Annotated in this window: 216 protein-coding genes, 4 tRNA genes and 1 riboswitch (2 of these 221 only partly in view); of the genes, 143 read left to right on the top strand and 77 right to left on the bottom strand. The window is 72.2% G+C overall.

The annotated features are described in order from the left end of the window. The 3 genes in view from AC3A3L_RS05750 to AC3A3L_RS05740 are tightly spaced (each overlapping or abutting the next) and all read right to left on the bottom strand, a layout consistent with a single transcriptional unit that may run on beyond the window. On the bottom strand, positions 1-250 hold the beginning of the coding sequence (locus AC3A3L_RS05750; RefSeq protein WP_487639053.1) for a glycosyltransferase. The gene continues 797 nt to the left of window position 1, outside the view; 250 of the gene's 1,047 nt are visible here — the first part of the coding sequence; the start codon lies at positions 248-250; its stop codon lies beyond the left edge, outside the window. Continuing rightward, positions 247-1,314, bottom strand: a complete 1,068-nt coding sequence (locus AC3A3L_RS05745) for a glycosyltransferase (RefSeq protein ID WP_487639052.1) — start codon at positions 1,312-1,314, stop codon at positions 247-249. The genes AC3A3L_RS05750 and AC3A3L_RS05745 overlap by 4 nt, the downstream gene beginning before the upstream one ends. Then, a complete protein-coding gene (locus tag AC3A3L_RS05740; protein WP_487639051.1) occupies positions 1,311-2,456 on the bottom strand; it encodes a glycosyltransferase in 1,146 nt (381 codons plus the stop codon). The genes AC3A3L_RS05745 and AC3A3L_RS05740 overlap by 4 nt, the downstream gene beginning before the upstream one ends. A 164-nt stretch (positions 2,457-2,620) precedes the next feature. On the opposite strand from AC3A3L_RS05740, the gene AC3A3L_RS05735 reads away from it, so the two are divergent. Further along, a complete protein-coding gene (locus AC3A3L_RS05735; protein ID WP_487639050.1) occupies positions 2,621-3,331 on the top strand; it encodes a GAF and ANTAR domain-containing protein in 711 nt (236 codons plus the stop codon). A gap of 33 nt (positions 3,332-3,364) precedes the next feature. Here the strand turns inward: AC3A3L_RS05735 and AC3A3L_RS05730 are convergent, their stop codons facing one another. Together AC3A3L_RS05730 and AC3A3L_RS05725 are read right to left on the bottom strand one after the other, a co-directional pair. After that, complete coding sequence (locus tag AC3A3L_RS05730) at positions 3,365-4,075, bottom strand: GAF and ANTAR domain-containing protein (protein ID WP_487639049.1); 711 nt, start codon at positions 4,073-4,075, stop codon at positions 3,365-3,367. A gap of 8 nt (positions 4,076-4,083) precedes the next feature. Further along, positions 4,084-4,419 (bottom strand): ANTAR domain-containing protein, encoded by a 336-nt coding sequence (locus tag AC3A3L_RS05725; protein ID WP_487639048.1) that lies wholly within the window; start codon positions 4,417-4,419, stop codon positions 4,084-4,086. A 174-nt stretch (positions 4,420-4,593) separates the two neighbouring features. Between AC3A3L_RS05725 and AC3A3L_RS05720 the strand changes: the two genes are divergently transcribed. From AC3A3L_RS05720 to fgd, 3 genes are all read left to right on the top strand, one after another. After that, positions 4,594-5,577: an AraC family transcriptional regulator gene (locus AC3A3L_RS05720; RefSeq protein ID WP_487639047.1), complete on the top strand. Its 984-nt coding sequence runs from the start codon at positions 4,594-4,596 to the stop codon at positions 5,575-5,577. Between the two features lie 118 nt (positions 5,578-5,695). Then, positions 5,696-6,526 carry a sigma-70 family RNA polymerase sigma factor gene (locus AC3A3L_RS05715; RefSeq protein ID WP_487639046.1) on the top strand — a complete coding sequence of 277 codons (831 nt, stop codon included), beginning with the start codon at positions 5,696-5,698 and terminating at the stop codon, positions 6,524-6,526. 42 nt (positions 6,527-6,568) lie between these two features. Continuing rightward, positions 6,569-7,582, top strand: coding sequence for a glucose-6-phosphate dehydrogenase (coenzyme-F420) (gene fgd / locus AC3A3L_RS05710; protein WP_487639045.1), 1,014 nt, complete (start codon positions 6,569-6,571; stop codon positions 7,580-7,582). Positions 7,583-7,592: 10 nt separating this feature from the next. Here fgd and AC3A3L_RS05705 read toward each other — a convergent pair whose 3' ends face one another. Continuing rightward, the gene (locus AC3A3L_RS05705) at positions 7,593-8,009 is read right to left on the bottom strand and encodes a DUF7144 family membrane protein (protein WP_487639044.1); all 417 of its coding nucleotides are present in this window, start codon (positions 8,007-8,009) and stop codon (positions 7,593-7,595) included. 60 nt (positions 8,010-8,069) lie between these two features. Next, positions 8,070-8,498, bottom strand: coding sequence for an aromatic ring-opening dioxygenase LigA (locus AC3A3L_RS05700; RefSeq protein ID WP_487639043.1), 429 nt, complete (start codon positions 8,496-8,498; stop codon positions 8,070-8,072). Positions 8,499-8,712: 214 nt separating this feature from the next. On the opposite strand from AC3A3L_RS05700, the gene AC3A3L_RS05695 reads away from it, so the two are divergent. Continuing rightward, the gene (locus tag AC3A3L_RS05695; protein ID WP_487639042.1) at positions 8,713-9,225 is read left to right on the top strand and encodes a Gmad2 immunoglobulin-like domain-containing protein; all 513 of its coding nucleotides are present in this window, start codon (positions 8,713-8,715) and stop codon (positions 9,223-9,225) included. 58 nt (positions 9,226-9,283) lie between these two features. After that, positions 9,284-10,780: an amidase gene (locus tag AC3A3L_RS05690; RefSeq protein ID WP_487639041.1), complete on the top strand. Its 1,497-nt coding sequence runs from the start codon at positions 9,284-9,286 to the stop codon at positions 10,778-10,780. Positions 10,781-10,850: 70 nt separating this feature from the next. On the opposite strand, the gene AC3A3L_RS05685 is transcribed toward AC3A3L_RS05690, so the two are convergent. Genes AC3A3L_RS05685 through AC3A3L_RS05675 form a run of 3 tightly spaced genes read right to left on the bottom strand, consistent with a single transcriptional unit; the run spans position 10,851 to position 12,496 of the window. Beyond that, positions 10,851-11,738 (bottom strand): homocysteine S-methyltransferase family protein, encoded by an 888-nt coding sequence (locus AC3A3L_RS05685; protein ID WP_487639040.1) that lies wholly within the window; start codon positions 11,736-11,738, stop codon positions 10,851-10,853. After that, a complete protein-coding gene (locus AC3A3L_RS05680; RefSeq protein ID WP_487639039.1) occupies positions 11,735-12,028 on the bottom strand; it encodes a virulence factor in 294 nt (97 codons plus the stop codon). Before AC3A3L_RS05680 ends, AC3A3L_RS05685 begins: the two co-directional genes overlap by 4 nt. Positions 12,029-12,082: 54 nt before the next feature. Further along, positions 12,083-12,496, bottom strand: coding sequence for a YybH family protein (locus AC3A3L_RS05675; protein ID WP_487639038.1), 414 nt, complete (start codon positions 12,494-12,496; stop codon positions 12,083-12,085). Positions 12,497-12,679: 183 nt separating this feature from the next. Here AC3A3L_RS05675 and AC3A3L_RS05670 point away from each other — a divergent pair, with 183 nt between their 5' ends. Beyond that, positions 12,680-16,522 carry an Ig-like domain-containing protein gene (locus tag AC3A3L_RS05670; RefSeq protein ID WP_487639037.1) on the top strand — a complete coding sequence of 1,281 codons (3,843 nt, stop codon included), beginning with the start codon at positions 12,680-12,682 and terminating at the stop codon, positions 16,520-16,522. A gap of 67 nt (positions 16,523-16,589) precedes the next feature. On the opposite strand, the gene AC3A3L_RS05665 is transcribed toward AC3A3L_RS05670, so the two are convergent. From AC3A3L_RS05665 to AC3A3L_RS05655, 3 genes are read right to left on the bottom strand one after another with little or no spacing between them, the layout of a single operon-like run. Next, entirely contained in the window at positions 16,590-17,990 is a 1,401-nt protein-coding gene (locus tag AC3A3L_RS05665; RefSeq protein ID WP_487639036.1) for an NAD(P)/FAD-dependent oxidoreductase, read from the bottom strand. A 1-nt stretch (position 17,991) separates the two neighbouring features. Then, positions 17,992-19,344, bottom strand: a complete 1,353-nt coding sequence (locus tag AC3A3L_RS05660) for an aminotransferase class III-fold pyridoxal phosphate-dependent enzyme (RefSeq protein WP_487639035.1) — start codon at positions 19,342-19,344, stop codon at positions 17,992-17,994. Beyond that, on the bottom strand, positions 19,337-20,866 hold the full coding sequence (locus AC3A3L_RS05655; RefSeq protein WP_487639034.1) for a CoA-acylating methylmalonate-semialdehyde dehydrogenase: 1,530 nt from the start codon (positions 20,864-20,866) through the stop codon (positions 19,337-19,339). The genes AC3A3L_RS05660 and AC3A3L_RS05655 overlap by 8 nt, the downstream gene beginning before the upstream one ends. A 98-nt stretch (positions 20,867-20,964) precedes the next feature. Between AC3A3L_RS05655 and AC3A3L_RS05650 the strand changes: the two genes are divergently transcribed. The 5 genes from AC3A3L_RS05650 to AC3A3L_RS05630 all read left to right on the top strand — a co-directional run bounded on the left by AC3A3L_RS05650 (position 20,965) and on the right by AC3A3L_RS05630 (position 25,938). Then, positions 20,965-22,581, top strand: coding sequence for a PucR family transcriptional regulator (locus AC3A3L_RS05650; RefSeq protein ID WP_487639033.1), 1,617 nt, complete (start codon positions 20,965-20,967; stop codon positions 22,579-22,581). Between the two features lie 50 nt (positions 22,582-22,631). Next, on the top strand, positions 22,632-22,970 hold the full coding sequence (locus AC3A3L_RS05645) for a cupin domain-containing protein (protein WP_487639032.1): 339 nt from the start codon (positions 22,632-22,634) through the stop codon (positions 22,968-22,970). A gap of 19 nt (positions 22,971-22,989) precedes the next feature. Beyond that, positions 22,990-24,417 carry a gamma-aminobutyraldehyde dehydrogenase gene (locus AC3A3L_RS05640; RefSeq protein ID WP_487639031.1) on the top strand — a complete coding sequence of 476 codons (1,428 nt, stop codon included), beginning with the start codon at positions 22,990-22,992 and terminating at the stop codon, positions 24,415-24,417. A gap of 156 nt (positions 24,418-24,573) precedes the next feature. Further along, positions 24,574-25,062, top strand: a complete 489-nt coding sequence (locus tag AC3A3L_RS05635) for a hypothetical protein (protein WP_487639030.1) — start codon at positions 24,574-24,576, stop codon at positions 25,060-25,062. 63 nt (positions 25,063-25,125) lie between these two features. After that, a complete protein-coding gene (locus AC3A3L_RS05630; RefSeq protein ID WP_487639029.1) occupies positions 25,126-25,938 on the top strand; it encodes a SurA N-terminal domain-containing protein in 813 nt (270 codons plus the stop codon). 24 nt (positions 25,939-25,962) lie between these two features. On the opposite strand, the gene AC3A3L_RS05625 is transcribed toward AC3A3L_RS05630, so the two are convergent. Then, positions 25,963-26,316, bottom strand: coding sequence for a response regulator (locus AC3A3L_RS05625; RefSeq protein WP_487639028.1), 354 nt, complete (start codon positions 26,314-26,316; stop codon positions 25,963-25,965). A 135-nt stretch (positions 26,317-26,451) separates the two neighbouring features. On the opposite strand from AC3A3L_RS05625, the gene AC3A3L_RS05620 reads away from it, so the two are divergent. Beyond that, positions 26,452-28,431 (top strand): ATP-binding protein, encoded by a 1,980-nt coding sequence (locus AC3A3L_RS05620; protein ID WP_487639027.1) that lies wholly within the window; start codon positions 26,452-26,454, stop codon positions 28,429-28,431. Between the two features lie 164 nt (positions 28,432-28,595). On the opposite strand, the gene icmF is transcribed toward AC3A3L_RS05620, so the two are convergent. From icmF to AC3A3L_RS05605, 3 genes are all read right to left on the bottom strand, one after another. Then, positions 28,596-31,820, bottom strand: coding sequence for a fused isobutyryl-CoA mutase/GTPase IcmF (icmF, locus tag AC3A3L_RS05615; RefSeq protein WP_487639026.1), 3,225 nt, complete (start codon positions 31,818-31,820; stop codon positions 28,596-28,598). A gap of 132 nt (positions 31,821-31,952) precedes the next feature. Further along, entirely contained in the window at positions 31,953-32,444 is a 492-nt protein-coding gene (locus AC3A3L_RS05610; protein WP_487639025.1) for a MarR family winged helix-turn-helix transcriptional regulator, read from the bottom strand. 11 nt (positions 32,445-32,455) lie between these two features. Continuing rightward, positions 32,456-33,211: a helical backbone metal receptor gene (locus tag AC3A3L_RS05605; protein ID WP_487639024.1), complete on the bottom strand. Its 756-nt coding sequence runs from the start codon at positions 33,209-33,211 to the stop codon at positions 32,456-32,458. An 86-nt stretch (positions 33,212-33,297) separates the two neighbouring features. Here AC3A3L_RS05605 and AC3A3L_RS05600 point away from each other — a divergent pair, with 86 nt between their 5' ends. Then, the gene (locus tag AC3A3L_RS05600; RefSeq protein ID WP_487639023.1) at positions 33,298-34,422 is read left to right on the top strand and encodes an aldehyde dehydrogenase family protein; all 1,125 of its coding nucleotides are present in this window, start codon (positions 33,298-33,300) and stop codon (positions 34,420-34,422) included. A 15-nt stretch (positions 34,423-34,437) separates the two neighbouring features. Here AC3A3L_RS05600 and AC3A3L_RS05595 read toward each other — a convergent pair whose 3' ends face one another. From AC3A3L_RS05595 to AC3A3L_RS05585, 3 genes are read right to left on the bottom strand one after another with little or no spacing between them, the layout of a single operon-like run. After that, positions 34,438-35,109 (bottom strand): hypothetical protein, encoded by a 672-nt coding sequence (locus tag AC3A3L_RS05595; protein WP_487639022.1) that lies wholly within the window; start codon positions 35,107-35,109, stop codon positions 34,438-34,440. 47 nt (positions 35,110-35,156) lie between these two features. Next, the gene (locus AC3A3L_RS05590) at positions 35,157-35,612 is read right to left on the bottom strand and encodes a GNAT family N-acetyltransferase (RefSeq protein ID WP_487639021.1); all 456 of its coding nucleotides are present in this window, start codon (positions 35,610-35,612) and stop codon (positions 35,157-35,159) included. Continuing rightward, a complete protein-coding gene (locus tag AC3A3L_RS05585) occupies positions 35,609-36,508 on the bottom strand; it encodes an alpha/beta hydrolase (protein ID WP_487639020.1) in 900 nt (299 codons plus the stop codon). Before AC3A3L_RS05585 ends, AC3A3L_RS05590 begins: the two co-directional genes overlap by 4 nt. Before the next feature lie 32 nt (positions 36,509-36,540). Continuing rightward, positions 36,541-36,650: riboswitch (TPP riboswitch) on the top strand. Here AC3A3L_RS05585 and AC3A3L_RS05580 point away from each other — a divergent pair. From AC3A3L_RS05580 to AC3A3L_RS05565, 4 genes are all read left to right on the top strand, one after another. Next, a complete protein-coding gene (locus tag AC3A3L_RS05580) occupies positions 36,641-37,735 on the top strand; it encodes a thiamine ABC transporter substrate-binding protein (protein WP_487639019.1) in 1,095 nt (364 codons plus the stop codon). Its footprint overlaps the riboswitch before it by 10 nt. Next, positions 37,732-39,366, top strand: a complete 1,635-nt coding sequence (locus AC3A3L_RS05575; RefSeq protein ID WP_487639018.1) for an ABC transporter permease — start codon at positions 37,732-37,734, stop codon at positions 39,364-39,366. Before AC3A3L_RS05580 ends, AC3A3L_RS05575 begins: the two co-directional genes overlap by 4 nt. Before the next feature lies 1 nt (position 39,367). Further along, the gene (locus tag AC3A3L_RS05570) at positions 39,368-40,363 is read left to right on the top strand and encodes an ABC transporter ATP-binding protein (protein ID WP_487639017.1); all 996 of its coding nucleotides are present in this window, start codon (positions 39,368-39,370) and stop codon (positions 40,361-40,363) included. A gap of 27 nt (positions 40,364-40,390) precedes the next feature. Beyond that, positions 40,391-41,437 carry a phosphatase PAP2 family protein gene (locus AC3A3L_RS05565; RefSeq protein WP_487639016.1) on the top strand — a complete coding sequence of 349 codons (1,047 nt, stop codon included), beginning with the start codon at positions 40,391-40,393 and terminating at the stop codon, positions 41,435-41,437. A 121-nt stretch (positions 41,438-41,558) separates the two neighbouring features. Here AC3A3L_RS05565 and AC3A3L_RS05560 read toward each other — a convergent pair whose 3' ends face one another. Further along, the gene (locus tag AC3A3L_RS05560) at positions 41,559-42,509 is read right to left on the bottom strand and encodes a hypothetical protein (protein WP_487639015.1); all 951 of its coding nucleotides are present in this window, start codon (positions 42,507-42,509) and stop codon (positions 41,559-41,561) included. 319 nt (positions 42,510-42,828) lie between these two features. On the opposite strand from AC3A3L_RS05560, the gene AC3A3L_RS05555 reads away from it, so the two are divergent. Continuing rightward, a complete protein-coding gene (locus AC3A3L_RS05555) occupies positions 42,829-44,337 on the top strand; it encodes a C40 family peptidase (protein ID WP_487639014.1) in 1,509 nt (502 codons plus the stop codon). Between the two features lie 99 nt (positions 44,338-44,436). Here AC3A3L_RS05555 and AC3A3L_RS05550 read toward each other — a convergent pair whose 3' ends face one another. Beyond that, positions 44,437-45,315 carry a sulfotransferase domain-containing protein gene (locus tag AC3A3L_RS05550; RefSeq protein ID WP_487639013.1) on the bottom strand — a complete coding sequence of 293 codons (879 nt, stop codon included), beginning with the start codon at positions 45,313-45,315 and terminating at the stop codon, positions 44,437-44,439. Positions 45,316-45,351: 36 nt separating this feature from the next. Between AC3A3L_RS05550 and AC3A3L_RS05545 the strand changes: the two genes are divergently transcribed. From AC3A3L_RS05545 to lon, 6 genes are all read left to right on the top strand, one after another. Beyond that, on the top strand, positions 45,352-47,433 hold the full coding sequence (locus tag AC3A3L_RS05545; protein WP_487639012.1) for an acyl-CoA dehydrogenase family protein: 2,082 nt from the start codon (positions 45,352-45,354) through the stop codon (positions 47,431-47,433). 1 nt (position 47,434) lies between these two features. Further along, the gene (locus tag AC3A3L_RS05540) at positions 47,435-48,010 is read left to right on the top strand and encodes an alpha/beta fold hydrolase (RefSeq protein ID WP_487639011.1); all 576 of its coding nucleotides are present in this window, start codon (positions 47,435-47,437) and stop codon (positions 48,008-48,010) included. A 1-nt stretch (position 48,011) separates the two neighbouring features. After that, positions 48,012-48,692, top strand: a complete 681-nt coding sequence (locus AC3A3L_RS05535) for a class I SAM-dependent methyltransferase (RefSeq protein WP_487639010.1) — start codon at positions 48,012-48,014, stop codon at positions 48,690-48,692. A gap of 61 nt (positions 48,693-48,753) precedes the next feature. Then, complete coding sequence (locus tag AC3A3L_RS05530) at positions 48,754-49,335, top strand: carboxymuconolactone decarboxylase family protein (RefSeq protein WP_487639009.1); 582 nt, start codon at positions 48,754-48,756, stop codon at positions 49,333-49,335. 56 nt (positions 49,336-49,391) lie between these two features. Next, positions 49,392-50,201: an RNA polymerase sigma-70 factor gene (locus tag AC3A3L_RS05525; protein WP_487639830.1), complete on the top strand. Its 810-nt coding sequence runs from the start codon at positions 49,392-49,394 to the stop codon at positions 50,199-50,201. 64 nt (positions 50,202-50,265) lie between these two features. After that, positions 50,266-52,626, top strand: a complete 2,361-nt coding sequence (lon, locus tag AC3A3L_RS05520) for an endopeptidase La (protein ID WP_487639008.1) — start codon at positions 50,266-50,268, stop codon at positions 52,624-52,626. Between the two features lie 21 nt (positions 52,627-52,647). Here lon and AC3A3L_RS05515 read toward each other — a convergent pair whose 3' ends face one another. Next, a complete protein-coding gene (locus AC3A3L_RS05515; protein ID WP_487639829.1) occupies positions 52,648-53,184 on the bottom strand; it encodes an inorganic diphosphatase in 537 nt (178 codons plus the stop codon). Between the two features lie 103 nt (positions 53,185-53,287). Between AC3A3L_RS05515 and dacB the strand changes: the two genes are divergently transcribed. The 12 genes from dacB to AC3A3L_RS05455 all read left to right on the top strand — a co-directional run bounded on the left by dacB (position 53,288) and on the right by AC3A3L_RS05455 (position 64,539). Beyond that, positions 53,288-54,778, top strand: coding sequence for a D-alanyl-D-alanine carboxypeptidase/D-alanyl-D-alanine endopeptidase (gene dacB / locus AC3A3L_RS05510; RefSeq protein WP_487639007.1), 1,491 nt, complete (start codon positions 53,288-53,290; stop codon positions 54,776-54,778). A gap of 134 nt (positions 54,779-54,912) precedes the next feature. Beyond that, positions 54,913-55,929, top strand: coding sequence for a zinc-dependent metalloprotease (locus AC3A3L_RS05505; protein ID WP_487639006.1), 1,017 nt, complete (start codon positions 54,913-54,915; stop codon positions 55,927-55,929). Then, a complete protein-coding gene (gene tilS / locus AC3A3L_RS05500) occupies positions 55,926-56,912 on the top strand; it encodes a tRNA lysidine(34) synthetase TilS (RefSeq protein ID WP_487639005.1) in 987 nt (328 codons plus the stop codon). Before AC3A3L_RS05505 ends, tilS begins: the two co-directional genes overlap by 4 nt. 18 nt (positions 56,913-56,930) lie before the next feature. Further along, complete coding sequence (gene hpt / locus AC3A3L_RS05495) at positions 56,931-57,482, top strand: hypoxanthine phosphoribosyltransferase (protein WP_254181019.1); 552 nt, start codon at positions 56,931-56,933, stop codon at positions 57,480-57,482. 114 nt (positions 57,483-57,596) lie between these two features. Continuing rightward, on the top strand, positions 57,597-59,654 hold the full coding sequence (gene ftsH / locus AC3A3L_RS05490; RefSeq protein ID WP_487639004.1) for an ATP-dependent zinc metalloprotease FtsH: 2,058 nt from the start codon (positions 57,597-57,599) through the stop codon (positions 59,652-59,654). Between the two features lie 38 nt (positions 59,655-59,692). Further along, a complete protein-coding gene (gene folE / locus AC3A3L_RS05485; RefSeq protein ID WP_487639828.1) occupies positions 59,693-60,268 on the top strand; it encodes a GTP cyclohydrolase I FolE in 576 nt (191 codons plus the stop codon). Positions 60,269-60,306: 38 nt separating this feature from the next. Beyond that, a complete protein-coding gene (gene folP / locus AC3A3L_RS05480; RefSeq protein ID WP_487639827.1) occupies positions 60,307-61,119 on the top strand; it encodes a dihydropteroate synthase in 813 nt (270 codons plus the stop codon). Further along, the gene (gene folB, locus AC3A3L_RS05475; protein ID WP_487639003.1) at positions 61,116-61,490 is read left to right on the top strand and encodes a dihydroneopterin aldolase; all 375 of its coding nucleotides are present in this window, start codon (positions 61,116-61,118) and stop codon (positions 61,488-61,490) included. The genes folP and folB overlap by 4 nt, the downstream gene beginning before the upstream one ends. After that, on the top strand, positions 61,483-62,052 hold the full coding sequence (gene folK / locus AC3A3L_RS05470) for a 2-amino-4-hydroxy-6-hydroxymethyldihydropteridine diphosphokinase (protein ID WP_487639002.1): 570 nt from the start codon (positions 61,483-61,485) through the stop codon (positions 62,050-62,052). Before folB ends, folK begins: the two co-directional genes overlap by 8 nt. Before the next feature lie 75 nt (positions 62,053-62,127). After that, the gene (locus AC3A3L_RS05465) at positions 62,128-62,631 is read left to right on the top strand and encodes a DUF3180 domain-containing protein (protein ID WP_487639001.1); all 504 of its coding nucleotides are present in this window, start codon (positions 62,128-62,130) and stop codon (positions 62,629-62,631) included. A gap of 10 nt (positions 62,632-62,641) precedes the next feature. Next, positions 62,642-63,259: a hypothetical protein gene (locus AC3A3L_RS05460; RefSeq protein ID WP_487639000.1), complete on the top strand. Its 618-nt coding sequence runs from the start codon at positions 62,642-62,644 to the stop codon at positions 63,257-63,259. A gap of 179 nt (positions 63,260-63,438) precedes the next feature. After that, the gene (locus AC3A3L_RS05455) at positions 63,439-64,539 is read left to right on the top strand and encodes a GNAT family N-acetyltransferase (RefSeq protein ID WP_487638999.1); all 1,101 of its coding nucleotides are present in this window, start codon (positions 63,439-63,441) and stop codon (positions 64,537-64,539) included. Positions 64,540-64,658: 119 nt separating this feature from the next. Here AC3A3L_RS05455 and AC3A3L_RS05450 read toward each other — a convergent pair whose 3' ends face one another. Further along, on the bottom strand, positions 64,659-65,642 hold the full coding sequence (locus AC3A3L_RS05450) for an ABC transporter ATP-binding protein (protein WP_487638998.1): 984 nt from the start codon (positions 65,640-65,642) through the stop codon (positions 64,659-64,661). A 3-nt stretch (positions 65,643-65,645) separates the two neighbouring features. Here AC3A3L_RS05450 and AC3A3L_RS05445 point away from each other — a divergent pair, with 3 nt between their 5' ends. The 3 genes from AC3A3L_RS05445 to AC3A3L_RS05435 are packed head-to-tail and all read left to right on the top strand — an operon-like array spanning position 65,646 to position 68,112. Beyond that, complete coding sequence (locus tag AC3A3L_RS05445) at positions 65,646-66,344, top strand: ABC transporter permease (protein WP_487638997.1); 699 nt, start codon at positions 65,646-65,648, stop codon at positions 66,342-66,344. Next, entirely contained in the window at positions 66,341-67,105 is a 765-nt protein-coding gene (locus AC3A3L_RS05440) for an ABC transporter permease (RefSeq protein ID WP_487638996.1), read from the top strand. Before AC3A3L_RS05445 ends, AC3A3L_RS05440 begins: the two co-directional genes overlap by 4 nt. Before the next feature lie 53 nt (positions 67,106-67,158). Continuing rightward, complete coding sequence (locus AC3A3L_RS05435; RefSeq protein WP_487638995.1) at positions 67,159-68,112, top strand: ABC transporter substrate-binding protein; 954 nt, start codon at positions 67,159-67,161, stop codon at positions 68,110-68,112. A 7-nt stretch (positions 68,113-68,119) separates the two neighbouring features. Here the strand turns inward: AC3A3L_RS05435 and AC3A3L_RS05430 are convergent, their stop codons facing one another. Next, on the bottom strand, positions 68,120-69,232 hold the full coding sequence (locus AC3A3L_RS05430) for a glycosyltransferase family 2 protein (protein WP_487638994.1): 1,113 nt from the start codon (positions 69,230-69,232) through the stop codon (positions 68,120-68,122). Between the two features lie 55 nt (positions 69,233-69,287). Between AC3A3L_RS05430 and AC3A3L_RS05425 the strand changes: the two genes are divergently transcribed. The 13 genes from AC3A3L_RS05425 to AC3A3L_RS05365 all read left to right on the top strand — a co-directional run bounded on the left by AC3A3L_RS05425 (position 69,288) and on the right by AC3A3L_RS05365 (position 83,208). After that, a complete protein-coding gene (locus tag AC3A3L_RS05425; RefSeq protein WP_487638993.1) occupies positions 69,288-70,406 on the top strand; it encodes a sulfotransferase family protein in 1,119 nt (372 codons plus the stop codon). Next, positions 70,403-71,353 carry a hypothetical protein gene (locus AC3A3L_RS05420; protein ID WP_487638992.1) on the top strand — a complete coding sequence of 317 codons (951 nt, stop codon included), beginning with the start codon at positions 70,403-70,405 and terminating at the stop codon, positions 71,351-71,353. Before AC3A3L_RS05425 ends, AC3A3L_RS05420 begins: the two co-directional genes overlap by 4 nt. A 105-nt stretch (positions 71,354-71,458) precedes the next feature. Further along, positions 71,459-72,400 carry a MetQ/NlpA family ABC transporter substrate-binding protein gene (locus AC3A3L_RS05415; protein WP_487638991.1) on the top strand — a complete coding sequence of 314 codons (942 nt, stop codon included), beginning with the start codon at positions 71,459-71,461 and terminating at the stop codon, positions 72,398-72,400. Between the two features lie 28 nt (positions 72,401-72,428). Next, entirely contained in the window at positions 72,429-73,457 is a 1,029-nt protein-coding gene (locus AC3A3L_RS05410; protein ID WP_487638990.1) for a methionine ABC transporter ATP-binding protein, read from the top strand. Continuing rightward, a complete protein-coding gene (locus tag AC3A3L_RS05405; RefSeq protein ID WP_487638989.1) occupies positions 73,454-74,119 on the top strand; it encodes a methionine ABC transporter permease in 666 nt (221 codons plus the stop codon). Before AC3A3L_RS05410 ends, AC3A3L_RS05405 begins: the two co-directional genes overlap by 4 nt. 197 nt (positions 74,120-74,316) lie before the next feature. Next, positions 74,317-75,249, top strand: coding sequence for a Rossmann-like and DUF2520 domain-containing protein (locus AC3A3L_RS05400; protein WP_487638988.1), 933 nt, complete (start codon positions 74,317-74,319; stop codon positions 75,247-75,249). Then, positions 75,246-76,184, top strand: a complete 939-nt coding sequence (gene panC, locus AC3A3L_RS05395) for a pantoate--beta-alanine ligase (protein WP_487638987.1) — start codon at positions 75,246-75,248, stop codon at positions 76,182-76,184. Before AC3A3L_RS05400 ends, panC begins: the two co-directional genes overlap by 4 nt. Then, a complete protein-coding gene (gene panD, locus AC3A3L_RS05390) occupies positions 76,184-76,600 on the top strand; it encodes an aspartate 1-decarboxylase (protein ID WP_487638986.1) in 417 nt (138 codons plus the stop codon). Before panC ends, panD begins: the two co-directional genes overlap by 1 nt. Positions 76,601-76,609: 9 nt before the next feature. Beyond that, positions 76,610-78,283: an L-aspartate oxidase gene (locus AC3A3L_RS05385; RefSeq protein WP_487638985.1), complete on the top strand. Its 1,674-nt coding sequence runs from the start codon at positions 76,610-76,612 to the stop codon at positions 78,281-78,283. Further along, positions 78,280-79,245, top strand: a complete 966-nt coding sequence (gene nadC, locus AC3A3L_RS05380; RefSeq protein ID WP_487638984.1) for a carboxylating nicotinate-nucleotide diphosphorylase — start codon at positions 78,280-78,282, stop codon at positions 79,243-79,245. Before AC3A3L_RS05385 ends, nadC begins: the two co-directional genes overlap by 4 nt. A 13-nt stretch (positions 79,246-79,258) precedes the next feature. Then, complete coding sequence (locus tag AC3A3L_RS05375) at positions 79,259-80,029, top strand: type III pantothenate kinase (protein ID WP_487638983.1); 771 nt, start codon at positions 79,259-79,261, stop codon at positions 80,027-80,029. 107 nt (positions 80,030-80,136) lie between these two features. Further along, complete coding sequence (locus AC3A3L_RS05370; protein WP_487638982.1) at positions 80,137-80,475, top strand: histone-like nucleoid-structuring protein Lsr2; 339 nt, start codon at positions 80,137-80,139, stop codon at positions 80,473-80,475. Positions 80,476-80,634: 159 nt separating this feature from the next. Beyond that, positions 80,635-83,208: an ATP-dependent Clp protease ATP-binding subunit gene (locus tag AC3A3L_RS05365; protein ID WP_487638981.1), complete on the top strand. Its 2,574-nt coding sequence runs from the start codon at positions 80,635-80,637 to the stop codon at positions 83,206-83,208. 22 nt (positions 83,209-83,230) lie between these two features. Here the strand turns inward: AC3A3L_RS05365 and AC3A3L_RS05360 are convergent, their stop codons facing one another. Then, positions 83,231-84,112, bottom strand: a complete 882-nt coding sequence (locus AC3A3L_RS05360; RefSeq protein WP_487638980.1) for an HhH-GPD family protein — start codon at positions 84,110-84,112, stop codon at positions 83,231-83,233. A 67-nt stretch (positions 84,113-84,179) separates the two neighbouring features. Here AC3A3L_RS05360 and AC3A3L_RS05355 point away from each other — a divergent pair, with 67 nt between their 5' ends. Further along, positions 84,180-84,983, top strand: coding sequence for a hypothetical protein (locus AC3A3L_RS05355; protein ID WP_487638979.1), 804 nt, complete (start codon positions 84,180-84,182; stop codon positions 84,981-84,983). 279 nt (positions 84,984-85,262) lie between these two features. On the opposite strand, the gene disA is transcribed toward AC3A3L_RS05355, so the two are convergent. Both disA and radA read right to left on the bottom strand, forming a co-directional pair. Continuing rightward, positions 85,263-86,345, bottom strand: coding sequence for a DNA integrity scanning diadenylate cyclase DisA (gene disA / locus AC3A3L_RS05350; protein WP_487638978.1), 1,083 nt, complete (start codon positions 86,343-86,345; stop codon positions 85,263-85,265). A gap of 98 nt (positions 86,346-86,443) precedes the next feature. After that, on the bottom strand, positions 86,444-87,841 hold the full coding sequence (radA, locus tag AC3A3L_RS05345; protein WP_487638977.1) for a DNA repair protein RadA: 1,398 nt from the start codon (positions 87,839-87,841) through the stop codon (positions 86,444-86,446). A gap of 144 nt (positions 87,842-87,985) precedes the next feature. Between radA and AC3A3L_RS05340 the strand changes: the two genes are divergently transcribed. Beyond that, a complete protein-coding gene (locus AC3A3L_RS05340) occupies positions 87,986-89,029 on the top strand; it encodes a LacI family DNA-binding transcriptional regulator (protein WP_487638976.1) in 1,044 nt (347 codons plus the stop codon). Between the two features lie 7 nt (positions 89,030-89,036). On the opposite strand, the gene AC3A3L_RS05335 is transcribed toward AC3A3L_RS05340, so the two are convergent. The 11 genes from AC3A3L_RS05335 to AC3A3L_RS05285 form a co-directional block, all read right to left on the bottom strand. Beyond that, on the bottom strand, positions 89,037-89,174 hold the full coding sequence (locus AC3A3L_RS05335; protein WP_487638975.1) for a hypothetical protein: 138 nt from the start codon (positions 89,172-89,174) through the stop codon (positions 89,037-89,039). Between the two features lie 59 nt (positions 89,175-89,233). Continuing rightward, positions 89,234-89,917: a class I SAM-dependent methyltransferase gene (locus tag AC3A3L_RS05330; protein WP_487638974.1), complete on the bottom strand. Its 684-nt coding sequence runs from the start codon at positions 89,915-89,917 to the stop codon at positions 89,234-89,236. Next, positions 89,914-90,552, bottom strand: coding sequence for a VOC family protein (locus AC3A3L_RS05325; protein WP_487638973.1), 639 nt, complete (start codon positions 90,550-90,552; stop codon positions 89,914-89,916). Before AC3A3L_RS05325 ends, AC3A3L_RS05330 begins: the two co-directional genes overlap by 4 nt. Positions 90,553-90,610: 58 nt before the next feature. Continuing rightward, positions 90,611-91,981, bottom strand: coding sequence for an alkaline phosphatase family protein (locus AC3A3L_RS05320; RefSeq protein WP_487638972.1), 1,371 nt, complete (start codon positions 91,979-91,981; stop codon positions 90,611-90,613). A gap of 46 nt (positions 91,982-92,027) precedes the next feature. Beyond that, the gene (eboE, locus tag AC3A3L_RS05315) at positions 92,028-93,197 is read right to left on the bottom strand and encodes a metabolite traffic protein EboE (RefSeq protein WP_487638971.1); all 1,170 of its coding nucleotides are present in this window, start codon (positions 93,195-93,197) and stop codon (positions 92,028-92,030) included. Between the two features lie 16 nt (positions 93,198-93,213). Beyond that, positions 93,214-94,092, bottom strand: a complete 879-nt coding sequence (locus AC3A3L_RS05310; protein WP_487638970.1) for a TatD family hydrolase — start codon at positions 94,090-94,092, stop codon at positions 93,214-93,216. Next, the gene (locus tag AC3A3L_RS05305; RefSeq protein WP_487638969.1) at positions 94,092-94,739 is read right to left on the bottom strand and encodes an EboA domain-containing protein; all 648 of its coding nucleotides are present in this window, start codon (positions 94,737-94,739) and stop codon (positions 94,092-94,094) included. The genes AC3A3L_RS05310 and AC3A3L_RS05305 overlap by 1 nt, the downstream gene beginning before the upstream one ends. Next, positions 94,736-95,632, bottom strand: coding sequence for a sugar phosphate isomerase/epimerase family protein (locus AC3A3L_RS05300; RefSeq protein ID WP_487638968.1), 897 nt, complete (start codon positions 95,630-95,632; stop codon positions 94,736-94,738). The genes AC3A3L_RS05305 and AC3A3L_RS05300 overlap by 4 nt, the downstream gene beginning before the upstream one ends. Beyond that, positions 95,629-96,492, bottom strand: coding sequence for an SCO3242 family prenyltransferase (locus AC3A3L_RS05295; protein WP_487638967.1), 864 nt, complete (start codon positions 96,490-96,492; stop codon positions 95,629-95,631). The genes AC3A3L_RS05300 and AC3A3L_RS05295 overlap by 4 nt, the downstream gene beginning before the upstream one ends. After that, positions 96,489-97,685, bottom strand: a complete 1,197-nt coding sequence (locus AC3A3L_RS05290) for an inositol-3-phosphate synthase (protein ID WP_487638966.1) — start codon at positions 97,683-97,685, stop codon at positions 96,489-96,491. The genes AC3A3L_RS05295 and AC3A3L_RS05290 overlap by 4 nt, the downstream gene beginning before the upstream one ends. 67 nt (positions 97,686-97,752) lie before the next feature. Further along, complete coding sequence (locus tag AC3A3L_RS05285; RefSeq protein WP_487638965.1) at positions 97,753-98,535, bottom strand: DUF3109 family protein; 783 nt, start codon at positions 98,533-98,535, stop codon at positions 97,753-97,755. A 26-nt stretch (positions 98,536-98,561) separates the two neighbouring features. Here AC3A3L_RS05285 and AC3A3L_RS05280 point away from each other — a divergent pair, with 26 nt between their 5' ends. The 5 genes from AC3A3L_RS05280 (at position 98,562) to AC3A3L_RS05260 (ending at position 102,563) form a co-directional block, all read left to right on the top strand. After that, on the top strand, positions 98,562-99,506 hold the full coding sequence (locus AC3A3L_RS05280) for a Ppx/GppA family phosphatase (protein WP_487638964.1): 945 nt from the start codon (positions 98,562-98,564) through the stop codon (positions 99,504-99,506). A gap of 2 nt (positions 99,507-99,508) precedes the next feature. After that, on the top strand, positions 99,509-100,309 hold the full coding sequence (locus AC3A3L_RS05275) for a sugar phosphate isomerase/epimerase family protein (RefSeq protein ID WP_487638963.1): 801 nt from the start codon (positions 99,509-99,511) through the stop codon (positions 100,307-100,309). Further along, entirely contained in the window at positions 100,306-100,899 is a 594-nt protein-coding gene (locus AC3A3L_RS05270) for a TetR/AcrR family transcriptional regulator (RefSeq protein WP_487638962.1), read from the top strand. Before AC3A3L_RS05275 ends, AC3A3L_RS05270 begins: the two co-directional genes overlap by 4 nt. A gap of 195 nt (positions 100,900-101,094) precedes the next feature. Beyond that, positions 101,095-101,814 (top strand): ABC transporter ATP-binding protein, encoded by a 720-nt coding sequence (locus tag AC3A3L_RS05265; protein ID WP_487638961.1) that lies wholly within the window; start codon positions 101,095-101,097, stop codon positions 101,812-101,814. Further along, a complete protein-coding gene (locus AC3A3L_RS05260; RefSeq protein WP_487638960.1) occupies positions 101,811-102,563 on the top strand; it encodes an ABC transporter permease in 753 nt (250 codons plus the stop codon). Before AC3A3L_RS05265 ends, AC3A3L_RS05260 begins: the two co-directional genes overlap by 4 nt. On the opposite strand, the gene AC3A3L_RS05255 is transcribed toward AC3A3L_RS05260, so the two are convergent. Beyond that, entirely contained in the window at positions 102,544-102,930 is a 387-nt protein-coding gene (locus AC3A3L_RS05255) for a hypothetical protein (protein ID WP_487638959.1), read from the bottom strand. The two genes, AC3A3L_RS05260 and AC3A3L_RS05255, sit on opposite strands and share 20 nt — an antisense overlap. A gap of 96 nt (positions 102,931-103,026) precedes the next feature. Between AC3A3L_RS05255 and AC3A3L_RS05250 the strand changes: the two genes are divergently transcribed. From AC3A3L_RS05250 to AC3A3L_RS05220, 7 genes are all read left to right on the top strand, one after another. Then, complete coding sequence (locus tag AC3A3L_RS05250) at positions 103,027-103,962, top strand: proline dehydrogenase family protein (RefSeq protein ID WP_487638958.1); 936 nt, start codon at positions 103,027-103,029, stop codon at positions 103,960-103,962. Positions 103,963-103,993: 31 nt separating this feature from the next. Beyond that, positions 103,994-104,794, top strand: coding sequence for a pyrroline-5-carboxylate reductase (proC, locus tag AC3A3L_RS05245; protein WP_487638957.1), 801 nt, complete (start codon positions 103,994-103,996; stop codon positions 104,792-104,794). A gap of 29 nt (positions 104,795-104,823) precedes the next feature. Continuing rightward, complete coding sequence (locus AC3A3L_RS05240; protein ID WP_487638956.1) at positions 104,824-106,005, top strand: acetoin utilization protein AcuC; 1,182 nt, start codon at positions 104,824-104,826, stop codon at positions 106,003-106,005. Between the two features lie 159 nt (positions 106,006-106,164). Next, complete coding sequence (locus tag AC3A3L_RS05235; RefSeq protein ID WP_172257944.1) at positions 106,165-106,371, top strand: helix-turn-helix domain-containing protein; 207 nt, start codon at positions 106,165-106,167, stop codon at positions 106,369-106,371. Positions 106,372-106,489: 118 nt separating this feature from the next. Next, a complete protein-coding gene (locus AC3A3L_RS05230) occupies positions 106,490-106,591 on the top strand; it encodes a 30S ribosomal protein bS22 (protein ID WP_008356322.1) in 102 nt (33 codons plus the stop codon). Between the two features lie 12 nt (positions 106,592-106,603). Next, positions 106,604-107,581 (top strand): NAD-dependent epimerase/dehydratase family protein, encoded by a 978-nt coding sequence (locus AC3A3L_RS05225; RefSeq protein ID WP_487638955.1) that lies wholly within the window; start codon positions 106,604-106,606, stop codon positions 107,579-107,581. Further along, positions 107,574-108,749: a lysophospholipid acyltransferase family protein gene (locus AC3A3L_RS05220; protein ID WP_487638954.1), complete on the top strand. Its 1,176-nt coding sequence runs from the start codon at positions 107,574-107,576 to the stop codon at positions 108,747-108,749. Before AC3A3L_RS05225 ends, AC3A3L_RS05220 begins: the two co-directional genes overlap by 8 nt. A gap of 34 nt (positions 108,750-108,783) precedes the next feature. Here the strand turns inward: AC3A3L_RS05220 and AC3A3L_RS05215 are convergent, their stop codons facing one another. The 3 genes from AC3A3L_RS05215 to AC3A3L_RS05205 form a co-directional block, all read right to left on the bottom strand. Beyond that, positions 108,784-110,067: a DUF5667 domain-containing protein gene (locus tag AC3A3L_RS05215; protein ID WP_487638953.1), complete on the bottom strand. Its 1,284-nt coding sequence runs from the start codon at positions 110,065-110,067 to the stop codon at positions 108,784-108,786. A 79-nt stretch (positions 110,068-110,146) separates the two neighbouring features. Then, a complete protein-coding gene (locus AC3A3L_RS05210; protein WP_487638952.1) occupies positions 110,147-110,932 on the bottom strand; it encodes a sigma-70 family RNA polymerase sigma factor in 786 nt (261 codons plus the stop codon). A gap of 85 nt (positions 110,933-111,017) precedes the next feature. Beyond that, on the bottom strand, positions 111,018-111,905 hold the full coding sequence (locus tag AC3A3L_RS05205; RefSeq protein WP_487638951.1) for an HAD family hydrolase: 888 nt from the start codon (positions 111,903-111,905) through the stop codon (positions 111,018-111,020). A gap of 54 nt (positions 111,906-111,959) precedes the next feature. Between AC3A3L_RS05205 and AC3A3L_RS05200 the strand changes: the two genes are divergently transcribed. The 8 genes from AC3A3L_RS05200 to hemB all read left to right on the top strand — a co-directional run bounded on the left by AC3A3L_RS05200 (position 111,960) and on the right by hemB (position 120,794). Then, on the top strand, positions 111,960-113,528 hold the full coding sequence (locus AC3A3L_RS05200) for a class I adenylate-forming enzyme family protein (RefSeq protein WP_487638950.1): 1,569 nt from the start codon (positions 111,960-111,962) through the stop codon (positions 113,526-113,528). Next, positions 113,525-113,764, top strand: coding sequence for a glutaredoxin family protein (locus AC3A3L_RS05195; protein ID WP_487638949.1), 240 nt, complete (start codon positions 113,525-113,527; stop codon positions 113,762-113,764). Before AC3A3L_RS05200 ends, AC3A3L_RS05195 begins: the two co-directional genes overlap by 4 nt. A 51-nt stretch (positions 113,765-113,815) precedes the next feature. After that, the gene (locus tag AC3A3L_RS05190; RefSeq protein ID WP_487638948.1) at positions 113,816-114,784 is read left to right on the top strand and encodes an MsnO8 family LLM class oxidoreductase; all 969 of its coding nucleotides are present in this window, start codon (positions 113,816-113,818) and stop codon (positions 114,782-114,784) included. A gap of 386 nt (positions 114,785-115,170) precedes the next feature. Then, positions 115,171-115,845 carry a redox-sensing transcriptional repressor Rex gene (locus AC3A3L_RS05185; protein ID WP_487638947.1) on the top strand — a complete coding sequence of 225 codons (675 nt, stop codon included), beginning with the start codon at positions 115,171-115,173 and terminating at the stop codon, positions 115,843-115,845. Next, a complete protein-coding gene (locus AC3A3L_RS05180; protein WP_487638946.1) occupies positions 115,842-117,140 on the top strand; it encodes a glutamyl-tRNA reductase in 1,299 nt (432 codons plus the stop codon). The genes AC3A3L_RS05185 and AC3A3L_RS05180 overlap by 4 nt, the downstream gene beginning before the upstream one ends. Beyond that, complete coding sequence (hemC, locus tag AC3A3L_RS05175) at positions 117,137-118,096, top strand: hydroxymethylbilane synthase (protein ID WP_487638945.1); 960 nt, start codon at positions 117,137-117,139, stop codon at positions 118,094-118,096. Before AC3A3L_RS05180 ends, hemC begins: the two co-directional genes overlap by 4 nt. Further along, entirely contained in the window at positions 118,093-119,745 is a 1,653-nt protein-coding gene (locus AC3A3L_RS05170) for a bifunctional uroporphyrinogen-III C-methyltransferase/uroporphyrinogen-III synthase (RefSeq protein WP_487638944.1), read from the top strand. Before hemC ends, AC3A3L_RS05170 begins: the two co-directional genes overlap by 4 nt. Before the next feature lie 53 nt (positions 119,746-119,798). Then, a complete protein-coding gene (gene hemB, locus AC3A3L_RS05165; RefSeq protein WP_487638943.1) occupies positions 119,799-120,794 on the top strand; it encodes a porphobilinogen synthase in 996 nt (331 codons plus the stop codon). Between the two features lie 33 nt (positions 120,795-120,827). On the opposite strand, the gene AC3A3L_RS05160 is transcribed toward hemB, so the two are convergent. Beyond that, the gene (locus AC3A3L_RS05160; RefSeq protein ID WP_487638942.1) at positions 120,828-121,988 is read right to left on the bottom strand and encodes a lytic transglycosylase domain-containing protein; all 1,161 of its coding nucleotides are present in this window, start codon (positions 121,986-121,988) and stop codon (positions 120,828-120,830) included. Between the two features lie 245 nt (positions 121,989-122,233). On the opposite strand from AC3A3L_RS05160, the gene hemL reads away from it, so the two are divergent. The 8 genes from hemL (at position 122,234) to AC3A3L_RS05120 (ending at position 129,907) form a co-directional block, all read left to right on the top strand. Continuing rightward, positions 122,234-123,562 carry a glutamate-1-semialdehyde 2,1-aminomutase gene (gene hemL, locus AC3A3L_RS05155; RefSeq protein ID WP_487638941.1) on the top strand — a complete coding sequence of 443 codons (1,329 nt, stop codon included), beginning with the start codon at positions 122,234-122,236 and terminating at the stop codon, positions 123,560-123,562. Position 123,563: 1 nt separating this feature from the next. Next, positions 123,564-124,241: a histidine phosphatase family protein gene (locus AC3A3L_RS05150; protein ID WP_487638940.1), complete on the top strand. Its 678-nt coding sequence runs from the start codon at positions 123,564-123,566 to the stop codon at positions 124,239-124,241. Positions 124,242-124,354: 113 nt separating this feature from the next. Further along, the gene (locus AC3A3L_RS05145; RefSeq protein ID WP_487638939.1) at positions 124,355-124,810 is read left to right on the top strand and encodes a TlpA family protein disulfide reductase; all 456 of its coding nucleotides are present in this window, start codon (positions 124,355-124,357) and stop codon (positions 124,808-124,810) included. Then, positions 124,803-125,552: a cytochrome c biogenesis CcdA family protein gene (locus AC3A3L_RS05140; RefSeq protein ID WP_487638938.1), complete on the top strand. Its 750-nt coding sequence runs from the start codon at positions 124,803-124,805 to the stop codon at positions 125,550-125,552. The genes AC3A3L_RS05145 and AC3A3L_RS05140 overlap by 8 nt, the downstream gene beginning before the upstream one ends. Next, on the top strand, positions 125,549-127,198 hold the full coding sequence (resB, locus tag AC3A3L_RS05135) for a cytochrome c biogenesis protein ResB (RefSeq protein WP_487638937.1): 1,650 nt from the start codon (positions 125,549-125,551) through the stop codon (positions 127,196-127,198). The genes AC3A3L_RS05140 and resB overlap by 4 nt, the downstream gene beginning before the upstream one ends. Then, positions 127,195-128,244 (top strand): c-type cytochrome biogenesis protein CcsB, encoded by a 1,050-nt coding sequence (ccsB, locus tag AC3A3L_RS05130; protein WP_487638936.1) that lies wholly within the window; start codon positions 127,195-127,197, stop codon positions 128,242-128,244. Before resB ends, ccsB begins: the two co-directional genes overlap by 4 nt. A 290-nt stretch (positions 128,245-128,534) precedes the next feature. Further along, positions 128,535-128,798 (top strand): DUF4229 domain-containing protein, encoded by a 264-nt coding sequence (locus tag AC3A3L_RS05125; protein ID WP_487638935.1) that lies wholly within the window; start codon positions 128,535-128,537, stop codon positions 128,796-128,798. Positions 128,799-128,836: 38 nt separating this feature from the next. Next, positions 128,837-129,907 carry a DNA glycosylase AlkZ-like family protein gene (locus tag AC3A3L_RS05120; protein ID WP_487638934.1) on the top strand — a complete coding sequence of 357 codons (1,071 nt, stop codon included), beginning with the start codon at positions 128,837-128,839 and terminating at the stop codon, positions 129,905-129,907. On the opposite strand, the gene AC3A3L_RS05115 is transcribed toward AC3A3L_RS05120, so the two are convergent. The 7 genes from AC3A3L_RS05115 to AC3A3L_RS05085 form a co-directional block, all read right to left on the bottom strand. Beyond that, a complete protein-coding gene (locus AC3A3L_RS05115; RefSeq protein WP_487638933.1) occupies positions 129,894-131,150 on the bottom strand; it encodes a GNAT family N-acetyltransferase in 1,257 nt (418 codons plus the stop codon). The genes AC3A3L_RS05120 and AC3A3L_RS05115 overlap by 14 nt on opposite strands. Before the next feature lie 72 nt (positions 131,151-131,222). Continuing rightward, positions 131,223-132,098: a 1,4-dihydroxy-2-naphthoate polyprenyltransferase gene (locus AC3A3L_RS05110; protein ID WP_487638932.1), complete on the bottom strand. Its 876-nt coding sequence runs from the start codon at positions 132,096-132,098 to the stop codon at positions 131,223-131,225. A 12-nt stretch (positions 132,099-132,110) separates the two neighbouring features. Beyond that, complete coding sequence (locus AC3A3L_RS05105) at positions 132,111-133,463, bottom strand: MFS transporter (protein ID WP_487638931.1); 1,353 nt, start codon at positions 133,461-133,463, stop codon at positions 132,111-132,113. A 311-nt stretch (positions 133,464-133,774) separates the two neighbouring features. After that, positions 133,775-134,530, bottom strand: coding sequence for a hypothetical protein (locus AC3A3L_RS05100; RefSeq protein ID WP_487638930.1), 756 nt, complete (start codon positions 134,528-134,530; stop codon positions 133,775-133,777). 64 nt (positions 134,531-134,594) lie between these two features. Beyond that, positions 134,595-134,795, bottom strand: coding sequence for a hypothetical protein (locus tag AC3A3L_RS05095; RefSeq protein ID WP_487638929.1), 201 nt, complete (start codon positions 134,793-134,795; stop codon positions 134,595-134,597). Between the two features lie 47 nt (positions 134,796-134,842). Further along, positions 134,843-135,130, bottom strand: a complete 288-nt coding sequence (locus AC3A3L_RS05090) for a DUF1330 domain-containing protein (protein WP_487638928.1) — start codon at positions 135,128-135,130, stop codon at positions 134,843-134,845. Positions 135,131-135,169: 39 nt separating this feature from the next. Next, entirely contained in the window at positions 135,170-136,438 is a 1,269-nt protein-coding gene (locus AC3A3L_RS05085) for an MFS transporter (protein ID WP_487638927.1), read from the bottom strand. A gap of 36 nt (positions 136,439-136,474) precedes the next feature. Here AC3A3L_RS05085 and AC3A3L_RS05080 point away from each other — a divergent pair, with 36 nt between their 5' ends. Genes AC3A3L_RS05080 through menD form a run of 3 tightly spaced genes read left to right on the top strand, consistent with a single transcriptional unit; the run spans position 136,475 to position 140,057 of the window. Continuing rightward, on the top strand, positions 136,475-137,494 hold the full coding sequence (locus AC3A3L_RS05080) for an AMP-binding protein (RefSeq protein WP_487638926.1): 1,020 nt from the start codon (positions 136,475-136,477) through the stop codon (positions 137,492-137,494). Then, on the top strand, positions 137,491-138,456 hold the full coding sequence (locus AC3A3L_RS05075; protein WP_487638925.1) for an o-succinylbenzoate synthase: 966 nt from the start codon (positions 137,491-137,493) through the stop codon (positions 138,454-138,456). Before AC3A3L_RS05080 ends, AC3A3L_RS05075 begins: the two co-directional genes overlap by 4 nt. Next, a complete protein-coding gene (menD, locus tag AC3A3L_RS05070) occupies positions 138,453-140,057 on the top strand; it encodes a 2-succinyl-5-enolpyruvyl-6-hydroxy-3-cyclohexene-1-carboxylic-acid synthase (RefSeq protein ID WP_487638924.1) in 1,605 nt (534 codons plus the stop codon). Before AC3A3L_RS05075 ends, menD begins: the two co-directional genes overlap by 4 nt. Before the next feature lie 79 nt (positions 140,058-140,136). Here the strand turns inward: menD and AC3A3L_RS05065 are convergent, their stop codons facing one another. Further along, the gene (locus AC3A3L_RS05065) at positions 140,137-141,336 is read right to left on the bottom strand and encodes a glycoside hydrolase family 16 protein (RefSeq protein ID WP_487638923.1); all 1,200 of its coding nucleotides are present in this window, start codon (positions 141,334-141,336) and stop codon (positions 140,137-140,139) included. Positions 141,337-141,473: 137 nt separating this feature from the next. Between AC3A3L_RS05065 and AC3A3L_RS05060 the strand changes: the two genes are divergently transcribed. Next, the gene (locus AC3A3L_RS05060; RefSeq protein ID WP_487638922.1) at positions 141,474-142,109 is read left to right on the top strand and encodes an MBL fold metallo-hydrolase; all 636 of its coding nucleotides are present in this window, start codon (positions 141,474-141,476) and stop codon (positions 142,107-142,109) included. Between the two features lie 37 nt (positions 142,110-142,146). On the opposite strand, the gene AC3A3L_RS05055 is transcribed toward AC3A3L_RS05060, so the two are convergent. Further along, positions 142,147-143,388 (bottom strand): isochorismate synthase, encoded by a 1,242-nt coding sequence (locus AC3A3L_RS05055; protein ID WP_487638921.1) that lies wholly within the window; start codon positions 143,386-143,388, stop codon positions 142,147-142,149. Between the two features lie 121 nt (positions 143,389-143,509). Here AC3A3L_RS05055 and AC3A3L_RS05050 point away from each other — a divergent pair, with 121 nt between their 5' ends. From AC3A3L_RS05050 to AC3A3L_RS05040, 3 genes are all read left to right on the top strand, one after another. Next, positions 143,510-144,697 (top strand): AMP-binding protein, encoded by a 1,188-nt coding sequence (locus tag AC3A3L_RS05050; RefSeq protein ID WP_487638920.1) that lies wholly within the window; start codon positions 143,510-143,512, stop codon positions 144,695-144,697. 136 nt (positions 144,698-144,833) lie between these two features. After that, entirely contained in the window at positions 144,834-146,066 is a 1,233-nt protein-coding gene (locus AC3A3L_RS05045) for an AMP-binding protein (protein WP_487638919.1), read from the top strand. Positions 146,067-146,167: 101 nt separating this feature from the next. Next, a complete protein-coding gene (locus AC3A3L_RS05040) occupies positions 146,168-146,533 on the top strand; it encodes a hypothetical protein (RefSeq protein WP_487638918.1) in 366 nt (121 codons plus the stop codon). 27 nt (positions 146,534-146,560) lie between these two features. On the opposite strand, the gene AC3A3L_RS05035 is transcribed toward AC3A3L_RS05040, so the two are convergent. After that, positions 146,561-147,565 carry a L,D-transpeptidase family protein gene (locus AC3A3L_RS05035; RefSeq protein WP_487638917.1) on the bottom strand — a complete coding sequence of 335 codons (1,005 nt, stop codon included), beginning with the start codon at positions 147,563-147,565 and terminating at the stop codon, positions 146,561-146,563. Between the two features lie 102 nt (positions 147,566-147,667). On the opposite strand from AC3A3L_RS05035, the gene AC3A3L_RS05030 reads away from it, so the two are divergent. The 16 genes from AC3A3L_RS05030 (at position 147,668) to AC3A3L_RS04955 (ending at position 165,310) form a co-directional block, all read left to right on the top strand. Then, a complete protein-coding gene (locus AC3A3L_RS05030; protein ID WP_487638916.1) occupies positions 147,668-148,357 on the top strand; it encodes a demethylmenaquinone methyltransferase in 690 nt (229 codons plus the stop codon). Between the two features lie 201 nt (positions 148,358-148,558). After that, a complete protein-coding gene (locus AC3A3L_RS05025; protein ID WP_191194416.1) occupies positions 148,559-148,918 on the top strand; it encodes an NADH-quinone oxidoreductase subunit A in 360 nt (119 codons plus the stop codon). 2 nt (positions 148,919-148,920) lie between these two features. Then, positions 148,921-149,475, top strand: coding sequence for a NuoB/complex I 20 kDa subunit family protein (locus AC3A3L_RS05020; RefSeq protein ID WP_487638915.1), 555 nt, complete (start codon positions 148,921-148,923; stop codon positions 149,473-149,475). Next, positions 149,472-150,323, top strand: a complete 852-nt coding sequence (locus AC3A3L_RS05015) for an NADH-quinone oxidoreductase subunit C (RefSeq protein WP_487638914.1) — start codon at positions 149,472-149,474, stop codon at positions 150,321-150,323. Before AC3A3L_RS05020 ends, AC3A3L_RS05015 begins: the two co-directional genes overlap by 4 nt. Before the next feature lie 85 nt (positions 150,324-150,408). Then, complete coding sequence (locus AC3A3L_RS05010; RefSeq protein WP_487638913.1) at positions 150,409-151,749, top strand: NADH-quinone oxidoreductase subunit D; 1,341 nt, start codon at positions 150,409-150,411, stop codon at positions 151,747-151,749. 70 nt (positions 151,750-151,819) lie between these two features. After that, a complete protein-coding gene (nuoE, locus tag AC3A3L_RS05005) occupies positions 151,820-152,482 on the top strand; it encodes an NADH-quinone oxidoreductase subunit NuoE (RefSeq protein WP_487638912.1) in 663 nt (220 codons plus the stop codon). Continuing rightward, positions 152,479-153,789 carry an NADH-quinone oxidoreductase subunit NuoF gene (nuoF, locus tag AC3A3L_RS05000; RefSeq protein WP_487638911.1) on the top strand — a complete coding sequence of 437 codons (1,311 nt, stop codon included), beginning with the start codon at positions 152,479-152,481 and terminating at the stop codon, positions 153,787-153,789. Before nuoE ends, nuoF begins: the two co-directional genes overlap by 4 nt. Beyond that, positions 153,786-156,236 carry an NADH-quinone oxidoreductase subunit G gene (locus tag AC3A3L_RS04995; RefSeq protein WP_487638910.1) on the top strand — a complete coding sequence of 817 codons (2,451 nt, stop codon included), beginning with the start codon at positions 153,786-153,788 and terminating at the stop codon, positions 156,234-156,236. The genes nuoF and AC3A3L_RS04995 overlap by 4 nt, the downstream gene beginning before the upstream one ends. Further along, positions 156,236-157,588, top strand: a complete 1,353-nt coding sequence (nuoH, locus tag AC3A3L_RS04990; RefSeq protein WP_487638909.1) for an NADH-quinone oxidoreductase subunit NuoH — start codon at positions 156,236-156,238, stop codon at positions 157,586-157,588. Before AC3A3L_RS04995 ends, nuoH begins: the two co-directional genes overlap by 1 nt. Next, positions 157,581-158,138: an NADH-quinone oxidoreductase subunit NuoI gene (gene nuoI, locus AC3A3L_RS04985; protein ID WP_268109691.1), complete on the top strand. Its 558-nt coding sequence runs from the start codon at positions 157,581-157,583 to the stop codon at positions 158,136-158,138. Before nuoH ends, nuoI begins: the two co-directional genes overlap by 8 nt. Further along, positions 158,135-158,947 carry an NADH-quinone oxidoreductase subunit J gene (locus tag AC3A3L_RS04980; protein ID WP_487638908.1) on the top strand — a complete coding sequence of 271 codons (813 nt, stop codon included), beginning with the start codon at positions 158,135-158,137 and terminating at the stop codon, positions 158,945-158,947. The genes nuoI and AC3A3L_RS04980 overlap by 4 nt, the downstream gene beginning before the upstream one ends. Continuing rightward, the gene (gene nuoK / locus AC3A3L_RS04975; RefSeq protein ID WP_487638907.1) at positions 158,944-159,237 is read left to right on the top strand and encodes an NADH-quinone oxidoreductase subunit NuoK; all 294 of its coding nucleotides are present in this window, start codon (positions 158,944-158,946) and stop codon (positions 159,235-159,237) included. The genes AC3A3L_RS04980 and nuoK overlap by 4 nt, the downstream gene beginning before the upstream one ends. A gap of 94 nt (positions 159,238-159,331) precedes the next feature. Beyond that, positions 159,332-161,242, top strand: a complete 1,911-nt coding sequence (gene nuoL, locus AC3A3L_RS04970) for an NADH-quinone oxidoreductase subunit L (protein ID WP_487639826.1) — start codon at positions 159,332-159,334, stop codon at positions 161,240-161,242. Further along, positions 161,239-162,726: an NADH-quinone oxidoreductase subunit M gene (locus AC3A3L_RS04965; RefSeq protein ID WP_487638906.1), complete on the top strand. Its 1,488-nt coding sequence runs from the start codon at positions 161,239-161,241 to the stop codon at positions 162,724-162,726. The genes nuoL and AC3A3L_RS04965 overlap by 4 nt, the downstream gene beginning before the upstream one ends. Beyond that, entirely contained in the window at positions 162,723-164,315 is a 1,593-nt protein-coding gene (gene nuoN / locus AC3A3L_RS04960) for an NADH-quinone oxidoreductase subunit NuoN (protein WP_487638905.1), read from the top strand. Before AC3A3L_RS04965 ends, nuoN begins: the two co-directional genes overlap by 4 nt. Before the next feature lie 17 nt (positions 164,316-164,332). Further along, the gene (locus AC3A3L_RS04955; protein ID WP_487639825.1) at positions 164,333-165,310 is read left to right on the top strand and encodes a polyprenyl synthetase family protein; all 978 of its coding nucleotides are present in this window, start codon (positions 164,333-164,335) and stop codon (positions 165,308-165,310) included. Positions 165,311-165,560: 250 nt separating this feature from the next. On the opposite strand, the gene rarD is transcribed toward AC3A3L_RS04955, so the two are convergent. Beyond that, the gene (rarD, locus tag AC3A3L_RS04950) at positions 165,561-166,469 is read right to left on the bottom strand and encodes an EamA family transporter RarD (RefSeq protein ID WP_487638904.1); all 909 of its coding nucleotides are present in this window, start codon (positions 166,467-166,469) and stop codon (positions 165,561-165,563) included. A 99-nt stretch (positions 166,470-166,568) separates the two neighbouring features. On the opposite strand from rarD, the gene AC3A3L_RS04945 reads away from it, so the two are divergent. Further along, positions 166,569-166,979, top strand: a complete 411-nt coding sequence (locus AC3A3L_RS04945; protein WP_487638903.1) for a hypothetical protein — start codon at positions 166,569-166,571, stop codon at positions 166,977-166,979. A 46-nt stretch (positions 166,980-167,025) separates the two neighbouring features. Here the strand turns inward: AC3A3L_RS04945 and AC3A3L_RS04940 are convergent, their stop codons facing one another. Beyond that, positions 167,026-168,117 (bottom strand): 2-oxoacid:ferredoxin oxidoreductase subunit beta, encoded by a 1,092-nt coding sequence (locus tag AC3A3L_RS04940; RefSeq protein WP_487639824.1) that lies wholly within the window; start codon positions 168,115-168,117, stop codon positions 167,026-167,028. A 14-nt stretch (positions 168,118-168,131) separates the two neighbouring features. Then, entirely contained in the window at positions 168,132-170,282 is a 2,151-nt protein-coding gene (locus AC3A3L_RS04935) for a 2-oxoacid:acceptor oxidoreductase subunit alpha (RefSeq protein WP_487639823.1), read from the bottom strand. 5 nt (positions 170,283-170,287) lie between these two features. On the opposite strand from AC3A3L_RS04935, the gene AC3A3L_RS04930 reads away from it, so the two are divergent. From AC3A3L_RS04930 to AC3A3L_RS04910, 5 genes are read left to right on the top strand one after another with little or no spacing between them, the layout of a single operon-like run. After that, positions 170,288-171,325: a sulfate ABC transporter substrate-binding protein gene (locus AC3A3L_RS04930; RefSeq protein ID WP_487638902.1), complete on the top strand. Its 1,038-nt coding sequence runs from the start codon at positions 170,288-170,290 to the stop codon at positions 171,323-171,325. A gap of 31 nt (positions 171,326-171,356) precedes the next feature. Continuing rightward, entirely contained in the window at positions 171,357-172,205 is an 849-nt protein-coding gene (gene cysT / locus AC3A3L_RS04925; RefSeq protein ID WP_487638901.1) for a sulfate ABC transporter permease subunit CysT, read from the top strand. After that, positions 172,198-173,070, top strand: coding sequence for a sulfate ABC transporter permease (locus tag AC3A3L_RS04920; protein ID WP_487638900.1), 873 nt, complete (start codon positions 172,198-172,200; stop codon positions 173,068-173,070). The genes cysT and AC3A3L_RS04920 overlap by 8 nt, the downstream gene beginning before the upstream one ends. Before the next feature lie 44 nt (positions 173,071-173,114). Next, entirely contained in the window at positions 173,115-174,092 is a 978-nt protein-coding gene (locus AC3A3L_RS04915; RefSeq protein ID WP_487638899.1) for a sulfate/molybdate ABC transporter ATP-binding protein, read from the top strand. A 59-nt stretch (positions 174,093-174,151) separates the two neighbouring features. Further along, the gene (locus AC3A3L_RS04910) at positions 174,152-174,805 is read left to right on the top strand and encodes a cobalamin B12-binding domain-containing protein (protein ID WP_487638898.1); all 654 of its coding nucleotides are present in this window, start codon (positions 174,152-174,154) and stop codon (positions 174,803-174,805) included. Positions 174,806-174,920: 115 nt separating this feature from the next. Here AC3A3L_RS04910 and AC3A3L_RS04905 read toward each other — a convergent pair whose 3' ends face one another. Next, positions 174,921-175,412, bottom strand: a complete 492-nt coding sequence (locus AC3A3L_RS04905) for a YajQ family cyclic di-GMP-binding protein (RefSeq protein WP_487638897.1) — start codon at positions 175,410-175,412, stop codon at positions 174,921-174,923. Positions 175,413-175,507: 95 nt separating this feature from the next. Here AC3A3L_RS04905 and AC3A3L_RS04900 point away from each other — a divergent pair. The 4 genes from AC3A3L_RS04900 to AC3A3L_RS04885 all read left to right on the top strand — a co-directional run bounded on the left by AC3A3L_RS04900 (position 175,508) and on the right by AC3A3L_RS04885 (position 179,241). Further along, positions 175,508-175,589 (top strand) — tRNA-Tyr (locus AC3A3L_RS04900). Between the two features lie 82 nt (positions 175,590-175,671). Beyond that, positions 175,672-176,940 carry an AGE family epimerase/isomerase gene (locus AC3A3L_RS04895; RefSeq protein WP_487638896.1) on the top strand — a complete coding sequence of 423 codons (1,269 nt, stop codon included), beginning with the start codon at positions 175,672-175,674 and terminating at the stop codon, positions 176,938-176,940. 7 nt (positions 176,941-176,947) lie between these two features. Further along, positions 176,948-177,904, top strand: coding sequence for a carbohydrate kinase family protein (locus tag AC3A3L_RS04890; protein WP_487638895.1), 957 nt, complete (start codon positions 176,948-176,950; stop codon positions 177,902-177,904). Further along, a complete protein-coding gene (locus AC3A3L_RS04885) occupies positions 177,901-179,241 on the top strand; it encodes an MFS transporter (protein WP_487638894.1) in 1,341 nt (446 codons plus the stop codon). The genes AC3A3L_RS04890 and AC3A3L_RS04885 overlap by 4 nt, the downstream gene beginning before the upstream one ends. 40 nt (positions 179,242-179,281) lie before the next feature. Here the strand turns inward: AC3A3L_RS04885 and AC3A3L_RS04880 are convergent, their stop codons facing one another. Genes AC3A3L_RS04880 through AC3A3L_RS04865 form a run of 4 tightly spaced genes read right to left on the bottom strand, consistent with a single transcriptional unit; the run spans position 179,282 to position 182,972 of the window. Further along, positions 179,282-179,962 (bottom strand): histidine phosphatase family protein, encoded by a 681-nt coding sequence (locus tag AC3A3L_RS04880; protein ID WP_487638893.1) that lies wholly within the window; start codon positions 179,960-179,962, stop codon positions 179,282-179,284. A gap of 20 nt (positions 179,963-179,982) precedes the next feature. Next, the gene (locus AC3A3L_RS04875; RefSeq protein WP_487639822.1) at positions 179,983-180,888 is read right to left on the bottom strand and encodes a phosphodiesterase; all 906 of its coding nucleotides are present in this window, start codon (positions 180,886-180,888) and stop codon (positions 179,983-179,985) included. A 27-nt stretch (positions 180,889-180,915) separates the two neighbouring features. After that, on the bottom strand, positions 180,916-182,142 hold the full coding sequence (gene fahA, locus AC3A3L_RS04870; protein ID WP_487638892.1) for a fumarylacetoacetase: 1,227 nt from the start codon (positions 182,140-182,142) through the stop codon (positions 180,916-180,918). Then, positions 182,139-182,972, bottom strand: a complete 834-nt coding sequence (locus tag AC3A3L_RS04865) for a hypothetical protein (RefSeq protein ID WP_487638891.1) — start codon at positions 182,970-182,972, stop codon at positions 182,139-182,141. The genes fahA and AC3A3L_RS04865 overlap by 4 nt, the downstream gene beginning before the upstream one ends. Positions 182,973-183,037: 65 nt before the next feature. On the opposite strand from AC3A3L_RS04865, the gene AC3A3L_RS04860 reads away from it, so the two are divergent. From AC3A3L_RS04860 to AC3A3L_RS04850, 3 genes are read left to right on the top strand one after another with little or no spacing between them, the layout of a single operon-like run. Beyond that, the gene (locus tag AC3A3L_RS04860) at positions 183,038-184,258 is read left to right on the top strand and encodes a homogentisate 1,2-dioxygenase domain-containing protein (RefSeq protein ID WP_487638890.1); all 1,221 of its coding nucleotides are present in this window, start codon (positions 183,038-183,040) and stop codon (positions 184,256-184,258) included. 51 nt (positions 184,259-184,309) lie between these two features. Continuing rightward, positions 184,310-185,728: a glucose-6-phosphate dehydrogenase gene (gene zwf, locus AC3A3L_RS04855; protein WP_487638889.1), complete on the top strand. Its 1,419-nt coding sequence runs from the start codon at positions 184,310-184,312 to the stop codon at positions 185,726-185,728. Then, entirely contained in the window at positions 185,718-187,571 is a 1,854-nt protein-coding gene (locus AC3A3L_RS04850) for a glycoside hydrolase family 15 protein (protein WP_487638888.1), read from the top strand. Before zwf ends, AC3A3L_RS04850 begins: the two co-directional genes overlap by 11 nt. A 143-nt stretch (positions 187,572-187,714) precedes the next feature. Here the strand turns inward: AC3A3L_RS04850 and AC3A3L_RS04845 are convergent, their stop codons facing one another. Genes AC3A3L_RS04845 through nemA form a run of 3 tightly spaced genes read right to left on the bottom strand, consistent with a single transcriptional unit; the run spans position 187,715 to position 192,672 of the window. Further along, positions 187,715-189,640, bottom strand: a complete 1,926-nt coding sequence (locus AC3A3L_RS04845) for an ABC transporter ATP-binding protein (RefSeq protein ID WP_487638887.1) — start codon at positions 189,638-189,640, stop codon at positions 187,715-187,717. After that, positions 189,637-191,520 carry an ABC transporter ATP-binding protein gene (locus AC3A3L_RS04840; RefSeq protein WP_487638886.1) on the bottom strand — a complete coding sequence of 628 codons (1,884 nt, stop codon included), beginning with the start codon at positions 191,518-191,520 and terminating at the stop codon, positions 189,637-189,639. Before AC3A3L_RS04840 ends, AC3A3L_RS04845 begins: the two co-directional genes overlap by 4 nt. Before the next feature lie 57 nt (positions 191,521-191,577). Then, the gene (gene nemA / locus AC3A3L_RS04835; RefSeq protein WP_487638885.1) at positions 191,578-192,672 is read right to left on the bottom strand and encodes an N-ethylmaleimide reductase; all 1,095 of its coding nucleotides are present in this window, start codon (positions 192,670-192,672) and stop codon (positions 191,578-191,580) included. A gap of 135 nt (positions 192,673-192,807) precedes the next feature. Between nemA and AC3A3L_RS04830 the strand changes: the two genes are divergently transcribed. After that, entirely contained in the window at positions 192,808-193,752 is a 945-nt protein-coding gene (locus tag AC3A3L_RS04830) for a pirin family protein (protein ID WP_487638884.1), read from the top strand. Next, positions 193,749-194,336, top strand: a complete 588-nt coding sequence (locus AC3A3L_RS04825; RefSeq protein WP_487639821.1) for a DNA-3-methyladenine glycosylase I — start codon at positions 193,749-193,751, stop codon at positions 194,334-194,336. The genes AC3A3L_RS04830 and AC3A3L_RS04825 overlap by 4 nt, the downstream gene beginning before the upstream one ends. Before the next feature lie 12 nt (positions 194,337-194,348). On the opposite strand, the gene AC3A3L_RS04820 is transcribed toward AC3A3L_RS04825, so the two are convergent. Continuing rightward, positions 194,349-195,083: a class I SAM-dependent methyltransferase gene (locus tag AC3A3L_RS04820; RefSeq protein WP_487638883.1), complete on the bottom strand. Its 735-nt coding sequence runs from the start codon at positions 195,081-195,083 to the stop codon at positions 194,349-194,351. A gap of 86 nt (positions 195,084-195,169) precedes the next feature. Here AC3A3L_RS04820 and AC3A3L_RS04815 point away from each other — a divergent pair, with 86 nt between their 5' ends. From AC3A3L_RS04815 to AC3A3L_RS04785, 7 genes are all read left to right on the top strand, one after another. Further along, complete coding sequence (locus AC3A3L_RS04815; RefSeq protein ID WP_487638882.1) at positions 195,170-196,576, top strand: amidase; 1,407 nt, start codon at positions 195,170-195,172, stop codon at positions 196,574-196,576. Positions 196,577-196,646: 70 nt separating this feature from the next. Then, positions 196,647-196,719 (top strand) — tRNA-Thr (locus AC3A3L_RS04810). Between the two features lie 36 nt (positions 196,720-196,755). Beyond that, a tRNA-Met gene (locus AC3A3L_RS04805) sits at positions 196,756-196,832 on the top strand. Between the two features lie 39 nt (positions 196,833-196,871). After that, complete coding sequence (rpmG, locus tag AC3A3L_RS04800; protein WP_056907127.1) at positions 196,872-197,042, top strand: 50S ribosomal protein L33; 171 nt, start codon at positions 196,872-196,874, stop codon at positions 197,040-197,042. 69 nt (positions 197,043-197,111) lie between these two features. Next, positions 197,112-197,519 (top strand): FAS1-like dehydratase domain-containing protein, encoded by a 408-nt coding sequence (locus tag AC3A3L_RS04795; RefSeq protein ID WP_487638881.1) that lies wholly within the window; start codon positions 197,112-197,114, stop codon positions 197,517-197,519. Further along, on the top strand, positions 197,516-197,917 hold the full coding sequence (locus AC3A3L_RS04790) for a MaoC/PaaZ C-terminal domain-containing protein (RefSeq protein WP_487638880.1): 402 nt from the start codon (positions 197,516-197,518) through the stop codon (positions 197,915-197,917). The genes AC3A3L_RS04795 and AC3A3L_RS04790 overlap by 4 nt, the downstream gene beginning before the upstream one ends. Before the next feature lie 4 nt (positions 197,918-197,921). Next, positions 197,922-198,971, top strand: coding sequence for a UDP-N-acetylmuramate dehydrogenase (locus AC3A3L_RS04785; protein WP_487638879.1), 1,050 nt, complete (start codon positions 197,922-197,924; stop codon positions 198,969-198,971). A gap of 8 nt (positions 198,972-198,979) precedes the next feature. Here the strand turns inward: AC3A3L_RS04785 and AC3A3L_RS04780 are convergent, their stop codons facing one another. Further along, positions 198,980-200,026: an adenosine deaminase gene (locus AC3A3L_RS04780; protein ID WP_487638878.1), complete on the bottom strand. Its 1,047-nt coding sequence runs from the start codon at positions 200,024-200,026 to the stop codon at positions 198,980-198,982. Between the two features lie 150 nt (positions 200,027-200,176). Here AC3A3L_RS04780 and AC3A3L_RS04775 point away from each other — a divergent pair. The 6 genes from AC3A3L_RS04775 (at position 200,177) to AC3A3L_RS04750 (ending at position 203,816) form a co-directional block, all read left to right on the top strand. Then, positions 200,177-200,249: transfer RNA gene (locus AC3A3L_RS04775), tRNA-Trp, on the top strand. 39 nt (positions 200,250-200,288) lie between these two features. Further along, entirely contained in the window at positions 200,289-200,546 is a 258-nt protein-coding gene (secE, locus tag AC3A3L_RS04770; protein ID WP_487638877.1) for a preprotein translocase subunit SecE, read from the top strand. A gap of 50 nt (positions 200,547-200,596) precedes the next feature. Continuing rightward, positions 200,597-201,451, top strand: a complete 855-nt coding sequence (gene nusG / locus AC3A3L_RS04765; RefSeq protein WP_487638876.1) for a transcription termination/antitermination protein NusG — start codon at positions 200,597-200,599, stop codon at positions 201,449-201,451. 103 nt (positions 201,452-201,554) lie between these two features. Further along, positions 201,555-201,986: a 50S ribosomal protein L11 gene (rplK, locus tag AC3A3L_RS04760; protein ID WP_268109732.1), complete on the top strand. Its 432-nt coding sequence runs from the start codon at positions 201,555-201,557 to the stop codon at positions 201,984-201,986. Positions 201,987-202,081: 95 nt separating this feature from the next. Then, complete coding sequence (gene rplA, locus AC3A3L_RS04755) at positions 202,082-202,804, top strand: 50S ribosomal protein L1 (protein ID WP_268109733.1); 723 nt, start codon at positions 202,082-202,084, stop codon at positions 202,802-202,804. Positions 202,805-202,958: 154 nt separating this feature from the next. Continuing rightward, a complete protein-coding gene (locus tag AC3A3L_RS04750) occupies positions 202,959-203,816 on the top strand; it encodes an SCO4651 family lipoprotein (RefSeq protein ID WP_487638875.1) in 858 nt (285 codons plus the stop codon). 36 nt (positions 203,817-203,852) lie between these two features. Here AC3A3L_RS04750 and AC3A3L_RS04745 read toward each other — a convergent pair whose 3' ends face one another. Continuing rightward, positions 203,853-204,788, bottom strand: coding sequence for a DnaB-like helicase C-terminal domain-containing protein (locus AC3A3L_RS04745; protein ID WP_487638874.1), 936 nt, complete (start codon positions 204,786-204,788; stop codon positions 203,853-203,855). Between the two features lie 344 nt (positions 204,789-205,132). Here AC3A3L_RS04745 and rplJ point away from each other — a divergent pair, with 344 nt between their 5' ends. Together rplJ and rplL are read left to right on the top strand one after the other, a co-directional pair. After that, positions 205,133-205,795 (top strand): 50S ribosomal protein L10, encoded by a 663-nt coding sequence (gene rplJ, locus AC3A3L_RS04740; protein ID WP_487638873.1) that lies wholly within the window; start codon positions 205,133-205,135, stop codon positions 205,793-205,795. Between the two features lie 77 nt (positions 205,796-205,872). Continuing rightward, on the top strand, positions 205,873-206,268 hold the full coding sequence (rplL, locus tag AC3A3L_RS04735) for a 50S ribosomal protein L7/L12 (protein ID WP_268109737.1): 396 nt from the start codon (positions 205,873-205,875) through the stop codon (positions 206,266-206,268). Positions 206,269-206,353: 85 nt separating this feature from the next. Here rplL and AC3A3L_RS04730 read toward each other — a convergent pair whose 3' ends face one another. Both AC3A3L_RS04730 and AC3A3L_RS04725 read right to left on the bottom strand, forming a co-directional pair. Further along, positions 206,354-207,046, bottom strand: coding sequence for a response regulator (locus AC3A3L_RS04730; protein ID WP_487638872.1), 693 nt, complete (start codon positions 207,044-207,046; stop codon positions 206,354-206,356). After that, a complete protein-coding gene (locus tag AC3A3L_RS04725; protein WP_487638871.1) occupies positions 207,043-208,206 on the bottom strand; it encodes a sensor histidine kinase in 1,164 nt (387 codons plus the stop codon). The genes AC3A3L_RS04730 and AC3A3L_RS04725 overlap by 4 nt, the downstream gene beginning before the upstream one ends. Before the next feature lie 198 nt (positions 208,207-208,404). On the opposite strand from AC3A3L_RS04725, the gene AC3A3L_RS04720 reads away from it, so the two are divergent. Then, entirely contained in the window at positions 208,405-209,106 is a 702-nt protein-coding gene (locus tag AC3A3L_RS04720; protein ID WP_487638870.1) for a hypothetical protein, read from the top strand. A gap of 129 nt (positions 209,107-209,235) precedes the next feature. Further along, a complete protein-coding gene (locus tag AC3A3L_RS04715; RefSeq protein WP_487638869.1) occupies positions 209,236-210,081 on the top strand; it encodes a methylenetetrahydrofolate reductase in 846 nt (281 codons plus the stop codon). On the opposite strand, the gene AC3A3L_RS04710 is transcribed toward AC3A3L_RS04715, so the two are convergent. From AC3A3L_RS04710 to AC3A3L_RS04690, 5 genes are all read right to left on the bottom strand, one after another. Further along, entirely contained in the window at positions 210,078-210,578 is a 501-nt protein-coding gene (locus AC3A3L_RS04710; protein ID WP_487638868.1) for a DUF1638 domain-containing protein, read from the bottom strand. The two genes, AC3A3L_RS04715 and AC3A3L_RS04710, sit on opposite strands and share 4 nt — an antisense overlap. Positions 210,579-210,660: 82 nt before the next feature. Beyond that, positions 210,661-212,649 (bottom strand): ASKHA domain-containing protein, encoded by a 1,989-nt coding sequence (locus AC3A3L_RS04705; protein ID WP_487638867.1) that lies wholly within the window; start codon positions 212,647-212,649, stop codon positions 210,661-210,663. 22 nt (positions 212,650-212,671) lie between these two features. Continuing rightward, positions 212,672-213,553: a dihydropteroate synthase gene (locus tag AC3A3L_RS04700; protein ID WP_487638866.1), complete on the bottom strand. Its 882-nt coding sequence runs from the start codon at positions 213,551-213,553 to the stop codon at positions 212,672-212,674. Further along, positions 213,550-214,215, bottom strand: a complete 666-nt coding sequence (locus tag AC3A3L_RS04695) for a corrinoid protein (RefSeq protein ID WP_487638865.1) — start codon at positions 214,213-214,215, stop codon at positions 213,550-213,552. The genes AC3A3L_RS04700 and AC3A3L_RS04695 overlap by 4 nt, the downstream gene beginning before the upstream one ends. Further along, complete coding sequence (locus tag AC3A3L_RS04690) at positions 214,212-215,009, bottom strand: IclR family transcriptional regulator (protein ID WP_487638864.1); 798 nt, start codon at positions 215,007-215,009, stop codon at positions 214,212-214,214. The genes AC3A3L_RS04695 and AC3A3L_RS04690 overlap by 4 nt, the downstream gene beginning before the upstream one ends. A 175-nt stretch (positions 215,010-215,184) precedes the next feature. Here AC3A3L_RS04690 and AC3A3L_RS04685 point away from each other — a divergent pair, with 175 nt between their 5' ends. Further along, on the top strand, positions 215,185-216,624 hold the full coding sequence (locus AC3A3L_RS04685) for a trimethylamine methyltransferase family protein (protein ID WP_487638863.1): 1,440 nt from the start codon (positions 215,185-215,187) through the stop codon (positions 216,622-216,624). Between the two features lie 40 nt (positions 216,625-216,664). On the opposite strand, the gene AC3A3L_RS04680 is transcribed toward AC3A3L_RS04685, so the two are convergent. After that, complete coding sequence (locus tag AC3A3L_RS04680) at positions 216,665-218,344, bottom strand: formate--tetrahydrofolate ligase (protein ID WP_487638862.1); 1,680 nt, start codon at positions 218,342-218,344, stop codon at positions 216,665-216,667. Between the two features lie 27 nt (positions 218,345-218,371). After that, entirely contained in the window at positions 218,372-219,220 is an 849-nt protein-coding gene (purU, locus tag AC3A3L_RS04675; RefSeq protein WP_487638861.1) for a formyltetrahydrofolate deformylase, read from the bottom strand. An 85-nt stretch (positions 219,221-219,305) separates the two neighbouring features. Between purU and AC3A3L_RS04670 the strand changes: the two genes are divergently transcribed. The 4 genes from AC3A3L_RS04670 to AC3A3L_RS04655 form a co-directional block, all read left to right on the top strand. Continuing rightward, entirely contained in the window at positions 219,306-220,088 is a 783-nt protein-coding gene (locus tag AC3A3L_RS04670; protein ID WP_487638860.1) for an IclR family transcriptional regulator, read from the top strand. Positions 220,089-220,208: 120 nt separating this feature from the next. Continuing rightward, positions 220,209-221,678 carry an aldehyde dehydrogenase family protein gene (locus AC3A3L_RS04665; RefSeq protein ID WP_487638859.1) on the top strand — a complete coding sequence of 490 codons (1,470 nt, stop codon included), beginning with the start codon at positions 220,209-220,211 and terminating at the stop codon, positions 221,676-221,678. A 9-nt stretch (positions 221,679-221,687) separates the two neighbouring features. After that, entirely contained in the window at positions 221,688-223,412 is a 1,725-nt protein-coding gene (gene betA, locus AC3A3L_RS04660; protein WP_487638858.1) for a choline dehydrogenase, read from the top strand. Then, positions 223,409-223,959 carry the 5' portion of a quaternary amine ABC transporter ATP-binding protein gene (locus tag AC3A3L_RS04655; protein ID WP_487638857.1) on the top strand. Its footprint extends 520 nt past the window's final position, so 551 of the gene's 1,071 nt are visible here — the first part of the coding sequence; the start codon lies at positions 223,409-223,411; the stop codon falls past the right edge of the window. The genes betA and AC3A3L_RS04655 overlap by 4 nt, the downstream gene beginning before the upstream one ends.

Raw genomic sequence — 223,959 nt, 5'->3', positions numbered from 1 at the left:
CGTCGTGCAGCAGGGGCGCCCAGTGCAGGTGGCCGTGCGCCGAGACGTCGCGCGGTCGCCCGTCGTCGTCGCGGGGGAGCTGCACCCAGTCGCCGTCCCAGCCGTTCGGCCGGGGGAGGGACGACAGGCCGGTCACCGCGACGCCCTCCCGTCGCAGCCGCGCGGCGAGCACCGCGGCGCGGTGGCGGTGGCCGCTGCCCACGTGGTGCACGTAGTAGCCGACGACCCCCGTGGCGCCGTCGCGGGTCACGCCGCGTCGTCCTGGCGGGTGAGCTCGGCGTAGAGGTCGAGGTAGCCCTCCACCATCGCGTCGGCGCTGCAGGTCGACTCGGCATGGGCGCGCACGGCGAACCGGTCGAGCCGAGCCGCGGCCACGACGGCCTCGGCCAGGGCGGCGGCGTCGCCGGGCGCGGCGAGCACGCCGCCTCGGGGGGAGACGACCTGGCTGAGCCCGCCGCGGGCGAAGGTGGCGACGGGGGTCCCGCTCGCCATCGCCTCGGCAGCGACGAGGCCGTAGGGCTCGTCCCACATGGGTGTCACCACGGCCACGGACGCGTGCCGCAGCAGGGCCGACAGATCGCGCTGCGCGAGGTGCCCGGCGTAGTGGGTGTCGTCGCCCAGCAGCGGGGCCACCTCTCGGTCGAAGTAGGCCTGGTCCTGGACGGGGCCGGCCAGCACGAGGGGCACGCCCGCGAGCCGGCAGGCCTCGACGGCCAGGTGGGGCGCCTTCTCCGGCACGATCCGTCCCGACCAGACGGCGGGGCCCCCGCCGGGACCCGCGGGCCAGTCACGCAGCTCGAGGCCGTTGAGCACGACGTCGCTCTCGACGGCGTGGCGCCACGACCGCGCGGTCCACTCGCTCACCGACACGAAGCGCGGCGGCCGCGGGCACAGGGCGAGCGCCGACTCGATCATCGGGAGCGGCGGCGTGTGCAGGGTGGTGAGCATCGGCACGTCGACCGCGGATGACATCGCGATCGGCAGGTGGTGGAGGCTGTTGTTGTGCACCACGTCGTACTCCTCGGCGCCGGTCCGTGCGAGGGACAGCATCAGCGCGAGGTAGGCGTGGTGCTCGGCCAGCCAGCCCGGTCCGGGTGCGAACTTGTCCGCCATCGCCACGGAGCTGACCTCGACGGTCGACAGCGGCAGCAGGCGCACCGGCAGCGACGTGTCCGACCCGGGGCCGGCGAAGAGGGTGACGTCGTGGCCGCGCTCGGCGAGGCCGCGCGCAGTCGTCCAGGTCATCGACTCCAGGCCGCCTGCGAAGGGTTCTCGGATCGGGAAGCGGCTGGAGGCGATGAGGCAGATCCTCACCGCCGACCACCCACCACCGAGTCGTACACCCGGGCGTGGGCGGCGGCGACCTGGGCGCGTTGCCGTCGCCGTTCGTCCACGCTCACCGGGTAGGCGGCGCGGCCCGCGTGCGCCTCGCGCACCGCCGCCACCAGGCTGTCGGCGTCGAGGTGGTCCTCGTCGTGCTGGTAGGTCAGCACGGGTCCCTGGTCGGCGTAGTAGCCGCACGAGGGGGCGATGACGGCGGTCCCCAGGTCGCGGCAGGCCTCGAGCCAGCCGCTGTGGGTGCCGAAGCGGTAGGGGAGCACCGACACGTCGAGGGAGGCCAGGTAGGCCCACAGCCCGTCGTCGTCGAGGAAGTCGTGGATGCGCAGGTCGACCTCGCCGCGGGCGGCGTGGTCCTGCAGCGCCTCGGCCAGCGCCGCGTCGTACCTCGCGCCGTCGGGGAGCAGGACGTCACGGTGCCCGTTGACCTGCAGCACCGCGCCGGGGAGGTCACGGACCGCGTCCACGAGCACGGGGAGCAACGGGTGCGGGTGCATGCCGGCTCGCAGGCTCTTCACGTGCAGGCCGATGCGCAGCTCGCGCTCGCGCGGTCCGCGTCGCAGCACCTCGCGCATGGAGGCGGCACGGCGCATCACGTCGAGGGGTACGACGTGGGGGTGCGGCACCACGACCGCCTCGCGTCCCCAGCGGGCACGGATCTCGGCCGCGGCGCCGCGGGTCAGGGTGACGAGCGCGTCGGCGGCCGGCACCAGGACGTCGAGGGCTCCGTCGTGGGCCTCGCGGTCGAGGTGGTGCGGGTTGCGCAGGTCGTGGACGGTGAAGACCAGGGGCTTGCCGCGGCGGCGCAGCGCGGCGACGAGCTCCTCGAGGTCGGCGGGGCTCCGCGCGTCGAAGCCGAAGTGGAGGTGGAAGACGTCGAAGTCGTTGGCCTCGACCCACGCGGCGTCGAGCATCACCGGCGGCCACCACTGCTGGGTGGCTGCCGCGCCGGGCGGTGTGGGGTCGGGCAGGCGGACCGGGCCCGAGCCGTCCTCGGGGGCGAGGTGGCGGACGTAGACGTGGTTGGCAGGCACCGAGGCGATGACGAGGCGTCCGGCCCGCGGACGCGGCACGAGCGGCGCCGCCGGCGCGTCCGTGGTCATGTCGGAGGTGGTCACGCGCAGAAGTACCCGCGCGTCTGGGGCACATGCGCGGGCGCGCGCGAGAAGTGACGGATTCCATCCCATGGGAGGTGTCGCGTTGAGCGGTGGCTCACGGGGACGATAACTTTGCCCCGACTCCAGAACACGGGTCGAAGACGCAAGTCCCGCAAGGATCCTCAGTGTCATCCCACGACTCCTTGGCCGTGTTCGCGGCACTCGCAGCCGAGCTGCAGCAGGAGCCTGACGAAGCCATCACCTCGCTCGCGATCGTGACCCGGATGCGCGTGCTCGTGCCCGAGGCCGACCAGGTCAGCCTCACCATCCGCACCGCGCGGGGCCACAAGACGCTCGCCAGCAGCGACCCGGTCGCGCAGGAGGCCGACGCGCTGCAGTACGCGCTGGACGAGGGCCCGTGCGTCGAGATCGCCGACACCGGCGGCTGGCTGCGCAGCGGCGACGTCGGGGCGGACGCCCGCTACCCCGCCTGGGGTCCGCGGGCCGCCGAGCTGGGCGTGCGGTCGCTGCTCGCGGTCGCGGTGACCGATCGCGACGAGCCGATGGGCGCCCTCAACCTCTACAGCGGCAGGACCGGCGCCTTCGCGGACCGGGACGTCGTGGACCTCGCGCTGGTCTACGCCGTGCACGCGACGACGGCGCTGTCGTCGGCCCGCCGCGCCACCTCCCTGCAGACCGCGGTCAGCTCGCGACACGTCATCGGCATGGCGCAGGGCATCGCGATGGAGCGCTACGGCATCGACCAGCACCAGAGCTTCGAGCTGCTGCGCCGGCTGTCGTCGACGACCAACGTCAAGCTGCGCGACGTCGCGAGCCAGATCGTCGAGACGCGGGCGATCCCGCACGAGCGGGTCGAGGACACGGTGGACGACTGACGTCCCGGCTGGCGACAGGGGCCGGCCGGGACGTCAGGCCGGCAGCGCCCCGGTGTCCAGGACCTGCTCCGACACGACACCGATCTTCGTACGACGGCTCCGCGCGGCGTTGCGCAGCGCGTTGAACGCCGCGACGGCGTCCATCGAGTGCTTGGCCATCAGGTAGCCGACGGCTCGCTCGATGACCACCCGGTAGTCGAGGGCGTACTGCAGCTGCTTGGCCAGCTGGCCCGCGGTGTGGGCCTGCAGCGCGGCGCCCAGCGTGGTGGAGATGATCTCGGCGTAGCGCTGCAGGGCGGCCTGCTCGCTGTCGTCCCAGTCGTGCGGACTGCTCTTGTAGACGTCGAGGGTGCCGACCGGCACGCCGCCCAGCAGCACCGGCGTGCCGAGGACCGCCCGCACCGGCTGCTCGGCCATTGCGCTGGCCAGCGTGGGCCAGCGCTCGGACTCGGTGGTGACGTCGCGGCTGGTGACCACGCGACCCTGGACGAACGCCTCGGTGCAGGGCCCCTCTCCCGCCTCGGCCTCGGTCTGCTCGAGGAGCCGGCCGGGGCCGTCGCTCGCGGCGGCGTAGACGAGGATGTCCTGCTCGTCGGCGATGAGCACGCCGGCCCCGTCCACCCCGAAGAGGTCGACGCAGGCGCGGACCACGACGTGGAGCGCGGAGACGATGCTGCCGTCGTCGTCACGGGGCTGGGACAGCCGGCGCAGGCTCTCGGCGAGCGCGGCGTCATCGATGTTCATGGGGGAGATTATTCCCCGGGGACAGGTCCGGCCGACCACCCGGACGCGGGCAGGTGCTCGACGATCCTCGCCAGGACCTCCTGGTCGTCGACGTCGGCCGTGCCGTCGTGCGTCGCCACGAGCACACGGGCGATGGCGCGGATCTTGGTGTTGCTGTCCTGCGAGACGCGCAGCATCGTGCGCCACGCCTGCTCCGTGCTGCAGCCGAAACGTGCGGACACCAAGCCGATGGCCATGCCGATGTCGCGCTGCGACTTCACCGCCTCGGTCAGGTGCGCGACCTGGTCGCGCAGCTCGTCGGCCTGGTGGGCAGGTTCGCCCGGAGATAGGGGGGTCCCAGACATCGTCACCTCTTGCATGACGTCAGTCCGCGGACACAGGGCGGAGTTCAACAGGTTCCGTCCCACCCTACAGGCCGGGCCAGCCACATCCGAAGGGGCGGGACGACCAGTTCTGGGTTACAGTCGAACCGGCTCAAGCCGTGGGTCGTCCGCACACTCCAGCATTGGAGGTGCTACATGCCGGACCAAGGTATCCACCAAGGCATCCGGGGTGGACCACCCGACGGATTCGACTTCGAGGGCGATGGTGACGAGGCGCGTCACTGGCTCGACACGGCGTACGGCGCCGCCCTGGGCCTGCGTGGCCAGATGGGGACCGTGCACCACCAGCGCCGCACGCGCGGAGGGGTGTCCTTCGACCGGCTCCGCATCGACGCCGCGGTCGAGTTCGACGCGGAGCCCATGCCGTCCCTGGTCGTGGTCGACGTCCTCAGCGGGGAGATCGAGTACACCCACGGCGCCACCACCGACCGCGGCGTGGAGGGTGACACGGTGCTGGCCTCCGGGTGGGGCATGCCGTTCAGCGGCGGCGGCAACGGCTACGACGTCCGCAACACCAGCGTCTCGGTGGCCGTGCTGAGCGAGGCGGTCGCGGACATCGATCCCGACAAGACGGCCGCCGACCTGTCGTTCACCAGCTACGTGCCGCGCTCGCGTGCGGCTGCCGCCCAGTGGCGCGCCGTCGTCGACAGGCTGAGCATCCCGCTGGCCGAGTCGCCCGAGTCGCCGACACACGCGGAAGCGGCCCGCCTCCTGGCCAACAACCTGCTCCACACGTTCGAGAACAACATCGTCGGGGACGGCTCCGCGCAGGCTCGTGACCTCCGCGACGCCACCCAGGCCACGGTGCGGCGGGCCCAACGACTCATCGAGGAGCGCGCCGGCGAGGACCTCACGCTGTCCGAGATCGCGGAGGGCTGCGCCGTCACGCCGCGCGCGTTGCAGTACGCGTTCCGGCGCCAGCTCGAGTGCACCCCGCACGCCTACCTCCGACAGGTCCGGCTCGACCTGGTCCGTCAGGTGCTCCTCGACGGGTCGACGTCCAACGTCAGCGACGCCGCCGCCGGGCTCGGGTTCTTCAACCCCGGCCGGTTCGCAGCGCAGTACCGGCAGTTGTTCGGCGAGAACCCTGGACAGACGTTGGCCCGTGACTCCTCCTGAAGGGTGTTCGCATTGCGGCTGTCGTGGTGGTCCAGACCGTGCAACCGTGAGGATTGAACGTCTTGCTGGAGACCACGGCAGGCGCCCTCAACACCCAGGAAGCGAGCCGTGGATCCCCATGTCGATCGCCCCTGCACCTCCCACTGGGCCGACCCGCGTCCAGTCCCGTCCTGTCGAGCCCCTCGAGGGCAAGGCCCGCGCCCGTCGCACCGACGCCATCGTCAGCGACCTGCGTGACGTCAGCCGTGAGGCCGACGCCGAGGAGCTGACCCGTCAGCTCATCGAGACCAACGCGGCCGTGGCGCGCAGCATGGCCTCCCGCTACCGCAACCGCGGTATCGACCTCGACGACCTCGAGCAGGTGGCGCTGCTCGGGCTGACCAAGGCCGCGCAGCGCTTCGACCCTGCCGCCGGTCACGACTTCCTGTCCTTCGCCGTGCCCACCGTCCGCGGTGAGCTGCGCCGCCACTTCCGTGACTCCGGCTGGATGGTCCGCCCGCCCCGGCGGGTCCAGGACCTGCAGACCCGGATCGCCGGTGCGCAGGAGGAGCTCGAGCCCCGGCTCGGGCGCTCGCCCCGGCCCAGCGAGATCGCCGCCCACCTCGACGAGGACACGTCCGACGTCGTGGAGGCGCTCGCGGCGGACGGCTGCTTCACCCCTACCTCGCTGGACGCGCGGGTGGCCGACGGCTCGTCGTCGCTCGGCGACCTGCTCGGCGAGGAGGACCACGCCCTCGCCCAGGCCGAGGCCAAGGTCATGCTGGACCCGTTGATGCGGGCCCTGAGCGCGCGTGACCGGCGGATCGTCCGGCTGCGCTACTTCCAGGAGCAGACCCAGCAGGAGATCGCCGACACCGTCGGCCTGACCCAGGCCCAGGTGTCGCGCGTGCTGACCCGGATCCTGGGCGACCTCAAGGCCGGCCTGGTCGAGCGCCCGCCGGCCGCCTGAGGCCCTGCGAGACCTTCGGGGTCACCGTGCCACCATGGCGCGGTGACCCCTCCCCTCGCCGTCGGCTACAAGGCGTCCGCCGAGCAGTTCGGTCCGCGTGAGCTCGTCGAGCTCGGGGTCCGGGCCGAGGAGGTGGGCCTCGACAGCGTCTGGGTGAGCGACCACCTCCAGCCGTGGCGCCACGAGGGTGGTCACGCCCCCAACGCCCTGGCCGCGCTCGCGGCACTGGGCGAGCGCACCGACCGCGTCGTGCTCGGGACGAGCGTGCTGACGCCGACCTTCCGCTACAACCCGGCCGTGCTCGCCCAGCAGCTCGCCACCATCGCCCTGCTCAACCCGGGTCGGGTCGTGCTCGGCGTCGGCACCGGCGAGGCGCTCAACGAGATCTCCGTCGGGCTGCCGGAGTGGCCCGACTTCAAGGAGCGCTGGGCGCGCCTGCGTGAGGCCGTACGCCTCATGCGCGAGCTGTGGGCCGGCGAGCGGGTCACCTTCGAGGGTGACTACTACCGCACCGTCGACGCCACGATCTACGACCGCCCCGAGGGCGGCGTACCGGTCTGGGTGGCGGCCGGCGGGCCGCAGATGGCGAAGTACGCCGGCCGCGTGGGCGACGGCTTCATCTGCACCAGCGGCAAGGGCATGGACCTCTACACCGACAAGCTGCTGCCCGCCGTCGACGAGGGGCTCGCCGCGTCGGAGCGGTCCACGCGTGACTTCACGCGGATGATCGAGGTCAAGCTGTCGTACGCCGCCACCCGCGAGGAGGCGCTCGAGAACACCCGCTTCTGGGCGCCGCTGTCGCTCAGCGCCGAGGAGAAGCACCGGCTCGACGACCCGGTCGAGATGGCGGCGGCCGCCGACCGGCTGCCCATCGAGCAGGTCGCCTCGCGCTGGATCGTGGCCACGACGCCGGAGGAGGTGGTCGCCGCAGTCCGGCCCTACGTCGACGCGGGCTTCGACCACCTCGTCCTGCACGGCCCCGGCCACGACCAGGAACGGTTCCTCGCCGATCTCGGCGAGCACGTCGTGCCCGCCCTCCGCGCGCTCGGGGGCTGACGGTCCTCGCTCACGGCGCGGGCCGGGTGAAGTCGGGCTCGATCTCGACCACGGCGAGGGCCCAGATGACCGCGACGTTCAGGCCGATGAGGATGATCGCCCAGAGGGGGTAGTACGGCAGCCACATGAAGTTGGCCAGCATGGCGAGGACGGCGACCGCGATGCCGGCCCACCGCGCCCACGTGGCCCCGGTGAAGAGGAAGGCGCCGACCGCGACCAGGATCGCCCCGATGAGGAGGTGCACCCAGCCCCAGGTCGTGAGGTCGAAGTGGTAGGTGTACTCGGGTCCCCGGACCACGATGTCATCGTTGGCGAGGGCGGCGATCGCCTGCAGGACCTGGAACATGCCGACGGTCAGCAGCATGGCGGCCGCGAAGAGCATCAGCCCGGAGGCCCATGCGTTGCGGGTGGAGTAGGTCGACGACATGTTCACCTTCCAGTTTCGTGCCCCCGGCGGGGGCGTTCAGTGGGTCGGGACGGATCGGGGTCAGGCCGGGGCGGCGCTCGCGTGCCCGCCGCGCACGGGGACGGGCGCTCGCATGCCGAGGCCGATCAATATGAAGACGATGCCGACCCCGAAGGCCATGAACGCGACGCCGAAGGCCACCACCGAGGTGAACAGCGACGCCTGCAGGAAGGCCGAGTCCATGGCGGTGGCCCGGTTGGGGTCGTCCTGCTCGAGCTCGGAGTAGGTGAGACCGCCGGTGATCTTCATGGTGTGCTTGTCGATCACGTCCGCCTGGCAGTAGGCGGAGAACGGGCCATCGACCTCGTCGCCGGCCAGGCAGTTGGCGTCGTCGGAGACGACGATCTTCTGGTCGGCCAGGGTGCTGCTGACCACCACCCACGTGGCCGCGCCGGCGACCACCATGAGGATGCCCACCACGATGGCGACGATCGAGGCTGTCGAGCGCATGTGACGTCTCCTTCTCGTGCCGCACCTTCCCCGCGGCAGGAGGGTGTCGAGTCCCCTCACCGTGGCGTTCCTGCCGGTCGTGCGGCATCACCCGGACAGGGTGACCTTGACGGGGGAGGTGGGGGCGAGCCAGCCGCCCGACGTCAGCGAGCGTGGTGACAGGACCCGCGCTGATCCCTAGCGTGTGAGGTCAACAGACCTCGGGAGGGACATCATGGGAGTGATCACAGAGGTGCGGGTGCGCCAACCCGCCAAGGACGACCTCGTCGGACGGCGCTTCCTGGTGGCCGGGGTCGGCAACGGGTTCGAGGGCACGATCGGCGTCCGCGTGCTCGACGGGCGCGGCCGCGTCCTCGCGGAGGACTCCGCGCAGTCGACCGGCGGGATGGCGGCAGTAGGGGAGTTCTCCACCCGCGTCACGCTGAGCACCCCGCCGCGCGACGGAGCGCGGCTCACTGTGCAGGTGTTCGGCGACAACCCCGGACTGCCCGACGAGGGACCGAGTCCCGGCTTCGACCTGCGTGAGGTCGAGGTCATCATGTTCGCCGACCTGCGGGGGTGGCTGCTCTACCGGGTGGAACGTGGGGACACGCTCACCTCGATCGTGCGGAAGCTCCGCGACCACCCGCGGACGACGGTCGCGCAGGTGGTGGCCGCCAACCCCGGGATCAGCGACCCGGACGCGATCCGTGTCGGCCAGCGGCTGCGGATACCGGTGAAGGACTGACCGATCCGACCGACTCATTCGTCGCTCCGGAGGTGCGGCGCGCTCCTACACTCGCTCCGTGCACCTCGACGACTACCTCGCCGCTGACGCCACCGACCTCGCGGCGCTGGTGGCCGACGAGCAGGTCACTCCGACCGAGCTGCTTGCCCTGGCACGGCAGCGCGCCGAGCAGGTGAACCCGAAGATCAACGCGATCACCAGGATGCTGGACGACGTGGCCGATGCGCGTGCCGCCGAGCCGCTGGAGGGTCCCTTCGCGGGCGTTCCCTTCCTCGTCAAGGACCTCGCCCAGGAGTACGCCGGGTTCCCCACCACCAACGGCTGCCACGCGCTGGTGGACGACGTGGCCGACGAGCACGCCCTCGTCACGCAGCGCTTCCTCGACGCCGGGCTCGTCGTCCTCGGCAAGACCAACACCCCCGAGTTCGGGGCCAAGGGCATCACGGAGGACGACCTGCTGGGACGGGCCCGCAACCCGTGGAACCTGGCCCACACCCCGGGCGGCTCGTCCGGTGGCTCGGGCGCCGCCGTCGCCGCGGGCATCGTCCCGGCGGCCGGCGCGAACGACGGCGGTGGGTCGGTCCGCATCCCCGCGGCGTGCAACGGCCTGGTCGGGTTGAAGCTCAGCCGCGGCCTCACGCCCTACGGTCCGCAGGGCAGCGAGATGATGTTCGGGATGGTCACCCAGGGGGTGGTCTCCCGCAGCGTCCGGGACAGTGCCGCACTGCTCGACGCGATCGTGGGCGCGCCAGCCCGCTACGCGGCGTACGCCGCCGCGACCCCGGATCGCTTCCTCCCCGAGCTCGACCGCCCGCCCGCGCGCCTGCGGATCGGGTTCACGGTCTCCTCGGCGATCAACCCCAGTCCGGACCCCGAGGCGGTCGCCGCGGTCGAGGGTGCCGCTCGCCTGCTGGCCGATCTCGGCCACGACGTCGAGGAGGTCGAAGCTCCGCACGACGACGACGCCCTGGCCCGCGACTTCCTCACCATCTGGTTCGCCCAGCTCCACGGCCAGATCAGCCTGATCAAGCGCCGACTCGGCGCGCCCGACAGCGCCTTCGCTGCCGACTCGCTCGCGGTGGCCGAGATCGGCCGGGCCGCCGGCGTCGGGGCGCTCTTCGCCGCGTTGGAGAACGTCAACCAGCACATCCGTGCGCTCGACGACTTCCACCAGCGCTACGACCTGCTGCTCACCCCCACGTTGGCGAAGCCTCCGCTGGAGGTGGGCTCGGTCGACACCCCGCCGCTGCTGCAGCGGGCATCGCGGATCATCGCCAAGGTGCACGCCGGGAAGCTGCTCAACGCGACCGGCATCCTCGACCAGCTCATCGCCGAGAACCTGGGCTGGGTGCCCTACACCCAGCTGGCGAACCTCACCGGCCGCCCCGCGATCTCGGTGCCCCTGCACTGGACTGCCACCGGCCTGCCCCTGGGCGTCCAGCTCGTCGGCCCCCTGGCCTCGGACGGTCTCCTGCTGCGGCTCGCCGCGCAGCTCGAGCAGGCACAGCCGTGGTTCCACCGGTACGCCGACCTCGACCCAGCGCTGACGGCCTAGCGCGCGAGGCGACGGAGAGGCGCGACGCCTCAGTCGTTCCCGGATCCGTAGGCCCTCTGGACGACCGCTCTCATGGACCGGGGCTCAGGACGGCGTCCATGGCGGCGACGTGCGCCGGGGTCGAGCCGCAGCAGCCGCCGACGAGGTCGATCCCGAGCTCGGCGAGCCGGGTGGCGTGCGCGGCCATGTCGCCGGCGGTGGCGTCGTACTCGAAGTGGTCGCCCACCACTTGGGGGAGGCCGGCGTTGGACTGGGCGACGAGGAGGACGTCGTCGGTGCGGGCCTGGGCCATCTCCGCGGCGATGACCTCCATCTCCGCCGGACCGCGACCGCAGTTGGCCCCCACGGCGTCGGCACCTGCCGCGGCGAGGTGCGCCACCGCCTCGCCCGGGCGGACGCCCATCATGGTCCGGAGGTTGGTGTCGAAGCTCATCGTGACGACGACCGGGAGATCGGGCGCCACTTCCTGCGCCGCGGCGAGGGCCGCATCGGCCTCACCGAGGTCACTCAGCGTCTCGACCAGCACCAGGTCGATCCCGCCCTCGACGAGCGCGGCGAGCTGCTCGGCGAACAGCGCCGTGGCCTCGTCGGAGGTGAGGGTGCCGAGCGGCGCCAGCAGCTCGGCGGTCGGACCGAGGTCGCCGGCGACGAGCAGCCCGTGCTCGTCGGCCACGGATCGGGCGAGCTGTGCCGCCGCGCGGTTCACCTCGCCCACGCGGTCGCCGAGACCGTGCAGGTCCAGGCGCGGGCGGGTGCCCCCGAAGCTGTTGGTCGTCAGCACCCTCGCCCCGGCCGTGGCGTAGGCCGCGTGCGCCGCGCGCACTCCGTCGGGGTTCTCCAGGTTCCACAGCTCTCCGGGCACACCGTCCTCGAGGCCGCTGTCCTGGAGCAGCGTGCCCATGCCGCCGTCGAGCAGGACCGGACCGTCCGTGCCCAGCAGCGCCCTGAGCCGGCTCACCGGCCCAGCTCGTCGAGGTAGGCGGCGATCCGGTCGGCCGGCCACTGCGCGTCGAGATCGGCGGCGACGCGCTCGAGCACCTCGCTCGGCGTGCCGTCGGCCTCGGTCCAGGGGGTCCGTTCCCAGCCCGCGAGGTAGTCGTCGGCTCCCGTGTCGCCGAGACGCATCGCCGCCTCGTCGATCGCCTCCTGGAACCGCGGGGCGAGCTCCGACTTCACCGTCTCGTCGTCCGCCCGGGCGGCGACCATCGACGGGAGGTCGCGCCACCGGGTCACCTGGTACTCCGCCATGTGTCGCACCCTAGTTCGGATGCCGCCCCTCGACGGGTCGGTCTGCCCTGTGGTCTATCCGGGACCGCCCGGGTCCGAGGTGTCGGCGAACGAGTGGTGCTCGTGGACGACCACCCAGCGTCCACCGTCCCGCCGCAGACCGAGGGACAGCCGCAGTCGAGGCTCGACGGCGGGGTCCTCCTCGGTGGGCTTGCCGCAGCGGAGAAGGGCGTACGCGAACCCGACGTCGTTCCCGGCGACGACCTCGAGCTCGGTGATCTCGAAGAGGGCGCCGGACCGCTGCCACTCGAAGAAGTCCGGCCAGGTGGCGCGGTACTCGTCGAGACCGCGGACCCCTCGGTGCGGCGGCGGCACGTCGAACATCACGATGTCGTCGGCGTGGTCCCTCACGACCGCGTCGAGGTCACCTCGGTGCACGGCCTCGGCCCACTGCTGGATCAGAGTGCGGATCTCGTCGTCGTCGCCCATGGCTGGTTCCTTCCCCATGACCGAGATGTTCACACGGGGGGCGGGCGCGTGACCGGGCCGTCAACGGGACGAAACGCGGTCGTAAACGCCCGCTCATAACGTTTCAATCCGACATCAAGTCTCGCTCTCGGCTCGCGTCGGCGTTGCCGCGAGCCGTGGCGACCGGACTCCCAGGAGTTGTACGTGCGCCTCAACCTCCGACGTCGAGCAGGAGCCGGTCTGTCGGCCGCCCTCCTCGTCGCCCCCCTCGTCGCGCTCGCCGCGGCACCGGCATCCGCCGAACCGACCGGGACCTCCGCCTCGGGTGACGGCTGGGCCGTCACCCGGGCGCCGGGCGGCTACCTGGTCACCGTGGACCTCGACGGTCCGCTGCCCGTCAGGTCCGACGCCCCGACCGTCGTCGTCGACGGTGAGACGATCGGTCTCGCGACCCAGTCGGCCGACGGCCGCTCCCTGAGCGCGTTCACCACCGACCCGGCGGTGGTCGACGCGTCGTCCGCCGAGGCGGGCTGGTCCAGCCAGGCCCCTGCCGGCGACGGCACGCCGTCGCGCGCGGTCGCCGTGCCGGACGCCGAGGACGCGGCCCTCGCGGAGCCGCTGGCGGCCGACCCGAGCGCGCCGGGCGACTTCGACTGGACCGAGTCGATCTACAAGTTCGGCGACCAGGCCATCCCGCTGTCCGCCATCGGCGGCGTCCGCGGCGAGATGGAGGGCAAGGTCTACCTGCCGACGACCGGCGGGGCACGACCGACCGTGATCCTGCTCCACGGACGCCACACCTCCTGCTACACCGCCGTTCCCGGCACCCCGACGAACCCCGCCCGGTGGCCATGCACCGCCGCACCCGGCCCCGCCGAGGCGCCGTACGACACCGGGCGCATGTCGATCCCCAGCTACGCCGGCTACGACGGCACCGCCCGCGCGCTCGCCAGCCGCGGCTACGCGGTCGTCTCGATCTCGGCCAACGCGGTCAACTCCAACGACAACGAGCTCTCCGCCGACCAGGGCGCCCAGGCGCGCGGCCAGCTGCTGCTCGACACCCTGTCCATGCTGGAGAAGGCCAACGCCGGCGAGACGGTCAGCTACCACGACGCGTTCACCGACCGCGACGTCTCGCTCGCCCAGGCGCTGACCGATGGCGCGGCGTCGTACGCGCTGCGTGCCCCCGGCTTCGTCAAGGGCGCGCCGGAGCTCGACACGATCACGCCCGCGACGCTCGTCGGCCGCTTCGACCTCAGCACGATCGGCATGATGGGCCACTCGCGCGGCGGTGAGGGCGTCACCTCGGCGGCGACGCTGAACCAGGCGCTGGCCGACCCGTGGCCGATCAGGTCGATCCTGCCGCTCGCGCCGGTCGACTTCGGCCGGATGACGGTGCCCAACGTGCCGATGAACGTGATCCTCCCCTACTGCGACGGCGACGTCTCCAACCAGCAGGGCCAGCACATGCTCGACGACTCGCGCTACGCGTACGGCGACGACGTGCTGCGGACGGGCACCTGGGTCATGGGCGCCAACCACAACTTCTACAACACGGTCTGGACCCCGGGTGAGTACGCCTACAGCGTCAGCGACGACTGGAGCGGCACCAACCCGGCGTCTGCCCGGGCCACCGAGCCCGTCTGCGGCACCGCGCCGTCGACGGCCGAGACCTCGATCCGGATGACCCCGGCCGAGCAGTACGACCAGGGCACGTCGTACATGACCGCGTGGTTCCGGCTGACCCTCGGCGGCGAGGACCAGTTCCTGCCGATGTTCGACGGCACCGGCTCGGTCCCCGCGGCGCTCGACGGCGAGGACGTGCGCACCACCGCGACGGCTCCGTCCGGCTCCCGCGCGACGATCGCGACCTTCGAGAAGGCGTCGTCCCTCGTGCGGACCTTCGGGACCGCGACGGCCAACCCGTGCGCCAGCATGAGCGGTCGCACCACCCCGCAGGACCTCGCGGCGTGCACCACCACGATGGCGAGCTCCCAGCTGCCGCACTGGACCCCGGCGTCCAACGGCGGCAACGTGCCGGCCACCCCGGTCACCCGGATGGTGTGGACCACCGACACGGGCGCGGTCCGCGTCTCCGTGCCGGCCGGCAAGCGCGACGCGGCCGGCTTCGAGCGGCTCTCGGTCAAGATGGCCGCCGACGAGTCCGTCGTGACCGGCACCGACCTGACCCTCACCGTCGTCGACGGCCATGGCGAGGCCTGGAGCTCCCTGGTGTCCGCGCTCAACCCGTACGCCCTGGTGCGCATGCCGACCTCGGCGAGCTCCGCGGCGACGAGCACGCTGAAGAAGGTCGTCCTCCACCAGGTCAACGTCCCGGTCGCCGACCTCGCTGCCGCTGGGCTCGACACGAGTGACGTCCGTGAGGTGCGGTTCACGGCCGCCCAGGGTGCCGACGGCGTCGCCACCGGTGGCGCGTACCTCTCCGACCTGGCCTTCGAGTCCTCGTCGGTCGGCACGGCCGCCAACAGGACCGAGCCGGTCGTGAACGTCTTCGCCCCGGGCGTCGACGAAGGGGCGGCCCCGGGCACCGTCGAGCTGGCGGCCTACCTGGACGAGCCCGCGACGGTCCCCGTCACCGGCTGGGTCTCGCTCCTCGGGTCGACCACGGCCCGGGCCGGCGCCACGATGGAGAAGGTCACCTTCGCTCCGGGGGAGACCTGCCAGGTCGTCACCGCGGCCGTGCAGGGGGACAAGGCGGACAGCACCTCGGCGGTGACGACCGTCAAGGCGAGCATCATCAACGTCTCGGGTGCCGTGCAGGGCAAGCAGGCGATCGTGTTCACCCGCATCCGGGAGGACGACGGACTGCTGCCCAGCGGCACGCCGCCGACGACGCCGACCGCGCTGCCGCCGTTCGGTACCCCCGGCCCGGTCTGCACCGAGCTCGAGGGCGTGCTCGCGGGCGGGAAGGTCATCGTCCCGGCCACGACGGCTCCGGACACGACCGCCGGCGTCTCCGCGACCGGCTTCCGTGCCGGCGAGGCCGTCACCTTCACGGGTGCCGGGCTGGCCCCGGTGACCTCGGTCGCCGATGCGACCGGGACCGCGACCGCCGACCTGGTGGTGCCGGCGGAGACGGCTCGTGGCGCGCTGACGGTCACCGCGACCGCGTCGGCCACCGGGCGGGTCGCCACCGGTGACCTCGGTGTCCGCGACACCAGCACCACCACGCTCGAGGTCTCGCCCGAGGCTCCTGCCCTGCGGCAGGCGATCACCCTCACGGCGACCGTCGACGGTGGCGACACCGACGGCACGGTGACCTTCACCGACGGCTCCACCGTGCTCGGCACGGGTGAGGTCGTCGACGGGGTCGCCACGCTGACGGTCCCCGGCGGCCTCGGTGCCGGGGCGCACACCCTCGCCGCCGGCTTCGGCCAGACGCCGGTGACGACGGCCTCGGAGTCCGCCCCGGTGGCGTTCACCCTCGCCAGGTCGACGCCCACCACCGTCGTCACGCTCAGCAGCGGCTCCTCCGTCTTCGGATCGCCCGCGGCCACCGCCTCGGTCACCGTCGGCGGCGCCGTCGGCGGGGGTGACGTCGAGCTGACCGTCGGTACGACGACCGTGACCGTGCCGCTCGACGGCGCCGGCCACGCGTCGTACGACCTGCCGGGCACGCTCGCCGCCGGCTCGTACGTCGTCTCGGCCCGCTACCTGGGCTCGGCCGACTCGGAGGCGTCCGCGGTCAGCTCCGCGCCGTACACCGTCTCGCCGAGGGCGACGACCACCCGGATGAAGGCGGTCTCGCGCAAGGGCGGCAAGAGGGTGAAGGTCACGGTGACCGTCGCCGGCGCCGTGAGCGGTGTGCCGGTCACCGGCGAGGTGCGGGTGGCGCTCCGCGGAGGGACGGTCACGCGGTCGGTGACCCTGCCGGCCTCGGGCACGGTGTCGGTCACCGTGCCCACGAAGGCGACGGCCAAGGGCGGCAGGCTCCGGCCCGCCAAGGTCGTCGTCCGGACGAAGCTCGTCGCGACCGGGAGCTACTCCTCCAGCAAGGCGTCGCCCCGGACGGTGCGGCTGAAGTAGCAGTGGGAAGCGCACAGCGGGCAGGAGGCGCCGGCCTCCTGCCCGCTGTGGCGTCCACGATCGTCCGTCAGGAGTCGAAGCCCAGGCCCGCCCGGTCGAGGGCCCGGAGGAAGCCGTTGCGCCGGCCCTCGCGGTGGTCGGCGCGGTCGAGGGACCAGCGGGTGAGGTTGATGCCGGCGGACGCGAGCGGCTCCGGCGGGAAGGGAAGCGGGCGCTCACGCACCATGCGCAGGGCGGTGCGCTCTGTCGGCTGCCCGTCCAGCAGGTCGAGCAGCACCTCGGCGGCCCAGCGGGTGGCACCCACGCCGAGCCCGGTGAAGCCGGCCGCGTGGGCGACCCGGCCGCCGTGGGTAGTGCCGTAGAACGCCGCGAACTGCGTGGACGTGTCGATGGCGCCGGCCCAGCGGTGGGTGAAGCGGACGCCCTCGAGCTGGGGGAACGTCGCGAGGAAGTGCGAGGCCAGTCGCGTGTGGCTGTCGGGCCGGTCCTCGTGGCGCGGGTGCAGCCGGCCGCCCGCGGGGTAGACGGCGTCGTACCCGCCCCACAGCACGCGGTCGTCGGCCGTCAACCGGGCGTAGTGGAACTGGTTGGCGAGGTCACCGAGGCCCTGCCGTCCGGCCCAGCCGACGGCGGCGCGCTGCTCGCCCGTGAGCGGCTCCGTGACGAGCACGTAGTCGTAGACCGGGACGGTCATCAGCCGGTTGCGGCGCAGCAGGGCGGGGAAGACGCCGGTCGCGAGGACGACGCGGTCCGACGTGACGGTCGCCCGGTCCGTGGCCACCTCGACGCCGCTCCCCTCGCGCCGGATCGCGGACACGGCCGAGTGCTCGTGCACCTCGACCCCGAGCTCGGCGGCCGCCCGGGCGAGGCCGAGCGCCAGCCGCGCCGGGTGGACCAGGGCGGTGTCGGCGGAGAGCTCGCCGCCGAGGAAGAGCGGGCTGTCGACCAGCGCCCGGGTCGCTGTCGCATCGAGGACGTCACCCTCGAGCCATGCGAGCTGGTGCTCCTCCACCGCCACGGTCAGCTGGCCGGTGCGCTCCCACTCGCAGGCCAGGCCGAGGTCGCGCACGTCGGCCTCGAAGGCGTCGAGGTTCTCCGCGCCCAGCCGCTCGAGGACGTCGTACTCGTCGGGCCAGCGGGACCGGCCGTTGTCCTCGCCGTGGGTGAGCGAGGCCTCGCAGAAGCCACCGTTGCGACCCGACGCCGCCCATCCGACGGTCTGCGCCTCGAGCAGCACGACCCGGCGGCCGGGGTCGCGGCGCTTCGCGTGGACGGCCGCCCAGAGGCCGAGGTAGCCCCCGCCGATGACGACGAGGTCGGCGCGGGTCGGGGCGGTCAGCGGGTCGTACGCCGGCGCCGCGCCGACGTCGTCGAGCCAGAAGACCGACTGCACGCTGTCCGCCAGCGACTCCGCGACGAGCCGCGGGTCGGGGGCGTGCCGCTCGTAGGCCGTCCGGTGGGCGGCCATGTCAGGAGGCTGCGGTGAGCGCCTCGTCGAGGATCGCGAGACCCTCCCGCACCTCGTCGTCGGTGGTGGTCAGCGGGGGGACGACGTGGATGCGGTTGTAGTTGACGAAGGGCAGCATGCCGCGCTCCTGGCAGCCCTTCACGATCGCCGCCATCTCCGGGCTGGAGCCGCCGTAGGGAGCCAGCGGCGCACGCGTCGCGCGGTCGCTGACCAGCTCGACGGCCCAGAAGGCGCCCGTGCCGCGGACCTCGCCGATCCACTCGTGCCGGTCCGCCAGCTCGCGGAGACCGGGACCGATGACGTGCTCCCCGAGGCGCTCGGCACGGCCGACGACGTCGTCGTCCTCCATCGCCCGGATCGTCGCCACGGCCGCGGCGCACGCGAGCGGGTGGCCGGAGTAGGTGAGCCCGCCCGGGTAGGTGCGGTGCGCGAAGGTGGAGAAGATGTCGTCGCTGATCGCCACGCCGCCGAGCGGGACGTAGCCCGAGTTCACGCCCTTGGCGAAGGTCAGCAGGTCGGGGACCGTGTCGCCGTGCTCGACCGCGAACCACCGCCCGGCGCGGCCGAAGCCCGACATCACCTCGTCGGCGACGAGCACGATGCCGTGGCGGTCGCAGATCTCGCGGACGCCGGCCAGGTAGCCCGGCGGCGGGACCATGATCCCGGCGGTCCCGGGGATGGCCTCGAGCACGATGGCTGCGACGGTCGCCGGCCCCTCGAGAGCCACGACCTGCTCGAGGTGATCGAGCGCGCGCTGGCACTCCTCGACCTCGGTGGTCGCGTGGAAGGGGCTGCGGTAGAGGAACGGCCCGAAGAAGTGCACGGTGCCGGACGACGCGTGGTCGCTGGCCCACCGGCGTGGGTCGCCGGTCATGTTGACCGCGAGGTGGGTGCCGCCGTGGTAGCTGCGGTAGGTCGTCAGCACCTTGTGGCGACCGGTGTGCAGCCGCGCCATGCGTACGGCGTGCTCGTTGGCGTCGGCGCCGCCGTTGGTGAAGAAGACGTGGTCGAGGTCGCCGGGGGTGTGGCTCGCGATCAGCCGGGCGGCCTCGGACCGGGTGCCGTTGGCCATTGCGGGGGCGACGGTGCAGAGGTGCTCCGCCTGCTCCCTGATGGCGGCGACGACGCGCGGGTGCTGGTGGCCGAGGTTGGTGAAGACCAGCTGGGAGGAGAAGTCGAGGTAGCGCCTCCCGGCGCCGTCCCAGACGTGGCTGCCCTCGGCCCGGGTGACGACCATCGGGCTGATCTCGGCCTGCGCCGACCAGGAGTGGAAGACGTGCGCGCGGTCGAGCTCGTAGGCCCGCTGGGCGTCGTGCGTGCTCGCGAGGTCGCTCGCGATCGTGGTCTCAGTCATTGCGCGGGAACCCCAGCTCGAGACCGCCCTCGGGGCGGTTGGCCGGGTCGATCCACCTGGTGGTGACGACCTTGCCGCGGGTGAAGAAGTGCACGCCCTCGGTGCCGTGGGCGTGGGTGTCGCCGAAGAGCGAGCGCTTCCAGCCACCGAAGGAGTAGTAGGCGACCGGCACCGGGACGGGCACGTTGACGCCGATCATCCCGACGGTCACGTCGGCCTCGAAGCGGCGGGCCGCCCCGCCGTCGTTGGTGAAGACCGCGGTGCCGTTGCCGTACTCGTTGGCGTTGACCAGTGCGACCGCCTCGTCGTACGACGTCACGCGCACGACCGAGAGGACCGGGCCGAAGATCTCCTCGGTGTAGATGTCCATGTCGGGGGTCACGTCGTCGAAGAGCGTGGGACCGAGCCAGAAGCCCTCCTCCCCGCCGCGGGCCGCGACGTCGCGGCCGTCGACGACGACCTTCGCGCCGGCGGCCTCACCGGAGTCGATGAACGAGCTCACCCGGTCGCGGTGGGCCCTCGTGACGAGCGGACCCATGTCCGCTTCCCTCTGGTCGCCCGTCGCGGAGCGGCCGCCGTCGCCGATCAGCAGGGTGCGGGTCCGGTCGGCGATCCGGGCGACCAGCTCGTCGCCGACCGGGTCGACCGCGACCAGCACGCTGATCGCCATGCACCGCTCGCCCGCGCTGCCGTAGCCAGCGTTGACGGCCGAGTCGGCGGCGAGGTCGAGGTCGGCGTCGGGCAGCACGACCATGTGGTTCTTGGCGCCGCCGAGGGCCTGGACGCGCTTGCCGTGGCGGCTCGCGGTCTCGTAGACGTACTCCGCGATCGGGGTCGAGCCGACGAAGCTGATCGCCTGCACGTCGGGGCTGGTGAGGAGCGCGTCGACGGCGGTCTTGTCGCCGTGGAGCACGTTGAAGACGCCGTCGGGGAGCCCGGCCTCCTGCCAGAGCGCGGCGAGCCAGTTCGCCGCGCTCGGGTCCTTCTCGCTCGGCTTGAGGACGACGGTGTTGCCGGCAGCGATGGCGATGGGGAAGAACCACATCGGCACCATCGCCGGGAAGTTGAACGGGCTGATGATGCCCACCACGCCGAGCGGCACGCGCTTGGAGTGCACGTCGACGCCGGTCGACGCCTCCTCGCTGTGGCCGCCCTTGAGCAGGTGGGAGATCCCGCACGCGAACTCCACGACCTCGAGGCCCCGGGCGATCTCGCCCATCGCGTCGGAGTGCACCTTGCCGTGCTCGGCGGTGATGATCGCGGCGAGCTCCTCCTTGCGGGCGTTGAGCAGCTCGCGGAAGGCGAACAGCACCTGCGTACGACGCGCGAGCGACGACGTGCCCCAGCTCCGGGCCGCCCGCGACGCGGCAGCGATGACGTGGGTGGCGTCGGCCTCGCTCGCGAGCGCGACGCGCCCGGTCACCCGGCCCGTCGCCGGGTTGGTCACGTCGGCCCAGCCGGAGGGCGAGCCGGTCAGGGGCGAGCCGTCGACCCAGTGCACGATGTCGTTCATGCGGCTCATCCTGCTCGTCGTACGACGCCGCGGCGGGTGTCGGATCGTCGGCATCCGCGGCACCAGCCGGACACTTCGTCACCCGTCGCGGGCGTAGGCTCCGACGCGTGGTCGACGTGACGCCGGGGGTGACGCTGCGCGAGGCGCTGGAGCTGCCCACCTTCCGACGGGCCGCCCCCGAGGTGGTCGCCGGTGCTGCCGGGACCGACCGGGCGATCCGCTGGGTGCACGCCACCGAGCGCCCCGACGTGCGCCAGCTGCTCCGCGAGGGCGACCTGCTGCTCACCATGGGGACGGGCCTGCCCGGTGACGACGACCAGGCGGGCCTGGCCGCGTTCGTCGACGAGCTCGCCGACGTCGGCAGTGCCGGTGTGGTCGTCGAGCTCGGCCGGCGGTGGGCGTCCGCGCTGCCGGACGCCCTGGTCGAGGCCTGCGAGCGGCACGGGCTGCCCCTGGTCGTGCTGGCGCGTGAGACCCGCTTCGCGGCGCTCGCGCAGGAGATCGGCGAGCGCGTCGTGGACCGGCAGCTCGCCGAGCTGCGCGAGGCCCAGCGCGTGCACGAGACCTTCACCGAGCTCAGCAACGAGCTGGCCGGCCCGGTCGACGTGCTTCGCGCGGTCCAGCGGCTCGCGGACGCGCCCGTGGTCGTGGAGAACGCCCAGCACCGGCCGCTCGACTACTTCGCCGGACCCGACGAGGGCGACGGCTTCCTCGACGGCTGGCCCGCGCGCTCGCGGCGCGTCGAGGTGGCCGGGCGCACCGGCTGGGACGCCGCCAACGGCTGGCTGGTGACGCGGCTCGGCACGACCGACCGGGCATGGGGGCGGCTCGTCATCGGGTCGCCCGACGCGCCGTCGCAGCGGCTGGTCGCGGTGGCCGAGCGCGCCGCGTCGGCCCTCGCGCTGCACCGCCTCCACGACCGGGACCGGGGCACGCTCATGCGCCGCACGCACCTCGAGCTGCTGACCGGGCTGGCCGAGGACCCCGGCTCCGACGACGTACGACGTCGCTGCGAGCTGGCCGGCTTCCCGGTGCACCGCCGCGGCCTCACCGGCGTCGTCGTGCGCGGCCGCGTGGGGACCGTGCCACCGGCGGACCTCGACGAGGTGGCCGCCACGGTCGTCCGGGCCGCCCACGCGCTGCGGGTGCCGGCGCTCGTGTGCGAGGTCGAGCGCGACCTGCGCGTGCTCGTCTCGACGTCGCCCGCCGCGGACGCCGACGACCTCGTCGACCGGCTGGCCGCCCGCGTCCTGGCGCACCACGACGTCGTCGTGGCCGCCGGCCGCACCGCCCCCGACCGTGCCGGCGTCGCCCGCACGGTCGCCGAGGCCGGCCAGGTCGCCGACGCAGCACCGCAGGCGCGGCGCGAGCAGGACCCCGACGTGCACCGGCTCGCCGACCTCCACCTCCGGGGGCTGCTGGCGCTGCTCGGCGAGGACGAGCGCGTCCGGCTCTTCGTCGAGCGCGAGCTCGGGCCGCTGCAGGAGCACGACCGGGCCGACGGATCGCGCACCGAGCTGCTCGCCGCCCTGCGCGCCCTCGTCCTGCACCCGTCCAGCAAGACCGAGGCAGCCGCCAGCCTGCACCTGTCGCGAGCCGCGTTCTACGACCGACTGGCGCGGATCGAGTCCGTCCTCGACGCCGACCTCGACGACCCCGACGTCCGCGTCTCGCTGCACGTCGCACTCGTGGCCGACGAACTGTTCGGCGGGCGGGCGAAGTGACGACGGATCGTCGGCCCACCCGCGCTGTCGCGCTGGGCACGATGCAGGGCATGACCCGTGTGACCACCCGTGTCCTGGACGTCGCCACCACCGTGCCGACCACGCCGCTCGACGCCGGCACCGTCGTCGAGGGCTCGCCCGAGGCCGGCTCGCGCGCCCTCGCCGCGGTCTCCGGGGTCGAGGTCGGTGTGTGGGAGATGACCCCCGGCACCGCGACCGACGTCGAGGTCGACGAGGTGTTCGTCGTGCTCTCCGGCTCCGGGACGGTGTCCTTCGACGACGACGGCGAGCAGGTCGACCTCGCGCCGGGCAGCGTCGTACGCCTGCGAGCGGGCGAGCGCACCACCTGGGTCGTCCGCGAGACCATCCGCAAGATCTACGTCGCCTGAGCCCGAGGAGCGCGCAGCCATGACCGACACGATCCGCAACTTCATCGACGGCGAGCTCGTGGAGTCGGCGACCACCGACTTCATCGGCCTCGTCGACCCGGTGACCGGCGAGCCCGACGGGCGCTCGCCGATCTCGACGCACGAGGAGGTCGACCGCGCGTACGCCGCCGCCGAGCGCGCATCGGTCACGTGGAAGCGGCTCACCCCCGGGGCGCGGCAGGCCCACCTCCTCGACCTCGCCTCCGCGATCGCCGGGCGACGCGACGACATCAGCGCGGTGCAGGCCCGCGACACCGGGCAGCCCGTGCGCTACATCGCGAGCGAGGAGGTCGACCAGGGCGTCGACCAGCTGCGGTTCTTCGCGGGCGCCGCGCGGCTGCTCGAGGGGAAGTCGTCGGGGGAGTACCTCGAGGGCCACACCTCGGCGATCCGCCGCGAGCCGATCGGCGTCGTCGGGCAGGTCACGCCCTGGAACTACCCGTTCGCGATGGCGATCTGGAAGATCGCGCCCGCGCTCGCCGCCGGCAACACGGTCGTGCTCAAGCCCAGCGACACCACGCCCCGCTCCACCGTGCTGCTCGCCGAGATCGCCGGCGCGATCCTGCCGCCCGGGGTGCTCAACGTCGTCAACGGCGACGCCTCGACCGGTCGCTACCTCGTCGAGCACCCGACCCCCGGACTCGTCGCGATCACCGGCTCCGTCCGGGCGGGCACGGAGGTCGCGCTGTCGGCGGCGAAGTCGCTCAAGCGCGTGCACCTCGAGCTCGGCGGCAAGGCGCCGGTCGTGGTGATGCCGGACGCCGACCTGCCGCGCGCAGCCGAGATGATCGCCGCGGCCGCCTACTTCAACGCCGGCCAGGACTGCACCGCCGCCACCCGCGTCATCGCCCACGGCAGCGTCCACGACGAGCTCGTCGACCTCCTCGTGAAGGCGGCGGAGGGCACCAAGCCGGGTGCGCCGACGGACGAGGAGGCGGAGTACGGCCCGCTCAACAACGCCGGCCACCTCGCCAAGGTGGAGGCGTTCCTCGCCGAGCTGCCCGGTCATGCGACCGTCCGCACCGGCGGCAGCCGGCACGGCGAAGCAGGGTTCTTCTTCGCCCCGACCGTCGTCACCGGCGTACGCCAGGACGACCGCATCGTGCAGGAGGAGGTCTTCGGCCCGGTGCTGACCGTGCAGTCCTTCGACGACGAGGCCGACGCCGTCGCGATGGCCAACGGCGTGCCCTACGGCCTGGCCGCCAGCGTCTGGACCCGCGACGTGGGCGTCGCCGACCGGCTCACCCGCGAGCTCGACTTCGGCTGCGTGTGGGTCAACACCCACATCCCGTTCGTCTCCGAGATGCCGCACGGCGGCTTCGGCGCCTCCGGCTACGGCAAGGACCTCTCGGGCTACGGCTTCGACGACTACACGCGCATCAAGCACGTGATGACGGCGCACTACTGACCCGGCGGCCGCTCCTCGGGGGCGTCGGGGTGGCGGCGCGCGGTCGAGTGTGGCGGCGGACGACATCGGATCGGCGTGGTTCGCTGTCGGTTGCCGCCACTTTGGGGGGCCAGCGGTCGAAGGTGGCGGCGCACGACATCGGACGGGCGCGGATTGATGTCGTCTGCCGCCATCCTCAGGGCCGAGCGCCGGCTCGATGTCGTACGCCGTCACGGTGGGCTGTCGGTCATCGGGCATCCTTGGGACATGCGCTTCACCGAGCACGAGCTGACCGTCGCCGTCACTGCCGCCGCCAAGATCGTGGCGGGCGGCAAGATCGGCAAGCGCGGCAAGGGCGAGGAGAAGTGGGAGGCGATGAGCAAGATCGACCGCTACCACCTCCTCGAGGCCGTGGGCAGCCAGGTGCTTCCCGTGCTGATCGCGCTGCCCGACGTGGAGGTGCCCGCCGGCACCCGGCCGACGTTCACCGACGCCCAGATCGCGGAGGCGGTGGAGCAGACGCTCGGCGAGAGCGGTGTCGGCCGGCTCCGGCAGAAGGTCGCGGTGGCGGCCCGCCTCACCCTCGTGCGGACGGCGCTCGCGGAGCTCCCCGTGCGCCAGGACCCCGACGCGCTCATCGTGCCGGACTCCCTCGAGGACCTGTGACGGGCGCCACGCCCTGAGAACCCTGAGGACGGCACTCAGGTTGGGTGCGTACCGTCGGGTGCGATGACTTCCACGAAGACCTCCTTGCCCAGCTCCCGCCTCGCCGCCGTTCTCGGCATCCTGGCGGTCGCAGCCGTCCTCACCTTCGTCGCCTACGCGGTCGGGCCGGGCTCCGACGACTCGAGCTCCGAGGCAGGCACGGACGCCTCGTCGAGCGCCTCGCCGTCGGCGGGTGCGTCGGACGGCGCCGCGGAGGGCCCCCAGCCCGACCTCGATGCCATCCCCGACGTCGTGGCGGAGGTCAACGGCGAGCAGGTGACCAAGGAGGAGTTCGTCCCGATCTACGAGGCGGCCTTCCAGCAGGCGGCTGCGCAGGCGCAGATGGGCGGCGACGACCCCGACGAGGAGGCGCTGCGCAAGCAGACCGCTGACAACCTCGTCGACACCGAGCTGCTCCTGCAGGAGGCCGAGTCGCGCGGGCTCGAGGTGTCCGACGAGGCGGTCGACGCCGAGCTCACCGACCTCGCCGAGCAGAACGGCATGAAGACCGCCGACGAGCTGCTGAAGGCGGTCGAGGCTCAGGGCGTGAGCGCCGACCAGGCCCGCGAGCAGGTCAGGACGCAGGCGATGGTGGAGGCGCTCGTCGAGGACGAGGACGGCTCGATCGAGCCGACCGACAAGGAGCTCCGCAAGCTCTACGCGCGGGTCAAGAAGCAGCAGGCGGCCTCCGGGGGCGGCGCCGGCCAGGAGATCCCGCCGTTCGCCCAGGTGCGCGACCAGCTCGCGGAGCAGGCGTCGAGCCAGGAGGTCGGCAAGGTCGCGACCGCGCTGGTGAAGGACCTCCGCAAGGACGCGGACATCACCGTCAACCTCTGACCCGGCGGTCGGGAGGAACCCGGGTCAGCCGCCGGCGGGCGGGTCGAGGAGCGTGTCGACGGCCGCGAGGAACTCGTGGCGGTTGAACGGCTTCGGCAGGAAGTGGCGGTGCTCGTCACCGACGTCCAGGTCGCCGGACATGATGAGGACCTTGGTGCCCGGGCTGGTGCGTCGCAGCTCGTCGGCGACCGCGAGACCGGTCATCCGCGGCATGTGGTGGTCGACCACGACCAGGTCGAAGCTCTCCTCCGCCGTGTGCGCCAGGACCTCGGCACCGTCGCCGGCCATCGTCACGACATGACCCGCGCGCTCGAGGACGTGGCCGATGAAGTCGCGGATGTCGGGCTCGTCGTCCGCGACGAGGCTGCGCAGGGGCATGGCACCGAGTGTGGACCCCCCAGCGGGCCGCTGTCCCCGCGCTGACCCGATCCTGCGGCAGATGTGAGCGGATCGTGAGATCTGGCCTCGCCCGAACGGCTCTCCGGCGCCCGTCGCCGGTCGTACCCTGTGCCCATGACGAGGGCCCTGTCGCCGGCGCGGGCCGCAGCCTTCGCGGCGGCGTACGCCGTACTGACGCTCGTAGGGCGGGCGACCGCCCTCGAGGGGCAGGTCGTCAGCCTCATCTGGCCGGCCGCAGGCGTGGCCTTCCTCTGGCTGCTCGCCGAGTCGCCGCGCCACCAGCTCCGCGTCCTCGTCCCGCTCCTGGTGATCCACTTCGGCGTGGTCGTCGGCCTGACCGGGGCATCACCGCTCCTCGGCCTGCTCGGCGCCGTGTCCGTCGCGGCGCAGACCGCTGTCGCCGTACTGCTGCTGCGCCGCTGGTGCCCGACGATGCTCGGCGCGGGCGGCACCGCCAGCATCCGCTCGCCGCGCACCCTGGCTGCGATGGCCGGGGCTGCGGCCATCGGCTGCGCGGTGGGCGCAGCGGTCGGCACCCTCGGGCTGTGGCTCGACGGGGGACAGGTGACGGCCCTGACGGCCGTGGCCTGGTTCGCCCGGCACGTCGCCGGCGTGCTCACCGTGGGCGCGGTCGGGCACCTCGGGTGGGAGTGGCGCACGCAGACGATCGCCGACCGGGTCCACGGCGGCTCCCGCACCGAGTGGGTGGTGCTCTGGGTCGTCTCCGTCACCGCGACGGTCCTGCTGTTCGTGCAGCCCTACCCCGTCGTCTTCCTCGTGATGGCCTTCGCGGTGTGGTCGGCCGCCCGGTTCCCGACGTTCCCTGCCGCGCTGCACTGCCTGGTCCTCGGTGGCACCGCGCTCTGGCTGAGCCTCACCGGGCACGGACCGTTCGACGCGGTGGAGGACCCGGTGGCCGAGGTCCTCGTGTCGCAGCTCTTCATGGTCGCCGTGCTGCTCACCGGGCTGGCGGTGGGTGCCCTCGGTGACCGGGTCGACGAGTCGTACGCCGCCGAGACCGCGGCGCGTGCACAGGCGGCCGAGCAGGCCCACCTGCTCGCCGAGATGACCGAGAGCATGGACGAGGGGCTCGTCGTGCTCGACGCGGACGGCCAGGTCGAGCGCAGCAACGGGGCCAGCCGGCGGCTCGCGCACCGGGTGAGCGTCGCGACCACCGACGCCGGCGCGCTGGCGGAGCTGGTCGCGCTGCTGCGCGACCCCGCCCCGTCCAACACCGGCGCGGTGCGCGCCGAGCTGGGCGTCGGCGACGTGGTGATCCCGCTCAACAGCGGCGAGGAGGTCGTCCTCGCCGTCACCCGCGCGACGCTCTCCCGCGCCACCGGACGCCCCGGCGTCCTCCTCGTGCTGCGCGAGGTGACGGAGCACCGCTCCGGCCTGCGCCCGCTCGCCGGCTTCGCGTCGACGGCCGCCCACGACCTGCGTGGCCCGCTCTCCGCGATCCGCTCCTGGGTCGGGCTCGCTGCCGACGACCTCGAGCCCGGCTCCCCGGCCGCGGAGCCGCTGCGCCGCGCCGAACGGGCGGCGGAGCAGATGGGGGAGCTCATCGGCGACCTGCTGGAGCACGCCCTCGCGGAGTCCGGCGAGCTCGCCGCGCGCGAGGTCCCCATCTCCGGTCCCGGTGGGGTGCTGGACCAGGTCTCCGGCCTGCTCGGCCCCGACGACGTCCTCGAGGCGGACCCCGACCTGCCGACCGTCCGCGCCGACCCGGTCGCGCTGCGGCAGCTCTTCGGCAACCTCGTCGGCAACGCGGTGAAGTACGCCCGGCCCGGCGAGCCCGCGACGATCACCGTCCGCGCCCGGCGGAAGGGTTCGCGCGTCGTGGTCGAGATCGAGGACCGCGGGGTCGGCGTCGAGGACTCCGAGCGTTCGCTGATCTTCCAGCGCTTCCACCGCAGCGGCGCCGTCCGCGCCCACTTCCGGGGAACCGGGATGGGGCTGTCCATCTGCCAGACCATCGTGCAGCGCCACGGCGGCACCATCGAGTGCCTCACGACCCCGCCCGGCACTGGCACGGTGTTCCGGTTCGACCTGCCGGCGGCCGAGCCTTCCGTAGGCAGCTCGACAGCCTCCTGACCGCCCCGCGCGGGGTCGTACGCCACGGGGTCGCGAACTGCCTACGTTGGTCGTGCCTCACAGCGAGATGTCTGAGGACGTCCCGGTCGGGATCTCGGCCTCGATCCGCCCATGACGTCCTCAGATATCGGTCTCGCCCTTCGCTCCGCGATCGGGCGGCAGGCTCAGACGTTCCGTCGGTACTGGCCGCCGACCTCGAAGAACGCCTCGGTGACCTGCTGGAGGGAGCAGACGCGGGCGGCGTCCATCAGGACGGCGAAGACGTTGTCGCCCGAGATCGCGGCGTCCTTGAGCCGGGCGAGGGCCTCCCGCGCCTCGGCGCCGTGCTCGGCCTGGAAGGTGCGGACGCGGGAGAGCTGCGACTCCTTCTCCGACTCGGTCGCCCGGGCGAGCTCGACCTCCTTGGGCTGGGCGTCGGCCGCGGACTCCTTGACGAAGGTGTTGACGCCGATGATCGGCAGCGAGCCGTCGTGCTTGCGGTGCTCGTAGAGCATCGACTCGTCCTGGATCCGGCCACGCTGGTAGCCGGTCTCCATCGCGCCGAGCACGCCGCCGCGCTCGTTGATCCGGTCGAACTCCTCGAGGACCGCGGCCTCGACGAGGTCGGTGAGGTCGTCGATGACGTAGGAGCCCTGGAGCGGGTTCTCGTTCATCGCCAGGCCCCACTCGCGGTTGATGATCAGCTGGATCGCGAGCGCGCGGCGCACCGACTCCTCGGTCGGGGTCGTCACCGCCTCGTCGTACGCGTTGGTGTGGAGGCTGTTGGCGTTGTCGTAGATCGCGATGAGGGCCTGCAGCGTGGTGCGGATGTCGTTGAAGTCCATCTCCTGCGCGTGCAGCGACCGGCCGCTCGTCTGGACGTGGTACTTCAGCTTCTGCGAGCGCTCCGAGGCGCCGTACTTCTCCTTCATCGTCACCGCCCAGATGCGGCGCGCGACGCGGCCGAGGACGCTGTACTCGGGGTCCATGCCGTTGGAGAAGAAGAAGGACAGGTTCGGCGCGAAGTCGTCGATCTTCATGCCGCGCGCGAGGTAGGCCTCGACGTAGGTGAAGCCGTTGGCGAGGGTGAAGGCGAGCTGGCTGATGGGGTTCGCCCCGGCCTCGGCGATGTGGTAGCCGGAGATCGACACCGAGTAGAAGTTGCGCACCTGCTGCTCGATGAACCACTCCTGGATGTCGGCCATCATCCGCAGGCTGAACTCGGTGGAGAACAGGCAGGTGTTCTGGCCCTGGTCCTCCTTGAGGATGTCGGCCTGCACGGTGCCGCGGACGTTGGCGAGGGCGTACGCCGCCAGGGTGGCGCGCTCCTCCTCGCTCGGCTCGCGGCCCTCCTTCTCGCGGAACGCGTCGACCTGCTGGTCGATGGCGGTGTTGAGGAAGAACGCCAGCACCGTGGGCGCCGGGCCGTTGATCGTCATCGAGACGCTCGTGGTCGGCGCGACCAGGTCGAAGCCGTCGTACAGCGCCTTCATGTCGTCGAGGGTCGCGACGCTCACGCCGGACGTGCCGACCTTGCCGTAGACGTCGGGGCGCGGGTCGGGGTCGCGGCCGTAGAGCGTCACCGAGTCGAACGCCGTCGACAGGCGGGTCGCGTCGTTGCCCTCGGAGAGGATCTTGAAGCGGCGGTTGGTGCGCGCCGGGTCGCCCTCGCCGGCGAACATGCGGGCGGGGTCCTCGTTGTCGCGCTTGAACGGGAAGACGCCGGCGGTGAAGGGGAAGTAGCCGGGCAGGTTCTCGTTGCGCCAGAAGCGCACCAGCTCGCCGTGGTCGGTGTAGCGGGGGAGCGAGACACGCGGGATCTTGTTGCCGCTCAGCGACTCCTTGGTCAGCCTGGTGTGGATCTCGCGGTCGCGCACCACCACGACCTGCTCGTCGCCGGAGTAGGACTCCACGACGGCCGGCCAGCGCTTGATCTGGTCGGCGACCTCGTGCGGCACGGCCTTGCGCGCCTCGTCGAGCAGGCCCTCGACCGCACCGGCGTCGCCGTCGGCCAGCGCGTCGGCGACGTGCTGCACGCGCTGGAGGTTGCGGGCAGCCTCGGCCAGCTCGGTGGTCCTCGCGTGGTAGCCGCGGACGGTCTCGGTGATCTCGGAGAGGTAGCGCACGCGGTCGGCGGGCACGACCTGGCGGATGCCGGAGGAGTGGCGGACGTCGACGTGCGGGAGGGTGCCGTCGGCCACCTCGAGCCCGGCGTCGGCGAGCTCGGCGCGTAGGTGCTGGTAGAGCGCGGTGACGCCGTCGTCGTTGAAGGTCGCGGCGCTGGTGCCGAAGACCGGCATGTCGTGCGGCTGCTTGCCGAACGCCTCGCGGTTGCGGACCAGCTGGCGGCCGACGTCGCGGAGCGCGTCCTTGGCGCCGCGGCGCTCGAACTTGTTGATCGCGACGCTGTCGGCGAAGTCGAGCATGTCGATCTTCTCGAGCTGCGAGGCGGCGCCGAACTCCGGCGTCATGACGTAGAGCGAGTGGTCGACGAGCGGCACGATGCCGGCGTCGCCCTGGCCGATGCCGGGCGTCTCGACGATGACCAGGTCGTTGCCCGCGGCCTTGAGGACGTCGATGACGTCGGCGAGGTGCTCGGGCACCTCGTGCGCGCCACGGGTGGCGAGCGAGCGGAAGAACACCCGGTCGCCGTCGAGGGAGTTGGCGCGGATCCGGTCGCCGAGCAGCGCCCCGCCGCCCTTGCGCCGGGTCGGGTCGACGGCGACGACGGCGATGCGCAGCTTGTCCTGCTGGTCGGTGCGGAAGCGGCGGACGACCTCGTCGGTGAGGCTGGACTTGCCCGACCCGCCGGTGCCGGTGATGCCGAGGACGGGTACGACGCGGCGCGCGGCCGCGCGGCGTACCTCCTCCAGCAGCGACTCGTCGAGGCGGCCGCCCTCGGCGCCGGTGATCGCGCGAGCGACGGCGAACCGGTCGCCGCTCAGGACCTGCTCGGCGCTCACCTGCCGGTCGGCCCACAGGTCGACGTCGCAGTCGGCGACGACGGAGTTGATCATCCCGACGAGGCCCATCTTCTGGCCGTCCTCGGGGGAGAAGATGGTGACGCCGGACTCCCGGAGCCGCGTGATCTCCTTCGGCACGATGACGCCGCCACCGCCGCCGACCACGCGCACGTGGCCGGCGCCCGCGGCGCGCAGCGACTCCACGAGGTACTCGAAGTACTCGACGTGTCCGCCCTGGTAGGACGACACCGCGACGCCCTGGACGTCCTCCTCCAGCGCGGCGTCGACGACCTCCTGCACCGAGCGGTTGTGCCCGAGGTGGATGACCTCGCACCCCTGGCTCATGAAGATCCGGCGCATGATGTTGATCGAGGCGTCGTGGCCGTCGAACAGCGCGGACGCCGTGACGAGGCGGATCGGGTGCGTGGGGGTGTGCAGGTCGGCCATGCCACAGATAGTAGGACATCCAACTAATTACCCGCGAGTCACCGGCGGCGGAGTCCCCGGATATCCGGGGAGTCCCCCGCTTGTCACACAAGATCTGGGGGACGAAGCGGGAGACTCGGGTGCCAAGCTCGCTCAGCCGAGGTCGCCGAGCCCCGACCGCAGGCCGGTCAGCCGGTCGGTGAGCTCGCGTACGTCGGCCCCGGGCAGGCCGGGAGCCTCGAAGACCTCGCCGTTGAGGGCCGCCGTCGCCTCCTCGACCGCGTCGCGGCCGGCGTCGGTCAGCACGGCTCGTACGACGCGCTTGTCCTCGTCGCTGCGCACCCGCTCGACGTAGCCCTGGGCCACCAGCCGGTCGACGGCGCTGGTGACGCTCGTCGGGTGCACCTGCAGCAGCGAGCCGAGCCGCGACATGGGCATCGCGGCGTCGCGGGTGAAGGAGAGCAGCCGCAGCACCTCGTACCGGGCGAACGTCAGGCCGCGCGGGCGCAGCACCGCGTCGATGCGCTCCATCAGCAGCTGCTGGGCGCGCACGACGGAGGTCACCATCGCCATCCCGTCGGCGGCACCGGCCCAGCCGTGGGCGACCCACTGGCGGTGGGCCTCGCTGATCGGGTCGCGGGTCATGGGACGCGAGGCTACTCAGCCAGTCCGGTCAGCACGGCGTGCGCCTCGACCATCGCCGGCCCGTACCACGTGAGCAGCCGCCCCGACACCAGCCGCGTCGGCGTGCGGAGTGCCTCGGGGCCGTCGTCGGCGGTGAAGACGTAGGGCTCGTCCGGGAGCAGCACGACGTCCGCGCGGGCGCCGTCGATGTCCTCCGGGGTCACCGTCGGGTAGCGCCCCTCCCTCGCTGCCGGACCGTGCGCGAGCACGTTGGCCAGACCGGCCCGGGCCAGGAGGTCGTCGGTGTAGGTCTGCGACCCGACGACCATCCAGGGGTCGCGCCAGATCGGCACGGCGACCCGGAGTCGGTCGGCGGCGGGGGCGGACCAGAGCGCGCGGGCCTCGAGCAGCCAGGAGGGGCCGGGGACCGCGAGCGCCTCGTCGAGGAGCCGGGACATCGACTCGAGCGCCTCCTCGACGGTCTCGATCCGGGTCACCCAGACCGCGACGCCGGCGTCACGGAGCCGGCGTACGTCGAGCTCGCGGTTCTCCTCCTTGTTGGCCACGACGAGGTCGGGGGAGAGGGCGCGGATCGCCGCGAGGTCGGGGTTCTTGGTGCCGCGCACCCGCGCGACGTCGAGGCCGGCGGGGTGGGTGCACCAGTCGGTCGCGCCGACGAGCCGGTCGGGCGCCGTGGCCGCGATCGCCTCGGTCAGCGACGGCACCAGCGAGACGACCCGCGTCGCGGGGGCGTGCAGTGGGACGTCGGCCCCGAGGTCGTCGCGCATGCGCCCGAGGCTAGCCACCACCTGACCGGGTGGGACGCACCACCGGGGTGAGGAGGGCCGGACGGGTGGCGTGGTGGAGTTGCGCCATGAGCAAGCACGCCCGCCCCCGGGGGCTGCCGGTCGACGGAGTGGAGCGGCCGACGGTCGACGGCTGGACCTTCCCGGCCCGCAACCCGGCGACCGCCGAGCCGCTGTGGGACGTGCCGGACGCCGGGGTCACCGACGCCCGCGAGGCCGTCACCGCCGCACGCCGCGCCTTCGACGCGACGCAGTGGAGCACCGACGCCGACCTGCGCGCCGACGCCGTACGACGCCTCGCCGCCGCGGTCGCGGAGCACGCCGACGAGCTGGTCGCCCTGATGGCGGTCGAGACCGGGGTGCCGGTCGCGCTGCGGGCGGCCCACCTCGATGACGCGCTGGCCGCGATGACCTCCGTCCTCACGTCCGGGCCGCAGGACGACCCGGCCGGCGTGACGGCCGTCGTCACGCCCGCGACCTCGCCCCTGTCCGTCCCGCTCGCGGAGGTCGGCCGGGTCCTCGCCGAGGGCGGGACGGTCGTGCTGAAGCCCGCGCCGGAGGCCGCGACGGCCGCGATCGAGCTGGGCCGGATCGCCCTCGACGTGCTTCCGCGCGGCGTGCTCAACGTCGTCACCACCCGCGACGTCGACGTCGCCATCGCGCTGACCCTCGACGAGCGCGTGGACGCGATCTCCCTCACCGGGTCGTCGGTCGTGGCCGAGCGCGTGCAGGTCGCGGGGGAGCGGGCCGGCAAACGCGTGCGCCTCGACGTCGGCGGCCCACGCACCGTCCGGGCGGGCGGCGACCTCGAGGCGGTCGTCTCCGCGGCGGCGTACGACGTCGCGACCAACGCCGGCCAGGGCTGCCGCCTGCCGACCAGCGTCGTCGTACCCGTCCACCGGCACGCAGACGCGATGCAGGTGGCCGCAGCCGCCATGGCGGACGTCGCCGTGGGCGACCCGACCGACCCCGCGACCCGTTGCGGACCGCTTCGGTCGGTGGTGGCGCGCGACCGGGTGCGCCGCTACGTCGACCTCGCCCGCACCGAGGGCGGCGACGTCGCCCTCGGCGGTCAGCCACTCGACCGGCCCGGCTGGTGGTTCGCCCCCACGGTCATCGGCGGCCTCGCGCCGGACTCGCGGCTGGTCCGCGAGGAGGTGCTCGGCCCGGTGCTGATGGTCGTCCCCGGCTGAGCCGCGGGACCGCCCTCACTCCTCCTGGTCGAGGTGCGGGTCGGCGAGCAGGTACTGCGTGAGCTTGCCCTGGTGGGTCCGGTCGTGGTGGCGCACCGGCTCGGGCACCATGCGGCCCTCCGCGGCGTCCCAGAAGCGGTCGATGCGCCGGGCCACGGCACGGGCGACGTGCCCGGCCACGCCCTGGTGGGGGATCCACGGGTGCGGGCGCGTGGGCGAGGCGAGCTCGGCGTGGTGCAGGCGGGTGCCGAGGTCCTCCGCATCGGAGCGCTCAGCGCCGGTGTCCTCGGCGAGCAGCGCCTCGGCGAGCCGGAGCTCGAGGACGCACACCCTCTCGAGCTCGCGGCGCACCTCCGCCCAGACCTCGGGCCACGGCCGGCCCACGGCATAGATCGAGCCGTAGAGCCGGGCCTTCACCTGGGCGAGGGCCTCCTCGTACGTGCGGCTGGCGGCGAGGTACTCGTGGGCGAGGTCGTGACCGCCGGGGAGGTCGCGCACCAGCGGCGCGATCGCGTCGACCATCGCGGCGTTGTGTCGGCTGGCGATGGCGAGGAAGGTGTCGATAGCCGCGTAGTGGTCGCGGGGGTGGCGCCGGTCGCCCCGGGCGCTGCTGGCCAGGTCGAGGCGGTGCTGGAGGTCGTGGTGGGTCGAGCGGAGGTCGTGGGCCAGCGTGATCACGGCGATCATCTCCTCGAAAGAGCCGTGTCCATCCAGTCTCGCTCGCTGGGCACCGATCACAAGGCCGGGGGACGCGCCTTCCGGGCCATCGGGACGTGCATGACGCCGTCCTCGTCGAACTCCGGCCCCGTCACCACGAAGTCGTAGCCCTCGTAGAAGCCGGTGAGGCCGGTCTGGGCGTCCAGCCGCACCTCGCGGTCGCCGCACAGGGCCATCGCCTCGTCCATCATCACAGCGGCCAGGCCGCGCCCGCGCGCGGCCGGAGCCACCACCACGCGGCCGATCCGCGCCCACCCGCCGTCGTCGAGCACGCGCAGGGTGCCGACAACGGTCTCGTCCCGGCCGTCGTCGTCGAGCAGCACGACGTGGCGGGTCGTCTCCTCGAGGTCGCGGCCGTCGAGGTCGGGGTAGGGGCAGTCCTGCTCCACGACGAACACCTGCTGGCGCAGCTGCCAGACGTCGTACGCCGTGCGCAGCAGCAGCTCGTCGAAGCCGGCGACCAGCACCCTCACCGCAGGAACTCCGTCACCTGGCGGAACGCGCGGGCGCTCTCGGGGACGAGGGGGAGCAGGCCGTAGACGTGGATCAGGTCCGGCTCCTCGACCGCGGTCAGGTCCCAGCCGGCCTCCGCGGCCCGGCGCGCCAGCAGACGGCAGCCGGGCGCGAGCAGGTCACGGGTGCCGTACAGCATCAGCGCCCGCGGCAGCCCGGCGAGGTCACCGAGCGCGGGCGACACCTCGGGGCGGCCGAGGTCGGCGTCGGAGCCTGCCCACCACCCGGCGTACGCCTGCACCTTGCCGATGAACAGCCACGGGTCGATCGCATCGGCGGCGAACGTCTCGGGCGTCGACGTGGTGAGGTCGACCCAGGGCGCGTGGAGCACGAGGGACGACGCCTGGGCCAGCCCGCGGTCGCGCATCGACAGCGCCGTCGCCAGCGCGAGCCCGCCCCCCGCGGAGTCGCCCGCCAGGACCGCGCCGCCGTCGGCGCCCGCCCATCGCGCGGCGTCCTCGACCAGCGCGTCGTGGGAGTCCTTCCACGTGTGCTCGGGGGCGAGGGGGTAGTCGGGCATCACGACCCGCGCGCCGATCGCGTCGGCCACCCGGGTGGCGTACCGGACGTGGAAGGGGTCGATCGGCGCCATGTAGCCGCCGCCGTGCACGTAGTAGAGCGTCCGCGACACCGGGCGGTCGCGCGGGGTGAGGACGTGGCAGGGGAAGCCGATGTCGGTGACCGTGGCCTCCCACCGTCTCGCGAAGCGGGGCACGACGCGGGTGGGCAGGGTCCGGTCGAGGGTGCGGTGCCACGTCTCGACGCGGGCCCGCTCGGTCGGCTCGTCGTCGAGCTCGCGTGAGCGGCGCAGGGCGGGCACGAGGCGGGCGAGGAGGTCGTGGCGGCGACTCGGCATGGGAGGCAGCGTAGGGGGAGGCTAGGCTGGGGCCACGAAGACAGGGGAGCACGTGCAGGCGTGCTGAGAGTGCGGACCAGCCGCAGACCCTCCGAACCTGATCCGGTTAGCACCGGCGCAAGGGAGTCACACATGTTGCACGTACGCGTCCGCGCTGCCCTCGCCACCTCGAGCCTCGCGGTGGTCACCGCCCTGGCCCTCGCCGGGTGCAGCCTCGTCGGCGGTGGTGACGGGTCCACCGCCACCGAGCCGTCGACGTCCTCCTCGGCGGACGGGAAGGGCAGCGGCACCGTCGTCCTGGCCACCCACGAGTCGTTCCACCTGCCCAGGAAGCTGGTGAAGGCGTTCGAGGCCGAGACCGGCTACGACCTCGAGGTCCGCGCGGCGGGCGACGCCGGCACGCTGGCCACCAAGCTCAGCCTCACCGCCGACAACCCGATCGCCGACGCGGCCTTCGGTGTGGACAACACCTTCGCGTCCCGCCCGCTCGGCGAGGGCGCCTTCGCGGAGGTCACCACGACGGCGACCCCGCCGGCGGAGTACGCCCTGACCGAGGGCGGCGACCGGCTGGTGCCGATCGACTCGGCCAACGTGTGCGTCAACGTCGACACGGCATGGTTCGAGAAGGAGGGCGTCGAGCCGCCGCAGACCCTCGAGGACCTCGCCGACGACCGCTACCGCGACCTCTTCGTCACGCCGGGCGCCTCGACGAGCAGCCCCGGGATGGCCTTCTTCCTGGCCACGGTCGCGGCCTTCGGCGACGACTGGCCGGACTACTGGACCGACCTGCTCGGCAACGGCGCCAAGGTCGTCGACGGGTGGGAGGACGCCTACTACGGCGACTTCACCGCCGGCTCCGACAACGGCACCCGCCCGATCGTCGTGTCGTACGACTCGTCCCCGGCGTTCACGGTCAGCGGTGGGCGGACGACGACGGCGGCGCTGCTCGACACCTGCTTCCGCCAGGTGGAGTACGCCGGCGTGCTCGAGGGCGCCGACAACCCCGAGGGCGCCGCCGCGCTGGTCGACTGGATGCTCTCCGACGAGGTGCAGAGCGCGCTCCCGGAGTCGATGTACGTCTTCCCGGTGATGCCGGGCGCCACCGTTCCCGACGACTGGGCCGAGTTCGCCCCGCAGCCGACCGACCCCTACGAGGTCGACCCGGCCGAGATCGACGCCAACCGGGAGCAGTGGCTGACCGACTGGACGGACGTCATCTCGAGGTGAGGCGGATCGCCGGGCTCCTCGCCCTCGCGGCCGCCCCGGTCCTGGTGCTGGGCGTGCTCTTCGTCCTGCCGGTGGCGGGCATGGTCTCGGAGGGGTTCCTCGTGGACGGCCGCTTCGCTCCGGGCGCGGTGCTCGACGTCCTCGCGCGTCCTCGCGTGCACCGGGTCGCGTGGTTCACGGTGTGGACCTCGGGGCTGGCGACGCTGCTCGCGGTCGTGCTCGGGCTGCCGGCGGCGTACGCCCTGCACCGGCTGGCGCTGCCGGGCAGGGCAGCGGTGCGGGCGGCGCTGCTCGTGCCGTTCGTGCTGCCGACGGTCGTGGTGGGCGTCGCCTTCCGCCAGCTGCTGGGTGAGGGCGGCCCGCTCGGGTTCCTCGGCCTCGACGGCACCCCGATCGCCATCGTGTGCGGCCTGGTCTTCTTCAACGTCGCCGTCGTGGTGCGCACGGTCGGGGTCGCCTGGGAGTCGCTCGACCCGCGGCCGGGGCAGGCCGCGGCCGCGCTCGGCGCCTCGCCGCGGCAGGTGCTGCGCACCGTGACCCTGCCGGCGCTGCGGCCCGCGATCGTCGGCGCCGCGAGCATCGTCTTCCTCTTCTGCGCGACCGCCTTCGGCATCGTCCTCACCCTCGGCGGGGTCCGCTACTCGACGGTGGAGACCGAGATCTACCTGCTCACCACCACCGTCTTCGACCTCCAGGCCGCGGCTGCGCTGTCGGTGCTGCAGATCGTGGTCGTCGTCGCGCTGCTCGCCCTCGCCGCGCGGCTGCGGGCGACCCCCGACCCGACGGCCCAGCGCGCGGTGGCGCCCGCCCGGGCCGTACGCCGCTCCGACGCGCCCGTCGTCGTGGCGACCCTGCTGGTGCTGGGGGCGATGCTGCTGCCGATCGTCACACTCGTGCTCGGGTCGCTCAGCGTCGGCGACGGCTGGGGCCTCGACAACTACCGCGCGCTCACGACCGCCGGCGACGGCCAGGCCCTCCTCGTGCCCGTCACCGCCGCCCTCGCCACGAGCCTGCGCACCGCCGTCGACGCCATGTGGATGGCCCTGCTCGTCGGCATCGTGGTGTCGCTGATCGTCACGCGCCGCTCGCACTCGGTCGCCGAGCGGAGGGTGCGCTCGACCCTCGACGGCTTCTTCATGCTGCCCCTCGGCGTCAGTGCCGTGACGCTCGGCTTCGGCTTCCTGATCACCCTCGACGAGCCGCCGCTCGACCTGCGCGACTCCCCGCTGCTGGTGCCGATGGCGCAGGCGCTCGTCGCGCTGCCCCTCGTCGTGCGCAGCCTCACGCCGGTGCTGGGCGGGATCGACGACCGGCAGCGGCAGGCTGCCGCGTCCCTGGGAGCATCGCCCTGGCGGACGTTGCTCACCGTCGACCTGCCGGTGGTGTGGAAGCCCGTGCTCGCCGCCTGCGGCTTCGCGTTCGCGGTGTCGCTGGGGGAGTTCGGCGCGACGTCCTTCCTGGCCCGCGACACCAGCCCGACCCTGCCGGTGGTGATCTTCCGGCTGATCGGGCACCCCGGCGAGGCCAACTACGGCATGGCCCTGGCCGCCTCGGTCGTGCTCGCCGTCGTCACCGCGGTGGTGGTCCTGGCCGTCGAGCGGCTGCGCGTGCCGGGTGTGGGAGCGTTCTGAGGTGCTGGCACTCCGGGACGTGACCGTGCGCTACGGCGACACCGCAGCCGTCGACGACGTGTCCCTCGACCTCGCGTCGGGACAGGTGCTCGCCGTGCTCGGCCCGTCGGGCTGCGGCAAGTCCACCCTGCTGCGCGCGGTCGCCGGCCTCGAGCCGCTTGCCTCCGGGTCGATCTCCTGGGGTGGCGCCGACCTGGCCGGCACGCCCACCCACAAGCGTGGCTTCGCGCTGATGTTCCAGGACGGCCAGCTCTTCGCCCACCTGACCGTTGCCCGCAACGTCGCCTACGCGCTGCGGCTGCGTCGTACGCCCTCGGCGCAGGTCGCCGCACGGGTGCGCGAGCTGCTCGACCTCGTCGGCCTGTCGGGGTACGACGACCGGCTCCCCGGGACGCTGTCCGGCGGCGAGCGGCAGCGGGTCGCGCTGGCCCGCGCACTGGCCGTCGAGCCGCGGCTGATCCTGCTCGACGAGCCGCTGTCGGCGCTCGACGCCACCCTGCGCGAGCGGCTGGCCGGAGACCTGCGGTCGATCCTGCACGCGGCGGGGACGACCGCCCTCCTCGTCACCCACGACCACGAGGAGGCCTTCGCGCTGGCCGACCGGTTGGCGGTGATGCGCGGGGGACGGGTCGTGCAGGACGGCGCGATCGACGAGGTGTGGCGCGAGCCGGTCGACGAGGAGACGGCCCTGTTCCTCGGTTACGCGCGGGTGCTGCGCGACGCCGCCGCCCGCCGGGTGCTGGACGCCGCCGCGCTGCCACCGGCGTACGCCGTCGCGCTCCGCCGCTCCGCGCTGGTCGTCGACGAGGCCGGCCCGCTGCCCGCTGTCGTGGAGTCCGCGCGCGTCACGCCCGAGCTGGTCCGGCTGGTCGTCGGCGTCGCGGGCGTGGGCACCGTCGACGCGGTCGCGCCGCTCGGCGGTCGGGTGGCACCCGGCGACGAGGTGTCGCTGCGCGTCGACGTGACACGTCTCGCGGTGCTGCCGATCACCCCCTGAGGTGGACCCGTCCCTAGACTGGCGTCCGTGTACAGACCGGCCTATGCCCTGCTCGTGGGAGTCGCCGCCACCATGGGCGCGCTGGCTGTCACGGCCGCGCTCGTGCTCGACCGGCCGCTGGTCGACCCGGAGGGATTCCTCGGTCCGTCGTGGCTGCGGCTGCCGCTGCTGATCTTCGGCGCCTTCCTGCTCGACATCCTGCCCCGGACGCTGTGGTACTCCCGGATGAAGCCGGCGCTGATGCCCGACATCGCACGCAGCCGCATCCGCGAGCACTGGGACCGCGAGCGGATCACCCTGGTGGTGCTCGGGCTCGTGTGCTTCTACATCACCTACGTCTGCTACCGGAACCTCAAGTCGTTCCTGCCCTTCATCATGGGCGAGGACAAGTACGACCGTGAGCTGCACCTGATCGACCGGGCGCTGATGTTCGGCCACGAGCCAGCGACGATCCTGCACACGATCTTCGGCGCCGGCTTCTCCGCCCACATCCTGTCCACGATCTACCTGTGGTTCCTGCCGCTGGTGCCGCTGGCGCTGGCCGCTTGGCTGGTGTGGTCGCGCAACATCACCTTCGGCTACTGGTTCGCCACCTCGCAGTGCCTGGCCTGGTCGCTCGGCACCGCGTCCTACTACGCCCTGCCGACCCTCGGCCCCGGATTCCAGTACAGCTACCTCTACGCCGACCTCCCCGAGACCGGCTCGAGTGCGCTGATGGAGTCGTTGTTCTACGGCCGCAAGGGCGTCATCCGCGACGGCGCGGAAGGAGCCGTGCAGTCCGTGGCCGGCTTCGCGTCGCTCCACGTCGCGATCACCCTGCTCGTCGCGCTGATGGTGCAGTACACGCTGCGAAACAAGATCCTCCACATCGTCTTCTGGACCAACTTCGCCATCACCGTCGTCGCAACCCTCTACTTCGGCTGGCACTACATCGCCGACGACCTCGCCGGCGTGGTGATCGCCCTCTTCTCCTTCTGGCTCGGCGGGCTCGCCAGCGGGCAGAAGTTCGACAGACACGGGTTGTCGAGCCATCCGACCTCGACCACCAGCCAGGTTCCCGTCGACGCCGACTGACCGCCGTACGCCCTCGTGCCCACCCCCGCCCCTCTTCCGGCCAGAGTCACCGGATATCCGGGGAGTCTCCCGCTTGTCACACCAGATCTCGGCCACCAAGCGGGAAACTCGGGTGCGAAGATCAGGCGACCTTGTTGCGGGAGGCGATGACCTTCCGGATCCGAGTGGCGAGCACGGCAGGCTGGGAGAGCTGGCCCCACGTGATGCGGATGCAGGTCCAGCCAGTGAGCTGGCACACCAGCTCCTGGCGCTCCTTCTCGCGCATCAGGAACTCCTCCAGAGTCTCGCCCTCCCGCCGGTGTTGCTCGTACTTGACCCGGCCGTCGAACTCGAGGAAGACCCCGAGCTCCGGCCACGCGAAGTCGACTCGCGCCACCAGCTTGCCCCGCTCGTCGAACACCTTGACCTGCGGCTCGGGCCTGACCAGCCCCTGCCTGTGCACCAGGTAGCTGAAGCGGTCCTCGCCGACGGACTCCAGTCGACCATCGGCAAGGTGCACCACGAGATTGGTGGTCAGGCTGCCCGGCCAGTCACGATGAGCTGCTGCCTGCGCCGTGAAGTCATCGAGCGTCATCGCCTTGGCGTGCAGCAGCCGGTTCACCGCCACCAGCGCGGGCTCGACGCCGGCGATCGTCGTGATCTCGAACGCCGAGCGTGCCGCCTTGCTGATGACGACCCCGTTGAGCTCCTCAAGATCCTCCTCGCCGAGCGTCGCTCGATGCGGGACCCAGTCGCGATGCCGTCTCCCAGCGCGGTCGTCGCCGCCGCGCGTGGTGTGGACGACGTCCAGCGGGAAGCCCCACAACGGAATGCCGCGCTCGACCAGTGACGACACGTGGGTCAGTGCCGTGTGGCTGTGCGCACGGGCAAGCACGGCGCGCGCAAGCAGGCGGTGCCGGTCCTCGGCCGTCAGCGATTCCCACACCGTATGGTCGACGTAGGCGCCGTATCGGATGCGCTTGAGCACCTTCGCGCACACGAGCCGGTTGATCTGGTTGTCGGTCAGCCCGTCGGCGATGAGGTCGCGGCGGAGACGCACCAGGCCCTCGAGGTCGATCCGTTGCTTGGTCACCAGGCAGGTGTGCCCCGGTTGCGGTGCCGTACGCACCCGTCCTGCGATCTGTGGACAACGCCGGCTCGGTGACTCTGCACCCGAGTTTCACGCTTCGTGGACAAGGTCTGGGGTGTGAAGCGGGAGAGTCACCGGATATCCGGGGACTCTCATCGTCGTTCGACGTGAACTACACGAGTGTAGTTTGCAAGCCGACACGCCGGACGACGGTGAAAAAGTTGAGGAAAGTGTTCCTTGTGTGACGAAAGTTCACTAACGTGCCTCGAGTTGCCCGTGCGAAGGGGAAGTCGCACGGGCCCGAGACCACCAGGGAGCCCCCGTGCCCGTCGCAGCACCGCAGGACCACGAGTCGCAGCGTCGTACGACGTCGCGCTGGGTGAGCGCGGTCGTCCTCGTCGCCGGCCTGGCAGTCGGGGGCGGGCACGCGGCGTACGCCGACGACGACCCGACCCCCAGCGAGTCCGAGGTCGCGGCCGCGAAGGACCGGGCGGACGCCAAGGGGCGCGATGTCGCGGCGGTGCAGGCCGACCTGATCCGCGCCAACCTCGCGCTCGAGACCGCCGGTGAACGTGCCGCCCTGGCGGCGGAGGCGTGGAACGGCGCCCGCTGGCGCGCCGAGCAGGCCCGGGCCGACGCGGACGAGGCGGAGGAGGCCGCCGAGGCGGCGCGCGAGGACGTCGAGTCGCAGCGCGAGCTCTACGCCGCCACGGTCGTGCAGTCCTACGAGGACGCCACGCAGGTGCAGGGACTGGCGGCGGTCGTCGAGGCCGACGGCATCGAGTCGCTGATCGACCGCACGGTGACGCTGGGCAACACCTCGGACGCGCTGAACCACCAGTACGACGCCTTCCGCGCCTCGTCGGCCGTCGCCGACGTCACCGCGTCGACCGCGGCCGAGGCATCCGAGCGAGCCGTCGCGGCCGAGGCCGAGGCCGAGGAGGCGTACGACGCCGCTGGCGCCGCCGAGGCCGCTGCTGGCGCCGAGGCGCAGTCGGTGTCCGCCACCAAGGCCGACCTCGTCGCCGAGCTCGCCGAGCTCGAGGGGATCAGCGTCCGTCTGGCCGAGAAGCGGCAGTCCGCGCTGGAGCGCGAGGCCGCCGAGGCCGCCGCAGCTGCCGCCCAGGCCGAGGCCGAGGCCGAGGCCCAGGCCCAGGCTGAGGCGGAAGCCCAGGCCCAGGCCGAGGTGGAACAGGCGGAGCAGGAGCAGGCTCCGGAGCCGTCGCCCACCGACGCCCCGACTCCCACTGAGGCGCCGACCGAGACCCCGACTCCGACCGAGACCCCGACTCCGACCGAGACCCCGACTCCGACCGAGACGCCGGCTCCGACCGAGACGCCGGCCCCGACCGAGACGCCGGCTCCGACCGAGACGCCGGCCCCGACCGAGACGCCGACCCCGGCGCCGGCGCCGACGGAGACCCCGACCACCCCGCCGCCGACCACTCCGCCCCCGCCGCCGGTCGCGACGGGTGCCACGGCCGCGATCGCCTTCGCGACGGCGCAGCTCGGGGACCCGTACAAGTGGGGCGCCTCGGGGCCGGACGCCTGGGACTGCTCAGGTCTCACCTCGGGGGCGTGGGCGGCCGCCGGGAAGTCGCTGCCGCACTACTCCGTCGCGCAGTACACCCAGTCGACGAAGATCACCGCCGCCGAGCTCGCGCCCGGGGACCTCGTGTTCTGGGGATCCTCGAGCAGCCCCAGCTCGATCTACCACGTCGCCCTCTACATCGGCGACGGCCAGATCATCCACGCCCCGCGCACGGGCCGGCCGGTGTCCCAGGAGTCGATGTACTACTGGCGGGCGCCGAACTTCTTCGCCCGACCTTGACGACTGTGCACCCGAGTTTCCCGCTTGGGGCCCCAGATCTGGGGTGACAAGCGGGAGAGTCACCGGATATCCGGTGACTTCATCGCGGCGGGCAGACCCTCAGCGGACCTTCCGCGCAAACCGGCCGGCCAGCTCACCCGGGTCGAGCTGCCCGTCGAGGACGAGGCGGGTCGGCCAGGCGGAGGTGTCGATGTCCGAGAGCTCCTCGAAGAGCGCGAGGTCCTTGGCGTACACCTCGGCGACGCGGGAGAGGTCGTCGGCGGTGGGTGCGGTGCCGGGCACCTGCTCGGCGCCGGCGTGCCAGTTCTGCAGGGGCGGCACGCGCTCGAAGCGGGGCAGGTCGAGGAAGTCGGTCGTGCGGTCGACGGTGGCGGGGAAGTCCGCGAGCATCGCGCGCAGCTCGATGAGCAGCCACTGCGGCCGGTCGAACAGCTCGAAGCCGCGCTGGAGCTGCTCGCCGTAGAACCCGCGCGCCAGGCCGGTCATGTGCCGCCACCGCATGGTGCGTACGACGGAGGAATCGGGAACCTCGTCCGGCAGCGATGTGTGCGGCCACTCGGTGAGGAAGTCCGGCCAGTCGGGCCACGCGAGGTTGCGTGAGCGCAGCATCACCCAGTGGGAGAACAGCCGCTCGAGCGGGTCGCGGAAGACCGCGACGAGCGGCATGTCCGGCTTGTAGGCACGCATCCGCTCGAGCGCGTGCGGCCAGTAGAGGTACGTCGGTGAGGCGTCGCCCAGCAGCTGGTGCACGCGGGCGCGGCGCGGCGCCGTGTAGTCGCGGGCGTAGTCCGGCGCCGCCCAGTCGACGGCCTCGTCGTCGAAGTAGTGCCGCTCCTTGTCGGGGGCCTGGCACACGAGCCGGTGCTGGTTCAGCGTCACCGCCAGCGTCGACGTACCGCCCTTCTGCACCCCGACGACGGCGAAGTTGTAGGCCATCGAGCCCAGGTCGCCCGCAGGGGTGGCATCCGACACGTTCATCGCGGTGAACCTACAGGGGTGGCTACCTTTGGCGACATGGCCACCGACCAGGTCCCGCCCATCGCCGACGAGCTGCCGACCGTGGAGCCGGAGACGGCCCCGGCCCACGTCGAGGACGACGCCGTGCACGCCGACGACTCGGGCTACCGCCAGCCCGAGGTCGACGTCGACGCGATGCGCACCCTGCTCGACGGCCACCACGGCGAGGTCCGCGACCTCGTCCGCGACAACCTCGCCGAGCACGCGCAGGTCCTGCTCGACCAGGAGCAGATGTCCACGGCCGACTTCCGCGAGCGCGTCAAGGACGTCGTCGTGATGATGGCCGGCACCGGGCAGACCGGCATGGGCTTCCCGACCGAGTACGGCGGCGGCGGCGACATCGGCGCCTCGATCGCCGCCTTCGAGACCCTCGCCCTCGGCGACCTGTCGGTGCTCGTGAAGGTCGGCGTGCAGTTCGGCCTCTTCGGCGGCGCGATCCTCCAGCTCGGCACGAAGTCCCACCACGACGCCTACCTCGCCGACCTCGTCAGCGGCCGCACCATGGGCTGCTTCGCGATGACCGAGAGCGGCCACGGCTCCAACGTACAGGCGCTCGGCACCGTGGCGACGTACGACGTCGAGGCGCAGGAGTTCGTGATCACGACGCCCGACGAGACGAGCCGCAAGGACTACATCGGCAACGCGGCGGCCCATGCCGAGCTCGCCGTCGTCTTCGCGCAGCTCGAGGTCGGCCGGGGAGAGGAGGCCGAGCGCCACGGCGTGCACGCCTTCGTCGTCCGGATCCGCCAGGACGGCGAGGTCGTCGACGGCGTCCGCATCGAGGACTGCGGTCCCAAGATGGGCCTCAACGGCGTCGACAACGGGCGCATCTGGTTCGACGGCGTCCGCGTGCCGCGCACCGCGCTGCTCAACCAGTTCGCCGAGGTGACGCCCGAGGGTCGCTACCTCTCGCCGATCGACAACCCCAACAAGCGCTTCTTCACGATGCTCGGCACCCTCGTCCAGGGCCGGGTGTGCGTCGGCGGCGCCGGCATCAACGCGTCGAAGGTGGCGCTCGCCATCGCCACCCGCTACGCCGTACGGCGTCGCCAGTTCGAGGCGACCTCGCCCGACGAGGAGCAGGTGCTCCTCGACTACGGCATGCACCAGCGCCGGCTGCTGCCGCTCATCGCCAGGACGTACGCCCTCCACTTCGCCCAGGAGGTCGTCGCCGGGCAGCTGCACGAGGTGTTCTCCGGCCCCGGGCCGATCGAGGAGGGCAGCGACGAGCACGCCCGGCGGATGCTGGAGTCGCGCGCCGCCGGCACGAAGGCGCTCGGCACCTGGCACGCGACCCGCACGATCCAGGAGTGCCGCGAGGCGTGCGGTGGCGCGGGCTACCTCAGCGAGAACCGGTTCGCTGCGCTCAAGGCCGACACCGACGTCTTCACCACCTTCGAGGGCGACAACCACGTCCTGCTGCAGCTGGTGGCCAAGGGGCTGCTCACCGACTACGCCGGCGAGTTCGAGGACATGGACCAGCTCGGCATGGCCCGCTTCGTCGCCGGCCTCGCGGTCGAGACCGTCGTCGAGCGGACGGCGGTGCACAAGCTCGTGCAGTCGGTGCGCGACCTGCTGCCCGGTGGCGACACCTGGGACCAGGAGGCCGGGCTGCTCGACCCCAACTACCAGCTCGCGATGCTGCGCTTCCGCGAGGAGCACATGATCGGCGGCGTCGCTCGGCGACTCAAGCGCGGCATCGACCAGGGGGCGAACCCGGGTGCGGTCTTCTCGCGCGTGCAGGATCACGTCATCGCTGCCGCCCGCGCGCACACCGAGCGGCTCGTGCTCGAGGCCTTCGTCGCGAAGACCGCCGCCCTTCCCGACGGCGACCTCAAGGTCGCGCTCAACCTGCTGTGCGACCTGCACGCGCTCACGACGATCGAGGCCGACCGGGCCTGGTTCATGGAGCACGGGCGCCTCTCCAGCGCACGCTCGAAGGCGATCAGCCGCGAGGTGAACGCGCTCTGCCGGAAGGTGCGTCCGCTCGCGGTCGACCTGGTCGACGCGTTCGGGGTGCCGGAGGAGATGCTGCGCAGCCCGGAGCTGCTGGGCTGGCCCATCGGGTCGGGCGACTGAGATGACCTTCGGAGGCCTGCCGACCCGATGGGAGCCCGACGGCGACAGTCGCGGCGTCGCGCTGGTCCTCCCGGGCCGCGCCTACTCGCCGAGCGCGCCGCTGCTGGAGTTCGCCCGGCGAGGGCTGTTGCAGCACGGCTTCACCGTCCAGCAGCTGTGGTGGGACTCCACCGCGCGCGGTGACGAGGACGTCGAGCAGTGGGTACGCCGACATGTCACCGCGGCGCTCGCCGAGGAGGACGCCGACCACGTCGTCGTGGTCGGCAAGTCGCTCGGCACCCGCGCCGCGTCGTACGCCGCCGAGCGCGGGCTCGACGCGGTTTGGCTCACCCCGCTGCTGGTCGACCCGGTCGTGGCCGAGGGCATCGCCGCCAACGCCGGCCGACAGCTCCTGGTGGGCGGCCTGGCCGACGAGCTCTGGGACGACACCGTCGCCCGCGAGCTCGCCGACAACGGGTGCGACGTGCTCGCGGTCGCGGACGCCGACCACTCCATGGGCACCGACGACGCGGTCCGCACCGCCGAGATCCACGTCGAGGTCGCCCACGCCGTCGACACGTTCCTCGCGGGGCTCTGACGTGCCGGGCCCGCGTCGCCTCGTCGGGGCCTGGAGCGAGGACCCGCTCTGGGCGAGGATCTACCCGGCCCTCGTCGATCACCCCGTGCTGGGCGCGCCGCTGTGGCGGCTCGGGCTGGGCACCGACATCACCCGGCTCTACGCCGCAGCAGCCGAGATCGGCGAGCTGCCCGACGGGGCCCGGGTGCTCGACGTGCCGACCGGCAGCGGGGTCGCCCTGCGCGGCCTGCGCCCGGGCGCGCGCGTCGACCTCGTCGCGGCCGACATCTCCCCGCGCATGCTCGAGCGCACGGACGCGGCCGCGCGCCACCGTGGGGTGAGCGACCAGGTCACGACGGCGCTGGCCGACGTCGGGGCGTTGCCTTTCGCGGACGGCACGTTCGACCTGGTGGTCTCCTTCACCGGGCTCCATGTCTTCCCCGACCCGCACCGCGCGATCACCGAGATGGTGCGCGTGCTGCGGCCGGGAGGCGCCATCAGCGGCAGTGCGCTGTTCACCGACGACTTCAGCGGCGTCGAGCGGCGCTACGGGCTCGTGCACGCCGCCGGCCGGCTCGCCCGCGTGCTCGGCCCGATGTGCTCCTCGGCCGACGCGGTCCGGTGGCTTGAGGAGGCGGGTGCGGTCGACGTACGCCTCGAGATGAGCGGTGGGATCGGCTGGTTCCGCGCCATCGGGACGTGAGCTGTCACAGACCTGACCCGGCCGGTGTCTCCATGTCATCCACCCCGAACGAGGAGATGACATGCCCAGCACGTTCCGCATCCCGAAGGCCACGATCGACGGCGCCTACGGAGCCGTGATGACCCGCGTCGCCAGGCGCATGTGGGGCAAGGTGCCCGACAACGCCTACGTCCTCTGGCACAACAAGCCGGTGCTCAAGGCGGTCTTCGGCTTCGAGCAGAAGGTCGGCAAGTGGTCCGCGCTCGACCCGCACCTCAAGGCGTACGCCGAGATGGCGAGCGCCGGCGCCATCGGCTGCTCCTGGTGCCTGGACTTCGGCTACTTCATCGCCCACACCAAGGGCCTCGACGAGGCCAAGGTGCGCGAGGTGCCGCGCTGGCGCGAGTCGGACGTCTTCACCGACCTCGAGCGTGACGTGATGGCGTACGCCGAGGCGATGACCGTGACCCCGCCGGTGGTCACCGACGAGATGGTCGCCGACCTGGACCGGCAGCTCGGCCACGCCGCCGTCGTCGAGCTGACGATGATGGTCGCCGTGGAGAACGAGCGCTCGCGCTTCAACTCGGCGATGGGCCTGGCCTCGCAGGGCTTCAGCGACGTCTGCGAGCTGCCGCTCGCGCAGGCTGGGAGCATCACCACGTGACGTCCACGGAGATCTTCACGACCCACCGCAACCTGCTCTTCACCGTCGCCTACGAGATGCTCGGCTCGGCCGCCGACGCCGAGGACGTGCTGCAGGAGGTCTGGCTGCGGTGGGCCGACGTGCCGGTCGAGGAGGTGCGCGACGCGCGCGCCTACCTGGTGCGGATGACCACCCGGCTCTCCCTCAACCGGCTGCGCACCCTGGCCCGGCGGCGCGAGGACTACGTCGGCACCTGGCTCCCCGAGCCGGTGCTCACCGCGCCCGACGTCGCCCAGGACGTCGAGCTCGCCGACAGCGTCTCGACCGCGATGCTGCTCGTGCTGGAGACGCTGCCGCCCACCGAGCGGGCGGTCTTCGTGCTGCGCGAGGTCTTCGACGTGCCGTACGCCGAGATCGCGGAGGCGGTCGAGAAGTCCGAGCCGGCGGTGCGCCAGATCGCCAGCCGCGCCCGGACCCACGTCGCCGAGCGCCGCCCGCGGACGTCCGTGAGCGCAGCCGAGCGGGACGCGGTCATCGAGAAGTTCCGGGCCGCGACCGAGGGCGGCGACCTCCAGTCGCTGATGGACGTGCTGGCGCCCGACGTGGTGCTGATGACCGACGGGGGCGGCAAGGTCCAGGCCGCCCTCAACCCGATCTACGGCCGCGACAAGGTCTTCCGCTTCCTCACCGCGGTCACCCCGGACGCGCTGGAGCTCGTGCCGGTGTGGCTCAACGGGTCCCCGGCGATCCAGTTCGTCATCGCCGGCCAGCGTGACGGCGTCGGCACGATGCTCGTCGAGGACGGCGTGGTCACCCGGCTCTTCCTGGTCCGCAACCCCGACAAGCTCGGCTCGGTGGCCGGGGAGGTCCCGCTGTCGCGGTCGTGACGCCGTTCGCGGTGGGCGAAACCCGAACCGGAACATGCCTCCGGTTCTCAGGCGTTGAGGGGGCATGACGAACAACCTGTCGCTTCCCACGAAGCTCCCTGTGGTGTTCCTCCACGACACGGTCGTGCTCCCCGGCATGGTCGTGCCCATCGAGCTCGACGACCAGGCCCGCGCGGCGATCGACGCCGCCCGGCTGGCCCACGACTCTGCTCCTGACGACCAGCCGACCCGCGTCCTCGTCGCGCCCCGCCTCGAGGACCGGTACGCCACCCACGGCGTCGTCGCCGTGGTCGACCGGGTCGGCCGGTTCGCGGGCGGCAAGCCCGCCGCGGTCCTGCGCGCCGAGCGCCGCGTCGCCATCGGCGCCGGCGTCTCAGGCCCCGGCGCGGCCCTCTGGGTCGAGGCCGAGCCCGTCCCCGAGACGCCCGTGACCGACGAGCTGCGCGCCCTCGCCGAGGACTACCGCGCCCTCGTCGTCTCGATCCTCGAGCGCCGCGAGGCGTGGCAGATCATCGAGAACGTCCGCCGCATCACCGACCCCGACACGCTCGCGGACACCTCCGGCTACGCGCCGTACCTCTCCGAGGACCAGAAGCGCCAGGTCCTCGAGACCCCCGACGTGGGCGACCGCCTGCGGCTGCTCGTCGAGTGGACCCGCGCGTACGACACCGAGGACGAGGTCACCGACAAGATCAGCACCGACGTCCGCGAGGGCCTCGAGAAGACCCAGCGCGAGTTCGTGCTCCGCCAGCAGCTCGCGGCCATCCGCAAGGAGCTCGGCGAGGGCGAGCCCGACGGGTCGGACGACTACCGCGCCCGCGTCGAGGCCGCCGACCTGCCCGAGGCGGTCCGCGAGGCCGCGCTGCGCGAGGTCGACAAGCTCGAGCGCTCCAGCGACCAGAACCCCGAGGCCGGCTGGATCCGCACCTGGCTCGACACCGTCCTCGAGCTGCCCTGGAACGAGCGCACCGAGGACTCCCACGACGTCGCGGCCGCCCGCGCGGTGCTCGACGCCGACCACCACGGCCTCGACGAGGTCAAGGACCGCATCACCGAGTACCTCGCCGTCCGTGCCCGCCGGGCCGAGCGCGGCCTGGAGGTCATCGGCGGTCGCGGGTCCGGCGCGGTCGTGCTGCTGGCCGGCCCTCCCGGCGTCGGCAAGACGTCGCTCGGTGAGTCCGTCGCCCGGGCCCTGGGTCGCAGCTTCGTCCGCGTCGCCCTCGGCGGCGTGCGCGACGAGGCCGAGATCCGCGGCCACCGTCGGACGTACGTCGGCGCGCTGCCCGGCCGCATCGTGCGCGCGATCAAGGAGGCCGGCTCGATGAACCCGGTCGTCCTGCTCGACGAGGTCGACAAGGTCGGCGCGGACTACCGGGGCGATCCGGCGGCGGCACTGCTCGAGGTGCTCGACCCGGCGCAGAACCACACCTTCCGCGACCACTACCTCGAGCTCGACCTCGACCTGTCCGACGTGCTCTTCATCGCGACCGCCAACGTCGTCGAGCAGATCCCGTCGGCGCTGCTGGACCGCATGGAGCTCGTCACCATCGACGGCTACACCGAGGACGACAAGGTCGCCATCGCCCGCGACTTCCTGGTACCGCGCCAGCTCGAGCGCGCCGCGCTGACGCCCGACGAGGTCACCGTGTCCGACGAGGCACTCGGCGAGCTGGCGGCCAACTACACCCGCGAGGCCGGCGTGCGCCAGCTCGAGCGGCTGCTGGCCAAGGCGTTCCGCAAGGCCGCGACGAGGCTCGCGACCGGCGACGCCGAGCGGGTCGACATCGACCTCGGCGGGCTGAAGGACCTGGTGGGCCGGCCGCGCTTCACGCCCGACAGCCACGAGCGCACCGACGTACCGGGCGTCGCCACCGGTCTGGCCGTGACCGGCCTCGGCGGCGACGTGCTCTACGTCGAGACGTCGGTGGCGGACGGCACGGCCGGGCTCACCGTCACCGGGCAGCTCGGCGACGTGATGAAGGAGTCCGCGTCCATCGCGCTGTCCTGGGTGCGGGCGCACGCGGGGGAGCTGGGGATCGAGCCGTCCGCGTTCGAGCGGTCGATCCACGTGCACTTCCCGGCCGGTGCGGTCCCCAAGGACGGCCCGTCCGCGGGTGTGACGATGGTGACCGCCCTGGTGTCGCTGCTCACCGGACGCCCGGTGCGCTCGGACGTCGGGATGACGGGCGAGGTGTCGCTCGCAGGCCGGGTCCTGCCGATCGGCGGCCTCAAGCAGAAGCTGCTGGCCGCGCAGCGCGCCGGGCTGACGACGGTGTTCGTGCCGGAGCGCAACCGCCCCGACCTCGACGACGTACCCGCCGAGCTGCTCAGCGAGCTCGACGTGCGCCCGGTCGGACGGGTGACCGAGATCCTGGCCGAGGCCCTCGAGCCGGCCCAGGTCGAGCCGGCGCGTATGTCCGCATAGGGACAGCCGACCCGGCGACGATCAGGCGTTCTCGCCGAGGCTGTCGTCGGCGAGGTTGTCGAGGTCGTTGCCGTGGCCCTCGGTCTTGAAGCGCTCGAACGACGCGCGGACCTCGGCCTCGGCCTCGGTGCGGCCGACCCAGTCGGCGCCCTCGACGGACTTGCCGGGCTCGAGGTCCTTGTAGACCTCGAAGAAGTGCTGGATCTCGAGGCGGTCGTACTTCGAGACGTGGTTGATGTCGCGGAGGTGCTCGAGGCGCGGGTCGTGGCTCGGCACGCAGAGGACCTTGTCGTCGCCACCGGCCTCGTCGGTCATCCGGAACATGCCGATCGCGCGGCACTCGATGACGCAGCCGGGGAAGGTCGGCGACTGGAGGATCACCAGCGCGTCGAGCGGGTCGCCGTCCTGGCCGAGGGTGTTCTCGATGAAGCCGTAGTCGGCCGGGTAGGCCGTCGAGGTGAAGAGCATGCGGTCCAGGCGGATCCGACCGGACTCGTGGTCGACCTCGTACTTGTTGCGCTCACCCTTGGGGATCTCCACCACCACGTCGAAGCTCAGCACGTCTTCCTCCACTCTCCGGCACGCCGTCGGGCCGCTCTGCTGCGTCCGGCCACGAGCCCGACGCCTTGGTCTCGGGGCAGTGTCGCGCACAATGGCCCCGATGCGCGAAGCGAGACGGCCGAAAAGGGCACGACGTGACCTACGCCACCCCGGCCGCCGGTCACGCGCGTGGACCGTCCTGCACTGGCTGCCGGTCGTGCTCGTCCTCGCGCTGCTCGCCGCGGGCGTCGGCGCCTACCGGTACGAGTGGGGCCAGCGCTACCTGCCCGGGCTGGCCGCCGACCCGGACACCGAGCCGGAGCAGGTGCTCGCGCCCGCCGGCCTCGACCTGCCGGAGTGGTCGCCGCCGGCCGACGACGCCGTGGCCCTCGACACCGCCGGTGTCCTCGACCCCGCCCGGGTCGCCGCGGCCGTCTCCGACGACCTCGCGGACCCCGACCTCGGCAAGCACGTCGTGGGCGCGGTCGCGCCCCTCACTTCGGGGTCGGCCGAGTGGACCACCGGCAACGGGCGCTACCTGCCTGCCTCGACCACCAAGCTGCTCACCCTGGGCGCCGCGCTGGACCTGCTCGGGCCCGAGCACACCTTCACCACCCGGGTGGTGCGCGGTGCGGGGCCACGCGACGTCGTGCTCGTCGGCGGGGGCGACCCGCTCCTGGCCAGCAGGTCGCTCACGGTCGCGGAGGCGGAGTCGACGTACCCCGCCCGCGCCGACGTGACGACGCTCGCCCTGCAGGTCGCCGAGGCGCTCGGCGGGCAGGGACGCGTCCGGGTCCGCTTCGACGACAGCCTCTTCACCGGACCGACGGACAACCCCGCCTGGCGCCGCGACTACGTCCCCGACGACATCGTCAGCCCCATCACCGCGCTCATGGTCGACGGGGGCGACGAGCCCGACAGCGACCTCAAGTCCGACGACCCGTCGCTGGCGGCCGCCCGGGGCTTCGCCGACGGCCTCCGCGCCGCAGGACTGCAGGTGGGCGGCCAGCCGAAGCGCGTGGTCGCCCCGTCGGGCGCCGAGGAGCTGGCCTCGGTGGAGAGCGCCCCGCTGTCGCAGGTCGTCGAGCGGATCCTCGACGTCAGCGACAACGAGGGCGCCGAGGTGGTGGGCCACCAGGTCGGCCTCGCGAGCTCGGGCACCGGGTCGTTCGAGGCGGGCGCCGCCGGCGTGCTCGACACCCTCGCCGGGCTCGGCGTCGACGTCACCGGCGCGGAGGTGTACGACGGCTCCGGCCTGTCGCGGCGCAACCGGGTCTCGACCTCGCTGCTGATCGACCTCGTCCAGCACGCCGCGGGCCCGGGCGGCGAGGCGATGCGCAGCCTGGTCACCGGGATGCCCGTCGCCGGGTTCACCGGGTCGCTCACCTACCGCTTCGCCGAGGGACCCGCGGTCGCGCGCGGCCTCGTCCGCGCCAAGACCGGCACCCTCACCGGAGTGCACGCCCTCGCCGGCATCGCCGTCGACCGCGACGGGCAGCCGCTCGCCTTCGTCTTCGGGGCCGACAAGTCCCCGCCGCTCGAGCGCTACGACTCCCAGGAGGCGCTCGACCGCGCCGCCGCCTCCCTCGCCGCCTGCCGCTGCTCGGGCTGACCCGCCTCGACCGCCCGGCTGGGACTCCGGGTCCCGGTACGCCCCGTCGCGGCCTCGCAGGCTCGGCCGCGGGGCCACTCGACCTCCCGACACACGCGCGGCACTCGTTCCTCGTGCCCCGCTAGTGTCGTGACATGAACCTCGTCGACTGGGACTTCGCCGTCACCGTGGGAACCCGGGTGGCCGGACCGGGGCCGGACGTGTCGCCCGACGAGGCGGCCGCGGCGGTCCTGGAGCTCCGCGAGGGTGCGACCCGCTCGACCCCGCTGGTCCGTGAGTTCACCGGCCTCCACACCGAGGCCGGCACCGCGCCCGTGCTGGTGGTGGACCGCAACGGCTGGCTGCGGGCCAACGCGGACGGCTTCGCCAAGCTCCTCAGCCCTGTCGTCGACAAGCTGGTCGAGAAGAAGGGCCCCCCGTCCGCCTTCGCCGAGGCGATCGGCACCAGGGTCACCGGCGCCGAGGTCGGCCTGATGCTGGGCTTCCTCAGCAGCAAGGTGCTCGGGCAGTTCGACCCGTTCCACGACCCCTACGGACGGCTGCTGCTCGTGGCGCCCAACATCGTCCACGTCGAGCGCGAGATCGGCGCCGACCCCACCGACTTCCGGCTGTGGGTGTGCCTGCACGAGGAGACCCACCGGGTGCAGTTCACCGCCAACCCGTGGCTCGGCCAGCACCTGATGACCCAGATGCACTCGGTCGCCGACACCCTCGAGCCGAGCGCGCTGCTCGACGGGCTGCGTCGCAGCGCGGAGGTGATCCGCGGCGGCGACAGCAGCATCATCGACCTCGTCTCCTCGCCCGAGCAGAAGGAGATCCTCGACCGGGTCACCGGAGTCATGTCGCTCCTCGAGGGCCACGCCGACGTCGTGATGGACGGGGTCGGCCCCACGGTCATCCCGTCGGTGGCCGAGATCCGCCGCAAGTTCAACCAGCGCCGCAAGGGCGTCGGCTCCCTCGACAAGCTGCTGCGCCGCCTGCTCGGCCTGGACGCCAAGATGGCGCAGTACCGCGACGGAGCCGTCTTCGTGCGCCACGTCGTCGACAAGGTCGGCATGGACGAGTTCAACGCCGTGTGGACCGGCCCCGAGACCTTGCCGTCCCGGGCCGAGATCACCGACCCCGACGCCTGGATCGCCCGGGTGCTGTGACGCTCCATCCCTCGGTCGCGGCGGTCCGGCTGCCGGTCCGTCGGACGCTGGCCCGCCTCGAGGGGAGCGGTGACGGTCGCGGGACCGTCGCGGTGGCCTGCAGCGGGGGAGCGGACTCGCTCGCCCTCGCCTCCGCCGCCGTCTTCGAGGGGCACAAGCTCGGCCTGCGCGTCGTCGGGGTGACCGTCGACCACGGCCTGCAGCCCGGCTCGGCCGCGCAGGCCGCCCGCGTCGTCGACCAGCTCGCGACGATGGGTGTCGACGAGACGCTCACCGCCCGCGTCTCCGTCGACGCCGCGTCCGGGCTCGGGCCGGAGGCCGCCGCCCGGGAGGCGCGGTACGCCGTCCTGGAGCAGGTCGCCGAGCACGTCGGGGCGCGGGTCGTGCTGCTCGGCCACACCCTCGACGACCAGGCCGAGACGGTGCTCCTCGGCCTCACGCGCGGCTCGGGGGGCCGGTCGCTGCAGGGCATGCGGCCGTCCTTCGACGTGTTCGCGCGCCCGCTGCTCGGCGTACGCCGTGCTGACACCGTCACCGCCTGCCTGGTGGAGGGGCTGGAGGCCTGGGAGGACCCTCACAACTCCGACCCGGGCTACACCCGGGTGCGGGTGCGCGACCGGGTGCTCCCCGTCCTCGAGGCCGAGCTCGGCCCCGGGATCGCGGAGGCCCTCGCCCGCACCGCCGACCAGCTGCGCGAGGACACCGTGCTGCTCGACCGCCTGGCCGCCGACGTCCTGTCCGCGGCTCACCGCGAGGACGGCCTCGACATCGCCCTCCTCGCCGCCGCGCCACCGGCGCTGCGCCACCGCGCCGTCCACCGTGCCGCGCTCGGCGCCGGAGCACCCCCGTCCGAGCTGACCCGCGAGCACGTCCTCGCCGTCGACGAGCTCCTCGTGGGCTGGCGGGGCCAGAAGTGGATCGACCTCCCCGGCCCGCTCCGCGCCCTCCGCCGCGACGGGCTGCTGGTCATCGAGGCTCCCTGAGACCCTAGGCTGGCGCCCATGGACTCGTCCCACGTGGAGAACGACCTGGTCAACATCCTCTTCACCGAGGAGCAGATCCAGCAGCGACTGGCCGAGATGGCCCTCCAGATCACGGAGGACTACGAGGGACGCGACCTGCTCGTCGTCGGCGTGCTGCGTGGCGCCGTCATGGTGATGGCCGACCTCGCCCGGTCGATGCCGCGGCACCTGGAGATGGACTGGATGGCCGTCAGCTCCTACGGGTCCGGCACCAAGTCGAGCGGCGTGGTCCGCATCCTCAAGGACCTCGACACCGACATCAGCGGCCGCGACGTGCTGATCGTCGACGAGATCATCGACACCGGGCTGACGCTCAGCTGGCTGGTGAACAACCTCTCGAGCCGCAGCCCCGCCAGCGTCGAGATCGCCACCCTGCTGCGCAAGCCCGAGGCGCTCTCGATGCCCGTCGAGCCGAAGTACGTCGGCTGGGACATCCCCAACGAGTTCGTCGTCGGGTACGGCCTCGACTACCGCGAGCGCTACCGCAACCTGCGTGACATCGGCACCCTCGCCCCCCACGTCTACTCCTGAGCGTGCGCGCCGCCGACCGCGAACGGGTCGCCCCGCTTCACCCCGCCTGAAAGAATGTGGGCCCCGGCGACGTGTAGCGTCGCCTCCTCACCTCCGAATCGCTGAAAGTTGCCTGTGAAGCGCATATTCAAGGGTCCCTGGCTGTGGATCGTCCTGTCCGCCTTCGCGGTGCTCCTGGCGATCCAGTTTCTCGCGCCCAGTGACGGCTACGACGAGGTCAACACCTCGACGCTGGCCGGCTACATTGACGACGGCAAGGTCGAGAAGATCACCTTCATCGACGGTGACCAGGAGATCCAGGCCACCCTCGACGAGGGCACCCGCGACGAGGGCGACAAGGTGGTCGCCTACTACATCCAGGGTGAGCAGGAGACGCTGCTCGACGCGGCCAAGCAGGCCAAGGCCGACGGCACGCTGGAGAGCTACAACTCCAAGAACCCGCAGCCCAGCTTCCTCGGCTCGCTGCTCGCCACGCTGCTGCCGTTCGCGCTGATCATCCTGCTGTTCATCTTCCTGATGAACCAGGCGCAGGGCGGGGGCGGCCGCGGCGTCATGCAGTTCGCCAAGTCCAAGGCCAAGCTGATCACCAAGGACATGCCGAAGACGACGTTCAGCGACGTCGCCGGCTGCGAGGAGGCGATCGAGGAGCTCGGCGAGATCAAGGAGTTCCTCACCGACCCGGCCAAGTTCCAGGCCGTCGGCGCGAAGATCCCGAAGGGCGTGCTGCTCTACGGCCCGCCCGGCACCGGCAAGACCCTCCTCGCGCGCGCCGTCGCCGGCGAGGCGGGCGTGCCGTTCTACTCGATCTCCGGCTCCGACTTCGTCGAGATGTTCGTCGGTGTCGGCGCGAGCCGCGTGCGCGACCTCTTCGAGCAGGCCAAGGAGAACCCGCCGGCCATCGTCTTCATCGACGAGATCGACGCCGTCGGCCGCCACCGCGGCGCCGGCATGGGCGGCGGCCACGACGAGCGCGAGCAGACGCTCAACCAGCTGCTCGTCGAGATGGACGGCTTCGACGTGCGCGGCGGCGTCATCCTCATCGCCGCGACCAACCGTCCCGACGTGCTCGACCCCGCGCTGCTGCGACCGGGTCGCTTCGACCGCCAGGTGCAGGTCGACGCCCCCGACCTCAACGGCCGCCACCAGATCCTCAAGGTCCACTCGCGCGGCAAGCCGATCGCGCAGGACATCGACCTGCTCAGCATCGCCCGCCGCACGCCCGGCTTCACCGGTGCCGACCTGGCCAACGTGCTCAACGAGGCCGCGCTGCTCACCGCGCGCAGCAACAACAAGATGATCACCGACGAGTCCCTCGACGAGGCGATCGACCGCGTCATCGCGGGTCCGCAGCGTCGTACCCGCCTCATGAGCGAGCGCGAGAAGCTCATCACCGCCTACCACGAGGGCGGCCACGCCCTGGTCGCCGCGGCACTGCCCGGCACCGACCCGGTGCACAAGGTGACGATCCTGCCGCGCGGACGGGCGCTGGGCTACACGATGGTGCTGCCCGACCGCGACAAGTACTCCCAGACGCGCAGCGAGATGCTCGACTCGCTCGCCTACATGCTCGGCGGCATGGCTGCGGAGGCGCTGATCTTCCACGACGTCACCTCCGGTGCCGGCAACGACATCGAGAAGGCCACCAACCTGGCCCGCGCGATGGTGACGCAGTACGGCATGACCGAGCGCCTCGGTGCGGTCAAGCTGGGCGACAGCAACTCCGAGCCCTTCCTGGGCCGCGACATGGGCCACACCCGCAACTACTCCGAGGAGACCGCCGCCGCGGTCGACGAGGAGGTCAAGACCCTGCTGGGCCACGCCCACCAGGAGGCCTTCGAGATCCTCGAGACCAACCGCGACGTCCTTGACGCGCTGGTGCTGGCCCTGCTCGACAAGGAGACGCTCGACAAGGCCGAGATCGCCGACATCTTCGAGCCGCTGACCAAGCGCCCGACCCGTCCCGCGTGGACCGGGTCGCCCGAGCGCGTGCCCTCGACGATCCCGCCCGTGGACATCCCTCAGGAGATCCGCGACCGGGCCCACGCCGGCGCCGTCGCGGACGACTCGGAGTCCGGGGCGATCCTGACGCCGCCCGGCGCGGGCGGTGACATCCACGGCTCCCCGCAGCCCGGTGTCGACACCCCTGCGCCGCCCCACCCGGACGCGCCGTGACCGACCCCGTCACCGTGCCGGAGCGCGCGCCCGAGGACGTGCCGGCCTTCGACCACGACAGGGCGGAGGCCGCCGTCCGCGAGCTGCTGGCGGCGCTCGGCGAGGACCCCGACCGCGAGGGCCTGCGGGACACCCCCGCTCGGGTGGCGCGGGCCTACGCGGAGCTCACGCAGGGCCTGAGGCAGCGGCCCGAGGACGTCCTGACCACCACCTTCGACCTCGGCCACGACGAGATGGTGCTGGTGCGTGACATCGAGCTGTGGTCGATGTGCGAGCACCACCTCGTGCCGTTCACCGGGGTCGCCCACGTGGGCTACATCCCGGCCGAGACCGGCAAGATCACCGGCCTGTCCAAGCTCGCGCGGCTGGTCGACGTCTACGCCAAGCGGCCGCAGGTCCAGGAGCGCCTGACCACCCAGGTCGCCGACGCGCTGATGGACATCCTCGAGGCGCGCGGCGTGATCGTGGTGATCGAGGCCGAGCACCTCTGCATGACCATGCGCGGCGTCCGCAAGGCGGGCGCGCGAACCATCACGTCCGCCGTGCGCGGCCAGATGCACAACGCGGCCACCCGGGCCGAGGCCATGGCCCTGATCCGCTCGGGCACCAGGTGAGCGAGGGCGTGCGCCCCGTCACCCGGTCCACCCGGGTGATGGGGATCGTCAACGTCACGCCCGACTCGTTCTCCGACGGCGGCCGCTGGGCCACCACCGAGGCGGCCGTGGCCCATGGCCGGCACCTCGTGGAGCAGGGTGCCGACGTCCTCGACATCGGCGGCGAGTCGACCCGTCCGGGGGCGACCCGCCCGCTGGTCGCCGAGGAGCTGGACCGCGTCGTCCCGGTCATCCGCGAGCTCACCGGCGACGGTGCGGTCGTGTCGGTGGACACGATGCGCTCCGAGGTCGCCGCCGCGGCCATCGACGCCGGCGCGGCGATCGTCAACGACGTCTCCGGGGGGCTCGCCGACCCCCGGATCCTCGACGTCGTCGCCGACAGCGACGCCTCCTACGTCGCCATGCACTGGCGCGCCCACGCCGACCGGATGCGCGACTTCGCCGACTACTCGCCGGACGGTGTCGTGGCGTCCGTACGCCGCGAGCTGGGCGAGCGGCTCGACGCGGTCCTGGCCGCCGGCATCCCGCGCGAGCGCGTCGTCCTCGACCCCGGTCTCGGGTTCGCCAAGAAGCCCCGCCACAACTGGGAGCTGCTGGCCGCCCTCGACACCCTGCGCGAGCTCGGCTGCCCGCTGCTCGTGGGCGCGAGCCGCAAGTCGTTCCTCGGCTCGCTGCTGGCGGTCGACGGCGTGCCGCGGCCGGTGGACGAGCGCGAGCACGCCCATGCCGCCCTGGTCGCCCTCCTGGCCGGCCAGGGGGTCGACCTGCTGCGCGTCCACGACGTACGGGCCACGCGCGACGCGCTCGCCGTCGTGGCTGCCCTGGACCCCTCCCGGAGGAGCGCGACATGACCGACGAGCTGTCCGTGACGGGCATCGAGTGCTTCGCCCACCACGGCGTCTTCGACTTCGAGAAGCGCGAGGGCCAGGTGTTCGTCGTCGACCTCGTGCTGGGCATGGACACCCGCGCCGCGGCCGCCTCCGACGACCTGGCCGACACCGTCAACTACGGCACGCTGGTGGCGGACGTGAAGGCTGCCGTCGAGCGCGACCCGGTCGACCTGATAGAAACCGTCGCTCAACGCATCACCGATGTGTGCCTGTTGGACACTCGTGTTGAATGGGCGCGAGTCACGCTGCACAAACCTGATGCCCCCATCGACGCGACGTACTCGGACGTCGCGCTGACGATCACCAGAACGCGAGGCAACGCTCATGACTGAGACTCCCAATCCCCACATCGTGGACGCCGACTCCCTCACCGGGGAGATGCACCCGATCCGTCGGGTGGTGCTCGGCCTGGGCTCGAACCTCGGCGAACGCCTGGCCTCCCTGCAGGGCGCGGTCAACGCCCTTGCGGACACCCCGGACTTCTTCGTCACGGGCGTCTCGCCGGTCTACGAGACGGAGCCCGTGGACTCCCCCGACGACGCGCGCCCCTACCTCAACGCGGTCCTCCTCGCCGACACCACGCTCCCCGCCGCCCGGCTGATGGAACGCGCGCTGGCGATCGAGGACGCCTTCGACCGCGAGCGCAGCGACATCCGCAACGCCCCCCGCACGCTCGACGTCGACCTGATCGTCGTCGGCGACCGCCGCTCCAACGAGGACTTCCTCCGGCTGCCGCACCCCCGTGCCCACGAGCGCGCCTTCGTCCTGCAGCCGTGGTACGACCTCGAGCCCGACGCGGTCTTCCCCGACCGCGGCCCGATCGCCGAGCTGCTCGACGCCTCCGACTCCTCGGGCGTGAAGAGGCGCGAGGACCTCACCCTCGAGGTCGAGTGAACACCCCACGACCTTCTGCTCCTCCGCTTCGCTCCTCCGCAGAAGGCCGCGGGGACCCCGAGTGAGCAGGGCCGCGTGAGCGGGTCCGGCCCGGACGCGCCGGACGAGGAGCCCGACGAGCCGCGCGGGACGCTCCACCCCACCTCGGCCCGCGCCCTGACGGCGTGCATCGTCGTCGGTCTGGCGCTCGGGTGGGCGCTCCACCCGGTGGTGGGCGCGGTGTCCGGCAGTCCGCCGCTGGTGTCGTGGGCGCAGGCGCTGGTGCTGGTGATGGTCGCCGCGATCATGGGCTTCCTCGCCTGGCACACCTGGCAGACCGTCCACGTGCGGGGCCAGCGGCTCGAGCCGCACCAGGCCGTCAACCGGCTCGTGCTCGCCCGGGCGTGCGCCCTCGCCGGCGCCGCGGTGACCGCCGGCTACGTCGGGTACGCCGTGAGCTGGCTGGGCGACGAGTCGCAGAACTCCGACCGCTGGATCCTCCGCTCGCTGGTCGCCGCCGCCGGTGCGGCGGGGGTGACGCTCGCCTCGCTGGCCCTGGAGCGTGCGTGTCGCGCGGACGGCGGGCGGTCGCAGCCCTAGTCTGGGCGCCATGCCTTCCCAGCAGCCCCAGCCGTCACAGGCGTCCCGCACGCCTGCTCGTCGCCGCCAGCGCAGCACGCGCCTGGCCGTGGCCGTCGCGCTCCTCGCCGTCGGCGCCGCGCTGGTGATCGCCGCGCTCGCGTCCTCGTCGGCCGGCCTGACGGCCGTCGCCGCCGTCGTGGCCGTGCTCGCCGGGGCCGCCGCCACCCGGATCACCCACTCCGAGCTCATGCAGGCGCGCCGCGACGCCGCGCGCGACCGGGCCGAGCAGGCGCAGGAGTACCGCGCCCTCACCGAGCGTCGTACCGCCGAGTCCGCGGCCTTCGCCGCCGACATGCGCCGCAAGATCAGCGAGCGCGAGGAGGCCATCGACGTCCTCGAGCGCGCCCTCTCCAGCGCGCAGAAGAACGCTGCCGAGCAGACCCTCAAGCACGGCCGGGAGGCCCGTCGTGCCGACGCCGCCGAGCGCGGCCGCGACGAGGCCGAGCGTGGCCGCGAGGACGCCGAGGGCCGTGCCGCCGAGGCGATCGTGGTCGTCGCCGAGCTCGAGGCCGAGATCGACGTCCTCCGCGCCGAGCTGGACTCCCTCCGCGCCGCCGCCGCGCGCCGCAACCACAGGAGCGCCTGAGCCTCCCACCCGCCGTGAGCGGTGAGTGGGACACCTTTTCGACGCCGAGAACCTGCGTCACGCACCGCCGACCCCGTCCTGTGCGGGCGAGCGGTGAGTGAGGCAGGTTTTCTGCTGCCAGAACCTGTCTCACTCACCGCCCGGTCGGGTCGACAGTCCGTACGGAACAATGGCCGCTCGTGATCCCCGAGGACAACCGGTTCGAGAGCGACCCCTCCGACGCGCTGCCCGACGACCCGGGACTCCCCGCGGGCTGGGTCGCCGAGACGCCTGACGGTGACGACGCCGCGACCGTCGAGCGGCTGACCGAGCTGCTGCGCGACCACGAGCGCGCAGGTCGCGGCTGGGCCGGCTCGGGCGAGGACGAGGTCCGGGTCGAGGTCTCCGAGCGCGGCCTCGCGATGCGCGAGAACCTCGTCGTGCGCGACCCCGACGGCACCATCCAGGCGTGGGGGAGCGTCCACGACCGCGCGGAGGGCCGGATGCTCTTCGTCCACATCGTCGGCCGCGACGTCGACGAGCGGGCGGCCGACCGGTGCAGCGAGGTCCTGTTCGAGTGGGCCGAGGCGCAGGCACGAGCGGTGGGCGCGGCACGCGGGATCGCCGAGCAGCAGATCGACACGGGTTCCTTCGCCGACGACGAGCGGCAGCACGGCTGGCTGGCCGACGCCGGCTTCGAGCGGGTGCGCACGTGGTGGCAGATGAGCCGCTCGGTCGAGGCCGCGGAGGCCGAGCTCGTGCCCGATCCTGCGCGCTGGGAGCGCAAGGGGGTCGTCTTCCGCCTGGTCGAGCGGCAGGGCGGGCAGGACTCCAGCGGGATGCCCGACGAGGGCGACCTGCGCGCCGTGCACGACGTGCTCGAGGGCGCGTTCACCGACCACTTCAACTCCGCGGAGGAGACCTTCGACGAGTTCATCCACCGGCTCCGCGAGGACCCGGGCCACCGCTGGGACCACTGGTGGCTGGCCGAGATCGTCGACGAGGAGGGCGGCGAGCCGGAGGCCGCAGGCGCCCTGGTCGGCACGGTGAGCGAGTCCGGCACCGGCCCCGACGGGTCGTACGTCGCCTACCTCGGCGTGCTGGAGTCCGCGCGGGGTCGCGGCGTGGCCACCGGCCTGCTCCGCACGATCATCGCCGACGCCGCGGCGCGCGGCCGCGACCGCGTCGGCCTCGAGGTCGACGCCGACTCACCGACCGGCGCGGACGGCCTCTACACGGCGATGGGCTGGGGCACGAAGTACGTCACGGAGTCCTGGCACAAGAACGTGACCGTCACCTAGGTCGACGATCTTCGCACCCGAGTCTCCCGCCTGTCGGCCGAGATCTGGTGTGACAAGCGGGAGACTCCCCGGATATCCGGTGACTCCAGCTCCACGTCGGCGGAGCGCGGAGCGCGGCGCTACCGCAGCGACTCGCGCAGCGCCCGGTGGACGCCGGCGGGCGTGAGCACGCCGAGGAACGTCGGCCCGCGGCGCACCCCGACCATCGGCTTGTCGTCGCGGAGCATCGCCGCGAGGGCGTCCTCGAGGGAGGAGTCGATGTCGATCGCCGAGCCGAGGTCGCCGGTGGAGACGCCGTCGAGCGGCTCGAGGTGCTCCTCGCGGAGCCGGGTCACGGTGAGGGTGCGGAGGCCGCCTGAGCCCACGAAGTCGGCCACCTGCTCGTCGGCGGGGTGGGCGAGCAGCTCGCCCGGGGTGGCGTACTGGGCGAGCCGGCCGCCCGCGGCGAACACGGCGACGCGGTCGCCCATGCGGATCGCCTCGTCGATGTCGTGGGTCACCAGCACCACGGTCTTGCCGAGCTCGTCCTGCAGCCGGCGGAACTCGTCCTGGAGGCGGCCGCGGACGATCGGGTCGACGGCACCGAAGGGCTCGTCCATCAGCAGCACGGGCGGGTTGGCCGCCAGCGCCCGGGCGACGCCCACGCGCTGCCGCTGCCCACCGGAGAGCTCGTGGGGGTACTTGCGGGCGTACTGCGCCGGCTCGAGGCCGACCGTGTCGAGCAGCTCGTGGGCGCGCTGGCGCGCGGTGGCCTTGGACTCGCCGTAGAGCAGCGGCACGGTCATCACGTTCTGCTCGATGCGCTGGTGGGGGAACAGGCCGATCTGCTGGATGACGTAGCCGATGCCGCGGCGCAGCTCGACCGGGTCGGCGTCGGTGACGTCCTGCCCGTCGAGCCAGATGCGGCCGGTGGTCGGCTCGATGAGCCGGTTGATCATCTTGAGCGTCGTCGACTTGCCGCAGCCGGACGGTCCGACGAGGCAGACCATCTCGCCGCGCGCGACCTCGAGGTCGAGCTCGTGGACGGCCACCGTCCCGTCGGGGTAGGTCTTGCCCACACCTTCGAGCCTGATCATCGGCTCGTCACCCCGTGTAGCGTCCATGCGGTGACCTTACTGGGGGCAGCCGACGAGCCCAGTTGCTACAGCCGGCTCGTCAACGACTGGGTCTGTGCCGACTACGTGGCCGACCGGCAGCAGGAGATCGTCGACGCGACGCTCCAGCACATCGGCATCACGGTCGTGTCGGTGCTGCTGGGCCTCGCCATCGCGTTCCCGCTCGCCCTGCTCGCGCGACGGCTGCCGCGTCTCGAGGCGACGATCCTGGCGATCACGACCGGCATCTACACGATCCCGTCGCTGGCGCTCTTCCCGCTGCTGGTGCCGTTCACCGGCCTCTCGGCGACGACGGTCGTGATCGGGCTCGCGCTCTACGCGCTGACCATCCTGGTGCGCAGCCTGCTCGAGGGCCTCCGGGCCGTGCCCGACGACGTGCGCGAGTCGGCGACCGGCCTCGGCTACGGCCGCGGCGGCCTGCTGATGCGGATCGAGCTGCCGCTGGCGCTGCCGGTCCTGATGGCGGGCCTGCGGGTGGCCACGGTCTCGACGGTCGCGCTGACGACGGTCGGCTCGCTGGTGGCGTACGGCGGGCTGGGCAACCTGATCAAGGACGGGGTGCTCACCAACTTCCGCGCCGAGCTGTTCACGGCGTCCGTGCTGTGCGTGCTGCTCGCCGTGCTGCTCGACGTCCTCCTGGTGGTGCTGCAACGGGTGCTCACGCCCTGGACGAGAGGAGTACGCGCATGACGGTCTTCGGCGACATGTGGGCCTACCTCACCGACGGCGGCAACTGGACCGGCAGCGACGGCATCGCCGCGCTCCTGGCCCAGCAGCTGCTGCTCACGGTCACGGCACTGCTGATGGCGATGGTGGTCGGCCTGCCGATCGCGCTCTGGCTGGGGCACCTCGGGCGCGGCGGATTCCTGGCGATCAACATCTCCAACGTCGGCCGGGCGATCCCGACCTTCGCGCTGCTGGCGCTGCTCGTGGTGGCGCCGTGGCCCGGCACCGCGGAGCTCGGTCCCTACGGTCGCGCCGGGCTCGCCACGCTCATCGCGCTGACGCTCTTCGCGCTCCCACCGATCATCACCAACTCCTACGTCGCCATGCGCGAGGTCGCGCCCGACGTGCGCGAGGCGGCCCGGGGCATGGGCATGACCGGCGCGCAGCGCTTCTGGCGCGTCGAGCTCCCGCTCGGGCTGCCGCTGGTCGTGTCGGGGCTCCGGCTGGCGCTGGTGCAGGTGTGGGCCACCGCGACCATCGCCGCGCTGGTGGCCGGGCCCGGGCTCGGGCAGATCATCACGGACGGGTTCTTCCGGTCCAACTACGGCAAGGGCATCGCGGGAGCACTGGTCGTCGCCGCCGTCGCGCTGGTGCTCGAGCTGCTGGCCGCGATGGCGCAGCGGGCCGCCGACCCCACCCGGAGGGGTGCGCGCACGGGCGCTCGGACGGACGCGCTGTCGGTGAACACCGCTACCGTGGACGAGCCCGCCGAATCCGTCGGCTGACGACGCACCTCCGGACACGCGCAGCCACCGCTGCGGGACACAGAAGGAACACCATGCACATCGCACGCTCGCTGGCCGCGGTCCTCGCCGCCGGCGCCCTGGCGCTCACCGGTTGTGCCGGTGACGACCTCTCCAACGACAACGCCTCCGACGACGCCAGCTCCTCCGGGGGCGGCGACAAGGGCTCGGTGACCATCGCCGGCCAGAACTTCCCCGAGGCCACGCTGGTCGCCTCGATGTACGAGCAGCTCCTCGAGGACGCCGGCTACACGGTCGACACCAAGCTGGTCGACTCGCGCGACGCCTACATGCCCACCTTCCCCGGTGACGTCGACATCGTCCCGGAGTACGTCGGCGGCATCGTCAACTTCCTCAACACCCAGGCCAACGGCGACAAAGCCAAGCCGTTCGAGGCCGGTGACGGCCAGCAGCTCGCCGACGACGGGGCCGACCTGCTCGACGAGGCCGGCATCGAGCTCCTCGACCTCTCCCCGGCCACCGACACCAACGCCTTCTTCGTCACCCAGGACTACTCCGACTCCGAGGGCGTGACCACGCTGTCCGACCTCGAGGGCAAGAGCGTCGTGCTGGCCGCGGCGCCCGACTGCGAGGGTCGCCTCGACTGCGAGGGCGGTCTGTCCGACGACTACGGCATCGACGTCACCAAGGTGCTCGAGCTCGGCTACGCCTCCGACCAGACCTACCAGTCCGTGATCAGCGGCGAGTCGCAGCTCGGTGAGACCTCGACCACCGACGGCACGCTCGAGTCGCAGGGCCTGGTGGTCCTCGACGACGACAAGCAGATCCAGCCGGCGCAGAACCTCGTGCCGGCCGTGTCCGCCGACTTCCTCGCCGACCACGAGGACGTCGCCGACATCCTCAACCCGCTGATGGCGGCGCTCACCACGGAGAACCTCACCGAGATGAACGGTCAGATGGCCGTCGACCGCGCCAAGCCCGAGGACGTCGCCAAGGAGTTCCTGGAGTCCGAGGGGCTGCTCGGCTGAAGCCGGCTCAGACCTCGTGGTCCCGGAGAGCCAAGGCCTCCGGGGCCACGGTGGTCTCGTCGAGCACCGAGGGCGGCACCGACAGCCGCCAGGCGCCGGTCGCCATGTCCTGCACGCGGGGGGCGGGGCCGTCGAGAGTGGCCACCCACTCCATGAGCGCTGTGACGTCGGCGCGGCGGTCCTGCTCCACCAGCCAGCCGGCGAGCCGGTGCACCGGCGGCAGGCCGCTGTGCACGAGCGAGCGCCGGCCCCAGAGCTCGAGCACCCCCGACCGCAGCAGTCGCCACCACTCGGGGGTGCAGCCGGGCACCAGCAGGAAGTAGCGCCAGAGGTCACCGGCCAGCACGCGGTCCACGAAGACGGACTCGACCTCGGTCGACCCGTGGTCCCGCACCGAGGCGAGCGACATCCGCTTGGTCTCCCAGCGGTCGGCGAGGTCCGGCAGCGACGAGGCCCGCGTCTGGGTAATCGAGCCCTCCCGGATCCGCCAGTGGTAGACGACCTCGTCGAGCACGTCGAACCTGCCCTCGAGGAACGCCCGCGTCGTGGTGGGCTGGTCCTCGTAGCGCACGCCCTCGGGCCACGACAGCCCCTGGCCGTCCCACCACGACCGGCGGAAGACCTTGTTCCAGGCGAAGACGTCGCCCAGGACCTCCGGCCGGTCCTCGACCCGGGCGCCCCGCACCGGCCGGTGGAGGCGGCGCATCCACGGCGGCTCGACCAGCCGGTCACCCTCCCAGCGCACGATCGAGCCGGTCGCGAAGTCGGAGCCCGAGTCGTCGAGCGCGCCCACCAGGTCGGCGTACGCCGTGGGCGGCAGCACGTCGTCGGAGTCGAGGAAGGCGAGGTAGTCGCCCCGCACGTGCTGCACGCCGAGGTTGCGGGCGGCGCCGAGGCCGCCGTTGACGGAGTGCACGACGCTGATCCGGTTGTCGCGGCGCGCCCACGCGTCGGCGAGCTCGCCGGTGCGGTCGGTCGCGCCGTCGTCGACGATCACCGCCTCCCAGCGCCGGTGCGTCTGGGCGAGGAGCGAGCGCACGCAGTCGTCGAGGTAGTCCTCCACGCCCCACGCCGGGATCACCACCCCGAGGAGCGGTGCCCGGGAGAAGAGGCGCTTCATGGGCGACGACCCTAGGACACCGGCCGTCGGGCAGGTCGCCGGTAGGCTGCCCGCCGTGACCGAGCAGCCGAGAGCCATCGACGAGATGAACCCCGACGGAGTGCCGCGGAAGGTCCTCTTCGTCGCCGGCGCCGGCCGCAGCGGCACCAGCACGCTGGCCGGGATCGTGTCGCGGCTCGGCATGCACGTGCCGCTGCCCGAGGTGCCGCCGGACGACTCGAACCCGCGCGGCTTCAGCGAGCCGCAGTGGGTCGTCGACGTGCACGACGAGTGGCTGCGCGAGGCGCTCGTCCAGGTCAGCGACAGCCGACCTGAGGCATGGTTCGACACGGGCCGCATCTGCAGCCGCGAGCCCGCCCGGAACCGGGTCAGCGAGTGGCTCGAGCCGCACTTCGCCGAGCACCCCGAGCTGGTGGTCAAGGACCCGCGGTTGAGCTGGTTCCTCGGCCTGTGGCGCGTCGCCGCCATCCGCACCGGCGCGACCCCGGTCTTCGCCACGATGCTGCGCCCGCCCGCCGAGGTGGTCGGCTCGAAGCAGAAGTACTACGCCAACAAGCTCGGCTCGGCGCACCTCGCGGCCAGCTGGGTCAACATGCTGCTCCACACCGAGCGCGCCACCCGCAGCGTCGAGGGCGTGGGTGAGGCCGACGCCGGGCAGGGTCGCGTCTTCGTGCGCTACGAGGACCTGCTGACCGACTGGGTGAGGACGACGACGGCGCTCGGCCACGCGCTCGACCTCCAGACGATCATCCACACCCGCAGCGACCAGATCCGCGAGGTGCACCGCTTCATCGACCCCAACCTGCGCCGGGTCACCGCCACGCTCGACGACCTCGCGCTGCCCAAGCGGCTCCACGACCTCACCGGCCAGACGTGGGAGGAGCTCAACAAGCTCGCCGACGAGGGCGGCGACACCGCGGCCGCGCACGAGACCTTCGACCAGCTCCGCTCGGAGTACGTCGACCTCTACGAGGAGGCGGCGGCGATCAGCCGCTCGAGCTCCGAGCACGCCCGCCACCTGGCCCGCCGGCGGGCGCAGCACGAGGCCGCTGCCGAGGGCTCCTCGCGGTCGCTCGCCGACCGCGTGCCCCACGACGTACGCGCCGCGATCCCGCCGTCGGTGCGCCGCGGCGTCCGCAAGGCCCTCGGGCGCGAGCGGGACGCCCAGCCGTGACCATCCCGATCGGCTCCGGCCACGGCCTCACCAACATCGAGGGCCACACGGATTACGACATCGTCTGGCCCTGGAACCAGCCCGGCGGGCTGCGGCGCGGCGCGACCGCCGTGCTGCGGGTCAAGAACGAGGCCCCCGGCCTGCGCTTCGTGCTGCCGCCGCTGCTCCGGGCCTGCGACCACGTGCTGCTCGTCGACAACGGGTCGGACGACGGCACCGGCGAGGAGGCCCTGCGGGTCGCGGCTGAGCACGGCCTGTCCGACCGGTTCACCCTGAAGGCCTACCCGTTCGAGGTGGCGCGCGCCGGCGCCGAGCACCTCGCGGTCAACGAGCGCTCGGTGCACTCGCTCGCCTACTTCTACAACTGGTGCTTCTCCCACGTCCGCACCCGCTACTCGTGGAAGTGGGACGGCGACATGGTCCTGACCACCGAGGGCGAGGTGTCCATGGCCGACCTGTCCTGGCAGGTGGGGATGGCCGAGGCCGTCATCCGCTTCCCGCGCCACGGGCTCTACATCGAGTCGGACCGCAAGGCCTACCTCGACCTCGGCCTGCGCAACATCGAGGAGTGGGGCTTCCCGATGAGCCCCGACTACGTCTACACCAAGGCGCCGGAGTGGGAGATCCGCACGACGCCCGACCGCATCGAGATGTTCGCGCTGCCGCAAGGGCTGTGCGTCGAGCTCAAGTGGCTCGACGGCGACGAGTTCGCGCACTGGACCAACCCGGAGTCCTTCGCCACCTCCATCCGCAACCGGCGCAAGCGACGCGAGTGGCTGGTCTGGAACGCCCTCCACGACGGCCAGGTGCCCGAGGGAGTCGTCGAGATCGAGGCGCCCGAGGGCGTGCACGTGGTCGACCACGTCACCCACGCCTGGCTGCCCCGCGCGCCGCGCCCCTTCGTCGTCGACGACCCCGACCACGCGAAGCTGCACCTGCGCGCCTGATCCGGGGCCGGCCGTGAGGCGGTTCACACCGCCGCCCGGGACTATCGGTCCGGTGTCGTGGGGTTCCAGCCGTCGCGCCCACGACGTACGACGAAAGGCTCCGCCATGTCCGAGAACCACCCGCAGATCGCACCCCCCGCCAAGCGACGTACGCCGCTCCTGATCGGCGTCGCCGTCCTCGCGGTCCTCGCCATCGTGGCGGGCTTCCTCTGGTCCCGGGGCGGCGACGACGCCGGCGCGGCCGGCGGCGAGGAGCGCGAGAAGGTCGTGCTCGGCACCGTGGGCGCCAGCGACCCGTACTGGCAGGTCCTGGTCGACGCCGCCGCCGACGAGGGCATCGACCTCGAGGTCAAGGACTTCGCCGACTACACCCAGCCCAACCCCGCGCTGAGCGAGGGCGAGCTCGACATCAACCAGTTCCAGCACATCGTCTACCTCGCGGAGTACAACGTCGCGAACGACGACGACATCGTGCCGCTCGGCTCCACCGCGATCTACCCGCTGGGCCTCTACTCCCAGAAGGTCGACTCCGTCGACGAGATCCAGGACGGCGACACCGTGGTCGTCCCCGACGACGACAGCAACCAGGCCCGTGCCCTGCTGATCCTCCAGTCGGCCGGCCTCATCACGCTGGAGGACGGCGGCTCGATCTACTCCACGCTCGCCGACATCGACCAGGCTGCCTCCAAGGTCGAGGTCAAGGCGATCAAGGCCGACCTCACCCCCACCTCGCTGCCCGACGTGGCCGCCGCGGTCATCAACAACGACTTCGTCGAGAAGGCCGGCCTCTCCTTCGAGGACGCGCTGGCCACCGACGACGTCGAGGACCCCAACGCGCTGCCGTACGTCAACATCTTCGCCGTCCGCGCCGAGGACCGTGACGACCCGACGCTGCTCAAGCTCGTGAAGGTCTACCAGGACACCCAGGCCGTGCTGGACGGCGTGCAGGACGTCTCGGGCGGCACCGCCGAGCTGGTGAAGATCCCGCAGGAGGAGCTGCAGGCGTCGCTGGACGACGTCGAGGCCGACACCGCGGCGCAGAAGTGACCCGACGCTGACAGGGGAGGAGCCCACGATGCCGCTCGTCGAGCTGAGCGACGTGCACAAGACGTTCCCGGCCGCACGCGGCCGGACGCCCGTCGAGGCGATCCGCGGCGTCGACTTGACGGTCGAGGCCGGCGAGATCGTCGGCATCGTGGGCTACTCCGGCGCCGGGAAGTCCACCCTGGTGCGGCTGATCAACGCGCTCGAGACCACCACCTCCGGCAGCGTGAAGGTCGGTGGCCGCGAGATCACCGGCCTGAAGGAGCGCGAGCTCCGCGAGGTGCGGCTGGGGATCGGGATGATCTTCCAGCAGTTCAACCTGTTCCGCTCGCGCACCGTGTGGGGCAACATCGCCTACCCGCTCGAGGTCGCCGGCGTCGCGAAGGACGAGCAGAACGCCCGGATCTCCGACCTGCTCCACTTCGTCGGCCTCGCCGACAAGGCCCACAGCCACGTCGAGGAGCTCTCGGGCGGGCAGAAGCAGCGCGTCGGCATCGCCCGCGCGCTCGCCACCAACCCGAAGCTTCTGCTCGCCGACGAGTCGACCAGCGCCCTCGACCCGGAGACCACCCAGGAGGTCCTCGCCCTCCTGCGCCGGGTCAACCGCGAGCTCGGCATCACCATCGTGGTGATCACCCACGAGATGGACGTCGTGCGCAGCCTCGCGCACCGCGTCGTGGTGATGGAGGCCGGCCGCATCGTCGAGGAGGGGCCGGTCGTGCAAGTGCTCTCCGACCCCCAGCAGCCCGTGACCCGCCGCTTCGTCGCGACCATCGTCGACGACGAGCCCGACGCCGAGGCCCTCGCCGCCCTCCACGCCCGGCACACCGGTCGCTTCGTGAAGCTCGCCTTCCGCGGGGACGACGTGCGCCAGAGCGACGTCTTCGCGCTGCTCCTCGAGCGCGGCGTGCGCTTCGAGCTCGTCTTCGGCGGCATCGAGGAGGTCCAGGGCGAGACCTTCGGCAACCTCACCCTCGCCCTCGACGGCGACCCCGCCGCCGTGGACGCCGCCGTCGACGCCGTACGGGCGCTCGTCCCCGCGAAGGAGCTGCCGCGATGACCGACTCCAACATGAGCCAGCTCTGGCCGCTCTTCTGGGACGCGGCCTGGGAGACCCTCTACATCGTCGCCATCACGCTGACGCTCGGCGGCTTCCTCGGCCTGCTGCTGGGCCTCGGGCTGTACGTCACCCGCGGCGGGGGCCTCTACGCCAGCCGCCCGGTCAACCTCGTGCTCAACGTGCTGGTCAACTTCTTCCGGCCGATCCCGTTCGTCATCTTCATCGCGGCCGTCCAGCCACTCGCCCGGCTGGTCGTGGGCACCGGCATCGGCAACCCGGCCATCATCTTCGCCCTCACGCTGGCCGCCGCGTTCGGCATCAGCCGCATCGTCGAGCAGAACCTCGTGACGGTGGACCCCGGCGTCATCGAGGCCGCGCGCTCGGTCGGGGCCAGCCGGGCCCGCATCGTGCGGACCGTCGTGCTGCCCGAGGCGCTAGGTCCGCTGGTCCTGGGCTACACCTTCGCCTTCGTCGCGCTCGTCGACATGACAGCGGTCGCCGGAGTCATCGGTGGTGGCGGGCTGGGCAACTTCGCCCTGCAGTACGGCTTCCGGCAGTTCGACACCGTCGTCACCTGGACCGCGGTCATCGCGATCGTGGCGCTCGTGCAGGTCGTCCAGCTGGCCGGCAACACCGCCGCACGCCGGATCCTGCGCCGCTGACCGATATCTGAGGACGTCGTGGACGGGATCGGGCCGCATCCCCGACCGCCGCGTCCTCAGATACCTGCCCGAGCAGCGGCGAGTGGCCTTCGTCACGCCGCCGTCCCGTTCCCACCGCGGAATCCGCGGGCGTACGCTCGATGTTGATCGCAGTAGATCGGTACCCGCCCACGGGACTGAAACGAAGAGGTCATCACATGACGCACGACCCTGTCCTCCGCACGGTGTCGCACCCGACGTTCGGCGTCGGCGTGATCGGCGCCGGTCGAGTCGGCGCCGTCCTGGCCGCCGCGCTCCGGGCCGCCGGCCACGACGTCGTCGCCGCCGCCGGCGAGTCCGACGCCTCGCGCGGTCGCATCGACGAGCTGCTGCCCGGGGTCGTCCCCGCCAAGCCGACCGACGTCGCGCGCTCGGCCGACCTGCTGCTGCTGACCGTCCCCGACGACATGCTGTCCAACGTCGTCACCATGCTCAGCGCGAGCGGCGCGATCCACGAGGGCCAGGTGGTCGTGCACACGAGCGGCCGGCACGGCCTGGCCGTGCTCGAGCCGGCCCGCGAGGTCGGGGCCCGCACGATCGCCCTGCACCCGGCGATGACCTTCACCGGCACCGCCGTCGACCTGCCCCGGCTCGCCGGCTGCGTGTTCGGCGTGACGGCCGACGACGCCGACCGCGAGCTCACCGAGTCATTCGTGGCCGACCTTGGCGGCCGCCCGATGTGGGTCCCCGAGGACCGCCGCACGCTCTACCACGCCGGCCTTGCCCACGGCGCCAACCACCTCGTCACCCTCGTCGCCGAGGCGATGGAGATCCTCTCCGCCGCCGGCGCCGAGGACCCCGCCGCGACGCTCCGCCCGCTGCTGACAGCGGCCCTCGACAACGCGCTGGAGGACGGCGACGCCGCCCTCACCGGACCGATCGTGCGGGGTGACGTCGAGACCGTCCGCGCGCACGTCGCCGACCTCCGGGCGACGGCCCCGCAGACGCTGCCGTCGTACCTCGCCATGGCGCGAGCCACCCTGGGACGTGCGGTCACCGACGGTCGCCTGCTGCCCATCCGCGCCACCAAGATGCTCGGCGTCCTCGACGCCGCCGACGCCCCGGACCCGCTCGACCGGCAGGCTCGATGACCACCACCCCCGCCCTCGCGTCGACCCGCGAGGAGCTGGCCCGGCTGCTCGCCGGCGCCCGCCGGGCAGGCGAGCCCGTCGCCTTCGTCCCGACCATGGGCGCCCTGCACGACGGCCACGCCAGCCTGATGCGGGCCGCCCGCGCGGCCACGTCGGGGCCGGTCGTCGTCAGCATCTTCGTCAACCCGATGCAGTTCGCCCCGACCGAGGACCTCGACCGCTACCCGCGCACCCTCGACGCCGACCTCGAGGTCTGCGCCGCCGAGGGCGTCGACGTGGTCTTCGCCCCCAGCGTCGAGGAGATGTACCCCGGCGGGTTCAGCCACGAGTCGGTCCACGACGGCGTCACCGTCGCCCCCGGTGCGCTGGCCACGATCCTCGACGGTGCATCGCGCCCGGGCCACTTCGACGGCGTGCTGACCGTCGTGGCCAAGCTCTTCGGCCTGGTCCGCCCCGACGTCGCGGTCTTCGGGCAGAAGGACTACCAGCAGCTCGTGCTGATCCGCCGGATGGTCCGCGACCTCTGCCTGGGCATCGAGGTCGTCGGGGCCGAGACGGTCCGCGAGCCCGACGGCCTGGCCCTCTCCAGCCGCAACCGCTACCTCGACGCCGGCCAGCGGGAGGCCGCGGTGGCCCTCAGCCGGGCGCTCCGTGCCGCGCAGGAGCGGGCGCCGTACGGCGTCCCTGCCGCGCGCTGGGCAGCGATGTCGGTGCTCAAGGCCGAGGCGGGCCTCGAGCTGGACTACCTCGCGCTCACCTCGCCCGACCTCGGCGCGCCGCCCGAGACCGGCGAGGGCCGCATCCTCGTGGCTGCGCGGGTCGGCACCACCCGGCTCATCGACAACATGCCCCTCACGTTCGACCGCATCACCCCCGATGCGACACCGGCGGGGACCGCGTCCGCGGCCTCGACCACCTCTGGAAGGAGCAGCTGATGCTGCGCACGATGATGAAGTCCAAGATCCACCGCGCCACCGTGACCCAGGCCGACCTGCACTACGTCGGGTCGGTCACCGTCGACGAGGACCTGCTCGACGTCGCCGACCTGCTGGCGGGCGAGCTCGTCCACATCGTCGACGTCACCAACGGCGCCCGCCTCGAGACCTACACGATCGCCGGCGAGCGTGGCTCGGGCGTCATCGGCATCAACGGCGCCGCCGCCCGGCTGGTGCACCCGGGCGACACGGTCATCCTCATCGGCTACGGCCAGATGGACACCGCCGAGGCCAAGGCGTTCGAGCCGCACGTCGTCTTCGTCGACGCCGACAACAAGATCATGGGCACCGGCTTCGACCCCGCCGACACCTTCGGCGACGAGTCGTTGTCCCGCGGCGACCTCGTCGCTCGATAGCCTGCGCGGATGACCTCCCACCAGCCGGTCCCGGGCCGCCTCCGCGCCCCGGCGCCCGGCTGGACCACCCGGGCCGACGTGGTGGTGGTGGGCTCCGGCATCGCCGGGCTCACCGCTGCCCTCCGCATCCACGCCGCCGACCCCGCGCTGCGCCTGCTCGTCGTCACCAAGGACGTCCTCGCCGCCGGCTCGACGCAGTGGGCGCAGGGCGGGATCGCCGCGGCGCTCGGCCCGGGCGACACCCCCGAGCAGCACGAGCGGGACACCCTCGTCGCCGGGGCCGGTGCCTGCGACGTCGACGCCGTACGCGTCCTGGTGACGGAGGGGCCGGAGGCGGTGCACGAGCTGATCGCCCTCGGCACGCAGTTCGACCACCACCCCGACGGCGAGCTGTCGCTGACCCGGGAGGGCGGCCACCACCGCGACCGGATCGCGCACGCGGGCGGCGACGCCACCGGCGCGGAGATCCAGCGGGCGTTGATCGCCGCGGTCGAGCGGGCGCCGGAGATCGAGGTGATCCAGCACGCGCTGGCCGTCGACCTGCTCCGCGCCGCCGACGGCGGCGTGGCCGGCCTGACGCTGCACGTCCTCGGCGAGGGTCAGCGGGACGGCGTCGGCGCCGTGCTCTGCCGCGCGGTCGTGCTCGCCTCGGGCGGCCTCGGCCAGGTCTTCAGCCAGTCCACCAACCCCAGCGTGTCCACCGGCGACGGGATGGCCGTCGCGATGCGGGCCGGCGCCCGCCTCCGCGACCTCGAGTTCGTCCAGTTCCACCCGACCGTCATGTGGCTCGGCCCCGACTCCCAGGGCCAGCAGCCGCTGATCTCCGAAGCGGTGCGCGGCGAGGGCGCGTTCCTCGTCGACTTCGACGGCAACCGCTTCATGCAGGGCGAGCACCCGCTCGCCGACCTCGCGCCGCGCGACGTGGTCGCGAAGGCGATCACCCGCCGGATGATCGAGACCGGCCGGCCGCACATGTGGCTCGACGCCCGCCACCTCGGTGACGCGTTCTGGGAGCGCCGCTTCCCGACCATCCTCCGCGTCTGCCGCGAGCACGGCGTCGACCCGGTCACCGAGCTGGTGCCGGTCGCGCCCGCGCAGCACTACGCGTCCGGCGGCGTGGCGACCGACCTGTGGGGGCGTACGACGGTCCCGGGCCTCTACGCCACCGGAGAGGTCGCCTGCTCGGGGGTGCACGGTGCCAACCGGCTGGCGTCCAACTCGCTGCTCGAGGGCCTGGTGTTCTCCCGCCGCATCGCCGACGTCCTGCCCGGTGAGCTGCGCGACTGGGCGGACCCGGTCGCCGACGACCGGCCCGAGGGCCTCGTGTCGGGGGAGCGCCGCCGCCCGCTCCAGGAGACGATGACGACGCGGGTCGGGGTGCTGCGCCACGCGGGCGGGCTCGCCGAGGCGCTGGCCCTCCTCGCCTCCCTCGACCACGGCGCGGCCGAGGTCGGGCCCGACGCCTGGGAGACCACCAACCTGCTGACCGTGAGCACCGCCCTCGCCGAGGCCGCCGCGCGGCGGACGGAGACCCGCGGCTCGCACTGGCGCGAGGACTTCCCCGACCGCGACGACACGAAGGCCGGCCACATCGACTCGTGGCTCACCGCGGACGGTGGCGTCGCCGTGGAGTGGACCTACTCGCCGTCCACCGATCCCTCATCTGCCGAGGTGCCCGCATGACGAACCTGCGCGACGTGCCCACCGAGGTCCTCGACGACCTCACCGCAGCGGGGCTCGACCCCGACCACGTCTGGGACGTCGTCTCCCGCGCGCTCATGGAGGACCTCCCCGAGCGACCCCACGTGGACCCGACCAGCGAGTCGACGATCCCGGCCGACGCCCGCGCCGAGGCCGTCTTCGGCGCGCGCGAGCCCGGGGTGGTCGCCGGCCTCGGGGTCGGGGCGGTCGCCTTCTTCATGACCGGCTCCGACGCCACGATCACCGAGCGGCTCCCCGACGGCACGCGCGTGGAGAAGGGCGACGTCGTGATGCGGGTCGAGGGCCTGACCCAGCGGATGCTCGTCGCCGAGCGCACCGCCCTCAACCTCGCCTGCCACCTCTCCGGGATCGCGACCGCCACCTCCCGCTGGGTCGAGGCGCTGGAGGGCTCCCCGACCCGGGTGCTCGACACCCGCAAGACGCTGCCCGGCCTGCGCGCGCTGCAGAAGTACGCCGTCCGCTGCGGCGGCGGGGTCAACCACCGATCCAGCCTCCAGGACATGGCGATGGTCAAGGACAACCACGTGATCGCCGCCGGGGGAGTGCTGCCCGCGCTCGAGGCCATCCGCGGCCGGCACCCGGAGCTGCCCGTCGAGGTGGAGGTGACGACGCTCGACCAGCTCGACGACCTGCTCGCCCTGCCCGAGCCGCCGGAGCGGATCCTGCTCGACAACATGAGCGACGAGCTGATGGCCGACGCCGTACGTCGTACGGCCGGGCGGGTGCCGCTCGAGGCCAGCGGCGGGATCACGCTCGAGCGGGCCGCCCGCATCGGCGCCACCGGCGTCGACTTCGTCTCGGTCGGGGCGCTCACCCACTCGGTCGTCGTCTTCGACATCGGCATGGACCTGACCACCCCACGACCTTCTTCTCCTCCGCTTCGCTCCCCCGAACAACGCCGCGGGGACCCCGGATCCCGATAGAGGTTGGTGCCACATGAGCTTGCTCGCCGCCGACATCGGCAACAGCCACACCTTCCTCGGCCTGCTCGACGGCGAGGAGGTCACCGCCCACTGGCGCGTCAACACCGACGAGCGCCGGACCGCCGACGAGTGGTCGGTGCTGCTCCGCGGGCTGCTCGACGAGCGGCTCGACGACGTGGACGGCATCGTCGTGTGCGCCACGGTCCCGGCGGTGCTGCACGAGTGGCGCGAGATGCTCGAGCGCCACTTCCACGACGTCGTCGCGATCGTCGTCGAGCCCGGCGTGCGCACCGGCATCCCGGTGCTGATGGACAACCCGCGCGAGGTCGGCACCGACCGCATCGTGAACTCGCTGGCCGCGGCGACGATCTACGGCGGTCCCGCCATCGTCGTCGACTTCGGCACCGCGACGACGTTCGACGTCGTCAACGGCAAGGGGCAGTACGTCGGCGGTGCCATCTCGCCCGGCATCGAGATCTCCCTCGAGGCGCTCGGCCGCCGCGGGGCCCAGCTCCGCAAGGTCGAGCTCGCGCGCCCGCGGTCGGTGATCGCCAAGAACACGGTCGAGGCGCTCCAGAGCGGAATGGTCTTCGGTGTGGCGGCACAGGTGGAAGGGCTGGTGGCGCGCATGATCGCCGAGCTCGGAGTTCCGGCCGACGACGTCACCGTCATTTCGACGGGCCATTTGGCAGCGCTTCTCGTCGACGATTGCTCGTGTTTCACCGAGCATTCTCCGTGGCTCACGCTGCAGGGTCTGCGACTCGTATTCGAGCGCAATTCCTGAATAGCCGCGTCAGGGAATTCCTGACTCCTTTGTGCAATTGAAGGACGGCTGCCACACTGCCTTCGACGCGTTCAGAAAAGAGCGCGCGAAAAGCAAAGGAATTCACGATGGCACAAAAGGTCAACATCGTTCTCGTCGACGACCTCGACGGCACCGAGGCCACCGAGACCGTCTCCTTCGGCCTCGACGGCACCACCTACGAGATCGACCTCAACGACGCCAACGCCGCCGCCCTCCGCGAGGCACTGAGCGGCTACGTCGGCCACGCCCGCAAGGTCACCGGTGGCGGCCGGCGCACGCGCCGCTCGTCAGGCGGCTCGTCGTCCTCCTCGTCGTCCTCGAACACCAAGGACGTGCGCGAGTGGGCCAAGTCGCAGGGCATGGAGGTCTCCGAGCGCGGCCGGATCTCCGCCGACGTCCAGCAGGCCTACGACGCGGCCCACTGACGTACGACGTCCCGATCGCCCGGCGAGCCCGTTCGCTGATAGCGGACGGGCTCGTCTGTGCCCCGGGAACACGTAGGCTGATGTCGGGCGTTGAGCCCAGTGTTCGTGCTCCCGTCCCGGCGGGGGGCCAGCGGACCACGCAGACGTAGAGGAGCGCACATGTTCGAGCGGTTCACCGACCGAGCCCGGCGAGTTGTCGTGCTGGCCCAGGAAGAGGCCCGCATGCTCTCCCACAACTACATCGGGACCGAGCACATCCTGCTCGGCCTCATCCACGAGGGCGAGGGCGTCGCAGCCAAGGCCCTCGAGTCCCTCGACATCTCCCTGGAGGCCGTGCGCGCCCAGGTCGAGGAGATCATCGGCCAGGGCCAGCAGGCCCCGTCCGGCCACATCCCGTTCACCCCGCGCGCCAAGAAGGTGCTCGAGCTCTCGCTGCGCGAGGCGCTCCAGCTCGGCCACTCCTACATCGGCACCGAGCACATCCTGCTCGGCCTGATCCGGGAGGGCGAGGGCGTCGCGGCCCAGGTCCTGCAGAAGCTCGGCGCCGACCTCAACCGGGTCCGCCAGCAGGTCATCCAGCTGCTCAGCGGCTTCCAGGGCAAGGAGTCGGCCGCGGCCGGCGCCCAGACCTCCGGCTCCGGCGGCGAGGCGCCCTCGAGCTCGCTGGTCCTCGACCAGTTCGGCCAGAACCTCACCCAGGCCGCTCGCGAGGGCAAGCTCGACCCGGTGATCGGGCGCGAGCAGGAGATCGAGCGCGTCATGCAGATCCTGTCGCGCCGCACGAAGAACAACCCCGTCCTCATCGGCGAGCCCGGCGTGGGCAAGACCACGATCGTGGCCGGCCTCGCGCAGGACATCGTCAAGGGCAACGTGCCCGAGACGCTGAAGGACAAGCAGATCTACACGCTCGACCTCGGCGCGCTCGTCGCCGGCTCGCGCTACCGCGGTGACTTCGAGGAGCGCCTCAAGAAGGTGCTCAAGGAGATCCGCACCCGCGGCGACATCGTGCTGTTCATCGACGAGATCCACACCCTGGTCGGTGCCGGCGCGGCCGAGGGCGCGATCGACGCCGCCAGCATCCTCAAGCCGATGCTGGCCCGCGGCGAGCTGCAGACCATCGGTGCCACGACGCTCGACGAGTACCGCAAGTACCTCGAGAAGGACGCCGCGCTCGAGCGCCGCTTCCAGCCGATCCAGGTGCAGGAGCCCTCGATCGCGCACACCATCGAGATGCTCAAGGGCCTCCGCGACCGCTACGAGGCGCACCACCGCGTCACCATCACCGACGAGGCCCTGGTCTCGGCGGCGACGCTGGCCGACCGCTACATCTCCGACCGGTTCCTGCCGGACAAGGCCATCGACCTCATCGACGAGGCCGGCTCGCGACTGCGCATCCGCCGGATGACTGCGCCGCCGGACCTGCGCGAGTACGACGAGAAGATCGGCGACGTGCGCCAGCGCAAGGAGGCCGCGATCGACGGGCAGGACTTCGAGGCCGCGGCCCGCCTGCGCGACGAGGAGAAGCAGCTGTCCGCCCGCCGCGCCGAGCGCGAGAAGCAGTGGCGCGCCGGTGACCTCGACGAGATCGCCGAGGTCGACGAGGAGCTGATCGCCGAGGTCCTGGCCGTGGCGACCGGCATCCCGATCGTCAAGCTCTCGGAGGAGGAGTCCACCCGTCTGCTCAAGATGGAGGACGAGCTCCACAAGCGCGTCATCGGGCAGGAGGAGGCCGTCAAGGCGCTCTCCCGCGCGATCCGTCGTACGCGTGCCGGGCTCAAGGACCCCAAGCGCCCGGGTGGCTCGTTCATCTTCGCCGGCCCGTCCGGTGTCGGCAAGACGTGGCTGTCCAAGACGCTCGCGGAGTTCCTCTTCGGCGACGAGGACGCGCTCATCCAGCTCGACATGAGCGAGTTCTCCGAGAAGCACACCGTGTCGCGCCTGTTCGGTTCGCCCCCCGGCTACGTCGGTTACGAGGAGGGCGGCCAGCTCACCGAGAAGGTGCGCCGCAAGCCGTTCTCCGTCGTCCTCTTCGACGAGGTCGAAAAGGCCCACCCCGACATCTTCAACAGCCTGTTGCAGATCCTCGAGGAGGGTCGCCTGACGGATTCGCAGGGTCGCGTCGTCGACTTCAAGAACACCGTCATCATCATGACCACCAACCTCGGCACGCGAGACATCTCCAAGAGCGTGAACCTCGGTTTCGGGCAGACCGGCGACGCCGCCGGCTCCTACGAGCGGATGAAGAGCAAGGTGTCGGAGGAGCTCAAGCAGCACTTCCGCCCCGAGTTCCTCAACCGTGTCGACGAGATCGTGGTCTTCCCGCCGCTGTCGCGCGAGCAGATCATCGCGATGGTCGACAACATGATCGACGCGGTGGAGCTGCGGCTCAAGGACCGCGACATGTCGCTGGAGCTCACGCAGGCCGCCAAGGACCTGCTCGCCGAGCGCGGCTTCGACCCGGTCCTCGGAGCCCGTCCGCTGCGCCGCACGGTGCAGCGCGAGATCGAGGACGTGCTCGCCGAGAAGATGCTCTTCGGCGAGGTCGGCCCGGGACAGATCGTCCTGGTCGGCGTCGAGGGCGAGGGCGTGGAGGCGAAGTTCACCTTCAAGGGCCAGAAGAACTCGACCGTCCCCGACATGCCTCCGCTGGAGACCGTCGTGGAGGGCTCGGCAGGCGAGGGTCCGGACGACTCCGCCGGCCCGACCGACGTGCCGAAGTCCAACGAGGCCTGACGCGAGGTCCGACCTCACCTGATCACCCCGGGAGCGCCCAGCGCCCCGGGGTGATCTGCGTCAGGAGCCCGTCGGCGACGAGACCGGTCAGGCACCGCTCGCGCTGCTCCGCCTCCGGCCACGTCCTCTCGACCTGCGCCTCGGTGACGACGTCGTGGTCCCGGGCCAGCGCCATGATCCGGCCGCGGCACTGCCGGTCGGTGCCCGCCCACGCCTGTCCGCGGCGGGGCGGTCCGTCGTACGCCGGGAAGCCGGCGCCGCGCCAGGTGCACTGCGCCGCCACGGGGCAGGCGTCGCAGGACGGCTGGCGGGCGGTGCACACCAGCGCACCGAGCTCCATCGTCGCCACCGCCCACGTCGCGGCCGTGGCGGGGTCGTCGGGCAGCAACGTCGTCGCGACGTCGCGCTCGGCCCGCGTGACGGCCGGCGCGGGGAGCTCGCGCCCGGAGACCGCGCGGGTGAGGACCCGGCGGACGTTGGTGTCGAGCACGACGTGGCGCTGGCCGAAGGCGAAGCTGGCGATCGCCGCGGCGGTGTAGTCGCCGATGCCGGGCAGCGCGAGCAGGTCGTCGTACGACGCCGGCACCTCGCCGCCGTGGCGCTCGACGATCGCCGTCGCCGCGGCGTGGAGGCGCAGCGCGCGGCGTGGGTAGCCGAGCCGGCCCCACATCCGCACCGCCTCGCCGGTCGTGTCACCGGCCAGCGCGGCCGGGGACGGCCAGCGCTCGAGCCACGCGGCGTGCACCGGCAGGACGCGCGCGACGGGCGTCTGCTGCAGCATGAACTCGCTGACCATCACCGACCAGGGCGTCGCGGACGTCCCGCGCCACGGCAGCTCGCGCGCGTGGTCGTCGTACCAGTCGAGCACGGCGTCGTGCAGCGCGCTCGGGGAGGGGGCGTCCATCGCGGCGATCGTAGGTGAGCCGGTGCGCCTCCGCCGAGACGGGGCGGTGGCTACCTAACCTGAGCGCATGCCGACGACCGTACGACCTCGTGGGCCACTGCCGGCCCGGGTCTACTGGACCCGCCGGCTCGTCGTGCTCGCCGTCCCGGTGCTGCTCGTCGTCGTGCTCGCCCGCGTGCTCGGGGGCTCGGCCGACGGCAAGGACCCGGCCACGGCCAGGGCGACGCAGGCCGGTGCCACCACGACGACGACCGCTGCGCCGACCGCCGGCCCGACCGCCGAGGTGGTGACGGGCAAGAAGGGCAAGAAGGGCAAGAAGAACCGCACGGTCGAGACCGTGCCGCCCGAGCCCGTCCTCGCCGAGCCGACCGGTCCGTGCACCGAGTCCGACATCGTCGCGACGCCCGCCCTGGCGTCCGCGGCCGGTGGCGCCGACGTCCCGATCACCATCAACCTCCGCACCGTCACAGCCGAGGCCTGCACCTGGCAGGCGTCGCCGGAGACGATGACCGTCACGATCACCTCCGGCAGCGACTACATCTGGAGCAGCCGGGAGTGCCCCGCGTCGATCCCGCCGCAGGACGTGGTGGTCCGCTCCGCCGTCGACGCCCCGGTCGTCGTCACCTGGTCGGCCAAGCGCTCCGACGAGGGCTGCACGAAGTGGACCGACTGGGCGATGCCCGGCTTCTACCACGTGGAGGCGGCCGCCCTCGGCGGCGACGGCACCGACGTCCAGTTCGAGCTCACCGGCGGCGTGCCCGCCGTGGTCACCACCACGGCCGACCCGCAGAAGCAGGGCGGCAAGAAGAACCGGGACGGCGACACCTCCCACACGCCCGGCGAGGACGGCGCGGGCAACTCCGCCGGCTGACCCCCGCTGGTCGCGGGCGATGGCCGGGGCGGGAAGTCGGACACGTGTGGCGGTTCTGGCCTCCCGCGACCCCGTCGGGATATCTGAGGACGCCGTGAACGTGATTTCGGCGTCAGGCCGACCGGGACGTCCTCAGATATCCCAGCGAGTCGCCGACGGTCTTGCATCGGAAGGGATCTCGACGCGGCCGTCACGACCTCGTTCCTCGGTCGTGGGCCTTGCTCGATCTGGCCGAGCCCACGCCACGAGCTCCTACGTCGCTCGCGGCTGCTCGTCACATCAGATGTAGCGCTCGGTGATGCTCGACTCGGCGAGGCGGGAGAGGCCCTCGCGGACGCTGCGGGCGCGGAGCTCGCCGACGCCCTCGACGGCCTGGAGGTCGTCGATGCCCGCGGAGAGCAGCTGCTGGAGGCCGCCGAAGTGGTCGACGAGCCGGTCGACGACGGCGGCGGGGAGGCGGGGGACCTTGGCGAGGAGCCGGTAGCCGCGCGGTGCGACGGCGGCATCGAGGTGCTCGGCCCCACCGAGGCCGATGGCGCGGGCCACCGAGGCGGGGTCCACGAGCTCAGTCGGGGAGAGCGCCTCGAGCTCCGCGACGTGGGAGGACGGATCGGCCTGCCGGCGACGGCCCCCGGGGAGGTAGTCACGGACGACGAGCTCGCGCTCGGCGTCGACGCCGGTGACGAGCTCCTCGAGCTGGAGGGACAGGAGGCGTCCGTCGGTGCCGAGCTCCAGGACGTAGTCCTCGATCTCGCGCGCGATCCGGATGACCATCTCGAGGCGCTGGGCGACGACGGCGACGTCGCGCACCGTCACGAGGTCCTCGATCTCGAGGGCCGACAGGGTCGCGGAGACCTCGTCGAGACGCAGCTTGTAGCGCTCGAGGGTGGCGAGGGCCTGGTTGGCGCGGGAGAGGATCTTGCCGGAGTCCTCGAGGACGTGGCGGATCTCCCCGACGTAGGCAGCGATGATCTGCATCGACTGCGACACCGAGACGACCGGGTGGCCCGTCTGCTTGGCGACGCGCTCCGCGGTGCGGTGGCGGGTGCCGGTCTCCTCGGACGGGATCGTGTGGTCCGGCATCAGGTGGACCGCCGCGCGGTGGATGCGGGTGATGTCCTTGTCGATGACGATCGCGCCGTCCATCTTGGCCAGCTCGCGCAGGCCGGTGGCGGTGAAGGGGACGTCGAGGGTGAAGCCACCGGTCGAGATCGACTCGACGGTCCGGTCCAGGCCCAGGACGATCAGCGCGCCCGTGCGGCCGCGCAGGATGCGCTCGAGCCCGTCGCGCAGCGGTGTGCCCGGTGCGATCGAGGCCAGGGTCGCGCGCAGCCTCAGCTGCTCGTCGATGCGCTCTGCCACCGGTCCTCCACGTGCTCTCTCCTCGGGCGCCCCCGTGCGCCATCGGGTGAAGTGTAGGGGTGGACGGACCCGATCCACCGATCGTTTCGGCCGCGTCGTCAGAGGGGCGGGGTCAGGTCGAGGGTGAGCAGGGCGCCGAGGACGTCGTCCACCTCGACCACCCGGAGGCCGTCGACCATGCGCCGGGACGGGATCCCGCGCTCGCTCGGCAGCGCCCGCCCGCGGGGGACGACAGCCACCTTGAAGCCGAGCCGCGACGCCTCGGCGATGCGCTGGGGCAGGTCGCGCACCCGGCGCAGCTCGCCGGCCAGGCCGATCTCGCCGATGGCCACGGCGCCCCGCGGTGGTGGCACGCCGAGGTGGGAGCTGGCCACGGCGACCGCGATCGCCAGGTCGGCCGCGGGGTCGTGCAGCTTGGCCCCACCGACGGTCGCGACGAACGTGTCGCTGCCGGCGATCCGGAGCCGTGCGTGCCGCTGGAGGACGGCGAGCACCATGTCGACCCGCGACGACTCCACGCCCGAGACCGTACGACGGGGGCGCTCGAGCGGGGACGGCGTCAGCAGCGCCTGCACCTCGGCCAGCAGGGGCCGGCGGCCCTCCATCGTGACGGCCACGCACGTGCCGGAGACGTCCTGGGTGTGGTGCTCGACGAAGAGCCCGGTGGGGTCGGTCACGGCCGAGATGCCCTCGGAGGAGAGGTCGAAGCAGCCCACCTCGTCGACCGGGCCGTAGCGGTTCTTCATGGCGCGGACCATGCGGAAGCGGGAGTTGCGGTCGCCCTCGAAGTGGAGCACCACGTCGACGAGGTGCTCAAGCACCCGCGGGCCGGCGATCGACCCGTCCTTGGTCACGTGGCCGACGATCATGGTGGTGATGTTGCGGGTCTTGGCGACGCGGATCAGCGCAGCGGCGACCTCCTTGACCTGGGTGACCCCGCCCGGGACGCCGTCGATGCCCGAGGCGCCGATCGTCTGGATCGAGTCGACGACCAGGAGCGTCGGCCGCACCTCCTCGATGTGGGTGAGCACCGCCCCCAGGTCGGTCTCCGCGGCGAGGAACAGCTCGTCGTGCACGCCTCCCGTGCGGTCGGCGCGCAAGCGCACCTGGGCCGCCGACTCCTCGCCGGTGACGTAGAGGGTGCGCTGGCGGGTGCGGGCGGTCTGCGCGGCGACCTCGAGCAGCAGCGTGCTCTTGCCGACTCCGGGCTCGCCGGCCAGCAGGATCGCGGCCCCCGGCACGAGCCCCCCACCGAGGACGCGGTCGAGCTCGGGCACGCCGCTGGCCCGGGCGACCGACTCGGTGACCGCGACCTGACCGATGGGCACCGCGGGCGTCGAGACCGGACCGGCGGCTGCGCGCAGGGTCGGCGCCCCCGCCTCGGCGACCGACCCCCATGCCTGGCACTCCCCGCAGCGGCCGACCCACTTGGCGGTCTCCCACCCGCACTCGGAGCAGCGGTAGGAGGAGCGCACCCGGGCGGTCTTCGTCGACATGGGCCACACGCTAGGCGAGCCCACCGACACCCGGACGCCCGCCGCGCGCGCGACGGCTCACCCGTCGGGCAGGCGTGCGCGAGCGAGGGCGGGGCTTATGCTCACCTCGATTGGATCGATCTAGGGCGATCGTGAGGGGGAGCCATGGCGCGCAACGAGCACCGCACCGGGAGCACGCTGCCCGTGACGCCGCCGACCCTCGCCGACGTCGCCGAGCGCGCCGGCGTCTCGCGGCAGACGGTCTCCAACGCGGTCAACAACCCAGACCTGCTGCGCCCCGACACCCTCGAGCGGGTGCGCCAGACGATCGCGGAGCTCGGCTACTCGCCCAACCGTGCCGCCCGCAACCTCCGCACCCGTACGTCGTCCCTGATCGGTCTGCGCTTCGCCCCCGCCCAGGAGGGCACGGCCAACGCCGCGATGGACCGGTTCGTGCACTCCCTCGTGGAGGCGAGCGAGGGGGTGGGCTACCACGTCCTCCTGTTCCCGGGCGACGACGAGGACCCGGTCGGCGGCTACGACAACCTGCTGCGCTCGACGGCCGTCGACGCGTTCGTCGTCACCGACACCTACCTCGGCAACCCGCAGGCCGCGTGGCTGAGCCAGCAGCGCGCCCCCTTCGTCGCGTTCGGCCGGCCGTGGGACGACGACGAGGCCCGCCACGTGTGGGTCGACGTCGACGGCGCGGCAGGGATCGCGCTCGCCACCCAGCACCTCATCGACCGCGGCCATACCCGCATCGCGTGGATCGGCTGGCGCAAGGACTCCCCGATCGGCGAGGACCGTCGTTCCGGCTGGGTCCGCACGATGCACAGGAACGGGCTCTCCACCACGGGCCTGGCCTCCCGGGTCGAGGACGTCGTCCACAGCGGTGCCGAGGCGGCCGCCGTGCTGCTGGACGAGTCCGCCCCGACGGCGTTCGTCTGCGCGTCCGACACCCTCGCGATGGGCGTCCTCCACACGCTCTGGATCCGGCAGCTCGCTCCCGGCCGCGACATCGGGGTCGTCGGCTTCGACGACTCCCAGGTGGCCCAGGTCTACCCGGTGGGGCTCACGTCCGTGCGCCAGCCGCTCGAGGACGTGGCCGTCGAGATCGTCCGCACCCTGCGGGCGCTTCTCACCCACCAGCCCGTGGAGACGCGTGGCGTCCTCCTCGAGCCGACGCTGGCGATCCGCGAGTCCAGCTGAGGTCGGCTCAGCTCTTCTTCCCACCCTTCTTCCCGAGCTCGGCCTGCGCGGCCGAGGACTTGCGAGGGTTGCTCTCGCCCTCCTTGCTGGCCTTGGCGTTCGCCTTCCGGGCGGTCTTGCTGCCCTTGCCCTTCTCCTCGGCCACGGTTCCTCCTGGGTCTCGGTGTCGTCGGGTGACACCGGGCCGGTACCCCGTGAGCCGGGTCAGTAGTGCCGCCACCAGAGGTTGACCGCGTAGTCGACCTCGGTGCCGGAGTGGGAGGCGAGCGCCTCCTCGGCCGCCTCGGGCGGCAGCTCGATGCGGACGACCGCCTCGAGGTCCTCGCGGCAGGAGAACGACCAGCCCATGTCGACCTGCCGGCGCTGCCAGCCGTGCATCGACCAGAACCGCTCGACCGCGTCGGGATCCACCTCGGGGAAGCCGCGGCGGAACCAGCGCCCGAAGGTGGACCTGGTCGGGTCGTTGTCGACCACGAACGCCGTGCCGCCGCGTCGTACGACCCGGTCGAGCTCGCGCAGGCCGGGCTCCGAGCCGGGGCCGAAGAAGTACGCCCACCGCGCGTGTGCCACGTCGACGGACGCGTCGGGGAGGGGGAGGGCCTGGGCGCCGCCCGCCAGGACGCGGACGTGCGCCAGCGAGCGCGTACGACGACGGGCGAGCGCGACCAGCGGCGGGTGCGGCTCCACGCCGGTCACCTGCGTCGCCGACCGGGCCCAGAGCGGGAGGTGGAAGCCGCTGCCGCACCCGACGTCGAGGACCGTGCGCCCGGCCCAGTCAGCGATCTCGCGCATCGCGGTGGCGATGCGGTCGTGCGGGTCGGCGGCGCGGTTCTCGAGCTCGTAGAGCTCGGGGGTGTTCCAGATGTTCGGTGAGGGCCGAACGCTCAAATACGCACCAGCCCGTTGGGGGTCTGCAGCTGGACGGCGACGATGCCGGGGGTGCCGTTGGGGGCGACCCACTCGACCTTCACGTCCTCCAGGGGCGCCTCGACGGTCTCGCCGAGCCACTCGCTGACGCGCTGCGGGTCACCGGCGATCTCGAGGCAGTCGAGGGAGTACTGCCCGGTCGCGCCGTTGCTGGGGTGCAGGTCCGACGGGGACTGCCACTGGATGAAGAACGGCAGCTGCGGGTCGGACAGCAGGCCGTTGACGCCGATCTGCTGCCACAGCAGCTCGGTGCCGTCGGGACGGCGGCGGTTGCCCTTGACCGCCTCGCGGCCGAGACGGGACTCGATCGGGGCGATGTCGGGGACGGAGACGACCCAGCCCATCCAGCCCCCGCCGAGGGCGGAGCGGGCACGGACGGCCTGGCCGAAGGGAGCCTTGTCGCTGGCCGGGTGGTCGAGGACCTCGACGATCTCCATGTAGATGTCGCCGGCCAGCGGCAGGGTCATGTTGCGGGTGCCGAAACGGGGATGGATCCCACCGTCGACGAAGTCGGTGCCGAGCAGCCCCCCGATGCGCTGGGCGGTGCTGGCAAGTCCATCAGGTCCGGCGGCGAAGCTGACGTGGTCCAGGCGCATGACCAGATTCTGGTCCGCACGCATGTCGCCCTTGACACCGGGGTCCGGTTTCTTGACGTCAAGACGTGCCGGCGAGCCTCAGCATCAGGTCGCGCACGTCGGTGGCGGCCACCGAGCCGGCGACCGCGTCGGGGTCGCTGCACACGAGCATCGGGCCCATCGTGGGGTCCTTCGGCAGCCGTCCGTGGGTGCCGCGGACGGGGGAGGGGTCGAGCGGCACGACCTTCATCGCGTAGCGCAGCCCCGCCAGCTTCTTCGCGAGGGTCAGCCCGGCCTTGAGCTTGACCGCCTTGTCCTCGGGGTCGAAGAAGAGCTCGGCGGGGTCGTAGCCGGGCTTGCGGTGGATCTCGACGCCCTTCGCGAAGTCGGGGGCGCGCTTGTCGTCGAGCCAGTAGTAGTAGGTGAACCAGGCGGTCTCGTCGGCGACGAGCACCAGGTCGCCGGAGCGCTCGTGGTCGAGGCCGTACGCCGCCTGCGCGCCGCGGTCGAGCACCTGGTCGACGCCCGGGAGCTCCGTGCACAGGGCCCGGACCGTCTCGAGGTCGGCGGGGTCGTCGACGTACACGTGCGCGACCTGGTGGTCGGCGACGGCGAAGGCCCGGGAGGTCCACGGGTCGAGGTACTCCATGCCGTCCTGGGTGTAGACCTCGAGCAGGCCGCTGCGGCGCAGCATCCGGTTGACGTCGACGGGCTGGTCGGCGTCGGTGATGCCGTACTCCGAGAGCACCAGCGTGGTGACGCCGGTGCGCTCGGCGTCGTCGAGGAGGGGCGCCAGCGCGGCGTCGACCTCGCGGGCGGCCCGGACGGCCTCGTCGGAGTCGGGGCCGAAGCGCTGGAGGTCGTAGTCGAGGTGCGGGACGTAGCAGAGGGTGAGGTCGCTGCGCGGCATCAGCCGGCGGGTGGCGGCGATGATCCACTCGCTGGAGGCGATCGAGGCGGTCGGGCCCCAGTAGGTGAACAGCGGGAACTCGCCGAGCTCGCCGACGAGCTCGTCGTGGAGCTCGGGCGGGCGGGTGTAGCAGTCGGGTGCCTTCTTGCCGTCGGCGTAGTAGATCGGCCGTGGCGTGACGGTGTAGTCGGTCGTCATGCCCATGGCGTACCACCAGCACACGTTGGCGACGGTGTAGTCGGGCCGCTCGCGGCGGATGGTCTCCCACACCTTCTCGCCGCCGACGAGCTTGTTGTGCTGGCGCCAGAGGAAGACCTCGCCGAGCTCGCGGAAGTACCACCCGTTGCCGACGGCGCCGTGCCCCGACGGCGGCAGGCCGGTGAGGAACGTCGACTGCACCGAGCAGGTCACGGCCGGGAGGATCGGCTCGAGGGTCGCCTGCGAGCCCTTGTCGGCGAGGCGGCGCAGCCGCGGCATGTGCCGGAGCAGGTCGGGGGTGAGGCCGACGAGGTCGACGACGAGCAGCTTGGGGTGGGCCACGGTGGCGTCCTGTCTGAGTGTGGGGGCGGGGCGGGGGAGGGGGTCGTCAGTCGAGCGGGGTGAGGCCGAGCCCGACGAGCTCGTCGCGGACCCAGGCCAGCTCGGCGGCGAGACCGGCAGCGAGGGCGTCGTCGTCGGCGGGAGCGCCGTCGGGGAGCACGGACCAGGTGTAGGTCTCGACCTCGAGGTGGTCGGTGCGGGCGGTGTCGCCACCGAGGAGCGCGGCGAGCGAGGCGCGCAGGTCGTCGCGGCTGTTGCGCAGCGGCGGCGCGGGGTCGGCGTGGACCGGCACGTGGAAGTGCACCCGCCACGGCGAGCGGTCGTCGAGCGGCCGTCGGCCGTCGAGGGCGTCGGGCAGGTCGTCGCGCGACGCGAGACGCTGGCCCACGCGCTGGCGCACCTGGTGCAGGAAGCGGTCCTCGGAGTACGACGTCAGCGCGGCGCGGGCGTCCGGGTCGGCCGGGTCGTCGACCACGAGCGCGGCGGCCGGCTGGACCTTGACCACGTCGAGGCCGGCGGCGTCGAGCCGGGCGAGGGCCTCGGTCGCGTCCTCGAAGCCGACGGCGAGGTGGCAGAGGTCGAGGCACACGCCGATGCGCTCCCGGTCGACGGCGTCGAGCCGCTCCACCGCCTCGGCGATGGTCTCGACGACGCAGCCGGGCTCCGGCTCGAAGGCCAGCCGGATGGTGCGCCCGGTCTCGGCCTCGACCTCGGCCAGCCCCTCGGCGAGGGCCTTGAGGTGCAGCTCGGCGTGCGACTGGCGGTCGGCCAGCCACGGGGAGCGCCAGGCGAGCGGCAGCGTCGAGATGCTGCCCCGGACCGCGTCCTCCGGCATCAGCGCGGCCAGGACGCGCGCGACGTCGAGGGTGTAGTCGAGGCGCGAGCGCTCGGCCCAGGTCGGGTGGTAGACGCGCTTCTTGACGACCTCGTCCTGGAACGCGGCGTACGGGAAGGCGTTGAGGGTGACGATCTCGACCCCGTGCTCGTCGATCGCGTCGCGGAGGCGGGCGACCGCGTCGAGGTCGGAGGCGAGGCGGTGCGCTGCCTGCGCCGGGAGCCACATCCCGAGGCCGACCCGGTCGGTGCCGAGGTGCGCGCGCAGCCGGTCGCCGTACGTGCCCACCTGTGCGATGAGCCCGTCGACGTCCTCGGCCGGCAGGACGTTCGTGCCGTAGCCGAGGTGGACGACCGTGCCGTCGGGGTGCTGCAGCCTCATCGCAGTCAGTCTCCGGTCAGTCGCGCGAGCCGCGCAGGATCGAGTTGCCCTCGAAGGTCGCCGAGGAGTCGGCGCCGGTGTCAGCGTCGTCGGCGAGGTCCGGGTCGACCAGCAGCCGGCCGCTCTGGCCGAAGAACTCGATCGGGTTGCGCCACAGCACGCGGTCGACGTCGTCGGCGGAGAAGCCCGCCTCGAGCATCGCCGCACCGGTCTTCGAGGTCTTGAGCGGGTCGCTGCGACCCCAGTCGGCGGCCGAGTTGACCAGCACGCGGTCGAGGCCGCGACGCTGCAGGATCGCGACCATCCGATGCTCGTCCATCTTGGTGTCGGGGTAGATCGAGAACCCCATCCAGCACCCCGCCTCGTCGACCTGGTCGACCGTGACCTCGTTGAGGTGGTCGACGACGACCATGCCGGGCGCGAGCCCCGACTCTGTGACGAGCTCGAGGGTGCGGCGGGTGCCCTGCTCCTTGTCGCGGTGGGGCGTGTGGACCATCGCCGGGAGCTCGAACTCCACGGCGAGCTCCAGCTGCCGCACGAACGCCTTCTCCTCCTCGACGGTCATCGAGTCGAAGCCGACCTCGCCGACGGCGACGACGCCGTCCTTGGCGAGGTAGCGCGGGAGCACGTCGAGGACCTCGGCGCACCGCGGGTCGTTGGCCTCCTTGGGGTTGAGCGCGATCGTGCAGTGGTGGGCGATCCCGAACTGCGAGGCGCGGAACCGCTCCCAGCCCACGAGGGCGTCGAAGTAGTCGGTGAACGACCCGACCGTGGTGCGCGGCTGGCCCAGCCAGAACGCCGGCTCGACGAGGGCGCGGACGCCGGAGGCGTGCATCGCCTCGTAGTCGTCGGTGGTGCGCGACGTCATGTGGATGTGCGGGTCGAAGATGCGCATCAGGAGTCCTTCGGCTTCTCGGGTGAGGCGGCGCAGGCGTCGAGCACGACCTGCACGTCGGGGGGTACGTCGCGACCGGCGGCCTCGCGCTCGCGCTGGTAGCGCTGGACCATCTCGGCCAGCTCGCGGTCGGCACGGCGCGCGAGCCCGGTGACCGCCGCGACGGGGACACCGGTGAAGAGGCACTTGAGCACGCCCTGGCGCCAGGAGTCGTCGTCGAGCCGGTCGCTGTGCGGGCCCATCGCGGCGGCGACGAGACGGGTGTCGTTGGTGCGCAGCGCGTCGAGCAGCAGGTCGGTGCCGTCGACCTCGTCAGGCGCCCCGGCGAGGGCGTGCAGGACCGCCCGCTTCTCGTCGCTGTCGCCGTAGCGGTAGACCTCGCGCAGCTCGGCCAGGAGCGCCTCGGGGTCGAGGGAGCGGGCCGCCGCCCGGACGAGGGAGACGCGGACCGCGTCCTCGAGCAGGACGTCGTCGGCCCCGGCGAGCGGTCCCCGCCCGGTCTTCCGGGCGGTCGCAGGGAAGGTCCGGCCCAGCCGGGACGGGTCCTCGGACACCTCGGCGACGAGCGCCTCGAGCTGCGCCCGGGCGCCGTCGTCGAGGGCGCGCCGGATGGTGTCGTCGTCGGCCAGCGGCCGGATCTCGGTCACGGCGTGGCTCCTTCCGTGTCGGACTCGGCGAGGCGGGACAGCGAGGCGCGCAGCGCGCCGATCTGCCGCGCGGCGACCTTGGGCGCCGCGTGGGAGTGGCGGGGGAGCTCGACGCTCGCGAGGCCGGTGAAGCCGGTGGCCAGCAGGGCGCGGAGGACCGCATCGAGGTCGAGCGTGCCGGTGCCGAGCTCGAGGTGCTCGTGGACGTCGCGCACCATGTCGTCGACCTGCACGTTGCCGATGAGCGGACCGGCGAGCGCGACCGACGCCTCCGGGCTGCGCGGCTCGTTGCACACGAGGTGGCCCAGGTCGAGGGTCAGGCGGAGGTGGTCGGGCTCCCCGAGCCGGCGGCGCAGCTCGAGGGCCTCGTCGACCGTGTCGACGTGCATGCCGGGCTCGGGCTCGAAGCAGACGGTGACGCCGAGCTCGTGCGCGAGGTCGAGCACGGGGCCGAGGCCGTCGGTGAGCCGCCGCCAGCCGTCCTCGGTGCTGGAACCCTCGGGCAGGACGCCCGACCAGCACGACATCGCCTCGGCGCCCAGCTCGGCCGCGATGCGGACGGCACGGGTCAGCAGCTCGATCCGGGGCCCGCGGTCGCCGTTGCTGACCAGGGTCGGCTCGTGCTTGTGCCACGGGTCGAGGACGTAGCGCGAGCCGGTCTCGATGACGACGGCCAGGCCGTGGTCGGCGAGCGACTTCGCGGCGCGCGCCGTCTGGGCGACGGCGTCGTCGGCGAACGGATCGAGGTGCGGCTGGTCGAGGGTCAGGGCGACGCCGTCGTAGCCGAGGCCGGCGATCACCGCGCAGGCGTCGGGGAACCGGTGGCCGGAGAAGCCGTTGCTGCCGTAGCCCAGGCGCAGCCGGCGCTGCTCGTGCTGCTCCGCGGCGCTCACGTCGGGCTCCAGCGGCGGGACAGGGCGCGGTAGGCGGGACCCGCGCCGACGACGGTCGCGGCGGCAGCGAGCCTGCCGCGACGCGCGAGCCACGCCCCTTGGAGCAGCGAGAACCCGCCGATCCCGGTGCGGGTGGCGGCGCGGGCGGCCTCGGCCGTGGGCTGCTGGGCCGCGCGGGCCTGGGCGCGGCCGACCACGACGGCGTACGCCGCCGACAGGCCCACGCCGGCTGCGCGCGCGAGGCGGCCGGCGTGCGGGTCGTGGAATGCCGCATGGGCCGTGGCTGCGGCGACGGCGACGGTGCCGGCGGCGACGGCGCCCGCGACCTCCGGCCGGGTGCCGTGGACCTCGCCGCGGCTGAGCCAGGTGAGCCCGGCGGTGTGGGCGGTCATCGCGAGGGCGGGCTGCCAGGCGCTGGCCGGCGAGGCGTGCGCGCCGAGGAGGACGTCGAGCCCCCGGGTCGAGGCCATCGCGATCGGCCCGACGGCCGCGTCCTTCGCCACGGCGTCGTAGGCCACCACCATGAGGGCGAGCGGGGCCGCGACGGCGACGGCTGACCGCCCGCCGACCAGGGCGGCGACGCCGAGGCCGACGGCACCGAGCCCGGCAGCGACGGCCAGGGCGGCGTCGGGGCTGATCCGGCCCGAGGGGATCGGGCGCTCGGGGCGCTCCTCGGCGTCGACGTGGCGGTCGCACCAGTCGTTGAAGGCCATGCCGGACCAGTAGAGGCAGGTGGAGGCGACCGGCATCGCCCAGCCCCGCGCGGTCGACGCCGCGTGCGCCGCACCGGACCAGGCGTCTCCGGGGATGGAGAACGCGGCGGGGGCGCGGGTCAGCTCGACGAGGTCGGCGACCCTCACGTCGTCACCCGGTCGGCGCACTCCGTCGACCAGGCGAGCAGGGCGTCCCACTGCTGCGCGAGTCGGTGCTCCTGCGAGCCGATCGGCTGCTTGAAGAAGAAGCCGAGGGCGGCCAGCGGGCCGGTCTCGCCGACGGCCGCGGCCCGCGCCGTGAGGCGCGCGAGGTCGAGCACCAGCGGCGCCGCGAGGGCGGAGTCGCAGCCCTCCCAGGTGAACTGCATCGTCATCCGGGTGCCGAGGAAGCCGTCGAAGCGGACGTGGTCCCAGGCGGTCTTCCAGTCGCCGAGGTCCTCGACGTAGTCGATGTGCATCGGGCCGGGCACCGGGTGGCCGAGCATCGACTCCAGGCCCGAGCGCTTGGTGCTGGTCTTGCTCTCGCGAGCCGCCGGGTCGGACAGGGTGGACCCGTCGCCGCCGCCGAGCAGGTTGATCGAGGTCCACGACCGGACGGCCAGCGACCGGGTGGAGAACATCGGCGCCAGCGCCGACTTCACCAGGGTCTCGCCGGTCTTGCCGTCGCTTCCGGCGTAGGGGAGCCCGCGCTTCGCAGCGAGCTCGAGGAGGGCGGGTACGTCGATGCCGGGGCTCGGCGTGAAGGCGACGTAGGCAGCTCCCGCGAGCACGGCGGCGCAGGCGTAGACCGAGCTCGGCGACAGCGGCGCGCGGCCGGCCGACCAGGCGGCCTCGAGGTCCGCCCAGCTGGCGGCGTCGTTGCCGGCGTCGTGCGGGGGCTCGGTGCTCGAGACGTCGATGACGACGACGCGGTCGACCGCGGCGGCGAACTCGCGGATGTCGTCCGCCAGCCGCTCCACGTCGGCCCGCTGGTCGGTGGAGTCGCCCTGGCGCACCCCCGGTCGCAGCCGGGACTCGGTCGCCTCGAGCTCGGCGGCGACCTGGTGGGCGAGGATGCCCGGCACCACGCCGCCCGCCACGAGGCGCTCGGCCTGCTTGACGAGGGGGAGGGTGTCGACGTCGTGGCCGCCCACGACGATGTCGGCGTAGGCCGGCAGCCCGCGCGCGTCGAGGTCGGGATGGGCGCAGACGCAGCCGGTCTCGTCGGTCAGGTGGGCGGCGAGGGCGCTCAGGCCGATGGTCGCGGTCGTCGCGAGGGAGCCGCGGGCGCCGATGAACCAGATGCCGAGACTGCCGTCAGGACCGTTGTGCTCGGTCCGCGTGTTGGGGGAGGGTGCCACCTGTCGAAGGTAATGCACGTCACAACCACTTTCAACGCCGGGTCCAGCACTTTTGCGTGGCCCTCGCTCAAAAGTGCTGCGGTGACGCGGGGTGCAGTGCGAGCGCGGAACGAGAAACCACGTGCGCCTCGCAGTGGCGGACGAGCTCGGCGTACGCCTCGGGGCCCATCAGCTCGACCAGCTCGGGCTCGTTCGTGACGTAGACCGGCTCGGGCGCGACGTGCGCCTCGGTGTTGCCGGAGCAGTACCAGTCGAGGTCGTGCCCGCCCGGGCCCCAGCCGCGCCGGTCGTACTCGCCGATCGAGACCTCGGTGTACGCGGTCCCGTCCTGGCGCTCGACCTCCCGGAACTGGCGGCGGATGGGCAGCTGCCAGCACACGTCCGGCTTGGTCTCCAGGGGGTTGCGGCCCTGGCGCAGCGCGAGGCCGTGGAGCGCACAGCCGGCGCCGACGTGCCCGGCGGACGTGGTGAAGTCGGTGCGGTTGTGGAACACGCACGCCTGCTGGCCGTCGACCTCGACGACGCGCGTCTTGCGCTCGCCGTCGTCGTCGGTCTCGATCCAGTCGGCCTTGCGCACCGTCCGCCCGGGGTGGAGCTGCCAGTCCTCCGGGGTGAGCTCGGCGACGAAGCCCGCGACGCGCTTCTCGTCGTCCCGGTCGGCGAAGTGCGCGCCGAGCGTGCAGCAGCCCACGTCGGGGGCGTCCGCGTAGATCCCCTGGCATCCCTGGCCGAAGATGCAGGTGTAGGCCGAGGTCAGCCACGTCAGGTCGCAGCGGAACACCTGCGAGTCGTCGGCGGGATCGACGAACTCCACGAACGCGCGGGGGAAGACCAGGTCGACTTCGGGCACGTGACAACCCTAGTAGCGTGGCGAGCATGCGCCTGGGCGTCCTCGACATCGGATCCAACACCGGCCACCTGCTCGTGGTGGACGCGCACGGTGGCGCCGCCCCGCTCCCCGCCTCGTCGCACAAGCAGCCGCTGCGCCTGGCCGAGCACCTCGACGAGGACGGCGCGGTCACCAAGAAGGGCATCAAGGCCCTCACCGACTTCTGCGCCTCCGCGACGCGGATCGCCGAGGACAAGGGCTGCGAGGAGATGCTCGGCTTCGCGACCTCGGCCGTGCGTGACTCGGTCAACTCCGACGAGGTGCTCGCCCACGTCGAGGAGCACAGCGGCGTGGCGCTCGAGGTGCTGTCGGGGGAGGACGAGGCGCGCCTGACGTTCCTGGCCGTACGCCGGTGGTTCGGCTGGTCGGCCGGCCGGCTCGCGGTGTTCGACATCGGCGGCGGCTCGCTCGAGATCGCCGGCGGCACCGACGAGGCGCCCGACGTCGCCTGGTCGCTGCCGCTGGGCGCGGCCCGGATGGCGCGCGCCTGGTTCGGCGGCGGCCGGCCCTCCGACGACGACGTGCGCGAGCTGCGCAAGCAGGTGCGCGCCGAGATCGCCCGCGACGCCGGCCACCTGCTGCGCCCGGGCCTGCCCGACCGGGCGGCGGCGACCTCGAAGACCTTCCGCTCGCTGGCCCGGATCTGCGGTGCCGCCCCGAGCGGCGACGGCCCCCTGGTGCCGCGGTCGCTCGAGCTCGAGACGCTCTCGGACTGGATCCCCAAGCTGATGGACATGTCCGCCGACGAGCTCGCCGAGCTGCCCGGGGTCTCCCCGAGCCGCACGCACCAGATCGTGCCCGGCGCCCTCGTCGCCGAGGCGTGCATGGACATCTTCGACCTGACGGAGCTGGAGATCTGCCCGTGGGCGTTGCGCGAGGGCGTGATCCTCGAGCGCCTCGACCAGATCTCGGTCGTCACCAGGGTGCGTTGAGGATGGCCACGTCCGTGCCGTTGATCGGCCTGTCCACCGCCTCGGTCTACCCCGAGTCGACGGCGCACGCCTTCGGGTGGGCGGCGCAGCTCGGCTACGACGCGGTGGAGGTGATGGTCGGCATCGACTCGCTGAGCCAGCAGGTCGACGCCGTGAAGAAGCTCAGCGACCACCACCAGGTCCCGATCTGCGCCGTCCACGCCCCCTGCCTGCTGTTCACGCAGCGGGTCTGGGGCACCGACCCGTGGGTCAAGCTGGGGAGGTCGGCCGAGATGGCCGACGCGGTCGGCGCCGACGTGGTCGTCGTGCACCCGCCGTTCCGGTGGCAGAAGGACTACGCCGCGGGGTTCGTGGAGGGCATCGCGTCCCTCGAGGCCCGCACCGGCATCGCCTTCGCAGTCGAGAACATGTACCCCTGGCGGGCGTCCTCGCGCCGGGCGATGGAGATGTACCTCCCCGGCTGGGACCCCAGCTCCGAGGACTACGCCAACACCACGATCGACCTGTCCCACGCGGCCATCGCCCGCAGTGACGTCATCGAGATGGCCGACCGGATGGGCGACAGCCTCCGCCACGTCCACCTCACCGACGGCACCGGCTCGGCCAAGGACGAGCACCTCGTCCCCGGTCGCGGTGTGATGAAGGCCGAGGCGTTCCTGCGCCACCTGGCGGGCCGCGGCTTCTCGGGTCATGTCGTGCTCGAGATCAACACCCGACGGGCCGCCAACCGGGCCGAGCGCGAGGCCGACCTGGCCGAGTCGCTGGAGTTCGCCCGCGCGCACCTCGCCGTACCCACGCCGTGAGCGCGCGCACGTCCCGGGGCCGGCGTCCCGGGGCTCCCGACACCCGGGCCGAGGTCCTCGCCGCCGCGCGGGCGTCGTTCGCCGAGAAGGGCTTCCGCGGTACGACGATCCGCGCGGTCGCGGCCGCCGCCGGTGTCGACCCCGCGCTCGTGCACCACTACTTCGGCAGCAAGGACGACCTGTTCGTCGCAGCGCTCGAGATCCCCGTCGACCCCCGCGAGGTGCTCGCGCCCGTGGTCGCCGCCGGCCCGGACGGCGCCGGCGAGCGCCTGCTCCGCACGTTCCTGTCGGTCTGGGACGACCCGGACGTCCAGCCGGGCCTGCTCGCGATGGTGCGCTCCCTCATCGCCGACGACTCGGGCGGGCTGGTGCGCGACGCCTTCATCCCGGTCGTCGTCGGCCCGGTGCTGGCCGGGCTCGTCCCCGACCGGCCCGAGGTGCGGATCCCGCTCGTGGCCAGCCAGGTCGTCGGGCTCATCGTCGCGCGCTACGTGATCGCCCTGCCGCCGATGGCCCAGATGCCGGCCGACGACGTCGTGGCCCGCGTCGGCCCGGTGCTCCAGCACTACCTGACCGGCGACCTGCCCTAGCCGGCGTACGCCTTGGTGCCTCACCGAGCGGTGAGTGAGACACCTTCTGCGCGCGGAAAAGGTGTCTCACCCACCGCCGGGTCACGGGATGCGGAGCCAGCGGTGAGCCAGACAGGTTCTGCGCGCGGAAAACCTGCCGCACTCACCGCTCGAGCGGGGTTGACGGTGCGAATCCCCCGGCGCACAATTCAACACATGATGAAAAACGTCGTGGAGGTGCGCGACCTCGTCGTCGTGCGCGGCGAGCGCGAGGTGCTGCCCGGCATCTCGCTGGACGTCCCGGCCGGCGTCACCGGGCTCCTCGGTCCGAGCGGCTGCGGCAAGACGACGCTGATGCGCTGCCTGGTGGGGGCCCAGCAGGTGCGGTCCGGGACGGTCGAGGTGCTGGGGGAGCCGGCGGGCAGCCGGCCGCTGCGGACCCGGGTCGGCTACGTCACCCAGGCCGCGAGCGTGTACGACGACCTCACCGTCGCGGAGAACCTCGCCTTCTTCGCTCGCGTGCTCGGTGTCGACCGCGCCCAGGTCGACGAGGCCGTCGACGCGGTCGGCCTCGACGACCACCGCGACCAGGTGGTGGGCCGGCTCTCGGGCGGCCAGCGCAGCCGCGCCAGCCTCGCCGTCGCGTTGCTGGGTACGCCGGACCTGCTGGTGCTCGACGAGCCGACGGTCGGCCTCGACCCGGTGCTGCGCCGCGACCTGTGGGACCTGTTCCACCGGATCGCCGACGGCGGGTCCGCCGTGCTCGTGTCGAGCCACGTCATGGACGAGGCCGAGCGCTGCCACCGGCTGCTGCTGATGCGCGAGGGCCGGATCATCGCCGACGGCTCGCCCGACGAGATCCGTCGCAGCACCGGCGCCCCCGACGTCGAGCAGGCGTTCCTCCACCTCGTCGAGGGGCGGGGTGACGCAGCATGAGCACCGCACCGATGAGCCCTCCGGTCACGCTCGCCGTCGCCGGCCGCGTGCTCACGCAGATCCGCCGCGACCACCGCACGGTGGCGATGCTCCTGGTCGTCCCGTGCGTGCTGATCACCCTGCTCTGGTGGATGTTCCTGGACCTCCCGGGCGACCTCTTCGACCGCTTCGGGCCGGGCCTGCTGGCGATGTTCCCCTTCATCGTGATGTTCCTCGTGACGAGCGTGACGACGCTGCGCGAGCGGTCGTCCGGGACCCTCGAGCGGCTGCTCACGATGCCCCTCGGCAAGCTCGACTTCCTGCTCGGCTACGCGATCGCCTTCGGCCTGCTCGCGGCCGTGCAGTCGACGCTCGCCGTGGCGGTCAGCGTCGGGCTCCTCGGGCTCGAGGTCACCGGCCCGGTCTGGCTGCTCGGCGTGGTCGCGGTGGCCGACGCCGTCCTCGGCGCCGCGCTCGGGCTGCTGGTGAGCGCCTTCGCCACGACGGAGTTCCAGGCGGTGCAGTTCATGCCCGCCTTCGTGCTGCCGCAGATCCTGCTCTGCGGGCTCTTCGTGCCGCGCGAGGCGATGCCCACCGTGCTCGAGGCGATCAGCAACGTGCTGCCGATGTCGTACGCCGTCGACGCGATGCAGGAGCTCGTCGGAGCGGCTGACACGGCTGAGGTGTGGCGCGACGTGCTGGTCGTGGCCGCGTTCGCGCTGGGTGCGCTCGCGCTCGGCGCCGCCACCCTCAGGCGCCGGACGCCCTGACCCGGACCCGGCTGAACAGCCACGCGCCCGCGGCGAAGAGGGCGGCGTACATCGCGGTCAGCATGACGACGTCGGCGATCGACGCGCTCGTGTCGCCGGCGGCGACGAGGACGACTGCGACCACGCCCGCGACGAGCGTCGTGCCCGCGGCGGCACCGAGGGCGAGCACCATGCCGCCCGGGCGGAACCGGGTCGCCGCAGCCACGACGAGCAGGACCGCCGGAGCAGCCAGGTAGAGCCAGTCACGTTCCCCTTCGCCCACGATGCCGAGGGCCCCGATGCCGAAGAGGAGGAACAGCACGGTGCCCAGCGAGACGGCCAGCGCGACGGCGTACCGGGAGGTGGAGGAAGGGAGCGTGGAGGTCATGCCGCTGACGCTAGGTGAGCGACCGCCGGGGGTGGGTGGAGGAGCTGTGAAGGTTCGGTGCAGGTCCGCGGCGGAGGTCGGCGTAGCCTTGCCGCCATGTCGTTGCTCCGCCAGCCGATCCTTCTCCTCGCCCGCAGCCAGGGGGTCAAGAAGCTCGTCTCGACCATGCCCGTGTCGAGCTCCATCGTGACCGGCTACGTGCCGGGCGAGTCGACCGACGACGCGGTCGCGGCGACGTCCGGGCTGGTCGACGACGGCCTGCGGGTGACGCTGGACTACCTCGGCGAGGACACGACCGACGCAGCCCAGGCCGACGCCACGGTCGCGGCCTACAAGGAGCTCCTCGCCGACCTGGCCGCCAAGGGCCTCGCGGCGCACGCCGAGGTCTCGGTCAAGCTCAGCGCGATCGGGCAGTTCCTCCCCGACAACGGCCACAAGGTCGCCCTGGAGAACGCCCGCGACATCTGCCGCGCCGCCCGCAACGCCGGCACGACGGTGACCCTCGACATGGAGGACCACACCACCACCGACTCGACGCTCTCGATCCTGCGCGAGCTCCGCAAGGACTTCCCCGAGACCGGTGCGGTGCTGCAGGCGATGCTGCGCCGCACGGAGGCCGACTGCCGCGCCCTCGCCTACGAGGGCTCACGGGTGCGGCTGTGCAAGGGCGCCTACATGGAGCCGGAGCAGGTCGCCTTCCAGGACCGCCTCGACGTCGACAAGTCCTACGTCCGGTGCCTCAAGGTGCTGCTCGGCGGGCAGGGCTACCCGATGATCGCCACCCACGATCCGCGGATGGTCCAGATCGCCTCGTCGCTCGCGAGCCGCTTCGGCCGCCGCCCCGGCACCTACGAGTTCCAGATGCTCTACGGCATCCGGCCCGAGGAGCAGAAGCGCCTCGCCGCCGCCGGGGAGACCGTGCGCGTCTACATCCCCTACGGCACCGAGTGGTACGGCTACCTCATGCGCCGCCTGGCGGAGAAGCCGCAGAACCTCGGGTTCTTCGTCCGCTCCCTGGTCTCCAAGAAGTAGTCCCGGCCTCCCCGCGCAGTAGATTGCCGGCATGAGCACAGCGATCATCGGGGCCGGCGTCATGGGCGAGGCACTGCTGTCCGGCCTGGTGCGCGCCGGGCGTCGCGTCGACCAGCTGATGGTCGGCGAGAAGCGAGCCGAGCGGGCACGCGAGCTCGAGGAGCGCTACGGCGTGGCCGTGCTGTCCAACCGCGACGCCGCCACCAAGGCCGACACCGTCGCCCTCGTCGTCAAGCCGCAAGACATGGGCGACGTGCTCGACGAGATCGCCCCAGTGCTGCGCGCGGGCCAGCTGCTGGTCTCGCTCGCCGCCGGCATCACGACGTCGTTCATCGAGTCACGCGTGCCTGAGGGTGTCGCCGTCGTCCGGATCATGCCCAACACCCCGGCGCTCGTCGACGAGGGGATGGCCGCGATCGCGCCCGGCTCGCACTGCGACGAGTCGCACCTGACCGAGGCCGAGTCGCTGATGGCCTCGACCGGCAAGGTGCTGCGCATCCCCGAGAAGCAGATGGACGCCGTCACCGCGATCTCCGGGTCTGGTCCGGCCTACATCTTCTTCGTCGTCGAGTCGATGATCGAGGCGGGCGTGCACCTCGGCCTGCCGCGCGCCACCTCGACCGAGCTGGTCGTGCAGACCCTCGTCGGGTCGGCCGCGATGCTGCGCGAGACCGCCACCCACCCCGTCGTCCTGCGCGAGCAGGTCACCTCGCCGGGGGGCACCACCGCCTCGGCGCTGCGCGAGCTGGAGGTGCACCGCGTGCGCGCCGCCTTCCTCGCCGGGATGGAGGCCGCCCGCAACCGTTCTCGCGAGCTGGCCGAGGGCAGCTGACCGCTCGGGGTGAGGGTAACGTCCGCCACATGGAGTGTGCTGGGCCTGCGTCCGTCGTGTTCGACCAGACGCTCTGTGAGTACGACTTCGGGCCCACCCACCCGATGTCGCCGGTGCGCGTCGACCTGACGATGCGCCTGGCCGACGAGCTGGGCATCCTCGAGGGGATCAAGCGCGTCGACGCCCCCGTGGCCACCGACGAGCAGATCGCCACCGTCCACGACCGCGGCCTCATCGAGGCCGTCACCCGGGCCGGGGCGACGCCGGGCTTCGAGGACGCCGCGCGCGGCCTCGGCACCGAGGACGACCCGGTCTTCGCCGACATGCACCTCGCGAGCGCCCACGTCGTCGGAGCCACCCTGGAGGCGTTCCGCCAGGTCTGGAGCGGGGAGTCGCTCCACTCGGTCAACATCGCGGGCGGCCTGCACCACGCGATGCCCGACAAGGCCAGCGGCTTCTGCATCTACAACGACGTCGCGGTGGGCATCAAGCAGCTGCTCGCCGACGGCGCCGAGCGGGTGGCCTACGTCGACATCGACGTCCACCACGGCGACGGGGTCGAGAAGGTCTTCTGGGACGACCCGCGGGTCCTCACCGTCTCCCTGCACGAGACCGGGCAGATGCTCTTCCCGGGCACCGGCTTCCCGAGCGACACCGGCGGTCCCGGCGCCGAGGGCACGGCTGTGAACGTCGCGCTGCCTCCCGGCACCGCTGACGCGGGGTGGCTGCGCGCCTTCCACGCCGTCGTACCCCCGGTCCTGCGGGAGTTCTCCCCGCAGGTGCTGGTGACCCAGCACGGCTGCGACTCCCACATGAACGACCCGCTCGCCCACATGATGCTGAGCGTCGACGGCCAGCGAGCGGCCTACCTCGCCCTGCACGAGCTCGCCCACGAGGTCGCCGACGGCCGGTGGGTCGTCACGGGCGGCGGTGGCTACTCCGTCGTCGACGTGGTGCCGCGCGCGTGGGCGCACCTGCTGGCCGTCGTCTCCGGCGCGCCGGTCGACCCCGAGCAGCCGACGCCCCCGGCGTGGCGGGCCCACGTCGAGGAGGTGCTCGGCGCGACCGCCCCTCACCGGATGACCGACGGACGCACGCCCGCCTACCGCGACTGGTCGGGCGGCTACGACCCGGAGACCTGGCTGGACCGCGCGATCAACGCCACGCGCACCGAGGTCTTCCCGCTCCACGGCCTCGACCCGCTGCCCTGATCGCCACCGGAGCAAGCCGACACGCCGCAGTCACACAAGTTTCTCTGGCATTCCTCTTCCCCACGCGTCACGCGAGCCCTATTGTCAGCGAGAGCGGCACGCCTGTGACGCCGGTTCGGAAGCCGGCGCCGTCGCCGCGCAGAAGGATCGGTGCACACCATGGCTGAGAACACCCCAGGCGACATGTCCGAGGCGCAGTTCCTGACCATCGCCGAGGTCGCGGCCAGGATGCGCGTCTCGAAGATGACGGTCTACCGGCTCGTCCACGGCGGCGACCTGCCCGCCGTCCGCGTCGGCCGGTCCTTCCGGGTCCGCGAGGACGACGTCAACGAGTACCTCCGCAAGAGCTTCTACAACGCCGGTTGACGCCCTCCGTCCCCGGCGCAGATCCACTGGTCTGACGCGATTCCTCGCTGCTCGCACCCGGCAAGTAGGGTGTGCGGGTCCGACCGACGAACGTCGGTCGCAAGGAAAGGTCTGATTCGTGGGTTCTGTCATCAAGAAGCGGCGCAAGCGCATGGCCAAGAAGAAGCACCGCAAGCTCCTCAAGAAGACGCGCGTGCAGCGCCGCAAGCTCGGCAAGTAACACCCCTCGACCATGGGGCGGGTCGTGCTGGTCACCGGGATCTCCCGGGACATCGGACGACGATTCGCGCGCGCCGCGACCGGCGACCCGTCCATCGATCGAGTCATCGGCGTGGACGCGGTCCCGCCGCGCGGTGACATCGGCGACGTCTCCTTCGTCCGCGCCGACATCCGCAACCCGGTCATCGCGAAGGTCATCGCGAAGGAGGACGTCGACACTGTCGTCCACATGAGCGTGATCGCGACCCCCGGCTCCGCCGGCGGTCGCGGGACGATGAAGGAGCTCAACGTCATCGGCTCCATGCAGCTGCTCGCTGCGTGCCAGAAGTCGAGGACCGTCGAGCGGCTGGTCGTGAAGTCGACGACCACCGTCTACGGCTCGGGGCCTCGTGACCCGGCGATGTTCACCGAGGACATGGGGCCCAAGCGCCTGCCCTCCTCGGGCTACGCCAAGGACGTCTACGAGATCGAGGGCTACGTCCGTGGGTTCGCCCGCCGGCGCCCCGACGTCGACGTGACGATGATCCGGGCCGCCAACGTCGTCGGGCCCCACGTCTCGAGCCCGCTGACCAACTACTTCCGGCTGCCGGTGATCCCTCGGGTCCTCGGCTTCGACCCGCGCCTGCAGGTCCTCCACGAGGACGACCTGATGCGGGTGCTGCGCCACGCCGCGACCCACGGGGTGCCCGGCACCTTCAACGTGGCCGGCGACGGGGTGATGACGCTGAGCCAGGCCGTACGACGCCTCGGCACGCCGTCGGTCTCGCTCCCGCGCTTCGCGGTCGGCCGCCTCGGCGCCACCATGCGCCAGGCCCGAGTGTCGGACTTCTCGCCCGAGCAGCTGGGGTTCCTGACCTACGGTCGAGGCGTGGACACCACGCGGATGCGCACGATGCTCGGCTTCGAGCCGCAGTTCACCACGGCCGAGGCGTTCGCCGACTTCTGCCGGTCGGTCGCGCCCGCCGTGCGGGAGGGGGCCGGTCGTGCCTGAGGAAGCCCGCCGCCCACAGGGAGACGACGCCGTCGTCATCCCGATCGGCACCGGTGGACGCCCCGGCCGCGGCACCGGCAACGCCCGCCCGTCCTCCGCTGCGCGCAACCTGGCCCCGTCCGCCCGCAAGTCCGGCTCCGCCAGGAAGGGCTCCGCCAAGGCCGGCTCCGCGAAGACTCGCTCCGCCAGGACGGACCCGCCCGCCGACGAGGTCGTGCCGCCACCCACCGACGCGGGACGGACCACCGACGACCCGGCCGAGGTCCCGACCACCGGCATCCCCGTCGGCGAGTGGCTGGCGGCCGCGCAGGAGGCCGCGCAGGAGGTCTTCGGGGCCGACTGGGAGCGCCGCCTCGCCGAGCTGATGGCGTTCGTCCGGCGCCGCCTCGAGGGCCACTACGAGGTCGACGACTACGGCTTCGACCGCGAGCTGACCGAGCGGTTCTTCATGACCGCGCTGCGACCGATCGCCGAGAAGTGGTTCCGCCTCGAGGTCCGCGGGCTGGAGAACATCCCCGCCGAGGGCGGCGCCCTCGTCGTCTCCAACCATTCCGGCACCGTGCCGGTCGACGGCCTGATGACGATGCTCACGGTCCACGACCACGCCGGTCGCTTCCTGCGGCCGCTCGGCGCGGACCTGGTCTTCAAGCTGCCCGTGGTCAGCTCGCTCGCCCGCAAGGGAGGGGCCACGCTCGCCTGCACCGAGGACGCCGAGCGGATGCTGTCGGGCGGCGAGCTCGTCGGGGTGTGGCCCGAGGGGTTCAAGGGCATCGGCAAGCCGTTCAGCGAGCGCTACAAGCTGCAGCGCTTCGGGCGGGGCGGCTTCGTCTCGGCCGCGCTGCGCACCGGCGTACCCATCATCCCGCTCTCCGTGGTGGGCGCCGAGGAGATCTACCCGCTCGTCGGCAACGTGCCGTCGCTGGCGCGGCTGCTCGGCGTGCCCTACATCCCGATCACCCCGTTCTTCCCGTGGCTCGGGCCGCTCGGCATGGTGCCGCTGCCGTCGAAGTGGATCCTCGAGTTCGGTGAGCCGATCCGCACCGACGCCTACGAGCCCGGCGAGGCCGAGGACCCGATGCTGGTCTTCAACGTCACCGACCAGGTGCGCGAGACCATCCAGCACACGCTCTTCGACCTGCTGCGCGAGCGCGGCGGCGTCTTCGGCTGACCCGCCTCGACGACTGGACAGGCGCAGCCCGGAGTCAGGGCAGGAGGCCGCCGGTCGCGTTGTGCAGCGTGCCGCCGGTGAGGCCGTCGACGGTGCCCGTCACCTCGCCGATCAGCCCACCGGTCGCGTCGTCGGCGCCGGACGTGAGGCCGCCGAGCGCGCCACCCGTGACGTCGTCGAGCTGGTTGGCGAGGGTGCCTGTGGTGTCGGTCAGGCCGTCGGTGACGTCGTTGGTCGTGTTGGTCACCGTGTCGGTGAGGTTCTTGGTGATGTCCTTCACCGGCTTGGTCGGATCCGGCTTGGCGGGACCGGTGCTGGTCGGGTCGGGCGCCACGGAGCCCGGGCCGGGGCCGAGGGTGGTGGGCGGCTGCGCCGTCGGCACGACCTGCTGCGGGTCGAGGGCCTCCGGGACCGTGATGCCGGTCAGGTCCTGGCCGGAGATCGGCGCGCCCTCCAGCGCCAGCTGGTCGGTGTCGAGCCCGCTGACGAGGTCGGCAGGCTCGACAGCGGCGCTGGACAGCAGGAAGCCCGGCACGGCAGTGATCCCGCCGGTGCAGGACCGGCAGACGTTGCTGACCTCGAGGTCGAGGTCGGCGAGGGTTCGCCCGGCGGCCAGCAGGTCGTCGCGCGCGCTGTCCGGCAGCTCGCCCTGGAGGCGCTCGAGGCGGTCCATGCTGGTGGCGGTGAAGTCGCGCGCGACCTGCGCGTCGTTCACGCTCCCGGTGGCCTCGTAGGAGGCGAGCAGGGTGCCCACGCCGTCGCTCGACTGGCGGGTGAAGGAGTCGAGCGTCTCCGGCACGAGCTGCTCGCCACCACGGTCCTCGGCGGCCAGCTCCTCGAGCTCGGTGAGGCGGGTCCCGGCCTGGGCCAGCAGGGTGCGGCCGCGGTCGGCGTCGTCGGTGGCGAGGCGCACCTGCGCCGACTCGATCCCACGCTTGACGCCGTAGAGCGACTCGCCGGGCAGCGCCGTCTGTGCCGCGACCGCCATGGTGGCCGCGGAACCGACGATGGCGACGCCGCCCAGCAGCGCGCCGATGCGGCGCTGGCGGGTGCGCGACGAGGCGGGCATCGCGAGGCGCGCCGGGGCGGGTGGCTGGCGCACCAGCGCGGTGTCGGCCTCCGCCATCAGCCGCTCGCGCAACGACGCGACGAACTCGGGCCGCGCAGCGACGGGAGGCACCGCCCGCAGGTCGGCCACCACCTCGAGCAGGTCGGCGTAGCGCTCCGCGTCACGCTCCGGGAGCGCGGTCGTGGGGTCACGGGAGAGGAGTGCCTCGAACTCGTCGGCACGTCGTCGCGCCGAGAAGGGGGCTGTCATCGCGGTCGTCCTGTCTCACAGCTGGCGGGTCCTCCCACTGGGACGAACGAGCCAGACGAGGCAGGGGTTACGGGGTGTGTCACGCGTCTCTCAACCCCTCCGGCAGCAGCTTGGCCAGGTTGCGCACGCCGCGCAGCTGGAGCTGCTTGACGGCGCCGTCGGAGCGCTCGAGCGCCTGGGCGGTCTCCGCGATCGACAGGCCCTGGAGGAACCGCATGACGAGGCAGTCGCGCTGCTCGGCGGGCAGCTCGGTGAGCGCCTTGAGCAGCACCTCGTTGGTGAGGCCGGCGATGACCGTGTTCTCGGGGCCCTCGGTCGTGTCGTCGTGCGGGGTCATGTCCTCGGTGGTCATCTCCAGGCGGGTGCGCCCCGCCTTGAAGTGGTCCATCGTGAGGTTGCGCGCGATCGTCATCAGCCAGGCGCCGAAGTCCTTGCCCTGCCACCGGAAGCTGTTCATGCTGCGCAGCGCCCGGAAGAAGGTCTCCGAGGTGAGGTCCTCGGCGAGCACCTGCGACCGCGTGCGGTAGTAGAGGAAGCGGTAGACCGAGGCCTGGTAGTGGTCGTAGAGGAGGCCGAACGCCTCCTTGTCGCCCGCACGGGCCAGCTCGACCAGGGCGATCAGCCGCTCACGCTCGGCCTCGTCGACCTCCGATGACGTCGCGCGGTCCTCGTCGCCCACGGGACCGGAGCCGGAGCGTCCGTCTGGTCCGCCCACCGACGCCGCCCCGGGCGTCGCGGTCTCGGCCAGGAGCACGTGGCCGGCGGGCTGGAGGACCCGGCGCGGGGACAGGGCAGCGACCACGGCACGCCGGAGCGCGTCCATGCCCTCCTCGAAGGCACGATCGATGTCGTTCGTCGACCGCATGCGGTGTCCCCTCCCGGTTGCAGCATCATTCACCATAGGGGCCGGTGGCGGTCTTGTGAACCCGTGAGTAACTACGGGTTACAAGTCAGGCGGAACGGTCGCGCCCGCGCAGGCTCACCCCGGCGGCGACGGCGCCCGTGACCGCCCCGGCGACCGCGGCACCGAGGAAGCCCACCCGTGCCGCCTTGCGGCCGGTGCGGTAGTCGTGGATGCGCCAGCCCTGGGCGCGGGCGTGCGCCCGCAGTCGGGCGTCGGGGTTGATCGCGCAGGGGTCGCCGACCAGGGACAGCATCGGGAGGTCGTTGCTGGAGTCGGAGTACGCCGAGCACCGGGCGAGGTCGAGGCCCTCCCGGGCGGCCAGCGCCTTGATCGCCTCCGCCTTGGCGGGGCCGTGGAGGAGGTCGCCCACGAGGCGGCCGGTGTAGACGCCGTCGACGTGCTCGGCCACCGTCCCCATCGCACCGGTGAGGCCGAGCCTCCGGGCGATGATCGTGGCGATCTCGATCGGTGCGGCGGTCACCAGCCAGACCCGCTGGCCCTCGTCGAGGTGGATCTGGGCCAGGGCGCGGGTCCCGGGCCACACGCGGTGGGCCATCGCCTCGTCGAAGATCTCCTCGCCGAGCTCCTCGAGCTCGGTGGTGGTGTGGCCGGCGATGAACGACAGGGCGGAGTTGCGCGCGTCGGCCACGTGCTCGGGGTCCTCGACGCCCGCGATCCGGAAGTAGGCCTGCTTCCACGCGGCGGAGGCGATCTCCCTGGTGGTGAAGAACTGGCGGCGGTAGAGCCCGCGCGCGAAGTGGAAGATGCTCGCGCCCTGCATGATCGTGTTGTCGACGTCGAAGAAGGCGGCCGCGGTCGGGTCGCTGGGCCACACGAGCGCGTTCTCGACCTCCGCCGACGCCGCCGCGGCCTCGCCCGCGAGGGCCGACCGCTGCTGCAGGTTGAGGCGCCTGGGCCGCTCCGACGGAGTCACCCGTCAAGCCTAGCGGCGCCCGCCGTCCGTGCTCGGCTGTGGAAGGATCGGCGCATGCCGCGCCACGACATCTCCGCGTTGGTGGCCGAGGCTGCCGACGACGTGCCCGACCGGCAGGCCCTCGTCGAGAGCGGCGGCCGCTCGCTCACCTGGGCCGGGCTCGAGGACGAGGTCGCCCGCCTCGCGACGGGTCTCGGCGCCCACGGCATCCGCGCGGGGCAGCGGGTGATGATCGCGATCGGCAACCGCATCGAGTTCGTCACGACCTACCTCGGCGTGCTGCGGGCCCAGGTCGTCGCCGTACCGGTCAACCCCCGCTCCGCCCCGGGCGAGCTGGCCCGGATGGTCGCCGACTCCGGCACCCGCATGGTGGTCGCCGACGAGACCGCGGTCGGTGCCGTGCGCGCCGCGCTGGCCGAGCTCGGCCCCGACACGCACCGGCCCGTGGTGGTCGTCACCGGAGCCGCGCCCGACAGCGGCGAGCTCGCGCTCGACGGCCTCCGCGCGGACGACGTACGTCCGGTCCCGCCGCTGCCCGACCCCGAGAAGCTCGCCGCCCTCCTCTACACCAGCGGCACCTCGGGCCTGCCGCGGGCGGCGATGCTCAGCCATCGGGCGCTGCTGGCCAACATCGAGCAGGTCGCGGCCGTCGAGCCGCCGATGATGCACGGTGACGACGTGGTGCTCGGCGTCCTCCCGCTGTTCCACGTCTACGGCCTCAACGCCGTGCTCGGCGGGGTGCTGCGCCACCGGGCCCGGCTGCTGCTGGTCGAGCGCTTCGAGCCCGAGGCCGTGCTCGACCTCATCGACGACGAGGCGTGCAGCGTCGTGCCGATCGCACCGCCCGTCTTCGCCCACTGGTTGCCCGACGAGCACCTGCGCGAGCGGCTCGGTCCCGTGCGGCTCGTGCTGTCCGGGTCGGCGCCACTGGAGGGCGCGGTCGTCGAGGAGTTCACCGCGATCACCGGCATCCCCGTGCACCAGGGATACGGGCTCACGGAGGCGTCGCCGGTGGTGACCAGCACGCTGTGCAGCCGCGAGCCGCGGGCCGGTTCCGTCGGGGCGGCGCTGCCCGGCATCGAGCTCCGGCTGGTCGACGAGACCTGGGGCCAGGTCGAGGGGGAGGACCCCGGCGAGATCCAGGTGCGCGGCGACAACCTGTTCAGCGGCTACTGGCCCGACGGTGCCGACGGTCCGGACGACGAGGGCTGGTACGGCACGGGCGACGTCGGCTTCCTCGACGCCAGCGGCGACCTCTTCCTCGTCGACCGCGTCAAGGAGCTGGTGATCGTCAGCGGCTTCAACGTCTACCCCACCGAGGTCGAGGAGGTGCTCCGCGAGGTCGACGGGGTCGCCGACGCGGCCGTGATCGGGGTGCCGGACGAGGCAAGCGGCGAGGCGGTGGTGGCGTACGTCGTCGCGTCCCCCGGCGCTGCCCACGCGGGTCGCCCCGCCGACCTCGAGGACGCCGTCCGCGCCCACGCCGAGGAAAGGCTGGCGCGTTTCAAGCAGCCCTCGCGGATCGAGGTCGTCGAGGCGCTGCCCCTCACCATGACCGGCAAGGTGCAGAAGGGGCGGTTGCGCGGCCTCGAGCGGCGCCGGGTCCAGGGGCTCCTAGAATGACCACCCCACGCATCACCTTCTACACCCGCCCGGGCTGCCACCTGTGCGACGACGCCCGGGCAGTCGTCGAGCGCGTCTGCGCCGACCTGGGGGAGTCGTTCGAGGAGGTCGACATCACGACCGACGACGAGCTCGAGGACCGTTTCAGCGACGACGTACCGGTGACCTTCGTCGACGGCAGGCAGCACGACTTCTGGCGCGTCGACGAGGCCCGGCTGCGGGCGGCGCTGGCCTGAGCTCCCTCCCGTGCCGGGATGCCGATCGGGGGGTCGCGCGTTGAGGAGGGCGTGAGGCTCTCCCTGCTCGACCGCTCCCGCACCCGCGTCGGCCTGCCCGACGCCGAGGCCCTCGAGGCGACCGTGGCCAGGGCGGTGCGCGCCGAGCAGGTCGGCTACGACCGGTTCTGGGTCGCCGAGCACCACGCCGTGCCGGGCATCGCCTCCGGGACGCCGGCGGTGCTGCTGGCGGCGATCGGGTCGCGCACCGACCGGATCCGGATCGGCTCGGGCGGCGTGATGCTGCCGCTGCACCAGCCGCTGGTGGTGGCCGAGCAGTTCCTCGTGCTCGAGGCCCTCCACCCCGGCCGGGTCGACCTCGGGCTGGGCCGGTCGCTCGGCTTCACGCCGCCGGTGCGTCGCGCGCTGCGACGCGACCACGAGGACGGCGACACCTTCGAGGACGACCTCGCGGAGCTGCGCGGCTACCTCGAGGGCACGGCCGAGGTCACCGCCCGGCCCGCGACCGACCGGCCGGTGCCGATGCACGTGCTCGCGACCGGGCGCGGGCTCGAGGTCGCCGCGCGGCTGGGACTGCCGGTGGTCGTCGGCGGTCCGATCCTGGGCTCCGCCGAGCTCGCGCCCGCCCTGGCGTCGTACCGGCGCGACTTCCGGTCACACTGCGGCAGCGAGCCGCGGGTGACGGTCTCCCTCGACGTGCTCGTCGCCGACGACGACGCCACCGCGCGTGAGCTCGCCCTGCCCGAGGCATGGGCGATGGCGCGGTCGCGCCAGACCGGTGAGTTCCCGCCGCTCGAGGGCGTCGACGCCATCCGCGAGGCGTCGTGGCCCAGCCAGGTGCGCCGCCGGGTCGAGGCCTCGCTCGACCGGGCCGTGGCCGGCAGCCCCGCGACCGTACGACGTCGCCTCGACGCGCTGGTGGAGGCCACCGGTGCCGACGAGCTGCTGGCGAGCAGCTCCACCTCCGACCGCGAGGCCCTCCTCGCCTCGGACGCGATGCTGCGCGATCTGCTGCGTTGATGGTCCGCTGCCGAGCCGGCTCGACCGGGCAGCTGGGACCGCTGACGGGGTGCGGATGAAGGAAGTCCGACCTCGGAACGCTGAGGAAGAGCCGCGCGATGGAAGGGGCGCCGTAGCCACCTCCGCGAGGGTCGGGCGGGTCTCGTGGCGGGACTCCGTCCCTCCTCGACCAGCGCCGGAGGCCCATCCTCGACCGGCGCGGACAGCCTTCGCGCAGAAGCCCCTCCGTTAGTCGGTCGTCACCCTCCGCGCAAGTCGCAGGACCCCCGCTTCGGGTGGGTCTTCTCACATGTGCTAGCCGCCTCTTCCGCCGTTTTGTTCAACCGTTCACAAACTCCTACAGTGACGGGGTCACGCGAGGTTCGCGGGACTGGAAAGAAGCAGCTGTGACCGCACGGACCCCCGACTCTGCCCGGGACATTCCCGAGGCGACCGTCGCCAGGCTTCCCGTGTACCTGCGTGCCCTGACCGGCCTCGCCGAGGGCGGCACCACCACCTGCTCCAGCGAGGAGCTCGCCGCGTCGGCGGGCGTCAACAGCGCCAAGCTCCGCAAGGACCTCTCCTACCTCGGCAGCTACGGCACCCGCGGCGTGGGATACGACGTGGAGTACCTCCGCTACCAGATCGCCCGCGAGATCGGGGTGACGCAGGACTGGCCGGTCGTCATCGTCGGCATCGGAAACCTCGGTCACGCGCTCGCCAACTACTCCGGCTTCCGCAGCCGCGGCTTCCGCGTGGTCGCGCTCCTCGACGCCGACCCGGACCGTCACGACGAGGTCGTCGCCGGGCTCGACGTCCGCTCCTTCGAGGACCTCGAGTCGATCGTCGCCGACGACGCCGTCTCCATCGGCGTGATCGCGACGCCGGCGGTGGCCGCCCAGTCCGTCGCCGACCGCATGGTCGCCGCCGGCATCACCAGCATCCTCAACTTCGCCCCGACCGTCCTGACGGTGCCGGAGGGCGTCGACGTACGGAAGGTGGACCTCTCCATCGAGCTGCAGATCCTCGCCTACCACGAGCAGCGCAAGTCGATCGCTCCTGGATCGGAGGTGGTCTCGTGAGCGTCCTCGTCGTCGGCATCTCCCACAAGTCCGCCCCGGTCGAGCTCCTCGAGAAGCTCGCGCTCGACGGCGACGGCGCCACCAAGCTCATCCAGGACGTGATGGGCGGTGAGCACGTCTCCGAGGCGACGGCGATCGTGACCTGCAACCGCCTCGAGGTCTACGCCGAGGTCGACCGCTTCCACGGCAGCGTCGAGGACCTGTCCGGCCTCCTCGTCGCGCGGGCCGAGCAGTCCACCGAGGCCCTGCTGCCGCACCTCTACGTCCACTACGACGAGGGTGCGGTCTCCCATCTCTTCCAGGTCGCCGCCGGCCTCGACTCGATGGTCGTCGGCGAGGGTCAGATCCTCGGCCAGACCCGCGAGGCGCTGCGCGTCGGCCAGGAGCACGGCACCGTCGGCCCGGCTCTGAACACCCTGTTCCAGCAGGCGCTGCGCGTCGGCAAGCGGGCGCACGCCGAGACCGACATCGACCGCGCGGCCCCCTCACTGGTCACGGCCGCCCTCGAGCGGAGCTCCGTGCCCGTGGAAGGCGCCCGGGCAGTGGTGATCGGCGCCGGGGCGATGGCGTCCCTCGCGGTCGCCCACCTGTCGCGCAGCGGCGCGGCCAGCATCTCGGTGCTCAACCGCACCGCCGCCCGCGCCGAGCGGCTCGCCCAGGAGTACGCCGCCACGTCGGTGCCGATGGAGTCGCTGGTCGACGAGCTCGCCACCGCCGACATCGTCATCTCCTGCACCGGCGCCCCCGAGCCGCTCGTCCGCCTGGCCGACGTCGTCACCGCGCGCGGCAGTGGCGACCGTCCGCTGACCGTGATCGACCTCGCGCTGCCCCACGACGTCGACCCGTCGCTGGCCGACCTGCCCGGCGTCGAGCTGATCAACCTCGCCGGTCTCGCCGACGAGCTCCGCGGGCTCGAGGCCACCGCCGGCGTCGACGACGTACGCACCATCGTCGGCCAGGAGATCAGCGCGTTCCTCGCCGTACGACGCCAGGCGAGCGTGACGCCCACCGTCGTCGCGCTGCGCTCGATGGCCACCTCGGTGGTCGACGCCGAGATGGAGCGCCTGTCCGCCCGCCTCCCTGGCCTCGACGACGCCACCCGCGCGGAGGTGCTCCACACCGTCCGCCGGGTCGCGGACAAGCTCCTCCACGAGCCGACCGTCCGGGTCAAGGAGCTGGCCGACGCCGAGCCGGCCGTGTCCTACACCGCGGCCCTCGCCGAGCTCTTCCGCCTCGACACCGACGCGGTCGACGCCATCTCCCGCGCCGAGCGCACCGAGGGAGGACAGCCATGAGCACCGCCCTTCGCCTCGGCACCCGGGCGTCCGCCCTGGCCACCACCCAGTCCGGGCTCGTCGCCGACCTCGTCCGCGAGTGCCTCGGCCGAGAGGTCGAGCTCGTCGAGGTCTCGACCGAGGGCGACCGCAACGCCGCCCCGCTCGCCCAGATGGGCGGCACCGGCGTCTTCGTCAGCGCCCTGCGCGACGCGCTCCTCGACGGCCGGGTCGACTTCGCGGTCCACTCTCTCAAGGACCTGCCCACCACGCCCGCCGACGGCATCGCGCTGGCCGCGATCCCGCTGCGCGAGGACCCCCGCGACGTCGTGGTGGCCCGCGACGGCCTGACGCTGGGCGAGCTGCCGGTCGGCAGCCGGCTCGGCACCGGGTCCCCGCGCCGGGTCAGCCAGCTCGCGGCGCTCGGCCTCGGCCTGGAGCTGCAGGGCATCCGCGGCAACGTCGACACCCGGATCCGCAAGGTCCGCGACGGCGAGGTCGACGCGGTCGTCCTGGCCCGCGCCGGACTGGCCCGCCTCGGCCGTCTCGACGAGGTCACCGAGGTCCTCGACCCCCTCCAGATGCTGCCCGCGCCCGGCCAGGGCGCGCTCGCCATCGAGTGCCGCTCCGGCGACACCGAGCTGGTGGCGGCGCTGGCGCGGCTCGACGACCCCGCCACCCGCGCCGCGGTCACGGCCGAGCGCGCGGTCCTGTCCACCCTCGAGGCCGGCTGCTCGGCCCCGCTGGGTGCCCTGGCCGAGGTCGTCGAGGGGGAGGACGGCGAGGAGCTGTGGCTGCGCGCCGTGGCCCTCTCGGAGGACGGCGCACTCACGGTGCGCAGGAGCGCCACCGGCCCCGTCGCCGAGGCCGCACAGATCGGAACACGCCTCGCGAGCGAGATGCTCGACGAGGGAGCAGCAGACCTGATGACTGCATCGCATTTGCAGGGACCACCAGTGAGGAATCAGCACGCATGACGCGAGTACAGACCCCCCAGGCCAGCACCGCGCCCGCCCCGGCCCAGGGCTGGGTGTCGTTCGTCGGCAGCGGTCCCGGTGACCCGGGCCTGCTGACGGTGCGAGCCGTGGAGCTCCTCCAGGGTGCCGAGGTGATCGTGACCGAGGCGCCCGAGCACGTCGAGCTGGTCCGCCAGGTCCTCGGCCTCGTCGAGGGCCCCGACGGCCTCGTCGGCGGCCCGGAGATCGTCGACGGCGGCTTCGGCGAGGACGGCCAGCCCTTGACCCACGCGGCGCGCGCCAAGGTCGTCGTACGCCACGGCAAGAAGCAGCGTGTCGTCCGCCTGATGACCGGTGACCCGTTCCTCTACGCCTCGGGTCCGGAGGAGGCGCAGGCCTGCGTGAAGGCCGGTGTCGGCTTCGAGGTCGTCCCGGGCGTCTCCTCGGTGAGCGCGGTCCCGGCCTACGCCGGCATCCCGCTGACGACCAAGCGCCACAAGGAGATGGCCGTCGTCACCTGCGGCGACAAGATCGACTGGAGCGCCTACGCCGACGACCGGACCCTCGTCCTGCTCTCGGGCGTCGGCAGCATCGCCGAGACCGCCGCCGCGCTCGTCGAGGCCGGTCGCTCGCCCGAGACGCCGGTCGCGATGACCCGCGTCGGCACGACGACCGAGCAGCACACCCTCGTGTCCACGCTGGCCAACATCGCCGCCGACGCCCGCTCCGCGCGCATCGCCCCGCCGGCGATCACCGTCATCGGCGACGTCGTCGACCTGCGCCAGACGCTGTCGTGGTTCGAGACCAAGCCGCTGTTCGGCTGGCGTGCGCTGGTGCCCCGCACCAAGGAGCAGGCCGGCTCGCTGTCGCGTCGCCTGCGCGAGTACGGCGCCGTGCCCGAGGAGGTGCCGACCATCTCGGTCGAGCCGCCGCGCAACCCGCTCCAGATGGACAAGGCCGTGCGCGGCCTCGTCGAGGGCCGCTACGAGTGGATCGCCTTCACCTCGGTCAACGCGGTCAAGGCCGTGCGCGAGAAGTTCGAGGAGTACGGCCTCGACGCCCGCGCCTTCTCCGGGCTGAAGATCGCCGCGGTGGGCGACAAGACCGCCCAGGCGATCGCCGACTGGGGCCTGCGTGCCGACCTCGTCCCGTCCGGCGAGCAGTCCGCCGCCGGCCTGCTCGAGGAGTGGCCGCCCTACGACGAGGTGCTCGACCCGATCAACCGGGTCTTCCTGCCCCGCGCCGACATCGCGACGGAGAACCTCGTCGCCGGCCTGGTCGACCTCGGCTGGGAGTGCGACGACGTCACCGCCTACCGCACCGTGCGCGCCACCCCGCCGCCGGCGCCGGTCCGCGACGCGATCAAGACCGGCAAGTTCGACACGGTCGTGTTCACCTCGTCCTCGACGGTCCGCAACCTCGTCGGCATCGCCGGCAAGCCGCACCCGTCGACGATCATCGCGGTCATCGGCCCCCAGACGGCCAAGACCGCCGAGGAGCACGGCCTGCGGGTCGACGTGCTGGCCCCGACGCCCGACGTCGAGGTCCTCGTCGACGCCCTCGCCGACTTCGGTGCGGCGCGACGCCTCGCGATGCTCGAGGCCGGCGAGCCGGTCACGCGCCCGAGCGAGCGCACCGCCTCGGGTCGCCGCAAGGCCCGCGCCAAGTAGCTCGCAGCACCGCTGCACCCACCGCTGCACCGCCCGCTGGGGAAGGATGAGGAGTGACCGAGGAGACGCACGTCCAGGGACCGACCATCCGACCCCGGCGGCTGCGGCGCACCCCCGCGCTGCGCCGCATGGTCGCCGAGACGCACGTGGTGCCCAGCTCGCTGGTCCTGCCGGTCTTCATCCGCGAGGGGCTCGGCGAGCCGCACCCGATCTCGTCGATGCCGGGGGTCGTGCAGCACTCACGTGACTCGCTCAAGCGGGCGGTCAGCGAGGCGGCCGAGCTCGGCCTCGGCGGCGTGATGCTCTTCGGCATCCCCGAGCACAAGGACGCCACCGGCTCCGGCGCCCTCGACCCGGCCGGCGTGCTCAACCTCGCGATCACCGACGTCGTCGCCGAGGTGGGCGACCAGCTGACGGTCATGTCGGACCTGTGCCTCGACGAGTTCACCGACCACGGCCACTGCGGGCTGCTCACGCCCGACGGCGAGGTCGACAACGACCAGACCCTGGCGGCGTACGCCGAGATGGCCCTCGCCCAGGCCGCTGCGGGCGTCGACATGGTCGGGCCCAGCGGCATGATGGACGGCCAGGTCGCGGTGGTCCGCAAGGCGCTCGACGACGCCGGGCACAGCCACGTGTCGGTGCTCGCCTACTCCGCGAAGTACGCCTCCGCGTTCTTCGGTCCCTTCCGCGAGGCCGTCGACTCCTCGCTCGTCGGCGACCGCCGCACCTACCAGCAGGACCCCGCCAACGCCGTCGAGGGCGTCCGAGAGGTGCTCCTCGACGTCGCCGAGGGTGCCGACCTCGTCATGGTGAAGCCGGCCCTGCCCTACCTCGACGTCGTACGCCGCGTGCGCGACGCCGTCGACGTCCCGGTCGCCGCCTACAACGTCTCCGGCGAGTACGCCATGCTCGAGGCCGCCGCGGCCAACGGCTGGATCGACCGCGAGGCCGCCATCATGGAGACCCTGACCTCGATCCGCCGCGCCGGTGCCGACGTGATCCTCACCTACTGGGCCTCCGAGGCCGCCCGGCTGCTGCGCGCCTGAGCACCGCAGCGGCCGAGGTCGACCGACCAGCGGCTACGGGTTCATCAGGCCGTTGATGCAGGCGTTGAGCGCCGGCAGGTCGAGCGCGGAGATCCCGCTGGCCAGGCACTGCGCCTGTGCCTCGGCCCAGGTGAGGGTGGCGGTGATGGTGTTGGTCGGGAGCGGCGGCAGCGTCGGCGCCAGCGTCGGCAGCGACGTGGTCGGGTCGACCGTGGGCACCACCGTCGGGTCCTTGGTGGGGTCCTTCGTCGGCGACTGGGTCGGGTTCGACGTGGGGGAGGGGGCCTGCGTCTGGGACGGGCTCTGGGTCGGGGACTGCGTGGGCGTGGGGTCCTCGGTGGGGGAGGAGTCGTCGCCCTTGTCCCCGTCGCCACCCTTGCTGCCGCCGTCGTCGCCCTTGCCGCCGTTGCCACCCTTGCCGCCGTTGCCGTTGGTGGACGCGCTGGTGTCGGGGACGATCACCCCCGACGTGAGGGTGGAGGTCGGCACGGCGCTGAAGTCGCCGTCCATGTAGGCCTGCATGATCTCGAGCACCAGGTCGACGTAGGCGTTGGAGTGGTTGTAGCGGTAGACCGAGGCGCGCTGTCCCTGCTCCGACGACAGGTCGTCCTCGCCGGAGCAGAGGTAGACGGCGGTCGCGAGGGCCGCGTCGTCGATGTCCTGCGGGTCGCGGGTGCCGTCGTTGTCGCCGTCGACGCCGACGACCGACCACGTCGAGGGGATGAACTGCATCGGGCCGACGGCCCGGTCGAAGCGGGTGTCGTCGTCGTACTGTCCGGCATCGGTGTCGAGGATGCGCTGGGTGTCGTTCTTGCCGTCGAGCGCGATGCCGAAGATGCCCGGGCGGGCGACTCCCCGCTCGTCGAGCGCGTTGCCGCCGAAGCGTCCGTGGTCGGACTCGACGCGACCGATGGCGGCGATCAGCTCCCACGGGAGGTTGCAGCCCTTGTCGGCCTCGTTGATCACGGCCTCGGCCCGCTGGTAGGCCGACAGGGCGGCCTGCGGGATGTCGCTGGCGGTGCCGGGGTTGAGCGAGGCGGCGCGGGTCACGGCGTCGCCCACGCTGGCTGGCGCCTGGATCGCGGCGCTCGGCAGGACGGTGCCGTCGGGGAGGGTGTGCGAGCCGTCGGGGTCGGCGCTCGCGGGGTCGACGCCCACACCTGCCAGGTTGGCCGTCCATGCGGCGGAGAGCACCGCTAACGGGATGATGGCGATCGCTCGGTGCAGTCGGGTGGAACTCGACATGTCGTGCGCACTCCCCTTGGTCGTCCCGCGGTCGTCGTGGAGTCCTCGTACCCCCTCCGGGCACGTCCACACCTGGTGAACGACGATCCGTCACACCAAGTTACGCGCGAGTCGCCTGTGCGCCAACCCACATCCGGGGGAGGCCGGCGCGCACCGAATGGGGATCCCTTGCGCGCCTGCGTGACAATGACCCGGTGACCTCCGCGACGATCCCCTCGACGACCGCGGCCAGCGAGGCCTGGTTCGAGCGTGCCCGGGCCGTGACTCCCGGCGGCGTGAACTCGCCCGTCCGCGCCTTCACCGCGGTCGGCGGGACGCCGCGCTTCATCACCTCCGCGTCGGGCGCCTGGCTCACCGACGCCGACGGCAACGACTACGTCGACCTGATCTGCTCCTGGGGCCCGATGCTGCTGGGCCACGCACACCCCGACGTGCAGGCGGCCGTGGCCGGCGCCGTGGCTCGGGGGACGTCCTACGGCACCCCGACCGAGCCCGAGGTCGAGCTCGCCGAGGAGATCGTGGCGCGCACGCCCGTCGAGCGGGTCCGCTTCGTCTCCTCCGGCACCGAGGCCACCATGTCCGCGATCCGGCTGGCGCGCGGCGCGACCGGCCGCGACCTCGTCGTGAAGTTCGCCGGCTGCTACCACGGCCACGTCGACCCGCTGCTGGCCGAGGCCGGGTCGGGCGTCGCGACTCTCGCGGTGCCCGGCACCAGCGGCGTACCCGCGACGGCGGCCGCCGAGACGCTCGTCCTGCCCTACAACGACCGCGCCGCCGTGACGGCCGCCTTCGAGGCCCACGGCCCGCGCATCGCGTGCCTGATCACCGAGGCCTCGCCGGGCAACATGGGCGTCGTTCCGCCGGCACCGGGATTCAACGCCTTCCTCGCCGAGACCTGCCGCGCCCACGGCGCCCTGTTCATCAGCGACGAGGTGATGACCGGCTTCCGCGCGACCGCGCAGGGCGGGTGGGGCCTCGACGGCGCCGTCGAGGGCTGGGCGCCAGACCTGATGACGTTCGGCAAGGTGATGGGCGGCGGGTTCCCGGCGGCCGCCTTCGGCGGTCGCGCCGACCTGATGGCCCACCTCGCGCCCGAGGGTCCCGTCTACCAGGCCGGCACCCTCTCGGGGAACCCGGTCGCCACGACGGCCGGCCTCGCCACCCTGCGACTCGCGACGTCCGAGGTCTACGCGCAGCTCGACGCCACCGCGCAGACCATCCGGGCGGCCGCTGCAGAGCACCTCCAGGCGGCCGGCGTCCCGCACGTCGTCCAGACCGCCGGCACCATGTTCTCGGTGTTCTTCCGCGACGGCGCGGTCCGCGACTTCGCGGAGGCGAGCCAGCAGGACACCGGCGCCTACGCCGCGTTCTTCCACTCGATGCTCGACCAGGGCGTCTACCTTCCCCCGTCGGCGTACGAGGCGTGGTTCGTCTCCGCGGCGCACGACGAGCGAGCCGTGTCCACCATCATCGACGCGCTGCCGGCCGCCGCCTCTGCGGCCGCTGCGGCGGGAGGCTACTGACATGGGAGTCCAGACCGTCGTCCACCTGCTCCGGCACGGTGAGGTCCACAACCCCGAGGGCGTCCTCTACGGCCGGATGGACGGGTTCCACCTGTCCGACCTCGGCCACCAGATGGCGCAGCGGATCGCGGAGGCCATCGGCGACCGCGACATCGTCCACCTCCGCACGTCACCGCTGGAGCGTGCGCAGGAGACCCTGGCGCCGCTCGCGGCACGGCTCGGGATCACCCCGCAGGTCGACCCGCGGGTGATCGAGTCCGGCAACAAGTTCCAGGGCGTCAACTTCGGCGCCGGGGCGAAGACGTTCCTCAAGCGTCCCGACCTGCTGCGCCACATGTACAACCCCTTCACCCCGTCGTGGGGCGAGCCCTACGACGAGATCGCCGCGCGGATGATGGCCGCGGTGCACGACGCCCGCGAGTCCGCGGCCGGCCACGAGGCCGTCGTGGTGTCCCACCAGCTCCCCATCTGGACGACGCGGCTGTTCCTGGAGAGGCGCAGCTACCTCCACCACCCGAAGACCCGTCAGTGCACGCTGTGCTCGCTGACGAGCGTCGTCTTCGACGACGACCGGGTGACGCAGGTCCGCTACTCCGAGCCGGCCGGCGACCTCATCCCGGTCGCCGACCGTTCCGCCCCGTTCTCGGCCGGTGGGGCCCCGCGGGAGGACCGGCCCTGAAGCTCGCCCGCCTGCTCCTCGGCCCGCTCCTGGGCCTCGCCTGCCTGCTCGCGCTCGCGGGTTGCTCAGGCCTGTCCGGCACCGGTGACAAGGGCTACATCTCCGGCACCGGCGTGCCCACCGAGGTGGCGCCGGCCGACCGTGGCGAGCCCGTCGACCTCACCGGCACCGACCTCGAGGGCGCCGACGTCGACCTCGCGGACCTGCGTGGCGGGCCGGTGGTCGTCAACGTGTGGGCGTCGTGGTGCCCGCCGTGCATCAAGGAGCAGCCCGACCTCAACGAGGCCGCCGCCGCCCTGGGCGACGACGTGCAGTTCCTCGGCCTCAACATCCGTGACGCCTCGCAGGACGACGCCGCCGCCTACGTCCGCGACCTCGACGTGCCCTACGCCTCGATCTACTCCGCCGACGGCTCGGCGCTGCTGCCCTTCGCCGGCACGCTGACGCCACGGTCGATCCCGAGCACGGTCGTCCTCGACGCCGAGGGTCGCGTCGCCGCGTCGGTCAACGGCCGGATCCCGACCACGCAGACGCTCATCTCGCTCGTGGAGACGGTGCGCGATGAGTGACTGGTTCCAGGAGACCGCCCTCTCCGGGTCGATGGTGCTCGCCCTGCCGGTCGCCCTCGCCGCCGGCCTGATCTCGTTCTTCAGCCCCTGCGTCATCCCGCTGCTGCCCGGCTACCTGTCCTACGCGACCGGCATCTCCGGTGGAGACCTCGACCAGGCGCGGCGCAGCCGGATGGTGGTCGGGGCAACGCTGTTCGTGCTCGGCTTCTCGGTCGTGTTCGTGCTGCTGGGCAGCCTCACCGGCGCGGCCGGCGCGTGGCTGTTCACCCACACCCGGCAGCTCAACGTCGTCCTCGGGGTCATCACGATCCTGCTCGGCGTCGCGTTCCTCGGCGCGTTCGGCTTCCTCCAGCGCGACTGGCGCATCCACAAGGTGCCCGCCGTCGGCCTCGCCGCGGCGCCGCTGCTGGGCTTCCTCTTCGGCGTCGGCTGGACGCCGTGCGTCGGCCCGACCCTGGCGGCGATCAACGTGCTGTCGGTCAACGAGGCCACCGCCGGCCGCGGCGCGCTGCTCTCCGCGGTCTTCGCGCTCGGGCTCGGGCTGCCGTTCATCGCCGCGGCCTTCGCCTACCGGCGGATGCTGGGCGCGTTCGCCGTGATCCGCCGCCACCAGCTGCTCGTCGTACGCCTCGGCGGCGTCATGATGATCCTCGTCGGCGTCCTGCTCGTGACCGGGTGGTGGGATCGCATCGTGCAGTGGCTCCAGCTGCAGGTCGTCCAGGGATTCACGGTGCCGGTGTGACCGACCTCCAGCCCGACCTGCGCCAGCGGCCGTCCGACGACCGCCAGGCGACCGCCCTGCCCACCGACCTGACCGCCCGCGAGCTGGGCCGGTGGACGTGGCGGCAGGTGACGTCGATGCGCACGGCACTGGTGCTCCTGCTGCTGCTCGCGCTCGCGGCGATCCCGGGCTCGGTCATCCCGCAGGAGAACATCGACTCCCTCGCCGTCAGCCAGTGGCGCGACGACCACCCCAGGCTGGCCCCGATCTGGGACCGGCTGGACCTGTTCTCGGTCTACGGCTCGGTGTGGTTCTCCGCGATCTACATCCTGCTGATGGTCTCGCTCGTCGGTTGCATCATCCCGCGCCTGTTCGTCTACGCCCGCGCCCTCCGCGCGCGACCGCCGAAGGCGCCCCGCCACCTCACCCGGCTGCCGGAGAGCACGTCGTACACCACCGACGACGCCCCCGAGGTCGTGCTGGCGCGCGCCGCCGACGAGCTCAGGGGCAGGCGCTTCCGGCTGGCCCGCGGGGACGACTCGGTCGACGCCGAGCGCGGCTACCTCCGCGAGGCGGGCAACCTGGTCTTCCACCTCGCCGTGATCGTCGTCCTGGTCGGCGTCGCCGCCGGCAGCCTGTTCGGCTACAAGGGTGGCGTCATCCTGCTCAACGGCAAGGACTACGGCTTCTCCAACAACCTGACCCAGTACGACGACTTCGCGCCGGGCGCGCTCTTCGACCCCGACGTGATGGAGCCGTTCTCCTTCAGCATCACCGACTTCGACGTCGACTGGCTCACCGAGGGCGAGCGGGCAGGGATGGCGCGCGAGTTCGTCGCGACGCTCGACTACACGACCGAGCCGGGCGGCGAGGACAAGACCTACGACCTCAAGGTCAACCACCCGCTCTCGATCGGCGGCACCGACGTCTTCCTCATCGGCCACGGCTACGCGCCCGTCCTCACGATCCGCGACGGCGAGGGCAACGTCGCCAAGAGCGGGCCGGTGGTGTTCCTCCCGACCAACGCCCAGACCTTCGAGTCGTTCGGCGTGGTCAAGGCGCCGTTCGCCGAGCCGGGGCAGATCGGCCTCGAGGGCACGTTCTACCCGACCTTCGCGATGGGCAAGGACGAGGACGGCAACCTCACGATGCCCGCGTCCCTCTTCGGTGAGGCGCTCGACCCGCTGGTGTCCCTCAGCCTCTGGACCGGCAACATCGGGGTGGACGACGGCAGCGCCCAGTCCGTGTACGTCCTCGACAAGGCCGACGCGACGCAGGTGACGAGGAAGGACGGGCGGCCGTTCCGCATGGACCTGCGACCCGGTGACACCGCGACGCTGCCCGACGGCCTCGGCACGGTGACGTTCGACGGCCTGCAGCGGTGGAACAAGATCCAGGTCAGCCGCAGCCCGGGCTCGCTGGTCGCGCTCGGCGGTGTGGTCGCCGCCCTCATCGGCCTGCTGGGCTCGCTGTTCGTGCGACCGCGCCGGATGTGGGTGCGCGCGCGCCGGCAGTCCGACGGCACCACGCTCGTCGAGGTCGCCCGCCTCGACCGGTCGTCCGGCGGGGACCCCGAGGACGGGGCCGCCGAGATCGCGGACGTCGTGGCAGCCTTGCAGGGCGACACCAGCGTGAAGACCGACAGCAACAGGAAGGACGAGTCGTGAGCGACAAGTGGTGGGAGGTGTTCAGCTACGAGGCGGTCATCGCCGCCGCGGTGCTCTACTTCCTCGCGATGCTGGCCTACTTCTTCGAGCTGGCGAGCCTGCGCACGGCGAGCAAGGAGGCCGAGCTCGTGAGCGCCGGCGCAGCCGGCGCCGGCACGGGCGACGCCGTCGCGGTCGACCAGCAGCCCGCCCCGAGCCGCCGCAGCGAGGTGGCCGGCCGCCTCGGCCTCGTCCTGACCGTCTTCGCCGTCGTCATCCACTTCGTGGCGCTCGTCGCACGCGGGCTCGCGGCGGACCCCAACCGGGTGCCCTGGGGCAACATGTACGAGTTCACGATCTCCGGCACCTTCGTGGTGGCGCTGATCTTCGTGCTCGCCACCACGCGCATCGACATCGAGTGGCTGGGCCCGCTGGTCACGACCTTCGTGGTGGCCGCCCTGATGGCGGCCTTCCTCGGCCTCGACGACAAGGTGCTGCCCCTGCCCGACGCGCTGAACTCGCCGTGGCTGGTCATCCACGTCGTCGCTGCGGTCATCTCCACCGGAGCCTTCACGATCGGCGCCCTGCTGTCCGCGCTCTACCTCGTGAAGTCGCGCTCCGGCGCCACCACCGGCTACCTCGCGCGGGTGCCCGACCTCAAGGTGCTCGACCGGCTGTCCTACCGGATGCACGCCTTCGGGTTCCCGGTGTGGACGTTCGCCGTCCTGATCACCGGCCCGATCTGGGCGCACCAGGCGTGGGGGGCCTACTGGAACTGGGACCCCAAGGAGGTGTGGGCCTTCATCACCTGGGTGGTCTACGCCGCCTACCTGCACGCCCGAGCGACCGCGGGCTGGCGCGGGCGCAACGCCGCGATCCTCGCCCTCGTCGGTGCCGCGACCCTGTGGTTCAACTTCATCGGGATCAACTTCTTCAGCTCCAGCAGCCAGCACTCCTACGCCGAGGGGGCCGCTCCGGAGACGTCAGTCGTCCTCGGGCTTGCGGGGCCGGTCGAGGCCGCGCAGGAAGTCGGGGTCGTCGTCGGGTCCGATCACACGCGGGCGTGAGGACCCGCCTCCATCGAGGCGGCGCAGCGTCAGCCTGACGAGGAACCACACGACGACCGCGATCAGGGCGACGACGAGCAGGACCTTCAGCATTCCTCCAATGTAGTCGGGGGCGCCCAAGGGCGCCCCGCCAATCCTCGAGCTGCTGCGCGCCACCCGGAACGCGCGCTGGCGGCGTTGTCGTCAGTCGCCATGGCTCCGCCATGTCTCCCTCCTCTGCCTTGCCATCGCACGCCCCGGACGACGCTCGCGACGCTCGAGATTTGGCGGGTACGCCCTAGGCTGGGGGGGTGAAGGAGTTCGTTGTCTACACCGCCATGCGGATCCTGCTGTTCCTGGCGTCGTTCGGTGTCGTCGTGGGTGTGATGGCCCTGGTCTTCGACGGCCGCTACAACCTCTTCTGGGCCGTGATCCTGGCGTTCCTCATCTCCGGCGTCGCCTCCTACTTCATCCTCAACCGGCAGCGCGAGGCCTTTGCCCAGCGCGTCGAGTCGCGTGCGTCCCGGGCCTCCGCCGCCTTCGAGGAGCGCAAGGCGCGCGAGGACCAGGACTGACGCGGGCCTGACGCGGGACTGATCCAGTGCCGGTGCGGGTGACGCGGGCCCAGGCGCTCGCCTGGCGGATGCACCGCCAGCACCTGCTCGCCGGCGCCGCCGACGCGACCGAGGTCGTCCGGACGCTGGCGGCGGTGTCCGTCTTCGGCTCCGACCCCGACCTGTCCGTACGCCGCCGGCTCGCCTCGCCGGGGAAGCCCGGCGAGGTCCAGCGCGCCCTCACCGACGGCCGGCTGATCAGGACGTTCTCGTTCCGTGGGTCGGTGCAGGTCATGGCACCCGAGACCGCGGGCACCTACCTCGCGCTCCGCTCGGCCGGACGCCAGTGGGCGCTGAGGAGCTGGGTCGAGCACTACCGGCTCGCTCCCGACGAGTGGCCCGACCTGCGTGCGGTCGTGCGGGGGGTGGTGGCGTCCGGCCCGGTGCCACCGCGAGCCGTCGCCGACGTCCTCGCCGGGCACGAGCGCTTCGCCCACCTGGCGAAGGAGTTCGCGGAGCCCAACCACACGTTCCTCAAGCCCTTCGCGTGGCAGGGCGACATCGCGCTCGGCCCGGACCTCTCCGGTCCTCTGGAGCTGCAGAGCCCCGCCGCGGCGCCCGCGTGGGCCGGCGTGCCCGACCCCGAGGAGGCGGGGCCGCGCGCGGTCCTCGAGTACGCCGACGCCTACGGCCCGACGACGCCCGAGCTCGTCGACCACTGGCTCGGCGGCGGCCTGAGCGCCGGCCGGAAGCGGCTGGCGCGCTGGTGGGCCGAGGTCGCCGACGACCTCGTCGAGGTCGACGTCGACGGCGAGGTGCGCTGGCTCGTCGCCTCCCGGCTCGACGACCTCGTGGCGACCCGGCCCGTGCCGACGGTGGTGCTGCTGCCGGGCAAGGACGACTGGGTGGTGGGACCCGGCACGCAGGACACCTGGATCGTGCCCGCCGGGCACCGCGCCGCGATGACCCGCGGGGCCAACCCCGTGCTGGTCGACGGAGTCGTCGCGGGCACGTGGCGCATCCGGGGCGAGCAGCTCGAGGTCGACGCGCCGGCGTCGGCCGAGCTCGCGGCCGAGGCGACCCGACTGGGGTCGCTCCTCGGGGTCGGGCTCGACCTCAGAATCCCGTGAGGTTGTAGGCCGGCTCGCGGAGGTCGGCCATCGCGGCGAATCGTCGTACGTCGTCGGCCGCGCCCTCGACCCTCCCCGCCCGGTGCAGCTGTGCCACCGGCACGTTGCCGAGGTATAGCGAGCCGAGGGTCTCGGCGGTCAGCCGGACGTCGGCCTCGCCATCGGTGCGGGTGACGATCGCGACGCCGTCCTCCGCGGTCACCTCGAAGCGTCCGGCCGCGTGCCCCTGCGCGTCGTCGACCTCCAGCACGACCGTCCCGTCGGCGGCCCACGGGCGGGCCGCGAGGGCTCGCCGGACGTCGAGGACCCGCAGCCAGAGGAACTCCTCGAGCTCGGTGGTCTTCACCCGGTTGAGGTCGGTCAGCGCCCACATCAGCGGGTCGTCGGGGTGGACGATGTTGAACGTCACCGTCTTCACCCGGTCCAGCGACGCCAGGAACGACCAGAGCCCGAGCTGCGCCTGCGGCGTGAGCGCGGCCATCTCGTCGACCTTCACCGAGTCCTTCTCCTCGTGCTTGAAGATCGCGAAGCCGTCGACGCGGCCGTCCTCGCCGAGGTGGACCGCGGTGCGGATCTTGCGGTGGGCGCCGCTGCCGTTGAAGTCGTAGGCGCCGGTGTGCATGTCCCCGTACTGCGCCGGCCAGTCGACCGAGCCCCGCTGCCGGGCGTGGAAGGTGTCGAAGACCGCCTTCACGTGCGGCCAGGCTTCGGCCGGCTCGAGGAGCTCGACGCGGCCCGGATCGGTGAACGACCGGAAGGCGAAGCCGGTCGTGGTGTCGACGTCCGCGCCGTGCCGGAACGTCGCGGGACCGAAGCCCCACCGGCCGTAGATCGTGGCCTCGGACGCGGTGAGCGCGGCGATCGGGATCCCTTGTGCCACGGCGTCGGCGAGGTCGTCCTCGATCATCCGGCGCAGCAGTCCACGGCGGCGATGGGCAGCGCTCGTGGTGACGTCGGTGACCATCCGCAGCGGCAGCAGCTCCCGGCCGGCGTTCAGGGTCTTGTCGAGGCTGGCGTACGTCGCGACCGGCATCGGTCCGGCGCCGAACTCGCCGTCGGGCAGCCACGCGCCGCGGACGACGACCCGGTCGGCACGGTAGTGGCCGACCCACCGGTCGATCAGCTCGTCCTCGGGGCGGGGGTCACGGAAGCCACGCAGGACGGCGCCGACCCAACCACGACGCCTGGCCACCGCCGCGTCGGAGTCGTCGGAGAAGTCGAGGATCGCGAAGTCGTAGTCCACCCGGCCACGCTAGTGATCGGGGCGCACGCGATCCACGCGTTTATCCGTCGGTCGAGGAGGGACGGAGCCCCGTCACGCGACCAGGAGCAGCGGCGCTGCGACGAGGACCGACCAGATGAGCTCCGACGCCCCCGTGGCGGCCAGGACGGGGATGAGGGCCGGACCCGTCGCTCCGCCCAGGACGGCACGCGTGGGCGGGAGCGCCCGGGCGAGGAACCCGAGGCCGAGGAGGGCCCACCACGTCGTCGCCGCGGCGACGGCGACCACCGCTGCGGCAGCGGCCAGCACGAGGAAGGCGTAGAGGTAGCGCGTGCGCTCGTCGCCGAGGCGCACGGCGAGCGTGCGCTTGCCGGCCACGGTGTCGGTGGGGATGTCGCGCAGGTTGTTGGCGACGAGGATGGCGCACGCGAGCGCGCCGATCCCGATGCCGGCGTAGAGGGCGGGCCACTCCCAGGTCTCGGACTGCACGTAGGTCGTGCCGACGACTGCCACCAGGCCGAAGAAGACGAAGACCATCACCTCGCCGAGGCCGAGGTAGCCGTAAGGCTTCTCACCGCCGGTGTAGAACCACGCGGCGACCACGCACACGAGGCCGACCGCGACGAGCCACCACGCTGTGGTGGCGGCGAGGACCAGCCCGGCCACCGCGGCCACGCCGAAGGCGGCGAAGGCGGCGGCCTTCACCGCTCGTGGCGACGCCGCTCCCGAGCCCACGAGCCGCATCGGCCCCACCCGGTCGGCGTCGGTGCCCCGCACCCCGTCGGAGTAGTCGTTGGCGTAGTTCACGCCGACCTGCAGCGCGAGGCTGACGACGAGGGCGAGCAGGGCCTTCCACCACACCGCGTGGTCGACGTACGCCGCCACGCCGGTGCCGGCGAGGACGGGCGCGACCGCGGCGGGAAGGGTGCGCGGTCGGGCGCCGGCGAGCCAGTCAGCGGAGGAGGTCACCGCCGGATTGTGTCAGGAGCTGAGCGGGCTCACGCCGCCAGGCTCCGCGGGCTGCTCGACCGTCGGCGGGCCCACAGGCGCGGAGTCGGCCGCCTTCGCCGACGACGTCGCGTCGGCCAGGACGTCGGCCGGCACGTGCTGCTCGAGGAAGCGGCGGGCGAGGCGTACGGACGGGTGCAGGCCGGCAGCCGCGGCGGTGACGAGCGCTGCGATGACCAGCCAGCCCAGCGAGCTCCAGTCCATCACGAGGAACGTGTAGACGGCGGGCGCCCAGACCCGGCCCAGGGTGCCCATCAGCTCGGCCGCGCCCTGGTACTCGCCGCGGCGGCGCGGGTCCATCAGCTCGGCCTCGAAGGTCCAGCTCGCGGCCGACAGGAACAGCTCGGCGCCGGTGAGCGTGACGTGGCCGAGGAAGAACAGCACGACGGTCAGCAGGCCCACCGTGTGGTGGGTCGACAGCGTGATGACGCACGAGACGATGAAGAAGAAGGTGGAGATCCGGATGGCGCGCAGGCCGGTCGAGAGGTCGCGGACCCCGCGCGCGGCCGCGAGCGGCAGCAGGATGCACATGACGGTGTTGGTGCCGAAGAGGAAGGCCAGCACCACCCACGGGGCGTCGGTCTTCTGCACGAGCCACAGCGGGATGACGAGGTTGAGGATGACCTGGTTGGTCCACAGCACGCCGTCGCAGAACGACGCGGCGAGCCAGCCGACGTTCTTCATCGGGCTGGGGCCCTCGACCTTGACCTTGCGCTCCTCGGTCGTCTTGAGGTCGTGGGACGCCGGTGGCAGGCGGGTGATGTTGACCGCGTTGAGGGCGAAGACGACGGAGGTGAACCACGGCAGCGCCGAGATGACCGTCAGCGACTCCGTGGCGAGGGCGACGCCGCCCGCCAGTGCGCCGAGGGTGAAGCCGACGTTGAGCGCGGAGTACATGTAGGCCCGCGACTCCACGCGCTCGGCCGCCGGCAGGACGTCGATCGTGTAGGCGCCGTGCGCCGCGCCACCCAGCGACCCCACCACCTCGAGCGCGACCGCCAGGGCGACGTAGCCGGCGAAGCTGTCGATGAACGGCCAGCTGCACACCAGCGCGGCCTGGCCCGCGGAGCTGATCGCCCAGCAGCGCTTGGGCCCGAAGCGGTCGACCACCTTGCCCATCGGGTAGGCCGCGATGAACGCCGCGATGCCGGCGATGGTGAGGCCGAGGCCGACCTGGGGCCCGGTGAGGCCGACCACCTCGGTGAAGAACACCGCCGACCCCGCCATGAACGTGCCCTCGCCGAGCGCGAACAGCAGCGACTGCGTCGAGAGGCGACCGGCGAGCCGAGAGGGTGGGGTGAGGTAAGCGATCAGCGCGGTGAACATCGCCGGCCATTCTCACCCGCCGCACCGACACTCGTCCTGCCATTTTCGGACGGCTGCGTCACACTCCCGCCCACCGGTGTCCGGCGCGACCGCGCCTGACCGGGGCCACATCCGCCGCACGTGCTGCCGACGGCATGCATCGTGCAGGCAGTTCGCGCGCCACGGCCCCGGCGCGGCGCTCGGCGGGCAGCCGCGAGCCGCGAACTGCCTGCACGGTGCTGGCTCGCGGAGGGCGACGTCCGGTGGTCTCCGCTGCCGAGCCCGACCGGCATCGCTGGGGCACCGCCGGACTGCAAGATCGGGACTGAGCCTCAGCCGTCGGAGCCGGAGGCCGGGCACGCCACGTCGAGGGCCGGGCTGCGGCCTGCCGCGCGGTAGGCGTCGAGGTCGCGTACGCCCTGCCGCCACATCGACAGCCACATCTCGGTCGCCTTCTGGGGCGACAAGGTGCCCATGCGCAGCATGTCCATGTGGTGCACGTGCGTGTCCCAGGTGTCGATCGACGTCTTCGCCGCCCGCGCGACCCCGAGCTCGGCGTCCACCAGGCGTGAGCAGGCGCGTACGGCGGCCGGCGCGGGACCGAGCAGGTCGGGTGCGGGGCAGTCCACGCCCGTCCGCTCGAGGGCGGTCCAGGCCTTGCGGAAGCGATCGACGTTGCGCTGCGCGCCCACCCTGGTCTGGTTCCAGAACTGCGTCGCCTGCTGCAGCGTGATCTCGCCGACCACGAGCTTGTTCATGGCGTCGACGTGGACGCCCCACTGCCGGAGGGCCGGACGCGCCGCCGCGAGCGGCTCCTCCAGGGCTGTGTCCGCGTCGGCGCAGCGCTCGGACCGGGTGTCGGCAGCCTGCTGCGCAGGGGCGGAGCTCGGACTGCTGCGAGGCTCCGGCTCGGACTCGGACTCGGACTCGGCGGAGACGCTGCGGCTGCTCGCCTGCGGTGCTGCGTCATCGCCGTCCTGGACGACGCCCACCCAGAGCACCACGCCCAGCAGTCCGAGCACTGTGCCCACCACGAAGGTCAGCGCCAGCAGCCTGGCGGGCGCCACCGGTCCTGTGTCTGTCTCCATGCGATCCCCCCGGAAAGACGAGAGCTCTCAGCACTCTTCCGGACGGTAGATCGCGGTGCACCCGTCAGTCTCCACCCTCTCGTGGGGGAAAGGGTTGGTCCAAGGTGTCGTCGCCGTCGGCCTCGGAATCGACCCCCGGGCGGCCCTGGGCCATCCGTCCGGTGTCGCGCCGGATGCCCTCGGCCCGGCGTCGTTCGAAGAGCAGGATGGCCACGACCACCCCGACCATCACGACGACGGTGGCGACGAGCCGGAAGGCGTCCATCCCTCCACCATGGCACGCAGGGCCGAACGGGGAGGAGGCACCGGGGCTCAGGCGCCGGGCACCACGCGCATGTCGCGGTCGGCGCCGCCGTCCAGCGCCCGGAGCGCCTCCTGGTAGGCCTCGCTGTCGTGCGCGGCGACCGCGACCTCGACGGACGGGAACTCGATGACGACCGTGCGGGTGGCCTCGCCCATCTCGAAGGTCGCCTCCGGCACGCCCCGCACCAGGAAGCGGCCACCCGCCGCGGTCAGCGCGGGACCGGCGAGCGTGGCGTAGGCAGCCACCTTGTCGGGGTCGTGCACGGCCTTGTAGGTGGTGATCCAGTACGCGGTCATGGCCGCGACCCTACGGCGTACGACCGAGGTCCGCGGCGGTCAGGTCGCGGAGCCGTGCCGGGCGAGGTAGCGCTCGGCGGCCCGTGCCGACGGGCCCATGGTGAGCGTCGAGACCACGACGATGGCCGCGATGGTGATCCAGCCGAACGACCCGTGCTCCATCGCCAGCCAGGTGTAGAGCGCGGGCGCCCACACCGAGCCGAGGGTGCCACCGATGTGGGCGGCGCCCTGGTACTCGGCGCGCTGGTCGGCGTCGGTCAGGTCCGACATGAAGCCCCAGTGGCCGGCCGACTGGAAGAGCTCGGCGCCGGTCACCGTGACGTGCCCGAGCCAGACGAGCGCGATGGTGAGCCAGCCGATGGTGTCGTGGGTGACGAGCACGATGGCGCACGACAGGACGAAGAACCCGGACGAGATGTACGACGCCCGCAGCGACCGCGCGACCGAGTCGACGCCACGCGCCGCCGCGACCTGCAGCAGCACGGCCATCACGGTGTTGGTGGCGAACAGCCAGGCGAGCAGCACGCGGGGCGCGTCGGTCTCCTCCACCAGCCACAGCGGGATCACGATGTTGAGCAGCACCTGGTTGGTGCCCAGCACGCCGTCGCCCGTCATCAGGGCCAGGAACGGGCGGTTCTTCAGCGCCCGCGGCTTGATGAGCTCCTCGTCGGCGTGCTTCGGGGCCTTGGCGGGCGGGTCGGGCAGCCGGGTGATCCAGTAGGCGTTGGCCAGCAGGATCAGGCCGGTGAGGATCGGCACCGCCCGCACGACGTCGTCGCTGTTGGTGGCCAGTGCCAGGCCGCCGATGAGCGCTCCGACGGTGAACCCGATGTTGAGCGCTGCCCGCATGAAGGCCTGCGACTGGACGCGCTCCTCTCGGGTGAAGATGTCGATCGTGTAGGCGCCGCGCCCGCTCCAGCCGGCCTGGCTGACCACCTCGAGCACGACCATCATCGCGAGGTAGGCGGCGAAGCCGTGGATGAGCGGCCAGACCAGGTAGAGGGCGGCGGTCAGGGTGGCGCTGAGCGCCCAGATGCGCTTCGTGCCGACCCGGTCGGCGAGCTTGCCCGCCGGCACGGCGAAGAAGAAGGACGTGATGCCGGCGACGGTGAGGCCGATGCCGACCTGCGCGGCGGAGAGGCCGACGACCTGGGTGAAGAACACCGCCGACCCGGTGATGAAGGTGCCCTCGCCGACCGCGAAGAGGATCGACTGGACCGACAGCGACCGCGCGAGGGGCGACGGTGGGAGCTGGCGCTGCCACCAGGACTGCGCGCCCGTCTCGCCTCGCGTCTCGGTGCCGTCCATCGGCCTCATGGTGGCAGAGCCACTAGCGTTCGTCGTGTGAGTTTCCTGCGGCCCTCGGACGAACCTTCCATCGCCATCCGACAGCTGTCGGCGTGGCTGGAGGCCGACGCCCCGCCCCCGTTGCTGATCGAGACCTCCGGGTCGACCGGGAAGCCGAAGGGGGTCGTCCTCCCGCGCCGCGCCGTGCTGGCCAGCGTCGAGGCGTCCGCCCGGCGGCTGGGCGGCACCGGTCGGTGGCTGCTCGCGCTGCCGTCGTCGTACGTCGCCGGGGTGCAGGTCATCGTCCGCTCGCTGGTCGCCGGCCACGAGCCCGTCGTCGTCGACGGCCTCGACGTCGTCCGTGCGATCGGCACGGACCGGGACGGGGTCCCGGCCTTCGCCTCGCTCGTGCCGACCCAGCTCCACCGCATGGTGGCCGACCCCGAGCAGGTCACCGCCCTCGCCAGGTGCCAGGCCGTCCTGGTCGGCGGTGGCGGCCTCGACCCGGCCGTACGCCGCCGCGCGGAGGAGCAGGGCGTGCGGGTCGTCGCCACCTACGGCTCCTCGGAGACCGCCGGCGGGTGCGTGTACGACGGCCTGCCGCTCGACGGGGTCGGCGTGACCATCGGCGCCGAGGGCCGGGTGCGCATCGCCGGGCCCACCCTGTTCAGCCACTACGCCGACGACCCGAGGCTGACCGCCGAGACCGTCGTCGACGGCTGGTTCCTCACCTCCGACGCGGGCCGCTTCGACGAGGACGGTCGGCTGCAGGTCATCGGCCGCATCGACGACGTGGTCGTCAGCGGTGGCGTCAAGGTCCCGGTCACCGCCGTCGCCCGCCGCCTCCGCGAGCACCTGCTCGTCACCGACGCCGAGGTCCTCGGCGTCCCCGATCCCGAGTGGGGCCAGCGCGTCGTCGCCGTGGTCGTCGGCAACGTCCGCGAGGCCGAGCTGCGCGACTGGGTCAGCCTCGAGCACCCCCGGTCCTGGGCGCCGCGCGAGTTCCGCTGGGTGGAGAGCCTGCCGCTGCTGCCCAACGGCAAGGTCGACCGGCAGGCGATCCGGGCCGCGCTGTGACGGCCGGGCCAGCGGACGACCTGCATGTCTTCTCCATCCCGCTGCGCACCCGCTTCCGCGGCATCACCGTGCGTGAGGGGGTGCTGCTGCGCGGCGACGCCGGGTGGGGGGAGTGGTCGCCGTTCCTGGAGTACGACGACGCGACGGCGCGACCCTGGCTCGTTTGCGCCCGCGAGGCGGCCGACGTGGGGTGGCCGGAGCCGGTGCGCGACGTCGTGCCCGTCAACGTCACCGTCCCGGCCACCGACCCCGACCGGGCGCACGCCATCGTCACCGCCGGCGGCTGTCGCACGGCGAAGGTCAAGGTGGCCGAGCGCGGCCAGGCGCTGGCCGACGACCTGGCCCGCGTCGAGGCGGTGCGCGACGCGCTCGGGCCCGACGGCCTGGTGCGGGTCGACGCCAACGGGGCGTGGGACGTCGACGAGGCCGTCCGTGCGATCGCCGCGATCGACCGCGCCGCCGGCGGCCTGGAGTACGTCGAGCAGCCGGTGGCGGCGGTGGAGGACCTCGCCGTCGTGCGCCGGCGGGTGGAGGTCCCGGTCGCGGCCGACGAGTCGATCCGCCGCGCCGAGGACCCCTACCGGGTGCGCGACCTCGAGGCCGCCGACGTCGCCGTGCTGAAGGTGCAGCCGCTCGGCGGGGTGCGGGCCTGCCTGCGCATCGCCGAGGACATCGGCCTGCCGGTCGTCGTCTCCAGCGCGGTCGAGTCGAGCATCGGCATCGCCGCCGGCGTCGCCCTCGCTGCCGCGCTGCCCGAGCTCCACCACGCGTGCGGGCTCGCGACGGTGCAGCTGCTCACCGACGACGTGGCGGCCGACCCGCTCCTGCCGGTCGACGGCGTGCTGCGCGTCGGCCGGCCGGAGGTCGACCCTGCGGCGCTGTCGCGACTCGCGGCCGAGCAGGACCGGGTCACCCACTGGCGCGACCGGCTGGCGACCGTAGGGCAGGATCACTCGGCGTGACCAACCCCTCGACCGACCTCGCGCGCACCGTGGTGACCGCACTTCGCGGAGCCGCGGTGCGTGAGGTGGTGATCGCTCCCGGATCCCGCAACGCGCCGCTCTCCTTCGCGATCTACGACGCCGCGCAGGCGGGCGGCCTGCGGCTCCACACGCGCATCGACGAGCGGACCGCCGGCTTCCTCGCACTCGGCCTGGCCAAGGTCGGCAGCCGCCCCGCGGCCGTGTCCTGCACCTCGGGCACGGCCGTGGCGAACCTCCTGCCTGCCGTGGTCGAGGCCGCGCACGCCGGTGTCCCGCTGGTGGTCGTGACCGCCGACCGGCCGGCGCGCCTGCGCGGCACCGGTGCCAACCAGACCACCGACCAGGTGGGGATCTTCGGCCGCTTCGCCCCGACCCTCGACGTCGCCTCGGCCGAGCTCGACGACCTGCTCGCCTTCCTGCGCCGGCACGACTTCCGCCGGCCGGTCCACCTCAACCTGCAGCTCGACGAGCCGCTGCTGCCCGACGTCGGGTGGGACGTCGGTGAGGCCCCCACGTGGGGCGTGAGCACCCAGGCGCCGGCGCGCGACGTCGTCGACCTCGACCCCGGCCCCCGCACCGTGGTGGTCGCCGGCGACGACGCGGGTCCGCCCGCGCGCCAGCTGGCCGAGGCCGGCAACTGGCCCCTGCTCGCCGAGCCGAGCAGCGGGTGCCGCACCGGGGACACGGTCATCCGCACCTACCGGTTGCTCCTCGGGGGCGAGCTCGGCCGACGGGTCGAGCGCGTGGTGGTCCTCGGCCACCCGACCCTGTCCCGGCCGGTGTCCCGGCTGCTGGCCCGCGACGACGTCGAGGTGGTCTCGGTGCGGAGCCGGGGGATGTGGCCCGACCGCCCGTTCGCGGTGTCGGGGGAGCACGACGGCGTGAACGTCACCGCGGCCGAGGACCCGGCGTGGCTGGAGGAGTGGCACCTCGCCGACCTGTCCGTCGGTCGGCAGCTCGACCGGCTGCTGGCCGCCGAGCCCGACCTCACGCCGTACGAGGTGGCCGGCGCGGTCAGCCGCGCCCTGCCCGCGGGCGGCCTGCTGGTCGTCGGCGCCTCCAACCCGGTCCGCGACCTCGACCTGATGGTCGCGCGCTACGAGGTGGGCGGACGTCGCAAGGTGATCGCCAACCGCGGCCTGGCCGGCATCGACGGCACCATCAGCTCCGCGATCGGCGCTGCCCTCGGCCGGCCCCGGTCCACCCGCGCCATGGCGCTGATGGGTGACGTGACGTTCCTGCACGACACGACCGGTCTGTTCCTCGGCCCGCGCGAGGAGCGCCCCGACCTGACAGTCGTGGTGGTCAACGACGACGGCGGGTCGATCTTCGCGACCCTCGAGCAGGGTGCGCCGGAGCACGCCGACCGCTTCGACACCCTCTTCGGCACCCCGCACGGGGTCGACGTCGCGAGCCTGTGTGCGGCCGCGCGGGTGCCGCACCTGCGGGTCACCTCGCTGCCCGAGCTCGAGCAGGCCCTCGCGACGCCCAACGGCGGGATCGAGGTGGTCGAGGCGCGGGTGCGTCGCGACAACCGGGCCGAGCTGGACGCAAAGATCCGCGCCCTGGTCCTTCCCTGAGAACAGGGAGAGCGGGCCAGGGCGCGGATCGTCGTGCCGGGCGAGCCAGTGACGCAAGGTCACCGACTCAGTGTCGGACTCAGGGCTGCGGGGTCTCCCACACGCGGACCCAGTCGACGTACATGTGCTGCGGGAGCTTCTTGTCGGACATCTCCAGCGCCTCGTAGTCGGAGGCGAGCAGGCTCAGGATGAGGTACTGGCGGGCCTTCGAGACGCGGGCCGACGTGCGCCAGGTCTCCTTGCCGTCGATGCGGAAGATGATCGTCTTGGGCGTCCACTGCACCGAGAAGACGTGGTAGTTCTTCGACCAGCCGTCCTTCTTGTTCTGCAGGAACGACTTCGAGTCCTTGATCCACGAGCCGGTCTTGATCAGGCGCTTGCCCTTGTACCAGTGGATGAAGCTGGTGAGGCCACCCTGGGGGTGCTTGTCACCGAAGTACTCGATGATGTCGATCTCGTGGCCGTCGCTGCCCGGGCCGTTGCCGCCGACGGGCTGCGACCAGAAGCTGGCGTGCTGGCCCTGCGACTTCTGCATCTTGATGCGGGCGGCGGCGACGCCGTAGCGGAAGTCGAACGCGCCCTCGGTGCCGATGTGGCCGTTGAGGCGGTAGGAGATCTTCTTCTTGAGCTTGCGCGAGGTGGCCTTGCACTTGCCCTTCTTGGACTTGTCCTTGATGACGCTCAGGCGCACGCTGCCGCCGCCGACCTTGACGGCCTTGGGGTCACCCTTGGAGCACTTGCGCTTGCTCTGCGCCTCGTAGTCCTGGCCGCGCATGTGCCACACGGGGTTGAGGGTGCTGCCGGAGAACTCGTCCGTGAAGGTCGGGGTCAGCCACTGCGTGGTGTCGGCGGAGGAGCTGGAGACCTTCTTGAGGCCCTTGAACTTCTGCGCGGTGACGCGGTAGGTCACGGCGGCGCCGCCGCTGGAGACCGCGGCCTTGAAGTTGGCGTCGCCGGACTTCTCCTGCTTGGCGGTGCCGACCTTCTTCCACGACGACCCGACGAGGCGCTCGAGGACCACCTTGCGGCCGACCTTGACCGGCTTGATGGTCGCCGTGACGGCGGCCTTGGCGGAGTCGGCGCTGGCGGTGCGCTTGCCCTGCTGGACGATCTGCGGGAGCACAGCCACCGAGATCTTCTGGCCGGCCTTCTTGGTCACCGACGTGGTCGCGGGGCGAGCCGCGGAGTCGGTGGCCGAGCCGGTCTCGACCGTCAGGAGCAGGGACGCGGGCAGGAGCAGCGCGGCGGCGCTGCCTGCGAGCACGCGGCGTGCAGACATGTAGGACTCTCTTCGTCTCGGGTGCGATTGGTGATTCCCCCAGGGCACTCCACCCGTCGGAGGCGGCCCCACCCTAACCTTCAGCCCCACCCGTACGACGATTCCCCACGAAACGGGGCGCGCCTAGCATGGCGAGCATGCGGATCACCAAGTTCGGCCACGCGTGCGTCCGGGTGCAGGGCGACGGCGGTGTCGTCGTCATCGACCCGGGTGTGTTCACCGACCCCGCCGCCCTCGAGGGCGCGGACGCCGTCCTGATCACCCACGAGCACCCCGACCACGTGCACCCCGACCACCTCCGCGGAGGCGACCTGCCGATCTGGACCATCGCTGCGGTCGAGCGGCTGCTGCGCGAGCAGGCGCCGGAGGTCGCCGACCGCGTGACGGTGGTGCGGCCGGGTGACCGGCTCGAGGTCGCCGGCACGGCGGTGGAGGTCGTCGGCGAGAAGCACGCGGTGATCCACCCTGACTACGACCGCTTCGACAACTCCGGCTACGTCCTGGAGTCCGGCGGAGCGAGCGTCTACCACCCTGGCGACGCCCTGACGCCTCCCGGTCGTGAGGTCGACGTCCTCCTCGCCCCGGTGAGTGCGCCGTGGCTCAAGGTGAGCGAGGCGATCGACTTCGTGCGCGAGGTCGGCGCGCCCCGGTCGCTCGGGATCCACGACCGCGTCTACAGCGACATCGGCCTCGACATGGTGGCCACCCACATGGGCAACCTGTTGCCGGAGGGCCAGGCGTTCGAGCGTCGCGAGCCCGGCCAGGACCTCTAGCTCAGACTTTCAGCCCGGCCTCTGGCGCGGACCCGGCTCAGCCGGCGCCGAGGGCGTCGCGGACGGGCACGAACTTCGCCTGCGACTCGGCGAGCTCCGCCTCGGGGTCCGAGCTCGCCACGATGCCGCAGCCGGCGAAGAGCCGGACGCCGCCCTCGGTCACCATCGCCGAGCGCAGCGCGATGCCCCACTCGCCGTCGCCGGACGCGTCCATCCAGCCGACCGGGCCGGCGTAGCGCTCGCGAGGCATCCCCTCGATCTCGGCGATCAGGCCGGTGGCGGCGGCCGTCGGGGTGCCCCCGACCGCAGCCGACGGGTGCAGCGACTCGGCCAGCTGCAGCGAGGTCGCGTTGTCGTGGACGACGCCGTTGACGTCGGTGGCGAGGTGCATGACGTTGGGCAGGTGGAGGACGAACGGCGCCTCCGGCACGTTCATCGACGAGCAGTGCGGCTCGAGGGCGTCGGCGACCGAGCGCACGGCGTACTCGTGCTCCTCGAGGTCCTTCGACGAGCGGGCGAGGGTGGCGGCGAGGGCGAGGTCGCGCTCGTCGTCGCCGGTACGCCGGATGGTGCCGGCGAGCACCCGGGAGGTCACCAGGCCGCGCTCGCGGCGCACGAGCATCTCCGGGGTGGCGCCGAACAGGCCGTTCACGTGGAAGGTCCAGCACATCTCGTACTGCTCGGCCAGCCGGTGCAGCGGCCACCGGACGTCGAGCGGCTCGTCGGTGGTCGCGACGAGGTCGCGGGCCAGCACGACCTTCTCGAGCTCGCCGGCGGTGATCCGCCGGACGGCCTCGGCGACGACCGACATCCACTCCTCGCCGTTGCGGGCGCCGTCGGAGAAGACCAGGCCCACGGGCGGCTCGGGGGAGGGTGCCGGGACGAGCTCGGGCGCCTCGACGGACACGGTGGTCAGCCAGGTCCGGTCGCCGCGGCGGCCGACGACGACCTGCGGGATGACGAGCACGGACTCACCCGGCTCGTCGGCGAACGCGAAGGCACCGAAGCTGACGAGCCCGGTGCCGGGCTCGCCGACCCGGTCGTCGACCCGGGCGCGGGCGACCGTCTCGGACCACCACTTCACCGCATCGCTGAAGCGCGTCGGTCCGGAGGTCTCGAGCCGGGCCGCGACCCCCCAGCCCACGAGGCCCTCGCCGCGGCGCAGCCAGCTGACGGGCTCGTGCTGCGGCAGCAGGTCGAGGAGGGGGAGATCCGCCAGGTCCACCGGGACGGTGCGCACGACGAGCGGCGGGGTGGAGGCGGACGCGGGGATCGTCACGAGGGGGGAGCCTACGCCGGGGCGTGGCGGGCGAGGAGGGGAGATCGGCGAAACGGCGAACAGGGGAGGCGTACGTCACCTAGGTTGCGTCGATAACCGTCACCCCCCAAGGAGCCCGCACGTGCCTGCCCACGAATCTCCTCTCGTCCGGCTGGAGCGACACGCACGCAACCGGGCGCTCGAGGTCGCCGTGACGGAGGTGCGCGACGGGACGTGGACCTCGCTGACGTGGAACGAGCTCTACCGCCGCGTGATCGACGGGGCTGCCGGCATGATCGAGGCGGGGGTCGACCCCGGTCAGGTCGTCGTCATCCGGGTCGCGACGGGGGTCCGCCAGCTCGAGCTCGAGCTCGCCACCCGGGTCGCCGGCGCGGTGCCGCTGCTGCTCCCCGAGCACCTGGACGCGGCCGAGGTCGGTCGGCTCCTCGACGAGGTCGAGGTGCGACTGGTCGTCGTCGACGACGAGAGCCGGCTGTCGCTGCTGCGGCGCGCCGCCCTCGCCGACGCCCAGCTGTTCGAGTGCGACGACCGCTCGTGGGAGCGCCTGCGGGGCATGGGGCTGGAGCGGCGCAAGCGCCAGCCCGACCTGCTGCCCTGGGTCGCCACTGCCCGCGTCGGGGCCTCGTCGGCGCCGGTGCTGGGCCTGCCGCGGGAGAAGGCCCAGGCGTGGCTCTTCCGTCCCGAGTGCTCCGGGGCCCTCTCCGACCTGACCGGCGACCACGTCGTCCTGCTGACCGGCGAGGCGACCGACCGCTTCACCACGGTCGCCCGCGACGCCCACCTCACCTCGGGCTGCACCCTCGCGTGGGTGGAGGCGGCCGACGAGCTGGAGGGCGCGCTCGCCCACGTCCGACCCACGCACGTGCTGCTCGACCACGGAGCGGCCCGGGTGCTGGAGGACCTGCTCGAGGCAGCCACCGTCGACGGCGCCCCGTGGCACGTCACCCCGCGTGAGGTCCTCGAGGCCATGTCGGCGCAGGTGGCCGAGGCGCGGCTGGGCTCCAAGGCACGCAAGCTCGCGGCCGAGGTGTCCGCCCTGGGCCCCTGGTGGGGCGACCGGCTCCAGGTGCTCGTCATGGACGCCCGGGTCAATCGCACCGTCAGCGGCCTGGCGACGACCCTCGGGTTCCGCATCCGCCGGGTCGCGCACCACCCTGCAGTCCGGCTCGAGCTGGCGCGTGAGCACGCCGTGGTCGCCGTACCCACGGCACCGCATGTCCAGGCGGCCTCGGTCTCGCTCCCGCGCCGCGGCCGCGCGGGCGACGGCCTCGACTCGGCCTTCTCGCTCGCCGGCACGCCCGGCTCCTGAGCGTCCCTCCCGGTCCGGGCCGGGGGACACGTTTCCCACACGGGTCGGACAAGGGCGGGTAAAGAGCCTGACGCGCTCGTCGATGTCCCCGAGGGTGGTCAAGTAGTCAACTTGATTCTCGGGGGGAGGGTCCGCGATGGGCCACGTACCGGTCGCCCGCGCCCAGGCGCTTCCTGGCCGCGCCGCGCCGCCCGTCCGCGCCACCGCGTGGCAGGCGATCTCGCGCCACGCCCGCGAGCGTGCCGACGACGTCGCCTACGTCGTCGCGGCACCGACGGGCCCGGCCTCGCGCACCTGGGCGGAGGTGGCCCGCGGCGTCGAGCACGCCACGGCCGGACTCGTCCGCAGCGGCCTGCGGGTCGACCAGGTCGTGGTGTCCCTGCTGCCGTCCGACCACGCCCACCCCGAGCTCGAGCTGGCGCTGCGGACCGTGGGGGCGGTCGTGGTCCACGTCGGTCCCGACGCCGACGCCGACGACCTCGCACGCGAGCTGGCCGGCGTCGACGTACGTCTCGTGGTGGCCGAGGGAGCGGACGACGTGGCCCGCCTCGACGGCATCCCCCTGCCGCGCGCGGAGCTCTTCACCCTGGACGGCGGTCGTGGGTGGGAGCGGCTGCTCGAGCTCGGCGCCGAGCGACTGGTGATGGACCCCGAGGTGGTCCAGCGCGCGGACAGCATCGTGGACCCTGCCGGCGTCGAGCCCCGGTTCCTCTCCGGCACGGCGTCCCTCGTGCGCGCGCCCGAGACCCCGCTGCGAGCGGGCGTCCTCGACCCCCGGGCGGTGGTCCTCGTCGCCGGTGACCCCGGTGACGCGCTGTTGCACGTGGTGCGGGAGGCCCACCTGCTCGACGGGTTCACCCTGTGTGTCGTGCAGGACGCCGACCGGCTGCCTGACCTCGCGGCACACACGCGCCCGACCGTGCTGGTGGTGCCGGAGCGACGTGCGGAGGCGCTGGTCGGCGTCCTCGTGTCCCTGGCGCCCACGACGCCGAGGGCACGTCGATCGCGCGCCTGGCGGACCGGGGGCGGGCGCACCCACGGAGGCGCGTCGACGGCCCGAGGGCCGGTCGTGGTGACCACTGCCCCGAGCGAGGAGGTGCGGGCGAGGGTCGCCGAGCTCGGCGGTGTCGTCGAGGTCGCCCAGCTCGCCGACCCGAGGCCGGCCGACCTGCCCGAGCCGCCACCGGTGGTGATGGGCGACGCCGCCCTGCTGCCGCGACGGTCGCGACGGTCGCCGGGCGACGACTTCGGCCTGCGCCTCGAGCCGGAGGTCGACGTCTCCGCGTTCCTGCCGTCGCTCCCCCTCATGTCGGGGGAGTCCTTCCTCGACCAGCTGCTTCTCTCGCGCGCCCGCCAGGCACCCGAGTGAGGGCGCGGCCATCCGCGTCGCGCCGGCACCGAGGCACCCGCCCCGGGCCACTCCTCCTCCCGCCGCACCGCGCGGCCGGAGACCACAACGAAAGGCACCACATGACCAACGTGGACGTGATCCTCAAGGACGCGGTCGGCATCGACGGCGCCGTCGCTGCCCTCCTCGTCGACTACCAGTCGGGGATGGCGCTCGGCCAGGCCGGCGACGCCTCGGCCCTCAACCTGGACATCGCCGCGGCCGGCAACACCGACGTGGTGCGGGCCAAGATGCGCACGATGGAGAGCCTCGGGCTCGACGACCAGATCGAGGACATCCTGATCACCCTCGGCAAGGCCTACCACCTGATCAACCTGCCCAAGGGGCACCCGGGCCTGTTCATCTACCTCGTGCTCGACAAGGGCCGCGCCAACCTCGCGATGGCGCGCCACAAGCTGGCCTCGCTCTCCACCCAGCTCGAGATCTGAGCCCAGCCGGACCGTGGCGCGACCGGGTCAGGAGCGGTAGACGATCACCTTGTCGCCGAGCCTGACCCGGTCGAACAGCCAGGCCACGACCGCGCGGTCGCGGACGTTGACGCAGCCGTGGGACGCCCCGTTGTAGCCGTTGGCCGCGAAGTCGGGGGAGTAGTGCACGGCCTGACCGCCCGAGAAGAACATCGCGAACGGCATCGGGGTGTCGTAGAGGCTCGAGACGTGGTCGCGCGACTTGCGGAAGACCGTGAACGCCCCCTCGCGGGTGGGCAGCTCGTCGGAGCCGAAGCGCACCTCCACCGTCTTGAGGACGGCGCCGTCGACGACCCAGCGGAGCGAGCGCGACGTCTTGTCGACGCACATCGCCCGGCCCGTCAGGCAGCGCGGGTCGAGGGCCGGCCCGGTCGGCACGATGTTGAAGAGCTCGGCCCTGGTCGGCTCGCGGGTCATCTCCTTGAGCCGTGTGAGGGTGCGGCGGTCGACGGCACCCGTCACCGGGATCCGGCGCTTGGCCTGGAAGCCCTCCACCGCCTCGACGGTCGCTCGCGTGTAGCGACCGGTCACGCGGGCGTCGTACCAGCGGACCTGCTTGAGGCGGGCCTGCACCTGGCGCACCCACATGCCGGTGTCGCCGCGCTGCAGCAGCGGCTTGCCGGGCGTGTAGACGTTGTGCAGCGCCTCGGTGGTGGGCTCGGTCGTGAGGCTGACGATCCTGGACCAGGTGCGCTCGTCCACGACGCCGTCGGCGGTCCACCCGCGCCGACGCTGGAAGGTCGCGACACCGTCGCGGGTCTCGCGGTCGAAGGTGCTGGTCACGACCTCGGAGTGCAGGTCGAGCTGGTGCAGCCGGCTCTGCAGCACCCGCACCCGCCAGCCGGTGTCGCCGAGCTCCATCGGGGCGAAGGCGGCGCGCGCGGCGGGCGAGCCGGGGGCGGCGGACGCGGAACCGGCCGTCGCCACGCCGGTGAGCGTGGTCGCGGCGCAGAGCAGCGCAAGGACGAGCGCGAGTGCGCGGTGGCGTGACATGTGGGTCCTCCCCCGGGAAGCCAGCGACGTTGGTGATCATAGGGACGTACGACGACACCCCCGCGTTGCACCTTCCGGGGATCGGACGCCTACGCTCGCGACGTGGCCCGCGCTGACCTGGACAAGCAACCGACCGACGTACGTCGCATGTTCGACACCGTGGCCAAGCGCTACGACCTCACCAACGACCTCATGACGGCGGGCATCCAGCGCACCTGGCGCCGGGCGATGGTCGAGGCCGTCGCCCCGCAGTCCGGCGACCTGGTGCTCGACCTCGCGGCCGGCACCGGGTGCTCCAGCGAGCCGTTCGGCACCCACGGGGCCACCGCCGTGCCGTGCGACTTCTCCGTCGGCATGCTCCAGCAGGGCAAGAAGGACCGTCCCGCCCTGCCCTTCGTCGCCGGCGACGGCACCCGGCTGCCGTTCCTGGACGACACCTTCGACGCCGTCACGATCTCCTACGGCCTGCGCAACTTCGTCGACCCGGTCGCAGGCCTGAGGGAGATGCTCCGCGTGACCCGCCCGGGTGGCCGCCTCGTCGTGTGCGAGTTCAGCACGCCGACCAACGGCGCGTTCCGCACGCTCTACCTCGACGGCTTCATGCAGGCCCTGCCCCGGATCGCGTCGCTGACCGCCAGTGCGGCCGACGCCTACGTCTACCTCGCCGAGTCGATCCGCGCGTGGCCGGACCAGGAGGGTCTGGCCGCGATGGTCGCCGAGGCCGGCTGGCAGCGGCCCGAGTGGCGCAACCTCACGGGCGGCATCGTCGCCCTGCACCGCGCCACGGCGTGACCGCCGCCGCGCCTATTTAGCGAACGCCTTCGTCACCTAAATGCGCAGGTCAGGACCGCAATGAGCGATCGCCACGTGGTCCACACCCCGACGTGACGCACGCCGCACCGGCGTCCTAGACTGTGGCGCGCGCCACTCGTGAAGCAGTTCACAAAGTCACATGCCCAGCTGGGCGGGCGCAGGTCCACCGGAAGGGAAGCGATGGAGCTCTACACGCCGATCCTGGCGCTGGCACTCATCGCGACGGGCTTCGCGGTCTTCTCCGTGATCATGAGCGCCGTCGTGGGTCCCAAGCGCTACAACCGGGCCAAGCTCGACTCCTACGAGTGCGGCATCGAGCCGACGCCGCAGCCCGTCGGGGGCGGCAGGATCCCGGTGAAGTACTTCATCACCGCGATGCTCTTCATCGTCTTCGACATCGAGATCATCTTCCTCTACCCGTGGGCCGTCCACTTCGACCAGATGGCCCTGTTCGGCCTGGTCGAGATGGTCCTCTTCATCGCGACTGTGTTCGTGGCGTACGCATACGTGTGGCGCCGCGGCGGACTGGACTGGGACTGACCATGGGACTCGAGGAAAAGCTGCCGAGCGGTGTCCTGCTGACGACCGTCGAGGGCGTCGCGGGCTACATGCGCAAGGCGTCGTTCTGGCCCGCCACCTTCGGCCTGGCCTGCTGCGCCATCGAGATGATGACCACCGGTGCGCCCAAGTACGACCTCGCGCGCTTCGGCATGGAGGTCTTCCGGGCCAGCCCGCGCCAGGCCGACCTGATGATCGTCGCCGGCCGCGTCAGCCAGAAGATGGCGCCGGTCCTGCGCCAGATCTACGACCAGATGCCCGAGCCCAAGTGGGTCCTCGCGATGGGTGTGTGCGCCTCGTCGGGTGGCATGTTCAACAACTACGCCATCGTGCAGGGCGTCGACCACGTCGTCCCCGTCGACATGTACCTCCCCGGCTGCCCGCCGCGCCCGGAGATGCTGATCGATGCGATCCTCAAGCTCCACGACCAGGTCCAGCACACCAAGCTGGGTGTCAACCGTCGCGACGAGGTCGCCGAGCTCGAGACCGCCGCGCTGCGCGCCCTGCCGACCTCGGAGATGAAGGGCCTCCTGCGGTGAGCGACAAGCCAGACGAGAAGCACGCCGGCACGGCCAAGGACGAGTCCGACGACAAGACGGACAAGAACGAGGCGGCGCGGCCCGCCGAGGAGCGCAACCTCGAGAAGGCCAAGTCCGAGACCGGCACCGGCAGCGGTGTCGAGCAGCGGGCGCCGGAGCAGTCGCCGGAGAACCTCCCGGGCCCGACGGGCGAGGTGCACGCGGTCGGCGAGCGTCGCGGGATGTTCGGCGTCAGCGGCACCGGCGACACCTCCGGCTACGGCGGCCTGGTCAGCGCGAAGGTCTTCCCGGCCCCGTCGGAGAAGCCCTACGGCGGCTGGTTCGACGAGGTCTCGGGCGCGCTGGAGGCGCGCCTCGAGGCCACCGAGCTCACCGCGGCCATCGAGAGCGTCGTGGTGCACCGCGGCGAGATCACCTTCCACGTCCGTCGCGAGGACCTCCCCTTCGTGGCGCAGATGCTGCGCGACGACGAGGCGCTGCGCTTCGAGTTCTGCTCCGGCGTCAGCGGCGTCCACTACCCCGACGACACCGGTCGCGAGCTGCACGCGGTCTACCACCTGACGTCGATGACCCACAACCGCCGCATCCGCGTCGAGGTCACCGCGCCGGACAGCGACCCCCACGTGCCGAGCCTGGTGAGCATCTACCCGACGCTCGACTGGCACGAGCGCGAGACCTACGACATGTTCGGGCTGATCTTCGACGGTCACCCCGCTCTGACCCGGGTGCTCATGCCGGACGACTGGCCGGGCCACCCGCAGCGCAAGGACTACCCGCTCGGCGGCATCCCCGTCGAGTACAAGGGCGGGAGCATCCCGCCGCCCGACCAGCGAAGGTCGTACAACTAATGCCACCCCACGACGTTCTTCTCCTCCGCTTCGCTCCCCCGAACAACGCCGCGGGGACCCCGGCTGCTCCCAGGAGTGTGACCGTATGAGTACAGACCAGGACCTCTACGCCGCGCCCGGCGAGACCAGCCAGGGCCGCGTCTTCACCGTCACGGGCCAGGACTGGGACTCCATCACCGACAGCATCGGCGAGTCCGCCGAGGAGCGGGTCGTGGTCAACATGGGTCCGCAGCACCCGTCGACCCACGGGGTGCTCCGGCTCATCCTCGAGCTCGAGGGCGAGACCGTCACCGAGGCCCGCTGCGGGATCGGCTACCTGCACACCGGCATCGAGAAGAACATGGAGTACCGCTCCTGGGTGCAGGGCACGACGTTCTGCACCCGCATGGACTACCTCTCCCCGTTCTACAACGAGGCGACCTACGTGCTCGGCGTCGAGCGGCTGCTCGACATCGAGGACGACGTCCCGGAGAAGGCGCAGGTCATGCGTGTGCTCCTCATGGAGCTCAACCGCATGTCGTCCCACCTCGTCGCCATCGCGACGGGCGGGATGGAGATCGGCGCCCTGACGGTGATGACGATCGGCTTCCGCGAGCGCGAGCTCGTGCTCGACCTGTTCGAGCTCATCACCGGCCTGCGGATGAACCACGCGTTCATCCGCCCCGGTGGCGTGGCGCAGGACCTGCCGCCCGGCGCGCTCGACGAGATCCGCGACTTCATCACCCTGATGAAGAAGCGCCTGCCGGAGTACGCCGCCCTCTGCAACGCCAACCCCATCTTCAAGGGACGCCTCGAGGGCGTGGGCCACCTCGACCTGGCCGGGTGCATCGCGCTCGGCCTCACCGGTCCGGTGCTGCGCTCCACCGGCTACGCCTGGGACCTGCGCAAGACCCAGCCCTACTGCGGCTACGAGGACTACGACTTCGAGGTCCAGACCTGGGACACCGCCGACTCCTACGGCCGCTTCCGCATCCGCCTGAACGAGATGTGGGAGTCGCTCAAGATCGTCGAGCAGTGCGCCGAGCGCCTCGCCGGCCTCGAGGGCGCCCCCGTGATGGTCGGCGACAAGAAGATCGCGTGGCCCAGCCAGCTCGCCATCGGCAGCGACGGCATGGGCAACAGCCTCGACCACATCCGCCACATCATGGGTGAGTCGATGGAGGCGCTGATCCACCACTTCAAGCTGGTCACCGAGGGCTTCCGCGTCCCGGCCGGCCAGGCCTACGTCCCGATCGAGTCGCCGCGCGGCGAGCTGGGCGCCCACGTCGTCTCCGACGGCGGTACGCGACCCTTCCGCGCGCACTTCCGCGACCCGTCGTTCACCAACCTGCAGGCGACGAGCGTGATGAGCGAGGGAGGCATGGTCGCCGACGTCATCGTCGCCATCGCCTCGATCGACCCGGTCATGGGAGGAGTCGACCGATGAGTCACCCCGCGAAGTTCTCGGTCTCCCCCGCTTCGCTCCTCCGCCCGACAACTCCGAGGGGACCCCGACGATGAGCCTGGACGAGAAGACCTGGGCGGAGCTGCGCGAGATCGCGGACCGCTACCCCGAGAAGCGCTCCGGACTGCTGCCGATGCTGCACCTCGTGCAGTCGGTCGAGGGCCGGGTCACCCCCGAGGGGATCGAGGCGTGCGCGGAGATCCTCGGGATCAGCGCCGCCGAGGTCAACGGAGTCGCGACGTTCTACACGATGTACAAGCGCAAGCCGGTGGGCGACTACCACGTCGGCGTCTGCACCAACACGCTCTGCGCGGTGATGGGCGGCGACCTGATCTTCGAGCGGCTCAAGGACCACCTCGACGTCGGCAACGACGAGACCACCGAGGACGGCAAGGTCACCCTCGAGCACATCGAGTGCAACGCGGCCTGCGACTACGCCCCGGTGATGATGGTCAACTGGGAGTTCATGGACAACCAGACGCCCGAGTCGGCCGTCCAGGTCGTCGACGACCTGCGTGCCGGCCGGGAGGTCCACTCCACCCGAGGGCCCCGGCTGTGCACCTGGCGCGAGGCCGAGCGCGTGCTCGCCGGCTTCCCCGACGACCGCGCCGACGAGGGCCCGGCCGCGGGCCACGCCTCGCTGGCCGGCCTGGCGATCGCCCGCGAGAAGGGCTGGACGGCCGGCGCCGAGTCCACCAAGGGAGAGACGAAGTGACGGACACCCTGACCCCGGTCCTCACCGACAACTGGGACGTCGACCGCGCGTGGACGCTGGCCTCCTACGAGGAGCGCGGCGGCTACGCGGCCCTCGACAAGGCGTTCGCGATGACGCCCGACGACGTGATCGCCACCGTCAAGGACTCCGGGCTCCGCGGACGCGGCGGCGCCGGCTTCCCGACCGGCATGAAGTGGGGCTTCATCCCACAGGACAACCCGCGGCCGAAGTACCTCGTCGTCAACGCCGACGAGTCCGAGCCGGGCACCTGCAAGGACATCCCGCTGATGATGGCCAGCCCGCACACGCTGGTCGAGGGCGTCATCGTCAGCTCCTACGCCATCCGCGCGAACACGGCGTTCATCTACGTCCGCGGCGAAGTCCTCCACGTCATCCGTCGCCTGCAGCGCGCGGTGCAGGAGGCCTACCTGGCCGGCCACCTCGGCAAGAACATCCACGGCTCGGGCTACGACCTCGACCTCATCGTGCACGCCGGCGCCGGTGCGTACATCTGTGGCGAGGAGACGGCGCTGCTCGAGGGCCTCGAGGGTCGTCGCGGCCAGCCGCGCCTGCGGCCGCCGTTCCCCGCCGTGGCCGGCCTCTACGCCAGCCCGACGGTGATCAACAACGTCGAGTCGATCGCATCGGTGCCGAGCATCATCACCAACGGGGCCGCCTGGTTCGCCGGGATGGGCACCGAGAAGTCCAACGGGTTCGGCATCTTCAGCCTGTCCGGGCACGTCGCGAGGCCGGGCCAGTACGAGGCGCCGCTGGGCATCACCCTGCGCGAGCTCATCGACCTCGCCGGCGGCATGCGCGAGGGCCACGAGCTGAAGTTCTGGACGCCCGGTGGCTCGAGCACCCCGCTCCTGACGCCGGAGCACCTCGACGTCCCCCTCGACTTCGAGTCCGTCGGCGCGGCCGGCTCCATGCTCGGCACGCGTGCCCTGCAGCTCTTTGACGAGACCACCTGCGTGGTCCGCGCGGTGCTGCGCTGGACCGAGTTCTACAAGCACGAGTCCTGCGGCAAGTGCACCCCGTGCCGCGAGGGCACGTGGTGGCTGACGCAGACGCTGGCGCGGCTGGAGAAGGGCCAGGGCGACGAGGGCGACCTCGACCTCCTGCTCGACCAGTGCGACAACATCCTGGGTCGCTCGTTCTGCGCGCTCGGTGACGGCGCGACGAGCCCCATCTCGAGCTCGATCCAGCACTTCCGCGACGAGTACCTCGCGCACCTGACCCACGGCGGCTGCCCGTTCGACCCGGCCGCGTCGACCGCCTTCGCACCCGTTGGAGCAAATGCATGACCGCGACCGACAAGGCGCCCGAGAAGGTCGACACCGACCTGGTGACCCTCACGATCGACGGTGTCCAGGTCAGCGTCCCCAAGGACACGCTGGTCATCCGCGCCGCCGAGCAGGTCGGCGTGCAGATCCCGCGCTTCTGCGACCACCCGCTGCTCGACCCGGTCGGCGCCTGTCGCCAGTGCCTGGTCGACATCCCCGATGCCGGCAACGGCCGCGGCTTCCCCAAGCCGCAGGCCTCCTGCACCCTGCCGGTCGCCGAGGGCATGGTCGTCAACACGCAGGCGACGAGCGAGGTGGCCGACAAGGCGCAGCAGGGGATCATGGAGTTCCTGCTCATCAACCACCCGCTCGACTGCCCGGTGTGCGACAAGGGCGGCGAGTGCCCCCTCCAGAACCAGGCGATGAGCAACGGCCGCGGCGAGAGCCGCTTCGCCGAGCGCGGCGGCATCAAGCGCACGTTCCCCAAGCCGATCAACATCTCCGCCCAGGTCCTGCTCGACCGCGAGCGCTGCGTGCTGTGCGCCCGCTGCACCCGATTCTCCGAGCAGGTCGCCGGCGACCCGTTCATCGCCCTGGCCGAGCGCGGGGCGCTCCAGCAGGTCGCGATCTACGAGCGCGAGCCCTACGAGAGCTACTTCTCCGGCAACGCGATCCAGATCTGCCCGGTGGGTGCCCTCACGTCGGCCGACTACCGGTTCCGCTCGCGTCCCTTCGACCTCGTCTCCACGCCCGGCGTCGCCGAGCACGACGCCTGTGGTGCCGCCATCCGCGTCGACCACCGCCGCGGCAAGGTCATGCGACGCCTCGCCGGCAACGACCCCGAGGTCAACGAGGAGTGGATCAGCGACAAGGACCGCTTCGCGTTCCGCTACGCGCAGGTCGCCGACCGGATCACCTACCCGCAGATCCGTGAGGACGGCGAGCTCCGCCCCGCGTCGTGGACCGAGGCCTTCGCCGTCGCCGCCCGCGGCCTGCGCGACGCCGGCGCCTCCGCCGTGCTCACCGGCGGCCGTCTGACCGCCGAGGACGCCTACGCCTACGCCAAGTTCGCCCGGGTCTCCCTCGGCACCAACGACATCGACTTCCGGGCCCGTCCGCACAGCGCCGAGGAGGCGAGCTTCCTCGCCTCCCACGTCGCGCTGTCGGGCGACGTCACCTACGCCGACCTCGAGGCGGCGCCCGTCGTGGTGCTGCTCGGCCTGGAGCCCGAGGACGAGGCCGCGACGCTCTTCCTGCGGCTGCGCAAGGCCGCCCGGCGCGGTCGTACGCAGGTCGTGTCCGTGGCCCCCTACGCCTCGCGCGGGCTGATCAAGATGAACGGCCGGCTCGTGCCGGCCGCGCCCGGCGCCGAGGTCGAGGTGATCGGCTCGCTCAAGGACGCCGAGCACGGCGTGTCCAAGGACGCCGTGATCCTCGTCGGCGAGCGCCTCGCCCAGACCCACGGCGCGCTCAGCGCCGCCGCCGAGCTCGCCGCCGGCACCGGCGCCCGCATCGCGTGGGTGCCGCGCCGAGCCGGCGACCGGGGCGCGGTCGAGGCCGGTGCCCTGCCCAACCTCCTGCCCGGCGGACGACCGCTCACCGAGGCGTCCGCGCGCGTCGACCTCGGCGCAGCCTGGGGCGTCGAGGCCCTTCCCGCCAAGGTCGGTCGTGACGGCAACGCGATCGTCGCCGCGCTCGCCAAGGGCGACCTCGGCGGCCTCGTCGTCGGTGGGGTCGACCCCGACGACACCGCCGACCCCGCTGCCTTCCGTGCCGCCCTCGACGCGGCCCGCTTCGTGGTCAGCCTCGAGCTGCGCGAGACCGACGTGACCCGCGTCGCCGACGTCGTGCTGCCGGTCGCCCCGGTCACCGACAAGGCCGGCACCTTCGTCACGTGGGACGGGCGGCCGCGGTCCTTCGACGCGGTGTTCGCCAACCCCTCGTCGCTGCCCGACCTGCGCGTCCTGTCCGGCATCGCCGACGAGCTCGCAGCGATCGGCCACGGGAGCTCCCTCGGCTTCCGCACGGTCACGGAGGTGCGCGACGAGATGCAGTCCCTCGGCCCGTGGGACGGCGGCCGTCCGGCGCTCGACGCCGGCAAGCCCCCGAAGCCGGCCAAGGCGCCGAAGAAGGGCGAGACCGCCTTTGCGCTCGCCACCTGGAAGCAGCTCCTCGACCTCGGCACGATGCAGGACGGGGAGGAGCACCTCCGCGCCACCGCCCGCAGGCCCGTCGCCCGCCTGAGCCGGTCGTCGTACGAGTCGGTGCTCGGCATGCTCGAGGCACAGCCCGGCGGCGACCAGCTCGTCACTGTCACCGGCGACCGGGGGAGCGTGACCCTGCCCGTCGTCGTCGCCGACATGCCCGACGGCGTCGTCTGGGTCCCGGCCCGGTCCTTCGGTCGCGGCGTCCTCGCCGACCTCGCCTCGCCCGGCAGCACGGTCACCCTGAAGGGAGCCTCCCAGTGATGCACCTCGCCCCGCTGGCCGCGGACCTGCCCGACCCGGGCCTGTCCGCCTTCGGTCAGGACCCCTGGTGGGTGATCCTGCTGAAGGCCGTGTTCATCTTCCTGATCCTGGTGCTGCTGACGCTCTTCAACATCTGGTTCGAGCGCCGGGTCGTGGCCCGGATGCAGCACCGCGTCGGCCCCAACGTGCACGGCCCCTTCGGCCTCCTGCAGTCGCTCGCCGACGGCGTGAAGCTCGCGCTCAAGGAGGACATCATCCCCAAGGCGGCCGACAAGGTCGTCTTCCTGCTGGCGCCGGTCATCGCGACCGTGCCCGCCTTCGTCACGTGGGCGGTCATCCCGCTCGGCCCCGTGGTCAACTTCTTCGGGCACGAGACCCCGCTGCAGCTCACCGACATGCCGGTGGCGGTGCTCTTCATGCTCGCCATCGCCTCGATCGGCATCTACGGCATCGTCCTCGGCGGCTGGTCGTCCGGGTCGACGTACTCCCTGCTGGGCGGCCTGCGCTCGAGCGCGCAGATGATCTCCTACGAGGTCGCGATGGGCCTCGCGCTCGTCGCGGTCTTCCTCTACGCCGGGTCCATGTCGACGTCGGAGATCGTCGCGGCCCAGGACCGGCTGTGGTTCGGCCTGATCCTGCTGCCGTCGTTCGTCATCTACGTGATCTCGATGGTCGGCGAGACCAACCGCGCTCCCTTCGACCTCCCCGAGGCCGAGGGCGAGCTGGTCGGCGGCTTCCACACCGAGTACTCCAGCCTGAAGTTCGCGCTGTTCTTCCTGGCCGAGTACATCAACCTCGCCACGGTCTCGGCCATCGCCACCACGCTGTTCCTCGGCGGCTGGGCGGCACCGTGGGGCATCGAGAACGTCTGGGAGGGCGCCAACAGCGGCTACTGGCCCCTGCTCTGGTTCTTCGGCAAGGTGTTCTGCTTCATCTTCCTGTTCGTCTGGCTGCGCGGCTCGCTGCCCCGCATGCGCTACGACCAGTTCATGGCGCTGGGCTGGAAGATCCTGATCCCGGTCTCGCTGGCCTGGATCGTGGCCGTCGCCACCATCCGCGTCATCTCGCTCGAGGGCAACATCAACCGCACCTACCTCGTCGCCGCGATCGCCGTCCTGCTCGTCCTCACCGTCGCGCTGATGTTCGTCGGCGACAGGGGCGACAAGGCGGGCAGCAAGGCCGGCGAGGAGACCCCGGCCGAGGCCAGCGACGAGCCGCACGACGCGTTCGCCGGCGGCTTCCCCGTGCCGCCGATGCCCGCAGGCGGTGCCGTGCGCGGAGGCGCCGCGCCGCTGACGTTCGCCCAGAGCCGCACCACCGTCACCGCTTCAGCGGAGGAGAACCATGAGTGAGTCCCCTCAGTCCGAGCAGGGGTCCAAGGGCATCAAGGAGAGCCTCTGGGACCCGATCGCCGGGTTCGGCGTCACCTTCCGGACGATGTTCAAGAAGGTCGTCACCGAGCAGTACCCCTTCGAGAAGCTGCCGACGGCACCGCGCTTCCACGGCCGGCACCAGCTCAACCGCTGGCCCGACGGCCTGGAGAAGTGCATCGGCTGCGAGCTGTGCGCCTGGGCCTGCCCGGCCGACGCCATCTACGTCGAGGGCGCGTCGAACGTCGACCTGCCCGACGGGTCCGGACGCTTCAGCCCCGGTGAGCGCTACGGCCGCGTCTACCAGATCAACTACCTGCGCTGCATCCTGTGCGGGCTCTGCATCGAGGCGTGCCCGACCCGCGCGCTCACGATGACCAACGAGTACGAGCTCGCCGACGACAACCGCGCCGACCTCATCTACGAGAAGTCCGACCTGCTCGCGCCGCTGCTGCCGGGCATGGAGGAGCCGCCCCACGCGATGCGCCTCGGTGACGACGAGGGCGACTACTACCGGGGAGCCACTCGATGACGTTCTGGATCCTGGCCCCGATCATGGTGGCCGCCGCGCTGGGCATCCTGTTCGTCCGCAAGGCCGTGCACGCCGCGCTGCTCCTCGCCGTGGTGATGATCAGCCTGGCGTTCCTCTACGCGGTGCTCGACGCCCCGTTCCTCTTCGCAGTGCAGATCATCGTCTACACCGGCGCGATCCTCATGCTGTTCCTCTTCGTGATGATGCTGATCGGCGTCGACGCGACCGACTCGGTCGTGGAGACCATCCGCGGCCAGCGCGCGATGGCGGTCGTCCTCGGCCTGCTCTTCGGCGTCGTGCTGGTGCTCGGCATCAGCCAGGTCACGCTGGGTGCGGTGGTCGGGCTCGACGAGGCCAACGCCGGAGGCAACGTGCCGGCGATCGCCAACATCCTGTTCTCGCGCTACGTCTTCGCCTTCGAGGCGACGAGCGCCCTGCTCATCACCGCCGCCCTCGGTGCGATGGTGCTCGCCCACCGCGAGCGTCTGACCCCGAAGTCGTCGCAGGCCGACCTGGCCGCCCAGCGCCTGCGCGACTACGCCGACCACGGCAAGCACCTCGGCCCGCTGCCCTCGCCCGGCGTCTACGCCCGCCACAACGCGGTGGACACCCCGGCCCTGCTGCCCGACGGCACCGCCGCCGAGTCGTCGGTCTCCCGGGTGCTCGCCGCCCGCGGCACGGTCCGCTCGGCCCCGGCGCTCGCCGACGACATCGACGACGTACGCCGCCAGATCGGTGATCCCGCCACGATGCCCGAGACCTCGGGCAAGGCCGGCGCACCCGCGACCACCGAGGAGGACGTCAAGTGACTGAGTACATCGTCTTGTCGGCGATCCTCTTCACGATCGGCTGCGTGGGTGTCCTCACGCGCCGCAACGCCATCGTGGTGTTCATGTGCATCGAGCTGATGCTCAACGCCTGCAACCTGGCGTTCGTGGCCTTCGCCCGGCAGCACGGCAACCTCGACGGCCAGATCACCGCCTTCTTCGTGATGGTGGTGGCGGCTGCCGAGGTCGTGATCGGGCTCGCGATCATCATGACCATCTTCCGCACCCGACGCTCGGCCTCGGTCGACGACGCCAGCCTGCTGAAGTACTGAGGGAGAGCTCGTGAACCTGTTGTCCCACTCAGTCCTCGCGGCCGGCCTGCCGATGGCCGAGGAAGGCGCGCACGCGCCCGTGGTCGCGCCCGACATGGGCGCGGGCGGTGTGTTCGACCTGCTCTGGCTGGTCATCGCGCTGCCGGCGCTCGGCGCGGTCCTGCTGCTCGGCGTGGCGCCGTTCCTCCCCGCTTCGCTGCGGGCGGCCGCCGACAAGCACGGCCACCTCCTCGGCACCGCGATGGCGGCGCTGTCCTTCGTGCTCAGCCTCGTGCTGTTCTTCGCGCTCCTGGGCCGCGACGCCGAGTCGCGCCAGGTCGGCCAGCACCTCTGGACCTGGTTCGAGACCGGGTCGCTGACGGTCGGGATGGACCTGCTCTACGACCAGCTGGCCGCGCTGTTCCTCCTGCTGATCACCGGCGTCGGGTCGCTGATCCACGTCTACGCCATCGGCTACATGGAGCACGACCCGCGCCGCCGCCGCTTCTTCGGCTACCTCAACCTGTTCGTCGCGGCGATGCTCATGCTGGTCATGTCGGCCAACTTCGTGGGCCTGTTCCTCGGCTGGGAGGGCGTCGGCCTGGCGTCGTACCTCCTCATCGGCTTCTGGCAGCACAAGCCGTCGGCGGCCGCCGCCGCCAAGAAGGCGTTCGTCATCAACCGTGTCGGTGACATCGGCCTGTCGCTGGCGATCGCCCTCATGTTCGCCACCTTCGGCAGCGCCGACTTCGGCGCCGTGAGCGAGCTGGCCGGCGAGGCGAGCCAGGGCACGATCAACGCGCTCGGCCTGCTGCTCCTGCTCGGCGCGTGCGGCAAGTCCGCGCAGGTGCCCCTGCAGGCGTGGTTGCTCGACGCGATGGAGGGCCCGACTCCGGTCTCGGCCCTCATCCACGCGGCGACCATGGTGACCGCCGGCGTCTACCTCGTCGTCCGCTCGAACTTCATCTTCGACCTCACGCCGGTCGCCCAGACCGCGGTCGTCGTCGTCGCCACCGTCACGCTCCTGTGGGGCGCGATCCTCGGCTGCGCCAAGGACGACATCAAGAAGGCGCTGGCCGGATCGACGATGAGCCAGATCGGCTACATGATGCTGGCCGCGGGCCTCGGTCCGGTGGGCTACCCGTTCGCGATCTTCCACCTGCTCACGCACGGCTTCTTCAAGGCCAACATGTTCCTCGGAGCCGGCTCGGTGATGCACGGGATGAACGACGACGTCGACATGCGCCACTACGGCGCGCTCAACAAGGCGATGCCGGTCACCTTCCTGACCTTCGCGATGGGCTACCTCGCGATCATCGGCTTCCCGGGCTTCTCCGGCTTCTGGTCCAAGGACCGGATCATCGAGACCGCGCTGGCCGAGAACCTGGTCATCGGCGTCCTGGCCCTGATCGGTGCGGGCATCACCGGCTTCTACATGACCCGCCTCATGCTGATGACCTTCTTCGGCGAGAAGCGGTGGGAGAAGGACGTCCACCCGCACGAGTCGCCCAAGGTGATGACGGTCCCGCTCATCGTGCTCGCCGCGCTGTCGGTCCTCGGCGGCCTGCTGCTGCTCAACGACTGGATCGTCACCTGGCTCGAGCCGGTGACCGGTCACGTCGAGCACCACGAGCCGCCGCTGCCGGCGATCGTGATCACGCTGATCATCACCGCCGTCGTCGCGCTCGGCGTGGCCGCGGCCTGGTTCCTGGTGGGCAAGCGCGAGGTCCCGCGCGAGGCTCCGCAGGACGTGTCGTTCGCGACCCGCGCGGCCCGAGCCGACCTCTACGGTGACGCGATCAACGACGCGGTCGTCGTACGTCCCGGAGCGGAGCTCGTCGGTGGCCTGACCACCTTCGACCGCGTCGGTGTCGACGGAGTCGTCGAGGGCGGGTCGGCCGCCGTCGGCGGGCTGTCCACCACGATGCGTCGAGTCCAGAACGGCTTCGTCCGCTCCTACGCCCTGTCCCTCCTCGGTGGCGCCCTGCTGGTCGTCCTCGCTCTGCTGGCGGTGAACCTCGGATGATCCTGACTGTCCTGATCCTGCTGCCGCTCGTCGGCGCCCTCGTCACGGCCCTCGCGCCGGCCGCGGTCGCCCGACTGGTCGGCCTCGGATTCGCCGCCGCGACGCTGGTCGCGGGCGTCGTCGCCGCGACGCAGTACGACGCCGGCGACGGCATGCAGCTCACCGAGACCTACTCGTGGATCGACTCGCTCGGCGTCCACTACGCCCTCGGCGTCGACGGCCTCGGGCTGCTGATGGTCCTGCTCACGGTGGTCCTCGTCCCGATCGTGCTGCTGGCCGGCTGGCACGAGTCGGAGGCCCCGGGCAACAACGGGGCGAAGGCCTTCTTCGCCTGGACGCTCGCCCTCGAGGCGATGTCGCTGGCCGTCTTCACCGCGACCGACGTCCTGCTCTTCTACGTCGTGTTCGAGGCGACGCTCATCCCGGCCTACTTCCTCATCGGTGGCTTCGGCCGTGCCGGTCGGGGGCGCGCGGCGACCAAGTTCCTGATCTACCAGCTCGCCGGCGGGCTCATCATGCTCGCCTCGGTGATCGGCCTCTACGTGGTCTCCGCCAACGCCGGCAACCCGAGCTTCCTGATCAGCGACCTCGCCGCGATCGACATCGACGAGACCACGCAGCGCTGGCTGTTCGTCGGCTTCTTCATCGCCTTCGCGATCAAGGCGCCGATGTTCCCGGTCCACACCTGGCTGGCCGACACGACGGAGAAGGCGACCACCGGCACCTCGGTGCTGCTGGTCTGCATCCTCGACAAGATCGGCACCTTCGGCATGCTGCGGTTCTGCCTCGGGCTGCTGCCCGACGCCTCGCAGTGGGCGACCCCGGTCGTGATCGTGCTGGCGCTGATCTCGATCATCTACGGCGCGCTGGTGGCGATCGGCCAGGACGACGTCCTGCGCCTGATCGGCCTCACGTCGCTCTCGCACTTCGGCTTCATCGTGCTGGGCATCTTCGTGTTCAGCTCCAACGGCAGCTCCGGCGCGATCCTCTACATGGTCAACCACGGCATCGCCACGGCGCTGATGTTCCTGGTCGCCGGGTTCCTGATCCGTCGCACCGGCACCGCCTCGATCCGCGAGATGGGCGGTGTCGAGAAGGCCGCCCCGGTGCTCGCCGGCTTCTTCCTCGTCGGCGGCCTCGCCGCTGCGGGGCTCCCCGGCCTGTCGCCGTTCGTCTCCGAGATGCTCGTCATCATCGCGGCGTTCGACCACCACTGGCTGGTCGGCTCGGTCGCCGTGCTGGCGATCGTCCTGGCCGCGTTCTACGCGCTCTGGATGTACCAGCGGACGATGACCGGTCCCGACCGCGTCGGCGTGGCCCCGGTGGCCGACCTCGACCGGCGTGAGGTGGGCATCCTCGCCCCGCTGCTGCTCGCGCTCCTGCTGTTCGGCTTCTACCCGATGCCGCTGCTCGACGTCATCAACCCGTTCGTCCACGACTCGCTCGCGAGCGTGGGCATCGGCCAGGAGGGTGGTCCCCAGTGACCGAGTTCGTGAAGCCCAGCGTCGAGTACTTCGAGCTCTGGCCGCTGCTGGCCGTCTTCGGTGCCGCCTGCCTCGGTGTCGTCGTCGAGGCGTTCCTCCCGCGCGCCATCCGCTACACCGCCCAGGTGGTGCTGGCCCTCGCCGGCCTCGTGCTCGCCCTCGTCGGCGTCGTGCTCGTGGCCCAGGACGTGCCGACGTACGACGACGACGCCGCGCGCGGCGTGCTCGCCGTGGGCGACACGATCGCGGTGGACGGGCCCAGCCTCTTCATCTGGGGCCTGGTCCTCGCGCTCGCGATCGCCGGTGTGCTGCTCTTCGCCGAGCGGCACCTCGACGGCGGGGTCTCGGCGTTCGCGGGCCAGGCCGCTGCCGTGCCGGGCACCGAGGCGGAGACCGCGTCGATCGCGGCCAACCGCGAGCACACCGAGGTCTACCCGCTGATGATGTTCGCGGTCTTCGGCATGATGCTCTTCCCGGCGGCCAACGACCTGCTGACGATGTTCGTGGGCCTCGAGGTCCTGTCGCTGCCGCTCTACCTGCTGAGCGGCCTCGCCCGCCGTCGCCGCCTGCTCAGCCAGGAGGCCGCGCTCAAGTACTTCCTGCTCGGCGCGTTCTCGTCCGGCTTCTTCCTCTACGGCGCGGCACTGGTCTACGGCTTCGCCGGCTCGCTCGACTTCGCCTCGATCAACGAGGCGGTGCGCAACGACGTGGGCAGCCAGGCCCTGCTGCTCATCGGCACCGGCCTGCTCTCCGTCGGCCTGCTCTTCAAGGTCGGCGCCGTGCCGTTCCAGGCCTGGACCCCCGACGTCTACCAGGGCGCGCCGACGCCGGTCACCGCCTTCATGGCCGCCGGCACCAAGGTCGCGGCCTTCGGTGCGATCATGCGCCTGTTCTACGTCGCCCTGGGCGCGGACCGCTGGTCGTGGCAGCCGATGCTGTGGATCATCGCGGTGCTGTCGATGTTCGTCGGCGCGGCGCTGGCCATCACGCAGACCGACATCAAGCGGCTGCTGGCCTACTCCTCGGTCGCGCACACCGGCTTCATCCTCACCGGCGTCATCGGTCTGCAAGCTGCCGACCAGCTCGCCGTCGGCGAGATCAGCTCGGTCCAGGCCGTGCTCTTCTACCTCGCCACCTACGGCTTCGCGACGATCGGCGCCTTCGCCGTCGTCAGCCTGGTCCGCGACGGCGGTGGCGAGACCACGGCGATCGACCGGTGGGCCGGGCTCGGCAAGGAGTCGCCGGTGGTGGCTGCCGTGTTCGCGTTCTTCCTGCTGGCGATGGCGGGCATCCCGCTCACGTCCGGGTTCGTGGGCAAGCTCGCGGTCTTCTCCGTGGCGCTGGCCGCGGGCGCGTGGCCCGTCGTGGTGGCGGCCGTCGTCGCGAGCATCGTCGCAGCGTTCCTCTACGTCCGGGTCATCAAGGTCATGTACTTCGACGAGCCGGTCGGCGACGGCCCGAGCGTGGCGTACCCCTCGGTGCTCACCGCGACGACCATCGCCGTCGGGGCCGCGATCACGCTCGTCCTCGGCGTGCTGCCGGGCCCGGTGCTCGACCTGGCGGCGGTTGCGGGAGAATTCCTCAGGTGACCGACTCGCCCCTCGCAATGCCCGTCGTCGACGCCGCTCTCCAGCAGCGGCTGGTCGACCGGATGGCGCGCATCGAGACGATGCTCGCCGACCACTGCCGGGGGCGCGCCCAGTTCGTCACGGAGGCCGCGACGCACCTGATGATGGCCGGCGGCAAGCGCTTCCGGCCGCTGCTGGTGCTGCTCGCCGCAGAGACCGGACCGGACCCCGACGCGGAGGCGGTCGACACCGCGGCCTGCGTCGTGGAGCTCACCCATGTCGCCTCGCTCTACCACGACGACGTGATGGACGAGGCCGCCCTGCGGCGCGGTGCCCGCACCGCCAACGCGCGCTGGGACAACAACGTCGCGATCCTCACCGGCGACTTCCTGTTCGGCCGCTCCTCCGAGCTCACCGCCGAGCTGGGCCCCGAGGCGGTCCTCATCCAGGCCCGCACCTTCACCCGGCTCGTCGAGGGCCAGATCATGGAGACCGTCCCGCCCGGCCCGGGCGAGGACCCGCTGGCCCACTACCTCGACGTCGTCGCCGGCAAGACGGGCTCGCTGATCGCCACGTCCGCCCGCTACGGCGCGATGTTCAGCGGCGCCCGGCCGGAGGTCGTGGAGGCCCTGAGCTCCTACGGCGAGATCGTCGGCTCGGCGTTCCAGCTGACCGACGACATCCTCGACATCTCCTCGGAGTCCGACGCCTCCGGCAAGACGCCGGGCACCGACCTCCGCGAGGGCGTACCCACCCTCCCGGTCCTCATGGCCCAGGCCTCCACCGACCCGGCCGACGCCCGGCTGCTGTCGTTGCTCGGCCGCCCGCTGACCGACGACGCCGAGCACGCCGAGGCGCTCGAGCTGATGCGCCGGCACCCGGCCATGGCCCAGGCGCGGGACCACGTGCTCGCCGAGGCCGCCCGCGCCAAGAAGCTGCTCGAGGCCCTCGACCCCGGCCCGGTCCGCACCGCACTGGAGACGTTCGCCGACATCGTGGCGACCCGCTCGTCCTGATGTCTCGCCCGGCCTCAGCTCGTACGGCCAGCGGTGCGTGAGGCAGGTTCTCGAGCCGTAGAACGTGTCTCACTCACCGCCCAGCCCCGGGTCGTACGGCCGGCGGTGCGTGAGGCAGGTTTTCGAGCCGTAGAACGTGTCTCACTCACCGCTCGCGCGCGTGTCGTACGCCGCCGCGCCGGGGAGCGGTGGCTGAGCCACCTTCCGGGCCGTCGGGATGTGGGTGGCGCACCGCTCGACAGGCGAGGCGTCAGGCGGCGCTGGCCTGCGCGACGAGCCGCAGCTGGCGGCGGCGGTGGTTGACCGCCTCGACGGTGAAGATCGCCAGCGCGACCCAGACCAGGCTGAAGCCGATCCAGCGGCTGGCGGGCATGGCCTCGTCGAAGACGAGGATGCCGAGGGCGAACTGGATGGTGGGCGCGAGGTACTGCAGCAGCCCGAGCGAGACCATCGACACCCGGATGGCGGCGGCACCGAAGAGCATCAGGGGGACGGCGGTGATGATGCCGGTGGTGGTGAACAGCAGCGCGTGCCCGGTCCCGTGGCTGCCGAAGCTCGACGCGCCGGTGGCGACCAGCCAGGCGACGTACGCCGCTGCGAACGGCGCGATGACGAGCGTCTCCAGCGTGATGCTCTCCACGGCCCCGACGCCCGCCTGCTTCTTGAGCAGGCCGTAGGTGCCGAAGGAGAAGGCGAGGACGAGCGCGACCCAGGGCGGGCGACCGTAGTCGACGGTGAGCACCACGACCGCGACGAACGCGATGGCCATCGCGATCCACTGCAGTCGCCGCAGGTGCTCGCCGAGGACGAGCACGCCCATCAGCACGGTCACGAGCGGGTTGATGAAGTAGCCCAGCGAGGTCTCCACCACGCGGCCGTTGTTGACGCCCCAGATGTAGCCGCCCCAGTTGACGGTGATGACGACGGCCGCGCTGCTGATCAGGAGCAGCTTGCGGCGGTCGCGCAGAAGCGCACGGAAGTGCCCCACGCGCCGGGCCAGCACGAGGATGACGAGCATCGTGAGCACCGACCAGACGATGCGGTGCGCGAGGATCTCGAGCGCACCGGCCGGCTGGAGCAGCGTCCAGTAGAGCGGGAAGACTCCCCAGAGGGTGTAGGCCAGCGCGCCGAAGATCAGTCCGCGTCGGCTATCTGGCACTCCCGGAGTCTAGAGGCGGGCGGTCGCCTACGATGGAGCGGCCTCGGGGTGCGGACCCCGCAGGCGGGAAAGTCATCGTCACTCGAGGGGGAACTCACCATGCGGACTCTCCGCACCGTCCTGGCGGCCCTGGTCGCCGCCCTGCTCCTGGTCGGGGGGCTCAGCACGAGCGCCGGCGCCGGGTCGCTTCCGAAGCGCGTCATCGACGAGGTGCCGCCGAAGACCAAGCAGGTCTCCTACAACGCCTTCAAGCTCAAGGGCACGGTGAGCGAGCCGCAGCTCGACGGCACCCTGCTGCCCTACGCCAACCAGAAGGTGAAGATCCTCAAGAAGAAGTGCGGCTCCTGCAAGTGGAAGACCGTCAAGAAGGTCAAGACCAACGACAGGGGCATCTTCAAGACCCGCATCTACGCCCCGGACAAGGGCCGCTGGAAGTGGCGCTCGAAGGTCGACAACTCCAACGGCTTCGGCAACACCAAGGGCAAGGTCTGGACGCTCTACTTCGACTGAGCGCCGCCCCACCCACCTGGACGGTCGGACGACCGTCAGCTGATCGTCAGATGATCGTCCAGGTGTCGCCGCCACCGATCAGCGCCGCCAGACGGGCGGAGGGGTCGGTGGTGTCGTCATTTCCGGCGGCGCCGGCGGCGGAGGCGAGCTGTTCGCGCGCCTGGTCGTCGTACGTCGGTCGCTGGACCTGGCGGAAGATGCCGATGGGCGACTGGTTCAGGTAGTCGGCGGCGGTGAGGCGCGAGATCGCGAACGCCGTGGACGGGTCGGGGTTGTGGGCGTCGTGGACGATGATGTCGGCCGCGTCGACGTCGGCCGTCGCGACGACCTTCACCCCGCCGGTCGCGGGGTCGCGGACGAGCGCCTTGGCACCCTCGGCGCCGAACGTGACGGGCTCGCCGTGGACCAGCGGGATGATCGCGTCGGCCTTGGTGTCGGGCGACTTGATCGCGTCGAAGGCGCCGTCGTTGAAGATCGGGCAGTTCTGGTAGATCTCCACCAGCGACGTGCCGCGGTGCGCGGCGGCCGCAGCGAGCACGGAGGTGAGGTGCTTGCGGTCGGAGTCGATGGTGCGCGCGACGAACGACGCCTCGGCGCCCAATGCCAGCGACACCGGGTTGAACGGGTGGTCGAGCGAGCCCATCGGGGTCGACTTGGTGACCTTGCCGGTCTCCGAGGTGGGGGAGTACTGCCCCTTGGTGAGGCCGTAGATGCGGTTGTTGAAGAGCAGGATCGTCATGTTGACGTTGCGACGCAGCGCGTGGATCAAGTGGTTGCCGCCGATCGACAGCGCGTCGCCGTCACCGGTGACGACCCACACCGACAGGTCCTCGCGCGCCGTGGCGATGCCCGTCGCGATCGACGGCGCTCGGCCGTGGATCGAGTGCATGCCGTAGGTGTCGAGGTAGTAGGGGAAGCGCGAGGAGCAGCCGATGCCCGAGACGAACACGATGTTCTCGCGGCGGAGGCCCAGGTCGGGCAGGAACGACTGGACGGCCTTGAGCACGGCGTAGTCGCCGCAGCCCGGGCACCAGCGCACCTCCTGGTCGGAGGTGAAGTCCTTGCCGGTCTGCGGCCCGTCGGCCGCCGGCACCTGCTCGGTGCCGGTCCGGAGGCCGGGCAGGCCCAGCTCGGTCAGGGGTGAGGTGCTCATCAGATGTGCTCCTTCTGGGTCGGCTCGCCCCACATGCCGAGCTCGACGTCGATGCCCTCCGCCTGTCCGACCAGCTCACCGATCGCGTGGGCGAGCTCGGTGGCCTTGAGGGGCAGGCCGCGGACGTGGTTGTAGCCGACGGCGTCGACGAGGTACTTCGCGCGCAGCAGCAGCGAGAGCTGGCCGAGGTTCATCTCGGGCACGAGCACCTTGTCGTAGCCCTTCAGGACCTCGCCGAGGTTGCTGGGGAACGGGTTGAGGTGGCGCAGGTGCGCCTGGGCGACGTGGTAGCCGGCCTTGCGCACGCGGCGTACGCCGGCACCGATCGGGCCGTAGGTCGACCCCCAGCCGAGGACCAGCACCTTGGCCTCGCCGGACGGGTCGTCGACCTCGACCGGCGGGATCGAGTCGGCGATCCGGTCGACCTTGGCCTGGCGCGTGCGGACCATGAAGTCGTGGTTGGCGGGATCGTAGGAGATGTTGCCGTGGCCGTCGCCCTTCTCGAGGCCGCCGATGCGGTGCTCGAGGCCGGCGGTGCCGGGGATCGCCCACGGCCGCGCGAGGGTCTTCTCGTCGCGCAGGTAGGGCCAGAACTCGGCATCGTCGCCGCTGCCGTGGTTCTTCTCGGTGGCGAAGCCGGGGTCGATGACCGGGAGCTCGTCGATGGCCGGGACCCGCCACGGCTCGGACCCGTTGGCGAGGTAGCCGTCGGAGAGCAGCAGCACCGGCGTGCGGTAGGTGACGGCGATCCGGGTGGCCTCGACGGCCGCGGCGAAGCAGTCGCCGGGGGACTGGGGCGCGACGATCGGCACCGGCGCCTCGCCGTTGCGGCCGAACATCGCCTGGAGCAGGTCGGCCTGCTCGGTCTTGGTCGGCAGGCCGGTCGAGGGACCGCCGCGCTGGACGTCGACGACGACGAGCGGGAGCTCGGTCATCACGGCGAGGCCGATGGCCTCGGACTTCAGGGCCACGCCGGGCCCCGAGGTGGAGGTCACGCCGAGGTGTCCGGCGTACGACGCCCCGATGGCGGCGCCGACGCCGGCGATCTCGTCCTCGGCCTGGAAGGTGGTCACACCGAAGGACTTGTGCTTCGACAGCTCGTGGAGGATGTCCGAGGCGGGGGTGATCGGGTAGGTGCCGAGGAACACCGGGAGCCCGGACTGGACACCGCCGGCGACGAGGCCGTAGGCGAGCGCGAGGTTGCCGGTGATGTTGCGGTAGGTGCCGGGGGGCAGCGTGGCCGGCTTGATCTCGTACTGGACGGCGAAGGCCTCGGTCGTCTCACCGAAGTTCCACCCGGCCTTGAACGCCGCGAGGTTGGCGTCGCGGATGTCGGGCACCTTGGCGAAGCGCTTGGTGAGGAACGCCGTCGTCGGGTCGGTGGGGCGGCCGTACATCCACGACAGCAGACCGAGCGCGAACATGTTCTTCGCGCGCGAGGCGTCCTTGCGGGACAGGCCGAAGTCCTTGACCGCCTCGACCGTCATGCCGGTCAGGTCGACGGTGTGCACGGCGTACTCGCTGAGGGTGTCGCCGTCGAGCGGGTTGTCGGTGTAGCCGGCCTTGGTGAGGTTGCGCGCGGTGAAGTCGTGGGTGTCGACGATGATCGTCGCGCCCTTGTGGAGGTCGCCGAGGTTGGCGCGCAGCGCGGCCGGGTTCATCGCTACCAGCACGTCGGGGGCGTCGCCCGCGGTGAGGATGTCGTGGTCCGCGAAGTGCACCTGGAACGACGACACGCCGGGGAGGGTGCCCTGGGGCGCCCGGATCTCGGCGGGGAAGTTGGGCAGGGTCACCAGGTCGTTGCCGAACGCCGCGGTCTCCTGGGTGAACCGGTCACCGGTCAGCTGCATGCCGTCACCGGAGTCCCCGGCGAACCGGATGATGACGCGGTCGAGCTGCTTGACCTGCTTGTCGGTCTGGGTCACCTCTGCCCTGCTTCCTACGTGTCTCGAGAGTCGTCTCCCAGCTGCCCACGATAGTCGCGGAGCGGGCGGAATCCTGCCGCTCCCCACGTGATGGACGCCTCCCCGGTACCCCGTTCGCCGCGCGCGTGACCCACGACACGCGCCCGAACGCGGACCAATGTCACCGCGGTCAATAAAGTCATGTATCTTTCTCGACATTGCACACCGATCGAGAAAGTCGAGCATCCCCCATGCAGATCCGTTCACGTGCCGCGCTTGCGGCCGCACTCATCGGGGCACTGGCCCTGTCCGCCTGCGCCCCCGGTGGCGCCAGCAGCAGCGACGAGGATGACTCCAACACCATCCACATCGTCGGCTTCGCGGTTCCCGAGGCTGCCAACAAGAACATCGCCACGGAGTTCACCAAGACGCCCGAGGGCGAGGGCGTGAAGTTCCAGACCTCCTACGGTCCTTCGGGGGACCAGAGCCGCGCGGTCGCCGCAGGGCTCAAGGCCGACTACGTCCACTTCTCGGTCCCGACCGACGTCACCCGCCTCGTCGACGAGGGTCTCGTCGCCGACGACTGGGACGCCGGTGAGAACAAGGGCGTCGTGTCGCACTCGGTCGTGGTCTTCGGCGTCCGCGACGGCAACCCCAAGAACATCAAGGACTGGGACGACCTCGTCAAGCCGGGCGTCGAGATCGTCACGCCCAACCCGGCGTCCTCCGGTGCCGCTCGCTGGAACGCCCTCGCCGCCTACGGCCAGGTGATCAGCGACGGTGGCACCGAGAAGGAGGCCAAGGAGTACGTCGACAAGTTCTTCAAGAACGTCGTCTCGCTGCCGAGCAGCGGTCGCGACGCCACCACCGCCTTCCTCGGCGGCACCGGTGACGTCCTCATGGCCTACGAGAACGAGGCGATCCTCGCTGCCCAGAACGACGAGGGCTTCGAGTACGTCATCCCCGACACCAGCCTGCTGATCGAGAACGCCGGCGCGATCCTCGAGGACGCCTCCGAACCGTCGCAGGCCTGGCTCGACTTCGTCCTCTCCGACGAGGGCCAGAAGCAGTTCGCGCTCACCGGCTTCCGCCCGATCCGCGACGACGTCGACTTCGGCGGCACGGTCGAGGGTGCGGCCGACCCGTCCAACCCGTTCCCCGAGGTCCCGACGCTGCTCACGGTGGACGACGACTTCGGCGGCTGGGACGAGGTCTCGACGAAGTTCTTCGACGAGGAGAACGGCCTGATCTTCGAGGCCATCCTCGGCGCCGGCCTGTCCCTCGAGTGACCTGCGGCCACCACTCACCTCCTCATCTCTCATGACCTCCACTGAGATAGCAGCGGTCCGACCGGCGAGGACTCCTCGCCGGTCGGGGCCGCGCTCCACGCTGACGCGGTCGTCGGGGCTCGGGCTCGGCATCGCCATGATCTGGTTCAGCGCGCTGGTCCTGATCCCCCTGGCGGCCGTCGTCGTCACCGCCATCGACGGCGGCTGGGACGTCTTCTGGAACACCGTCACCAACGGCCAGACCGCCGCCGCCATCAAGCTCACCGTCTTCACCGCCGCCGGCGTCACGGCGGTCAACGTCGTGATGGGACCGCTCATCGCGTGGGTCCTGGTCCGCGACCGCTTCTGGGGCAAGTCGGTGCTCGAGGTGCTGATCGACATCCCGTTCGCGCTGCCGACCATCGTCGCCGGCCTGGTGCTGCTCTCGCTCTACGGCACCGACAGCCCGATCGGCGTGGACATCGCCAACCAGCGCCCTGCCGTGTTCCTCGCGTTCCTCTTCGTCACGCTGCCGTTCGTGGTCCGGATGGTCCAGCCGGTGCTCGAGGAGCTCGACCGGGACGTCGAGGAGGCCGCTGCCTCTCTCGGCGCGAGCCGGTTCACCACCTTCCGCCGCATCATCCTGCCCAGCCTCACGCCGGCCATCACCGCAGGCGCGGCCCTGTCCTTCGCCCGCGGCGTCAGCGAGTACGGCTCGCTGGTCCTGCTGTCGGGCAACCTCCCGTTCAAGACCGAGGTCACCTCCGTGCGCATCCTCAGCAGCATCGAGAACGACAACGTGGCCGCGGCCGCGGCCGTCGCTACCGTGCTGCTGGCCATCTCGCTCGCGGTGATCGTAGTCCTGGACCTGATCCAGAGGCGGGTGGCCGCACGTGGCTGACACGCTGATCCGTCCGCCCGCCGAGGCGCCCCCCGTCGAGGAGCGTCGTCGTGCCCCGCGGGTGCGCAAGACCCCGGTCACCTACCTGCTCCGGTTCATCGTCGCCGCCTACCTGTTCTTCCTGGTGGCGTGGCCGGTCTCCCTCGTGGTGACCCACACCTTCGACAACGGGTGGGAGTCGATCCGCTCGCTCCTCGAGGACCCCGACATGGTCGTGGCGCTGCAGCTCAGCGCGTACGTCGCCGTGTGGTCGGTGCTCATCAACACCCTCTTCGGCGTCGGCATGTCGCTGCTGCTGGTCCGCTACGAGTTCCCCGGCAAGCGGGCGCTCAACGCGCTGCTCGACCTCCCGCTGTCGGTCTCGCCGATCGTCGTCGGCCTCGCCCTGGTGCTGGTCTACGGCGGCCGCAACGGCTGGCTCGGCCCGACGTTCGCCTCGTGGGGCTTCGACATCATCTTCTCCACGCCCGGCATCATCATGGCGACCACCTTCGTCGCGCTGCCGCTGATGATCCGCGAGCTCGTGCCCGTGCTGGAGGAGATCGGCATCGAGCAGGAGCAGGCTGCCGAGAGCCTCGGCGCCAACGGCCTGCAGCGCTTCTGGCGGATCACGCTGCCCTCCATCAAGTGGGGCATCACCTACGGCGTCGTGCTGACGCTGGCGCGCTCGCTCGGCGAGTTCGGGGCGGTGAAGGTCGTGTCGGGCAACGTGCTCGGCCAGACCCGTACGGCGACGCTGGCGGTCGAGGAGAAGTACCTGAACTTCGACCAGCAGGGCGCCTACGCCACGGCCTTCCTGCTCGCGATGGTCTCGGTCGCCTGCATCGTCATCGTCGGGATCATCCGGCCCAAGAACAACCACTGACCCACACCGACCTCACACCCCTGATCGACCAGAGAGGCACCACCATGAGCATCGAAGTGACCGGCCTGAACAAGAAGTTCGGCGACTTCGTGGCGCTCGACGACGTCAACGTCACGATCCCGACCGGCCAGCTCACCGCCCTGCTCGGGCCCAGCGGTGGCGGCAAGTCGACCCTGCTGCGCATCATCGCGGGCCTGGAGAAGGCCGACACCGGCTCCGTCACCATCGAGGGCGTCGAGGCCACCCACCTGCCCGCGCAGAAGCGCAACGTCGGCTTCGTCTTCCAGCACTACGCCGTCTTCAAGCACATGACGGTCGCCAAGAACGTGGCCTTCGGCCTCGAGATCCGCAAGCGCCCCAAGGACGAGATCGAGCACCGCGTGCAGGAGCTGCTCAAGCTGGTGCACCTCTCGCAGTTCGCCCACCGGCTCCCCTCCCAGCTCTCGGGCGGCCAGCGACAGCGCATGGCCCTCGCCCGCGCGCTCGCGGTGGAGCCCTCGGTGCTGCTGCTCGACGAGCCGTTCGGTGCGCTCGACGCCAAGGTCCGCAAGGAGCTGCGCGACTGGCTGCGCCGCCTCCACGACGACGTGCACGTGACCACCGTCTTCGTCACCCACGACCAGGAGGAGGCCCTCGAGGTCGCCGACGAGATCGTGGTGATCAACGAGGGCCGGGTCGAGCAGGTCGGCACGCCCGACCAGCTGTACGACGAGCCCGCCAACGACTTCGTGATGTCGTTCCTCGGGGAGGTGACCCACCTCGGTGGCGTCTCGCTGCGGCCCCACGACATCGAGCTCGAGTCGTCGCCCCAGCTCGCGGGCAGCGTCGAGGGCACGGTCTCCCGCATGGTGCGGATCGGCTTCGAGGTGCGCCTGACGGTCCTCACCGTCGACGGCGACGAGGTGTCGGTGGTGGTCACGCGCGCCCACGCCCGGGCCCACGGGCTCCAGGAGGGCAGCACGGTCTGGCTCACCCCTGCGGCTGGGGCCACGGTGGTCCCGCGGATGGCGGCGGCCGTCTGAACGACGCCGGCTCCACCAGAACGCCGCGCGGTGCTCGGAGCGAGGACTAGCGTGCGCCTGTGACCATCACGACGACCGCCGACGAGCTGTGGGACGCCGTCGAGACCTTCGACGCCGAGGCCGCGGAGATCGCCATCGCGAAGCTGTTGTGGGACGTGCCGCTGTCGGGCGCCGTGACCGGCGTGGTGCTGCCGTTCCTCCAGGAGGTCGGCGACCGGTGGGAGGCGGGCACGATCTCGGTCGCGCACGAGCACTTCGTCAGCGACATGCTGCGCCGCACGCTGACGGCGCTGGCCGCCGTACCCCCAGCTCCGGTGCTCGAGGACGCCACGGCGGTCGCGCCGGTCGTCCTCCTCGCCTGCCCGCCGGGGGAGCGGCACGACATGGTGCTGCTGTGCGTCGCTCTGATGCTCCGCGAGCGGGGCGTGCGGGTCCGGTTCCTCGGCGCCGACACCCCGGTGCCGGCCATCCTCACCGCGGCGCGCGGCTCGGGGGCCGACGCGGTCGTGCTCGCGGCGACGCGGTCGACGATGTTCACGTCCCACGCGTCGGCGCTGCGCAAGCTCGCCGCCGACCACCCGCTGTACGCCGCAGGGCGCGGCGCCGACGAGCAGACCCTCGCCGAGGTCGGCGCGCTGCCGTTGCCGGCCGACCCCGTGCGGGCGGTCGTGGTGCTCGTCGGGGCGCTGGCCGCGCGCAACGGCGCGTGGTGAAGCGAGTCACACCCTCTTTGCCTTCGGTGGCCCGCACGTCCTGCCTAGACTCGTGGACGACCCCGGTCGCTCGACCCCCGTGCGCGATCGGGGTCGCTCCATTTCCCGGGCGGCGTCAGCGGTAGTTGGTGAACTGCACCGCGAAGTCGTAGTCCTGGGCCTTCACGAGCTGCTGGACGGCCTGCAGGTCGTCGCGCTTCTTCGACGACACCCGCAGCTCCTCGCCCTGCACCTGCGCCTTGACGCCCTTGGGGCCCTCGTCGCGGATGAGCTTGGAGATCTTCTTGGCGTCCTCGGAGGTGATGCCCTCCTTGAGCGCGATGTCGATCTTGGAGACCTGGCCGGACTGGCGCGGCTCGGAGGCGTCGAGGATCTTGAGGCTCTGGTTGCGCTTGATGAGCTTGTCCTGGAAGACGCTGAGCACGGCGCTGGCCCGGTCGTCGGCGGAGGCGGTGATCTCGATCGCCTTCTCGCCCTTCCACTCGATGGCCGCCCCGGTGCCCTTGAAGTCGAAACGGGTCGCGATCTCGCGGGCCGCCTGGCTGAGCGCGTTGTCGACCTCCTGGCGGTCCAGCTTGCTCACGATGTCGAAGCTCGAGTCAGCCATGGTTGTGCCTCCTGAGGGGCTGGTCGGGGGCCCGTCGCAGCGTGCCCCGGCGATTCGTGGTGAAGTGCGTGCCTTGCTATTGTTCCGCACGGCCCGGCAGGTTGCCCGAGCGGCCAAAGGGAGCTGACTGTAAATCAGCCGGCATTGCCTACAGAGGTTCGAATCCTCTACCTGCCACTGGACGCAGTCCAGTCGCGAGACCCCCGCACCATGTGCGGGGGTCTCGTGCGTTGCGCAGGTGGCTGCTTGACTGCCTGGGGTGAGCGCTCCGATCTTCTCGACCCCCTCGGTGCCCTTCGGGCCCGACGACGCCTGGCTCGACGCCGAGTGCCGTCGCCTGCTCGGCTTCGGCCGCCGGGTGGTGCACCCGCTCGGTGGTGCCGCATGGCTCGACGACGACGGTGCCCCCGACCTGGACCGCCCGGTCCACACCTGGATCACCAGCCGGATGGTCCACGTCTTCGGCCTCGGCTCGCTGATGGGCGTCGAGGGCAGCGCCTCGATCGCGACCGCGGCGCTCGCCGGGTTGCGTACGACCTTGCGCGACCCCGAGCACGGCGGCTGGTTCGGCTCGGTGGACGTCAGCGGCGCGCCGGTGGAGGAGACCAAGGCCTGCTACGCCCACGCCTTCGTGATGCTCGCCGGGTCGACGGCCGTCGTGGCCGGCCTCCCCGGGGCGGCGCCCCTGCTGGAGGAGGCGACCGACACCTTCCTCCAGCGCTTCTGGGACGACTCGCTCGGCCGGGTCGTCGACGAGTGGGACCGCGCCTGGACCGCGCCGATGCCCTACCGGGGGCTCAACTCCACGATGCACTCCGTCGAGGCGATGCTCGCCGTCGGCGACGCCACCGGCGACCCCGCCTGGCGCGAGCGTGCCACCCGGCTCGCCGGCCTGGTGGTCGAGCTCGCGACGACGTACGACGGCCGGCTGCCCGAGCACTTCGGCCCGGACTGGTCGGTCGACCTCGAGCTCAACCGCGACCGGCCCGACGACCCGTTCAAGCCCTACGGCGCGACCGTCGGGCACGGCCTCGAGTGGGCGCGCCTGCTGCTGCACCTCGAGGCGACGCTCGGCGACGGAGCTCCGGCCGGACTGCTCGACACCTCGCGGCTGCTCTTCGACCGGGCGGTCGCGGACGGCTGGGACGTCGACGGTGCGCGCGGCTTCGTCTACACGACCGACTGGGAGGGCCGGCCGGTCGTGCGCACGCGGATGCACTGGGTCGCGGCCGAGGGGATCGCGGCCGCGGCATCGCTGCACCGGCGTACGGGCGAGGAGGGCTTCGCCCTGCAGCACGCCGAGTGGTGGGACTACGTCGTCGAGCACCTGCGCGACGCCGAGCGCGGGTCTTGGCACCACGAGCTCGACACCGACAACCAGCCCGCCGCGACCGTCTGGCCGGGCAAGCCCGACCTGTACCACGCGGTGCAGGCGACCCTCCTCCCACGCCTGCCGCTCGCGCCGAGCCTCGCCTCGGGTCTCGCCGGCGCGGCCGCGATGTCGGACGGGCACGAGGCACCGGCATGATGGGGGCATGACCGACGCGCAGCCCCGGATCCTCGTCGTCGGCGAGGCGCTCGTCGACGTGGTGCCCGGCCCCGGCGGCACGACCCGTGACCACCCGGGCGGCAGCCCCGCCAACGTGGCGATCACCCTGGGCCGGCTCGGGCACGACGTGCGCCTCGTGACCCTGCTCGGCGACGACGCGCGCGGTGCCGCCGTACGCGCGTGGCTGGAGGCGAGCGACGTCACCGTGCTCGCGGGCCCGACCGCCTCGGGCCGTACGTCGTCCGCAGCGGTCACGCTCGACGACGCGGGCGCCGCCACCTACGACTTCGACCTCGACTGGCACCTCGACGCGGTGCCCGCGGAGGAGTGCGACGTGCTCCACGTGGGCTCGATCGCGACGGTCCTCGACCCGGGTGCCGACGCGGTGCTCGAGGCCTTCCGCAACCACCGGGGGAGGGCGCTGCTCTCGCTCGACCCCAACGCCCGCCCGGCCATCACCCCGGACCGCACCGGCCCCGTCGCGCGCGTCGAGGAGCTCGTCGCGCTCGCCGACGTGGTCAAGGTGAGCGACGAGGACCTCGCGTGGCTCCACCCCGACGACGACCCCGTGACGACCGCCGCCCGGTGGGCCGAGGCCGGCCCGGGGCTGGTCGTCGTGACCCGCGGTGGCGCGGGCGCTGTCGCCGTACGCCCCGGTGGGACCGTGCTGGACGTGCCCGGTGTGCCGGTCGCCGTGGCCGACACCGTCGGTGCCGGCGACACCTTCAGCGGCGTCCTGGTCGACGCCCTGCTGGCGCACGGCGTGCACGGTGCCGCGGCCGCTGCCGCGCTCCGCGAGCTGACCGACCGCGACCTGCTCGAGGTCGTCACCACGGCGGCCGTGGGCGCGGCGATCAACGTCTCGCGACCCGGGGCCGACCCGCCGACGCGTGCCGAGCTCTCCGCGGCGCTCGGCGTCGACCACGAAGCCGTGCAGGAGTGAGCGCGGAGCAGATCCACGACATCGGCAAGCGGCGGGCCTGGGTCATCTGGCTGGTCTCGCTCGCGGTCTACGTGCTGGCGGTCTTCAACCGCAGCTCGCTCGGTGTCGCGGGCATCATCGCCTCCGACCGGTTCGACATCAGCGCCACGAGCCTGGCGACGTTCACCGTGCTCCAGCTCGTCGTCTACGCCGGCATGCAGGTGCCGGTGGGCGTCCTGCTCGACCGCTACGGGTCGCGCGCCATGCTGCTGGCCGGTCTGGTGCTGATGAGCGCGGGCCAGCTGGCCTTCGCCTTCACCACCTCCTTCGGCGGGGCCGTCGCGGCCCGCGCCGTCGTGGGAGCGGGCGACGCGATGATCTTCGTGAGCGTGATCCGGCTCGTCACCATCTGGTTCCTGGTGCGACAGGCGCCGATGGTCACCCAGCTCACCGGGCTGACCGGGCAGCTCGGCGCGATCGCCGCGGCCGGCCCGCTGTCGTACCTCCTCCACGAGCTGGGCTGGACCCGCACCTTCGCGCTGGCCTCCAGCCTCGGCGTCGTGCTGCTCGTCGCCGTCGTCGCGCTCGTCAAGGACTCGCCCTACCGCCGCGACGCGGTGGTGGCGATCAAGCTGCGCGCGCTCGCCCAGTCGGTGCGCACCGTGTGGGGCAACCCCGGCACGCGGCTGGGGATGTGGTCCCACTTCTCCTCGCAGTTCTCCGTCACCGTCTTCACGCTGCTGTGGGGCTATCCCTTCCTGGTGCAGGGCCTCGGGTGGTCCTCCGCCGAGGCGAGCACGCTGCTGATGGCGATGACCGCGTGGGCCGTGGTGAGCGGGCTGGTGCTCGCGCGGCTGGTGGGCCGGCTGCCGTACTACCGCTCGTGGATCGTGGTCGGCGTCGTGCTGACGATGGTCGTGCCCTGGACCGGCGTCCTGCTGTGGCCGGGCGCCGCGCCGACCTGGCTGGTGGTCGTGATGGCGTTCGCGACGGCCAGCGGCGGACCGGCGTCGATGGTCGGCTTCGACCTGGCCCGCTCGTTCACGCCCCCGCACGAGACCGGACGGGCCAACGGCCTGGTCAACATCGGCGGCTTCACCGCGTCGCTGCTGACGATGGCGCTGATCGGGGTCGTCCTCGACCTGTCGTCCACCGGCGGCATGGAGTCCTACACGCTCGGCGACTTCAAGCTGGCGATGTCGGTGCAGTACGTCTTCTGGACGCTCGGCGTCGTGCAGACGCTGCGCTACCGCCGCCGCGGGCTCGCCCACCTCGCCCGGGTCCACCCCGGCTCGGTCGAGCAGATGCGTGCCGGGCACCCGTTCGTCCACCCGGGCATCGGCACGGAAGGGGTCTAGCGCAAGGTCGCACCCGCCGCACGTGTCCGCGATGTCGCCCTCAGCCGATCTCGCCGTCCCCGTCGGAGTCGAGGTCGCCGGTGGGGTCCTCGGCAGTGGGGTCCTCGAGGAAGTCGCCGCCGACCGGGTGGCCCTGCCAGGACACCATCTCCCAGCCGGACTCGTGGTCGCCCTCCAGCACGATGAGGGCGGTGTTGTGGAGCGGCTGGGTCGCGGGCGGGGCGTCGGGGTGCGGAGCCATGCGGGTCGAGACCCAGGTGCGGAGCGCGGCGCCGTGGCTGACGACCAGCGCGGCGCCGTGGCCCGCGTCGACGATGCTGCGGACGGCTGCGTCGTAGCGGGCGAGGAACTCCTCGCCGGTCTCGCCGCCCGGCATCCGGTGGGCGAGGTCGCCCTCGAGCCAGGTCGCGACGGCGCCGATGTAGCCGGCCACCGCGTCGTGGTCGCTGCGCATCTCGAAGTCGCCCGCGGCGATCTCGTGCAGCCCGTCGAGCTGCACCGGGTCGAGGCCGCGGTCCGCGGCCGTGGGAGCCGCGGTCTGGTGGGTACGCACCCGGCTGGAGACGTAGATCGCGTCGAGGTGCTCGTCGGCGATCGCCTTCGCCGCGGCCGCGGCCTGGGCGCGGCCGAGGTCGGTGAGGTCGAGGCCGGGGTGGGCGGTGTCGAGCTCCCCGGAGACGTTGGCGTGGGTCTGGCCGTGGCGCATGAGCAGGAGTCGCAAGACGGTGGTCCTCTGTGCGGCTAGTTGTTGAACGGGGACGTCTTGCTGGAGGCGAGCTCGCGGGCCTGCTCCAGCGGCACGCCCTCGAGCGCCTCGACGATGTCGGAGCCGACGTGGCTCACCTCGGTGCCGCGCTCGAGCAGCACCTGCGTGTGCACGAGGCGGTCGTCGTAGGCGTGCACCATGGTGAAGCCCTGGCCGGCGTCGACGCCCGAGACGAAGCGGTCCACCGGCGCCGGGTCGATGGTGTAGCAGCTGGCCGCGGTCACCGAGACCGGTACGCCGGCGAAGGTCGACCACGTCGGCAGGTGGAGGTGCCCGGCGAGGATGCCCCGCACGTCGGTGCCGGTGATCACGTCGGCGAGCGCCTGCTGGTCGTGGAGCTCGATGAGCTCCGCGGCGCGGATCATCGGCAGGGGGAGTGGCGGGTGGTGCATCGCCAGGAGGGTGCCGTGCTCGGCGGGCGTGGCCAGCACGTCGGCGAGCCAGGCCAGCTGCTCGGGGAGCAGCTCGCCGTGGTGGTAGCCGGGCACGCTGGTGTCGAGGGCGACGATCCGCAGCCCGTCGACCTCGTGGACACGGTCCTGGCAGCCGGCGTCGTCGGAGTCGAACAGCGCCTTGGCGTACGGCGCTCGCTCGTCGTGGTTGCCCATCGTCCAGACCACCGTCGCGCCGATCCCGGTGGCGAAGGGCTCGACGATCGAGCGGAGCCTGTCGTAGGCGTCGGGCTCGGCGCGGTCGGCGAGGTCCCCGGTGAAGACGATCGCCTGCGGGGCCGGGTCGACGGCCGCCAGCCGGTCCAGCGTGCGACGCAGGTTGGCGTCGTTGTCGATGACGCCGTAGTGGAGCGCGCCGCCCCCGATGAGGTGCGGGTCGCTGAGGTGGGCGACGACGTGCCGCGGAGCGGCGTACTGGCCGAGCTGCATCACGGGAGCAGCCTAGGACCCGGGAGGTCAGCGGGCGGGGAGGATCCGCCCGGTGACCTCGCCCAGGGTGAGGCGTCCGCCGCCCGTCCCGGGCGCGGAGTAGCGCAGCGTCACCTCGTCGCCGTCCTCGAGGAAGGTCCGCTCCCGCCCACCGGCGGTGAACGGCTCCTTGCCGCCCCAGCTCAGCTCCAGGAGCGAGCCCCGCTGGTCCGGCTCCGCGCCCGAGATGGTGCCCGAGGCCCAGAGGTCGCCGGTGCGCAGGCTGGCACCGTTGACGGTCGTGTGGGCCAGCATCTGCGCCGGCGACCAGTACATCGTCCGGTAGGGCGGACGGGCGACGACCTCGCCGTCGAGCACCACCTCCACCTCGATGTCGAGGCCGGCAGGCCCGTCGACGCGGAGGTAGTCGAGCACCGGCGGGTCGTCCTGTCCCGGCAGGTCGGTCCAGGCGGCCGCGAGCGCGGCGAGCGGGGTCACCCACGCGCTGATCGACGTCGCGAACGACTTGCCGAGGAACGGGCCGAGCGGAACGTACTCCCAGGCCTGGATGTCGCGCGCCGACCAGTCGTTGAGGCCCACCACGCCGAAGGTGTGGCGCGCGAAGTCGGCGGTGGGGACCCGCTCGCCCAGCGGGGACGGCACGCCGACCACGAAGCCGAGCTCGGCCTCGATGTCGAGACGCTGCGACGGGCCGTAGGTCGGCAGCTCGTCCGTGGGTGCCTTGCGCTGCCCGCAGGGGCGTACGACGTCGGTGCCCGACACCACGACCGTGCCGGAGCGGCCGTGGTAGCCGACGGGGAGGTTCTTCCAGTTGGGCAGCAGCGGCTCGGAGTCGGGCCGGAACATCCGGCCGACGTTGGAGGCGTGGTGCTCGGAGGCGTAGAAGTCGACGTAGTCGCCCACCGTGAACGGCAGCAGCATCGTCACGGAGTCCAGCGGCGCGAGTGCGGGCTCGACGAGGTCGCGTTCGGCCTCGCCGGTCAGCAGGCCGGTGATCCACGCGCGGGTCGAGGCCCACACCTCGGGACCGGCCGCCATGAACGGGTTCAGCGTGGGCTGGTCGAAGAGCGCGTGCGTGTCGACCATGTCGGCGGCCGCGACGACGCTCAGGTCGAGCACCTGGTCGCCGATGCGCACCGCAACCCGGGGCCGCTCGCCGGAGCGCGCGAAGACGCCGTAGGGCAGGTGGTCGACGTCGAAGCCGGAGCCCGCGGCCCCCTCGACCCAGCTGGCGGGAGGGGGCGTGAGGGTCATGGCTTCTCCAGGAGTCCGAGGGCGATCAGGTCGTCGAGCGGCTCGGTCACCGAGCACGAGCCGAAGGAGGTGAACCAGCGTCGCGCGGCGGGCACGTCGGTGCCGGCCAGCGACCGGCCGTCCCGCTGCTCGAGCGCTGCGGTCGCGTCGGCGACGGACCCGCCGTCCCAGAGCGCCTGCGTCGCCGCCAGCACGTTGAGGAACCCGTGGGCGCCGCCACCCTCGGGGTCGTGGCGCACCGCCCGGTGCAGGCCGGCGGTGGCCTTGAAGCGGCACTCGCGGTCGAGGGCGGCGTCGATCCAGGCCGCCACGGTCGGGGCGTCCGGGATGAGGTCGTGGTCGACGTGGCCGAGCCGGAGCTTGAGCCGGTGGTCGCAGGCGGCGACCTCGTCGGCGGCGGCCAGCCAGGCGGGGGTGGCCGGGCCGGGGACCTCGATGGAGACCGGGACGTCGAGCTCGGCGGCACGGACGGCCGCGTCGATCCGGCGGACGTTGCCGACCGGGTCGTCGGCGTCGCGCACCGCTACCTCGAGCCCGGCCAGGGTGAGCCCCTTGCGTGCGGCGAGCGTGGCCACGCCCTCGACGGCTCCGGCGCCGCTGGTCAGCACGACCGAGACCGGCACGTCGGCGGGCACCGACCCGAGCGCGGTGTCGGGGACCACGAACGACCCGACCAGGCCGGCCCACCACTCCCCGGCCCGGGCGGCGTACGCGCCCAGTGCCTCGGCGAGGTCGGCGTCGCCGGGTGGGAAGACGGCCGCGTCGTCGACGAGGCCGCGCCAGTCGTCTGGGATCGAGGCGGAGGTCGTGGGTTCAGAAGTCGGAGCCACGGGGCTACTCTAGCCACCAGATAGCGGACACTTGCGTCCGATAGTCGGATGATTGGATCGCACCGATGGCCCACTACCGAGCACTCGGCCGCCTGCCTCGCCAGCGCCACACCCAGCTGCGCGACGAGGACGGCCACCTCTTCCGCGAGGAGCTGATGGGCGAGGAGGGCTTCTCCTCGGACTCCTCGCTCCTCTACCGGCGCGGCGTCCCCAGCGCGATCACCGACAGCCGTGTCTGGGAGCTGCCCGACCAGTCGCGCACGCCCAACCACCCCCTCAAGCCGCGCCACCTCAAGCTCCACGACCTCGAGACCGGGTCGTGCCCCGTCGAGGGCCGGCGGGTGGTCCTGGGCAACAACGACGTCCGCATCACGTACGTCGTCACCGGCACCGAGCCCTCGCCGCTCTACCGCAACGCCATCGGTGACGAGTGCGTCTTCGTGGAGACCGGCGCCGGTGTGGTCGAGACCGTCTTCGGTGTCGTGCCCTACCGCGCCGGCGACTACGTGGTCGTCCCGCGTGCGACCGACCACCGCTGGGTGCCGGCGGAGCCGTCCAGGCTCTACGCGATCGAGGCCAACAGCCACATCCACCCACCGAAGCGCTACCTGTCGCGCTTCGGCCAGATGCTGGAGCACGCGCCCTACTGCGAGCGCGACCTCCACGGACCTGCCGAGACCTTCCAGGCCGACGGCACCGACGTCGAGGTCCTCGTGAAGCACCGCGCTGCCGGTCAGGTCGTCGGCTCGCGACTGACGTACGCGACGCACCCCTTCGACGTGGTCGGCTGGGACGGCTGCCTCTACCCCTACACGTTCAACATCGAGGACTACATGCCGATCACCGGCAAGGTCCACCAGCCGCCGCCGGTGCACCAGGTCTTCGAGGGCTGGAACTTCGTCATCTGCAACTTCCTGCCCCGCAAGGTCGACTACCACGAGCTCGCCATCCCGGTGCCGTACTACCACTCCAACGTCGACTCCGACGAGGTGATGTTCTACGTCGGCGGCGACTACGAGGCCCGCAAGGGCTCGGGCATCGGCATCGGCTCGATCAGCCTGCACCCGGGCGGCCACGCGCACGGTCCCCAGCCCAGCGCGATCGAGGCCAGCCTGGGCGTGCAGTACTTCGACGAGTCCGCCGTCATGGTCGACACCTTCGCTCCGCTCGAGCTGGGCGAGGGTGGGCTCGCCGTGGAGGACCCGGCGTACGCCTGGACGTGGGCCGGGCGCGGTCCGGCCACGGACGGGGACGACGGCGGACCGGCGGTCTACAGCAACTCCTGAGCCCGCCCGGGTGCCGGACCACTCCTTCGGGTGGTCGTTAGCGTGGCGAGCATGACCTCCGCCGACCTGCCGCCCTGCGTGTTCCTGCTGTTCGGCGCCCGCGGGGACCTCGCTGCGCGCAAGCTGTTCCCGGGCCTCTACCGGCTCGCCGCGGCCGGGAGGCTGCCGCAGGACTACGCCGTCATCGGCAGCGGCCGGCACTCGCCCGGCTCCGACGACGACTTTCGCGACGAGGTGCGCGAGGGGCTGCGCGACACGGTCGACGACCTCGACGAGAGCGTCGCGCGCGAGTTGCTCGACCGGGTGTCCTTCCAGACCGCCGACGCCGACGACGGCGCGGACCTGGCAGCGCGGGTGCGGGAGGTCGAGGAGGGGCTCGGTGACGACGTACGCCGCCTCGTCTACCTGTCGGTGCCGCCGACCGCGATGTCCGGGATGGTCGGCATGCTCGGGCGGGAGGGGCTGGCCGAGCGAGCCCGCCTGGTCATCGAGAAGCCCTTCGGCCTCGACCTGCCGTCCTTCGACGAGCTCGACCGCGACGTGCACCAGGTCTTCGAGGAGGAGCAGGTCTTCCGCATCGACCACTTCCTCGGCAAGGAGGCCGTTCAGAACCTCCTCGCGCTGCGCTTCGCCAACGCGCTCTTCGAGCCGGCGTGGAACCGCCACAGCATCGCCTCGGTGCAGGTCGACGTCCCCGAGACGCTGGCGATGGAGGGCCGCGGCTCGTTCTACGAGTCGACCGGCGCGCTGCGCGACATGGTCTCGACGCACCTGTTCCAGATCCTCGGCGCGGTCGCCCTGGAGGACCCGGGGGAGTGGTCCGCCGACGCCGTACGACGGGCGCGGGCGGCGGTGTTCGCCGACGTCCGCCCGCTCGACCCGGCGCGCGTCGTGCTCGGGCAGTACGACGGCTACCGCGACGAGGACGACGTGGCCGAGGACTCCGACGTCGAGACCTTCGTGGCGCTCGAGGCGTGGGTCGACAACGACCGCTGGCAGGACGTGCCGTTCCACCTCCGCACCGGCAAGGCGATGGCCGAGACCCGGCGCACGGTGACGCTCCGCTTCCGTGCGCCCGACTCGACCGTCTTCGGCGACGGCCTGGCGCGCGACGAGCTGGTCCTCGAGCTCACCGACGAGGCGAAGATCCACGTCGACCTGCTCGGCAAGCGCCCGGGTCCGGAGATGGAGCTCGCGCCGGCCACGATGCGCCTCGACCTGGGCGAGGAGCTGCCGGACGCAGAGCCGCTGGAGGCCTACGAGCGCCTGCTCCTCGACGTGCTCCACGGCGACCACACGTTGTTCGCCCACGCCGACGAGACCCGGCGGCTGTGGGAGGTGTGCCAGCCGGTGATCGACGACCGGCCGACCCCCGTGCCGTACGACCGCGGGTCGTGGGGACCCGCAGAGGCGCTCGAGCTGCCCCGGGGCGGCTGGCGGCTCGGGAGCGGCGACGCCGATGGCGAGTGACGGTGGGTGCGGCCCGGCCGCACCCATCGCCCACCACGGCCTGATCGGAGACCTCCGCACCGCAGCGCTCGTCGCCACGGACGGCACCATCGACTGGTTCTGCCCCGGCCGCTTCGACGCACCGAGCGTCTTCGCCTCGATCCTCGACCCCGACGGCGGATCGTGGCGGATCCGTCCCGACGACCCCGAGGCGCGCAGCCAGCAGTACTACCACCCCGAGACCAACATCCTCGTGACGCGGTTCATGACCGAGCACGGGGTGGTCGAGGTGCAGGACTTCATGCCCGTGCTGCGGGCCCACGACCCCGACCACCGGCAGCGGCTCGTGCGTCGCGTCGTCGGCCTGCGCGGCTCGGTCGACCTCACCATGCACATGGCGCCCCGGCCCGACTACGGCGCCACCCGGCCTGACCTCAGCGTCGACGACGACGTCGTCCGCTTCGCCGACGGCGACGTCCACCTGGCCCTGTCCAGCACCGTCGGGCTCGACGTGGCCGACACCTCGGCGACGGCGCGGCTGGCGCTGGCGACGGGCGAGTCCGCGCTGTTCGTCCTCGAGGTCCTGGCGCCGGGCGAGCCCGCACTGGGGTGCGAGCAGTCCGACGTCTCCGAGCTGTTCGAGGCCACGGCGGCCTTCTGGCGGAGCTGGCTCGGCCAGTCGACCTACACCGGCCGGTGGCGCGAGTGGGTCGACCGCTCGGCCCTGACCCTCAAGCTGCTGTGCCACGAGCCCACCGGCGGCATCATCGCCGCGCCCACCACCAGCCTCCCCGAGAGCCTCGGAGGCAGCCGCAACTGGGACTACCGCTACGTGTGGGTCCGCGACGCCGCGTTCAGCGTCTACGCCCTGCTGCGCCTCGGCTTCACCGACGAGGCGGCGGCGTTCGTCCGCTTCCTCTCCGAGCGGCTCGGCGAGGCGGCCGACGGCGCGGACGACGAGCTCGGGCCGCTGCGGGTGCTCTACGACCTCGACGGCGGCCTGCCGCACGAGCGCGAGCTCGACCACCTCGAGGGCTACCGGGGCTCCCGCCCGGTCCGGGTGGGCAACGCCGCGGTCGACCAGCTGCAGCTCGACGTCTACGGCGAGATCGTCGACTCGGTCTACCTCTTCGACAAGCACGGACGCGGCATCAGCCACGACGCGTGGAGCGACCTGCGCGGCATCGTGTCGTGGCTGATGGACAACTGGGATCGCCCCGACGCCGGCATGTGGGAGATCCGCTCGGGGCCGCGCACCCACACGACGTCGTTGGTGATGAGCTGGGTCGCCGTCGAGCGGATGATGCGCGTGGCGCGTCGCCGCGGGCTGCCCGGCGACCTGACCGAGCTCGCGGCCACGCGCGACGAGATCTACGAGCGCGTGATGACCGACTGCTGGAACGACGACCTCGGCGCCTTCACCGCCTTCGCGGACAGCGACGTGCTCGACGCCGGCGCTCTCCTGATGCCGATGGTGAAGATGCTCGCCCCCGACGACCCGCGGTTCCTCTCCACCCTCGCCGCGATCGAGGACCGGCTCGTCACCGACAGCCTCGTGCTGCGCTACGACCCGGCCGCCTTCGGTGACGGCGTCTCCATGCCCGGTGACGGCGACGGCGACCCGGTCGAGGAGGGGACGTTCTCCCTCTGCTCGTTCTGGTACGTCGAAGCCCTGACCCGGGCGGGCCGGCTCGCCGACGCCCGCCTGGCGCTGGAGAAGATGTTCACCTACGCCAACCACCTCGGGCAGTACGCCGAGCAGGTCGGGCTCAACGGCGAGCAGCTGGGCAACTTCCCGCAGGGCTTCACCCACCTCAGCCTGATCAGCGCCGTGATCAACCTCGACCGGAGCCTCGACGGCTGACGCGCCGCCACCCACGGTCGCCAGTGGGCGGCGGACTTCGCACCCGAGTCTCCCGCTTCGACACCCAGGTCTGGTGTGACAAGCAGGAGACTCACCGGATATCCGGTGACTCCAGCGACAGGCAGCAGACCGAGCCCGCGGGCTCAGGACGTCCAGGCGTGCCAGAGCTCGGCGTACTCCCCGTCGAGGTCGAGCAGCTCCTCGTGGCTGCCGAGCTCGACGATGCGGCCGTCGAGGACGACGGCGATGCGGTCGGCGTCGTGCGCGGTGTGGAGCCGGTGGGCGATCGCGACGACCGTGCGGCCCTCGAGCAGGTTGTTCATCGACCCCTCGAGCGTGCGGGCGGTGCGCGGGTCGATGAGGGAGGTGGCCTCATCGAGCACGAGGGTGTGGGGGTCAGCGATGATCAGCCGGGCGAGCGCGACCTGCTGCGCCTGCGCAGGGGTCAGGGAGAAGCGGCCCGACCCGATCATCGTGTCCAGGCCCTCGGGCAGCCGCTCGACCCAGGACAGCCCTCCGACCGCGGCGAGCGCCTGTCGCACGGCGTCGTCGGGGGAGTCCTCGCGGGCCAGCACGACGTTGTCGCGCACGGTGCCGATGAAGACGTGGTGCTCCTGGGTGACGAGCGCGACCTCGGTGCGCAGCACCTCCAGCGGCAGGTCGACCAGGTCGACGCCGCCGACGCGTGCCGAGCCGGTGCGGGGCCGGTTGATGCCCGACAGCAGCCGGCCGAGCGTCGACTTGCCCGACCCGCTGGGCCCCACGACCGCGAGCCGCTCGCCGGTGCGCAGGCGCAGGTCGACGCCGTGGAGGACGTCGTGGCCCTCCCGGTAGGCGAAGCGGAGGTCGTCGGCCACCAGCTCGACGCCGTCGGGCAGCCGGTCGCCGGGCTCCCGGTCGGGCGGCACCTCGGCGATGCCGAGCAGGCGGCTGGTCGAGGCCGCTCCGACCTGGAGCCGGTCGACCTCGCCGATCACGGCGTCGAGCGGCTCGGCCAGCGCGACGACGTACAGCAGCGCCGCGGTGATCTGGCCCAGGTCGACCCACCCCTGGCTGTAGCCGTAGGCGCCCACGACCAGCGTGACGACCTGCGGCACCTGGAAGGCACCGTTGAGCGCGGCGAAGAGCACGTTGCGCAGGGTCATGCCGTAGCGCTCGGCCTGCGCCGAGACCGCGATGTCGTCGGAGCCCGCGTCCACCCGGGCCTTCGACAGCCCCAGCGCCTCGACGGTGCGCGAGCCCTCGACGGTCTCGGTGAGCGTGGTGTTGATGCGGGAGTAGGTGGCGCCCTCGGTGATGTACGCCTTCGGCGCGCGCCGCAGGTAGGTGCGCACCGCCGGCGTGCACAGCGCGAAGACGACGAGCGCGGGCACCGCCAGCACGAGGGAGTTGAGCATCATCGCCACGATGGACAGCAGGACGGTCATCAGCGAGATCAGCAGGCGCGGGACGCCCCACTGCACCGACCGCGCCATCGTCCCGACGTCGCGGGTGACGCGGGTGACGAGGTCGCCCGTGCTCGCTCCCTCGACGCGACCGACCGGCAGCCGGAGGATCGTGCTCACCACGTGCTCGCGCGCGGAGGCGAGCAGGTCCTGGCCGAAGTGGGTGGAGGTCCACTGGGCGCCGAAGGTGAACACCGCCTGCAGGACCACCACGCCCACCACGGCGAGGGCGAGGGTGTCGAGGCCGGCCGCCGCCGCCCCGTCGGCGTCGACCCGGTTGACCAGCGACCCGAGCAGCCGCGGGACGACGAGCGCCGAGCCGGCCGCGAGCGCGTTGAGGAGGACGAGCAGCGCGAAGGAGCGCTTCCGCGTGCGCACCAGGTCGCCGAAGAAGGCGAGCACGGCGCGGTTGCCGGACACGGGCCAGCCGCGGACCGGGTTGCGCGAGGCGGCGTAGACGTCCTCCGCGCGCTGCCGGCGCAGGTCGTGGCGCTGCCAGAGCGCGCGGTTGCGCTCGCGCAGCCCGACGTCGCCCGGAGGGTCGAGCTCGGGCGGGACGGCCGGCGGGTCGTCGGCCCGGTCGCGCCAGGTGTCGGCGGAGGTGGCGAGGAGGTCGGTGGTCATCGGGCCGGCTCCTCCTCGTCGAGCTCGCGCGTCACGACGCGTCGGTAGGCCTCGTCGTCGGCCAGCAGGTCGGCGTGGCGGCCCTCGGCGACCACGGTCCCGTCGTGGAGGAGCGCGACGCGGTCGGCGTGGTGCAGCCACAGCGGCGAGACCGTCGTGACCACGGTCGTCCGGCCCCGGCGGGTCTCGGCGACCCGGGCGGCGATGCGGGCCTCGGTGTGCGCGTCGACCGCGGAGGTCGGCTCGACCAGCACGAGGACGGGCGCGTCGGCGGCCACGGCGCGAGCGAGCACCACCCGCTGGCGCTGGCCGCCGGACAGGCCGCGACCGCGCTCGTCGAGCTGGCCCTGCCAGCCCTCCGGCAGCGCGTCGTAGACGTCCTCGGCGCTGGCGACGCGGAGCGCCTCCTCGGCCTCCTCCCGCGTCAGCCGCGCGTGGGGGTCGACGGCGTCCTGCAGGGTGCCGGCGAAGAGCTGGCTGGTCGTGTCGCTGACCAGCACCAGCCGGCGTACGTCGTCGAGGCGGGCGTGGGAGAGGTCGACGCCGCCGAGGGTGACGCCCCACTCAAGGCGCGCCTGCTCCTCGTCGAGGGCGGCGATCCGGGAGCGCTCCCGCGCCCGCTCGGCCCGCGACCGACGGGCGGCGCGGCCCTTGGTGCCGGTCTCCTCGACGGAGGGGACGGGCTCGGTGTCGGCGGGCAGGTAGCGGCCGAGCCGGTCGGCGAGGGCGGCGCTCTGCTCGGGCACGGCGCTGACGACGACGGTGAGGATGCCGGGCTGCACGGTCAGGCCGCTCGCCGCGTCGTGAAGCGGGGCGCCGCCGTCGAGGGCGACCGGGTCGGCCGGGTCGCGCCACGGCGGGCGCTCGTCGAAGATGGCGATCGCCTTGCGGGCGCTGACCAGGGACCGCACGCCCTTCTGCGCGAACTCGAAGAAGGTCCGGATCGGGCCGACCATGAAGAGCCCGTAGCCGAGGAAGGTGATGAGCTGGCCGACGCTGAGGGTGCCGTCCTGGACCTCCCGGGTGCCGAGCCACACCAGCGCCACGAGGAAGATGCCCGAGAGCAGCACGCCCACGGCCTCGACCACGGCCTGCCAGATGCCGGCCGCCACGCCGGCCTCGCGAGCCGACTGCGACTGGCGGGCGTAGTTCGTGCCGAAGGTCTGCTCACCGCCGATGCCGCGCAGGATCCGCAGCCCGGCCACGATGTCGGTGGCCAGCGAGGTCAGGTCGGAGGTGCGCGAGCGCTCGAGCTGCTGGCGCCGGTGCAGCGGACGCAGCAGCGGCAGGGCCGCCCCGACGAGCACCGGCGCCGCCACCAGGGTCAGCAGGCCGAGCTGCCACGACATGGTGAGCACGATGAAGGCGACGGTGAGGTACGACGCCAGCTGGCCCACCGTGCGCGCCAGGATCTCGCTCAGCGCACCGAACTCGTCGGAGTCGCTCGAGGCGACGCTCAGCACCTCGCCGGTCGGGGACCGGCGGGGCAGCACGTGCCCCATCTGCGCGACCTTGCGGGTGACCATCTCGAGGGCGCCGTAGAGCGCGACCAGCCAGCTGCGCACCACGAGCGTGTGCGACACGACGCCGAAGACGCCGCCGATCACGACCACCAGGAGCAGCAGCGCCGCCCAGCCGGCAAGTGCGGTCTCGGAGCCGCCGACGATGCCCTGGTCCACCGCTCGGCCGAAGATCCACGGCCCGAGGGTCATCGGCAGGAACCACAGCGCGTAGCAGAGCGACGAGAGCGCGATCACGCCCTTCTGGCGCCCGAGGATCCACCGGAGGAACGCCAGCGGCGAACGGGTGTCGGGGTCCGGCGTGGGTGCGTCGTCCGTGCCCGTGAAGAACGTCGCGATCCGAGGTGGGTAGTCCTGCATCTCGAGTCGAACCCTAGGCGTCGGCGGGCGACGGCACGAACCGAATACGCGAACGACTCAGGCGGCGCCGTGTGCCGGGTAGTCGGTGTAGCCCTCGGCGTCGCCGCCGTAGAACGTCTCGGGTCGCGGCGGGTTGAGGGGCAGGCCCTCGGCGAGGCGGCGCGGCAGGTCGGGGTTGGCGATGAACGAGCGGCCGAAGGCCGCGGCGTCGACGAGGCCCGCGTCCAGCAGCCGCTCGGCCTTGGCGAGGTCGTAGCTCCCGGCACCGACGATGGGGCCGGGGTGGGCCGCGCGCAGGGCACGCCGGTAGTCGTCGTCGAGCTCCGGCCCGCCGGCCCAGTCCGGCTCGGACAGGTGGAGGAAGGCCAGGTCGCGACGACCGAGCTCACCGGCGACGTACAACCCGGCCTCGGCGCCCTCGGGGTCCTCGGTCCCGTTGAACGAGCCGATCGGGGAGATCCGGATGGCGACCCGGTCGGCGGACCAGGCATCGACGACGGCGTCGGTCACCTCGAGCATCAGCCGGGCGCGGTTGGTCAGCGAGCCGCCGTACTCGTCGGTGCGGAGGTTGCTGTCGGCTGCGAGGAACTGGTGCAGCAGGTAGCCGTGAGCACCGTGGATCTCGACGAGGTCGAAGCCGGCCTCGCGGGCGTTGACCGTCGCGCGCCGGTAGTCCTCGAGCAGCCGCGGGACCTCCTCGAGGCGCAGCGGGCGCGGGACCGGGCAGCTGACCCGGGTCGGCCGGCCGCCCTCGCCGCGCACGGTGGTGCGGTTGCGGTAGGGCCCGTCGCTGGCCGAGACCGGCAGCTCGCCGTCGTGGAACGACTCGTGGGAGACGCGGCCGACGTGCCACAGCTGGGCGGCGATCAACCCGCCGGCCTCGTGCACGGCGTCGGTGATCCGGCGCCACCCGGCGACCTGCTCGTCGCTGTGGATGCCAGGGGTGTCCATGTAGCCCTTGCCCTCCGGGCTGATCTGGGTGCCCTCGGAGATGAGCAGCCCCGCGCCCGCGCGCTGCACGTAGTACTCCCGCATCAGGTCGTTCGGCACGTCTCCCGGCGCCGTGGCCCGCATCCGGGTGAGGGGGGCCATCAGCACGCGGTTGTCGGCGCGGACGGCGCCGAGGGTCAGGGGCTCGAAGAGGGAGGGCACGAGAGCCGCCAACGGCGACCTCCCGGCGGCTATTCCGACATCCGGGCCGACCGTGACCCGGGTCACGCCCGGGAAGGAGGCCGGAGAGGGACGACGACCTGCGCACATTCACCCCTCCGGGTACCGTGGCGGTCGATGACCGACGTCGAGGTGCTCGCTCCGCGTGAGGTCCCGCTGGGAGGTCCCCGGGCCATGCGCGTACGACGCACGCTCCCGCAGCGCCATCGCTCCCTGATCGGTGCCTGGTGCTTCGTCGACCACTACGGGCCGGACGAGGTCGACCGCACCGGCGGGATGGTGCTCCCGGCCCACCCGCACACCGGCCTCCAGACCGCCAGCTGGCTCTTCGGCGGCGAGCTCGAGCACCGCGACTCCGTCGGCAGCCTCGCCACGGTGCGTCCCGGCGAGCTGAACCTGATGACAGCCGGACGCGGCATCAGCCACACCGAGGTCTCCACGCCCGACACCACGCTGCTCCACGGCGCCCAGCTCTGGATCGCGCTGCCGGACGAGAGCCGCCACGTCGAGCCCCGGTTCGAGCACTTCGCGCCCGACCCGGTCCGCGGGCCCGGGTGGGAGGCCAGGGTCTTCATCGGCTCGTTGCTCGGCGCCACCTCGCCGGTGCACGTGCACACCCCGCTCCTCGGCGCGGAGATCATGCTCGCGCCGGGCAAGAGCCTCGAGATCGAGGTCGACCCGACGTTCGAGCACGGCGTGCTCCTCGACGTGGGCGAGATCGACGTCGACGGCCAGGAGCTGGCGCCCAGCGACCTCGGCCACGTCCCCCACGGCAGGTCCACCATCACGGTGACCGCGCAGGAGGAGGCCCGGCTGCTCCTCCTCGGCGGTCCGCCCTTCGGCGAGCCCATCGTCATGTGGTGGAACTTCATCGGTCGCAGCCACGACGAGATCGCCGGCTACCGCCAGGAGTGGCAGGACCAGATCCTCGTGGGCGACGGGGACGACGTCGTCGCCGACGGCCGCGAGGTCGCCGAGGGGCGCTTCGGCACGGTCGACCTCGACCTGCAGCCCATCCCCGCGCCGGTCCTGCCCAACGTGCGGCTCAAGGAACGACGCTGAGCGGCGTCGGCCCCGTCGTCGGCGCCGACGGGATCGCACGGTGCCCCTGGGGCGCGGGCGACGCGGTCAACCTCGCCTACCACGACACCGAGTGGGGGCTGCGCGTCGACGGCGAGGCGGCCCACCTCGAGCGGCTCACGCTGGAGGCCTTCCAGTCGGGCCTGTCGTGGCGCACGATCCTCGACAAGCGCGACAACTTCCGCGCCGCCTTCGCCGGGTTCGACGCCGATGCCGTCGCGGCCTACGACGACCACGACGTCGAGCGCCTGATGGGCGACCCCGGCATCGTCCGCAACCGCCGCAAGGTCGACGCGGCGATCACCAACGCGCGCGCCACGGTCGCCCTGCGCGAGCAGGGCGGGTTGGAGGCGTTCATCTGGTCCTTCCGGCCCGAGCCGGGGCCGGCGCCGCGCACCACGGCCGACGTGCCCACCACCTCGGCTGAGTCGATCGCGCTGTCGAAGGCGCTCAAGAAGGCGGGCTTCGCCTTCGTGGGACCGACGACGATGTACGCCCTCATGGAGGCCATCGGCCTCGTCGACGACCACCTCGCGGACTGCCACCGCCGCGGGTGCGCCGGCTGACCCGGTCCGGCGTCAGCCGGGCTTGCGCCACACCGACACGTGGCTCTCGCTGTCGTTCGTGAACGGAGCCCCGTGCCAGTCCGCGACGCGTCGCTCGAGCACCATCCCGGCGAGCTGCGCCATCAGGTCGCACTCGGCCGGCCAGATGTAGCGGAAGTTGCTCTCGCCGTAGGTGACCGTGCCGTCGTCGTGCCGGCGGTAGTGGTGGGACGTGCCCTGCTGCGTGGTCATGTCGTAGGTGTCGAACCCGACGTGGCGGCGCCCGACGTGGAAGGGCACCGCGGCCTGGCCGGGCGGGAAGCGCCGGATGCCGGGCACCCACAGCTCGACCACGAAGCGGCCGCCCGGGGCGAGGTGGCGGGCAGCGTTGCCGAAGCACGCGACCTGCTCGGCCTGGGTGCGCACGTTGCCGATGCTGTTCCAGACGACGTACACGAGGCTGAACTCGCCGTCGACGCGAGCCGTGGCCATGTCGCCCACGACGACGGGGACGTCAGGCCGCTTGCGGTGGAGCTCGTCCGTCATGGGTTGTGACAGCTCGATGCCGGAGACCGGGACGCCCCGCTCGGTCAGCGGGATCGCGACCCGGCCGGTGCCGATGGCCATCTCCAGCGCGGCGCCGTCGCCGGCTAGGGCGGCCAGGAAGTCGACCGCCGGGTCGAGGACCTCTGGCTCGAACATGAACGCCGAGCTCTCGTCGTACGTCGCCGCGGTCTCGGCGTCCCAGTAGTCACTGCTGCTCGTCATGCCCGCCACGCTGCACCACCAGCACGGCGTCGGCCACCGAATTCGCCCCTGCCGCGACCCGCGCCGAGTCCCTATGCTCCCCGTCCATGGAGCGCGTGCACGCCTTCTCCACCGACGACGCCCTCGCCGAGCTCGACGCGACCGGCCTCGTCGAGGCCCTGCGCTCCGGGGTCGTGTCGGTTCCGGAGGTCGTCGAGGCCGCCATCGCCCGCACCGAGCGGGTCGACGCCGCCCTCGGCGCCGTGGCGTACGCCGCCTACGACCGCGCCCGGGAGGAGGCCAGGCACCCGCGCGGCGGCTGGTTCGCCGGGGTGCCGACCTTCGTCAAGGACAACGTCGACGTCGCCGGCATGCCCACCCAGCACGGCTCCGACGCCTTCACCGCAGCGCCGCAGCCGGCCGACGGCGACTTCGCGCGGATGTACCTCGCCACCGGGCTCGTCCCGCTGGGCAAGACGCAGCTCTCGGAGTTCGGCTTCTCCGGGGCCGCGGACCACGTGCGCCTCGGGCCGGTCCGGTCGCCGTGGAGCCCCGAGCACTACGCCGGCGCCTCGTCCGCGGGCTCTGCCGCGCTCGTCGCGGCCGGAGCGGTGCCGATCGCGCACGCCAACGACGGCGGCGGATCCATCCGCATCCCCGCCGCGGTCAACGGGCTCGTCGGCCTCAAGCCCACCCGCGGCCGCCTCGCGCAGGACCGGATGATGCGCGACATGCCGGTGCGGATCGTCTCCGACGGCGTCCTCACCCGCAGCGTCCGCGACACCGCCGCGTTCTACCGCGAGGCCGAGAAGGTCTGGCGCAACCCGCTCCTCGCCCCCGTCGGCGACGTCACCCGCCCGAGCCGGGCCCGGCTCCGCGTCGCGGTCGTGACCGAGGGGATCGGCCGCTCCTGCAGCCCCGAGGTGCGCGAGCTGACGCTGCGCACCGCCGCGCTGCTCGAGGAGCTCGGCCACCACGTCGAGGAGGTCGAGAACCCGATCCCGACCGGCTTCCCCGACCACTTCGTCCGCTTCTGGTCGATGCTCGCGCTGGTCATCGTCCGCCGGGGCAGGAAGGACTTCGGGCCCACGTGGGACCCGGCCAGGCTGGACAACCTCACCCTCGGCCTGGCCCGGCACGCGGCGCGCAACCTCCACAAGCAGCCGTGGTCGATCTCCGTGCTGCGCCGCTCCCAGCACCTCGCCGCTCGCCACCGGGCGTCGTACGACGTCACGCTGACGCCCACCCTCGCGACCGAGACGCCACGCGTCGGCCACCTCCGTCCCGACCAGGACTACGACGAGATCATGGACCGGCTGATGGACTGGGTGGCGTTCACGCCGCTGCAGAACGCCACCGGGGAGCCGGCCGTCTCGCTGCCCCTGGCGACCACCGCCGCAGGGCTGCCGCAGGGGATGATGCTGGGCGCCGGAGCGGGCCGCGAGGCACGCCTGCTCGGGTTGTCGTACGAGCTCGAGGAGGCCGTCGGCTGGCCCCGCATCCAGGCGTCCTGAACGGCCGGATCGGGCAGAGGCGGAGCCGATTTCTCAACCCGGCGGGGCGTGTGTATCGTTCTCCGTCGTTGCCCCTTTAGCTCAGTCGGCAGAGCGTCTCCATGGTAAGGAGAAGGTCTACGGTTCGATTCCGTAAAGGGGCTCTGGGTCGGACCTCCTCCGGGTGGTCCTTCCTCCGCGGCGGGGTAGCTCAGGTGGTTAGAGCACACGGCTCATAATCGTGGTGTCGCGGGTTCGAGTCCCGCCCCCGCTACCACCCAGTCTCCCGCATCACCAGCAAAGTAGAGGTTCTCCGATGGCCAGCAAGTCTTCTGACGTCCGCCCCAAGATCACGCTCGCGTGCACGGAGTGCAAGGAGCGCAACTACATCACCAAGAAGAACCGGCGCAACGACCCCGACCGGATCGAGCTGAAGAAGTTCTGCCCGCGCGACCGCCGGCACACGATCCACCGCGAGACCCGCTGACGCCGTTCCTCGTCGCACCCGACCCGTCCGAGCACTCGGACGGGTTGTCGTGTTTGTAGGCTCTGGGGCATGCCCGTCGACCCCTCGCTGGTGGGGCGCGAGTTCCCCGCGCCGGCGCCCCTGTCCGTGACCCCCGAGCGGGTCGGCGCCTTCGCCGACGCCGTCGGCCATCCCGGGGCGGACGGTGGGTCGGTCCCGCCGACCTTCCCGATCGTGCTGGCCTTCGACGCGATGCAGGCCTTCCTCGACGCCGAGGCGATCGACCTGCACCGCATCGTCCACGGCGAGCAGCGCTTCGCCTACGTGCGCCCCCTGGCGGTCGGCGACGAGCTCCGCGCGACGCTGACGGTCACCGGCCTCCGCCAGATCGGCGGCGCCGACATCATCGCCACGACCAGCGAGATCACCGACGCCACCGGCGCGGTCGTCTGCACGGGCAAGGCCACCCTCGTCCACTCGTCCGGAGGGGCCGCATGAGCAACCGCCTGGACGCCGGTGACGTCCTCGAGACCAGGACCTTCACGGTCACCCGCGCCGACCTCGTGGCCTACGCCGAGGCCAGCGGCGACCACAACCCCATCCACCAGGACGAGGACGTCGCCCGCAGCGTCGGCCTCCCCGGCGTGATCGCCCACGGCATGTACACCCTGGCCCTGGTCGGCCGCGCGGTCGCCGAGTGGACCGGCGGCGCCGAGGTCGTCGACCTGGGGGCCAAGTTCACCAGCCCCGTCGTCGTACCCGCCGAGGGCGGCGCCGAGGTGGTCGTCGACGGCACCGTGAAGTCGGTCGCCGACGGCCTGGTCACCCTCGCGCTCCAGGTGACGTGCGGGGGCCAGAAGGTGCTCGGCATGCCGAAGGCGGTCGTGCGTGCCTGACCCGGTGCCTGACCTCCGGGACCACACCACGCTGCGGCTCGGCGGTCCCGCCGGACGCTGGGTCGAGGCCGCGACCGAGGAGGAGGTCGTCGAGGCCGTCGGGGCGGCCGACGCCCAGGGCGAGCCCGTCCTCGTCCTCGGCGGCGGCTCCAACCTCGTCGTCGCCGACGCGGGCTTCCCGGGCACGGTCGTCCACGTCGCGACCCGCGGGATCGTCGCCGACGTCGACGACTCGGGCGACCCGTCCTGCTCCGGCGCGACCGTGACGGTGGCCGCGGGGGAGTCGTGGGACGCCCTCGTCGCGCACGCCGTCGAGCGTGGGTGGTCCGGCATCGAGGCGCTCTCCGGGATCCCCGGGTCGGTCGGCGCCACGCCGATCCAGAACGTCGGCGCCTACGGCCAGGAGGTCTCCCAGACCATCGCCCGGGTCCGGGTGTGGGACCGCGTCCTGCGAGGCGTGCGGACCTTCGCGGCGAGCGAGTGCCGGTTCGGCTACCGCTCGAGCCGCTTCAAGGCCGACCCCGGCCGGCACGTCGTCCTCGACGTCACGTTCCAGTTCCGGATGGGCAGCCTCGCGGCACCCGTGCGGTACGCCGAGCTGGCGCGCACCCTCGGTGTCGCCGAGGGCCAACGCGCCCCGCTGTCCGACGTGCGTGAGGCGGTGCTCGGCCTGCGCCGCGGCAAGGGCATGGTTCTCGACGCGGCCGACCACGACACGTGGAGCGCCGGCTCTTTCTTCACCAATCCGTTCCTCGGCCCCGAGCAGGCCGCCGCGCTGCCCGCCGACGCGCCCCGCTGGGAGCAGCCCGACGGCACCGTGAAGTCGAGCGCCGCGTGGCTGATCGAGCACGCCGGGTTCGGCAAGGGCCACACCAGCCCGGCCGCGGGGGAGCGGGTGCGGCTGTCCACCAAGCACACCCTCGCCCTCACCAACCGCGGCGGAGCCACCACCGACGAGCTGCTCACCCTCGCCCGCGAGGTGCGCGACGGGGTGCGCGACCGCTTCGGCGTCACGCTCGTCAACGAGCCCGTGACGGTCGGCTGCTCCCTCTGACCTCCGGCTCAGCCGAGCCAGGCGGCGATGTCCCGCTTCGCCGCCGCGACGACGTCTGACGGCGCCTGCGAGGCCTCGAACGACATCTCCGCGAGCCGGGCCAGGGTGGCGTCGTCGAGGTCGTGCGCGGCGCGCATCGTGGCGTACTGGCCCGCCAGCCGGGACCCGAAGAGCAGGGGGTCGTCCGCGCCCAGCGCGATGGTCGCGCCGGCGGCGAGGAGCTGGGGCAGCGGGACCGACGTGAGGTCGCTGTAGACGCCGAGCGAGACGTTGGATACCGGGCACACCTCCAGCGCGACCCCGGTCGCCACTAGCCGGTCGAGCAGGGCCGGGTCCTCCGCGCTGCGCACGCCGTGCCCGAGCCGGTGGGCTCCCAGCCGGTCGAGGCACTGGCGGACGTGGTCGGGTCCGCGCAGCTCCCCGCCGTGCGGGACGAGCAGCAGGCCGGCCCGGTCGGCGATGCGGAACGCGCCCTCGAAGTCCTCCGTGCGGCCGCGACGCTCGTCGTTGGACAGCCCGAACCCGACGACACCGCGGCCGGCGTACTGGGCGGCGAGGCGCGCGAGCGTGCGCGCGTCGAGCGGGTGGCGGGTGCGGTTGGCGGCGACGACCACCGCGATGCCGAGCCCGGTGCGCTCGGACGCGTCGCGCACGCAGTCGAGGACCAGGTCGGTGAACGCGGTGATGCCGCCGAAGCGGGCGGCGTACCCGCTGGGGTCGACCTGGATCTCCAGCCAGCGGCCGCCGTCGCGCACGTCGTCCTCGGCGGCCTCGAGCACGAGGCGGCGTACGTCGTCGGGCGTGCGCAGCACCGAGCGGGCCACGTCGTAGAGGCGCTGGAAGCGGAACCAGCCCTTCTCGTCGGCAGCGCTGAGCTGCGGCGGCCAGTCCTCGACGAGCGAGTCGGGCAGCACGATGCCGTCGCGCTCGGCGAGCTCGAGCAGCGTGCCGTGGCGCATCGACCCGGTGAAGTGGAGGTGGAGGTGCGCCTTGGGCAGCCGGGACACCTCGCGACGCGGCTCCGCGCCCTCCGGACCCGCCCCCGCACCTGCCATGCCCGCATCGTAGGGGGGACCCGGTACCCGTCCCGCGGCCCGGTGGGGTGCCTCGGTTCGACGGGGACTGGGACCGCCCCGTATGCTTCCGGATTGGTGGTTTCGCCACATGCTTCGGCATGCCCCCAGTGATGGGGATGAGACCGCCGGAGGGCACTAGCTCAACTGGCAGAGCATCGGTCTCCAAAACCGAAGGTTGGGGGTTCAAGTCCCTCGTGCCCTGCGAGGAACACTGCACAGCAACAACGAGAAGGTGGATGACGTGGCCGACGGCAACGCGGTTCAGGACCGGCGCGACTCGCGCGGCGACGACCGTGGGCGCACCAGCCCCGCCACGTTCCTGCGCCAGGTGGTGGCCGAGCTCCGCAAGGTGGTGTGGCCCACCCAGCAGCAGCTGATCACCTACTTCTTCGTCGTGCTGGTCTTCGTCGTCGTGGTGATGGCGCTCGTGACGGTCCTGGACCTCGCTTTCGGAAAGCTGGTCTTCGAGATCTTCACCGGTGGCGGCAGCGTCCAGTGACGACGGGGGAGACGGTTCCCCGCCCCCAGCTACGAACTACGGAGTGAGACGTGTCTGAGAACAATGACGTGGACCAGGTCGACGACCGGGTCGAGTCCGTCGACGAGGCGACCCCGGAGGACGCCGTCGAGGACGTCGTCGAGGACACCCCCGCCGACGAGGCCTCCGACCAGAGCGACGCGGACGTGACCGACGAGTCGACCGACGACGACGACGACGAGCAGGCCGACGAGACGACTGACGAGCAGGCCGACGACGAGGCTGCCGACGCGTCCGCCGAGGAGAGCGACCCGCTCGAGGCGTTCCGCCGCGAGCTGTGGGCCAAGCCCGGCGACTGGTTCGTCGTGCACACCTACTCCGGCATGGAGAAGCGGGTCAAGCACAACCTCGAGAACCGCATCATCTCCCTCAACATGGAGGACTACATCCACGAGATCGTGGTCCCCACCGAGGAGGTCGCGGAGATCAAGAACGGCCAGCGCAAGATGGTCACCCGCACCGTCCTGCCCGGCTACGTCCTGGTCCGCATGGACCTCACCGACGAGTCCTGGTCCGCCGTGCGCCACACGCCGTCGGTGACGGGCTTCGTGGGCCACAGCCACCAGCCCGTGCCGCTGAGCATGAGCGAGGTCGAGGACATGCTCGCGCCGGCCGTCGTGGCCGTCGCCGAGGCCGAGGCCGCCGCGTCGGGCGAGAAGGGTGCGGCCACCACGCCGCGCAAGCCGGTCGAGGTCGCCGACTTCGACGTCTCCGACTCCGTCATGGTGGTCGACGGCCCGTTCGCCACGCTCCACGCGACGATCACCGAGATCAACGCCGAGTCGCAGCGCGTCAAGGCGCTCGTCGAGATCTTCGGCCGCGAGACGCCGGTCGAGCTGTCGTTCAGCCAGATCCAGAAGGTCTGACGATTTCCGTCCGCCCGTCCTCCGGGCCGACAATGCAGTAGCGACAACCCGTGGCAGGGGGCAGGTGCCCTCGTCATGACCACACGAGAGAAAGAAGAAGGCTATGCCTCCCAAGAAGAAGATCGCCGCACTCGTCAAGGTGCAGCTGCAGGCCGGTTCGGCCACCCCGGCCCCGCCGGTCGGTACGGCGCTCGGTCCGCACGGCGTCAACATCATGGACTTCTGCAAGGCCTACAACGCCCAGACCGAGTCCATGCGCGGCAACGTGATCCCCGTCGAGATCACCATCTACGAGGACCGCTCGTTCGACTTCATCACCAAGACCCCGCCGGCCGCCGAGCTCATCAAGAAGGCCGCCGGCCTGTCCAAGGGTTCCGGCGTCCCGCACAAGGACAAGGTCGGCAAGCTGACCAAGGACCAGGTGCGCGAGATCGCGACCACCAAGCTGCCCGACCTCAACGCCAACGACGTCGAGGCCGCCATGAAGATCGTCGAGGGCACTGCGCGCTCGATGGGCGTCACCACCGACAGCTGAGCGAGCTCGTGAGCTCAGCAGTTCAGCACTGACCGTGGGAGAGCCGCGCTGGCTCGCCTAAACCACATCCTTCGCACGACAGAAACGAGAAGACCATGCAGCGCAGCAAGACCTACCGCGCGGCCGCGGAGACGTTCGACAAGGACGAGCTCTACGCGCCGCTGGCCGCCATCAAGATCGCCAAGGGTGGCTCCAAGAAGAAGTTCGACGAGACCCTCGACGTCGTCATGCGCCTGGGTGTCGACCCGCGCAAGGCCGACCAGATGGTCCGCGGCACCGTCAACCTCCCGCACGGCACCGGCAAGACCGCCCGTGTCCTCGTGTTCGCCAACGCCGACAAGGCCGAGGCCGCCCGTGAGGCCGGCGCCGAGTTCGTCGGTGGCGACGAGCTGATCGAGAAGGTCGCCGGCGGCTGGCTCGACTTCGACGCCGTCGTCGCGACGCCCGACATGATGGGCAAGGTGGGCCGCCTCGGTCGCGTCCTGGGCCCGCGCTCGCTCATGCCCAACCCGAAGACCGGCACGGTGACCCCCGACGTCGCCAAGGCCGTCACGGACATCAAGGGCGGCAAGATCGAGTTCCGCGTCGACCGCCACGCCAACCTGCACTTCATCATCGGCAAGGCCTCCTTCTCCGAGGTCCAGCTCGCGGAGAACTACGCCGCTGCGCTCGAGGAGGTGCTGCGTCTCAAGCCGGCCAGCTCCAAGGGCCGCTACATCAAGAAGGTCACCGTCTCCACGACGATGGGTCCCGGCATCCAGGTCGACCCGAACCGCGTGAAGAACGTCGCGTCGGAGGACGAGGCCGTCCAGGCCTGATCCACCGCGCAGCACGGCCCGGTCGCCCCTCGGGGCGGCCGGGCCGTCGTGCTTCCCACGTGCCTGGCGCCGTTTGGCTGGGGGTCCATCGGGTAGAACGTCAGTGGCACACCTGCCGCACCACCCGTCGTACCACTCGTCCCAGGAGACACACATGCGCGTCCCGTCCCTCACCCGCCGCCTCGGCTCCGTCGCCCTGGTGCTGACCCTGGGGGTCGGGCTCGCTGCGTGCAGCGACGACTCCGGCTCCTCCGACACCTCGAGCTCGGCGACCGACGAGAGCACCGACGAGGGCACGTCGACCGACGAGCGCACCGACGAGACCGAGGAGCCCGCCGAGGCGTCGCTCACCGAGCTCTCGGCCGACGACTTCTACCCGGCCGTCATGGATGCCATGAGGTCTGCCGAGACGTTCTCGTTCGAGACCACGTCGGGCGCCGCGGGCCAGTCCCAGACCATGACGGGGCAGGCCCGCTTCGGCGACGACGGCGTGGAGATGAAGGCCTCCGGAAGCGGCGCCCAGTCGATGGAGATGATCCTCATCGACAAGGCGATGTACATGAAGTCGCCCGAGCTCGGCATGGGCGACAAGTGGCTGAAGATCGACCTGAGCGACCCGAACTCGCTGTTCGGGATGATCGGCAAGGCCACCGACCCCGAGGTCATGTTCGAGGCCATGGAGAAGCCGAAGAACCTCGAGCTGGTCGGCTCGGAGGAGGTGGACGGCGTCGAGGCCAACCACTACCGGATCACCCTCGACCCGACGCAGTACCTCAAGGCCATGGAGTTCCCGGCCGCGATGGCCGACATGATGCCCGACGAGCTGGTGACCGAGATGTGGGTCGACGCCGACAACCTGCCGCGCAGGTTCACCCAGACGATGGAGCTCCCGGGCGCCGGCGGCGGCAAGCCGACCACCACGACGACCGAGGGCACCTACTCCGACTTCGGCACCGACGTCGAGATCGAGGCGCCCCCGAGCAGCCAGATCACCGAGGCGCCGGGCATGTGAGCAAGGCCCGGCCGTCTCAGCGCACTCGCCGTCGGCTCACTCCCGGAAGACCCGCTCGTCGATCAGCTGCTCCTTGACCTCGGTGCCCTCGGGCTCGTAGCGGCCCTGGTCGAAGCGGGTACGGAACTGCAGCACCGCGCCGTCGCGACCGAACCGGTTCTTCTCGACGGTCAGGACGGCGTACTCGCGGAACCGCTCGGCGTTGCCGAGGTCGTAGGTCAGGTGGTGCCGCGCGACGATGTCGAACTTGTTGTTGAGCACCAGCACGACGTCGGCCTCGTAGGCCAGTGCGCTCGACCCGCGCAGGTCGTTGGCGCGCATCCGCTTGCCGGAGCGGAGCGCCTCCTTCTCGGCCGCGGCGATCGCGAGGACCGGGGCGCTGATGTCGATGGCGAGGTCCTTGAGGCCCTCGACAATCTCGGTGGTGCTCGACTCCTCGTCGGGGTGGCTGGACTTCACCTTCTGCAGGTAGTCGACGATCACGAGCGGCGTGGACCCCGACAGCTCGCGCACCGCCTGGATGGCCGCCTGGATCGCGGCGAGGTCGGTGCGGGTGCCGGTGGAGCGGTGGACGAAGAGCATCTCGGAGTACTGGGCGACGCGGGTCAGCGCCTCGACGCCGGCGGGCACCGACTCCAGGCGGTGCTCGAGCGAGCTCACCCACAGGTCGTCGAAGATCGACCTGATGCTGTTGACCCGCACCTGGTCGGACTCGTCGAGCTCGCCCGCCTCCATGGCGATCAGCTTCTGCGTGAGGTCCTCGGCGTCGTGCTCGTAGGAGAAGTAGAGGACCGGGCGGCCGGTCGCGGCGTTGTTGCGGGCGACCTGCAGCGCGAAGGTCGACTTGCCGAGGCCCTGCGGGCCCGCGAGCAGCACCAGGGAGCCGGCGCGCATCCCGCCACCGATGATGGGGTCGAGACCCACGAAGCCGGTCTTCCAGAGGCGTCCGGCGGCGTTGCGTCCGGTGAGCATGCGTTCGTCGCTACGAGCCAGGGAGGCTCCGACGGTCATGAGCTGGTGGTCCACGGGGACATTGCACCAGTGATGGGCGACCGGCGTGGGAGGATTGGCCGGTTTGCGGGTCCGCTCCGCCGATTTGTCTGGTCCGTGCCCCGGCGCGTACTGTTCCCTCTCGAAACCAGAGACCGCAGGTTCATCACGAGCTCCAACGCTCGGGATGCGAAGGTCCGCAGCAGCGGGCGGCCGGCGCAGGATTTCAGAGCAGCGGCTCCGTCCGCACCCACGCCCTGAGCCTGTGCTCAGGGCGTTCGTCGTCTGTGGGCCCGACGCCGGTGGTCAACCCCGGAAGGAGACCCATGGCGCGGCCAGAAAAGACTGCCGCCGTCGCAGAGATCGTTGAGTCCTTCAACGACTCCGCCGGCGCTGTGCTGACCGAGTACCGCGGGCTCACCGTGAAGCAGCTGCAGGACCTGCGGCGCTCCCTCGGCGAGAACGCCAACTACGCCGTGGTCAAGAACACGCTGGCCAAGATCGCCGCCACCGAGGCTGGCATCGAAGGCTTCGACGACCTGCTGACCGGCCCCACCGCCATCGCCTTCATCAATGGAGACGTGGTCGAGGCCGCCAAGGGTCTGCGTGACTTTGCCAAGGCAAACCCCGCCCTTGTCATCAAGGGTGGAGTCCTGGACGGCAAGCCGCTCGACGCTGCCGAGGTCGCCAAGCTGGCTGACCTCGAGTCGCGCGAGGTGCTGATGGGCAAGCTGGCGGGCGCGATGCTCGCCTCGCTCTCCCAGGCCGTCTACCTGCTCAACGCGCCGATCGCCCAGGCCGCCCGTCTCGCGGGTGCGCTGCAGGCCAAGGCCGAGCAGGACCCCTCGATCCTCGCAGGTGGTGCCGGTACGCCGGATGCTCCCGCTGCCGAGGACGCCCCGGCGGAGGAGGCCACCTCTTCGGAGGCCGCCGAGCCCGAGGCGACCGACGAGTCGGCCGACACGGCCGCCGAGTCCACCGACGCCTGACCAGGCCGACGTACACCACCTGAAACCCCGGCGCAGCCGCACCAGCGACCGCGCCACACAAGGAAAGGTTTGCCATCATGGCGAAGCTCAGCACCGACGAGCTCCTTGACGCCTTCAAGGAGATGACCCTGATCGAGCTCTCCGAGTTCGTGAAGCAGTTCGAGGACACCTTCGGCGTGACCGCCGCTGCCCCCGTTGCCGTGGCCGCCGCCCCGGCTGCCGGTGGTGCCGCCGGTGGCGACGCCGCCGCCGCCGAGGACAAGGACGACTTCGAGGTCGTCCTCGAGGCCGCCGGCGACAAGAAGATCAACGTCATCAAGGAGGTGCGCGCCCTGACCTCCCTCGGTCTGAAGGAGGCCAAGGACCTCGTCGAGGCCGCCCCCAAGACGATCCTCGAGAACGCCACCAAGGAGGCCGCGGACAAGGCCAAGGAGGCCCTCGAGGCCGCCGGCGCCACCGTCACCGTCAAGTGACGCGCTGCTGGCCCCTGGGCTAGCACCTGCTGTTCCGCAGCAACCGTCGAAGGGCGGTCACCCCGGTCGGGGTGGCCGCCCTTCGTCATGTCCGGTCGTCCTCGAGCAGGCCCGACTGGTGGGCCCAGGCGATGGCGCGGGCGCGGTCGCGCAGCGCCAGCTTGTCCAGCACCCGGCCGAGGTGGGTCTTGACCGTCGTCTCGCCGAGGTAGAGGTCGGCGGCGATCTCGGCGTTGGAGAGTCCCAGGCCGACCAGGCGCAGCACGTCGGTCTCCCGCGGGGTGAGCAGGTCCAGCTCGGGCGCCCGCTGACGTGCCACGGGCGACCGGCCCAGCCTCGCGATGACGCCGGGCACGACGCTCGGGTCGATCACGCCCTGCCCTGCGGCTGCGCGGCGTACGGCGTCGAGCATGTCCTCGGGTGGTGAGCTCTTCAGCAGGAAGCCCGCGACCCCGCGACGCAGGGCCTCGTCGACCACCTCGTCCTCGTCGAAGGTCGTCAGCACCACGACCTGGGTGCCCGGCACCTCGGCCAGCACCTCGCGCGCCGCGTCGAGCCCGTTGAGGCGGGGCATCCGCACGTCCATCAGCACGACGTCCGGGCGCAGGTCGCGCACGACCCGGACCGCGTCCTCCCCGTCGACCGCCTCCCCGACGACCTGCAGGTCGGCCTCGCCGTCGATCAGCAGCCGCAGGCCGGCCCGGACCATCGCCTCGTCGTCGGCGACCACGACGCGCAGCGACGCGCCGCTCACCTGCCCGCTCACCTGCCCGCTCACCTGGACACCGTCACGGCGGTCGGCAGGGTCGCGGTGAGCCGGTGCCCGCCGTCCGCGGTCGGGCCCGCCACCAGGTCACCGCCCAGCACGGAGACCCGCTCCCGCAGCCCCGCGAGCCCGTGGCCGCCGTGGGCGGGGTCTCCCACGGGTGTGGCGGCCGCACCCGCGGCGGCTGCGTTGTCGACGCTGACCCGGACCTCGCCGGGGCCGACGTCGACGCGCACGACGACCGACGCCCCCGGCGCGTGCCGCAGGGCGTTGGTGAGGCCCTCCTGGGCGACGCGGTAGGCCGACATGCCGACGGCGCGCGGCACGGTCGAGGTGTCGCCCGAGGTCTCCAGCGTCACGACGGCGCCGGTGCGGCGTACCTCGTCCACCAGGTCGGGAAGCAGGTCGAGCGACGGCAGGGGAGCGAGGGCGGCGGACTGGCCCCGGCGCACGATCCCCACGATCCGCCGCAGCTCGTCGACGGCCTGGCGTCCGAGGCCCTCGGCGCGCAGCAGGGTCTCCTCCTCGACCGACCCGGGCTGCTGGCGGCGGCGCACGACCCCGACCTGCAGGGTCATCACGCTGACCGTGTGCGCCACGGCGTCGTGGAGCTCTCGCGAGATCCGGGTGCGCTCCTCGGCCACGGCGACCTCCGCCTGCTTCTCCCGCTCGGCCCGGAGCTCGGCTGCCAGGGCGGCCAGCTCGGCCGATCGCAGCTGCTCGCGGCGCAGCAGGACGCCGACGGCCCACGCGGGCGCGAGGATGAGGGCGAAGAAGACGAACTCCCAGACCGACTCACCCTCGATGACGATGCACAGCGGCGGCACGACGGCCGAGACGGCGTAGGCGGCGAGACCCGGGGTGCGCGGCAGGACGTAGGCGGCGTTGCCGACGAGCAGGACGTAGGCGATCAGCTGCGCCCCACCCACCGTCGGCAGTCCGGACGAGCTGAGCAGCTGGGCGGCGACCATGGACGCGCTGAGCAGCAGGACGCCGGCCAGCGGGAACCACCGGCTGACCGCCAGGGACGCTCCCGTCAGCAGAGCAGCCAGGACGCTCACGGGCGACAGGGCCGCGCCGGGGCCGCCGTAGCCGGCCTCGAAGAGCGCCGCGACCGCGACGACCGCGGCGACCACGAGGTGGGCCGCCGTGCGACGAGCCGTGCTGTCCATGCGCCCACTCTAGGGAGCGCGGGGCCCCGCGAGGGTCGTCCACGGGGACGACCCGCACATCCTCTCCGGGGAGGACCCCGGGCACTCGCGAGCGGTCCGCCGGGGCGGCCGGGTCGGGCTGCGCGGCCGATCCGCGGCGCGTCCCTGCCGTCGAAGACTTCGAGGCGTCAGAACGACCACCTCACCGAAGGACACACCGTGACCAGCTCGCCCACCACCATCCCGACCACCGGCCGCGCCACCCGGCTCGACGGGCCGGAGCCCTCGAGCCCGTCGGGGACGCTCGGCGCCCTCGGCGGCGTCGCCCTGGCGCTGTCATCGGTGCTGTTCGTCGCCGGCGCAGCGACCAGCCCGCCGCAGGAGGACGGCAGCCCCGGCGCCTACATCGAGTCGCTGGGCGCCGACCCCTTCCTGACCGGACTGTCGGCCAACCTCTTCCACTACTCGTGGGTGCTCGCGACGTTCGGCGCGATCGCCGCGATCGGCCTGGTGCGGGGACGCCGGGGTCGTACGCTCACCGTGCTCGGCGGGCTGGCCGCGGCGTTCGGGTCGATCCAGTTCTCCGGCCTGCTCTACAGCGACTGGGTCCTGCCTGCGCTGGACCACCAGCTGTCGCCCGCGGCGGCCGTCTCGGTGTTCGACGAGATCAGCACGGCCCCGTCGGTCGCCGTGTGGCTCCTGTCGGCCAAGGTCTTCGGCCTGCTGGGCTTCCCGGTGCTCTACGCCGGTCTCGCCCGGGCCGGGGTGATCGCGTGGTGGCTCGTGCCGTTGAGCCTGCTCCCGATGATCGCCTTCGGCATGGTCGGCGGTCCGCTCGGCATCGCCCTCGCGGTGCTCTGCTACGCGCCGTCGTACGTCGTCGGCTGGCGCCTGGTGCAGCGCAACCGGGTGCGCTCCTGACCCCCCGACGGACGGGCGGTCGCCACGATGGTGGCGGCCGCCCGTCCGGCGTCCTCGCGTCCCTTCTCCTGCGATGCTCGAGCCACTACAGTGAGCACGTCTGATGCGTATCACGAGATGAGTTGCTTCATGCGCAACAAGCGATCGGCCGCGACGCTCATCCGGCTCCTCGACCAGGCGCGCTACGAGGTGCTGCCGACGGCGTCCACCGAGGACAAGGTCCTCGAGCACCTGCCGCGCGACCGCGTGGTGACCGTGACCGCGTCCCCGAGCAAGGGACTGGAGGCGACGCTCGACCTCGCCGAGCGCCTCACCGGTCATGGCTACGTCGCGGTGCCCCACCTCGCAGCCCGGATGGTGACCGGTCGGAGCGAGCTCGAGGAGATCGCCGAGCGGCTGGTCGGCAAGGGCATCAGCCGCGTCTTCGTGCCGGGAGGCGATGCCGAAGCGGCCGGCGACTACCCCGACGCCCTCGCGCTGCTGCAGGACCTCCGGGACCTCGGGTCGCCCTTCTCCCACGTCGGCATCACCGGCTATCCCGAGTCGCACCCGACCATCCACGACGACCTCACCGTCCAGTCGATGTGGGACAAGAGGCACTACGCGACCCACATCGTCAGCAACCTGACCTTCGACCCCGCCCTCGTCCGCGACTGGATCCGGCGGCTGCGCAACCGCGGGGTGACGATGCCCCTGCTGGTCGGCCTCCCGGGGCCGGTCGAGCGCGCCAAGCTGCTCGGCATGGCCACCCGCATCGGGGTGGGCGAGTCGACGAAGTTCCTCGCCAAGAACAAGGGCCTCTTCGCCCGGCTCGCGGCGCCGGGCGGCTTCACCGGGGAGAGCTTCCTGGAGAAGTGCGCGCCGGCACTGGGTGAGGACGGCGCGCTGGTCGAGGGCCTCCACGTCTTCACGTTCAACCAGATCGGCGAGACCGAGGCCTGGCGCACCGACCTGCTCCGGCGGCTGCGCGACTAGCGGACGAGGTCGGCGAGCGCCCGCTCGAGGCCGTGGTCGCCGGTCTCCACCACGGTGAGCGGCAGCCCGAGGCTCTCCGCCGCACCGGCGGCGAGGGTGCGCAGCTCCTCGTCCGGCTCCTGGGCCAGCCAGACGACGCGCGTGTAGTGGCCGAAGTAGGTGTCGCGGAGCTCGGGGTAGCGGTCGAGGCCGAGCTCCCGCACGACCGTGCGGTCGAACGACCGGACGAGGAAGTCGGTCAGCAGGTAGGTGCCCGGCTGCTCGTCGAAGAACCGCTCGAGGCGTGACTGCCCGGCGTAGACGTCGTAGCAGTGCAGCCCCGGGAGCCGCCGGAGCCCGAGCTCGTCGCAGACGGCGTCGAGGGCGCCGTACGTCCCGCAGTCGGCGTAGCCGACCACGACCCGGCCGTAGGAGCGGCCGAGGCGCTGGGCCAGCACCCGCACCTCGTCGGCGATCCGGTCGGGGCGGTTGTGCAGCAGCGGGGGCAGGGGGTGCACGTCGACGGGCCAGTCGTGCCGTCCGACGACCGCGGCCGCGGGCTGCGCGATGGCGCCGCACGCGATCAGCGCGACCCGGCCCTCAGGGCTTGAACGAGAGCTGGTCGACGAAGGCGTCGTTGAAGTCGGGGCGGTCGGAGAGCTCGACATAGGTCACCTCCTCCAGCAGGGCCAGCGCACCGGCCCGCTCGCGCACCGACAGCAGCGCCATCTTGGCGCCCTCGCCGGCCACGTTGCCCGCGGCGACGATGCGCAGCACGGGCAGCTTCGGCACCAGCCCGATGCGGACCGCCGACGCGGGGGAGAGGTAGCTGCCGAACGAGCCCGCGAGCAGCACCTGCTGCACGTCGCGGTGCTCGAGGCCGAGCTCCTCGAGGAGCAGCGACCAACCCGTGGAGATGGCCGCCTTGGCGAACTGCAGCTCGCGCACGTCGCGCTGGGAGAGGTAGACGCACTCGGCAGGCTCGGCGTCGGGCGCGGGCCGGTGCAGGACGAACACCCGTTCCTCGCCGATCCGTGCCAGCCGGTCGGCCAGCGCGGGGGCGACGTCCTTGGCGTCCTCCTCGGGCACGAGCCGGCCCGAGGAGTCGAGGAGGCCGACGCGGACGAGCTCGGCAACGGCGTCGACCAGGCCCGAGCCGCACAGGCCCCTGGGCTCGACGTCACCGATGACCTGCAGCGTGACGGCGGGGTCGTCGCCCTCGGCGTGGGGGTCGACCTTGACCACCTCGATGGCACCGTCGGCGGCTCGCATGCCGCACCGGATGGCCCCGCCCTCGAACGCCGGCCCGGCGGGCGCGGCGGTCGACAGGATGGTCTCGCCGTCGCTGAGCACGATCTCGCAGTTGGTGCCGACGTCGATGAACAGCCGGGTGCGCTTGTCGCGGTCCATCCCGCTGGCGAGCATGCCCGCCACGATGTCGCCGCCCACGTAGGCGCCGAGCGCGGGGAACAGGAAGGCGCGCGCACGCGGGTGCAGGCTCAGGCCCAGGTCGGAGGCGAGGACCGAGGGCGGCTGGGCGGCCGACATCACGAAGGGGGCGACGCCGAGCGGCTCGGGGTCGATGCCGAGGGCGAGGGCCGTCATCGTCGCGTTGCCCGCCACCGCCACCTCGTAGACGTGGGCCGGGTCCACCTGCGCCTCCCGGCACACCTGCGTCGCGAGCGACGAGAGCGTGGTGCCGGCGGCCTGCTGGAGCCGCCCGAGCGCGTCGGGGTCCATCATCGTGGCGCTGATCCGGGTGATGACGTCGCCGCCGAAGGGCTGCTGCGCGTTGAGCGTCGACGCGACCGCCAGCGGGGTGCCGGTGCCGACGTCGAGCAGCGTGCCGACGACCGTCGTGGTGCCGAGGTCGAACGCGATGGCGTAGCGCGCACCCGTGGTGTCGCCGGGCTCGACGTCGACGAGGGCCTCGTCGAGGATGACCGCGGTGACCTTGAAGTCGGCCTGGCGCAGCACCGTGGACAGCCGGCGCAGCACGTGGAGGTCGGCGGTGAGCTCGAGGTCGTCGATCGCGTCGGTGAGGCGTACGAGGTCGGTGCGCTGGTCGGCGAGCGTGGCCTCGTCGAGCTCGACGTAGCGCTTCTGCAGGGCCGGGCGCAGGATCACCTGGCGCCCGATCCCGACGGTCGCGGCCTTCGGCCGGGTGGTCAGCGGGGGCACCTCGACGGCGAGGTCGCGGGTGGCGTGGAGCAGGCAGCCGAGCCGCCAGCCCTCCTCGAGCTGGGCGGGGGTGAAGGTGCGCACGTCGTGCCGGGTGACCGGGGTCGCGCTGTCGGAGGTGACCCGGATGCGGCACTTGTGGCAGGTGCCGTGGCCGCCGCAGGTGGAGTCGATGGCGATGCCGTTCCACGACGCGGCGTCGAAGACGGTCACCCCGGGTGGCACGCGTACGTCGCGCACCGCCGGCGGGACGTCGGACCCGTCCTCGGCCCTGGTCCGGACGGTGAAGGCGAGACCGACGCGGCCCGTGCCGTCGTGGGTGGCAGGCTCCGTGCCCGGCCGCTCGAGGAGGCCCTCGCGGGCGACGTCGGCCAGCGTGAAGTCGGGGCCGTCGGGTGGCCCGCTCATGACGCGGGCCCGTGGGGTGTCGTCACACCTTCTCCGCGTCCTGCTTGGCGCGGTGCGCGCTGATCCAGGCCATGCCCCAGTCGTCGTGGCCGAGGAACACGTCGGCCGCCTTGACCGCCTCGACCACGTGGGGTGTGCGGGCGTCCATGATCGCGCTCGTCAGCCCGGAGGTCATGGCCATCGGGAGCCACGTGCCGTTGAGCGTGTGCCGGCCGGGCATGCCGAACGAGACGTTGGAGGCACCACAGGTCATGTTGACCCCGAAGTCGTCGCGGATGCGGCGCATCACCTCGAAGGTCACCAGGCTGGTGGTCGTGTCGGCGCCGATGGGCATCGCGAGGGGATCGATGACGATGTCGGCCTGCGCGATGCCGTACTCCTGGGTGGCGACCCGGACGATCTTGCCGGTGAGCTCGACGCGCTTGTCGGCCTCCATCGGGATCTCGTCGTGGTCGTTGGGCAGGGCGATGATCGCGGCGTCGTGCTTCTTCACCAGCGGCAGGATCAGCTCGAGGCGCTCGTCCTCGGCGGTGACGGAGTTGACCAGGGCCCGGCCCTGGTAGACCGACAGTCCTGCCTCGAGCGCCTCGACCACCGAGGAGTCGATGCAGATCGGGAGGTCGGTGAGCTCCTGGACCATCGTGATGGCCTTGGCGAGCAGGTCGGGCTCGTCGGTCAGCGGCACGCCCATGTTGACGTCGAGCACGTCGGCGCCGCCCTCGACCTGTGCCTTGACGTCGCGCTCGATCGCCGACATGTCGCCGTCGCGGAGCTGCTGCTGGAAGATGCGGCGCCCGGTGGGGTTGATCCGCTCGCCGATGAGGGTGAAGCGGGTGTCGTGCCCGATGACCACCTCGCGGGTCGCCGAGCGCAGCACCGTGCGCAGCGGCTCGGCGGGGCTCATGCAGGGACCTTGGTGCGCTTGGCCTCGATGAGGCTCTTGGCGCGCTTGACGGTCTGCGAGGCGTCCGCGGCGTAGCCGTCGGCCCCGACCGCGTCGGCGTACTCCTGGGTGACGGGTGCGCCGCCGACCATCACGATCACCTCGTTGCGGATGCCGGCCTTCTCGAGGGCGTTCATGTTGGCCTTGAACATCGGCATCGTGGTGGTGAGGAAGGCCGAGAAGCCGACGATGTCGGGCTGGTGCTCCTCGATCGCCGCCACGAACTTCTCCGGCGCGACCTGCACGCCGAGGTCGATCACCTCGAAGCCGGCGCCCTCGAGCATGATGTTGACCAGGTTCTTGCCGATGTCGTGGACGTCGCCCTTGACCGTGCCCATCAGGAACTTGCCGATGGTCGCCACGCCGGTCTCGGCGAGCAACGGCCGGAGCCGCTCCATCGCGCCGGCCATGGCGCGTCCGGCGATGAGCATCTCCGGGACGAAGAAGTCGCCGCGCTCGAAGCGCGCGCCGACCTCCTCCAGCGAGGGGATCAGGGCGTCGAAGAGCAGCGTCTGCGGCTCCATCGAGAGGTTCAGCCCCTCCTCGGTCAGCTCGAGCACACGAGGGGCGTTGCCCACGAGCGTCTCGTCGTAGAGGGCCTTGAGGATGTCGTCGGGGGTCATGCGACCACCTCCTGGGTGCGAGCGTCTCGGCGGGCTGGGTCGGTGCGGGCGGGACCGCGCAGCAGGGATGACAGCGCGGTGGACTGGTCGAGCAGGTGGTGGCCGAGCTCGTCGAGCCGCTCGGCCAGACGGGCCGTTGGTCCCGAGATACCGAGCGCGGCCACCACGTCGTCGCGGAGGCCGAAGACGGGCACGGCGACGCCGGTGAGGCCGATCTCGAGCTCGTCCTCGGTGACGGTCCACCCGCGGTCGCGCGCCTGCCTGCCGTCACGGCGTACGGCGTCGCGGTCGGGGAGCGTCGCCGGCGTGGGGCGCTCGAGCTCGCCGTCGGGGAGCTCGAGCGCCCCCCAGGCGAGCAGCACCTTGCCGAGCGCGGAGCAGTGGGCGGGGACCTCGATCTCGGTCCAGTCGCGGGTGCCGAGGAGGTAGGTCGAGTCGACCTGCGCCACCTGCACCACCCGGTCGCCACGGGCCACGCTGAGGTGCACCGTCTCACCGGTGTCGGCCCCGATGCGCTCCATGACCGGTCGGGCCAGCCGGACCAGCTCGTCCCACGGGTCGTGCCGCGCGGCGTAGAGCCAGAACAGCCGGCCGGCGACGTAGGACCCGGACCCGACCCGCTCCACCAGTCCCGAGCGCTCGAGCGCTGCGAGCAGCCGCGAGGTCGTCGACTTCGCGAGCCCGCTGGCGTCCTGCAGGTCGGCGAACGAGATCGGCTCGTCGGCGTGGACGACCGTCGCGACGAGGTCGGCGGCGCGGTCCAGCGCCCGCGTCCCGGTGGCGGCCTCGCTCACGGACGGCTCCTTCGGTCGAGGGGTTCCCAGGCGTTCCATGATGTGGAACCGTGGTTCCACATCATGAGGCTAAGAGCCGTCGGGAGCCGCGGTCAAGGGGTCCGGCCGGCGTCGCGGCCGACGTCTGCACCCGCCCGATCCCCAGCCCTGACCCAGCCCTGACCCAGGAGGACCCGTGTTCCGCAACGCCATGCCGCGCTACGAGGTTTTGTCCCAGGAGGCGATGGCCACCCTCGACCAGGGGTGGCGACGGCTGATGACCGAGATCGGCGTCGAGTTCATGGACGAGCGCGCCCTCGAGCTGTTCCGCAGGGCCGGGCAGCGGGTCGAGGACAACACCGTCTTCCTCGACCCCGACTTCGTCCTCGAGCAGGTGGCCAAGGCGCCCCGCGAGTTCGACGTCCAGGCACGCAACCACGACCACGACATCCACATCGGCGGCGACTCGATGGCGTTCGGTGCCGTCTACGGCCCGCCGTTCGTGCGGCAGGGCGACGTACGACGCGACGCCACGATGGAGGACTTCCGCAGCTTCACCAAGCTCGCGCAGTCGTTCCCCGTGCTCGACTCCGCCGGCGGTGTCATCTGCGAGCCCAACGACACACCGCTCGACAGCCGGCACCTCGACATGACCTACGCGCTGCAGACGCTGACCGACAAGGTCTACATGGGCAACGTCGTCTCCGGGGTCAACGCCGCCGACACCCTGGCGATGACCTCGATCCTGTTCGGCTCGCGGGAGGCCATCGAGGAGACCCCGGCCACGATCTCGCTGATCAACTGCAACTCGCCGCTGCGCTGGGACGACCGGATGCTCGAGGCGCAGTTCGAGTACTCCGGTGCGGGCCAGCCGGTCGTGCTGACGCCCTTCATCCTGATGGGCGCGATGTCGCCGGTGACGATCCCGGCGGCGCTGGTCCAGCAGATCGTCGAGGCGCTGTCGGGCATCGCGCTGTCGCAGCTGATCCGCCCCGGGACGCCGGTGATCTTCGGGTCCTTCCTGTCCAACATCGACATGCAGTCCGGCTCGCCGACCTTCGGCACCCCGGAGTCCGGTCTCGGCCTGCTGTGCACCGGCCAGATCGCCCGCCACTTCGGCCTGCCCTTCCGAACCGGTGGCGGGCTGACGTCCTCCCAGGTGGCCGACGCCCAGGCGGGCTACGAGGCACTCATGACGCTGCTGCCGACCTTCCTCGCCGGCGCCAACTGGGTGATGCACTCGGCCGGCTGGCTCGAGGGCGGCCTGGTCGCGGGCTACGAGAAGTTCATCGTCGACATCGAGCTGCTCCAGATGCTGCGCCACGAGTTCACCCCGCTCGAGATCGACGAGGCCTCGATGGCCTTCGACGCCCACCAGGAGGTCGGCCACGGCGGCCACTTCCTCGGCGCGATGCACACGATGGAACGCTTCCGCACCTGCTTCTACCGCCCGCTCCTCTCGTCGTCGGAGAACTACGAGCGCTGGATGCGGGGCGGCGGTCACGACGCCAACCACCGTGCGCAGGTGGCCTACCAGAAGACCCTCGAGGACTACGAGCAGCCGGCCCTCGACGACGCGGTCCGCGAGGAGCTCGAGGACTACGTCATCCGCCGGCGGGCGGAGCTCGGCGACTGACTCCCTTCCGCTGGTCGGGGAGGTCGCCCAGCGGGTGAGGTCAGCTGAGGCCCAGGATCGTCCCGTCGTCGGCGAGGTCGATGCGGGCGGCGGACGGGTCGCGGGGGAGGCCGGGCATGGTCATCATGTCGCCGCAGACCACGACGACGAACCCGGCGCCGGCCGAGAGGCGTACCTCCCGCACGTGGAGCTCGTGGCCCGAGGGCGCGCCCAGGGACGTCGGGTCGGTCGAGAAGGAGTACTGGGTCTTGGCGACGCAGACGGGGAGCTCGGCGTAGCCGTCGCGCTCGATGCGCTGCAGCCGCCGGCGGGCCTTGGCGTCCCACGTGACCTGCCCGGCGCCGTAGAGCCGGGTGGCGATCGCCTCCACCTTGGCCGTCAGCGACAGCTGGTCGTCGTACGTGAAGGAGAACTCGTACGGCGACGGCTCGGCCAGGGTCGCGAGCACGCCCTGGGCGAGGTCCTTGGCGCCGTTGCCGCCGTCGGCGAAGTGCGTGGCCGGGAACGCCTGCACGCCCTCGTCGGCGACGAGCTCGACCACCCGCGCCACCTCACGGTCGGTGTCGGTGGGGAAACGGTTGACCGCGACGACGGCCGGGATGCCGTACACGTCGCGGATGTTGGCGAGGTGGCGGCGCAGGTTGACCATGCCGGCCTCGACCGCCGCGACGTCCTCGGTGCCGAGGTCCGCAAGCGCCACGCCGCCGTGGTACTTCAACGCCCGCACCGTCGCCACCACGACCGCCACGTCGGGGCGCAGGCCCGACTTGCGGCACTTGATGTCCACGAACTTCTCCGCGCCCAGGTCGGCGCCGAAGCCGGCCTCGGTGACCACGATGTCGGCCAGGCGCAGGCCGGCGCGGGTCGCCATGACCGAGCTGCAGCCGTGGGCGATGTTGGCGAACGGGCCGCCGTGCACGAAGGCCGGCGCACCCTCGAGCGTCTGCACGAGGTTGGGCGCGAGGGCGTCGCGAAGCAGCGCCGCCATCGCCCCGTCCGCGCCCAGGTCGCGCGCGGTCACCGGCGCCATGGCGCGGGTGTAGCCGATGACGATGTCGCCGATGCGTCGCTTCAGGTCGGCCCACGACTCGGTGAGGCAGAAGATCGCCATCAGCTCGGACGCGACGACGATGTCGAACCCGTCCTCGCGAGGGAAGCCGTTGACGTGACCACCGAGCGCGACGACGACCTCGCGCAGCGCACGGTCGTTGGTGTCGAGGACGCGCTTCCAGGTCACGCTGCGCACGTCGATGTCGAGCGCGTTGCCGTGGTGGACGTGGTTGTCGATGAGGGCGGCGAGCAGGTTGTTCGCGGCGGCGATCGCGGCGAAGTCGCCGGTGAAGTGCAGGTTGATGTCGGTCATCGGCACCACCTGGCTCCAGCCGCCACCGGCGGCGCCGCCCTTCATGCCGAAGACCGGTCCCATCGACGGCTCCCGCAGGCACGCCACCGTCCGGTGGCCCAGGCCGTGGAGGGCGTCGGTGAGCCCGACCGTCGTGGTGGTCTTGCCCTCGCCCGGCGGGGTCGGCGAGAGGGCCGTCACCAGGACCAGCTTGCCCAGAGGCCGGTCGGCGAGGGAGGCCAGGTAGCCGACGTCCACCTTGGCCTTGGTGTGCCCGTAGGGCACCAGGTGCTCCTCGTCGATGCCGAGGGTCTCCCGGGCGATGTCGCGGATGGGCCGCAGGACGGCGGCGTTGGCGATCTCGATGTCGGACTGCATGGTGCTCCTTCGGTGGTTGCTGCGGCGTCAGCGGAAGACGACGGTGCGGTCGCCGTTGAGCAGGACGCGTGACTGCGCGTGCCAGCGCACGGCCCGGGACAGGACCTGTGCCTCGACGTCGCGCCCTGCCGCGACGAGCTGGTCCTGGTCGTAGCCGTGGTCCACGCGCAGGACGTCCTGCTCGATGATCGGTCCCTCGTCGAGGTCGGCGGTGACGTAGTGGGCCGTCGCGCCCACCAGCTTCACGCCGCGGTCGAAGGCCTGGTGGTAGGGCCGGGCGCCCTTGAAGCTCGGCAGGAACGAGTGGTGGATGTTGATCGCCCGTCCGGACAGCCGCCGGCACAGGTCGTCGGACAGCACCTGCATGTAGCGGGCCAGCACGACGAGGTGGCTGTCCGTCGCGTCGACGATGTCCATGAGCTCCTCCTCGGCGTCGGCCTTGGTCGCCGACGTCACGGGGACGTGGTGGAAGTCGATGCCGTACGACCGCACGAGCGGGCCGGCGTCGGGGTGGTTGGAGACGACGGCCGGTACGTCGATCTGCACCGCGCCCGTGCTGGCCCGGAAGAGCAGGTCGTTGAGGCAGTGCAGGTGTTTCGACACCATGATGAGCGTGCGGTAGGGCGCGTCCGCCGCCCACAGCTCGAAGTCCATGCCGAGGCGCTCGGCGGTGGGCGCGAACGCCTCGCGCAGGCCGGCGGGCTCGGTGGCGGTGTCCGTGGCGAACGCGATCCGCATGAAGAACCGGCGGGTGAGACGGTCGCCGAACTGCTGGCTCTCGACGATGTTGGCGCCCTGCTCGACGAGGTAGCCGCTGACCGCGTGCACGATGCCCGGGCGGTCTGGACAGGAGAGGGTCAGGACGAAGTCGCTCACGCTGCCTCCTCGTCGGATCCGCAAATGTTGCGCTTGACGAAACAGAGTTTGCGATACGCAACAGCGACTGCGCTAGTGTCGCGCCATGCGCAACAGCGAGGAGGCTGCTTCCGGGGGCGGTGGCGTGCAGTCGGTCGACCGCGCCCTGAGCATCCTCGAGGTGCTGGCACGCACCGGTGAGGCGGGCGTCACCGAGATCGCGAAGGAGCTCGACGTCCACAAGAGCACGGCGTTCCGGCTGATGGCCACCCTCGAGTCGCACCGGCTCGTCGAGCAGACGGGCGACCGGGGGCGCTACCGGCTCGGCGTCGGCATCCTGCGTCTCGCAGGTGCGACCACCGCCCGGCTCGACCTCGTCCAGGAGGCGCGTCCGATCTGCCGCCAGCTCGCCGCCGACACCGGCGAGACCGTCAACGTCGCCGTGCTGGCCGACGGGTCCGCGCTCTACCTCGACCAGGTGGCGGGGTCGTCGGCGCTGCAGCCCCACAACTGGGTCGGGCAGCACATCCCGCTGCACGCGACGAGCAACGGCAAGGTCCTGCTGAGCGGCCTCGAGGAGGGGGAGCTCGAGCAGGCGCTCGGCGCGCTGACGACGTACACCGCCCAGACGATCACCGGTCTTCCTCGGCTGCGCGAGGAGCTGGACCGGGTGAGGGAGCAGGGGTACGCCGTCGCGATCGACGAGCTCGAGGTCGGACTGACCGCGGTGGCCGCGCCCGTACGCAACGCCCACGGCGACGTGGTCGCCTCGATGAGCGTCTCCGGTCCGTCGTTCCGGCTGGACGCGGAGCGGCTCGACGACGTCATCGCCCTCCTGAAGCAGGCGGCCGACGAGGTGTCCCACCGGCTCGGCTGGGGTCATCGATAGTCGGCACGTGGACCACTTGACCCTTGACGACCGGGGGTCGCCGCAGGATCCTGCGGCTGTGGCTGGTTGCGCTCGGAGCACCCGGTTGCGACATGCGCAACAAGTGTCGAGGTGGTCCGGATGCCAGAGCTGTACGTCGACGGGGCGTGGACGAGCGCTGCCGCGGGCGGTCGGCGCGAGATCCGGTGCCCCGCGGACGGCTCGCTCGTGGCCGAGGTCGACGAGGCCGGGGCCGAGGACACCGACGCCGCGATCGCCGCGGCCCACCGCGCGTTCCACGAGGGTGGCTGGTCGACCACGTCGGGCCGCGACCGTGGCGACCTGCTCCTGCGCGTGGCCGACCAGCTCGAGCGCGACACCGACGAGGTGGCCCGCATGGAGTCGCTCGACACCGGCAAGCGGTTCGTCGAGAGCCAGTACGACCTCGCCGACGTGGTCTCGGTCTTCCGCCACTACGGGCGGGTGGCGGCCGAGGACGCCGGCCGCGTCGTCGACACCGGCAACGCGGACGTGGTCAGCCGGATCGTGCACGAGCCGATCGGCGTGTGCGGTCTCATCACGCCGTGGAACTACCCGCTCCTCCAGGTCTCGTGGAAGGTCGCACCCTGCCTCGCGGCGGGCAACACCTTCGTCCTCAAGCCCAGCGAGCTGACGCCGCACTCCGCGATCCACCTGATGCGCCTCCTGGAGGAGGCCGGCCTGCCAGCGGGCGTCGGCAACCTCGTGCTGGGGGCCGGCGCGAGCGCGGGCGCCTCCCTCTCGTCGGACCCGCGGGTCGACCTGGTCTCGTTCACCGGCGGGCTGGAGACGGGCCGCGCGATCATGGCGACGGCCGCGGCGACGGTGAAGAAGGTGGCCCTGGAGCTGGGCGGCAAGAACCCCAACATCGTGTTCGCGGACGCCGACATCGAGGTCGCCCTCGACTTCGCGCTGACCGCGGTCTTCCTCCACTCCGGCCAGGTGTGCTCCGCGGGCGCCCGGCTGCTGGTCGAGGATTCGATCCACGACTCCTTCGTCGACACCCTCGTCGAGCGGGCGGGAGCGATCCGGCTCGGCGGCCCCTTCGACGACAAGGCGGAGACCGGCCCGCTGACCAGTGCCGCCCACCGCGACAAGGTGGAGGCGTACGTCGCCCGCGGCCTCGCCGAGGGAGCGGTGCTGCGGCTCGGCGGAGCGCGTCCCGACGACCCCGCGCTGGCCGACGGCTTCTACTACCTCCCGACGATCCTCGACGCCTGCACGACCGGCATGTCCGTCACCCAGGACGAGTCCTTCGGCCCGGTGCTGACGGTGGAGACCTTCCGCGACGAGGACGAGGCGGTGCGTATCGCCAACGACTCGATCTACGGCCTGGCCGGGGCCGTCTGGACCCGGGACGCCGGCCGGGCGGAGCGGGTGGCCGCACGGCTGCGCATGGGGACGGTGTGGATCAACGACTACCACCCGTACGTCCCCCAGGCCGAGTGGGGCGGCTACAAGCAGTCCGGCACCGGACGCGAGCTCGGTCGGGCAGGACTCGACGAGTACCGCGAGACCAAGCACGTGTGGCACAACATCCGCCCCGTGCCGCAACGCTGGTTCGGCGGGTAGGCGACGACCATGGGAGCGGACCGGTACGACGTCGTCATCGTGGGAGGTGGCTCGGCCGGGTGCGCGCTCGCCAACCGGCTCTCGGCCGACCCCAGCACCTCGGTGCTGGTCCTGGAGGCCGGGCGCACCGACCGGTTCGACCCGCTGATCCATGCCCCGGCAGCACTGCCGTTCCCGATCGGCAACCCGCTCTACGACTGGAGGTACGAGACCGAGCCGGAGCCGGCCATGGGTGGGCGCCGGGTCTACCACGCCCGCGGCAAGGTGCTGGGCGGGTCGTCCTCGATCAACGGGATGATCTTCCAGCGCGGCAACCCGATGGACTACCAGCGCTGGGCCGGCGAGCCCGGCATGGAGTCGTGGGACTACCTGCACTGCCTGCCCTACTTCAGGCGGATGGAGTCGCTCGTCCTCCCCGACGGGCAGGTAGGTGCCGACGCGTGGCGCGGCGGGTCGGGACCGCTGAGGCTCGAGCGGAGCCCCGCCACCAACCCGCTCTTCAGTGCGTTCTTCGAGGCCGCCCAGCAGGCCGGCTACCCGCTGACCGACGACGTGAACGGCTACCGCCAGGAGGGCTTCGGGCGCTTCGACCGCAACATCGTCAAGGGCGTGCGGATGTCCGCTGCCCGCGCCTACCTGCACCCGGTGATGAAGCGCAGGAACCTCACCGTCGAGACCTTCGCCCACGCCACGCGGATCCGCTTCGAGGGCCGGCGGGCGGTCGGTGTCGACTACCTCCGCGCCGGCCGGCGGCACGAGCAGGTCCGGGCCGGCGAGGTCATCCTGTGCGGCGGCGCGATCAACTCCCCGCAGCTGCTGCAGCTCTCGGGCGTCGGCAACCCCGAGCACCTGCGCCCCTTGGGCGTGGAGATGGTGCAGGACCTGCCGGGTGTCGGGGAGAACCTCCAGGACCACCTCGAGGTCTACATCCAGTACTCCTCCCTCCAGCCGGTGTCGATCGTCGAGGGGCTGAAGTGGCGCAACCGCCCGATGGTCGGGCTCGAGTGGCTGCTCAGGCGGACCGGGACGGCGGCGTCCAACCACTTCGAGGGTGGCGGCTTCTGCCGGTCGAACGAGGACGTCGACTGGCCCAACCTGATGTTCCACTTCCTGCCGATCGCCATCCGCTACGACGGCTCGGCGCCGGCCGGGCAGGACAAGTACGCGCACGGCTACCAGGTCCACATCGGCCCGATGTACGCCGACACCCGCGGGTGGGTGCGCATCTCCTCGACGGACCCGCGGCAGAAGCCGAGGATGCTCTTCAACTACCTGTCCACCGACAACGACCGCCGGGAGTGGGTCGAGGCCGTGCGCGTGGCGCGCGACATCCTCAACCAGCCCGCGTTCGCGCCCTTCAACGGCGGCGAGCTCTCGCCCGGTCCCTCCGTCGAGACCGACGAGGAGATCCTCGAGTGGGTGCGCCAGGACGCCGAGACCGCGCTCCACCCCTCGTGCACCGCGAAGATGGGCACCGACGAGATGTCCGTGGTCGACCCGCTGAGCATGCGCGTGCACGGCACCGAGGGCCTGCGGGTCGTCGACGCCAGCGTCTTCCCCTACGTCACCAACGGCAACATCTACGCCCCCGTGATGATGGTCGCCGAGAAGGCTGCCGACCTCATCCTCGGCAACACCCCGCTGCCCGCGGCCGACGTCCCCTTCTACCGGTACCGCGACGGCACACCGCCGTACCCACCGGGCGACAGTCGCAACGACGAGGAGCAGCCATGAGCACCATGACCCACCGGGCGACCGGAACCGGCACGTCCACCGACGACCCGGCGCTCTCGGTGCGCAACCTCTGGAAGATCTTCGGCAGGGGCGCGGACTCCATCATCGGGACCGCTGATGCCGACCTGTCGCGCGCGGACCTCAAGGCCAAGACGGGGTGCGTCGTCGGTGTGAAGGACGTGTCCTTCGAGGTCGCCCCGGGCGAGGTCTTCGTCGTCATGGGCCTGTCCGGCTCGGGCAAGTCCACCCTGGTCCGCCTGCTCACCCGCCTGATCGAGCCGACGTCCGGCTCGGTGACGCTGAACGGCGAGGAGATCACCGAGGCGTCGGAGTCGAAGCTGCGCGAGATCCGCCGCCACCAGGTGTCGATGGTGTTCCAGCACTTCGGACTGCTGCCGCACCGCCAGGTCATCGACAACGTGGCCTACGGCCTCGAGGTCCGCGGTGTGGGCAAGAAGGAACGCCGGGCGAAGGCCGGGGAGATCGTCGACCTGGTCGGCCTCTCGGGATACGAGAAGTCCTACCCCGACCAGCTCTCCGGCGGGAT

Source organism: Nocardioides sp. Soil_C_8 (assembly GCF_057656315.1).
The sequence above is the reverse complement of the archived record's forward strand: the minus strand, read 5'-3'. Positions and strand labels throughout refer to the sequence as shown.

Coding starts and splice junctions, on each gene's coding strand:
- AC3A3L_RS05730 (WP_487639049.1), bottom strand. CDS start 4,075: ATGAACATCGATGACGCCGCGCTCGCCGAGAGCCTGCGCCGGCTGTCC.
- AC3A3L_RS05725 (WP_487639048.1), bottom strand. CDS start 4,419: ATGTCTGGGACCCCCCTATCTCCGGGCGAACCTGCCCACCAGGCCGAC.
- AC3A3L_RS05720 (WP_487639047.1), top strand. CDS start 4,594: ATGCCGGACCAAGGTATCCACCAAGGCATCCGGGGTGGACCACCCGAC.
- AC3A3L_RS05715 (WP_487639046.1), top strand. CDS start 5,696: ATGTCGATCGCCCCTGCACCTCCCACTGGGCCGACCCGCGTCCAGTCC.
- AC3A3L_RS05705 (WP_487639044.1), bottom strand. CDS start 8,009: ATGTCGTCGACCTACTCCACCCGCAACGCATGGGCCTCCGGGCTGATG.
- AC3A3L_RS05700 (WP_487639043.1), bottom strand. CDS start 8,498: ATGCGCTCGACAGCCTCGATCGTCGCCATCGTGGTGGGCATCCTCATG.
- AC3A3L_RS05695 (WP_487639042.1), top strand. CDS start 8,713: ATGGGAGTGATCACAGAGGTGCGGGTGCGCCAACCCGCCAAGGACGAC.
- AC3A3L_RS05680 (WP_487639039.1), bottom strand. CDS start 12,028: ATGGCGGAGTACCAGGTGACCCGGTGGCGCGACCTCCCGTCGATGGTC.
- AC3A3L_RS05675 (WP_487639038.1), bottom strand. CDS start 12,496: ATGGGCGACGACGACGAGATCCGCACTCTGATCCAGCAGTGGGCCGAG.
- AC3A3L_RS05665 (WP_487639036.1), bottom strand. CDS start 17,990: ATGGCCGCCCACCGGACGGCCTACGAGCGGCACGCCCCCGACCCGCGG.
- AC3A3L_RS05660 (WP_487639035.1), bottom strand. CDS start 19,344: ATGACTGAGACCACGATCGCGAGCGACCTCGCGAGCACGCACGACGCC.
- AC3A3L_RS05655 (WP_487639034.1), bottom strand. CDS start 20,866: ATGAGCCGCATGAACGACATCGTGCACTGGGTCGACGGCTCGCCCCTG.
- AC3A3L_RS05645 (WP_487639032.1), top strand. CDS start 22,632: ATGACCCGTGTGACCACCCGTGTCCTGGACGTCGCCACCACCGTGCCG.
- AC3A3L_RS05640 (WP_487639031.1), top strand. CDS start 22,990: ATGACCGACACGATCCGCAACTTCATCGACGGCGAGCTCGTGGAGTCG.
- AC3A3L_RS05635 (WP_487639030.1), top strand. CDS start 24,574: ATGTCGTCTGCCGCCATCCTCAGGGCCGAGCGCCGGCTCGATGTCGTA.
- AC3A3L_RS05630 (WP_487639029.1), top strand. CDS start 25,126: ATGACTTCCACGAAGACCTCCTTGCCCAGCTCCCGCCTCGCCGCCGTT.
- AC3A3L_RS05625 (WP_487639028.1), bottom strand. CDS start 26,316: ATGCCCCTGCGCAGCCTCGTCGCGGACGACGAGCCCGACATCCGCGAC.
- AC3A3L_RS05620 (WP_487639027.1), top strand. CDS start 26,452: ATGACGAGGGCCCTGTCGCCGGCGCGGGCCGCAGCCTTCGCGGCGGCG.
- icmF (WP_487639026.1), bottom strand. CDS start 31,820: ATGGCCGACCTGCACACCCCCACGCACCCGATCCGCCTCGTCACGGCG.
- AC3A3L_RS05610 (WP_487639025.1), bottom strand. CDS start 32,444: ATGACCCGCGACCCGATCAGCGAGGCCCACCGCCAGTGGGTCGCCCAC.
- AC3A3L_RS05605 (WP_487639024.1), bottom strand. CDS start 33,211: ATGCGCGACGACCTCGGGGCCGACGTCCCACTGCACGCCCCCGCGACG.
- AC3A3L_RS05600 (WP_487639023.1), top strand. CDS start 33,298: ATGAGCAAGCACGCCCGCCCCCGGGGGCTGCCGGTCGACGGAGTGGAG.
- AC3A3L_RS05595 (WP_487639022.1), bottom strand. CDS start 35,109: ATGATCGCCGTGATCACGCTGGCCCACGACCTCCGCTCGACCCACCAC.
- AC3A3L_RS05585 (WP_487639020.1), bottom strand. CDS start 36,508: ATGCCGAGTCGCCGCCACGACCTCCTCGCCCGCCTCGTGCCCGCCCTG.
- AC3A3L_RS05580 (WP_487639019.1), top strand. CDS start 36,641: ATGTTGCACGTACGCGTCCGCGCTGCCCTCGCCACCTCGAGCCTCGCG.
- AC3A3L_RS05550 (WP_487639013.1), bottom strand. CDS start 45,315: ATGAACGTGTCGGATGCCACCCCTGCGGGCGACCTGGGCTCGATGGCC.
- AC3A3L_RS05545 (WP_487639012.1), top strand. CDS start 45,352: ATGGCCACCGACCAGGTCCCGCCCATCGCCGACGAGCTGCCGACCGTG.
- AC3A3L_RS05540 (WP_487639011.1), top strand. CDS start 47,435: ATGACCTTCGGAGGCCTGCCGACCCGATGGGAGCCCGACGGCGACAGT.
- AC3A3L_RS05530 (WP_487639009.1), top strand. CDS start 48,754: ATGCCCAGCACGTTCCGCATCCCGAAGGCCACGATCGACGGCGCCTAC.
- AC3A3L_RS05525 (WP_487639830.1), top strand. CDS start 49,392: ATGCTCGGCTCGGCCGCCGACGCCGAGGACGTGCTGCAGGAGGTCTGG.
- lon (WP_487639008.1), top strand. CDS start 50,266: ATGACGAACAACCTGTCGCTTCCCACGAAGCTCCCTGTGGTGTTCCTC.
- dacB (WP_487639007.1), top strand. CDS start 53,288: ATGCGCGAAGCGAGACGGCCGAAAAGGGCACGACGTGACCTACGCCAC.
- AC3A3L_RS05505 (WP_487639006.1), top strand. CDS start 54,913: ATGAACCTCGTCGACTGGGACTTCGCCGTCACCGTGGGAACCCGGGTG.
- hpt (WP_254181019.1), top strand. CDS start 56,931: ATGGACTCGTCCCACGTGGAGAACGACCTGGTCAACATCCTCTTCACC.
- folP (WP_487639827.1), top strand. CDS start 60,307: ATGGGGATCGTCAACGTCACGCCCGACTCGTTCTCCGACGGCGGCCGC.
- folB (WP_487639003.1), top strand. CDS start 61,116: ATGACCGACGAGCTGTCCGTGACGGGCATCGAGTGCTTCGCCCACCAC.
- folK (WP_487639002.1), top strand. CDS start 61,483: ATGACTGAGACTCCCAATCCCCACATCGTGGACGCCGACTCCCTCACC.
- AC3A3L_RS05460 (WP_487639000.1), top strand. CDS start 62,642: ATGCCTTCCCAGCAGCCCCAGCCGTCACAGGCGTCCCGCACGCCTGCT.
- AC3A3L_RS05450 (WP_487638998.1), bottom strand. CDS start 65,642: ATGGACGCTACACGGGGTGACGAGCCGATGATCAGGCTCGAAGGTGTG.
- AC3A3L_RS05440 (WP_487638996.1), top strand. CDS start 66,341: ATGACGGTCTTCGGCGACATGTGGGCCTACCTCACCGACGGCGGCAAC.
- AC3A3L_RS05435 (WP_487638995.1), top strand. CDS start 67,159: ATGCACATCGCACGCTCGCTGGCCGCGGTCCTCGCCGCCGGCGCCCTG.
- AC3A3L_RS05430 (WP_487638994.1), bottom strand. CDS start 69,232: ATGAAGCGCCTCTTCTCCCGGGCACCGCTCCTCGGGGTGGTGATCCCG.
- AC3A3L_RS05415 (WP_487638991.1), top strand. CDS start 71,459: ATGTCCGAGAACCACCCGCAGATCGCACCCCCCGCCAAGCGACGTACG.
- AC3A3L_RS05410 (WP_487638990.1), top strand. CDS start 72,429: ATGCCGCTCGTCGAGCTGAGCGACGTGCACAAGACGTTCCCGGCCGCA.
- AC3A3L_RS05405 (WP_487638989.1), top strand. CDS start 73,454: ATGACCGACTCCAACATGAGCCAGCTCTGGCCGCTCTTCTGGGACGCG.
- AC3A3L_RS05400 (WP_487638988.1), top strand. CDS start 74,317: ATGACGCACGACCCTGTCCTCCGCACGGTGTCGCACCCGACGTTCGGC.
- panC (WP_487638987.1), top strand. CDS start 75,246: ATGACCACCACCCCCGCCCTCGCGTCGACCCGCGAGGAGCTGGCCCGG.
- panD (WP_487638986.1), top strand. CDS start 76,184: ATGCTGCGCACGATGATGAAGTCCAAGATCCACCGCGCCACCGTGACC.
- AC3A3L_RS05385 (WP_487638985.1), top strand. CDS start 76,610: ATGACCTCCCACCAGCCGGTCCCGGGCCGCCTCCGCGCCCCGGCGCCC.
- nadC (WP_487638984.1), top strand. CDS start 78,280: ATGACGAACCTGCGCGACGTGCCCACCGAGGTCCTCGACGACCTCACC.
- AC3A3L_RS05375 (WP_487638983.1), top strand. CDS start 79,259: ATGAGCTTGCTCGCCGCCGACATCGGCAACAGCCACACCTTCCTCGGC.
- AC3A3L_RS05370 (WP_487638982.1), top strand. CDS start 80,137: ATGGCACAAAAGGTCAACATCGTTCTCGTCGACGACCTCGACGGCACC.
- AC3A3L_RS05365 (WP_487638981.1), top strand. CDS start 80,635: ATGTTCGAGCGGTTCACCGACCGAGCCCGGCGAGTTGTCGTGCTGGCC.
- AC3A3L_RS05360 (WP_487638980.1), bottom strand. CDS start 84,112: ATGGACGCCCCCTCCCCGAGCGCGCTGCACGACGCCGTGCTCGACTGG.
- AC3A3L_RS05355 (WP_487638979.1), top strand. CDS start 84,180: ATGCCGACGACCGTACGACCTCGTGGGCCACTGCCGGCCCGGGTCTAC.
- radA (WP_487638977.1), bottom strand. CDS start 87,841: ATGTCGACGAAGACCGCCCGGGTGCGCTCCTCCTACCGCTGCTCCGAG.
- AC3A3L_RS05340 (WP_487638976.1), top strand. CDS start 87,986: ATGGCGCGCAACGAGCACCGCACCGGGAGCACGCTGCCCGTGACGCCG.
- AC3A3L_RS05325 (WP_487638973.1), bottom strand. CDS start 90,552: ATGCGCCTGGACCACGTCAGCTTCGCCGCCGGACCTGATGGACTTGCC.
- eboE (WP_487638971.1), bottom strand. CDS start 93,197: ATGAGGCTGCAGCACCCCGACGGCACGGTCGTCCACCTCGGCTACGGC.
- AC3A3L_RS05310 (WP_487638970.1), bottom strand. CDS start 94,092: ATGCGCATCTTCGACCCGCACATCCACATGACGTCGCGCACCACCGAC.
- AC3A3L_RS05280 (WP_487638964.1), top strand. CDS start 98,562: ATGCGCCTGGGCGTCCTCGACATCGGATCCAACACCGGCCACCTGCTC.
- AC3A3L_RS05275 (WP_487638963.1), top strand. CDS start 99,509: ATGGCCACGTCCGTGCCGTTGATCGGCCTGTCCACCGCCTCGGTCTAC.
- AC3A3L_RS05265 (WP_487638961.1), top strand. CDS start 101,095: ATGATGAAAAACGTCGTGGAGGTGCGCGACCTCGTCGTCGTGCGCGGC.
- AC3A3L_RS05260 (WP_487638960.1), top strand. CDS start 101,811: ATGAGCACCGCACCGATGAGCCCTCCGGTCACGCTCGCCGTCGCCGGC.
- AC3A3L_RS05255 (WP_487638959.1), bottom strand. CDS start 102,930: ATGACCTCCACGCTCCCTTCCTCCACCTCCCGGTACGCCGTCGCGCTG.
- AC3A3L_RS05250 (WP_487638958.1), top strand. CDS start 103,027: ATGTCGTTGCTCCGCCAGCCGATCCTTCTCCTCGCCCGCAGCCAGGGG.
- proC (WP_487638957.1), top strand. CDS start 103,994: ATGAGCACAGCGATCATCGGGGCCGGCGTCATGGGCGAGGCACTGCTG.
- AC3A3L_RS05240 (WP_487638956.1), top strand. CDS start 104,824: ATGGAGTGTGCTGGGCCTGCGTCCGTCGTGTTCGACCAGACGCTCTGT.
- AC3A3L_RS05235 (WP_172257944.1), top strand. CDS start 106,165: ATGGCTGAGAACACCCCAGGCGACATGTCCGAGGCGCAGTTCCTGACC.
- AC3A3L_RS05225 (WP_487638955.1), top strand. CDS start 106,604: ATGGGGCGGGTCGTGCTGGTCACCGGGATCTCCCGGGACATCGGACGA.
- AC3A3L_RS05215 (WP_487638953.1), bottom strand. CDS start 110,067: ATGACAGCCCCCTTCTCGGCGCGACGACGTGCCGACGAGTTCGAGGCA.
- AC3A3L_RS05210 (WP_487638952.1), bottom strand. CDS start 110,932: ATGCGGTCGACGAACGACATCGATCGTGCCTTCGAGGAGGGCATGGAC.
- AC3A3L_RS05200 (WP_487638950.1), top strand. CDS start 111,960: ATGCCGCGCCACGACATCTCCGCGTTGGTGGCCGAGGCTGCCGACGAC.
- AC3A3L_RS05195 (WP_487638949.1), top strand. CDS start 113,525: ATGACCACCCCACGCATCACCTTCTACACCCGCCCGGGCTGCCACCTG.
- hemC (WP_487638945.1), top strand. CDS start 117,137: ATGAGCACCGCCCTTCGCCTCGGCACCCGGGCGTCCGCCCTGGCCACC.
- AC3A3L_RS05170 (WP_487638944.1), top strand. CDS start 118,093: ATGACGCGAGTACAGACCCCCCAGGCCAGCACCGCGCCCGCCCCGGCC.
- AC3A3L_RS05150 (WP_487638940.1), top strand. CDS start 123,564: ATGGGAGTCCAGACCGTCGTCCACCTGCTCCGGCACGGTGAGGTCCAC.
- AC3A3L_RS05140 (WP_487638938.1), top strand. CDS start 124,803: ATGAGTGACTGGTTCCAGGAGACCGCCCTCTCCGGGTCGATGGTGCTC.
- AC3A3L_RS05105 (WP_487638931.1), bottom strand. CDS start 133,463: ATGTTCACCGCGCTGATCGCTTACCTCACCCCACCCTCTCGGCTCGCC.
- AC3A3L_RS05100 (WP_487638930.1), bottom strand. CDS start 134,530: ATGGAGACAGACACAGGACCGGTGGCGCCCGCCAGGCTGCTGGCGCTG.
- AC3A3L_RS05095 (WP_487638929.1), bottom strand. CDS start 134,795: ATGGACGCCTTCCGGCTCGTCGCCACCGTCGTCGTGATGGTCGGGGTG.
- AC3A3L_RS05090 (WP_487638928.1), bottom strand. CDS start 135,130: ATGACCGCGTACTGGATCACCACCTACAAGGCCGTGCACGACCCCGAC.
- AC3A3L_RS05085 (WP_487638927.1), bottom strand. CDS start 136,438: ATGGACGGCACCGAGACGCGAGGCGAGACGGGCGCGCAGTCCTGGTGG.
- AC3A3L_RS05065 (WP_487638923.1), bottom strand. CDS start 141,336: ATGTCTGCACGCCGCGTGCTCGCAGGCAGCGCCGCCGCGCTGCTCCTG.
- AC3A3L_RS05060 (WP_487638922.1), top strand. CDS start 141,474: ATGCGGATCACCAAGTTCGGCCACGCGTGCGTCCGGGTGCAGGGCGAC.
- AC3A3L_RS05045 (WP_487638919.1), top strand. CDS start 144,834: ATGGGCCACGTACCGGTCGCCCGCGCCCAGGCGCTTCCTGGCCGCGCC.
- AC3A3L_RS05040 (WP_487638918.1), top strand. CDS start 146,168: ATGACCAACGTGGACGTGATCCTCAAGGACGCGGTCGGCATCGACGGC.
- AC3A3L_RS05035 (WP_487638917.1), bottom strand. CDS start 147,565: ATGTCACGCCACCGCGCACTCGCGCTCGTCCTTGCGCTGCTCTGCGCC.
- AC3A3L_RS05025 (WP_191194416.1), top strand. CDS start 148,559: ATGGAGCTCTACACGCCGATCCTGGCGCTGGCACTCATCGCGACGGGC.
- AC3A3L_RS05020 (WP_487638915.1), top strand. CDS start 148,921: ATGGGACTCGAGGAAAAGCTGCCGAGCGGTGTCCTGCTGACGACCGTC.
- AC3A3L_RS05010 (WP_487638913.1), top strand. CDS start 150,409: ATGAGTACAGACCAGGACCTCTACGCCGCGCCCGGCGAGACCAGCCAG.
- nuoE (WP_487638912.1), top strand. CDS start 151,820: ATGAGCCTGGACGAGAAGACCTGGGCGGAGCTGCGCGAGATCGCGGAC.
- AC3A3L_RS04995 (WP_487638910.1), top strand. CDS start 153,786: ATGACCGCGACCGACAAGGCGCCCGAGAAGGTCGACACCGACCTGGTG.
- nuoH (WP_487638909.1), top strand. CDS start 156,236: ATGCACCTCGCCCCGCTGGCCGCGGACCTGCCCGACCCGGGCCTGTCC.
- nuoI (WP_268109691.1), top strand. CDS start 157,581: ATGAGTGAGTCCCCTCAGTCCGAGCAGGGGTCCAAGGGCATCAAGGAG.
- AC3A3L_RS04980 (WP_487638908.1), top strand. CDS start 158,135: ATGACGTTCTGGATCCTGGCCCCGATCATGGTGGCCGCCGCGCTGGGC.
- nuoL (WP_487639826.1), top strand. CDS start 159,332: ATGGGCGCGGGCGGTGTGTTCGACCTGCTCTGGCTGGTCATCGCGCTG.
- AC3A3L_RS04965 (WP_487638906.1), top strand. CDS start 161,239: ATGATCCTGACTGTCCTGATCCTGCTGCCGCTCGTCGGCGCCCTCGTC.
- AC3A3L_RS04955 (WP_487639825.1), top strand. CDS start 164,333: ATGCCCGTCGTCGACGCCGCTCTCCAGCAGCGGCTGGTCGACCGGATG.
- AC3A3L_RS04945 (WP_487638903.1), top strand. CDS start 166,569: ATGCGGACTCTCCGCACCGTCCTGGCGGCCCTGGTCGCCGCCCTGCTC.
- AC3A3L_RS04935 (WP_487639823.1), bottom strand. CDS start 170,282: ATGCTCGACTTTCTCGATCGGTGTGCAATGTCGAGAAAGATACATGAC.
- AC3A3L_RS04930 (WP_487638902.1), top strand. CDS start 170,288: ATGCAGATCCGTTCACGTGCCGCGCTTGCGGCCGCACTCATCGGGGCA.
- cysT (WP_487638901.1), top strand. CDS start 171,357: ATGACCTCCACTGAGATAGCAGCGGTCCGACCGGCGAGGACTCCTCGC.
- AC3A3L_RS04915 (WP_487638899.1), top strand. CDS start 173,115: ATGAGCATCGAAGTGACCGGCCTGAACAAGAAGTTCGGCGACTTCGTG.
- AC3A3L_RS04905 (WP_487638897.1), bottom strand. CDS start 175,412: ATGGCTGACTCGAGCTTCGACATCGTGAGCAAGCTGGACCGCCAGGAG.
- AC3A3L_RS04890 (WP_487638895.1), top strand. CDS start 176,948: ATGACCGACGCGCAGCCCCGGATCCTCGTCGTCGGCGAGGCGCTCGTC.
- AC3A3L_RS04875 (WP_487639822.1), bottom strand. CDS start 180,888: ATGCAGCTCGGCCAGTACGCCGCTCCGCGGCACGTCGTCGCCCACCTC.
- fahA (WP_487638892.1), bottom strand. CDS start 182,142: ATGACCCTCACGCCCCCTCCCGCCAGCTGGGTCGAGGGGGCCGCGGGC.
- AC3A3L_RS04860 (WP_487638890.1), top strand. CDS start 183,038: ATGGCCCACTACCGAGCACTCGGCCGCCTGCCTCGCCAGCGCCACACC.
- zwf (WP_487638889.1), top strand. CDS start 184,310: ATGACCTCCGCCGACCTGCCGCCCTGCGTGTTCCTGCTGTTCGGCGCC.
- AC3A3L_RS04850 (WP_487638888.1), top strand. CDS start 185,718: ATGGCGAGTGACGGTGGGTGCGGCCCGGCCGCACCCATCGCCCACCAC.
- AC3A3L_RS04845 (WP_487638887.1), bottom strand. CDS start 189,640: ATGACCACCGACCTCCTCGCCACCTCCGCCGACACCTGGCGCGACCGG.
- AC3A3L_RS04840 (WP_487638886.1), bottom strand. CDS start 191,520: ATGCAGGACTACCCACCTCGGATCGCGACGTTCTTCACGGGCACGGAC.
- AC3A3L_RS04830 (WP_487638884.1), top strand. CDS start 192,808: ATGACCGACGTCGAGGTGCTCGCTCCGCGTGAGGTCCCGCTGGGAGGT.
- AC3A3L_RS04820 (WP_487638883.1), bottom strand. CDS start 195,083: ATGACGAGCAGCAGTGACTACTGGGACGCCGAGACCGCGGCGACGTAC.
- AC3A3L_RS04815 (WP_487638882.1), top strand. CDS start 195,170: ATGGAGCGCGTGCACGCCTTCTCCACCGACGACGCCCTCGCCGAGCTC.
- rpmG (WP_056907127.1), top strand. CDS start 196,872: ATGGCCAGCAAGTCTTCTGACGTCCGCCCCAAGATCACGCTCGCGTGC.
- AC3A3L_RS04795 (WP_487638881.1), top strand. CDS start 197,112: ATGCCCGTCGACCCCTCGCTGGTGGGGCGCGAGTTCCCCGCGCCGGCG.
- AC3A3L_RS04790 (WP_487638880.1), top strand. CDS start 197,516: ATGAGCAACCGCCTGGACGCCGGTGACGTCCTCGAGACCAGGACCTTC.
- AC3A3L_RS04780 (WP_487638878.1), bottom strand. CDS start 200,026: ATGGCAGGTGCGGGGGCGGGTCCGGAGGGCGCGGAGCCGCGTCGCGAG.
- rplK (WP_268109732.1), top strand. CDS start 201,555: ATGCCTCCCAAGAAGAAGATCGCCGCACTCGTCAAGGTGCAGCTGCAG.
- rplA (WP_268109733.1), top strand. CDS start 202,082: ATGCAGCGCAGCAAGACCTACCGCGCGGCCGCGGAGACGTTCGACAAG.
- AC3A3L_RS04750 (WP_487638875.1), top strand. CDS start 202,959: ATGCGCGTCCCGTCCCTCACCCGCCGCCTCGGCTCCGTCGCCCTGGTG.
- AC3A3L_RS04745 (WP_487638874.1), bottom strand. CDS start 204,788: ATGCTCACCGGACGCAACGCCGCCGGACGCCTCTGGAAGACCGGCTTC.
- rplJ (WP_487638873.1), top strand. CDS start 205,133: ATGGCGCGGCCAGAAAAGACTGCCGCCGTCGCAGAGATCGTTGAGTCC.
- rplL (WP_268109737.1), top strand. CDS start 205,873: ATGGCGAAGCTCAGCACCGACGAGCTCCTTGACGCCTTCAAGGAGATG.
- AC3A3L_RS04725 (WP_487638871.1), bottom strand. CDS start 208,206: ATGGACAGCACGGCTCGTCGCACGGCGGCCCACCTCGTGGTCGCCGCG.
- AC3A3L_RS04715 (WP_487638869.1), top strand. CDS start 209,236: ATGCGCAACAAGCGATCGGCCGCGACGCTCATCCGGCTCCTCGACCAG.
- AC3A3L_RS04705 (WP_487638867.1), bottom strand. CDS start 212,649: ATGAGCGGGCCACCCGACGGCCCCGACTTCACGCTGGCCGACGTCGCC.
- AC3A3L_RS04700 (WP_487638866.1), bottom strand. CDS start 213,553: ATGAGCCCCGCCGAGCCGCTGCGCACGGTGCTGCGCTCGGCGACCCGC.
- AC3A3L_RS04695 (WP_487638865.1), bottom strand. CDS start 214,215: ATGACCCCCGACGACATCCTCAAGGCCCTCTACGACGAGACGCTCGTG.
- AC3A3L_RS04680 (WP_487638862.1), bottom strand. CDS start 218,344: ATGCAGTCCGACATCGAGATCGCCAACGCCGCCGTCCTGCGGCCCATC.
- AC3A3L_RS04670 (WP_487638860.1), top strand. CDS start 219,306: ATGCGCAACAGCGAGGAGGCTGCTTCCGGGGGCGGTGGCGTGCAGTCG.
- AC3A3L_RS04665 (WP_487638859.1), top strand. CDS start 220,209: ATGCCAGAGCTGTACGTCGACGGGGCGTGGACGAGCGCTGCCGCGGGC.
- betA (WP_487638858.1), top strand. CDS start 221,688: ATGGGAGCGGACCGGTACGACGTCGTCATCGTGGGAGGTGGCTCGGCC.